The following is a 225,552-nucleotide window of genomic DNA, read 5'->3' as shown; positions in this document are numbered from 1 at the left end:
GGGGGGGCCGGCGCCTTGGGGCGCGCCCCGGCGGGGGCCCCCCGTCTTGGCACCCGCCCGACGCCGACACGAACTGCCGACCTCGCGCGCGGCACTGGCGCGGTGCGCTCGGCTGCACAGCGGTCTACCCCGTCATTGCGCCCGAAACAGCCCTGGTTCCGGGCCCAATGACGGGGTAGGCGCCGCGGCGTCCAGCGCCCGCGACCGACGTCCGCGACCGACGCCCGCGTCCGACGCCAGCGACGGACGCCCGCGACCGACGCCAGCGTCCGGCGCCCAGCGGTGACCGGGTCAGATCGGTGGCGGTGTCCAGGGCGGAGGGTCGGCTGCGGCAGTCAAGGGCGGACGTCGGCGCACGGGCGGACGTCGGCGCACGGGCGGACGTCGGCGCACGGGCGGACGTCGGCGCACGGGCGGACGTCGGCGCACGGGCGGACGTCGGAGCGTGGCCATCTGGTGGTCGGGTGGGCGGGAACCCCGTTCGCCCGGGACCCTGAAAGTTCACCGTGGCTGGACAGTCAGGCACAACCGGAACTCTCGGGCCTCAGCAGGCCGAAGTTCAGCCCACCCGGCACCCTCCGTCCTTCATGCTCTCGCCCGCCGACCCAGACCCCGACCGTCAGCGCACCGCCGGGTCGACTGCCGCGAGCTGCTCCACCAGCGCCGCACGCACCGAGTCCGGCAGGTCGACGGCGGAGAGCTCCGCGAGCTTCTCGGCCACCGTGCGCGCGCTGCTCACGATGTCCCAGGCCTCCAGCTTCTCCGGATTGCCCGACTGCGCGCTCTCCAGGATGACGCGCGCCGCCTCGGTCCGGTCCGAGCCGACGCGCAGCGGGCCGCCCTCGACCTGGACCACGATCTCCGCCGTCGGCGGCGCGGAGACCTTGACGCTCCACCGCCCGTCGACGCCGTCCACCGGGACCGCAGCGCCGTTCACCGTCACCGGGCCCGCGGGGATCCCGGCCAGGAACGTCACCGTCCACTCCCGGTGCGCGGGCACCGCCGTCGCGTCACCGCGGACCGGCTCGATGCGGAACTCGCCGCGCTCGCGGTCCCAGCGCAGCGTGGTCGTCGCGGCGGGTCCGGCGCCGCCGTTCGGCACACCGTCGATCGAGGCGACGTCGTCCACCGACGCGGCACCATCCCCCGCGTCACCAAGCGCACCGGCCGCGCCGTCCACCAGACCAGCCGCGCCGCCCACCGGACCACCCACACCGTCCTCGGCGTCCTCCACCAGCACGAACTCCCCCGACGCCCCCGGCGCCACGAGCGCCTCCAGCGCCTCAGGGTTCCGGGTCGCGTCGAGATCAGACCCGGCGTCGAGCGGCAGGATGCCGCCCTCACGCAGCAGCGCCGGGACGGACCCGAGGGGCCGGTGCATCTCGACCGTGCGTCCGCCCTGGTAGACGGCGTCGGTGAAGATGTCGGTCCAGAGCCCCTCGGGCAGCCAGACCCGCACGCTCCCCCGCAGCGACGCGGCGTCGCGGGGCGAGGTGATCGGCGCGACCACGAGCTCGCTGCCGAAGGCGTACTCGTTGGGCACGCGGTAGGCCTCGCTGCGGCGCGGCTCCAGGTGGTACATCGGCCGCACGAGCGGCACTCCGACGGCGGCGCGGTGGTTCATGGTGTGCAGGTAGGGCACCATGCGGTGGCGGAACCGCAACGCGTCGTCCATCGCGGCCCGGTGCTCCGGAGGGAAGGCCCACGGCTCCTTGCGGATGAACGGGTTGTTCGCGGAGTGCAGCCGCATGATCGGCGAGAAGACGCCGAACTGCACCCAGCGGGTCGCGAGCTCGTCGTCGCGCACGCCGCGGGTGTGCCCGCCGATGTCGTGGCTCCACCAGCCGTAGCCGATGTTGGCCGCCGTGGCCGTGAACTCCGGCTGGAACGCCAGCGACTCCCACGAGACCACGGCGTCGCCGGAGAAGCCGACCGCGTACCGGTGGCTACCGGGCCCTGCGTACCGGGAGAACGTCATGCCGGGCTTGCCGTCGCGGGCGGCGTCGAGGTGGTGGAAGTGGTTCAGCACCCACAGCGGGTCGACGCCCGCCATCCCGGAGGTGCGGCCCTGCTGCCAGTCGATCCACCAGAAGTCGACGCCCTGCTCCTCCAGCGGGTGGTGCAGCTCCCGGAAGTACGCCTGGAGGAACGCCGGATCGGTCGGGTCGAACGGGATGGGCTGCTCGGTGTCCGGGTCCACGCCCAGGGCGCGGGCCATCGCGGGGTACGCATCCTCGAACGCGCGGACGCCGTCGGCCGGGTGCAGGTTGAGCGTGGTGCGCAGACCGCGCTCGTGCAGGGCGCCGAGGAAGCCCGCGGGGTCGGGGAACAGCGTGGGCTCCCACGAGTACCCGGTCCAGCTGCTCCCGAAGCGCTCCGGCACGGAGCCCACGCGGTGCCAGTCCATGTCGATCACGGCGACGGAGAACGGGATCCTCTCGGCCGCGAACCGGTCCATGAGCGCCAGGTACGACTCGTCGCTGTACGGGTGGTACCGGCTCCACCAGTTTCCGAGCGCCCAGCGGGGCAGCCGCATCGGGTGCCCGGAGACCCGGTACAGGTCGCGGACGGCGTCGGTGTACTCGCGGCCGAACGCGAAGACGTACAGGTCCTGCCGGCCGGGCACGCGAGAGCCCACCCAGCCGTCGTCCTCGAACAGGAACGACGCCGAGTCGTCGACCACGCCGATGCCGTCGCGCGACACGATGCCGGGCTCCAGGTCGGCGCGGCCGTCGACGTCGTCCAGCGTGCGGGCCGTGCCGCCCAGGTCCCACGTGGGCTCGCCGTACCGCCAGCGCCCCGAGTCGCGCCCGAGGATCTCGACCACGAGACCGCTCGCCGAGAACTCCCCGCCGTCGTACCGCAGCCGGGCGCGCGCCGTGGTGAGCACCACACCCTCCCCGACGCGCTCGACGGCGAAGGCCGCGGGCGGCAGGTCGCGCCGGATCGCGAACGTGGAGGCGCGCTCCTCGAACCCGCCGTCCGCCGAGCGCTCGATCCGGAAGACGCCGTCGCTCAGCACGGTGATGCGCCACCCGGCGCCGTGCACCTGCTGCTCGCTGCGCGCGCGGGGCGCGGCCTCCGGCAGGGGCCGGACGACGGACAGGCTGTCGACGATCTCTGACATGGAACTCCTCGGTGCTTGCGGTACGTGCTTCGATTCGCGACGGCTCAGCCGGTCAGGCTCAGCTCTTGACGGCGCCCTGCGTCACGCCGCTGATCACCCAGCGCTGCGCGAACAGGTAGGCGACGATCGTCGGCGCCATCGCCATGAGGTACGACGCGAAGGCCACGTTGTAGTTGGTGCCGAACTGGCTCTGGAAGATGTTCTGCACCACGGGCAGGGTCTGCAACGTGGGGTCGGACATGATGAGCGACGGCATCATGAAGTCGTTCCACGACGCCAGGAACGCGAAGATTCCGACCGTAGCGTTCATGGGCCCGAGCAGCGGCAGGATTATCCGCCAGAAGATCTGCCACGTGCTCGCGCCGTCGATCCGGGCGCTCTCCTCCAGCTCGATCGGGATGGAGCGCAGGTAGGCGGTGTAGAGCAGCACGCTGAACGAGAGCTGGAACATCGCGTGCAGGATCCCCACGCCCAGCGGGTTGTCCAGGCCGGTCAGTGCCGTGAGCTGGATCTGCGGCAGCGCGACGACGGGGAACGGCAGGAACAGCGCCGCGAGCAGGTAGACCATCGACCAGCGGAAGAACCGGCGGTCCCAGTTCCGGGCGATCGCGTAGGCCGCCAGCGAGCTGAGGAACAGCGTGAGCAGCACGGCGATCGCCGCCACGGCCAGCGAGATGCCGAACGAGACCGGGAACCGCGTGAGCGACCAGGCCTCGGCGAAGCTCGCCGGGTTGAACGGGGCCGGCAGCGAGAACGCGTTGCCGTCGGCCGACTGGGCGCTCGTCTTGAACGCCATCGACAGCGTCACGTACAGCGGCACGAAGACCGTGAGCGTCGCCAGGCCGAGCACGATCGTCAGCGGCCAGTTGGTGCGGTGCACGTGTCCGACGTGCGCCGGGCGCGGGGATCGGGCGGACGGGCGCGGGCCGGACGGGCCAGGGCCGGCGGTGCGAGAGGCTTCGACGGTGGTCACAGCTGGACCGCCCTTCCACGGGTGGCGACGATCTGGGCGACGGAGATGAGCGCGGTGACGACCAGGAACACCGTGGCGTTGGCCATCTGGTAGGCGTAGTCGCCCCCGGTGAAGCCGCCGAAGATCGTCATGGCGACGCTGCTGGTGGCCGTGCCGGGGCCGCCGCCGGTGAGGCCGACGATGACGTCGTACACGCCGAGGTAGCCCTTCACGCCGAGGATCGTGTTGATCAGGATGAAGCCCGCGATGAGCGGGACGGTGATGGACCGGAACTGCCGCCAGGGCGTGGCGCCGTCCAGGGCGCTCGCCTCGTAGAGGTCGTTCGGGATGGACGTCAGCCCAGCGGTGTAGACCAGCAGGGCGCCCGGGATCGTCTGCCATGCGGACACGATCACGATGGACAGCCAGGCCAGATCGGGGTTGCCGAGGATGCTCTCCTCCAGCGGCCCGAAGCCCACAGCCGTCGCGATCGCGGGCAGCGAGTTGGAGAACAGGAAGTTGAACACGTACGCCACGACGATCCCGGAGACCACCATCGGGATGACGAACACCGTGCGCAGCGTGGTCGCGAACCGGATGCGCCGGGTCAGCGCCACGGCCAGCGCCAGCGCGATGGTCTGCGCGACGACGACGGTGACCAGCGCGAACCCGAGCGTGAACCCGTACGACTCCAGGATGCGCGGGTCGCTGAACAGCGCGGCGTAGTTGCGCAGGCCTAGGAACGACCAGTCACCGAAGCCCACGTAGTCGGTGAGGCTGTAGAAGATGCCGATCAGCGCGGGGACGATCACGAACGCCGTGAAGATCAGCAGCGTCGGGACCAGGAACACGTAGTACAGCGGCTCCACGCGCCGTCCGCTCTTGCGACGGGCCGTGCGTCCGGCCGCCGGGGACGGTGCCGCGCCCCGGGCCGCCGTCTCACCCTGGTACATCGTTGTGTCAGTCATACCGTGGCCTCCCGTCCGGCGAGCCGGCGCCAGTCGGCGTCGAGCTGGCGGAGCATGCCCTCGAAGTTGCCGGAGCGGATCGCGGACTGCAGGTAGTTGCCGAGCGGGATCGACGTCGGCACGAACGTCCCGGCCCCCTGGTAGAAGGCGGCGCGGTCCACGTAGTCCTGGAGTCCGGCAAGCCGCTCGTCCTGCTGGGGCGGGGCGTCCTTGAGCGTCGAGTACGCGAGGTTGTCGCTGTTGTAGGCGTTGATGTTGTCGGGCCGCATGAGGAACTCGACGAGCTCGCGCGCCTCGTCCTGATGGGCCGACGCCGTCGGGATCCACAGGCCGAGGTCGATGTTCACCCGCGCCTGCCGGTCCTCGGGGTTCTCGGAGACGGGCAGTGCGAAGGTGCCGATCTCCAGGTCCGGGTCAACCAGCGCGATCTGGCTGAGCGCCCAGGGACCCTGGAGGTACATGGCGGCCTCGCCCTTGCCGAAGGCGAGGTTGCCGTCGGCGTAGGCCCGCACCGCGTGGTCCTTGTTGAAGTACGACGAGATGGTCTTGGCGCGCTCCATCGGCACGGCGAAGTCCTTCTCGAAGGAGACCTCCGAGTCCGGCCCGACGTCGGTGCCCAGCTCCTTGAGGCGGCGGAAGAACTCTCCGGGCGCCACGAGGCTGCCCACGGAGTAGTCGAACAGGCCCTGCCAGAGCGTCCAGGTGTCGCGGTCGGTCGCGTAGACCGGCGTGATCCCGGCGCGGGTCAGCTCCTCGCAGACGTCGACGAACTGCGACCACGTCTCCGGGACGGGCAGCTCGTGCTCCGCGAAGATCTTCTTGTTGTAGATGACGCCGGCCGCGGCGAGCGAGTACGGCAGCACGCTGGTGCGGCCGGGGTACGTGGCGTACTGGTCGGTGAGCTCGCCGATGTCGGTCCGGACCGCCTGCGCCGACGGCAGGTCGGAGAGGTCCCCGAGCACGCCGCGCTTGATGTAGCGGGCCAGCTCCAGGTTGTCGTTGAAGCAGCCGACGTCGGCAGGCTCGTTGCGCACGAACTGCGGGGCGATGGCGACGGTGCTGTCGTGCACCACGGTGAGGCCCGGGCGCTCCTTCTCGAACCGCCGCAGCAGCTCGTCGAAGTACGCGATGACCTCCTGCTTCTGCTCGTAGAAGCGCAGGGTGGTGCCCCCGCCGGACCCTGCTGAGGCCGACGCGCACCCCACCACGCCGAGCGCGACCAGTGCGGCCGAACCGGTGAGAAAAGACCGTCGGCTCAACGATGAGGGACGACCTGAACCTGGACTCACGCTGCATCTCCCATGCTCGAACTCCGTTGCTCGCGGCGACCGTCGGAATTTACAGCGCTGTAAATGATCCGTCAAACATCCGGCGGTTCGGCGTCCTCGCCGGTCCGGTTCGACGTGGCAGGATCACCGACGAAGGTTCAGGACGGTCCACGGAGGTCCCGATGGAAGCTCGGACGGAAACCGCACCAGCGCCCGTGCGCACCAGCGAGCGCCTCATCGCGTTCCTCGACGCCGCGATCGCCATCGCACTGACACTGCTGATCCTGCCGCTGATGGAGAGCGTGTCGGAGGCGGTCGACGAGCAGCAGACCCTGGGCGACTACGCGTCCGAGCACAGCTGGCAGCTGCTGGCCTTCGCGCTCAGCTTCGTGATCATCGCGATGTTCTGGCGCATGCACCACGGGATCCAGGCGCCGGACACTCCCCTGACCCAGCCGCACCTGACGCTGCAGCTCGCGTGGCTGTTCACCATCACGGTGATGCCCGTGGTCACGGCCCTGACGGGCGGCCTGGACACGGACCGGCCGCTGGTGGCGTCGTACATCGGCAACCTGGCCGTGAGCGCCTGGCTGCTGTTCGTGATCGCCCTCGTCGAGCGCCGCGACCGGACGGCGGCCGGGCTGCCCGTGGACGCGACCCTCCCGGCGACGCCGCTGGCCGTCGCGCTGCTGTTCACGCTGACCCTGCTGCTGGCACTGATCGTCCCGTCGTACTCGTGGTTGTTCCTCATGGCGCTGTCGGGTCTCGTCCGCGCCGTGCTGGTGCGGCTCGGCGTCGTGGGGCGGGATCAGACGGCTCACGGCGGGGGTGACGCCGCCGGCGGCGGGATTGACGACACCGCCGAGCACTCGTCAGGAATCGAGAAGCGCCCCCCGCCGTCCGCTCCCTAACGTTGTGGGCATGGCAAACATCGACTCCGTCACCCTCGAGGTGGCCGACCCCAGCACCGCCCGTTCCTTCTACGACGCCGCCTTCGGCCTGGGCGAGGACCGCCTCGACCTGCGCGCCGGCGAGACGCCCAGCACCGGGTTCCGCGGCTTCCACATCTCCCTCGTCTCCGACCAGCCCGGCGACGTCCACTCGCTGTTCGACTCCGCGGTCGCCGCGGGCGCCTCGGTGCTCAAGCCCATGGCCAAGTCCATGTGGGGCCACGGCGGCGTGGTCCAGGCGCCGGACGGCACCATCTGGAAGATGGCGACGTCCGCCAAGAAGGACACGCGCCCGGCCGAGCCGCGGTTCGACGAGATCGTGCTCCTGATCGGCGCGGAGGACGTCTCGGCGAGCAAGAAGTTCTACGTGGGCCACGGCCTGACGGTCGGCAAGAGCTTCGGCTCCTACGTCGACTTCAAGATGGGCTCGAGCCCCATCGGCTTCGGCCTCTACAAGCGTGCCGCGCTGGCCAAGGACGCCGGCGTGCCGCCGGAGGGCACGGGCTCGCACCGGCTCACGGTTGGTGGCGACCTCGGCGAGGTCACCGACCCGGACGGGTTCGCGTGGGCGTGAGCGACGGCTACGCCGGCGGCGTCGGCGGGTAGAACTCGCCGTCGTCACCCTGGACCCGGGCGTCGAGCGCACCGGCGAGATCGATCATCTTCGCCAGAACCGCTTCGTCGGGGTTCCGTACCGTCACGCGACCACCGTGGAAGCGGAACGGGACCTCGGCGTGCTGCGGGTGCCCGGTCCACGCCGCGAGGTCCGGGCTGGGGATCGTGAGCACTTGCCCACCGGGAAGCGCGGCGGTGATCCCGTCACCGAGGCGAGAATGTCCTCGGCATGACGCCGCGCGGTTTCACCGTCACGTCATTGATCGGGCGACAGCCACTGCCGCATCGACGATATCGGACGCAGTCCGTTCCGATCTGGAGTCACCGACCGGGTGAGAACGAGGGGAATTGACCCCCTATGACCGGTCGGGTATACCCAGCCTGGAGTCGCACGATGCCTGGTCTCCCTCAACCGCGAAGCCGCGGCAACGGGGTGCACGGAGCGGCGTCACCGGCCTAGTCCCCGAGCAAGCTCCTTCCGCCGTCCCCTACCGACCTCCGGAGACGATCCGATGCCCGCACGCCCGGCCGAGACGACCGAACCCGACGCCCTGTCCGAGCTCGGGCCCTGGAAGCCCCTTCTGCGCGTCGTCCGCGAGGCGCACCCCGAGCTGTCCGAGTGGTCAGGGACCATCGGCCCCGGAAAGTTGGGAGGCCTTCCCGGACCGGTCGGCGACCCGTCGGAGTACTACCTGAGGATCATGGAGGCGGCCCGGCCCCTCAACGATGTCATGACGGAGGTTGGCCGATCCGATGTCTCGTTCTCCGTCCGGCTCAGGTCCGACGATCACGTCGTCGTGACGCTCGCGGCCGAGTCGTCGAGCGCGACGATCCACCGCAACTTCGCGGTCAACACAGCGGGGCACGTGGTGCTGTCCGGCGATGCCCGCCCTGAGCCGGTCCGGCGCGTGCCGGAAGAGTACGCCGAGCGCCGGCCGGCGGCGTCGGCCGACCCGGTGCGGCTCGAACGCGTCCTGCGGGAGCGGATGCCGAATGCCGTGGGTGCGAGCGAGCAGGACCTTGCTGCGCTGGAGGCGCGCCTCGGCGAAGCGTTGCCCCCAGAGTTGAGGGCAGTACTGCGGGTGACCGGTACGGCACGAGGTGACGGCGGCCTGTTCGACGAGGACGAAGACCACTGGATGCGGGACGTCCACGCGCTCGGCGGGATCGACCTATTCGAGCTCGACGGCATCGAGTGGGCGGCGCAGGCGGACCTGCGTAAGGGGATGCCCTTCGACGTCATGGCTCGTAGGGCCGTGGTCACTCGGCCTGACGCGGCGTTGCAGGGCCTGGTGGACTCGTCGCGGTGGCTGATCATCGGCGACCATGGCGGCGGGAGCGGCAACTGGGTCGCGATCGACCTGGCGCCGGGCCCGGCCGGCAACGTGGGACAGCTCGTGGTGCTCGACCACGAGTCCGTGATCGGCGCGCGGCTCCTTGCCGAGTCGTTCACCAGCCTGATCCTCGACGGGGGCATCGCGCAGCCCGGGACGAACCCTGGCGAAGAGCCGCCGGCCGTCGTAATGATCAACAGTTCCGAGAACATGACGATCGAGGCAGCCGCCACCAGCGACCTCGAGGTGCTGCAGATCGGCTACTGGGACAACGAGCCGACGGACCTGACCCCGCTGCTGGGCCTGCCCCGGCTGCGCACACTGACCGCGCAGCCCGGCAAGATCGCCGACCCCTTGGTGATCAGAGAACTCGGTCAGCTCGAGTACCTCGAGATCGGTCTCGCCGAGTGGCAGGCTCTCCTCGCCGCGGACGCCGTCCCGGACTCGCTGCTCGCAGCAGGGATCTCCGGCTACAGCCTCGACCAGGGCCAGGTCGAAGACGTGTACAACCGCCTGATCCAGAGCCGGGGTGGCACAGCCTTCACCACCGTGACCATCGAAGGACGTCTCGACCCGCGTTGAGCGCGTCGGCGGCGGTGATCTGCTCGGCCCAGCCGACCTCTTCCAGTGCCCGCGAGTCGTGCCGCGAGCCACGCACCGGCCGCGAGCCACCGACCAGCGCACCATCCAGGCGGCCTGCGGCCTGGGTGTTCAGGGCCAGCTTACGGTGCTGGCCGTTCTACACGTGCCTATTCTCGGCCAAAATCCCCTCGGCTCCATCAACGAGGTCGAGCGAGAAAGTCAACCACTCAGACGAGTAGTCCATGTTCATGGAGACATGAACATCCTCATGGATGAACTCCACCCAGAAGTTTTCATCTTCCCGAGGCTGGGCAACAATCGGCATCGACCGGGAGAACTCACGCCATGTCGCCATCTCACCACGACCCACACCGTGCAAGAATGTGCGCCACTCACGGATATCATTCAACGAAACCCAGGTCTCCGATGATCCTTTCACAAACTCACTGTCAATTGACAGCTCGGCAGACACCCCCATGAGTCTATCGTTAGCGAGAATTCCGACAAGCGCCTCATCGCCAGAGGATGGGATCACCAGCGACGCATACCCCAGTCCGGAATTAAAGCGAAAGAGCTCGATATCACTCGACATTCAAATTGTACCTCTCAATATGCACGGATGCTCTTGACGCACACTTTCGATCCAATGATCACGCGTTCATGGTGATCACTGCGTGACCGTCACGTCATCGATCGGGCGATAACCCAGTGCCGCGTCGACGATCTCGGCCGCAGTCGGATCCGATGCGAAGTGCCCAGCAGGGTAGAAGATCAAGTCGCTAGCGGCAGGATGCGGGACCGCGGCCTCGAAGCGTTCGACAAGACGAGTCCCTTCCACTTCAGACAGGCCCGGCGTTCCCTCCAGGATGAACTGCACGAGGTCGACCAGATCGGCCCGGGTGGGGTGGCGCGCCATGACGGCAGTGTGCCACCTGGCCCGGGTCAGCACCCACGGAACCTACCTTCGGTGCGAGGCTGATACTGAGATCGCACGGGGTGGATCTCGGCGGCCTGTATCCATCACTACGCCTGCCACACCGAAGCCGCCGAGTGACGACAAATCCAAGGACAACTAGGTGGAGCTCTTCGCGAACCAGCTAGGAACCCACGAGCCGTGGGATCTCTCCGACACCTGACGCCTCCTTGATGGCGGCAGTCCCCATCATTGGGGCATCGGAAACAGTTCGGCTAGGGTCCGCGCATGGTCCGCTACGAGCAGTCATGGAACCGGACGAGGAGCAACGAGCGCATGGTCTGGGCGGCCCATCTGCTCGACCTGCTCTACGTTGAACCGCGAACGAAAGACCTCTCACCGGGATGGAGCATGGGCGTCATCCGTTTCTGGTCCCATGACGGCCGCAGAGCACGCGACGTGGTTCTGGTCCGGCGCGAGTATTCCGCAGGCGAACCGACGGGCCGCACTCAGGTTCTCGTCCCGGCACCGGACGAGATGTATGACCCGTGGGGGCCGTGGGGCTCCTGGCACGCCGCTGAGACCGACGACGAGGCGCTCGCGATCATCTGCGACGAGCTCGACAACCTGCCGCACCGAACGGTTGAACCTGTGGTGTGGACTCTGCGGGACAACGACGGTGTCGTCGCGCGGCTGGTCGCGACGGAGCCGGACTACCCCGGTCTAGCTGGTCAGATGGATCCGACGCACCTGTTCACCCGATGGAGCGAACACCTAACTGACAAGCGACGGATCGATTCCGTTCCCGGGCTCACGATGCACGACCACACCGGCGCCAGTGTGCCCGCCTACCGGATCATCGTCTTCGACGACGGCGGAGTCAGCTGGCGCTGGGACCTGGCGGAGAGCTGACGAGACCGCTTCCGGTGCGGGCTCATCGAGGTCCACGACCGCCCGTTCGGGAGCCGCGCCCACAGAGCCCTCATCGCCGTGGCCATCGAAGGGCCCTGAGCACTTCAGTAGCTGTTCGGTGCCTTGACCGACTGCCAGTGCCACGGCTCCGGGTTGCGCCCGGACGGCTCGGCGAACGGCGGGTGCACCCAGCCGTAGGCCTCCGCGTTGGCCTTGAGCCAGTCGTACTGCGCCGACCCGAACGCGGCCACGCCGCCGCCGATGTCGATCGCCAGGCCCGTGCCGTGGTTGGAGCAGCCGGGCGGCGCGGCGGTCTTGGACGACGGGTCGTACAGGGCCTCCTGCTCCGCGTAGGTGCGGTAGGAGGAGTTGATGGTCATGTTCACACCGAACTCCGCCGCGTAGGCGGCGTTCAGCTCGGCCAGGGCGCCGACGACGTCGGAGCGCACGTAGTGCCCTGAGGCGAACGGGATCTGAGCCAGCTCGGACGATGACAGGTGCCCGTTCTCGGCGGACCAGACCTGGTCGGGCTCGGGGCAGGTGCCGGCCGGAGCAGTCTCGGGGTGGTCGGCCGTGCCAGTGCCGTCGCCCGGGTCGGTGCCGGTGTCGTCCGCACCCGGGTCGGTGGTGTCGGCCTCTGCTTCTGCCGCGTCGTCCGCGGTCTCCGCCGACACCGCGGCGGCGGCCTCCTTGATACCGGCGGTCGCCTCGGTCAGGGCCTTGGTCAGCCGGCCGGCGTCGGAGAGCACGTCGGCGCTCGCCTCTGATGCCGCGCCGGCCTCGGCACTGCCGGCCTGAGCAGTTCGGGCCTGCGCCGTCGCAGCGGGAGATGCGTCCGCCTGAGTTTCCGCCGCAGTCTGGGTATCCGCCGCAGTCTGGACCTCCGCTGCCCGTGCGATCAGCTTGTCCGCCTGGGCGGTCAGATCGCCCGCGTCGTCCAGCGCGGCGCGCAGGGCGTCCCGTCCGACGGCGTCCGCGGCCGAATTCGCGTGCACCTGCTCGCCCTCCACCACCGCCGTCTTCAGAGCATCCCGGGCCTTCTCCAGCCCGGACACGGCCCGCGCCAGCCGGGCCTGCCGCCCCGAGGCGACGACCGCACCGGTCGCCTCACGCAGCGCGGCGGTCACGGCGGGCACGTCGTCGGCGAGCGCGTCGCTCGCCTCCAGCAGCGCGGTGGCCTCGGCCTCCGTGTCTGACGGCGACGTGGTCACCGACTTCAGGGACGTCACCACGCGCTCTGCGTCCTCGATCGCCGTGCTGAGCGCACGACGCGCGGACTTGGCCGCGGCCTTCCCGTCCGGGCTCTTCAGCACGGCCTGGGCGTCGTCCAGGTCCGCGGTGAGGGCGGTCTGGAGCGACACGCTCTCGGCGATCGCCGCCTGCGCTCCGCCCGCCGCGGACGACGGATTGGTCGCCTCCGGTTCGAAGATGTCGAACGCGTAGGCGCTCCCTGCCGCGACGACCAGGCTTGTCACGGCCGCGACGATGCCGATCGTCCACCGCTTGCGTCTCCGCTCCGCGGCGCGCGTGCCTCGCCTGGGCCGCGGCGACGTTGGAGGCGCCGGCGGCTCGGGCCAGAGGGGTGTCTGGGTCAGCACCGACGGAATGTACCGCCGATCCGGGGCCGGCGCTCAGATCGCATGGGGTGAATTTCGTTCCAATCTCACGAGCTTCGGCGACATGGCAGGGCCAAACAGCTTTGCTCGCTCGGAAGCTCCCTCAAGCATCGGAACAGCCAGCGGTTGGATGTGCGATCGGAGCTCACCGAGCAGATCCTCTGCAAGACCTTGGCAGATCTCGATGAAGTCGACGCCGTCAGACTTCTTTCGATTCAGTCGCACCTGATAATCCGATGGAAACTCATCTGCCAGGCGCCTGATCCTCGTGAGCAGATCTACCACATCGGCGCCAGATGCTCCCATGTCAACGGACAAGGTGTACAGCCCGCACAGACCGTGCAACAGATTCCAGCGATCCGACCGCCGTCCTTCACCGACAATCCGCTTGTCGGCAGGCCACGTCGAGAGCGTTGCAAAGTCGTACCGAAACTCTTCCTGCGCCGGATCTATTGCAGGACACACGACCCACCCCGACTCAGGTCGGTCGAATCTCTCCAATTCCGCACGGAAGAATTCTGGGCCGCCCCCAAGACCGCCTTGTTCGCCGATCGCCCGCAGGGAAATGCTCAGGTCGCTCCAAGACATCGGAACGCCAACCCTGTCGATCACGGCACCCAGAGCCACCCGGTTCACCGTCGCCAACCCCGAGAACCGACCGGTCTGATCAGCACCATCGGCTCTTCCTCCGCCCTGAGTCCAGTAGCAGCGACTAAAGCCGCCGCACTCCCGGCGTAGCCTCGGCGCCCCCGTGCTCGTTTTCCTCGAAACTCAATGCATCCTGCACAGCGCCGGCCAAAGAAACACTCAAATTCCGCTGCCGATCATGCGACGGACCGAATTCAGTGACTTCTTAGCTTCTGCGATCCAGGCATCCTCACGATACGCGGTAACACTTACGGCCACACCAGTGTCATCATCGATCACCTTCACCCGAATTTCTTCGTAGGAGTAGTCAAGTGCTTGGCCGGACACCACCACCCCTGACAGGCCAAATCCTTTTCGCCCCTCACGCCAATTAGCCGATTTACCGCTATCCAAAGCGGTGATGAAAGTGGCCAGATCAATGAGATCAGCATGGTCTATGTAGCAACGGCCCGAACCGCTCACGAATTCTGTTTCAACCGACACCAGTAGTTCAAACTGGCTCACCTCACCGTGATTTACAACTTCACGAGTGATCTGCAGCGATATAGCCCCGCCGTCGCTCGAAAATTGGGCCAATCCATAAGGTATTTCGACCATTGATTCTCCTAGGACAGCACCTACCGGAACGGTGACTAGAATTCACCTTGATCACCTATGAGCAAACGGGCTCAATCTGGGGGTTTGAGACGTTAGCGACGTACATGTTGCAAGTCATCGCGGGTGAGATCAGTGTCATATTCACCCCAACCGGCCGGAGCTGACCCCGTCGATAAACAGGAATCGACGCGTACAGAACATTCCCACTCTTGATAGCCTGCTTAGCCTTCGCCTCGAATGCCACCATCCCGGTGCCCGCGTCCTGATTCGCCGCCCAATGCATTGGGACAATGTTCTGCCTCCCCTTAACAAATCCAGTGTCTCGCGAAATTCCACCGAGCTCCCGAGCTAGAAGATGCGTCTTGTCATCCCATGGTGCCTGAAGTCCTACAGGAGCAACAGGCCTTCGATTGTCGAGGCGTCCAATGGTGTTCAGACATGCCAGCACACCCGTGGCACGCCCTTCGGCGTCGAGAGGATTGTAGTGGAACGTGTTCCCAGTCGCCTTCGAGCAGGCGGCGGATGCCTGGTCGAGATCTGGCTCCCACTTTTTGTCTCGATACTGCGCTGTGTCACCACTGAGGCTCAAAACCATGGTCAGGGCCAGAAGTGGCCCGCCAATGCGTCCGTGCGGCGAAACCGCAGGGGGCCGGTTCCCCGGGGCCTTGACGCTCTTAGGGTCAACGAAGAAGTTGCTCGGCTGCTGCGTCAGTGTCTGGATGGGAGGCGAAGGCGCCAGAAGCGCTAGCATTCCTGAGCCACTCGATGATGCGCAGACTTCTCGTATTCCCTCGGCACACGGCAGGTGCCCATCGATCTCGATCATGGAGATGGGGTTGCCGGCTCCGAATGCATACCGGTTGCTTGTGTAGGGGCTGGTACCAAGCCCCATGTCGGACAACGCCCCGTTGTACATATCCCGGGTCGTGAACCGGTTCAGGCCGGGGGCGTAGTCACGGAACCCCATGTCGTACGTCCCGGAGGCCGCGTCCCACCGCTTGGAGTTGTACCGGTACGCGTTGTACGGCTCCGCATCCTCCGGCGCGCCGGCCTCGGGCTTGTCAAAGCCGGTGTACTCAGCCTCGTCCGCGTTCCCGTACGCGCTGTATCCGTAGGTCGCGACCGCGTCACCTGCATCGTCGGTCAGCGTCTCGACATCGGTGTGCGCGTTGTACCCGTAGTACGCGCTCTCCCCCGCCTCGACGCCCGCCTCCGGGTCGGCCTGGTGCGTGATCTGCGACAGCCGCTGACCCCACGGTGAGTACTGGTACGACTTCGTCAGCTCTCCAGCGACCTCCTCGCCCAGCACCTCCGACGACAACCCGAGGTAGGTGTAGTCCGTCGTCTCGCCGCCGGCGGTCTTGGACGCGGTCCGGTCCAGCGGGTCGTACGCGTAGGTCGTCGACTCCATGCCGCCGGACTCGTTCAGCTTCTCCGACGCGCGATGTGGTCGAACCCGTCGTACGTCGTCCGGCTGATCGTCAACCCCGCCGAGACCACCGACGTCTGCCGACCGAACGGGTCGTACCGGTAGGACACCGTCGCACCACCCGTCGTCGCCGTCAGCAGCCGGTTGCGGTCATACGCGTACGTCGTCGCCGTCCCGCCCACGTCCTGCGAGATGACGTTCGCGTTGTCGTCGTGCACGTACGTCTCGGTCTTGGCACCGTTGCCGGTCTTCACCGACTGGGAGAGCCGGTCCACCGGGTCGTACGAGTACGTCGTGGTGCTGTTCAGGTACGCACCCGCGACGTCTGCGTTCGCCTTGGAGGCGACGTCGGTGGCCTTGTTGCCGTTGTTGTCGTACGTGTAGGCGTGCGACGCGACCAGCGCACCGCCCGACTTCTCCTCACGCAGCGACTTGAGCGCACCGTCCAGGAAGAACCCGTTGGTGACGACGTTCCCGTTGGCCTTGGTCTGCGTCGCCTGACGCCCCAGAGCGTCGTACGTGTACCGAGTCACCTTCGCCGCCGCGGTGTCGTTCAGGTCGTCCACCGACAGAGACGTGAGAGGTCCACGAGCATCGAGCGCGAGGTCGTAGGTGTACTCCGACCGCTGGTCCGGGTGCCCCACCGTCAACGGCTGCCCCAACACGTCATACGAGTACGACGTCGTAGCCGTGTCCTGACCCGCCAGCGCCTCCTTGACGGACGCCACCTGGTTCAACCCGGTATACGTGACCTGGTAGTCATCCGCCCGGGCACCCGACGAGGTGTCGTTGATCCCCGTCAGGTTCCCGTTGACGTCATACGAGTACGCGAACGCCCGCGCCTCCGTATCCGTGTCGGCTGCGTTGTCCCGCACCAACCGCACCCCGTCAGCGATCACCTTCCCAGTCGCCGACGGCTTCAGCGTCACCGTCACCGGGTCGCCCTTGCGCAGCACGACCTGGCCGACGTCCTTCCACCCGGCCGCGCCCGTGGTCTGGTTCACCGTGTAGGCCGGCTCGGTCACCACACCGCCGTGACCGTCCCCGTCCTTGCCGTGCGTCAGCTCGAACTTCGCGTCCGTGGCCGCACCCGAGACCTGCGGGTACGTCACCGCCACCTTGTACGTCCCGTCCGCCGGCGCGTCCAGGGTCCACGTGAACTTGTCCGTGCCCGACGTCGCCGCCGCGTGCGTACGGTGGTCGGTCCCCTGCTCGCCCGCCACTGACGCCGTCGCCCACGTGCCCGCCGCCGTCACCAGACCGGCCGTGTCGTTGTCCGTCACCACCGAGTGCGACCCCACCGGCACGCCGTCGTCAGCCTTGGTCTTGAGCTTCCCCTCCGGGAAGTACGACCACGTCATCGTCCGGTTCGCGGAGCCGTCCGCCGAGGTGAGCGTGCGCGCCGTCTGCGCACCCAGGTCGTCGTACTCATACGTCGTGGAGATGTCCCACGCATCAGAGGACGCCTTGATCCACCCGTTGTCGAAATACTCAACCGTGGACTCGTTGCGCGCCGTCTGACCCTCCGACGGCGGCATCGACGTCTTCACCGCGCGGCCCGCCGCGTCGTACGTCGTCTCCGTGAAGACGTTCGCGTCGTTGTACCGAGCATCGGCCGGGTCATACGGCTGGAACTGCTTGACCGGCCGGTTCAGCGCGTCGTACTCCGTCCTTGAGGCGAAGTCGTCCGCGTTGGCCGTCGCCACGCCTCGCGGTGTGATCACCCGCGTGGTGTTGCCGACCTCGTCGTACTCCACCTTCGTGGTCCGGTACTGCACCACGCCGCCGACGCTCTCGTGCGGCGTCTTGGTCTCCACCTGGGCGCCGCGCTCGTCATAGGTGACGTACGAGGTGTTGCCGTCCGGGTCCGTCGAGGAGAGCGCCAGGCCGTCCGCGTCGTACTCCGTCGAGCTCGAGTTGCCGGCTGCGTCCGTCGCCGAGACCGGCCGGTGGTTCAGGTGGCCGGGTCAAAACTACTGTCCCATTCACCGAACTGGGGCTACCCCAATGCCATCGGCGCCACCAATGTGAACAGTGAAACCCGCTTCGTCGACATCCACCCAATCGGTTGGTATTGCCCCTACCACAAGGGAAGGGCGCGGGGTGTAACCGTAGTCCGATTCGGGGTCGAAACTTCGTACAGAAACGACCTTCGCTCGAATACGCGGTATTCCAATGATGCACGAGCCTCCTGGAACCAGATCTTCCAGCTCCGGATCAATGCGTCATGGAGAACTCATCTCCATCTCGTCCTGATCGAGCGGTAGATCAATCTACCCACTCCAAGGGCGAGGAGCATTGGAGTCTGACGTTCTCCAGGGTAGTTCCACCGAGACCAGGTACTTCCGAACGTCTCGCACCCTGGCAGACCTTGGTTCACAATAGAACTCGACGACGTCACCTACACGAAAGCCAGGATCTCGCTGGTCAACCATCAGACGTCCTCTAAGGATAGGCATGGAGACTCATCGCCGAGGCCATTGGTGTCGAACGAGCGCTCCAGCAATGCAGCGGGCCACGCGTCACCACTAGACGGGCATTCCTTCGTTAGCGAATAGGTTCCCTAGGCCTGCAATCATGCCACAGCCTTCAGGACGCAATAGCGCCCTGAATCCGCTATTCAGTGGTAGTGGCCGAACTGCTATCTACCCTCCGTTGCAGTGCTATTAGCATGGACGTCCTTGCGTTGGAGCCGCCCGCTCCAGTGTCATCATCCTCATCCAGATTCAAGGCTGACTCGATGGCTATATCAAGATCGATCTGATGGTCGCCGAAGTCGGTGACGAGCGCCCTTGTCAGGAGGTCAACTGCGGCGTCGGCATAACCCTGGGTCCACATGCGCTCGACAAGAGCCTGGAGTGGCCCCTCATACATGTCGACCCACGGGCTGCCATCTAACCGCTCGCCCACTTGAAGCAGCGCGAGCATGTCGTCCCTCGATTTTGCCTTCCATGGCAGGCCTAGGTCGATCCCAATAAAGTGCGCCGCCATCCGGACTGGGGTCGCCTCGTGGGAATTCGCATTCGTCAGAAGTGCGATCGTCCGCTCCGAGTCAAGCAACGCGAGGGCAAACAGCAGATCCGCCCGCACGGCATCCTCTTGTTCTGTGTCCCACCGAGCCAGCAAAGCATGGATACTTCCCTCTGGCTGTCGACACTGGGCAACCGCGTAGACCGCTTGACGCCGGACCTCCGCAGCTTGATGCTCCAAGAAATGCAACAGCAATGGCAGCTCGTTCACGACAGCGGCACGCGCAGATCCCTCCGGGATGCCGACCTCATCGTTGCTGTCAGCTATGGCGCCGAGCAGCCTCAACAGCTCCGAGAGGTCCCCCACCTCTTCCTCGACGAGGTCGGCCACATATGGAACTGCCGCCAGAGTGATCGGACCGACGACTCGCCCACCGACGAGCAGTTCGTATAGGCCGTAAATCCCATCTTCCGACACCGACGGGTCCACTGACTGCACATTGATCAGACATTCTCGGACTTCCTCATCGAGAGGTCCGTACACCCGTTCGGCATCGTGAAACGAACCTTCAGGCACGTCGATAGTGATTACCTCTTCTCAACTCGCCGCGGAACGTCAGCGCCCGCCCTTACTACATCCAAGGTCCCGTTCGAGCCCCGCCACCTGCGCTATATGTTCGAATCATGCCCAAGAATTTTTGGAACGCCCGACCACTCCCATTGAAGGCGGGCTCCGACTTAAGATTCTTGACCTGACCATTCTGCACCGCTTGATCCCCTACCGAGAGCAGACCTGGACGACGAAGCCAAGTACTTGCATCAGTAGCGCACTGAGACGAGCATATCTTCGTGCTTGAAATATAGTCCGGAACACTGCTGATGGTCCCCCCAAACAATGCCCTCTGCTGGCTTGCGCTGCCCGCAAGCGCAGCAGCGGCCCCCTCCGCGTGACCTCCTCCAAGGCTGCCAGATCCGGGCTTTGCCTTGAGAACAGGCACCCCCATCGCGTCCAGCCTCTTTATGACGTCGCTTTTCGCAGATAGTCTCGAACCCGCGTTCACAAATACAACCGCATTCGACATCTCGACGCCGTTTACCTTCACATTCACGCGACTGACAATTATCGTATTATTTTGGTAGTTCCGAGGGTTTTCCTGCAGGAACTCCCCAACGATTGTCGCAGCGCTACTGTACCTCATCAGGCCCGCTTGATCAATAACCCCTTGGGGTACTGCGGTGCTCGGGCCGGGAACGACCGGTCTCGCGTTCGGAGTTAGGTTCGAATAGCTGCTTCGAGCTGTCGAATCAGCCCTCAGGGTTCTGCTGATCCTCGCTGAACGCAGATTGGTGGCCTGTTCATCGAGCATTTGCGCACGCAAATCACCGTCGATATGGCCATCGAGTTCGATTCGGTTGATCGGATTACCACCCGTGAAGGCATACCGGTTGCCCGTGTACGGATCCGAGCCCAGGGCAAGGTCAGCAAGTGCACCGTCATACATGTCTCGCGAGGTGAACCGGTTCAGATCCGGGTCATAGTCCCGGAACCCCATGTCGTAGGTGTCCGAACCGGCGTCGAATCGCTTGGAGTTGTACCGGTACGCATTGAACAGCTCGGCATCTGGGCTGGCCGGGTTGGGCTTGTCGATGCCCGTGGCCTCCGACTCGTCCGTCTTGCCGTAGGCGGTGTAGCCATAGGTCGCGACCGTGCCACCGGTCTCGTCCGTCAGGGTCTCGACGTCGGTGTGCGCGTTGTACCCGTAGAACGCCGTCCCGACCTCGGGTGCCCCGTCCGCGTCTCCCTCGTCCGGCGCACCGGGGTGGGTGACTTGGGACAGTCGCTGACCCCACGGGGAGTACTGGTAGGACTTGGCCAGCGCGCCGGCCACGTCCTCGGTCAAGACCTCCGAGGAGAGCCCGAGGTAGGTGAACCGGGTGGTCTCGCCGTCGGCGGTCTTCGAGGTGGTGCGGTCCAGCGGGTCGAACGCGTAGGTCGTGGCTTCGAGCGTCCCTGCGTCGTTCGCCTTCTCGGACTTGGTCACGTGGTCGAAGCCGTCGTACGTGTTGCGGGAGATCACCAGTCCCGCGGCCGTGACGGACGCTTGCCGTCCGAACGGGTCGTAGGTGTAGGACGCCGATCCCGTCTGGCCGGCGACCGTGGCGGACTGCAGCCGGTTGCGGTCGTAGCTGTACGTCGTCGTCGTGCCGGCCACCGTCTGGTTGACGACGTTCGCGTTGTCGTCATGCACATACGTCTCGCTCGACGCACCACTGCCGGTCTTGGTCTTGGTGACCAGCCGGTCCACCGGGTCGTAGGTGTACGACGTGGTCGAGTCCAGCAGCGCATCGGTGTCCGCGTTCCGCTTGGACGCGGCATCGGTGGCTTGGCTGCCGTTCTCGTTGTACGTGTACTCGTGCGACGCGACCAAGGCCCCGCCGGAGGTCTCCTCACGCATCGACCGCAGTGCGCCGTCGTTGAAGTACGCGTTCGTGACGACGTTCCCGTTGCCCTTGGTCTGAGTGACCTGGGAGCCGCGCTCGTCGTACGTGTACGACGTCGTGGTCGGGTCCCCGGCGCTGGCACCAGCTGTGTCGGTCACCGTGACCGTCTTGACCAGGTTGCGCAGGTCGTACCCGTACTCCGCGCCCTGGTCCGGGTGATCCACGGTCACCGGCTGCCCGTTCGGGTTATACCCGTACGCCGTCACCACCGCAGCCGTGGCGTTCTCCGTGACGCTGGCGACCTGGTTCAACTCGTCGTAGACCATCTCGTACGACGACACCGACGCGCCCGCCGAGTCGTCCGCGATCCCGGTCAGGTTCCCGTTGACGTCATAGTCGTAGGTGAACGTCTTCTGCTCGGTGTCCGTGTCCGCGGAGTTGTCCCGGACCAGCTTGACCCCGTCCGCCACCACCGTCCCCGTGCTCGACACTGCGAGCTTGACGGAGGCCAACTCGTTCGCGCTCAGGGCGTACGAGGCAACCTTGCGCCACGCGCCCGCACCCGTGGTCTGGTTCACCGTGACAGCCGGCTCGACCACCTCCGGTTGCGTACCTTCAGCGCCGTCCGGGTCATGCGTCAGCTGGTACTTCGCACCCGACGCTGCCCCCGTCACCTGGGGGTAGGTGACATACAGGTCGTAGGTCCCATCCGCCGGCACGTCCAGGTTCCAGGTGAACGCATCCGAGCCCGTACCTGCAGCATGGGTGCGGTGGTTGAACCCCTGCTCGCCCTCCATCGAGGCTGTCGCCCATGTCCCGGTGGCCGACGTCGACTGGGCGTCGGTGTTGTCCACCAGCGTCACGTTCGACCCGACCGGCGCGCCCTCGTCCGACATCGAAGCCTGCTTCCCGTCCGGGAAGTAGGACCACGCCATCGTCCGCGACGTCGACCCATCAGCAGCCGTCAACGTCCGGGCCGTCTGCTGCCCCAGCTCGTTGTAGTCATAGCTCGTACTGATCCCGTGCGGATCGACCGACTGCTTCACCCAGCCGTTGTCGAAGTACTCCACCTCAGTGATGTTGCGGACCGTCTGGCCTTCCGACGGCGGCAGTGACGTCGCCACGACCCGACCTGCGGCGTCATAGGTGGTCTCCGTGTACACGTTCGGGTCGTCGTAGCGGCTGTCCGCGGGGTCGTACGGCTGGTAGGAGCGCACAGGCCGGTTCAGCTCGTCGTACTGGGTCCGCGACGCAAAGTCCTCGACGTTCGCCGTCGCGACACCACGCGGGGTGACGACTCGGGTCTGGTTGCCGACCTCGTCGTACTCGACCTTCGTGGTCCGGTACACCGTCGACTCCCCGGAACCGGAGTGCGGTGCCTTCGACTCCACGGCCGCGCCACGCTCGTCGTAGCTGACATAGCTGGTGTTCCCGAGCGCATCCGTACTCGAGACAGTCAGGCCATCGGCGTCGTAGTCGGTGGTGCTCCGGTTGCCCTCTGCGTCCACCGCTGCAACCGGACGGTGGTTCAGGTCGTACTCGGTCTTGGACGTGTAGTCCTCGATGTCCGCTGATGCGACCTTGATCGGGTCGCGCACCTCGACCGTGTTGCCGACCTCGTCGTAGTCGTACTCGATCCGGTCACCCTCCGCGTTGGTCACCGCGGTGAGCTGGTTGATCGTGTCGTACGCGTATGAGGTCACATAGTCCGTCGCGTCGCCGGTCGTGACCACGCCCTTGGGCTCGGTCGTCTTCAGGACGTTCCCGACCGTGTCGTACTCATACTTCGAGATGCGGTCAAGTCCGGCCGTGGTGTACTTCGGGGCGGAAGCCGACGTGACCTGGTCGGTCTTGTCGTACGTCGCCGTGGACACCGCCCCGTTCGGCGCGGTGGAGGTGGTCACGTTGTCGTTCGCGTCGTACACCGGCGCCGGCGTCGTGATCGTCTCGTCCGCCGACTTACGCACCGTCGAGGCGAGCGGCCGCCCGAACGCGTCGTACGCCTGCGTGACCAGCCCGTCCAGCGGGTCCTCGACCTGCGTGACCAGGCCACGCCCATCGTTCGAGTACGTGGTCCGCGAGACATTGCCCAGCGCGTCCTCGGTCACCACGGGGTAGCCCACGTCGGTGTACTCGCGGTACTCGGTGACGTTCTCGTTCGCGTCCTTGGCCGTCAGCAGCTGCCCGAACGTGTCGTACGTGTACGACGTCGTGTAGTCGCCGACCGTCGTCGTCGCGATGCCCTTGCCGTCCGTGACGGTCAGCAGGTTGCCCTTGGTGTCATATGTGAACTGGTTCTTGCGGCCCTGGGGCGAGGTCGTCTTCGCGATCTGCGCCACGTATCCGCTGTCCCAGGTCCGGTACTCCATGACCTGCGCACCGGGCGGAGCCTGCTCCGCGGTCTCGCCGGGTACGCACTCGGACGCGGCCGGAGCTCCGCCACGGGCGTCGTTCTGCTCGGCGTCGCGCTGCCACAGCGGGTACCCGGTCTTCGGGTCGTAGCAGTACGCGGTCACCGCGCCGTTCGCCTCGGTCAGCGTGCGGACGTTGTTGTCCGTGTCCCAGGTCAGGTCGACGGTCTCGTCCTTCGCGTTCGTCACCGACCGGGGGCGGCCGAAGTCGTCCGACACGTACTTCGTGACGTGGTCCTCGGCGTCCGTGACGGTCGAGTTCCACCACCCGGCCGTGGTGTGCGGGGCGTAGTCGAACGTCGTCACGCCGTCGTTGCGGTCGGTGATCGTCTGCACCGACCAGTGGTCCTTCGGGTCGTCGCCCTCGGACGGGTAGAAGTACGACAGCTCCGTGTCGTTGCCCCGCGGGTCGGTGATCCGCGTCAGCTTCGCGTTCTTGTTGCCCTGGTCGGCGTCGTAGGTGAACTTGAACGTCTTGGCGATCGACGCGCCCGAGGCGTCGGTGGCGCCCGCGCCGTCGATCATCCGGCCCATGAGGCCCTTGCCGGTGTAGTAGAACTCGATCTTCCGGCCGGAGATATCGGTGATCGACCGCACGTGGTCGTAGATCTTGGAGTTGTTCAGCCCGCCCGACCCGGCCACCAGGTTGCCGGTGGCCTCGTCCACGTACTGCCAGCCGGTCTGGCCCTTGGTCCAGTAGTTCACCGTCAGCGTCTGCCGGCCCGTGGGGTCGGTGACGTACTGCAGGAACTTACGGGGCTGGTTGTTCGACTGGCGCTCGGCGTAGGTGAACTGCTGCGTGTTGCCGTTCTTGTCGATCACCTGGTTCAGGTAGCCGTCGCAGCCGAACACGAACTTCGTGCCGTCCGGGCGCAGCATCGTCCAGGCCGCCGGGTCCGGGTCCTTGTTGGACGCGCGGCAGTCCACGCCGGCCGTCTGCGTCAGCCGGTAGTTGACGCCCGCGGGCGCGTCCCACTGGCCCGTGGTGGTGTTCAGCCGGAAGACGTGGGTCGTGCCGTCGCCGTCAGGCAGCATGACCTCGCGCGGCGAGTTGTTCGGGTGGAACTCGAGCGGGGCGCCGAGCCGGATCGGCCCGGACACCTGCGCCGACCAGCCGAAGCCGGAGACGGTGTCGGAGGTGTCCTGCGAGTTGTAGGAGAACCGCGCGAAGGTCGACAGCCCGCGGCCCGGGTTGCTGAACGCGTCGTACGACCAGACGGCGTTGCCCGCCGCCACGTTGTTCATCACCGTGGCCCCGGCGCCGGTGTTCTTCCCGGCGTAGGTGTAGAAGCTCTCCAGGCCCAGCTGGTCGGACGTCGGGTCCTCGACCGCGACGTTCTGCTTGAGCTGGCCTGCGGGCAGCGCCGCGATGCCGGCTGCGGCCAGCGCACCGGCCTCGGTCTGCTCGGCCAGGTCCGCGGTGGCCACGGTGTCCAGGCCCCGGGCCGACGCCGCGGCCTCGACCGAGTCCTCACCCGCGGCCTCGGCCTCCTGGCGAGCGGTCTTCGCCTGCGCCGCCGAAGCGGTGTTCGCGATCGCCCACGACAGCGAGTAGTCCGAGCGCAGGTTCCCGTCGCTGACGGGCGGTGCGACGACGGACGCCGTGATGTCCGCGACCTCCCCGGACGACAGGTCCTGCGGCAGCGCCGTCGTCGTCGAGGTCGAGCCCGGCGCCACGGAACCGTCCGGCAGCGTCCACGACGCGACCAGCGCCTGCGAGCCCTTGACCCAGGTGGTCGGGGTCGTGTTCGAGACCGTCACCGGCACCTGGTAGGTCGTGCCCGGCGTCATCCGCTCCGGGGTGTCCGGCGCGTAGAACGTGTCCTCCGGCGCCGTCGAGAGATAGGTGACCGACAGGAGCGGACCCGACCGCTCCAGACCGTTGTTCGCCTCCGCCTCACCCGAGGCGAACAGGGACCGGTCCTGGGACGCGGCCTCGTCGGCCATCTTCACCAGCAGCGACTTGTGCCAGGTGGGGTTGTCCACGAACGCCTGCGTCACCGCCTTCGCGTTCCAGGACAGGCGCGACGGGCCCTCGCCCAGACTCGAGACGGAGGACTGCACGGTCGACGTGAAGCTGCCGCCCGCGGTCCAGGTGCCCGGACCGGTCCCGTCCGGGTCGTTCCAGGTCGCCTTCGTCTCGTCGAAGTCGACCGTCGCGCGGCGCAGCTCGTACACGCCCTGGGTCGGGTAGATCATCGACCCGTCCGGGTTCGTCCGGGTGGTCTCGGTGGTCTCCTGCCACATCCGCAGCTGCGCGTCCGTGACGACCGCCCCGTCCGGGACCGTCCAGTCCTCGAACTCCATGACCGTGCGCGTGTCGCCGTAGACCGCCGACGCGTTCCCGACCAGGTCCCAGCGTTGCGTGGTGATGTCCTGCACCGAGTCCCAGTTGGTCGTCGGCTGCGCCGACGCCAGCGAGGTATCGCCCGTGGCCTTGATGATCCTGGTCGTGTGCCCGGCCTTGGGCAGGCGCACGATCTGCGTCGAGGACGGCACGATCGCGCCGTCCTTACGCTTCACCGCGACCTGGTAGTAGTACAGCTTGCCCTCGCCCGTCGCGTCGGCGGCGGTCGGGACCGCCGTCGTGTCGACGAACGACGTCGTCCCCGGGGCCACCGGCGCCACCAGCGTGGTGGCCGACGGCTGGAACGTCTGCGAGACCGAGCGGTGCACCTGGTACTCCACCAGGTTGTCGCTGGTGGACGACGACGGGTCCTTGTAGGCCGACCAGGACAGCTCCGCGCCCGTGGCGTGGATGGTGTCCGGGATGTCCATGACCACACCGGGCTGGCCGTAGGTGACCGTCAGCCGCGGCATGTTGCGGGTCTCGCCGCCGTAGACGTCCTCGCCCGCCTCGTAGCGCGGACCACCCACGGGTCCCGCTGCCGTCTCGTCGGCCGCCTTGATCATGAACCCGTTGTCGAGCGCGGGGGTCTTGACCCACTCGCCGACCGTGCCGCTCACGTCATAGGTGTGCCACTTGCCGATCTCGCCGGCGGTCCGCACCTCGGTGGCGTCCTTGATGAACCGCACGCCGTCCGCGATCACTGCGGTCGTCGACGTCGCCGGCGTGTCCAGGATCTCCACCTTGCCGCTGGTGCCGGCGTCGAAGGTGTGCGCGGCGACCTGGCTCCATCCGGTCGCTGCCTGCTGGTTGACCGTGTAGGTGTGCACCGGGTTGCTGGTGGCGTGCGTGATCCGCACCGGCACCTGCGTGGACCGGTTGGTACCGGTCACGTTGTGCAGCCACACCTGCCACAGCCCCGAGGCCGGCAGGTCCGGGGTCCAGGTGAAGATGTCGCCCGCGACCGTGTCCCGGTTGAACTGGTAGTCGCCGCCGAACCCGTCCGCGCCCGTCGCCGAGGCGGGCCAGTTGCCCGTCGCCGACGCGTACGGCGAGACGTTGTTCAGCGTGCGGCGCGTGCCTGCGACCGCGCCCATCAGGCCGTTCGCGCTGTTCCACGTGGTGCTGGAGGACGTCCACGGTGCGGTGACCTCACGCACCTCCAGCGGCACGCGCGTCGCCCAGTCGGTGTGCGCCTGGTCGAAGTACAGCTCCAGGTCGGCGTGCGTGACGTTCGCACCCACCGGTACCACACCGTTCGTACCCGTCAGCGGCGGGAACTGCACCATCGAGCGCGCGACCCCACCCTCGGTACGACCGACCGAGAGCCGCGACGACGCGTAGTAGCTGGTCGTCGGCGCCTCCGACAGGATCATCGTGTCCTTCGAGAACGCACCCGTCGGCGAGACGATGATCGTCGGGTCCACCGTCACCGGCCACACCCGCGCCTCGTCGGTGAGCCACTCCCGGTCCGGCGTCACGGTCAGGGTCCAGGCGCCCTTGCCCGCACCGCCGCGCGCACGCTCCAGCTCGTAGCCCACGTCCGTCGAGACGGCCGCGCCCTGCTCGTCGGGAGCGGACAGCTTGCCGTCGTGCGTGGTCTCGGCCTCGCGCGAGTCCCACATCACGCCCGCGGGGATCGACGCCACCGGCTCGGGGTCGAGCTCGGAATAGAAGCCGATCGAGCCGTCGTCCTCGACCCGCGGGGTCAGGTCGCCCAGGTCGGACAGCGTGAACGTGAACTCGGCCGGGTCGGCGCCACTCGGGGCCTCGGCCAGGACGATCGACTCCTTGACCCGACCGGGCAGCACCTCGTACGACAGGTCCGCACCGCCCAGCGCCGCGACGTCCCGGTGCGTGACCGTGTCACCGTCGACCCGCGGGGAGGACAGGTCGTCCCCCTCGGCGTCGGGCAGCCCGACGGTCACGCCGCGGCCCGCGGCGTCCTCCACCCGCAGCACCCGGTCCGGCCGCTGGCCGAAGTACGCGCGTGCCGTGTTCGCCACGCTCGCGTGGGACCAGCCGTCCGAGGTCGCGGCCTTGCCCGCCTTCGCGGACAGACCCTTGGCCTCCGCGCCCGCCACGGCCTTGCCGGTCGCGGCAACGGTCGTGTCGATCTCGGCCAGACCGTCGCGTGCGGTCTCGTAGAACAGCGGCTCCGCGGAGAGCTCGACCTGGCGCTGGCCGTCGTCCAGCAGGAACGTGCGGGTGTTGACCGTGCGCTTGCCCGTCAGCTCGCGAACCCGCTCGCCCGGCTCACCGGCCGTCGCGATCGGCGCGTCGACCGGGTGCTGCTGCGTCGCGAGCGGGGCGTCCGCGGGGATCGGGTCGCCCTCGGGCTCGTCGTCACCGCCGCCGAACAGGTCCGTGAACCAGTTCCCGCTCTTGTCCCGGTCCTGGTCGGGCGAGGTGTCGGACGGCGGGGCCGCGGCCTCCGCCGCAGCCGCGCGATCCGCCTCGGAGAGCCCGTCGTCGGGCGCCGCGAGGGCAGGTGCCGCCGGCACCAGGTACACGCCGACCAGCGCCGCCGCGGTCACCGCCACGGTCGACGCGCGCACCCACCACCGCACGCCCGAGCCGGGCATCGTCGTCGCAACCGCCACCGGACCCGTCGCCCTGCGCACCATCGAAACTCCCCTGAGCAGCGCCCCCACCACTTCCAGGCAGAGGTCAAGAAACCTCCGGTAGCGAACCAGCACGCGCTCAGGGCGAACAGAGGAAGAAAACCTACGGGTGAAACTGAATATCGGGATATGTCGGACTTTGACGTCCGCTCGTCGACCTGCTTACGGTGTCAGTCCATGCCGCGAAGCTGAGGGTTGGGGGAAGGAACCGCCACGATGGGGAGCTCCAAAAGGGCCACCAGCGAGAACCTGCTAGCTGTACTCACCCTCCACGAGAGCGGCTCGTACGGAGCGGCAGCCAACGCTCTCGACCGCGACTCCGCGACGGTCAAGTACCACCTCATGGCCACGCGCCAGGCGTACGACGACGACGTGCTGACCTACAGCGAGGGCACCTGGCAGCCGACGGCCAAGGGCGAGCAGATCCTGGAGCTCGCGAAGTCGGCCCGCCTGCTGAACGAGGCGCTCCGCGGGTTCGACGACACGGATCCGCCCGGCCCGGTGCCAGCGTCCGAGGACGCGGCCTGACGGTCGTGCACGCGTCATGCCGCCGTCACGTCCCCGCGAGCGCCCCCGCCACCAGCGTCCGCAGCTCCGGTACGACGTCCGCCTCGAACCAGGGGTTCTTGGCCTGCCAGCGGAAGTTGAGCGGCGACGGGTGCACCAGCGGCACGGTCTCCGGCAGGTACTCCCGGTAGGCCCGCACGGTCTCCGTCAGGCTCTTCTTCGCCCGGCCGCCCAGGTAGTACTTCTGGGCGTAGCTGCCCACCAGGACGGTGAGACTGCGGCTCGGCAGCTCGGCGAGGATCCGCGGATGCCACCGCCCTGCGAAATCTTTGCGTGGTGGAAGGTCGCCGGACGCCCCCTTGCCGGGGTAGTAGAAGTCCATCGGGAGGATCGCGAACAGGTTCGGGTCGTAGAACTGCTCGTCGGTCACGCCGAGCCAGGACCGCAGCTTCACGCCGCTGGCGTCGTTCCACGGCTTGCCGCTCTCCTGGGCCTTGCGGCCGGGGGCCTGGCCCACCAGGACGATCCGGGCGCCCTCCGAGACCGAGTAGAGCGGCTCCCAGCCGAGCTCGGCCGCCCAGGCGTTGGACGGGTCGGCGACGATCTCCGTGCGGATCAGGTCGAGGGTGCTGGCCACCGCCCCAGTCTGTCCCCCGTGCGAGCTACCCGCGAGTGTCCACCCCGCGGTGACGACTGCTGACCTGGGAGTTCATAGCGTTCGGGGTACCCCGCGGTGCCCGGCCGCGGCTCGTTCCCAAGGAGTCATCGTGCGTCTGGTGTGGCAGCTCATCGCGATCGTGGCGGTCTCGTTCCTCGGCGGCCAAGGCCTCATGGCGGTCCAGGACAGTCCCTGGCTGACGCTCGTCGTCGGCCTCGCCACGGCCGTGGTCGGCGTCGTGGTCTACCGGTGGGTGGTGCGGCTGACCGAGCGCCGTCCGGTCATCGAGGTGGCCCTGAAGGGCGCGGCGCCCGCGCTGACCTGGGGCACGCTGCTCGGCCTCGGGCTGTTCGGCCTCGTCATCGTCAACCTCGCCTTCCTCGGCAGCTACACCGTGCACGGCCTCGGCTCGCCGCTCGGGGCCCTGGGGCTGGTCGGGTTCATGGCCGCCGCGGCCGTGACCGAGGAGCTGATGTGGCGCGGTGTCCTGTTCCGGATCGTCGAGGGCTGGACCGGTACGTGGATCGCGCTGACGATCACCGGCCTGCTGTTCGGCCTGGCGCACCTGCTCAACCCGAACGCCACCCTGTGGGGCGCCGTCGCGATCGCCATCGAGGCCGGCGGGATGCTCACCGCCGCGTACGTCGCCACCCGCAAGCTCTGGTTGCCCATCGGCCTGCACCTCGGTTGGAACATCGCCGGCAGCGCGATCTTCAGCACCGAGGTCTCCGGCAACGACACCCCGCAGGGCCTGCTCGACGCCACCACGCAGGGCCACGTGCTGGTCACCGGCGGCGCGTTCGGCCCCGAGGGCAGCCTCTACTCCGTGGTGTTCTGCGCGGTCACCGCCGCGATCTTCCTCGTGGTCGCCCACCGGCGCGGCCGCATCGTGCCGGTCCGCCGCGCCGCCCGCGCCGAGGTGGCCGCTAGGCTCCCCCGGTGATCGAGCTGAGGCAGGTCCCGGACCGGTGGCGCCGCCTGGACGTCACGGTCCGGGACCTGCCGCTCGCCCTCGGGCTCGCCGGCGCGGCGTTCCTGCCCGCGCTGCGCGACTACGGCACCCAGGTGGGCGAGCTGCTCGCCCGACCCCTGGACAGGTGGGCGGTGCTGGTCATCGCCCTGGAGTGCCTCCCCCTCGCCGTCCGACGACGGTGGCCTGCCCTCACCATGCTGCTCGTCGCGGCCGGCTTCGCCGCCGGCCAGGTGTTCGGCTACCACTCGTTCGCGGGCAACGCGCTCGGCATCGCGCTCGTCAGCACGGGCGCCCACCTGGGCCGACGACGGCGCGTGGTCGCCGCCGTCCTGACCGTCGGCTACGTGGGGCTCGCGGTCGCGCTCGACCGGCTGACCGGGGCTGAGCGGGTGGACGAGTTCGTGACGTTCTACCTGGCGATGGCCCTCGCGTGGGGCATCGGGGCGTGGCTGCGCTCCACGCGGGCGGCCGAGGCCGAGCGCCGACGCCGGGTCGCACAGGACACGCTGACCGCGGAGCGCACCCGCATCGCCCGCGAGCTGCACGACGTGGTGACCCATCACGTGACGGCGATGGTGGTGCAGACCGAGGCGGCGAAGTATCTGACGGCGGCGCCCGACCGCCTGGAGCAGACCCTGGACGCCGTCACCGACACGGGCCGGCGCGCCGTCGCCGACCTGCGGCACCTCCTGGACCTGCTCGATCCGGGGCACGACGGCGCCGCGCGGACGCCGTCCGCCGCGGAGGTGGGGGTGCTCGTGGAGCAGACGCGCCGGGCCGGGCAGCCCGTAGACCTGGTGGAGGACGGCGAGCCGGCCGGGTCGGCCGACAGCGCGGGGCTGACCGCCTACCGCGTTGTGCAGGAGGCCCTGACGAACGCGCTCAAGCACGCGCACGGCGCGCCGACGACGGTCGCGGTGCGGCATACAGAGAGGGACGTCGTCGTGGAGGTCAGCACAGCGGGGCGGGGTGCCGGGGCGGGAGGCGGCGCGGGATCTGCCGCCGGACCGGGTACGAGCGACCGGCCCGAGGCCGCCGTCCCCGGCAGCGGCAGGGGCCTGGCCGGCCTGCGCGAGCGTGTCGAGGCCCTGGACGGCGAGTTCGGTACGCAGCGGCTGGACGACGGCGGCTTCGTCGTCCGGGCGCGCGTGCCCCGCACGTACTCGGCGGCGGGGGGCGGGTCGTGAGCGCGGGCGCGGTGCCCACGGGCGCTCCCGCGAACCCGCCCGTCCGCGTCCTGGTGTGCGACGACCAGGCCCTGATCCGCACCGGCTTCGCGACGATCATCGACGCCCAGCCCGACCTGGAGGTCGTGGGCGAGTGCGCGGACGGCCGCGCCGCCGTCGACCTCGCCCGGCGGCTGGAGCCGGACGTCGTCGTGATGGACGTGCGGATGCCCGTGCTCGACGGCATCGAGGCGACCCGGCTGCTCGCCGGCGCCGGCGTGGAGCGTCCGGTCAAGGTGCTCGTGGTGACCACGTTCAACCTCGACGAGTACGTCTACGAGGCGCTGCGCGCGGGGGCCAGCGGGTTCCTGCTCAAGGACGCCCCGGCGGGCCAGCTCCTGGCGGGTATCCGGACGGTCGCGAGCGGCGCCGCGCTGCTGGCCCCCGAGGTGACGCGGCAGCTCGTCGGGCGGTACGCGGCCCGGATCCGGCCGACCGAGCGTGCGCCGTCCGACACCGCCTTGACGCCCCGCGAGCTGGAGGTGCTGCGCCTGATCGCCGACGGCCGGTCCAACAGCGAGATCGCCGCGACCCTGGTGATCAGCCAGGAGACCGTCAAGACCTACGTGTCGCGCCTCCTGGCCAAGCTCAACCTGCGCGACCGCGTGCAGGCCGTCGTCTACGCCTACCGCACGGGCCTGGTGACCTGACCGGCGGGAGCCGACGTCCGCGGGCGCGGGTGATCTCTCGGCGCCGGGCGGTAGCGCCGGCTGCCCGGACGTACGTTGAAGGTCCGGAGGGCGGACCGGGTCCGACCGACCTACCCGGACGCCCTTCACCACAAGGAGGTGGTGAACATGAGGCGTGTCATCCTGACGTGCGTCGTCACAGCGGGGCTGACCCTCGGCGGCGCCATGTCGGCCATGGCGGGCGAGACCAACGGCAACGGTGATCCGATCCCGGGCGCGCACAAGGCCAGCTCGGCGTGCGCGTTCTCCGGCCGTGACCTGCCCGACGCGCAGGAGAACCAGCCGCCGGAGTTCAACGACGACTTCGTCACCGACGGACGGGTCCAGAGCTACGGCAAGTACGTGAGCCACGGGCTCAAGTCCGCCGTGCCCAGCCCTGGCGACGCCTGCCGCGGCAACGTCGACTTCGAGGGCTGACGTCGGGGGCTGACGTCGAGGGCTGACGTCGACGCACGGCGCGGCCGGCGTCCTGCCCGGCGTCGTCATCACCTTTGAGGCCCGACTTTCTTCGCTTTCGACCGTCCGAAAGCGAAGAAACCCGGGCCTCAAAGGTGAGTTGGCAGCCGGCCGTCACCATAGCCGTCAGCTTGAGACATCAGCCCCCGGCCGTCACGCGCAGTCGGCCGCCGGGTAGCCCGCCGTCAGGCCCTGCTCGTCCCTCGTGGCGACCGTGACGCTCCCCGCGTCCAGCGCCGTGGACCTCGTGCTGACCACGGCCGACCCGGTACGCCCGGGCGCGACGTCGCGCACCACGCGCGTGCCGAGCGGCGTCCGGATCTCGACGTCCGCCTGCCGGTCACCGAGATTCCGCACCGTGGTCACGAGCTGGACCTTGTCCCGCCCCACGCACCGCGCCGCCACCTCGGGCACGACGGCGGTGCTGCGCGCCCCGACCCCGAGCGCCGGGATCTTGAGGTACGAGCCAGGGGTCGCAAACGTCAGCCGTACGGCCGACGCCCAGACCGGCTCGAACTCGATCGACACCGGCGTCCCGGTCGCGCCCGGCACCACGTCCTGGGCCGAGGTCGGGTGCCAGGTGCCCGCGGCGTCGCGGTACTCGACGCCCACGTGCGCGATCGTGCCCTCGGTGCTCGTGAAGCCGATCCGGTCCACGGCGCGCGGCTGCGCCGGCTCGACCGTGAACGTCACCTCGTCCCGGCCGGCGCTGCCCGACCACGTGGACCACGACGTCGCCGCGTTCCCGTCGCACGCGTTGGCCGCCGGCATGGTCTCCCACTCCGTCTGGTGGAAGCTCGCCGAGACGGTGGTTCCGTCGGCGCGGCAGAGGTCCTCGACGTCGTCCGCGCCCCAGACCTGCACCTCCGAGATCGACTGCCACGTGTTCGTCGCCGTCGTCAGCCGCAGGCGCAGGCCGTTCGTGCGCGGCAGATCCGAGACATCGAGGGTCGCGACCGGGGCGGACGACGCCGCGTCCTGCGCGAGGTCGACGCTGATGTCCGTCGTCGTCCACGCGCCCGACGCGTCCAGGTACTCCGCCGCGACCGTCGACGGCCAGGTCGCGCCCGAACCGTCCTTGTAGGTGTGCACCACCACCTCGGTCAGGTCCTGCGTGAGCGGCCAGGTGAAGGACAGCCAGCTGTTGCGCGGGTAGCCGGACGACGTCCAGTCGTCCCAGCCCTTGCCCTTGACGTTGCCGTCCACCACGGTCGGGGCGAGGTTCGCCCGGCTGGACGCCGCGACGGACGCGCCGGGCGCGAGGTTGGCGACGCCGTCCTCGTGCACGTCGACGGTGCGCGTGAAGGTGCGACCAGCGGTGAACCCGTCGGTCGCAGCGAGCGTGCCCGTGATCGTCTGGGTGCCCCGCTCGTCGAACGACGTCGCGTTCCAGGTCACGGCGACGTCCGTCGTGACGCCGTCGACCTCGACCGGGACGGCGTCGGGCAGGGTGGCGCCGAAGTCCACGCCGGGCGCGACCTGGTCGGGCACGCCGTCCTCGACCACGCGCCAGATCTCGGCGCCGGCGCCCTTGTCGTCCCAGTAGCTCTCGTCCCAGCCGTCACCCCAGCGCGCCGGGTCCTCGGTGGCGGGGTTTCGCATCTCGGCGCGGCCGTTCTCGCCGATCGTGACCGGGAGCCACACGTAGTTCGAGTTCGCCGCCCCGGCGTTCCACCGGTCGCCCATGTAGACGAACCGGCCGCCGCCCAGGTCGAGCACGTTGGTCGACTGCGAGCCGAAGGTGGTGCGGCGCGTGTCTCCGACCGACAGCAGGCCGTCGCCGCCCTCGGGGATCGCGTTGTAGGCGACGTTCTCGTGCGGGTCGCCCGCCTCGACGCCGCGGATCCACGAACCCAGGATGCTGTCGGCCGTGTAATAGGTCTGCGGGTTCGGGGCCCAGCCCGTCGCGCCCGACGCCACGGTGTAGTACTTGCCGCCGTGCTGGAAGAGCGCGGGTGCTTCCAGCACGCCGCACTCCTTGACGATCTGGAAGTCCTCGCCGCGCACCGGTGCGGCGGCGGTACCGTCCGCGAACAGGTACGGGAAACGGCCGTCCTCCGAGTACTGCCCGGCGTCCGCCATGTCGACGTCGGTGGTGTGCGTGACGTTCGTGTAGTCCGCGTCGAGCTCGGCGATGTAGAGGGAGCGGTTCTCCTCGGAGGAGTAGACGATGTACGCCGTGCCGTCGTCGTCCTGGAACACCGTCATGTCGCGCGCCTGCCCGGGCACGGCGGCGGAGATGCACGCCTGGTAGTTGGTCCGGTTCGGCATCCGGTACACGCCCGTCATCTTGAACGGCCCGGTGGGGCTGTCCGAGACCGCGACGCCCGCCATCGAGCGCGCGTACATGCTGCCGCCCACGGTGGTCTGCCCGTCGGAGTGCCACCACAGCACCCACTGGTTCGTCCGCTCGTTGAACAGCACCTTGGGACGCTCGAAGATCGTCGTGTAGTCGGCGGCCTCGTTGGTGTTCAGGTGGTAGTTCACCTCGGCGATGCGGTCAGCGCGCGGCTCGCCGGCGTCGTCGACCGTGTCGTAGAGGGCGTCGAAGTAGTCCGACTCCAGCTCCGCGGCGTCCGACACCGAGCGCAGGACGACGCCCTCGTCCGTCCAGTTCCTCGTGTCGTACGACTTGTACGCGTGCACGCCCGGGCTGCCGTAGTAGCCGTTGCTGCGGTCCTCGCCGTACCAGTAGTAGACGGTCTGGCCAGCCTCCTCACCCTGGACCACGGACCCGGCGTCGACGCCGAGCGCCTCCGCCGAGACGGACACGACCTGGCCGCCGTGGGCCTGGATGTGGTTGCCGGCGGTGTCGAGCCAGGACGGCGTGAAGTAGTTCGCGGCGCCGGAGCCGGGGTCGAGGACGGGCGGGTAGGTGGTGTACGCGGCGTCGCCGGACGCTGTGTCGTCGGCCGTTGTGTCGCCGGTCGCTGCGACAGCCGGCACTGCCGGGAGGGCGAGCGCCGCGACCAGCGCGACGGCGAGTGCTGGGCGAGCGGGTGGTGCGGAGGGGCTGGTGCGCCGAGCGCGGCGAAGTCCCATGTCCGTCTCCTTCATCCTCGAAGTCTGTGGACGCACGAGGACGGACGGCGCCGGCCTCGCGGAACGCGACCCTGCGTTCCGGCGGGCCCTGCGGGACCGCCGCGCAACAGGCTGGCACCCGCGAAATGTTCACGTCAACAAGATGTCCGAAAGTGATCGACTCGGGCACCGGCACCGGCACCGGCGGCAGGTATCGACGCCGCACGCCGACGCCGCGGGACGCCGGCGTCCCCGCCCGGACCGCCTCAGCCGTGCGCGAGCAGCTTGAGCCCCACCACGCCGACCGCGAGCGCCGCGAGCACGCCGAGCGCCAGGATGCGGGCGAGCCAGGGCAGCTTGGTGCGGCGGATGCCGAGCCAGGCGATGAGCACCAGGGTGGCGATGAGCACGCCGACGCCGACGCGCAGCGCGGTGGTGACCTCCCACCAGCCGAGGCCCGCGGCGGCGAGGGCGAGCAGCGGGATCACGAGCGTCAGGAGGGCGCCGCCGCTGGTGCGGGTCATGGCCGCGAGGTGGTGCCGGTCGGGGAACCCGCCGTGCGCGGCGAGGTGCGAGATGAGCTCGGCGAGCCAGGCGGCGGCCACGGTGCCGACGGCGGTGATGGTCAGCGACGCCGCCGCGGTCCCGGCGCCGAGCCCGTGCGCGTGGGCCAGCAGCGTGAGGATGACGGCGAGCGAGGCGAACGTGACGTAGACACGCTCGCGCAGGCGTTCGGCGAAATCCTCCCGCTCCTCGGGGGTGAGGTGGGCGACGCGGCTCTCGGGATCCGGGTGCGCGGCGCGGCGCGAGGTGCTCATGCGGCCATTCTCTCGCGCCGTCCACGTGCCGGACTCGTGCCGGCCCCGCGCCGTCCGCGAACCGGTCCGGGGCCGCTCGCGCGTGTCACCGCAGGTCGGCGCGGTCGTCCGCCGTGAAATCCCCTACCCTCTCGTCAGAACGCCGACCGGACGAGGGAGCCCGAGCATGTCGAACGACGCACCACAGGTGGTCGCGATCACCGGAGCGGCCGGCCGGATCGGCCGCGCGGTCACCCCGATCCTGCGGCGTCGCGGCCGGGAGCTGCGCCTGCTGGACCGGGCCGTCCCCGCCGAGCGCGACGAGCGCGACGTGTGGTTCGCGGGCGACATCACGGACCCGGCCACCCTGGACGACGCCGTCCGCGGCGCCGACCTCGTGGTGCACCTCGCGGCCCACCCCTGGGAGCGGCCGTGGCCCGAGATCCTCGCCGTGAACATCGACGGCACCCAGAAGGTGCTCGACGCCGCGCACCGCGCGGGCGTGCCGCGCGTGCTGCTCGCGAGCACCATCCACGTCGTCGGCTACGCAACGCCCGACGAGGCCGGCGCCGCCGATGTCCTCGTCCCGCGGCCCGACACGTTCTACGGCGTGAGCAAGGCGGCCGGCGAGGCGCTGGGCAGCGTCTACGCCGACCGGTTCGGCATGACGGTCGTCAGCGCACGGATCTGCGCGTTCAGCGACGACGTCCGCGAGGGCCGGTCGGTCGCGGAGTGGCTCTCCCCCGCCGACGCCGCCCGCCTGGTCGAGGCCGTCGCCGCCCTCGACCGGCCCGGGCACCACATCGTCTGGGGCGTCTCCGACAACGCGCCGGGCTGGTTCCCGCTCGGCCCCGGGCACGCGATCGGCTTCCACCCGCAGGACGACGCGGTGCGCCGCGCGACCGAGCGCGACGGCGTCGCGCCGCCCGTGCCGGAGCGCGAGGGGGCGCTCGCGGGCATCTTCGCCGACGACGACCACCCGCTGGGCGGCGAGTGGTGACCGGCCGGCCTCAGCCGTGGGCGGCCAGGTGGGCGGGGCGCTCGGCCCCGGCCGGCCAGTCCCGCAGTGCCGTCGGCGCGATCCGGGCGCCGGGGCCGGGCAGGAGCGCGCGGCGGTCGACCACGCCGCCGAAGTAGGTCGCGTCCGGGTCGCGGACGACGGCGTGGGACGCGCCCAGCCGGGACAGCGCCACGCGCACGAAGGTGTCGAGCTCGTACTGGTCGGGGCCTGCCAGGTCGAGGTCGGTCATGCCCGGTGGCGCGCTCACGAGCCGGACGAGCTCGGCGGCGACGTCCGACCCCGCGACCGGCTGCACCAGCAGCGGGGCGATCAGGGCGGGCCCGCCCTCCGGTGCCGTCGAGGCGCGGGCGATGGCCGGGGCGAACTCGAAGAACTGGGTCGCGTGCAGGATGGTGCAGTGCGCGTAGCCGCCGCGGACGGCGTCCTCCAGCCGCACCTTGGCCGCGTAGAACGGGACGTCGGGCGCCCGGTCCGATCCGACGATGGACAGCATGACGTGGTGCCGCACGCCCGCCTCGCCCTCGTACCGCGTGACGTTCTCCCCGGCCCGGTCGAAGAACTCGCCGATGCGGGCGGGGTCGAGCGAGCCGGGCTTGGCGGTGTCGACCACCACCTGGGCGCCGTCCAGCGCCGCGCTCAGGCCCTGCCCCGTGACCAGGTCGACGCCGCTGGCGCGCGACACGACCCGCACGTCGTCGCCCCGCGCCCGCAGGAGCCGGACCACCTGGGTGCCGATGGTGCCGGTGCCGCCCAGCACGACGATCGTCGTCATCATCGACTCCCTCCGGCCGTCCCGAGAAATCCATCGTGTACCGGGAGTCGGCAATCGGCTTGTCGGTTGGCTCTAGAGTCGTGCCGTGTCCGACGCACGCACCCCGCCGAGCGCCATCCCGCCCGCCTGGCGGCCGACCGGCCTGACCTGGGCCGACGGCGGTGCGGCGCTGGAGTGGCTCTCCCCCGGCGGCGCGACGCGGCGCAGCGCGCTGGACGTCGGGGCGCGGCTCGGGCTGCGGGTCGGCGCCGACCGGCGGTGCCTCGGGCTGTGGTGGGACGGACGCCGCGTGCCGTGCGTCGCGGGGGCGCGGATCGACGCCGCGGCGAAGTCGGGCCAGTGCGAGTCGTGCGCCGCGATCGCCCGCACCCGGTCCGTCGCGACCGACACCGCGCTGGACGACCCACGGGACTTCCGCGTCTACCTCGCCCACCACGGGAGCGTGATCAAGGCGGGCATCACCGCCTCGACCCGCGGGCCGGCCCGCCTCCTGGAGCAGGGCGCGCTGTCGTCGCTGTTCCTCTCGGCGGGCACGCTCGTCTCGGCCCGGCGGTGCGAGGCCCTGCTCACCGCGGCGCTCGGCCTGCCGCAGCAGGTGCACACCGCCCGCAAGCGGGCGGCGCGGTGGGCGCCGGGGACGACTACGTCGCGCGCGGCCGAGCTGGCCGCCGTCGTCCGGCGGGCGGCCGGACTGGACTGGCCGCCCGGGCAGACGTGGGCGCCGACGTCGGCGCTGGACCATACCTCTACCTACGGGCTGCCCGAGGGAGGCCTCGCGCCCGCACGGCAGCTCGACCCGCTGCGGCCGGGGACGACGGTGACGGGCGAGGTGGTCTGCCGGATCGGGCGGGACGTGTACCTGAGCGCGCCGGGTGTCGCGGCGCCGGGGCTCGTGACAGCGGGGCTCGCGACGGCGGGCGGTCTGCTGCTGGTCGACACCGGCCTGCTGGAGGGCTGGGACCTGACCCACGCCGATCCGGCGGTGCCGGGGACGGCGAGCGCCTCCGCCGTCAGCGCGCCGAGCGGTTCGGGTCCGGGGCCGGAGCAGGACGCGCTCTTCTGACGCGCGATCCGGCGCCGGTCAGAGACGGAGCAGATCCCGGGCCAGGCCCTCGCGCAGCCCCGCGGGCGGGTCGGCATAGCCCTCCTCGTACAGGGCCTCGGGGAATCCGCCGGCCGCGAAGGCGGTGTTGAGGTCGTCGACGAACCAGAGCGTCGGGCCGACCAGCCCGTCCACGCCGACCCCCGGGAGCTGGATCCCGTACGGCCCGTCGCCGCTGATGTTGGCCTTGTGCAGGGCATCCGGGGCGAAGTCGAGCTGGAACGGCTGGGCGTCGTCGTCCGCGTCGGCGTCGTCCTGCCAGTTCTGCCACTCGTCCGCGTAGTACTCGCGGGAACCGCCGCCGTAGAAGCTGTGCTCGAACTCGACCACGAGCGGGTCGGCGAGCACGCTCGCCGGCCACCGCGGGTGCTCGCCGACGAGCCAGACGTCCCCGACCCCGCGGATCCACGCCGACACCGTCATCGGGAACGGCGCGAACGTCTCCTCCAGCCAGTCGGCGAGGTCGGCGGCACCGTGCGAGGGCGGGAAGTGTGCCGGACGAGGCGTGGCCTCGTCGTCGTTCTCGGCGGCGACGAACCCGTCGGCCTGGAGCCGGTCGACGATCGTCTCCACGTTCCGGCGCGCCCGCGCCGCCATCTCGCGGGCCACGGCCTGGGCGTCCTCTCGGTGCGGCTCGTCGAACGCCGTCAGGCCCAGGGCGCGCAGGTCGCGCCACACGTCGTCGTGCTCCCCGACCTGGTACCGGGCGAAGTAACTGGTCACGGGGAGAATCCTGGCAGAACCCGCGTTACGCCTGCGCCCGGTCCGCCGACCGCCGCCGCATCTTGATGTAGTTGCCACAGCCCGCCATGGAGCACCAGCGCCGCGCGTGGTTGCGGGAGGCGTCGTAGAACGCCCACCGGCAGGTGTCGCGCGCGCAGACCTTGAGCCGTTCCCATTCGCCGGCGGCCTCGCTGCGGCGGACGGCGTCGAGCACGCCGGCGATCCCCCGCTCGAACGCGCTGCCCGGGGAGGTGAGCAGCAGCCCGCCGTCGGCGTCGAACGAGACGCGCAGCGGGAGGCGCGCGAGCTCGGCGTCGAGCGCGCGACGGGCCGCGCCGTCGTCGTCCGCCTCGTGCCCGGCGTGGCCGAGCAGCACCGCGCGCAGCCCCTCGCGGATCCGGTGCGCGGCGGCGACGTCGTCCGCCGTCATGCGGGCGCTCGCCGGGACGAGACCGCGCACGGCGAACCAGTCGCGCAGGGCGGTCGCGCTGTCGAGGCTCTCGGCGTCCTCCTGCGGCTCGTAGCTGTTCACGAAGTCGCGCACGAGCCCGGGCGACGCCGGCGCCCACGTGTCGAAGCCGTTCTCCTCGAGCTGCATGACACCAGCGTAATGGCTTGACCGGTGTCGGTGCCGTAGGCAACCATGACACCGGCAAACCGCTGACGGTGGTGTACAACGATGTGCAGGGGGCACGATGACGAACGCGGCGACGATGCGGCGCACAGGACTGCTGATCGTGGCGCTCGGGCTGCTCACGACGCTCGGGCCGCTCTCGATCGACCTCTACCTCCCCGCGTTCCCCGTTCTCCAGCGCCAGTTCGGCGCGGACGACGGCGCCGTGCAGCTCACGCTCGCCGGCATGACCGTGGGCCTCGCGCTCGGCAACCTGGTCACGGGTGCGTGGAGCGACCGGGTCGGACGACGCCGGCCGCTCCTGCTCGCCTCCGCCCTGCACGTGGTGGTCACGCTGTTGTGCGCCGCGGCGCCGTCGTTGGAGGCTCTCGCCGCGCTGCGCGTCGCCCAGGGTGTCGCGGCCGCGGGCAGCTCGGTGCTCGTCCTCGCGATCGCGCGGGACGTCAGCGACGGCCCCGGGCTCGTGCGCCTGGTCTCGCGCATCACCCTGATCACGACGACGGTGCCGCTGCTCGCGCCGGTCGCGGGCGCGGCGCTGCTGCCGCTGGTGGGCTGGCGCGGGATCTTCGGGGTGCTCGGGGTGTTCTCGGCGGTGGTGCTCGTGGTGACGACGGTGGTGGTGCCGGAGACGCATGCGGTGGGTCGGGGTGTTCGGGCGGACGGTGACGGCTCGGCGGAGCGGAACGGCTTGGCCGGTCGGGGCGACTCGGTTGGTCGGAACGGCTCGGCGATGCAGGGCGGCTCCGCCGACCGGAGCGGCTCGGCCGACCGCGGCACCCGCGCCCGACTCCGCGCCGTGCTCCGCGACCCCGGCTTCCGCACCGCGACGCTGCTCGGCGCGATGACCTACGCCGGCGTCTACGCCTACGTCGCCGCGTCGCCGATCCTGCTCCAGGACGTGCACGGACTGACCGCCGGCCAGTTCGCGGCCGTGTTCCTGGCCAACTCGCTCGGCCTCGTGGTCGGGGTGCAGGTCAGCGCGTCGCTGCAGCGGCGCCGTCCGAACGCGCCCGTGCTGATCGGCTTCGCGGCGCTGACCGCCGTCGCGGCGCTCGCGATCGTCCCCCTGGAGCGCGCCGGGGCCGGACTGCCGGGCTTGCTCCCCTGTCTGTGGGTGTTCGTCGCCGGCTGCGGCGGCTGTTTCGCGGGCGCCGCGGCCCGCGCGCTGCGCGACCAGTCCGCGCAGGCCGGCACCGCGACCTCCCTCTACGGCTTCGGCACCTTCGCCGCGGCGGGGCTCATCGCCCCGGTCGCGGGCCTGATCGGCCTGCACGACGCCGCCCCGATCGCCGGCGTGCTGACCGCGACGGCGCTCGTCGGGACGACGTCGGCGGTGCTGCTGCGCCGTCAGGACCGGAGGGCGGTCCTGCCGCGGAGCAGAGCCTGAGTCCCGCCCCACCCTGGATATCGGCCCGCCCAGGGCCGCCGCCCGAACCCGTCTGGAGGCCCGCACCGTGTTCGACCTGCCCGAGCTTCGCCGTCACATCCCCCTCGCGGTCGCCCTCGGCGTGGACTCGATCGGCACCGGCATCAGCGGCCCGCTGCTCCTGCTCTTCCTGACCCGCGTCGCCGACATCCCCCTCCAGCAGGCGGGGCTCACCCTCTCGGCGACCTTCGCGGTCGCGCTCGTCGTGCCCGCGCTGGTCGGCCAGATCGTGCCCCGGCTGGGCGGCCGCAACATCCTGATCGCCGCGCAGGTGCTCCAGGCCGCAGGGCTCGGCGGGCTGCTGATCGCCCGCGACCTGCCGGCCGTCGCCGCCTGCACCCTCGTGGCCGCGATCGGGCAGCGGGCGTTCTGGTCGTCGGTCTTCGCCGTCATCGCGGACGCCTCGGACTCCGGCCCCACCGAGGACAAGGACCGCTGGTTCGCGTTCACCAACATGGTGCAGGCCACGGGCTACGCGCTCGGCGCGCTGACGGCGGGCGCCCTGCTGCTCATCCCGGGCGACCTGCCGTACCTGCTGGCGATCGGCACCAACGCGGTCTGCTTCGTGGTGTCCGCGGTGCTGCTCCTGGGCGACCGCTCAGCCCGGCACACCCATGCCGCGGACGCCGCCGCCCCGGTCCGCGCCCACCGCATCCCGACGCTGCCGTACCTCGGCCTCATCGGCGTGGCCTCGCTGTTCGCGTTCTGCAGCACGATCCTGGGCTCGGGCCTCGGCGTGTACGTGGTCGACGGGCTGGCGGCGTCGGCGGCCGTCGTCGGACCGCTGCTCGCGATCAACACGATCCTCAACGCGCTGGGCCAGGCCTTCGCGGTCCGGCTCACGCGCCGCCGGTCGCGCGTGACGGTGATGGTGATCGCGGGGATCATCTGGTCCGTGTGGGGCATGTGCACGGCGGCGCTCGGCCTCGCGCCCGCGAGCCTGATCGTCCCCGGCCTGGCGCTGTCGGTGCTGGTCTACTCGGTCGCCGAACTGCTGCACGGCCCGCGCTCGATCGCCTATGCCGCCGACGCCGCGCCGCCCGGCCAGCGCAGCACCTACCTGTCGTGGTTCCAGTACAGCTTCGCGCTCGCCAACATCGCGGCCCCGGGCGTCTTCGCCACCACCTTCGGAGTGGACCCCGGACTGCCGTGGATCGTCACGTCGGTCGTGGCGCTGGTCGCGTGCGTGGGGCTGGTGCTGGTCGCGCGGGTGCTGCCGCGGGAGGCGGCGCGGCCGTGACGGGACCGGTATTTCGTTCGTGCGTCCCTTCTGGCCGCTGACATCATGACGGCGTGCTTGCCACCTCTGAGATCACGGACCGCCTGGCCGACGGGCTGGCCGCCGTCCATTCTCGCGGTGCCATATCGACGACAGCGCTGGAGGACTGGCTGTCGTCGATCTCAGCGCGTGAGCTCCTCCAGGTCGATCAGGCAGCGCGAAGCTGGCGGTACGGGAACACCCTCGGGCCGTCATCGACGTGGAACCCCGGCGCACTCCGTCGATCCGGGCCTGTCGGCGCGGCGCTGGCGAGCATGCACGGCGACGGCCACGTGCGCGAGGCCGCGGTCCACCTTCTGTCGGGGTCGGACGCCGTACTGGCCGACCGGATGCTCGCCGTCCGCCTGAGCGACCACGTGCGACCCGTGCGAGAGGCTGCCGTCAAGGCGCTGCTCGGCAGGACGTCGCTCGCACAGGCGGACCACATCATGCCCGTGCTGCAGCTCATCGAGGGACGGGTACGCGGCGCCGAGGTTCTGCCCCTCTACCTGCACGCGCTGTCCGCTGTGCACGGGGAGGCTGCGCTGTGGTCGCGGCTACGCCTGTCGACCAGCCGGGAGGTGCGCCGCGCCGCGTTCCAGCACAGCCTCACCAATGGGCTGCTGGCGACCAACGACGCCGCCGCCGCGCTGCTTCACGAGCCCGACCGCCTGGTGCAGAGCCTTCTCGCTCGCCTCATCGCCGACACCGCGGCACCCGACGTCATCGCAAGCGCCCTCCTGCACGACCGGTCTCCCCACAGCCGTGTCCTGGGGCTTGTCCGGTTGTCTGCCGACCTGCTCGACCCGGCCGACCTCGAACGCCTGCTGGTCGACCCGGAGAGCTGGTGCGCATGTGGGCGCGGCAACGGTGGGAGGAGCAGGGTAGGGATACGCGCGCGGCTTACCAGTCAGCCACAAAGGCGCCCGGACCAGCCAGAGTGCGCGCCCGCGCGTATCGCGGCCTGGTCGAGGCCGGGGGAAGCGTCGACCACGCGATCGCGCTCGACCTGGTCCGCAGCGCCGAGCCGCCGCTGCAGAAGGCCGGCCTGCGCCTGATCACGGATGACACGCGGGCAAGCGACGTGACCTTGCTGCTCCGGACCCTGCGCACCGGCACTGCGCGCGTCGCGAGACTCGCGTCGGAGGCGCTCCTTGAGGTGCCCTCCGCCTGGTCCGACGACGACCTGTGGGCGCTGACGACTTCGGCCGCACCCGAGCTCCGACGCCGGGCGTGGTGGCTCAAGCGCGGCCGCAGCGGCTGGGACGAGACGATCGCCGACCTTGAGATCATGCTCGACGACGACCCGGACCTCGCCGCGCTCGGCCGCAACATGACCATTCCTCAGTTCGCGCTTCCCACCGAGTCACAGCGAAGCAGGCTCCTCGATCTGCTTCCCCAGGTCTGGCCATCGAACTGGCGCAGCAGCCGTGTCGCCTTCGTCGCGGGCCTGAGGGAGGACGCGTGACGTCGTCCTGGTGGGGTGGCCCGGTACGGTGCTCACCGTGAGCCTGCTCCTGGACCCCGACCACGACGTCGCGACCTACACCTGTGACTGCGGAAGCCTGCACGAGCGGGTCACGGACTTCGTCAACCACGAGGTGGCCGGGGCCTTCGCGATCTTCTACGCCGACTGAGTGCACCACGGCGGGGAGCACGAGGCGTACATCGACGTGATCCTCGACGACCAGTTCGACCCCGACAGCCCGACCACGGTGGTCGGTGACCGCGTCACCTTCAGCTGCCGGTACGGCTTCATCGAGGGCCACGGCTACGCGTGCTCTGTCGCGACTCCTCCCGGTGACTGCTCGAACGCCCTCCGGGGAGCTCAGCTCTCCCGTGAGGAGGCGCTGCAGCACGAGTGGCTTCCGCGGTTCTGGGACGTCGTCGACCTGATCATCGAGAAGGACCCGACCGTGCGGAAGCACTTCGGTCTCGACCCGCAGTGAGGCCCGGCGCCCGCGACGCTCGTCCGGGCAGCCGGGCACCTGACGTCGGATCTCAGCCTGGGCGGAAGGACAGCAGGTCGGCCCGCATCCGCTCGGTCTGGGGCTGCGGTCCGTAGACCCGGTCGCGAGCGTCCAGCGCCTGCAGTACCCAGCCGCGGCCGACGTCGTCGATCTGGCCGGTCAGGCGCAGCAACGCGAATCCCGCGCCGATGGTGAAGTCGACCATGTCTACGTCGTCGTCGTGGAGGCCCGCCACGACGGCAGCCTCGTCCTCGAACCACTCGGGGTCGATCTGCGCCAGGGTGGTGCTGCCGTCCAGCTCGTCGATCCGCTTTGCCGCCTCGACGACCGTGTCCCACCCCTCGTTGTTGCCGAACGGAGCGAAGTCGTCGCCCTGGTCGTCGTAGATCGGGTCGCGAAAGTGCGCGGCGAAGGCGGGGTGCTTCGGTCCGAGGTCCTCGTCGTCAGGGTCGGCCTCATCACCAGGCTCCGCCGCGTCGTCGTCCAGCCAGTCTGCCGGGTAGCGCTTCCGGAACGCCTCGGCGTTCTGCGAGGTTCGCGCGCTGATCAGGATGGTGCTCTCATCGGCCAGCACGACGACGTCGTCGACCAGCCGCCACAGTGCCCCGGTCTGGGCACTGGCCTGTCCCGTGGGAAACGGCACGATCTCCAGCACCTCACCGCGAGCCGTGATGTCGGCTAGTCCGTCCGGATCGGCGAGCTCGGTCGCCAGGTCACCGGTCTCAGGGCGCATGCATGACTCGTAGATCAACCACTGGATCACCACGGCCGAGAGCGTGTCGGACCACGGCTCCCAACGCCGCTGGGACGTGTCCGCGACCTCGGCAAGCACGACGACGGGCGGGTCGTCCTGATCCAGGTGATCCAGGAGGATCCCCCACCGGCACACACCCTGATTCTCATGCCGGACGATCAGCGCGCCCTCGTCGACGTACATCTGGCGCTGGTCGACGGACAGCAGGATGTCCTGGTTGCTGAACAGGTCGTGACGTTGTCCGGCAAGCCCGTAGAACTCCCGCACCGCTGGCGGCAGCCGCACACCGAGTTCGGCCTCGAACGCCTCGATCCGCTCCATGGGCACACCCGACGTCACGTGGAGCGGCTCCCTCAGCCAGTGCTCGGCGAACCGAGCCACGAATCGCCAGGCCGCAGACCGATCCAGCCTCCCTTGAGTGATCTCCGAAACGAGGTCAAAACGATCAGCGGTCATGGGCGCTCTCCAGGGTCTCGACGCCCGCCGAAGCCTCCAGTGCCCGCCGAAGATCGGCGACCGCAGCCTCCGCGTTGCCGAGCCACTCGCGGAACGACCGCTCGCTGGTTTCCTGCCAGAGCTGGAACACCTCCGAGTCAAGGCTGAGCACCCGGTCCGACTGGGCCAACAGCCAGGCGGCACGATCGTCGTCGAGCACGATGCGGGCCGCGTCAACGACGTCATCCTCCGGAAGCTCGCGCAACCCGCGCACTGCCAGCGCCACCTCGATGAGCGCCAGCACGGCGTCCCCGGCGCTGCTGTCGATGTAGTCGTCCTTCAGATCCTCGGCCAGCTCCGTGAACGAGAACTCGCCGGCCGCGAGGTCGCCCAGCGCGTCCATCGCACTGTCGTTGCCGAGGATCTCGGTGCTCCATGTACCCATGGCGAGGAAGGTACGCGGACCCACTGACACTCAGCCCGCCCGCATCAGCTCCCGCAGCCAGGCGATGCTGGCCTCGGCCTGCACCCGCTGGAACTGGCGCAGGTGCGGGATGCCGGGCGGCGGCTCCTGCAGCGACCCGTGCACGAAGTACGCGGCCAGCACCGCGACCTGGGTCACCACGGCCTCGGGGTCGGTTCCGGCCGGAAGCGGGGTCCGCTCCAGCACCTCCGAGGGCGCCGGTCCGCCCAGCGCGTGCATGGCCGGCAGCATCCCGACGACGTCGATGAACGCGGCGCCCCGTGCCGCGTGCGGCCAGTCGACCACCACCCCTCGCCGCTGTTCGTCCGGGCCGAGGATCAGCACGTTGTCCGCCCGGAAGTCGGCGTGCACCAGCCGGTCGCCGGCGAACGCCTCGGCCCGCCGCTCGGGGGCGGCGACCTGCGCGACCAGGTCCAGGTGCTCGACGAACCAGGGGTCGTAGGTCGCCAGCCCCTGCGGGCGCTCGTCGGCCAGGAGCTGTGCCTGCGGCCGGGCGTGGTCGGCGGAGTCGTGGAACACATCGCCGTCGGGCGCCGGATGCTCACCGATCTCGAGGGCGAGGCGGGCCAACAGGTCGACGTCGTCCAGGTCCCACGGCTCGGTGCGCACTGCGCGCCCGTCCACGGGCTCGAAGGCGAGGACGGCCCACTGCTCGTCGGCGGGCGCGTCCGGGCCGGCCGTGGCATCGGGCCCGACGGCGGTCTCCCCGCCGTCCGACCGAACGGCGTCGGCGACCCCATCGCCGTCCGACACGTCGAGCGACCACAGGAAAGCGGGCGAAGGCACGCCCACGGGCAGGCTGGCGGCCTTGGCCGCCTCCTTGCGGTGCAGCCGCAGCGCCTCGGTCTGGCCGGGCGCGGCGGTCTTGACGAAGACCGGGCCGTGCTCGGTGGTGAGCACGCTGGCCAGGCCGGGCGAGTATCCGCCGTCGTGCGAGACCCAGGAGGTGACCTTCGCGCCCAGGCGATCCTCGATCGCCGTCCGGATCGAGGCAGGCAGGTCGGGCCAGGTGGGGCGCACGCGGGTCATGCCAGTGCAGCCTGCCGGAACGTAGACCGGGGCACCATCTCAATTTCGCGGCGCCCTCGGTCCTCGCGGGACCCGGCCCCAGTGCGGGTCAGCCGCGGTCGGCGGGCCGCACCGCGACCGGGTAGCCGTTCTCCAGCTCGGCCACACCGCCCTCAGCGATCGCGTTCAGGGCCGCGGCGATCCGGCGCGCGACGAGCGGGCGCATCCGCTCGCGCGCCTCGTCGACGGTGCACCACGCCCAGGACAGCAGCTCGTCGCCGGCGAGCCGGATCACCGCGGTCTGCTGCTCGGTCAGCCGGCCGCCGTCGTACACGAGGACCAAAGCCTCGGTGCGCCCGTCGACCGCCGGAACGTGGTCGACGGCGACGAGGCGCCCAGGCTCGATGCCCAGGCCGAGCTCCTCGCGGACTTCGCGCGCGGCGGCGGCCCGGGGCGACTCGTCGTGTTCGACGGCGCCGCCCGGGGCCTCCCAGACCTGCTTGTACGTCGGCTCGCACAGGAGCACGCGGCCGGTGCGATCGGTGAACACCACGGTCGCCGCCAGCCGCTTGCGCGGGACGGCGTGTGTGTACTCCGCCGAGCCGATGTCCTGGGGTTGTTCGTCGGGAGCGGTCGCCATGGTGGCGAACGTAGACCGTCAGCGCACTACCCGAAGCCGACCTCAGAAGACGACGGCAGAGAACCAGTCGAACCCGACCTCACCGTTGCGCTGGATGAAGACGCTCGCGAAGCCCTCGTTCGTCGTCCTGACGCCGATCGGCACCGTGAGCGGGATGGAGCTCTGCCCCACGGTGAGCACGGCGGGGCTGTTCGTGCCCGAGATGCGCACCGTGCCCGCCGAGAAGACCTGGAGGGTCACGTTGACGGTGCGCGCCTGGTTCGGCGGGAACTTGAAGAGATAGACGATGTGGTACGGGTTGTGCGAGGAGAAGCTCGGCAGGCGGTGGTAGGCGGGCTCAGCCTCCGTGTTGATCAGGCAGTCCTGGACGTACATGCCGAGCACCCGTCCCGCCGAGAGCCTGCGGCGGGACTGGCGTGGGTTGAGCTGCCCGATCGGTGTGATGTCGAGGGCGGTGGCGTCCTCGTCCTCCTCTTCGACGAAGATCGCGGCCAGGTTCGTGCCGTCGCGTTCGGCCTCGTAGAGGACGTCGCGCACGGGACGACCCTCCCCCAGGTCGACCAGTCCGGCCGTGGTGAGCTGGTCGAGCACATCGTCGTCGGCGCGGGCCGAGGTGATATCTCTCAGCCGGGTGAGCGGGTCGGTCTCCGTGTGGGTCTCATCGGACATGATCGCTCCTCGTCGAGCGTCGCCCGCGGCTCTCTTTTGTTGCCGCGAAATCCTGACATCTCGATCGTAAGAGCGGTACGGCGCGGGTTTCTCGGCGAGGCGGGTGTGTTCACCCCTTCCGAGCGCCGGACACCACGCTTCTACGACGACGGCTGCAGCAGAGCCCTCAGACGATCGCCGATCGGCCCCTCGCGCCAGTTCTTGTCGTAGAAGCTGACCTGGATCCGCTGCAGGGCCGGGTGCCCGGCGGCGGCCTTGGGGACGCGAGTCGGCTTGCCCGCCGCGTCGACGAAGGTGACGACGGGGTTGGCGAGCACGAGTTCGTCAGCGAGAAGGCCCTGGTGACGCTTGCGATCGATCCCCACCACCTCGGACCAGGGTGCCTCGATCCTGTAAGCGTCGCGCTGGACCGTCACGCCGGACTCCGAGACGGTGAGCGTCCTATTACGTACCCGCCGGTACATCCGGATCGCCAGCACCATGGACACGGCGATGTAGACGACGGCCAGCGCGACGAGGACCGGCTGCTGCGTCGTGATCAGCACCAGCGAGATTGCGGCCGTGAGAATCGGGATCGGCAGAACAAGGAGAACGGCGAGGTCCTGTCGGATCCGGTAGACGGTCACGGCTCGGAGCGTAGTGGACGATTTCCGCTCTTGGCGCCGCGGATTCCTCATCGCCCGATCGTCAGGGAGCCTTGCTCACCCCTTCCGATCGCCGGACAGGCCGGCGTCGTCGACGGCGCGTTCGAGGGCGGCGACGGACTGGTCGAGGATGTCGCGCAGCAAGCGGGCCTTGTGCAGGGCGTTGCGTGCCTCGGCCGGGGTGTCGGCGTCGAGGTCGAGCGTGACGACGCGGCCGCAGTCAGCGATGGTCAGGCGTGCGCTGACGCGCTTGGCCTGGTCGTCGTCGGTGTATCCCGGTTCGGTGGTGATGTCGGCCAGCGCGTACGCGCCGGCGTGGTGGCCGCGGCGGTTCAGGAAGGTGCGGCGGTAGAAGCGTCGGAACGCCATGGATACCTCGTCTCAGGACAACTCCCGCCTGAGGGGGCGGGGTTGGTACCCGCTCGCGCTGCTCACCATGGGTGAACTGTAGGTCGGAGGCGTCGGAGTCCGCACGAGAATTCGAGCGCTCCTGGCGACCACGCGCGGGCCGTGCAGGTCGGACCCACCGATAACCCCTGTGCCTGCCCCGGCACAATGAGCCTCGTGATCCACGCGAAAGCAGCACCCGCCACGAAACGGCCTCACCGATGACTGGCCCCCGACTGCTCACCAGCCTGGAGGGCGCGTCGTGGCTTCCGCCGGGTGGACGAGCCGAGGTGGTGCTCGCCTCTCCCGATGACCCCGCGCCCACCCCGGTGGGTCTGGTCCGGCTCCTGATCGACGACGAGAGCGGGCGCCTGTTCTGCGTGCCTCGGACCGGCGGCCGACCTGGCGTGGATCTCCCGACGATCACAGTGACCGACGGCGACACGGCCACCGCGCTGAACCGTCTGACACGTGCGGTGTTCGGGCAGGCGTGCGCGACGACGCTCATGGGCTTCGTTCGAAACACCGTGCCGGAGGGCGTCGAGTACGAGTGGCCGAGCCCGGTTGCGCACTTCACGGTTCACCGTCCCGCTTCGTCGGGCGCGCTTCCCGCACTGGACGGAGTCTGGCTCCACCCCGTGTCGGACGCCGACCAGCTGTCCGAGCGACACTGGTGGCCGTTGGTCGCCGTCGACCACGACGCCGCCACCGCGATGTGCGATGACCTGCTGATCGCTTGGGGGCTCTGGCTGGACGACGTCGACCGTGATCGCGATCGCATCGTCGGCTCGGCCACCGACGCGCTGGTCCTCGGACTGGATTCGCCGGGGCTGCGCGAGCTGGCCGGGCTCGAAATCGGGGTGGACTGGGGCGACATCGACAACCTCGTCCTGCAGGCCGCCGTCGAACTCCACCTGCCCAGGCCGACCAATGAACTCGCTCTGCGCGCGGAACTTGAACGCCATGCCCGCCAGGTCCTGCGGGGTGAGGAAGCCCCCGGAGCCTTGACCGCGTGGGCCCATCGACGTGTCGGGCACGAGGGACCCCGAGGGCTGCTCGCCCTCGTCCGGCTCGACGACGAGTACGCGATGCTCGAGGAGGTGCCGGGCTACTGGGAGATCCCCGACCGGCCGGAACAAGTGAGTGCCCTCGACGAGGTCGTGCGCTCCGCGGCGGCCGCGATCGTCGCCGGCGAGACCGACCTGAGCCGCTTCATGCCAGACCGTTGGCGGGATATCCCGCGTCCTGGGGCCTCGGCCGATGCGTGAGCCCGGACAGTACCGGGACGGTGCTCTGGCCCCGGCAACCACCGTCCCCGAGATGCGGGAGCTCGCGGCGTGCCCATGCCCCTTCGTGTGGCTCGCGCTCGTGACCAGGCCCGACATCCCGGCAGACGTGCTCGCGATGCTCGTCCACAAGACGAACTCCGACTGGAACGACAACGCGCTGCTGGCGCGGATCGCGCGGAACGGCGGCGCGGACAGGGCCGTCCTCTTGAGCGTCTTGGGGCGTGTCCAGAGCCTGCTCGCCGCGGGCTCACGCCCGTATGCCGCGAGCCTCGCACTGGCGAGCCGGAGTGAGCTCACGGTCGACGAGGTGTCGTGGATGCTGACGTCTCCCGGCGCCTCGCGACGCTTTCGTGTGGGGCTACGGGCGCGGCTTGCGGAGCGTGCCGAGTCGACGAACGAGCGCCCGAAACGCACCGCGCCGCTCAGTGCCGACGAGGACACGGCGCCGCCGCTCCCGGTCTCGTAGGACCGCCGCCTGGTCGCCGTAGGTGGTGCTTCCGATGGCGGTCCACCACCTCTGCTGGTTCTCTCCAGTCATGACACTCGTCGTGGTGGGCGCGATCCTGTTCCTGGCGGGCACGGCGGGTGCCTTCATCGCTGCCCGACGGCGGGACGGCGTTCCGCCAGCCGGCTGGTACCCGGACCCGAGCACCCGCGCGGCCCGGCAGCGATTCTGGGACAGCCGCGCCTGGACCGGCGAGGTGGCCGACAGCGGCCCCGCTGCCGCACGCGGTCGGCACTTCCACGGACGGTTCTGGGGCCCGTGGGTCTGGTATCTCGTGGCGGCCGTCGTCGTCCTGATGGCCGGGTCGGTCGGGTACCAGTCGTCGGGGAACATCCACGTCATGGGCGTGGCCAGCCTGCTCGGCATGGCCGGCGTCTGCTGGGCCTTCTACCGGTTCGTGAACCGCCAGCTCGCGCTGGACGACGTCGTCGGCCCGGTCACGGTCCTGGCAGTGGCCGTGGGCACGAGCGGCGCCGTGCTGTTGGTCGCCGCGAACATCAACTCCTGGATCATCAACGGTGCCGGGATCGCGACGGCGACCACGTGGGTCGGCGTCGTCGAGGAGGGAACCAAGCTCCTGGTGCCGCTGCTGCTGTTCGTGGTGGGCCGTTACCGCGACCCGCGCGCCGGCATCGCGGTGGGCCTGGCCTCGGGCTTCGGGTTCGCGATCACGGAGACCACTCAGTACGCGTATCAGACGGCGACGGCGTCGGGGCCGAACTTCTGCGGTACGGGTGTTCTGGATGCCACGCCCGCCGCGGTCGTACAGGAGCAGATCTTCCGGGTATTCACCGTCTCGCCGCTGCACTGGCTGTGGACCGGCATCGCCGCGGCGATCGCCTGGCGGCTGTGGCACCTGTACGGGTGGCGCGGTACGTGGGGCGCGCTGGGCGGGATCGCGCTGGTGATGGTGGTGCACTCGCTCAACGACAGCTCGGCGACGGCGTTCTGCGATGAGCCGGCCGCGAGTAGTGGTGCGGCGGTGCTGCGGTGGGTGCTGGTGGTGGTGATGTACGTCGTGTTCCGGGCGTGGGCGCGAAAGTCGGTGCCTCCGCAGCTGGTGGGGGTGGTTAGTCGGGGGTGGGTGCCTCGGCGGCTGCCTACGAATCGCGGTCTGTAGCGGCGTTCTTCGCCTCAGCGCATCAGGTACCGCGGGACGTGCGCCTGGATGTGAGCTCGGATAGCTGCCTGGTCCTCAAGGGGCACTGCCCGCTTGGGCAGCCAGTAGACGAGTGAGGCCAGTCCGTTCGGCACATAGACGTAGTACGCCTCGTTCGTCTCCAGGGCACGCGTGGCCACGTTCCACGTGAAGGATTGGCAGCCACTCGGCCCCTCGTGACGGAAGCCCTCGCTGTCCAGCGTCGCGTGCACAGGTTCGCGGTTCTGTGACTTGCGCCAGGCGGACCGGCCGCCGAAGCGCGCGTACCCGAAGGCGAACAGTGTGGCCACGACGGCAGCCACGGTGAGGGGCAGGAGCGTTTCCGGGTCGATGGCAGGTTGGCCGTCGTCATGGACGAGGAAAAAGCTCATCAGGACGGCAACTGAGAGCATGCCAAGTGCCACCCAGGCGAGCGCCTTCAGGAGCCGCAGCTGGGGCGCGCTCCGGAGGAGATCGACGTAATCCGACTGTGCGGGCACGAAGTCGTACGTCTCCGCGAAGGTGGTGATGGCCGTGTTCGGCCGCTGGTCGTCTAGGGTCACGCGGCGCAGCGTAACCATGGAGGACTGGCCGTTTGGTTGGTGTGCGGGGTGAATGTTCGGGTGAGGTGCGTCTCGCCGGCCGCAGGACCGGGCACTGCCACACTGTCCACGACGCGCGTGCCAGCATTAGGGGCTCCGAGGGCCCCACTCGACCAGGGTCGCGTCGATGGCTGTCGCGTGCACGACCAGAAGTTGATCATGTGGTTCTGGCGGGCAGGATCGTTGGAATCCTGCGGTTTCCAGGTTAGTCGAGGCGGGGCGTGCCTGCTGCGTGCCACTCCGAAATCAGATGCTGGCATCGTCCCGAGAAGCAACGTCGTTGCGAAGCTCCAGCCCGGGCTCCAAGGTTCCCCGCATGTGAAGTCAGGCGACCCAGGGGCCGAACTTCGCCTGCATAGGGTCCATCCTGCCGAACGGCGGCTGGTATGCCTTCTGCACCATCGAGTGCCGGCCCTTGGCTGTGCCACAGATCGCTGCGGCCATCTTGACGTTCACCTCGGCCCGTAACGGGAGCCCGAGGTCTTTGCGGTCCGCGTATTGAACGCAGTGCTCGCAACTGCACTCCACAATCAGGGTCGGAACGTCGGTACGCGACTCTGCAGTCACTGAGCCCGTCCTCTCACCAACTTGAGGCGTGGTCACATCCTACGCGAGTGGCAACCTGGCGGGTGGACCACCAGGGCCAAGAGCGTCCCCCGCACAGTTGAGGTCCACCATCAAGCGCGACGCGCGAACTGGCCGCACGCCGGTTCCCGCCCGTCAGCCACTGCCGGGACCTGGCTCACTGAGTCGTTCGAACAAGCGGGACGCACTCGCAACGTGCCACTCCCCAAACCCTGCGTGCCTAACCCACTGCGGGTTCGTCAAAAGTGGACCAGCACGAGAGCCACGGCGATCTCGTTGCTGGACCAAAAGGCGAGCGGACGCGACGCATGACTGACTGAGCCGTCTTGAGCGGGCACCAGCCCGTTCGGCGGGGTGCGCGCAGCCTAGATCACTCTGGTGCGGCCGACCGGGCCGGAATCGCTTGGGTACCTGAAGTCGTCGACATGCACGTCTTGCGCCGTATGGGTGAAGTGGGTGGTTCGCGATGCGCGACCCGGACGAGTCCCGCTAGCCTAACCAGGCATTTCCCCACACCTGTGCGTGCATGCCGCGCCGGAAGGATCGCCGATGCCCACGATCACGTTCCAGCCTGTTCTCCGCGACATCAAGGATATTCTTAAGTCCGACTACTACGAGATTCCACGGTTCCAGCGCCCCTACTCGTGGGGCCCTGAACATCTCGAAGAGTTTTGGACGGACGTCGTGGACAACAATGGCGATGGCTATTTCATCGGCCCAATGGTCGCGTACAAGACTCAACGCGACACATTCCAGATCGTCGATGGGCAGCAGCGTATCACAACCCTTACCCTCATGCTTTGCGCTTTGCGCGATATATTCATGGGAGTAGGACGAACCGATCTCGCCGAGGGCGTGACGAAATACATCGAGCGCACCGATGACGACAACATCGATCACTACGTGCTCAAGTCGGAACCCGCCGGGCCCTTCCTCGCCTCACAGGTGCAGATGCGCACCCCTCGCACGGCTGTACCGCCGGCGAACGAGGACCAGACGAACATCAAGCGGGCGTTCGCCGATATCACGAAGCGCCTTGTGCAGGAGCGTCCAGCGGTAGCAGCCGAGCAGCTCTTCGAGGACGACCACGACTATATCGTCAAGCTCAAGATCATCCGGGATCGCGTGCTGTCGCTTCAGGTCATTTGGATCGTCCTCGACAACATCGATGACGCGTACATGATCTTCGAGACGCTGAACTCGCGAGGCCGCGATCTTGACGTCGTGGACCTTTTGAAGAACCATCTAATGTCACAGTTCAAAGCAGAAAACGGCGACCTGGACCTACCCGCCCAACAGTGGCGCGACATGCGGGAGACACTCGCCGGGGCCGGTAGCGGCGTCAATCCGAATACGTACATCCTTCACTGGTGGCTCTCACGCAACGCGTATGTCTCGGAGCGCAAACTGTTCCGACGGATCAAGGACGACGGGTTCGGGGGCGCGAGCACGGCCGACACGATCAATGCCCTCGTTGAGGAGGCTGCACTCTACGCACGGATCGCCAACCCGAGCGGCTGGTCGTGCCTGCCCGAGGAACGTGGAGTCAGAGACTCACTGGTCGCACTCGAGATATTCGCAGTCCGACAGCCTCGTCCGCTCCTGCTTGCACTTCTTCGCGCACACAAGGAAGGGATCATCAAACTGAAGAAGCTCCGTCAGGCGCTTACGGCGGTCGAAAACTTCCACTTCATAACGACAGCCGTCGTCGGCGTGAGCAGCACGGGTGGCCAGAGCCAGATGTACGCCAGATACGCGCGCGAGCTCTCGGGGACTTCAACTCCTCAGGATGCAGGCCTGATCGTGGACAAGCTTGTGCAGCAACTGCGGGGGTCGATCTCTGCCGCCGTGACGTTCGAGACAGAGTTCGCGCGGGTCCTGCGGTTCACCGAGAAGTCATCCCGCACCAAGCGCCTCGTCCAGTACACGCTGCGCAAGATGCACGACGCCGCCGAGCTCCATCCCGCGCTCGACCACAGCAAGTGCAACATCGAGCACATAGCCCCGCAGAGCGGTGGAGAGCCGTGGGTCGGTCTGATCGGCAACCTGCTGTGGCTCGACGAGAAGGTGAACAGCGAACTGGGCGATCTCTCCTTCGAGAAGAAGAGAGAGATACTGAGCGGGTACTCGGGGCTGTACGACGTCGCAGACATCATTACCGAGCAGGCGTGGGGCGAGAATGAGGTAGAGGCTCGAAGCAAGCGCTTGGCGACGCGCGCCTACGAAAAGGTGTGGAACTTCTAGCCCGACGCCCACTGATTTTCTTTGGCCGGACGAGTTCGCCGGTCGCAGCGCCCGAGGCCGACGCGGTTGTCCGCGGCAGCGACTGAGTACAGCACTCGTCGCTGCCTGAGCGCCGAGACCTGTACATCGCTCACCGGAGCGCTGGATGAGTTCACCCAGCGACGGCGGCAGGGCCCGCCTAACATCCGGACGAACCGAACCCGACGGCATCCCCGGGAAGACCAATGACGAAAACGCAGATAGTGGCTGAGATCGCACGACGGCTCCGGTTCGAGCCGCCTCCGATGTCGAGGGGATCGACCGAACCGCGACAGCTATTCACCATGGTCATTGACCGGCTCGGCATTGAGACCCAAGCAGAGACGAAGCATGATCTCGCTCGAGCGATCGTGGAGTCGGCCGGCCATGCCTGGCGTCAAGACTTTGAGTCGGCTGGTGGCACCGTCACGCTCCGCGGGCTTGCTGCAGTCCTCGAGGCCGTCACGGCCATGGTTCCTGAGGAGGGGTTCCGCCCGGGATTTCATGTCGTCACGTCGCTGCCGGTTACGGGCTCACCGCGCTCAATGCTTCTCGTAGAGGATGAATGGGACGACACGTCGCCGTTCGCCACGGCGTACAGGTTGTACTACTCGGACGCTCGCGGCTCGCTGCGGGTGATAGGTAGCCTTAAACTCGGCCAACGCGACATGGCCGCTGCCGAAGGGCGCAAGACGCGACCAAGCATTCCGAGTGCCTTCGACCGCCTCGGCGACGAGTTCTTCTCACTGGGACAAGAGTCTGACTACTACAACCGGATGTTGGGCCTCGGCGACGCGGGCCACCATATTCTTAACGCACTGCGCGACATGGCCCTCAACGAGGACGTGTACGCGCAGGCGAGCTCCGAGCCAGCGCTGAAGTCCTCGGTCATGCAATCGGTTCCGCGGTCGATGATGGTCGAGCAATTTCGTCGTCTCGCACGTGGTGGCGCCAGGTTGACGGACTACACATTAGCGTTCAGATGGGTCGGTCATAGATCCGCTCCACCCGTTCAGATCGAGCTACGCGTGACGCCGCACTCGGTGCCACCGACGAACGTGCACGCGATCATCGGACGCAATGGGGCAGGCAAGACGAGGCTGCTGCAGGCGATCTCCCACGCAGCGGTCCAGGGATCGACCTACTCTGACCAGTACATCGAAAGTGCTAGTTGGCACGAGTCCACCAGTTCGGGCCAAGTGCAGGTGCATCCGTTCACGACACTCGTACACTCGTCGTTCAGCGCTTTTGACGAGATAGAGCCGCCACCTGCCGAGACGCACGTCATCCCATTCACCTCGATCGGGCTCCCTCTCAACCAATCTGCACCCTACGGAACCGTGGCGGCAATCAGACAGATGCTGAGCAAGAGTCTCGAGGTGTGTCTGCATGGTGAGCGCCGTAGACGGTGGCACGGGGCCGTGCGAACGCTCGAATCCGATCCGATCTTCGCGGAGGCCGGGCTTTCAACGATGGCGTCTGATTCTGTCGAGCCGACCTCAGCACTAGCCGAGTCACGTGAGCACATCTTGGAAGTCTTTTCGTCCATGAGTTCAGGACATAAGCTCGCACTGCTGGCCATAACCCAACTTGTCGAGAAGGTCGAAGAAAGGGCACTGGTCCTGATCGACGAGCCGGAGTCACACCTTCATCCCCCATTGCTTGCGTCGTTCCTTCGGGCCGTCGCGGACCTGCTGACAGACCGGAACGGCGTTGCGATCGTCGCCACCCACTCGCCCGTGGTGCTTCAGGAAATTCCTCGGAAGTGCGTCACCGTCCTGCGCCGCTCCGGTTCCCGTCAGGCCGTTGACCACCCAAGGATTGAGACATTTGGAGAGAACATCTCGACGCTCACTCGGGACGTCTTCGGGTTGGAAGTTACTCGTTCCGGTTTTCATCAGAGGATCCTCGACGAGATCGATGGAGAGACGACCTTCGAAGATCTTGAGGATTCTTTCGACGGCCAGCTCGGCAGCGAAGCACGAGCGGTCGCACTCGCAGCGATCGCGAACCGGGATGCAGACTGGTGAGGTCGATCAGCAAGCCGCCTGTGTCAGCTGAGTCGACGTACCTGATGTGTGCGTCGGCGGCGACCGAACCCACCCGCGCCACCCTCACCTCGCTGACGCCAAACGCAGTTCAGGCAGCCTCGAACTACGCCGCTGCTGCTACCACCGGCGCCCTGGCATCCCTCGATCCGATCGATTTCAGTATTGCCGACGATGTCGATGTCCAACTGCGGGAGAACTACTCCCACCGGATGGCCCAGAAGGGATCACCAGCACGCGACGTATACGACCAGATCAAGGTGCTGTCGGACTTCTGCGTACTGTGCGGAGCTCAACTCGTCACCGAGCTGGACCACTACCTTCCGAAGAAGCACTTCCCGCTCCTCGCGGTCGCACCAGAGAATCTCCTTCCGGTCTGCCACCCGTGCAACCACCGAAAGGCGCAATACCGGCCTGACGATACTCGGGCAGCCCTGCCAAACCCGTATTTCGACAAGTTCCTTGACGAGCCGTGGTTGGCGGCCAACGTTGCGCAATCGACCAGAAGCATCGACTTTGCGGTGTCGCCTCCAGCCTCCTGGCCGCCAGAGCGGACAGAACGGCTCAGGGCGCACTTCAAGCAGCTCGGCCTTCGCCAGACTTTCTCAACATTCGCTGCTAGCGAGGTTGCCACCATCGAAGGTCTGATGGCTGCTCACCCACGAGCCAAGAGAGCGAAGTTGCTTGAATCTTTGGTAGCCGGTACCGAGCGCAGGATGGGCCTTAATCACTGGAAGTCGGCAACCCTGCGCGCGCTTGTCGCCTCTGACTGGTATCTCACACAGGGGTATCAGCAGATGAGTTGAGATCCCAGCTCACCGAGGCCCTACCGCTGCTTGAAGGCGCCGGTCCTCGAGCTCGTGCCCACCGAGGCCAGGGCCTGCGAACGCTTGCAGACCAACTCCTCTACGAGATCGGCCGCATTCCGGTTGGCGTCGTGCTCCCAAACTCGAACGACCTGCCAGCCGATCTCAGTGAGCACACGATCCGTGTCCGCGTCGCGCGCTGCGTTGGCAGCGAGCTTCTCCCGCCACCACACGGAGTTCGAGCGCGGTTTCGTGCCATGCTCTGGACAGCCATGCCAGAAGCACCCGTCGACGAAGACCGCGACCTTGGTCCTGGTGAATGCAATGTCGATCGTTCTGCGACGCTGTCCCGGGACCGGGTAGGCCACGCGGTATCGGAACCCCCGCGCGTGCAGTTCTCGCCGCAACGCGACTTCTGGAGCAGTGTCGCGCCGCTTGGCCCCTGACATCCGCGCGGAGACGACCGCAGATGATGAGCCCGGATGGGCCGAAACACGCTGGGGCACCATTAGCGTCTGCGCCGGTAGACCGGCCGGCACGCCGCCAGCCCGTGACTGGCCGGACATCAGGACTGCGGTTCGGCTGTCGACCGCGCCTTCGACTGGCCTCGGAGCACCGCCTCACGCACCTTCTCCCGAAGGTCACCGCCGGTCTCAGCCATCGCCTTGCGTACGGCATCGACCACGAGCTGACCTCGTTCATCGAGCTCGAGGAACCAGGCGTCGCGTTCGATCTGCGCGGCCAGTGCCTGGGCGACGATCCCGCTGTTCACACCGTTACCCAGCTGCTTCCAGGTCGCCGCCTCTTTCTGGCCTGCCCAGGAGAACTCGCTCGGGAGCCCTTGCAGCAGTGCACCCTCCTGGATGGTCAAGCGGCGGCGGAGAGGTCCGATGATCGGCGTCTGCGAGATCGCGACCAGCGCGGGCAGATGTGTCAGCCGCTTGACCCGCAGCCCGGACGGACGCATCGAGATCACGCACTCCCGGATGGAGCTCGCCTGCTGGGCTTGCCACTCCAGCTTCTGTCGCGACTCTGGAAAGCTCCTTGTGATTTCCAGCCACTTCGCTGTCCACTGCGAGTCGAACGCACGAAGCCTGTCATAGAGGCGGTAGTTGTTCGTGAGATGGCTGATCTTCCAGGCCATGCCTGCAGCCTTGCGGAGCTCCGCGACCCGCTCTGCTTCGCTGGTGGTCCACATGTTGGCCCAGATCGGGAACCCGGGGAGCTCGTTCGCTGGGCGGCCTTGGGCGTCTGCCTCGTGGGCCAGCATCTCGCGGGCTTTCTGGACGAAGGCGTCCCAGTGGTCAATCCACTTCCACTCCGCAGACGACACACTCGGTCCGCCGGTGTTTTCCCGGTCGAGCGGGAGATCCACCATGAGGTCCCACGCGCGGGTCATCTTGATGTGGTCCAACGAGATCGGCTCGACTTCGTCCAGTGGGCTGGGCAGCACGACCTCTTCGCGCTTGATCGCATCGGCCCCGACTGGCGTAGGGCGCTCCGGCATTACCCGCGTGGCCGCGATGAACACACGATCGCGTGTCTGCGGATGCCCTCCGAACTCGGGCGCGACCTTGACGGGAGACAGGACGGCCGCGGTGTGGCTAACCCGGTATCCCTTCTTCCGCAGCGTGTCGATGATGATGTCCCACTCGTGCTTGTGGCGTGGACCAGCCAGGTTCCTGACGTTTTCCAGCAGCACGACGGCGGGCTTGCGATCCTCGATGATGCGGAGGATGTCGAAGAACAGGGTGCCCCGTGTCTCGTCCATGCCGCGCTGTGCACCGGACTTGGAGAACGGTTGGCAGGGGAAGCCTGCGACCAGGACGTCGTGCTCAGGAACGTCCACCTCACTGGCGCTCTGAGTATCGATCGTGATGTCGCCCTTGGCGTTGCGGCCTAGCGGCTTCGTGCCCCAGTTGGCCTCGTAGACACGCTGCGCTGCCGGGTCGATCTCGACGGCGTACACGCACTCGCCGCCCATCGCGTCGAGCACAGCGTGGAACCCGCCGATGCCGGCGAAAAGATCTATGTACTTGAAGGCCGGCGTCTCGGGCTGGTCGTCGCTCACGGGCACTCCGTCGATGGGCTCTTGTTCGAACACGTGTTTAGCTAACCTCATCTAGCGCTGGAGCGCAAGTACCACGGCGGGGTGTTGTGAGGGCAGCGCCCAGTCTCCCACGATCCGACCACCGGTGCCCCTGTGTCAGGGTGTGCAGGTGACCGAAGCCACGTTCAACCCCGCGACGTCGATACCCGAGGCGAGCGCGCGCATGTTCGCTCTGACCGCGTCCCAGGACGCCGGAACCCGCGGGCCGAAGCGATCGCTCGTGGCGTTGGCACAGAGCCTGGGACTAGACGTGGACCTCGCAGCGGTCAATGCAGAACTTGGCGGTCAGATCGCTGCTGTTCTCGGCACTGAATGGCGGTCCAACGTCGACTACCGAAACCTCCAGATCACCTTGGAGGGGATGAACCGTCTGCTGCGGGCAGCATCCGCTAGCCTGGCGGCGCTCTCGCATGCCACAACGGTGTCCTCGGACGCAACCGCGGCCCAGGTACTCAAGGCACTCCCTGGATTCAGGCCTGCCATGCGGAAGCAGGAAGCGGTCAACCGGATTTGCGACCTCGCTGGCGTCCCGCACGACATGCTCGGCCCAGGCGGCAAGGAGCACACCTGGACGCTGCAGGACCTCGCCAAGCGTCTCGCGCCTCACCTGCTCGACCGGAAACGGACCAAGCACCAGCTCGCAGCCGCCCTGTGTGCCGAGTTCGGCGTGCCGTGGATCGACAGCGCAGGGTCGACCGGCGCCAGCATCACCCTTGAGGGCCTTAACCTGATCCTTGCGGGTGCCGAACGTCGAGCCAACGTCGCATCCTCAGCATGGACGAGCGCCAGGGAGGAGGGCATCGCGCTCGTCGACGTTCTGCGTCGGGGCCTACCTGAGCACTGGGACGGGCGGAACTGCATCGAATGGATGCGTGAGAGCGGCTCCACCCAGTGGCGCCAGATGGAGTGGGCCGGCTTCTACTTCGAGGAGAAGGTCCGCGAGCTCCTCAACGAGGCCTATCCCACGCCGCCTGTCGGCGGGCCTCGCATTCGATTCGGCAGCACGGCCTTCGACTACGCCTCTCCCACCCGGGTCTGGGACGCGAAGGCGCACACCGCCAAGACCATGAACGTCCCGCCCGATGGGCAGCCAGCCAAGCGAGCCAACGGCACGATGTGGCTCAACGACGCCCGCGCTGTCCGGGAGTGCGTCGCAGACCAGGGGCTCGGGTTCCTGATCGTCGACGGCCTCGCCGGACTAGACGCACTCGGAGAGTTTCGCGCCTGGCACAAGGCGTACGCAGAGTCGGACGGGCGTCCGCTCAGCGGATACGTCGCGAGCACGGGCACCTCGCGTCCGCGCAAGGCCACTTGGACGCCCGTGAGCCTCCAAGCTATCTGGATCGAGAACACCTTTGAGCTCGACGCAGGGATTACCGCGGGTTGGCTCATCCAGAAAGATCAGCCCGACTGGGGCGCTGCGGAGTCGAAACGCAAGCGCAACGACAAGTTCCAGGGCAAGCCGAGCCTGGCCGGACCGTGGCAGGTCGCGTCGCACTCGTGGGACGCCGCTGTGGGCTCTTGATCCGTCATCCGACTCAGCAGGGGACCGTGAACGCGACAAAATCGTGGAAGAACGAGCAGTCGCCCTCGCTACGAAGCACCTCCAGAACCTCGGATGGAGAGTCGTCGCCGATCGCCAGAAGGAAGGCGCGGGCTACGACATCGAATTCACCGATGGCGTCCGGACGATGCATCTGGAGGTCAAGGGCGTCCAGGGTCCTCGACTCGCGTTCAACCCGACTGGCACCGTCCCCGAGGAGGTCCCGCCGCACGTGGCGGTGCTGCCACGCGCGCACGGCACGCTGACCATCAGCTGGCCTGTGACGGGACGCCGTGTGTAGTCGTCCCGGGATGGGGCGAGCAACGCGACTTCCCGCCCTTCAGAAGCGGAGTTCGGAGATCGCAGCCAGGTCGATGCCGTACCGGTCGTAGACCTTGATCGTGTTCTCCCCGGTGAGGTCGTCGGCACCGTAGCCGAGCACGCCGGCGATGCGGATAACTTCCGCGGCTGACCCGGCTTCGATCTCCAGGTAGGTGGGAATCCGCGGCCAGCTGTCTATCTCGATCTCGGCGCCATCGAGAAGGAAACTCACCCGCTTGTTCTCCTGATACGACTTCGCGGTGAAACCGAGCATCCCGAGCAGCGTGTTCGTCTGCTCGAAGCTGTCGACGACGACCTCGGTCTCGTGGGTGCCATCGATCGCGTCGCTCTTGATCTCCTTGACCGTGAGCGTCGTTTCCTTGCCGGTGTCCCGCAGCCGGATCCACTTGGACATGTCGCCTGGGACGATGTCGTAGACATACCGGCGCATCAGTTTCTCGCCCAGTTTCTGCCCGCCCTTGTCGAGAATCGTCCGCTCGACGGCGGCGGGGTCGATGTCGAGGATCTTGCCCTCGTGCTCGATCGGCACAACAGGTCCTTTCGGTCGGTGTTCAGCGAGCGGTGCTGGCGGTCAGCTCGCGGTACTCGGCCTCACGCAGGGCCAGGATCTCCTCACGGAGACCGCTGGAGAGGAATTCGTCGATGGGCTGGCACAGGTCCATTCGCTGGATGCAGACGCCTACCTGGTACTGGCCGTCGCGATCGTAGTAAAGCCGGACGCCGTAGAACCCCTCCTCGCAGTCGGTGTCGTTGTTGAACTTGCACCCGGCACACGTCTCAGGCAGGCGGACCCGTCTGATTTGCTTGAAATACACGCGGCGCCCGTCGGGCAGCCTGTACGAGGTGCGCGAACCGGAGACGCCCGCGGTGACGTAGTTCGCCTCCGGAACAGCACCGCGCTCCGCCAGGACTCGTTCGATTGCGTCCACTGAGGCGGACCCGTGGTCCAGCGAGTTGAGCAGGCGAACGGTCAGGTGCGGCGAGTACTCGTCGAGCAGCCGGTGCACGCGAGGCGCGTGGCTGTCGTCCAGGACGACGATGTTCGCGCTGGCCTTGACTCCGCGATCCGCACAGACGCTGATCGAGCGGTGGAGCTCCTTGATCTTCCGTTCAGCGAGCTTGGGGTTCCGATACTTGGCGTGCTGGACCTCGGCAAGCTCGTTCGCTGTCGTCCCGAAGATCGAGAAATTGACCCGATCAAGCCCAGCCTCCGCACAGTCCGACAGGACGTTCCCGCCGTTCTCCCCGTTGGAGGTCATGCCGACCTGGTAGCCGGCACCGGTGGCGATCTTGGTCAGTCGGGCGACGTCCCGGTGCAACGTCGGCTCGCCGCCGGTCAGGTGCACCTCGGTGAGCTTGAGCGCATCGCGCAGGTCGGCGAGCACCCGACCGAATCGCTCGTCGGCGGGAATCGGGGCGGGCAAGAATCTTGCGCCGTTGGTCGCGGCGTAGATCGACATGCGTCCGCTCGGTCCGCCGATCGTGAATGTGCCGGCCGAACGGCCTCGGTTGTCCGCTGCGACCGGAGTGCCTTCGTTGTGGCAGAACGTGCAGGTCAGTCCGCAGGTGTCGCCAACCTTGACCCGCAGTGTCGTGTCGGGCTCGACGTACGTGGGGATTCCGGGCACCGGCATGTGACTGTCCCTTCGTCGTGCATGGCTGATCACGCAGGGCCACGACATAGGCGGCGTGTGTGTCGCCGAGCGGCTCAGTGGTCGGACGGTTCAGTCCGTCTGCGTGTGACCAGCCTCACGGCGTCACCACTGGTTGGGGAACGACCGCCCGCGGCACCGGGCCCGAACGTCTGCTGCACCCATCGGCTTGCCCCGTGGCCCGGATCATCCAGTTGCGAGGGCTGTCTGCATGTCTGCGTGACGGATGTGCTCAAGTTCGGGCACCATTGCCGAACCGGTGCTGAACTGCTGCCGAAGGTCGGAGGTGGGGGCCTGTCTTGAGGTCTGATGTGGGGGAACGATGACAGGCAGTGTGCACCGGTGGACCGGTCGAGAGACCAAGCAGCTTCGAGAGGCGCTTCGTATGACGCAGCGCCTGTTCGCCGAGCATCTGGGCGTCAGCGACCGAGTGGTCGCCAAGTGGGAGTCAGGGGGCACCGACTACGTTCCGCGGCCCGAGACACAGGCTCTTCTGGACACGGCGCTCGCTCGTGCTTCCGACGAACAGAGCGGGCGCTTTCACAGCCTGACGGCGCCAGGCGGCAAGCGCCTAGGTCGTGTCAGGGACGCCGCGGACGACGCCATCCGGGTCGACTCGCACAAGTTCATGCCGGTCTTCGTCGGGCACTACCTCGCCGCCAGGCTCATGAAGCGAGTCGGGCTCGAGGCGCCCGAGGCTCTTCTGGACACAGGATTCGCGCCCATCGATCACCCTGATGCCGACCAGTGCTCGCTCTATGTGCATCCCTGTGGAGTGGCCCTGTTCCACATCGTTCAGCCGCGCGAGCCCGAGACGCTCTCCGAGCTCGCCGAATGGCGGTACCGCACCTATGCGACGGACCCACCATGGGCCGCGCAGGTACTAGCGGAGCTGCTCGGCGCCAACGGCCACACCGACCTGAGGCCGGAGTATGTGCTGTCCGCCTATTGGCTCCACGACTGCCCGTGGGACGACGCTCAGTACGAAACCGCTCTGCAGCTCATGGCGACACCGTCGCCGCTGGTCGATCGCAGCGACCCGAACGAGGTGAGGGCGCTCGGCGCAGAGACCGAGACGGCGCTGTTGTCGTCGGGCTTCGCTCACCCGGCGGTCACGTCCATCGGAGTGCACGGAATCGCGGCAGGCTTCGTCGGATGGTCTGGGGTCTCCTATCACCCGCTGGCACTCGAGCGTGCGCTGACGATCGACGAACTCGTCGAGACCGAGGTGCTCGCGCAGCTCATCTGGTGCTACTCGGCGCACATACAGAGATCCGTGGAGACCGGCCGTGACCCCGACGTCCCCGACAAGTACGGCTGGCGCTTCCTGCGCGCGGCTCACTCGCGCCTGACTTCCGCCCGACCGCTGGAGACAGCCCAGCACCGCCTGATGAGAGAGGCCATCGTGAACACCAGTGGACTGACCGACATCCTGCTCGGCGCCCAAGCGGCCCTTCGAGAAGACCAGCGGTGACCAGCATGACCAGCACCCAGCTCCGCAACCCCGCACTCGTCGTGGTGGACGTACAGAACGGCTTCGTCAATCGGCACAGCAAGCACGCGGTCCCGGCCATCGCCGACCTCATCACAGCCTGGACGAGCCTGAAGCTTCCGGTGGTGTTCACCCGCTACCTCAACCAGCCGGGGAGCGCGTACGAGAAATACTTCTCCTGGTCGCGCCTGATGGAATCGCCCGAGATCGACCTCGCACCCGAGATCCAGCCGCTCGCCGCCGGGCATCCCGTCATCGACAAGCTCGGGTACACCCTGTTCAGCGACGAGGGAGCGGCGCTGGTCAGTGACCAGGGCTGGAACGACCTGGTGTTCTGCGGGATCGCGACTGAGAGCTGCGTGCTGAAGTCCGCGGCCGACGCCTTTGAGCGCGGGTACGGGCCATGGGTCGTGACCGATGCCTGCGCCAGCGACGCGGGAACCGGGACCCACGAGGCCGGGCTCGCCGTCACACGGCGCCTGATCGGACGGCGCCAGCTCATCACCACGTCGACCCTGCTCGAATCGTTCGCCCCGACGCAAGCCGACCGATGACGTCAGAAACGGACCTCGTCATCATCGGCGGCGGACCCGCCGGATGCGCCGCAGCCGTCATGGCGGCCAGCGTCGGGCTCACCAGCACGATCATCGAACCCAGGACGCGTCTCGGCGGCGCTCTGTGGCGCATTGCCGCCATCGACAACGCCCTCGGCGGGCACAGAACGGGTCCAGACCTCGCCGCAGCGGTACTCGCCGACGTCGAGCGCGCCGCGCCCGACATCGTGCACGCCGCGGTAACGCGCATCGACGCAACCGACCACTCGGTCAGCGTGACGCTTGCCAGCGGGCGTCAGATCAACGGGAAGCACGCCATCGTCGCAACCGGCGTCGCCCCCATCCAGCCGCACGACGCACCATGGATCATGACAACCACCCCCATGAGGCTGTCTCCGCTGTGGGACGCCGATGCCGCTGGCGCCGTCGGCCAGACCTGGCTTGTCCTGGGTGCCGACCGCCCGCTCGGCACTTTCTTGCGCGCCAACCCGGCGCTCGATGTCAAGCTGCTGGTCCCGCATCCACCGTCGGACTCCTACAAGACCGACGAGGTCGTCGGCGACCCACGGATCACCTTGATCCCCTTGGACGCTCTGACGATTGACGACAACCTGGTCGCGCAGCCGGGCGACCTGCGGGGTGATCAGACGTTCACCAACATCGGTGTCGCGCCCGTAGCAATCCACGGTCTTGTGCGCGACGCGAACGGCTACTGCCCCGTCGACGGCCAGCACCCGCGAGTGCACATCGCCGGCGACCTGCGCTCCCCGCTCGCGCAACGTGTTCAGACCGCGATGGGGTCCGGCGCCGAGGCGGCGCTGAGTGCCTATTACGCCGGGCGGATCTAGTCGGTCAGCGCGAAACGCCGGCGACGAGGCAGTCATCCGACCCTGCTGTGACCTCCACACGCCCGGAGGACACCGCCCCGGCAACTACCACGTCCCGCTGATCGCGATTACCACGGCGATCAACGCAAGCGCCCCGTAGCCCGAATAGCCCCTGTACCGACGAAGAACCGAGTTCGGTGCCGAGGCATCAGCCCCTCAGGCACCTTCCACAAGAACGACGCGGAAGATCGCTCCCCTGAACCGGTGCTCCGCCGCAGCCTGGTACTCAGGGCTGTCGTACCAAGCACGCGCTGCGGCCGCCGTCGGGAACTCGATCACTACGACGCCCTCGGGTGCGGTGCCTTCCAGCACCTGCTGTTCGCCATAGGCAGCGAGGATCTTCGCGTCGTGCCCCTCGAACGACTTCCCGACATGCTCCAGGTAGGCGTCGACCTCGGACTGGTCGTGCGTGCTTTCCTTGAAGAACACGACGTAAGCACTCAAGGTGGGGCCCTTTCGAACGGCTTCTGGTGAGGCGTGTCTATGAGGCATCCAGCCCATCAATCCATCTCACGCCTGTGGTCGCCGAGCATAGCGACTGGTCAGAGATGCCGACCGCGTGGCGCCATCACACGACGTCGACCGGAAGCCTGCGGATGTCCACCCGCCGGACGAGTCCTCTCCCAGCATCAGCCCCACCACACCCCACTGATCGCAATCACCACACCGATCAACGCAAGCACCCCGTAGAACGGCAGGATCGACCACGACCTCCAGACGCTCCACCCCGGCAGCCACGCCCTACGCGCGGCCGCCAGCCGGCCCGGCCGCGCACCAGGCCGCCCCGGCACGGCGACACCGGAAGGGTCCAGCGAGAAGGCCCTGACAGGCGCAGCGTTCCGCGCGACAGCGTCGTAGAGCTGCCGGTATTCCCGCTCGACGCGCAGGTAGTTCGCGTCGATGTACATGAGCAGGAGCACGGTAGCCAGCCCGAGCAGCGCCAGGCCGGCGGACCGTTCGGTCACGCCGAACCCGTACAGGGCTGTGACTACCGGGAGCAGCCAGGTCTTCACGTTCGCCGAGGCGCCGGCCATACGGGTCACGACGGCCTGGACGAGCTCGAGATGCTTGCGCCGGTCCTCACCGCTCGGTCCGTCACCCACGGCCACCCCGGTCTGGCATGCCGCGCGCAGCAACGACCATGCCTCGTCCTTCTCGGCCTCCGAGTACCTCGGCCTGGCGGGCCAGATGCGGCCCATCGCATCCCCGGCCCGTCTCGGCACGAGGTGTACGTGCAGGTGAAACACCGTCTGCGTGGCGGCCGCACCGTTCGACTGGATGACGTTGAGGCCTTCGGGACGGAGCGCCTCTCTGACGACGCCGGCGAGCCGCACGCAGACTCGCCCGAGGTAGGCGGCCTCGCTCTCGTCCAGCGCCCAGATGTCCGGTACGTGACGGCGCGGAACGACGAGGACGTGCCCGACGACCGCCGGCTTGGTCGGGAAGAAGGCCACCACGTGTTCGTCCTCGTAGATCACGCGGGCGGCCGGATCGTCCCCGCGAACGATCCTGCAGAACGAGCACCTGTCGGACGTCGTCAAGGTCGGCACCTCTCCGCGCAGGGCAGGACGCGGGCGTCACTGCCGACCGCGTCCCGGATGTCACCTTCGTGACGATCCTTCCAGACGGTTCTCATGGCGGAAACACCTGCCGACTGGTGGTGGCGCCGGACGACGCCGGTCGGGAAGGATGACGGGCACCAGGCATCTCCACCCAGGTCAGAGGAGTGCGATGACGCGGGACGTGTACCAGCTAGCCCAGGTCTTCAACGAGTCGCAGGCGTCGGGCGTCACCTACGTAGCGCCGGCCGAAGCACAACGACTCAAGGGTTCGCTCCTGACGCCGGGAAAGCACGTCACGCTCGTCGGACCGTCCGGGAGCGGCAAGTCGACCGTGGCCGAGCGGGCACTCGCAGCAGCCGAGTTCGACGCGGACCGGGTTCTCTCCTTCAACGCGCGGGCCCACACCAGTGCGCAGAGCATCTTCACCGTCCTGGGCGCCGAGCTCGGCGTCGGGCGGACGGTGAAGGCGGTAGAGCAGCGGCTGCGGGACTTCGACCTGATCAAGATCGAGGACGTCCACCGCCTCTCGCTCAAGGCGCGTACCCAGCTCGCCTCGCGCCTCAAGCTCTGGCACGAGAGCGGCATCCGCCTCTTCATGATCGGGATCGCCAAGACGAGCGACGCCATCCTCGGCCACGACCCGGAGCTCGCGATCCGGAACGACACCTGGTACCTGGGCACGCAGAGCGACACCTTCATGGAAACGCTCATGACCCAGGGGGAACGCGCCCTCAACATCCGGTTCGACGAGGCGAGCCGGGGAGCGGCGATCAGGGCCGCCAGGGGGTCGCCGTCGATCTTCCAGGCGATCTGCCGGGCTGCCTGTGTCGAGGCCGACGTGATGCGGACGGCCGCTGAGCCGCAGCGGGTCCCCATCGACCTCGCCGTCGTCACCCCGCAGATCGCCAAGCAGTTCGACGGTCGCTACATCCGCAGTCTCGTCCACCTGACACAGGGGCGGCGTTCCGTGCATGACGTCTACTTCAAGCTCGTCCAGCGCGCCGCAGCCAGCCCGGGATTCCGCACCGCCTACAAAGAACTGGAGGCCGCAGTCGTCGGAATCGCCGACCCGGCTGACAGAGGCCGGGTCAGGAGTGCGTTCAACCGCGCCATCGACGTCCTCCCGACCTTGATCGAGGAGAGCGGCCTGGACGAGACCTTGACCTACGAGCACCGGACCCTCCGGATCGACGACCCGGCGTTCCGCTTCTACCTCGACCACCTCGACCTCACCCGGGTCAGCTCCGGGGTGGTCCCCCGTCGACGCAAGTACAAGTACGACGTGGCGGTGTCGTTCGCGGGGAACGACCGGCCGGTCGTCGACAAGTTCGTCGAGGTGCTCGAGGACCGGCACATCAAGGTCTTCTACGACTACAACCAGCAGGCGGAACTCTGGGGGAAGGACCTGCGCCGCGGGCTCGCCCGCATCTACGGGGAGCAGGCACAGTTCATGATCATCTGCCTGTCCGACGACTACCCCGAGCGCGACTGGACGACGTTCGAGTACGAGGTCGGACGGAACGCGGCGAGCAAGCGCACCGAGGAATATCTGCTCCCCCTCCTCGTCGGGAACCGGCCACCCATCGTCGGACTGCCCGCGACCTTCGGCTTCCTCAGCCTGCAGGACCAGCCGATGGAGAAGGTCGCGGATTTCGTGCTGGAGAAGCTCGCCGCGGCGCAGGAGATCTCCCCGAACGCCCTGCGGCTACGTCGGACGCCCTGACGTCGACGCCAACCTCACCGGGCCATGAATTCAAGGGCTGCACGCTCAGACCCAAGAACGGTCACCGCGGGGTAGCCCGGTCGTTCACGCCGTCCGCTCCACGTCGGATGAACATGAGCGAACGTGCCGTCATCAAGCCGAACGATCACATCGTCGGTAGCGCTGAAGAACGCCTCCACCCGGACGATGCGTCCATACAGCGGGTGTCCACGACCGATCTCACGCATCAGCTCGTCGAGAACGCCCTGCCGACGTCCATGTGGATCGCCCTCCACACCGAAGCCTTCCCACCCCGGTTCGTCATCGTCGTCGATCAAGGCAGCGCCACCCCTCCCCGGGCAGCCCGGAACGCATGACGCAACTCGTCAGCACGCTGGTACAGCTCTCGGAAGTCCGAAACAGCAGAAGGCGACGCAACAACAGGCGGCGTACCACCGACGTGCGCGATCGCAGCAGCAACCACCTCATACGACCCGTCCCTGCGCGCCGGGTCGCCGATCCACTCCGCGCAGGTCTGCATGGCACCGATCGCCTCGGCACCAGCGAGCAGGGCACTCACGGCGGCAAGCGGGGGCGCCGTCAGCCCGCCGGCAGAGGACGCCATCGCGGTCACGACGTCGTCCTTGATCTCGTCGCCGGGCACCGCCAGCGCAAACCACGTACCCATGACCAAGGGCCGCCACATCCACCCCGAACGGAGCAGCTGGCGCACCTCTTCAAGCGTCACGGTCGCGCTTACCTGCACCAGCTCGTCACGCAGCTCCGGCTCCAGCCCGGCAGCACCGGCAGCCATCATCGGCAGGTAGAACGGCGCCACGAGCCGTTGCTCCAGCTCGCTCAGCGACACCACGACCTCGCCCACTGCGCCGCGCCCTCCTCGACCCACGAGGCCAGATCCGGCACGCCGTCGAAGGTGTACAGGGAGTACTCGGGACAACCCGGCAGGACCGTGACGCCTGACGCGGAATGGTCCGGCGCGAACCAGATGACCTCACCCGTGCGACGGTGCGCGAGGGTGAGGTTCCCGTTCGCCTCGCCGGCGACCGGCACATAGTCGGCCGCCTCGATCGGTATAGGCAGCCCCTCGTCGGCCCACATCCACTCGTACGCGCCGAGCATCTGTTCCACCGACCAGCCGACCGCCTCACGCGTCAGCACGTCGCCGCAGTTGAGCCACCACCACGAGTCAGAGACCACCCCGAAATGCTCGATAATCCCACCCGTGGCGGCCCACACAGCCCGCAACGCCTCCGGCGCGTCCGCGTCGCCGTCCTGCACAGGCGGTCGGCACAACCAGCCCCGACGTTCCGCAGCTGGTCCCCACGCCAACAGCTCGTGATCAACGCCGTCGAGCCGGACCGGCGTAACTGTGGCCGCGGAGAGCAATCCGGCAAGGACAGGCATGCCGACCAGCTCAACCGGTCGATGCGGCTCAGACACACCGACGTCGGCACCCTCCAGGGCGAGCCACGGGCACTGCGCCATCAGCAGGTCGACGTCGCTCACGACCAGATCACGCCGCGCCGAGCAGCCAGTTCAAGTCGACTCACGAGGACCGAGCGTAGCGACGCGCCGACACCCCTGGTGACCAGCACCGACCGCCCTCCGCTCAAAGCCGCAGCCTACGAATCGACAACCGATCCGGGGAGCGCCACCGGCTCCCCCGGCCCCGCCCGCCACACCTGCACCAATACTCCTCGGTCGGCTCCGCCACCACCAGGTCCGGCGCCACCGACCGCCCCCGCGTGTGGACGAGCAGCCGGTACCAGCCCGGTCCCGCCGTCCCGATGCGCGGAACATCCCGATCGTCCTGGCCGAACCCGCCGAGATAAGCCGGCTTGTCCCGGACAAGCACACTGAACTCGGCAACGTCCTCCCATGCAGACACCTCAAGGGCAGGCATCGAACCGACGTCGGACAACTCGACAGAGACCGGTCCCATCGAGATCCCCGTTCGAACGACGGGAGCCCGCTCCAGGTTCGGGAACCCGGCGATAGGCACCCGCCCCTCCGCCAGGTTCTGCCGCCCCGGCCCCATGAGCGCGAACACCGGCATGGAATTCGAGAGCGGTACGCCCACGTCGAGCACCAGCCCTCTGATCAGGCTCGCGTCGCGCGGCGAGAGCCAGGTGACGCCATGCACCTCGAGGCAGGCCTCCTCCACCCGGATCACGTATCTCATCGCCGGCCCCGCCGCCACGGGGTCGGCCACGACGCCGCGGTCCGGTGCATCTCGAGCACGCCCTCGTACACGCCGAAGATCCTCCCACGCCACCCAACGCGAGCCCCAGCCCTCAGGCGGCCACGTCCAGCACCAGCTTCCCCCGAGTCCGACCGCCCTCCCCCACCCGATGCGCCTGCGCGACCTGCTCCAGCGCGAAGACCCGCTCCACCTCGACCCGAACCACACCGGAGTCGACCAGCCCGCCGATCGTCCTCAGAGCAGCGGAATCCGGCTCCACCAGAAACGCGCTGGTCCGCACCCCAGCCCGACGAGCCACAGAAGCAAGCCGCTCGGACACGCCCCCAGGGATCGAGACGACCAACCCGCCACGCCGGGTCACCGCCACCGACCGCGCATCGGTATCGCCATGAGCCCCGACCAGGTCGATCACCACGTCGACCTCGCCGGCGACGTCCTCGAACCGCTGCCGGGTGTAGTCGATCACCTGGTCGGCGCCCAGCTCCTTGAGCCAGGCGTGCTTTGACTCGCTCGCCGTCGCCACGACCTCCGCGCCGAGGTGCCGGGCGAACTGCACCGCCAGGTGCCCGACGCCGCCGGCCGCCGCGTGCACCAGCACCCGCTGCCCCGCCTGCACGCCGGCGGTGTCGACCAGCGCCTGCCACGCGGTGAGCGCGGCGAGGGGCAGGGCAGCGGCCTCGACGTGACCGATCGAGACCGGCTTGCGGGCGAAGTGGCGCGAGGGCGCCGTGACGAACTCGGCGTAGGCACCCGCGGGCCGGGGGAACCAGGGCAACGCGTAGACCTCGTCACCGGGCGCGAGCGTGGTGACGCCGAAGCCCACCTCCTCGACGACGCCGGAGACGTCCCAGCCCAGGATCGCCGGGAACGTCTGCAGGCCGGCCATGCCCTGACCCGCGCGGGTCTTCCAGTCCACGGGGTTGATCCCGGCGGCGTGCACCCGGACCAGCACCTCGGTCGGCAGCGGCTCCGGCCGGGCGACCTGCTCGACGGTCAGCACGTCGGGTCCGCCGAACTCCCTGATGGTGACGGCCCGCATCGTGTCCTCGCTCATGTCCACTCACTCACTGTCCGTTGAAGGTCGATCGCCGGGCCGACGCCCGGCGAGACCCACTCTGGAGCGCGCCGACGGCGTCCGGTGAGTGGCCTGAAGGTCACCTGTCGTACCATTCTGGCCATGCCACATCACGTCGCCGTTCTCGCGCTGGACGGCGTCCTGCCGCTGGACCTGGGCATCCCCGCCCGCGTGTTCAACGAGGCACGCGCCGCCGACGGGACCCCGCTCTACACCGTGAGCACCTTCTCGCCCGGGGGCCGGGCGGTCCGGACGCACGAGGACTTCCGCATCGTCGTCGACCACGACGAGTCGGTGCTGCGGACCGCGGACACCGTGGTGATCGCCACCCAGGAGCCCGGCGAGCACCTGCTCGCGACGGGCACGCTGCCGGACGACCTGGCCGCGCTCCTGGACCAGGTCCGGCCGCAGACCCGCATCGTGAGCCTGTGCACCTCGGCCTTCCTGCTCGCGGCGGCCGGCCTGCTCGACGGCCGGCGGGCCACCACCCACTGGACGCTGTGCGACACCTTCGCCGACCTCTTCCCCGACGTCGAGGTCGATCCGGACGTGCTGTTCGTCGACAACGGGCGCATCCTGACGTCCGCCGGCGGCGTCGCGGGCATCGACCTGTGCCTGCACCTGGTCCGCCGGGACCACGGGGCGGCCGTCGCCGCGGCCGCGGCGCGCCGGTGCGTGGCGGCCCCGTGGCGCGAGGGCGGGCAGGCACAGTTCATCGAGCACGCCGTCCCCCGGGAGACGGACCGTTCGACGTCGGCCACCCGCGAGTGGGCCCTGCGGCGGCTGGCCGAGCCGATCACGCTGGAGGACATGGCGCGGCACGCGCACATGAGCGTGCGCACCTTCACCCGCCGGTTCAGCAGCGAGGCGGGCACCAGCCCGCTCAAGTGGCTGAACCAGCGTCGGCTCGCCCACGCGCGCCTGCTCCTGGAGACGACCGACCTGCCCATCGCCCGGATCGCCGTCGCATGCGGCTTCGGCGACCCGGTCGCGCTGCGCAAGCAGTTCCACACCTCCCTGGGCCTCTCCCCCGTGGCCTACCGTCGGGCCCACAACGCGCCAGACCCGACGGCGCGAGCCGACGTCGTCCTAGGCTCATCACGATGAACGGCCCGACGACCGCCCACGCGCCCCCACCCCGGCAGCCACTGCGCGCCCGCCTGACCGACGCCACCCTCATCGCGATCGCCCTCGCCCTGGCCCTGATCTCCTGGCAGATCCAGACCAACGAGACACCCCAGCTCCCCACGGCCCTTCTCACCGCCGACCGCCTCACCGGCCTCCTCGGCTGCATCGCCCTGTGGTGGCGCCGCAAGTACCCGGTCCAGATCGGCATCGCCCTGGCCGCGGCCAGCGTCTACTCCGAGACGGTCACCGGCGCGGCGATCGTCGCCCTCTTCACGGTCACCCTCCACGGCTCGCTCCGCGCCGCGGCAGCCGTGGCCGCGATCAGCATCACCGCCCTGAGCACCTACCAGCTCCTCTGGCCCGACCAGACAACGCCGCCCCTCACCGTCTTCGTCATCATCGTCCTGGGCCACGCCGCGACCGTTGCCTGGGGCCTGACCATCCGCAACCGACGAGCCCTGCTCACCTCCCTGCGCGAACGCGCAGCGGCGGCCGAGGTCGAGGCGCAGCTCCGCGCCGAGCGCTCCGAGCGCGAGGCCCGCCAGAGCATCGCGCGCGAGATGCACGACGTCCTCGGCCACCGCCTCTCCCTGCTCAGCGTCCACGCCGGCGCCCTCGCCTACGCGCGCACCGCGCCGCCCGACGACGTCGGCCGCGCCGCCGAGGTGGTCCGCGAGAACGCGCACCGCGCCCTCCAGGACCTGCGCGACGTCATCGGCGTGCTCCGCGCCCCCGTCGGAGAGCTGCCGCTACCGGCAGTCCCGGACGTGCTGGAACTCGTCGAAGAGGCCCGCACAGCAGGCACGGAAGTCACCCTCCAGGACGACGCCGGACTCACCACCGGCGAGCGCACCATCCCCGACGTGCAGGGCCGCACGCTCTACCGCATGGTGCAGGAGTCCCTGACCAACGCGCGCAAGCACGCCCCGGGCGCGCCGGTCACGGTTCGCATCAGCGGGCGGCCCGACGACGTCGTCGTCGCCGAGGTGACCAACGCACGCCCGGCCGTCACGCCCCCGTACCCCCAGGGCTCCGGGACCGGACTCCGCGGGCTCGACGAACGCACCCGCCTCGTCAACGGCACCCTCGACCACGGCCCGACCGACCGAGGCGGCTGGCGCGTCCGCCTGCGCCTACCCTGGCCGACGTGACCCAACCCGCATCCGGCGACGAGCCCACCATCACCGTCCTCATCGCCGACGACGACGCCATGGTGCGCTTCGGCCTCAAGATGATGCTCGACGGCGCCCCCGACCTCCGCGTCGTGGCCGAGGCCGGCGACGGCGCCGAGGCGGTCGAGCTGGCCCGCCGTCACCACCCCGACGTCGTGCTGATGGACATCCGCATGCCGGGCACGGACGGCCTCACCGCGACCGAGATCCTGCGCGGTGACTCCCCCGCGCCGCAGGTCATGGTGCTCACGACCTTCGACGCCGACGCCCACGTGCTGCGCGCGCTCCGCGCCGGGGCGGCGGGATTCCTGCTCAAGGACACCCCGCCCGACGAGCTCGTCGTCGCCATCCGGCACGCGGCCCGGGGGCGCCCCGTGCTCTCGCCCGAGGTGACGCGGCGGCTCATCGCCAAGGTCGCGGAGTCGGACGACGACGGCCGCCGCGCCACGGCCCGCGAGCGCCTCGGTGCGCTCGGTGAGCGGGAGCGGGAGGTCGCGATCGAGATCGGGGCGGGGCGGTCGAACGCGGAGATCGCGGCGCGGTTCTTCCTGGGGCTGACGACGGTGAAGACCCATGTGTCGTCGATCCTGGCCAAGCTCGGGCTGAACAACCGGGTCCAGGTGGCGCTGCTGGTGCAGGAGGCGGGGCTCGACTCCCCCGACCGACCGGAATGACCGACCTGCGCGAGGCGGCTCCGACTTCGGTCGGCGGGTCCGGACCCATCGGCCGATAGCCCAGGTCGGACGGCGTTCCTAGGGTCGATCGCATGCCTGGATCAACCCGTTCCCCGCACGCCGCGCTACGCATAGCCGCCGTGCTCGCCGTCGTCTCCCTGGCCGTGTCCGGGTGCGCCTCCGGCGCGGGCGGCGCGCTGACGGCGTCCGCCGCGAGCGGCTCGCCCGCCTCGCCGAGCGCCCCGCCTGCCCTCGAAACGACAGCCCCCACCCCCGCCCCGATCGACTGGGCCGAGTGCGGCCCCAGCCTGGACTGCGCCACCGTCGAGGTCCCGCTGGAGTACTCCGAGCCGGACGGCGAGCAGATCCCGCTCGCCGTGGTGCGGCACCGCGCCACCGACCCCGACCGCCGCATCGGCAGCCTCTTCATCAACCCGGGCGGCCCGGGCGTGCCGGCGTCCGACATGGTCCGGTCCATCGACCCCACCAGCGAGACGAGCCCGTTCTCGCCCGACGTCGTAGCGCGCTTCGACGTCGTCGGCATGGATCCGCGCGGCGTCGGGGAGACGGACGCCGTCCGGTGCCTCACCGACGAGCAGCGGGCCGCGCAGGCGGCCGAGGACCGCGACCCGACCGTCCCGGGCGGCAAGCCGTTCGGCCGGCTGGTCCAGGACGCCCGGACCTTCGACAAGGGCTGCGCCACGCACCAGGACCGGGCGTTCCTGGCGAGTATGTCCACCGACAACGTGGCCCGCGACCTGGACCAGGTGCGCGCCGCGATCGGTGAGGAGCAGATCACGTTCTACGGCGCCTCGTACGGCACGGTGGTCGGCCCCATGTACGCCACGCTGTTCCCCGACCGGGTGCGCCAGATGGTGATCGACGCGCCCGTAGACACCGACCTGTGGCAGAACGACCCGCTCCGCCTGCTCGACGACGTCGCCCGGTCCAACGAGGAGACGCTCGACCTCTGGTTCGAGACGTGCCGCGCCGAGGGCGTGGCGGCGTGCCCCTTCGGGGAGGGCGACCCGGAGGCCGCGTTCGACGCCCTGATCGCCGACCTGGAGCGCGAGCCCCTGCAGGTCCCGCCGGTCGAGGGCCTCACCCCCGGCGGCACGCTCGACGGCGCCATGGCGCTGGAGGGCGTCCGTGCCGCGGCGGGCGTCCGCACGCTGTGGCCGTCGCTCACCGCGGGCCTGCTCGCCGCGCAGCAGGGCAACGGGACGTTCCTGCACTTCCTGGTCTCGAACGTGACGGTCGCGCCGTTCGGCGGACCGTTCGCCACCCTCCAGGAGCCGCACACCGCCGTCCGCTGCGCCGACTGGCCTTCCTTGCGGAACCTGGGCGACCACCGGGCCGCCGCGCGCGAGATCGCGGCCCGCGGCGACCGCCTGGGCAGCCGGGCCGCCTACAGCGCGCTGAACTGCGCGTTCTGGCCGGCCACGAACGAGGACCGCTTCACCGACGAGCTCACCGGCGCCGGCGCCCCGCCGATCCTGGTGGTCGGCGGCGAGGTGGACAACGTGTCCCCGTACCACTGGGCGCAGGCCATGACGGAGCGCCTGGAGGACGCCGTCCTGCTCACCCGGACGGGCGTGGGCCACACCTCGTACCGGACGAGCGGGCCGTGCATCGACTCCGCGGTGGATGCCGCGCTGATCGACGGCGTGCTGCCGGACGACGGGACGGTCTGCGAGGCGGTACCGGCGGGGACGACGCGGGTGCCGGCGGGCGGGTAACCGTCCCGTTCGGGTGGACCTCCCCGGTGCGGTCCACTCCCCCGACACCAGGTCTGCGGTCGGGCGATCGCGACCCGGGCCTGGTCGAGGTCGTGACGGCGCACACAGGGGCGCGGCGTCGGGCCGGGGAAAGACCTGCGCAGCCGAGGGGGTAACGGAGACGTAGCAATGTGACGTCTCCGTTACCCCCTCGGCTGCGCAGGTCTCTCCCCGGTGCTGTCCCGAACGGGAAGCCGGTGTGGTCTCCGACCCGGATCCACCCGATACGGTTCCCGTCGTGTCCGGAACCTTCGACGACGTCGCCAGGCTCGCCCACCAGCACCTCGACGCTGATACCGCCGAGGCGTGGCTTCGCATCGTGCGCCCATCGGTTGCCCTCGTCCCGGCCGAACCGGACGACACCGTCGTCGCCCAGTTGGGTGGGCCGCGACCAGGTTCAACCACGGCCTACGGCTACCAGTCGGAGGCCGGCTCGCGTTCTTCGTGCTGGACAAGAGCGATGACTACGACTTCGCCGATGGCTCTGAGCCGGACAGTTACCAGGTGCTGCACCTCCCGACCGACGGCACGCTCCGCCCGACACCTCCGGGCGCATCGGCTTACGGCGAGCAGACGCTGACCGCCCGGCAAGTCGTCACGGCCCCCGACACCTTCGACCCGGCGCTGCCGATGGCTCTGGGCGTCGACGCCGACGCCGACTACCGGGCCTGGCTGGACCACCCCGTGCAGGCCCCGGAGTTCTCCGACGCCCTTGAGGCCTTGCGTGGCCCGCTCGCCCGACACCAGGTCGGCGGTTGGGCGACTGCGGTCCAGGGCCCGGTCGAGGTCGAGGCGGCGAGCGCAGAGGTCCGCCGTCGTCCGCTCGAACCGGAAGTAGCCACAGCCGACGGGACCGACCCGTGGGTGCTGCTCTTCCAGGTCGACTCCTACGACGGCGCCCAGTGGGGCGACGTCGGCACGCTCTACTGGCTCGCCCACACTGACGACCTCGCGCGCGGCGATCTGTCGAACACCCGGTTCGTCATGCAGAGCTGCTGAGCTGAGCCCCTCAGCCCTCGGAGCGCGACACCTCGTTTGGCACCCATTCGGCAGCGCTTCCCGCTGGCCGAGCCACGCATTCGGCACGCCCACGACGCCGTCCCGGTCACGGAGCCCGGTGTACGCACCCACGATCCCGCCGACGATCGCAGCGGTGGTGTCGACGTCTCCACCGGCCTCGACGCAGGCCTTGACCGCCGCGGGGTAGTCGGTCAGACAGGTGGCCGCGGCCCACAGACAGAACGGGACGGTGTCCTGGGCCGAAACGCGTGACCCGTTCCCGAGCTTCCAGGCGGCCTCGCCCACCGACGCACCGAGCAGGTCGCGCGCGTCGACCACACCCTTGGCCGTCGCGCCGGACAGCAGGTACGGCTCGACACTGTCGATCACCTCGTCCGGTTTCGGGACGACGTTCGCGATCGTCGCACTCGCCACGAACGCCGTCGCCACCGCGACGACCACAGCCCCGGCGATCCCCTCCGGATGCGCGTGGGTCACCTCCGACGCGCGAATCGCCTGCTCTGCGGCGCGGTTCAGGTCACCGGCGAAGTACGCGCCGAGCGGTGGGATGCGCATGGCGGCGCCGTTGCCGAACGACCCGACGGGAAACGCAGCGACGGTGGCCTTCTGCCACGGGACGCCGTCGCGGATCTGACGCAGCACCTGGACAGCGCCGGCGCCGTAACCGCGGTAGGGATCGCTCCGCTGCGCGAAGTCCTGCGCGATCCTGTCGCGGTCGATCTCACCGTTCTGGATCAGCTCCGTGGCGACCGTGCAGGCCATATCGGTGTCGTCGGTCCAGGGCCACGGGCCGGTCGGCACAATCCCATCCCCGAGGAGCAGGGTCGGATCGTTGGTCGGGACGAAGTACTGAGCACCGAGCGCGTCGCCGACCGACAATCCGGCAAGGCTGTCGGCGCACAGTGCGACTCGCTGCTCGGGATGAATGGTCGGGTCAAGGCTGCGTGGCACCCGCAGATCATGTCAGGAGAACGAAGCGACACTCATTCGTAGATGCGGCCAGTTTCGAGAAGTTCACCGACCAGGCCCCAACTCCAAACGACCGGCTGTTCCCCGTCCCACAGGCCGGCGGCACCACATTCCAGCAACGAATGGGGATCGAAGTTGTACCAGCGGTGGCGCGTCTCGGACCAGACGCCGAAAGACCGCATCTCGTCCGCGAGCTGCTTGCCGCGCATCCGGTGCAGCTCCGCAGCCTGGAACCGTATGACTGCACGGGTGTATTCGAGCCCGCCATCGGCGAAGCCATCCTCCGTTGGCCAGCCCGGAGATTTCGCCGAAGCCAGCCAACGTTCATCGAACTCCGGTGCCTCAGCCGTGAAGGCGCTGCTGAGAAGGTCGAAGAACAGCTCCTCGTCCATGGAGCGCATGCTTCGCTGATCGATGAGGCGCGACAACGCGAGCAGATACTGCTCAAGCTCGCGGGCCGGGAGTTCACGGATCTCGGCTCGGAGACGGTTGTAATGCTGTCCGCCGTCGTACTCGTCATCGCGCACTTCGACAGACTCATATCCGGTCACGGCGCGAGACTACCGAAGCAACTCAACACGTCGTCGCCCGTCAGTTCACCAGAGATACAGGTAGCTCTTGACGTCGTCGAGACCGTCGAGCGCCCGGGTGTCCACGTCCACCGGATCCACCTCGGCACGCGCCGCCAAGGAGTGCACCAGCGCGACAGCCTCAGCGCTGAGATGTCCGAACCTTCGCGCGGTGTGTCCCAGACACAGACCGGCCAGCCCGAGCAACGGGCTGCCGGGCACGGCCCGCGTCCCGACCCGCATGCACCAGTGCTCGACGAACTCCCGGTCGTTGTCGTTCAAGGCGCTGCCGACCAGGGCATCCGCCGCCTCTCCCTCATAGGCATGGTCGCCGAGCGCCCGCTCGAGCGTCTCGGCCACCTCGTCGTGCGGCAGTGCCGGAGGGTTGAAGAAGGCCCGATGTACATGCATGCCAGGAGGCTACGGACCTCACGCGGATACACGCGCCCCATTTACCGGAGCACGACTACCCCCGGCCCCCGCACCGTCACGACCACCGCTCCGTCCCGGCCCTCCACAACAGCAGCCTCACCTCCGAGCACCACCCCGGAATCGAGCACCACCTCTGCCGCCCCACCGTCCCGCTCCAAAACCACCGACACCGGCCCCTCCTCCAGCACCAGCACCACATCCACGCGCCCGCCACCCTCAACGGCCGCACGCGTCATCACCACCGCCCCGTCCTGCACCGACACCGACGTCCCAGCCGAGTCGCCCGAGGCCACAGCCGCCTCCGAACGCCGCAGCCCCACCAACTCCCGGTACAGCTCCACCATCCGGCGCCCACTCTCGGACGAAGCCTCGTCCCAGTCCAGCCGAGACGCCTCGAAGGTCGACAACGCCTGCGGATCCGGCACCTCCACATCCGCCCCGTACAACTCCGCCCACCCGTGCCCGCCGAACTCCGCTGCCCGCCCGCGCGAGATCGCCGCCGCGAGCTCCGGCTCCTCGTGGTCCGAGAAGTACTGGAACGGCGTGGTCGCGCCCCACTCCTCGCCCATGAACAGCATCGGCGTGAACGGCCCGAGCAGCACCACCGCCGCGCTGACCGCGAGCGCCCCCGGCGTCAGCACGCGCGACGGCCGGTCGCCGAGCGCCCGGTTGCCCACCTGGTCGTGGTTCTGGGAGCAGACGACGAAGCGGTGCCGGTCCATGTCGGCCGGCACGGGCGCACCCCAGGGCTTGCCGCGGAACGTGGACCAGCCGCCGTCGTGCACGAAGACCCCAGTCAGCGCCTTGGCGAGCGTCTCCGGGGTGCCGAAGTCGACGTAGTACCCCTGCCGCTCGCCGGTCAGGAGGGTGTGCAGGGCGTGGTGGACGTCGTCCGCCCACTGCGCCGTCATGCCGTACCCGGCCCGCCCCTGGAACACCCCACGAGTAGGCGTCACCGTCCGCGGATCGTTCGCGTCCGACTCGGCCACCAGCGACAAGGGCCGCCCAAGTTCAGCAGCAAGAGCAGCAACGGCATCCGACAACTCCGCCAGCACATGCCGCGGCGAGTCGTCCACGAGCGCGTGCACTGCGTCCAGCCGCAGCGCGTCGACGTGGAAGTCGCGGAACCACCGCAGCGCCTTCTCGATCACGAACGCCCGCACCTCGGCGGAGCCGTCGCCGTCGAGGTTCACGGCCGCGCCCCACGGCGTCTGGTGCTGGTCGGTGAAGTACGGGCCGAACTCGCCGAGGTAGTTGCCGGAGGGTCCGAGGTGGTTGTCGACGACGTCGAGGCAGACGGCGATCCCGCGGGCGTGCGCGGCGTCGGCGAAGCGCTGGAGCGCCGCCGGCCCGCCGTAGGGCTCGTGCACGGCCCAGAGCGCGACGCCGTCGTACCCCCAGCCGTGGTGCCCGCCGAACGCGGCCAGCGGCATGAGCTCGACCATGTCGACGCCGAGGTCGGCGAGGTGGTCGAGGCGCCCGACGGCGGCGTCGAGCGTGCCCTCGGGCGTGAACGTCCCGACGTGCAGCTCGTAGACGACGGCGCCGCGCACGTCGCGCCCGGCCCAGCCGCCGTCGGCCCACGAATGAGCACGCGCGTCGAAGGTGCGCGACGGGCCGTGCACCCCGGTGGGTTGCCACGGGCTGCGCGGGTCGGGGCGCGGCGGTCCGCCGTCGAGCGAGAAGGCGTAGTCGGTGCCGGGCGGCAACTCGCGCGGAGACGCCCACCACCCGCCGACGTCGGCCACCATCGGCAGCGTCGCGCCGGTCGCCGGCAGCACGAGGTCGACACGGGGCGCAAACGGCGCCCAGAACCGCAGCGGCGCCGTCATGCCGGCTCCGCCACGAGCAGCGCCACCGGCCACGACCCCAGCAGGTCCGCGAGCCGCACCGTCCCGCCGGCAAACAACGACCCGGTCAGCACCGACCGCCACCCCGTCCCCGGATCCGGCTCCGGCAGCACGACCGAGGCCTCACCCAGCCCGGAAGCATCCCCCAGCCGCGTCGCGACGACGGCCACCCGCGGCCCATCGGCGTCGAGCCGGACGAACCCGGCCGCCCGCCCCGTCGTCACCGGCAACGGCTCGTACCCGGCCTCCTCGCCCACGAACGCCGAAGGATGCGCCCGCCGCACCCGCAGCGCGGCGGCGGTCAGCACCAGCTTCTCCTCGGCGAGCCCCACCGGCGTCCGCCCGGCATCCAGCGACTCCAGCACGGAAGCAAGTCCTTCCAGGTCGACGGGCCGCCGGTTGTCCGGGTCCACGAGCGAGGTCCCGGTGACCTCGGTGCCCTGGTAGACGTCGGCGACGCCCGGCACCGTGAGCTGGAGCAGCTTGGTCGCGAGCACCGACCGCCGGACGGTCGGCGTCACCTGCTCGACCCAGTCGGTCAGTCCGGCGACCACCTCGGGGTGGGACAGCAGCCCCGTCGCGTACTCCACCAGACCGGCTTCGCGATCGAGGTCCGGCGCCGTCCACGTGGTCCACGCCTTCTGCTCCCGCGACGCCTTGACCAGGTACGCGGCCAGCCGTTCAGCCTCGATCGGCCCGTCCGCGGTCCACGTCCCGGCGAGCGTCTGCCACAGCAGGTTCTCGGTCCGCCCGTCGAGGTCCACCGGCCGCGCGTCCGCCGTCGCCTCCCGCAGCCGCCGCACCAGCCCGATCCAGTCGTCCGCGTGCGACGAAACCGCCCCGATCCGGGACCGCACGTCCTCGCCCCGCTTGCTGTCGTGCGTGGAGCCGGCGGTCATCGTCGCGGGCCACGACTCGGCCAGGTGCCGCGCGTGCTCGTGCAGCTCGTCGGGCCCCACCCCGAAGCGCGAGGGCGCCCCGCCTACCTCGCACAGGCTGACCAGGTGGGTCCACCGGTAGTACGCGGTGTCCTCCACGCCCTTGGCCATGACGGCGCCGCACACCTGCGGGAACCGGACGACGAGCTCGGCGCGCCGCTCCTCGTCCCGCCGGCCCGCGGAGCCGGCCTCGCGCCCGAGCACCAGGTCGACCACGAGGTCCAGCGTGTCGTGCCGGTCCGGGTCGAGCCGCGAGCGGGCGACGTCGGCCGCCTCCCGCACCACGCGCTCCGCCTCGGGCGGAGCCTCCTCCCCCGGCACGACGTACGCGCGGTACCGGCCGAACGCGACGACCAGCTCGACCACGCAGTCCTGCAGCGACCGGAACGTGTGGTCGCGCAGCCGCACGTCCTCGCGGCAGATGTCGGCGAGCATGGTGGTCAGCAGGTGGATCTCCGCGTACAGGGAGGTCTCGACGATCTGCCGCTTGGCCTGCTCGATCACGTCGTCCAGACTCGTCTGCTCGCCGGTCAGCTCCTGCCTCAGGGCCGCGAGCGGGGCGGCACCGTCGGGATCGACCTGGAGGGCGTGCAGTCGCCAGGCGGTGTCGTAGCCCGTGGTCCCGGCGACGGGCCAGTCGTCGGGCAGCGCCTCACCCTCCTCCAGGATCTTCTCGGCCACGACCCACGCCCCGCCGGTCGCCTCGTGCAGCCGGCGCAGGTACCCGCGCGGATCCGCGAGCCCGTCGGGGTGGTCGATCCGGAAGGCGTCGATCACGCCCGCGTCGAAGAGCTCGAACAGCAGGGCGTGCGTGGCGTCGAAGACGTCGGCGTCCTCCACGCGGATGCCCGCCAGAGTGCCGACATCGAAGAAGCGCCGGTAGTTGAGCTCCTCGTCGGCCACCCGCCAGTACGCGAGCCGGTAGTGCTGCCGACCCACCAGCTCCGCGAGCGGCAGGTCCTCGGTCTCGGGCCGCACGGGGAACAGGTGGTCGTAGTACCGCAGCACGGGCTGGGCCCCGCCCTCGCCGGGACCGTGGTCGTCCCCGGGCACGACGACGTGGTCGAGCGCGAGCTCCCCCGCGGCCAGCACCGTGCCGATGCGCGCGCCGAGCACCGGCATGAGGAGTCCCTCGCCCTCGGCCAGGCCGACGTCGAACCAGGTCGCGTACGGCGACTCGGGTCCGTGCTTGAGCACCGACCACAGCGCCCGGTTGTGCCAGGCGGGCGTGGGCACGGCCATGTGGTTGGGCACGACGTCGACGACGACGCCCATCCCGCGCGCGTGCGCCGCCGCCGCGAGTCGTTCGAGCCCTTCCCGACCGCCCATGACGTCGCTGATCCGGGTGTGGTCCACGACGTCGTACCCGTGCCGCGAACCCGGCGCGGCCTGCAGCACCGGCGACAGGTACAGGTCCGTGACACCGAGGGTGTCGAGGTACGGGAGGGCCTTCTCGGCGTCGGCGAACGTGAGGTCGGGACCGAGCTGCAACCGGTAGGTGCTCACCGGGGTGCGCCGGCCGGGTCCAGGGAGATGGGAATGCACTGTGCCTCCGTCGCTCGGTGGTCGTCCGGCCGTCCCGCGTGCTCCACACAATGGCTGATCACGGGGTATATCGCCAGGCCACCGGGTGAATCTCTCATCCTGGTCTCACGTACTTCTCATGATGGCCTGGAAGCGTGGTCCTTCCGCCCGACGGAAGGAACGGACCGCATGTCCAAGCTCACGAACATGATCGGCCTGGCCAAGAAGATGCTCGACTCCCAGAACGGGCAGCAGCAACAGGGCGCGCCCCAGCACCGCCCGGGTGCGGCGGGAGCCACCGACGCCGACCGCCAGGCGATCGCCCGCTACGACTACCTCATGCAGACCGCCGACCCGCACCAGATCGAGCGGATCCACGCCGAGTCCTTCGCGCGTCTGACGCCGGCGCAGCGCCAGGAGGTGCTGCAGCGCATGCAGACCGAGCTCCCGCCGCACGAGCAGCCACGCTCCGCCGACCCCCGCGAGCTGTCCGTCGCGGCCGCCCGGACCGAGGCCCGCCGACCGGGCTCCATGCGCTCCGTGCTCGCCAAGGTCGGCACGGGCGGCGCCGTCGCCGGGGTCGCCGTGGGCGCGGTCGGCATCCTGGGCGCCGTCGCGGCCGGCGCGATCGTGAGCAGCGTCGCCGGCCCGATCCTGGAGAACGCGGCGAACCTCGGGGTCGACTTCGAGTCGCTCGCGGCGGGCGTCGACGTCGAGGGCCTGACGGCGGCCGCCGGCGAGCTCGGCACCGGCGCCCTGGGCGAGGCCGCTGCCGGTGTCGAGGAGTACGGGGCGGGCCTGAGCGACGCCGCCGCCGGCGTCGAGGGCTTCGGCGCCGACGCCCTCGGCCAGGCGACCTCGGGCGTCGAGGACCTCGCCGGCACGGCCGAGGGCGCGGTCTCCGGCGTCGAAGACCAGGTCTCGGAGGCCCGCCAGTCGCTCACGGACATCGCCGAGAAGTTCGACCCGCGCAACTTCTTCTAGGACGCACCAGCTTCCAGGCCGTACCAGCGCGACGACGATGGATCGTTTCCGGACGTCGTCGCGCTGGTGTCGCCCCGCCTAGACGGTGACGACGACCTTCCCTCCGGAGCGTCGCCCGGACTCGAAATACCGGTGCGCGTCCGCGACGTCCGCGAGGTCGAACACCGCGTCGACGGCCGGGGTGAGGGCGCCGAGCCGCACGCCGGCGCTCAGGAAGGCGGCCATCCGCCGCACGACCACGGGATCTGTCGTGTGCTCGAAGCTCCGGTACGGACCGGTCACCCGGACCCGGTCGGCCGGTTGCGGCGTGGGGCGCGCGTCGAGAAAGCCGGCCGGGACCAGAACGCCGCCGCGTCGGGTCGCCTCGACAAGGTCGCGCTGCCCCGGCCCCGTCACGAGGTCGAGAGTGATGTCAGCCCCCGCACCATCGGTATGACGACGGGTCGCTTCCACGAGGTCCTCACGATCGGTGGCGACGACGGCGCCTGCGCCGGCGGCGAGCAGCTCGTCGGCTGCCGCCGCGCGGCGGGTGACCGCGATGGGCACCGCGCCGATCTGGTTCGCGATCTGGATCGCCGCCCGGCCGACGCCGCCGGAGGCCGCCGTGACGAGGACGCGGTCGGCGGGCCGCATCCCCGCCGTCTCGAACAGGGCACCGTAGGCGGTGGAGTACGCGACCCAGACCGCCGCCGACTCCACGGCTCCGAGACCGGCCGGACGTGCCATGACCTGGTTCGCGGGAACCGTCGTGTACTCGGCATAGCTGCCGCGGACGTGGGCGTCCGGCACGGCCGTCAGGATCACCGGATCCCCGACGCCCCACGAGTCGACGCCGGCGCCCACCGCGTCGATGACACCGGTGCCCTCGACGCCGAGGCGTGCGTGAGGTAGTGGAGCCTGCATCGGCGGTACGCCCGCTCGCGTCATGATGTCGAGCGGGTTGACCGCGAAGGCTTCGATCCTGACCCGCACCTCTCCGGGCCCGGGTTCGACGGCGGGTTCGTCGACGATGTGCAGGACGTCCGGGCCGCCCACCACGTCGAACACGACGACACGTGGCATGGTTCCTCCTTCGTTCGTTCCAGTGCTGCTCCGGACGACGCTACGGATCGCTGAGTTACCCACTGGTACCTTGTGACGTCATGCAGGACTCCGGAGGATCCGCGTTCCTCGCCGACTGCCCGACCCGCCTGGCGGTCGAGGTCATCTCCGACAAGTGGGCCGTGCTGGTGCTGTTCGGACTGAGCACCCGCACCCGGCGCCACGGCGAGCTCGTCGACCTCATCGGCGGCATCTCGCGCAAGGTCCTGACCCAGACGCTCCGCCGTCTGCAGGACTACGGCCTGGTGGAACGGCATGCCCCGACGCGGCGGCAGGTCGCCTACAGCCTGACCCCGCTCGGCCGAACCCTGATCGAGCCCATCGAGGTCCTCACGGACTGGGCCAGGGATCACGGGGAGGCCGTCGCCGACTTCCGCGACGCCGCCGAAGCCGCACGCGCGGCCGCCGTACGCGCGGCCGCCGTACTCCCTGCGAGCTAAGCACTCGTTCCGGCCGCCTGCGCCGCTCTGATCGCCGACGCGAAGTCGGGAGCGACCCCGAGCTGAGCGAGCCACAGATTCGCTGCGTTGTAGCAGTTGAAGGTCTCGATCTTTCCGTCCCGGAGATGCCAGAGATCCGCCGTCGGCACGTCGATGCGGCGACCGGTCGGCGGGATCTCGCCGACCGGCGTCGGGAACCCACCGAGATGCGTCCCCTGAATACGCAGCTCGACGGCGACGACATCACCCATCGCGTGCACGCCGGCCAGCTCGCGGTGGATGTCGGGAAACGCAGTGGCGAGACCAGCCAGCGCCTCGGGAATCTCGTCGCCTCGGAAGGTCAGCCCGTTCGGTACGTCGTTGAACGTACCGTCCTCGGTGAACAAGGCGCGGAATCCACGTCCGTCGAGGACGTCCCCTTCCGCCAGCCGGTAGGCCTCGCGCACAACCTCTTCGCTCTTCGTCATCTGGACTCCTTCTTGATGCCGGGCTCGTCACGACCCGCCACCGGGCTGCACATGCAACCCGGAGACGCAGTCCTGGTCAGGGGAAGACCTGCACCTCGCCGCCGTCCACGAACAGCTCGCTGCCGGTCATGAAGCTGGACTGGTCAGAGGCCAGGAAGAGGACGGCGTTCGCGATCTCGGCGGGATCAGCGGTTCGTCCCAGGGGTGTGCTGCCGGCCATGCCGTCGAGCATTGCGCCCGCCTGCTCCGGACTCGCCGCGAGGCCACGGAGCCCGGGGGTGTCGGTGGGGCCCGGCACCACGGTGTTCACGCGCAGACCACGGGGAGCGAGCTCTGCCGCCCAGACCCGGCTGAACTGCCGCAGTGCCGCCTTGGTGGCGGAGTAGACGCCGAAACCGGGGACGCCGCGGCTCGCCGAGCTCGAGCCGGTGAGCACGATGCTGCCGCCACCGTTCAGCAGCGGGAGGGCCTTCTGCACCGTGAAGGCGGTGCCTCTCACGTTGATCCCGAAGGTGTGGTCGAAGGCCTCGGGGGTGAGCGAGTCCAGGGGCTGGTCCGCCTCGCCGCCACCGGCGTTGGCGAAGAGGACGTCGAGCCGGTTCCCGTCGTCCGCGATCCGGCGGAAGAGGCTGTCGAGGTCGGCCAGATCGGAGACGTCGTTACGGATCGCGATCGCCTGGTCGCCGAGCGCCTGGGCGGCGGCCTCGAGCTCCCGCTCGCGGCGTCCGGTCATGTAGACGAGCGCGCCCTCGGCCACGAAGCGCTCGGCGGTTGCGAGCCCGATGCCCGTGCTCGCGCCGGTGATCAGGGCGGTCTTGTCGGTCAGCTGACCCATGGGTGTTCATCCTCCGTAGCTAGGTGCAGGCAGCACCGGACTGGTGGTCCAGACACGGTCGCACTCGCCAGGCGAGCATTCTTGACCGTTCGGTCCACCATAAGGATGGTGGACCGAACGGTCAAGAACATCTACGCTGGGCACATGGCCCGGCCACGACAGTTCGACGAGGACGAGGTGCTGCGTGCGGTCTGCGACCAGTTCTGGGACGCGGGCTACGCGGCGACCTCGCTGCAGGACCTCATGCGGGTCAGCGGCCTGGGCAAGGGCAGCCTGTACGCCGCCTTCGGCGACAAGCACGAGCTCTTCCTGCGGGTGCTGCGCCGGTACGTGGCGTCGCTCGACCGCGCGGTGCGCCGGTCGATCGACTCGGCGCCGAGCGCTCTCGAAGGGCTGCGCTCCTTCGTGATGATGCCGGTAGGAGACCCCGAAGGCGTGGCCGCCCGGCGCGGCTGCCTGCTCGCCAACAGCACCACCGAGCTGGCTGCCGTCGACCCCGCCGTCGCCGCCGAGGCGCGACGAGCGTACGAGGGAACCACGACGACACTCGCCGAGGCCGTGCGCCGAGCGCAGGCCGAGGGCGACCTGAGCGCCACCATCGACCCGGTCGGCACGGCCCGGGCCCTGCTGGCCGCACAGCAGGGCTTGACCTTCATGGGACGCACCGGCATGGATGTCGTCACACTGGCGGCGACCGCCCGCTCCCTCGCGGACCAGCTCCTACCCACCCCTGGGACAGGTGGGAACCCGGGGCGGGCGGGCGAGCCGGCGCACGCGCCCACGCACGTTCAGCGATAGCCGCCGACGCAGGCGGGTGGAGCCTTCCCTGGCACCTGGTCAGCCGTCAGCCCCCGTGAACCGCCCCAGCAGGATCCCCAGCCGCTGGTCGTGCAACGACAGGGGAAGCCGGCCGCTGCGCTCCAGCATGGCCAGGCCGTGCAGGCCCGCCCAGAAGGTCTCGGTGAGGACGCCGGGATCGTCGTCCCCAGCCAGCGGCTCGACCGCCTGGAGCAGCTCGCCGAACCCCTCGTGAAGGTAGGCCGGGCCGTCCGGGCTGGCGAACTTCACCTCGACAGCGTGCGTGAACATGGCGTCGTACAGCGCCGGACGCTTCCGGGCGAAGTCGGTGTAGGCCACCGCGACCGCGGCCAGAGCCTCGGCGACGCCACGAGCGGCGGTGCGCGCGGCGCGCAGCTCGGTCGCCAGCTCCTCGAACCCCTGGGCCGCCACCGCCGTCATGATCGCGTTCTTGCCCTTGAAGTGGCTGTACAGGACGGGCTGGCTGTACTCGATCTCGGCGGCGAGCCGCCGGGTCGTGACCGCATCCCAGCCCTCTGCCTCCGCCAGCTCGCGCGCGGCCCGGACGATCAGTTCCTCACGCTGAGCCCGCTCGCGCTCGCGGCGCGTCCCTGGTGCCATGCCCCGATCCTAGCACTGCTAGGAATTCTGTCCGCGCTCTGCTAGCGTCGCTATATCGCCTATCAACGCTAGCAAGGAGATTCGTCATGACCGTCGTCGCGTACGCCCTGGCCGTGGTCCTCAACCTGTTCATCCTCTTCATCGGGGCGCGGTTCCTGCTCCAGCCCTACGCCGCCGCGGCCGGCTACGGCATCCCGGCCACGACAGACCGGGCCTACCTCGAGATCAAGGGCCTGCGAGACGCCACGTTCGGGATCGTCGGGCTGACGCTGCTCGCGTTCGCGGGGGCCGACGCCGCGGCCTGGTTCATGCTGGCGGTCGCCGTGGCACCGCTCGGCGACACCGTGATCGTGCTGCGGCACGGCGGGCGCAAGGCGGTCGCGTTCGGGGTCCACTTCGCCACGGCCGTCGTCGTCCTGATCAGCGCGGGCCTGCTGTTCGCCGTCTGATCAGGCGGTCGATCCAGGTGCGCACGAACGCGGCGTCGAACGTAGGGGTAGTCGCACTCTGGGCGCTCAGAGTGCGACTGCCCCTACGTTGGGACTGCGGCACGGGCCCTGAACAACTGCCGCGATCGTGCGCGCACCTGTCGTGCAACCGATCGCGGTGTCTGCGTTGACGATGTTCATCGTGCCCAGACCCCACCGCGACAGCCCGAGTCCATGCCGCCGCCCCCTGACGCGCCACTGACAAGCCGGTCATGCGACTTTGCACCTACGACAGGCCGCGTGCAGAACGTTGTGAGCCTGCGGCCCCGCATCGACGACGTGCACGCCCCGCAGGCATCGCAGAGCCCATGGAGGCACGAGTGCTGGACAAGTGAGCGCCACCAATCACCCGGCCTCAGCCGCGTGTTCCGGCGAGGTCGAAGCGCAGGCCGAAGTGGTCCATCGTGGCCGGGAGCGGGTCGCTCGCGAGGTAGCGCCCGCGCTCGACCCTCAGATCGTGCCCGGCCAGGTGCGCGAGCAGGTGCGACGTCACCAGCAGGACGACGTTCCGGCCCGGGCACGAGACCGGGCCGCCGCTGAACGGCACCAGCCCCCAGTCGGCGTTGTTGCGGCCGTCCAGCCACGCCTCGGGGGCAAAGCCGTCGGCATGGTCGAGCCGATCCGGGTCGCGGTGGAAGAACGCGCTCACGACGGCGAACCCAGTCCCTCCCGGCAGGGTGCGCTCACCCCAGGTGGTCGGACCGGTCGAGTCGCGCAGCACCACGAGCGTCGTCGGCCACAGACGCAGCGACTCGAGCACGCAGGCGCGCGCGTACGGCAGCAGCGCGGGCTCGACGCCGGGCGTCACCTCGGCAAGGACCCGCGCGCGTACCTCGGGCCGGGCCGTGACGACCGCCAGCGCCCGGAGGGTCGCTGCCCCGGCCGCGTCGAACGCGAAGAGCCAGTGCGGCACCTGGCCCGGCGCCGTGACGGACCCCGCGGCGTGGGCGGCCGCGGCCAGCGTGCCCGGTTCCGGCATGGCGACGTAGGACTCGATCCGGCGGCCGAGCTCGGCACGGAGTCGGTCGTTGCGGGGGTGGAACCACGACCAGTTCGCGTCGCGGCGCAGCGCGTCGAGCACGTCCACGAGCGCGCGGTCGGTGCGTGCGGACGGCCCGAGCACGACCTGGAGGACGATCTCCCACCAGGTGTCGGTGAACGTCGACGCGTCGAGCCTGCCGGAGTCGTGCAGCTGCCGGGCCAGGGCCGCCGCACCGTGCCGTACGGCATCGGTGAAGGCGGCTCCGTCGTCGTGCACGGGCATCTCGGGCCGCAGCGCGGTCTCGTTGAAAGGGCGGCGGTACCGCCGGTCGCTGGTGGTCGAGATCAGGACGCCGTCCGGCTGGAAGTGCCTGAGGGCGCCGATCTTCTCCTTGGACGCGGGGGTGAACGGCTCGGGCGAGCCCTCGAGCAGGCGCTGCACGTCGCTCGGCTCGGTGACCACCACCAGGCGACGGGGCCCGAGCCGCAGCACCAGCGGTGCGCCGTCGTGCCGCGCGCGCAGGCCCGCCAGGACCCTGCGCGCCGTGCGGTCGGTCTGGTGCCGTTCCGCCCAGGCCGTGGCGCGCGGACGGCGGATGATCGCGCCCTGGGCGACGAGCGGCGCGAGGACGGCGGTGACCACGTGGGCCGCGTCAGCCGGGTTCAGGTCGACGGGTGTTGACGTCATCGGGCCGTCAGGCCGCCGGGTCGAGCACGACCTTGATGCAGCCGTCCTCCTTGTGCTGGAACATGTCGTACGCCTGCGGGGTCAGGACGTCAGCGACGGTCTGCTGGACCATGCCGTACTCCTCACGTTGGCGGGGCCGGCGGCGGGCCGCTTGACCGACGTTCTCACCCTGTGCGTACGGCACGGCACTCGCAAGGCCGGATGCGGGCCTGCCGGTGGAGCGCGGGCGGAGACATGGCCTGCGACGTGGGGTGCGGGTCGTCGGTGGCTGGTCCATGGTGGAGTGCACGACATCGTGCCGATCGGAGGAACAGCCATGCCGAAGCGTGACCCGGGACCGAGCGTCAAGGACAAGGAGCTGTACGAGAAGCTCCGCGACGAGGGCAGCTCCAAGGAGAAGTCCGCCCGCATCGCCAACGCCGCCGCGAACACGTCCCGCAAGAGCGTCGGCCGCAAGGGCGGAAAGTCGGGCGACTACGACGACTGGACCGTCGAGAAGCTACGCAAGCGCGCAGCCGAGATCGGCGTCGAGGGCCGCTCCACGATGCGCAAGAGCGAGCTCATCAAGGCACTCCGTTCCCACTGACCCCGAGGGAGTCCCATGAAGGTGCTGTTCCTGAGCTGCACCCTGAAGCCCTCCCCCGCCCCGTCGAACACCGAAGCGCTCGCCGACGTGGTCGCGTCCGCCCTGCAGGAACGAGGCGTGGCGGTCGACCGGCTCCGGCTCACCGACCTGTCCGTGCCGCCCGGCGTCGAGACCGACCTCGGCGAAGGCGACGACTGGCCGGCGGTCCACGAACGCCTCCTGGACGCCCAGATCCTCGTGGTCGTCACCCCGACCTGGCTCGGCCGGCCATCGTCCGTGGCCCAGCGGATGCTGGAACGCATGGACGCGATGCTCTCCGAGACGTCGTCCGACGGCACACCGGTCGCCTACAACAGGGTCGCCGGCGTCGTGGTGACGGGCAACGAGGACGGCGCCCACCACGTGATCTCCGAGATCAGCGGGGCGCTGGGCGACATCGGCTACACCGTGCCCGGCCAGGCCTGGACCTACTGGAACCAGGGACCCGGCCCCGGGCCCGAGTACCCGGACACCGAGCACGGCCACGAGTGGTCGCACAGCACAGGGCGGCTCATGGCGCACAACCTGCACGCCGTGGCGTCCGCGCTCGCCGCGCACCCCGTGCCACCGCACGAGGACTGAACCCGGACGCGGCGTTCCACGGCTGGTTCTACGAGCCGGGCGGCCGCTGAGGTCCGGCGACGACCCGTAGGCTGCCCAGCGCGGGGTCGGCGGCGTCGGGCACCAGCATCCCCGCCGCCACGCCGGTCGTGAGGTACTCCACGGTCTCGGCCCTCACCACCTCCCCGGGCGACAGCACGGGGACACCAGGCGGGTACGGACTCACCATCTCTGCTGCGACCCGCCCGATCGCCTCGGCGACCGGGACCTGCTCCGTCGCCGCGAAGAACGCGTCCCGCGGCAGCATGGCGCCCCAGGCCTCGTCCACCAGCAGCGGGACGTCGTACTCGTGACACACCTCGGCCACGCCGGCGATGTCGGCGCACGTGCCCCAGTCCGTCGGGGAGATCAACAGCATGCCCCTGGCGTCCGGGTTCGCCTGGAGTGCCGCGCGGACGTCGTCCGGCTCGGGCGGGTGGGCCAGGTGCAGGTCGTCGTCGAAGTGCGGGTGCACCCACACCGGGTCGATCCCGCTGATGACCAGCGCCGCGATCACTGACTTGTGGGCGTTACGGGACACGAGCAGCTTCTCGCCCGGCCCGGCGACCGAGATCATCGCGCTCTTGACGGACAACGAGCTGCCGCAGGTCGAGAAGAACGCGTGCTCGGCACCGACGGCGTCGGCCATCAGTGCTTGTGCCTGGGCCAGGACACCCTGCGACTGGCGGCGGTCGTCCAGGCCGTTGAGCATCAGCACGTCCGACGCGAACACGCCCGCCCCGACGACCTCGACGACGCGCGGGTCGGCGCCCCTCCCCTGACCGTGCGCCGGCGGCCCGAAGACCACGTCACCGCGCCGACGGAACTCCTGCAGCGCCTCGAGCACCGGTACGCGCGAGTGATCCATGCCGCCGACGCCAGGACGGCGGGCCTCCACTCGCACGCACAGCCCGCCGGGAGCCGATCAGGTGCCGTCGGCCCCCGGCGCGAAGGCCTGCCGGTAGAGCGCACCCGCCTCCTCGACGACCGACGGGGCGAGGGACGCCAGGGGCATGATCCCGACCAGCAGGGGCTCGCAGTCCGGGCCGCGGGCAGAGATCTCGCCGGTCAGCGGCCACGGGAACCGGTCGCGCACCATGAGGTGGGCGTACTGCCGGAGCTGGCGCGCGACCCAGTGCTCGACAGGCCGGGTCCACCACGGCTCGGGGGTCATCGGGTTGACGCTCAGCCCGGGCATCACGCACCCGCTCTCGTGGTCCCGGCTCGCCGCGGCCCGGTCTGCCTCCGGTCCCCCGCTGAACCGCACGTACACGGGCGCCAGGACCTGCACCAGATCCGCGACCTCAGCCAGGGATCCCAGTCGTGGCACGCCCGGCAGCACCTCGGGTGCGCTCATGTCTCACCGTCCGATCCTCGAGCCGCACCTTCCAGCCTCGCCCCCCGCACCCGCGCTCCGGGAGTTGCGAGCGGGAGCGGTCCTGCCATCGTGGGAGCAGGTCCAGAGCTGGGCCGTCCATCTCCGTGGGCCGGTGCCTGAGGCCCTGCCGACGGAGCCGGCACCTGGAGGATTCATCATGGCAACCGGAGAGACCGGATTCGATGACGTCACGTTCGACCTCATCTCCCTGCAGTACCACTCGCTCAAGGCGGGACATGACTACGGCCAGTATGTCCGCGACGCCCGCAACGCGGGCAAGGACGAGATAGCAGCGTTCTTCGAGCAGGTGATGGCAGAAGACTCGGAACGGGCCCAGAAGTGCCATCAGTTCCTTGCCGACCTCACGGCCCACGGGACGTCCGCGACGTCGCCGCAGGGCTAGGCACGGCACGGGCCCCGCACCCGGAGCGGGTGCGGGGCCGTGCTCATGCCATCGGCCCGTCGGCCAGCCGCTCGCCGGCCACGCCGAGGAGCTGGAGGAGCTTTCCCGGCACGGACAGCCGCCGGTCGGCTACCTCGACTTCGTCAGCTCCTCTGCCTTCCTCGTAGCCGTGGCGGAGAACTGGCAGTCGGAGTTCCTGCAGTTCTTCATGTTCATCCTGGCCACGGTCTGGCTGGTCGGGGAGAACCGGCTCGTGCCCCCTTGCGAGGAGGCAGTTCCCTGGACACGATGACGAGACCGCCCGATACGTGACCGCGCACTTCACCACGCCAGGGAGCTTCCGTGACCGCCAGGACGTCCTCACCGGTGCAGGACCACGCCACGCACGGCGCGGCGAACGAGGAGGCACGCCGGACCCGGCGGCTCCCGCTCCCACGCCCTCGCGGCCGCCTCGCCGAACAGGAGCCCGGTCTGCGGGACGACATCCTCCTCGGCGGTGCTGCCTGCCTGGCGATGGAGGGGGACATGGCCGCCTTCGCGCTCGACCGCTGGAAGAACGGTGACTCCGCCCTGCTGGCTCCACCGGACGACCCTGAACGCCCGGACCTCGTGTTCTCCGGGAGGGAGAGATGATCACGGACACGGACCAGGACACCCAGGTCGTGACGCTGGACGACCGTGAGGTGCGTCTGACCCACCTGTCCAAGGTTCTCTACCCGGCGACCGGCACGACCAAGCGCGACGTCGTCGAGTACTACGCCGCTGTGGCCGACACGATGCTTCCGCACGTGCGAGACCGTCCGGCCACGCGCAAGCGCTGGCCGGACGGAGTCGGGAAGGACCCGTTCTTCCACAAGGACCTCGGCCGAGGCACACCGGAGTGGGTGGCGCGGCGCGACCTGGACCACCAGACCGGCACGTCTACCTATCCGCTCGTGCAGGACTCCGCGACGCTCGTCTGGCTCGCGCAGATGGCCGCGTTGGAGGTCCACGTGCCGCAGTGGCGGTTCGCCCGGCCGGCTGAGAGCAAGGGGGCGCCCCGCTCCCCCGACCGTCTCGTGCTGGACCTGGACCCGGGCGAGGGAGCCGGGCTCGCGCAGTGCGTGGAGGTGGCCCGGCTCGCCCGCAAGCTCCTCCAGGACATGGCGCTCGACCCGGTACCCGTGACGAGCGGGAGCAAGGGGCTTCACCTGTACGCGCCGCTGGATGGACGAGACTCCGCGGAGCAGGTCACCGCGGTGGCTCACGAGCTTGCCCGGGCTCTCGAGGCCGACCACGGCGACCTGGTGGTCAGCGACATGAAGAAGTCGCTGCGCGCGGGCAAGGTGCTCGTCGACTGGTCGCAGAACAACGGCAGCAAGACGACCGTCGCTCCCTACTCGCTACGTGGCCGGAACCGGCCCTGGGTCGCAGTGCCGAGAACCTGGCGCGAGCTGGGCTCGCCTCAGCTCCGCCAGCTCGAGCTGGACGAGGTGCTCCCCCGTGTCCGTCGGCGCGGCGACCCCCTCGCCAGAACCGTCAGGGCGGCATGATGACGGGGCCTACCTACGAGGTCATGCTCGCCACCCTCGGTTCGCGCGACGACGTCGTCGGCCACGGCGATCCGGAGGACTGGTCGCTCGAGATGAAGTGGGACGGGGTCCGGGCCCTGGCGCGGGTCGGGCAGCAGGGTGGCTACGGCGTCGTCAGCCTCACCAGCCGCAACCACAAGGTCCAGGGGCCGGGTTATCCGGAGGTCGTCGACGGCCTCGGGCGCGCCGTGCGCGGGGCGGCGGTGCTGGACGGTGAGATCGTCGCGCTCGACGCGCAGGGCCGGCCGAGCTTTGCCCGGCTGCAGCACAGGATCAACCTCGCCGATCCACGGGAGATCCGGCGGGCGGCCGAACGCGTGCCCGCGCAGATCTTCCTGTTCGACCTCCTGGAGCAGGACGGCGAGCCGCTGGTCGACCTGCCCTACTCGGAGCGCCGCCAACGTCTCGCCGCCGTCGTGACCGAGAACGAGTCCGTCAAGGTCCCGCCGGCGGTGGACGAGGACTTCGACGACGCCTGGCGGACGAGCGGCGAGCTCGGCCTCGAAGGCGTGATCGCGAAACGCCGTGACTCGCGCTACGCCGTCGGACGGCGCACCCGGGACTGGATCAAGATCAAGCACGCCCGCACGCAGGAGGTCGTGGTCGGCGGCTGGCGACCCGGTCAGGGACGTCGTGCGCAGACCGTCGGTTCGCTGCTGCTCGGGGTCGGGGACGCCGAGGGCCGGCTGCACTACGTCGGCAGGGTCGGGACGGGTTTCTCCCACCGTGACCTGGACGACCTGCACGACCGGCTCGGACGGATCGGCAGCGAGACGGCACCGTTCCACGACATACCCGGCGCCGATGCACGTGACGCGCACTGGGTGACGCCCCGCCTCGTCGGAGAGGTCGAGTTCGCCGAGTGGACCAGGGACGGCCGCCTGCGCCAGCCCCGATGGCGCGGCTGGCGCGAGGACAAGGACCCGCAACAGGTACGCCGCGAGTGAGACGAAGCCAACGGCTCGCGCGAGTCCTGTGCCGTGTCTAAGCGGTCCTCGCCCTTTCTCGTTCGGCTCTTCCTGAGGTTCGTCGCTCGGTATCTCGGTGCCGTCCGCGAGCGGCTTGGGGCCGGTCGGCCCCTTGACGGCAGATGTCCGCTGGAACTCGACTCGCTGCTCTCGCTCGGGTAGCGGCAGTCGTCGTCCTCCATGTTCATCCCGGCGATGATCGCCGCCGAAAGGTATACCCGGCTCGGGACCTGCCGCCGAGAGCCGGGTGCGAGCCGCCGTGAAACGAGGCAGCATCAAGATTATTGGCCGCTCACGCCACCAGGAGGCGGGGGCCCACCACTACCAGGACGACCATCCTGACCGGACCACCATCAAGTTCCCGCACGGCAGTCCAGCCCTCACAGGATCATCAAGAAGGGACGACGAAAGGAGCAATCATGACCGAGTTCGCAGGACCGACCGGGCCGATCCGCGACGCCACCACCGGGATGACTGTGATCGATGCCGATGGTGAGACCGTCGGGACGGTCGATGAGGTACACATGGCCGACGCAGGCGCTGCCACCGGGGAGGGCCAGTTGCCCGAGGAGCCTGGTGGCCCGGTCGCGTGGATCGCCGAGGCATTCCACGGCGACAGCGAGATGAGTCCGCAGGCGAAAGAGCGCCTCATCCGACTGGGGTACGTCCGGGTCAACGCCAGTGGGTTGTTCACCGGGCGGCGTTATGTCGAGGCGGGCCAGATTGCCTCGGTCGACGCCGACCAGGTACAGCTGTCGGTCAGGGCTGACCAGCTCTTCAGGTAGAGCTCGTCGCCTGAACATCGCGGCCGCGCCGAGGTCGTCCCGGGGCGGCGGCAATCCGCAGGCTGCCCGAGGTGGGGCCCCGGGCCTCCAGCCACGACTCACCATCCGTTGCGTGAAACGAGTTGGTGCCCGCCCGGTGACCTGACTTACCTGCCATGGAGACCGACCCCCTCACTGAGTGAGGTGGGCGACGGGCGCCAGCAGCTGTGGGCATGAAGTGGGCATTCGAATGCCCACAGGAGTCCAGAAGTGTCTACTGCTGTCCAGGAGAGGAGGAAGCGTCGACGCAGTTCAGGCTGCATTTCTGCAGCGAGTGGGCCCGGAGGGATTCGAACCCCCGACCTCCACGGTGTAAACCGTGGAAGTTGCCCTGACCCGCACGGACGCCCCCCGAAGTAGCGCTCGTGGGCATCCCACGGGCACCTAATCGGTCTTCCCGCAACACCTCTCAGGCCCCTCAGTGTTCGCTGCTGAAGAACCGTAACAACAGCGGGCCGACGGTGTGTGGGTCGACGACGTGATCCGGCACCTCGAGGGTCTCCCGTTGGGCGTGGGGTAGTAGGTCTGCGAGCTCGTCGGCTGCGCGGTCGAAGAAGTCCGAGGGCAGGCCTGCCATGTAGGGGACGGTGATCTGTCCTCCGGTGGTGACCAGGACCGGTTGGGTGACCGTTGCCAGTCGATCGGCCGGCAATTGGTAGCGGTTGAGGAAGACGCTGTCGTGGACCACTGTGGGCGCGAGGGCGACCGAATCCGCCCAGTGCGCCGTCTGCTTGCCTGCCGCTTTCCTGGCCGCGATGTTGTCGTCGGAGGCGCCGGTCAGGCGCATGAACAGTTCGAGAACCTCCTCGTCTCGCCCGGCGTCGAAGGCGCGTCGGGTGTCCGCGACGTACTCCTCGAACCTCGAGCGCAGGTCGTCTCCGACCGCATAGGGCACCTCCCACAGGGCGATCGTGTCGATGGCTGACCCGGCTGCGGCGGCCTCCAGCGCCAGCGCGCCACCAGAGGACGCCCCGAACAGGTGTGCCGAACCGCCCGCCTCCGCGATCAACGCATCCAGGTCCTCAATCTCCCTTTCCGCGGCGTAGGGCTCGGTGAAGCCGCTCGCCCCGCGTCCCCGACGGGCATAGTTGTAGACCGTGAAGTGCTCGGCGAGAGCAGGTACCAAGGGAGCGTTCTCGGCTCCGTCGTCCAGTGCGCCGCCTACCAGGACGACAGCCGGGCCGCTTCCCTTCCGGTCGTAGCCGATGGTGGTGCCATCGTCTGATGTCACGCGAAAGGCCATCTCGTTCATCTCACATCTCCGTTCGAGAGGTTTGTCTCATCGCCTGCGCAGCGTGCCGACGACGGCCACGGTGCGCGGCCACCGCGCCCTTGCGATCACGGCCGCCACGACGAGAAGGGCGAGCGCCAGCCAAGGGCGCTGATCGAGCACGAATTGATCCGTGATGACAGCACCGGTCAGCAATTCGGAGTTGATCTCGACCAGGTGGCAACTACTTCTTGTTGCGGTAGAGAACCATGGTGATGGGACCGAAGACCGCGACGAGAAGCACGGACGAGACGAGCACCCAGCCGATCTCCCCGGCGGGCACCGAGCCGTCCAGCAGGCCGCGTACCACGGTCACCAGGTGGGTGATCGGGTTGACCTCGACGACCGCCTGCAACCACCCGGGCATCGTCCTCGGGTCCACGAAGATGTTGCTCACGAACGTCAGCGGGAACATCACCATCATGCTGACCCCCGCCACCGAGTTCGGCGTGCGCAGGATCAGGCTGAGCATCGTCCACAGCCACGACAGGCAGAACGAGAACACCAGCAACAGCACCACCGAGAGCACCACCCCGACGGCGCCACCCTCCGGCCGGAACCCGAGAACCAGGCCGAGCGCGATGACGATCGCCGACCCGATCGAGTAGCGCACCAGATCACCGAGCAGGGCGCCGACCAGCGGGGATGGTCGCCACACCGGAAGTGACCTGAACCTGTCGAACACCCCCTTCTGGATGTCGGTGTTGAGCGTGATGCCAGTGTTCATGGTGATCATGACGTTCGCCTGCACCAGGATGCCGGGCAGCAGGAACTGCAGGTACTCCTGAGTCGACCCGGCGAGCGCGCCACCGAACAGGTAGGTGAACATCAGCGTGAACATGATCGGGAACATGGTCACGTCGACGAGCTGCTCGGGCACGTGCTTGATCTTCAGGAGGGCGCGCCAGCCGAATGTCAACGAGGTGAGCACCGGACCGGGGCGAGACGGCCGCTCGCCGGCCAACAGCACACTGCGCAGCGCGTCCTCGGTGACCGGCGCCGACGCCTGTTCTGCGGACGTGGCACTCATGCGGCATCCTCCTCGGGTGTCTTCTTGGCGGCGTGTCCGGTCAGGACGAGGAACACCTCGTCCAGGCTCGGCTGGCCGAGCGCGAACTCGGTGACGTCGATGCCGCTGCGGGACAGCTCGGCCAGGGAACGGGCGACCCGCTCGGGGTCGGAGATCCGCGCGGACAGCGCGGCCGGGTCAGCGGACGGTTCGGCCGGCACCTCGAGGACGCCGGCGAGGACCTGCTCTGCCTCGGCCCGCTGCTCGGGCGCACGTAGCCGTACGTGCAGCGAGCCGGCGCCGACCGATGCCTTGAGCTCGCCGCTCGAGCCCTCGGCGACCACCTTCCCGTGGTCGATCACCGCTATCCGGTCGGCCAGCTGGTCGGCCTCGTCGAGGTACTGCGTGGTCAGCAACACGGTGGTGCCCTCGGCGACCATGCCCCTGACGATCTCCCACACCTGGTTCCTGCTGCGCGGGTCGAGCCCGGTGGTCGGCTCGTCGAGGAAGATCAGTTCCGGGGGGACGACCAGGCTCGCTGCGATGTCGATGCGCCGGCGCATCCCGCCGGAGTACTTCTTCACCTGCCGGTCGGCGGCATCGACGAGGCCGAACGCGTCGAGCAGGTCGGTCGCTCGCCGCCTGGCCCGCGGGCGTGAGTAGCCGAGCAGCCTGGCGAGCAGCAAGAGGTTCTCCACCCCGGTGAGGTCCTCGTCGACCGACGCGAACTGCCCGGTGAGGCCCACCCTGCTCCGCACCTCCGGGGCGTCACGCACGACGTCGTAGCCGAGCACTTGCGCCTCTCCGGCGTCCGGGCGCAGGAGCGTGGCCAGCATGCGGATCGTGGTGGTCTTGCCCGCCCCGTTCGGACCGAGCACGCCGTACACGCCGCCGGCGCTCACGGCCAGATCCACACCGGCGACCGCGTGGGTCTTGCCGAAACTCTTCTTCAACCCTCTGGTCTCGATCGCGAACTTTCCCATGGGTTCGACACCTTCTCTCGGCGTTGCGAACGGATTGGTTGAGCGCTAGTCAAATTTGAATACCTGGCCAACGTACACGAGGAGGGAACGACTAATCAAGGTTGATTAGGAGCGCATCTTGAGGGGATCGCGGACCGTTCGCCACGAACCCGGATCATCGGCCATGGTGTAGGCGCCCTCAGACAGTCGTTTGCTCAGGGTCTTCGCCCACTCCAGTTCGGTGCGTGCGTGCCCCGCCCACAGTTCGGCCTGATCGCGGACGTGTTCGGGAATGTCGGGGTTGGGGTTCTCCCACCCCTTGGCCTGCCCTACGAGCTCCGCTTCCAGGCGCGCGACCCGCTCGTTAACGTGCGCGATGGCATCTGCCCTGGTCAGCATGGGCAACATGGCGATGGCCGCGTCGAGCATGGTGGGGTCATGGGTGCGCCGCAGACCGTCGCGGACCAGTTCGACTATCTCGTCACGTCCCCGAGCTGTCGCGCGGTACAAAACGCGCTCCGGCCCGGAGTCGCCCGGCTCGGCGTGCTCGGTGAGGAGGCCATCAGCCGCCGCCTTCTTCAGCGCGTGATAGATCGAGCCGGGCTTGATCTTGGCCCAGATATCCGCACCCCAGCTCTGCAGTTCGGACCGCACCTGGTAGCCATGCGCGCCGCCGGAGAGGTGCACGATACCGAGTACCAGGAGCTTCGTCGCCGACATACGCCCACCTCCGCTCAACCTGCTCGGACTCGCTCCGCTTGCGCGCCCGCCATGGTCATCTCAACTCCCACCAACACTAGGGTGCCCTCCTGGTCGAGAGCTTCTTGGTCCGCGTGTTGCGGCGCGTCTCATGAGGTGGGCATTCGAATGCCCACAGGAGTCCAGAAGTGTCTACTGCTGTCCAGAAGTGGAGGAAGCGTCGACGCAGGTCAGGCTGCATTTCTGCAGCGAGTGGGCCCGGAGGGATTCGAACCCCCGACATCCACGGTGTAAACGTGGCGCTCTAACCAACTGAGCTACGAGCCCTGGCAGCACTGCCTCGGCAGCACATCACCAGCAGCGGACAACAATACCTGCCCGGCACCCGAGAACCGGCCAGATTTTCGACCCGGCGCGAACCAGGGCAGGGTCAGATCTCCTCGACCGCCCGGCGGTAGTCCTCCAGGTCACGCGCCTGCCCGCGCGGGTTGACCACGGTCCAGCGGACGATCCCGTCGGCGTCGATCAGGAACGACCCGCGCAGGGCGATGCCCGAGCCCTCGTCGAACACGCCGTAAGCCTGGGCGACCTCGCCGTGCGGCCAGAAGTCCGACAGGAGGTCGAACTGGTAGCCCTCCGCGGCCTGCCACGCCTTGAGCGTGAACACCGCGTCGGTCGAGATCACGAAGAGCCGCACGCCGGCGGTCTCGAAGTCCTCGATGTTGTCGCGCAGCTCGCACAGCTCGCCGGTGCAGGTGCCGGAGAAGGCGAACGGCACGAAGACCACCAGCACCGGGGTGCCACGCAGGTCGGACAGCGTGGTCGGGGTGCCGTGGGTGTCGGGGAGCGTGAAGTCGGGTGCGGGGTCACCCGGCTTCAGCGCCACCACGTCGGCCGGCACGCCGGAGAGCTCGGTCATGACCGGCTACTTGCCCCGGCCCCGGTAGCCGAGCTTCGTGGCCGACCAGTCGTCCGCGATGGCGAAGGTGCTCGTGGTCTGCAGGCCGGCGGTGGTGGCCGCCTCCTGGATGTCGCCGTGGCCGACCTCGCCGTCGCGACCGGGCTTGGGCGTGAAGATCCAGATCAGGCCGCCGTCGTCGAGGACGGTCTGCACGTCGACCAGTGCATCGGTGAGGTCGCCGTCGTCGTCGCGCCACCAGAGGATGACGCCGTCGGTGACGTCACCGAAGTCCTCGTCCTCCAGCTCGCTGCCGATGATCTTCTCGATCTCGGCGCGGAGCGCTTCGTCGACGTCGTCTCCCCAGCCGAACTCCTGCACGACCTGGCCGGCCTCGAAGCCGAGGCGCCCCGCGCCCTGGGTGTCCGTGCTCACTTGGTTGATCGTTCCTCTCTCTGTCCGGCACCAGGTGCCGGGTCGGTCCTTGTTCTGTCGGCCCTACGTCGGGCCCTCCGTCGCCAAAGGTAGTGCACGCACCCCGGCCATGCCTCGCAACCAGGACGTGTGGTGTCTTTTCGATGATTCGATGAGACCTCGGCAACGCCCTGGTCATGCACTCAGTCTCAACATTGCGATACCGGGTATCAATACTGGTGCGAACCGCCACAGACGTAACGCAGATCACGCGCTCTTGACCGCCCTATGGTGTGGACGGAGGCTGTGAGGGGACAGAATAGATAGACCACCTGTGCGTGGGCGTGCACAGCCGCAACCCCAGCTGTGGCGACGCTGCCGACGCGACGGGTCCTGACGAGGCGGCGAGGAGCGCGAACCGCGACCGCGCCGCGCGACACCGAGAGAGGTTGCTGGTGGCTTCGTTTGACGAGACCGGACCGCTGATCAACGGTCTGCTCAGCGCCGTACCTGACATCGACCCGGCCGAGACCGAGGAATGGGTCGAGTCCTTCGACGGGCTGATCGACGACAAGGGCGGACCCCGCGCCAGATACGTCATGCTCAACCTGCTGCGCCGCGCGCGGGAGCGGAACGTGAGCATCCCCGCGTCGATGGCGACGCCTTACGTGAACACCATCGGCGTGCACGAGGAGCCGTACTTCCCGGGTGATGAGGCGATGGAACGTCGCTACCGCTCGTGGATCCGCTGGAACGCGGCGGTCATGGTGACGCGTGCTCAGCGCGAGGGCCTCGGCGTCGGCGGCCACATCTCCTCGTACGCGTCCGTGGCGACGCTCTACGAGGTGGGCCTGAACCACTTCTTCCGGGGCAAGGACCACCCGGGCGGCGGCGACCAGATCTACTTCCAGGGCCACGCCTCCCCCGGCGTCTACGCCCGCGGGTTCCTCGAGGGCCGCCTCACGGCCGAGCAGCTCGACGGGTTCCGGCAGGAGAAGTCGCACGCGGGCGGCGGCCTGCCGTCGTACCCGCACCCGCGCCTCATGCAGGACTTCTGGGAGTTCCCGACCGTCAGCATGGGTCTCGGCCCGGCGTCGGCGATCTACCAGGCCTGGACCAACAAGTACCTGCACAACCGCGGGATCAAGGACACCAGCCAGCAGGACGTCTGGGCGTTCCTCGGCGACGGCGAGATGGACGAGCCGGAGAGCCGCGGCATGATCCAGCACGCCGCGCAGCAGCAGCTGGACAACCTGACCTTCGTCGTCAACTGCAACTTGCAGCGCCTCGACGGGCCGGTGCGCGGCAACGGCAAGATCGTCCAGGAGCTGGAGGCCCAGTTCAAGGGCGCCGGCTGGAACGTCATCAAGGTCGTGTGGGGCCGCGAGTGGGACGCCCTGCTCAACGCCGACAAGGACCGCGCGCTGGTCAACCTGATGAACGTCACCCCCGACGGTGACTACCAGACGTACCGCGCGGAGTCCGGCGCGTTCATCCGCGAGCACTTCTTCGGGCGCGACCCGCGCACCAAGGCCCTCGTCGAGAACATGACGGACGAGGACATCTGGAACATGAAGCGCGGTGGCCACGACTACCGCAAGCTGTACGCGGCCTACTCGGCGGCGCGCGCGCACACGGGCCAGCCGACCATCATCCTGGCGCACACCGTCAAGGGCTACGGCCTGGGTGCCGGCTTCGCCGGCCGCAACGCGACGCACCAGATGAAGAAGCTCAAGGGCGACGACCTCAAGACGCTGCGCGACTCCCTGCGCATCCCGATCTCGGACGCCGAGCTCGAGGCCGACCCGTACCTGCCGCCGTACTACCACCCGGGCCCCGACGCGCCGGAGATCCAGTACATGCTGGAGCGCCGGCGTCAGCTCGGTGGCTTCGTCCCGGAGCGCCGGACGACGGCGAGGACCACCCTGACGCTGCCCGAGGACAAGTCCTACGAGCTGCTGAAGAAGGGCTCCGGCACGCAGCAGGTCGCCACGACCATGGCGTTCGTGCGGCTGCTCAAGGACCTCTTCAAGGCCAAGGACTTCGGCAACCGCATCGTGCCGATCATCCCGGACGAGGCCCGGACGTTCGGTCTGGACTCGATCTTCCCGAGCGCCAAGATCTTCAACACGCTCGGCCAGAACTACCTCGCCGTGGACCGCGAGCTCATGCTGAGCTACAAGGAGTCCGAGTCCGGCCAGATCATGCACACCGGCATCAACGAGGCCGGTTCCGCAGCCGCGTTCCAGTCGGTCGGCACGTCGTACGCCACGCACGGCGAGCCCATGATCCCGGTCTACATCTTCTACTCGATGTTCGGGTTCCAGCGCACGGGCGACCAGTTCTGGGCGGCCGGTGACCAGCTCACGCGCGGCTTCATCATCGGCGCCACCGCGGGCCGCACCACGCTGACCGGCGAGGGCCTGCAGCACGCCGACGGCCACAGCCCGCTCATCGCCGGCACCAACACCGCGATCGTGCAGTACGACCCGGCCTACGGGTACGAGATCCGGCACATCGTGCGCGACGGCATCGAGCGCATGTACGGCCCGGGTGAGAACGGCCACACGCCCGACGGGCGCGCGCAGGACGTCATGTACTACCTCACGGTGTACAACGAGCCGATGGTCCAGCCGGCCGAGCCGGAGGACGTCGACGTCGAGGGCATCAAGCGCGGCATTCACCGCATCTCCGTCTCCGACGCCGAAGGCCCCAAGGCCCAGCTCCTCGCCTCCGGCGTGGGTGTGCCGTGGGCCCTTGAGGCGCAGCAGCTCCTCAAGGAGGACTGGGGCGTCTCGGCCGACGTCTGGTCGGTGACCAGCTGGAACGAGCTGCGTCGCGACGCCCTCGCGGCGGAGCACGACGCCCTCGTCGACCCGTCGGCGCCGCTGCGCACCCCGTACGTCACGGAGAAGCTGTCCGGCGCCCAGGGGCCGTTCGTCGCCACCAGCGACTACGACCACCTGGTCCCCGACCAGATCCGCGCGTGGGTGCCCGGCGACTACGCGGTGCTCGGTGCGGACGGCTTCGGCTTCTCCGACACCCGCGCGGCCGCTCGGCGCTACTTCCTCATCGACGGCCCGTCGATGGTGGTCCGTACGCTGCAGGTCCTTGCCCGGCGCGGTGAGGTCCCGGCCGACGTCGTGAGCAAGGCCGTCGAGAAGTACAGCCTGCTCGACGTCAACGCCGGCACGTCCGGCAACGCGGGCGGCGAGAGCTGACCCTCGGGTAGCAGGCACGAGCTGCGGCGCACCGGTTCACCGGTGCGCCGCAGCTCTTTCCGTTCGGCGCGTGCCCGGCGCGGCCGTCGCGTGCCCGGCGCGCCCGTCCCGCGGCCGTTCCGCGCCGACCGGCCCGCTACCCCTTCTCGGCGTCCGCGATCGCCTTCGCCAGCTCCGCCTGCAGCGGCTTGACCGTCTTGGCGTCCGGGTGCAGGTCCAGGGCGCGCAGGTGCTGCTTCGCCTCGAACACCCGGTCGGCCTCCAGCGCCGCCAGCACGAGGTGCTTGCCGACGGCGGGCGAGTGCTCCCGCACCCGCCAGTGCCCCACGCCCAGGCCCAGGGCCTCGACGGGCATCCCGTTGGCGCGCAGGATCGCCAGGCCCTCGGCCAGCGCGTTGCCGTCCGGGTCCCGCTCGGCGGCGGTGATGAACCGGCGGACGGCGCCCTCCGGGTCGTCGGCCAGCGACAGCCGGCCCAGCTCGATCAGGGGGTACCAGCCCCGCGGGTGCCCGGCCAGCTCCTCGGCGAGGGACCAGACCGCCAGGTCGGCCTCGCGCTGCTTCGACTCCGGTATCTCGTCGGAGTCCCGCAGCGGGTCCTCCAGCGTCGGGTCCTCGGCGGCCCGCCGGCGGACGATCTCCGCCAGGGCGGCGAACGCCTCCTCGTTGTTGGGATCGTCGGTCAGCTGCGCTCGTAGCGCGTCCTCGTGTCCCACGTCCCCACGCCGGGGTGCCGACGGTGACGGCCGGCGGGCCCCGACCGTGGACGCAGACAAGGGCCGACGGATGAGGCGACGGAGCCGGTGCATCAGGGCCATGCCTCGACCCTACAGTTTCTCACCCGCACTCACTGGGGTAGCACTGTCGCGAAAGTCCGTTTGTGGACTCCCCACAACGCAGGCTCGTATGCTGCCGGGGTGCCAGCAACGCGACGGGCCGCTCGAGGCAGCGCCCAGAAGACCGACCGGGAGGCCGGGCAGGCGGCCGACCGCAGCGCCGACCAGGACGCCGGTCTGGCACCCGGGGTCGGCCCTGAGGGCGCCCCCGAGCCCGACGCCGGTCTGGACCCCGCCGGCTTCCCGATGAACCTCCAGCGCGTCCGCGAGGCGAGCGGCGTGCTCACGGCGGCGGCGATGCGCCGCCTCGACGAGGACCTGAACTGGTACCGCGACCTGCCCGCCGAGGACCGGTCGTACGTGGGCCTCGTGGCCCAGGCCGGCATCAACGCGTTCACCTCCTGGTTCACCGACCCCGACCGGCCGCCGCACGGCGTCAGCGAGATCTTCGCCGCGGCGCCCACCGAGCTGACCCGCTCCATCTCGCTCCAGCACACGCTGCAGCTCGTGCGTGTGGTGGTCGACGTCGTCGAGACGCACTCCGACCGGATCGCCGCTCCCGGCGGCGAGCGCGACCTGCGCGAGGCCGTGCTGCGCTACTCCCGCGAGGTCGCGTTCTCGGCGGCCGAGGTCTACGCCCGCGCCGCCGAGTGGCGCGGCGCCTGGGACGCCCGGCTGGAGGCCCTCGTGGTCGACGCCCTGGTGCGGGGCGACGGCGACGACTCGCTGCGCTCCCGCATCTCCGCGCTCGGCTGGAGCGGCCGGGGCAACGCGCTCGTGGTCGTGGGGCTCGCCACCGAGGAGCTCGACGAGATCCGCACCGCCGAGATCCGCCGCGTGGCCCGCCGCGCCGCGGGCGACGCCCTGGTCGGGATCCACGGCGACCGGCTCGTGCTCGTGCTCGGCGGCGAGGGCGACCTCGTCGCCGCCGCGACGTCGCTGATGTCGCGGTTCGGCACCGGCCCCGTGGTGATCGGCACGCAGGTGCCCAGCCTGACCGACGCCCCGCGCTCGGCCCGCTCCGCGCTCGCCGGCCTCACGGCCGCGCCGGCGTGGCCGCAGGCGCCCCGGCCGGTCATGGCGGACGACCTGCTGCCCGAGCGTGTGCTGACCGGCGACTACACGGCCCGCGCCACGCTCATCGCCCAGGCATTCACCCCGCTGCAGGACGCCGGCGGCGCCGTGCTGGAGACCCTCTCGGCCTACCTCGGCACGGGTCGCTCGCTGGAGGCCGCCGCCCGCCATCTGTACGTTCACCCCAACACGGTGCGCTACCGCCTGCGCAAGGTCTCCGAGATCACCGGCTGGGACCCGCTCGACGCCCGCGAGTCGTTCGTGCTGCAGGTGGCGCTGGCCCTGGGGCAGCTCGGCCGGGGCTGAGCCCGCCGAGACGTACGTCACTAACCTGCGCCCGACATGAGCGCCTTGTAGGTTCCCGACAAGGGCCCCCGACCAGGTTGGTACAGGTCGCGACGTCCCGGGAGCGGCTCGGGTTGGCAGAGTGGACGCGTGCTCGCCGTCGTCTGCCCTGGACAGGGCTCTCAGACCCCCGGGATGCTCAGCGACTGGCTCGAGCTGCCCGGCACCGAACAACGCCTCGCGGCAGCCTCCGAGGCCGCAGGACTGGACCTCGTCGCGCACGGGACGACGTCGGACGCGGACACGATCCGCGACACCGCCGTGGCCCAGCCGCTGATCGTCACCACCTCCCTGCTCGCGCTGCGCGCCCTGCTGGACGGCCGTGCCGCCGCGGACGTCGTCGACGTCACCGCCGGCCACTCGGTCGGCGAGCTGTCGGCCGCCGCGGTGGCGGGCGCCCTGACCGACGACGGCGCGGCCGGCCTGGTCGCGCGCCGCGCCCGGGCGATGGCCACGGCCGCGGCGGCGGCGCCGTCGGGCATGAGCGCCGTCGTGGGCGGCGACCCGGACGAGGTGCTCGCCGCGATCGAGGCCGCGGGCCTGTGGCCCGCCAACGTGAACGGCGCCGGCCAGACGGTCGCCGCGGGCGCCCTGGAGGATCTCGCCAAGCTGGCCGAGAACCCGCCGACCCGCGCCCGCGTGATCCCGCTGCAGGTCGCCGGCGCGTTCCACACGCCGTTCATGGACGCGGCGCGCGCGGAGTTCGAGCCCGTGGCCCTCGGCTGGGACGCCGCCGACCCGACGCTGCCCTTCCTCGCCGACCTGGACGGGACCGCCTACACGGGCGGCGCCCACGGTCACGGCACCGGCGCCGACGTGCTGCGCAACATCGCGGGCCAGGTCACGGCCCCGGTGCGCTGGGACCTGATCATGACGAGCCTCGCCGAGCGCGGCGTCACGGGCCTGCTGGAGCTCGCCCCCGGCGGCGTCCTCACGGGTCTGGCCAAGCGCGGCCTCAAGGGTGTCGAGACGGTGGCGGTCAAGTCGCCCGCCGACCTCGACGCGGCCCGCGAGCTGATCGCGGCACACAGCAACGCCCTTTCCAGCGGCACGAGCGCGACCGGAGCAGCCCAGTGACCACCCTGCAGCAGGCCCAGCCCACGCAGTTCTCGAAGATCCTCGCGATCGGCGCGGAGCGTGGCGAGCTCGTCGTGACGAACGACGACATCGCGGGCCCCATCGACTCCTCGGACGAGTGGATCCGCCAGCGCACCGGCATCATCACGCGCCGTCGGGCAGGCGCCGACAAGGACGTGCTCGACCTGGCCGAGGCCGCGTCGAGGAAGGCGCTGGAGGCCGCGGGCCTGGTCGGCGCGGACATCGACGCGATCATCCTGTCGACGATCACGCACATGCACATGACGCCGTCGGCCGCCGCGATCCTCGCGGACCGCATCGGCGCGACGCCCGCGGCGGCCTACGACGTGTCGGCGGCCTGCGCCGGCTACGCGTACGGCATCGGCCAGGCGGACGCCCTGGTCCGGGCCGGCCTCGCCCGGCACGTGCTCGTGATCGGCGCCGAGAAGCTCAGCGAGATCATCGACCCGACCGACCGCTCCATCTCGTTCCTGCTGGGCGACGGCGCGGGCGCTGCGATCGTCGGCCCGTCGGACACGCCCGGCATCGGCCCGACCGTGTGGGGCTCGGACGGCTCCAAGGCCACCGCGATCCGCCAGACGCACTCGTGGACCGAGCTGCGCGAGGACCCGTCGCTCGGCTGGCCGACCCTGCGCCAGGACGGCCCCACGGTGTTCAAGTGGGCGGGCTTCCAGATGGCCCCCATCGCCGAGAAGGCCATGGCCGAGGCAGGCGTGACGGCCGAGGACATCCAGGTCTTCATCCCGCACCAGGCCAACATGCGGATCATCGACCAGATGAAGAAGCAGCTCGGTCTGCCCGACAGCGTGGTGATCGCGCGGGACATCGCCGAGACCGGCAACACGTCCGCGGCGTCGATCCCGCTGGCCGCCGAGCGGCTGCTGTCCGAGGGACAGGCGAAGTCCGGCGATCTCGCCCTCCAGATCGGCTTCGGCGCAGGCCTCGTCTACGCCGCACAGGTCGTGGTGCTGCCGTAGGCAGGGTGCAGCCGGGTCGCAGAAGGGCCCGTTGTGCATTCAGGTCGCAGGATGCGCCAAGATCTGACCAGCAAGACTCCGGTGCCCGACGGCGCCGGTGACCGTTAACGAAAGATAGGAAGTCCCATGGCCAACACGGACCAGGAGATCCTCGAGGGCCTCGCCGAGATCGTCGCCGAGGAGACGGGCCTCGACACGGCCGACGTCCTGCTCGAGAAGTCCTTCACGGACGACCTCGACATCGACTCCCTGTCGATGATGACCATCGTCACGCACGCCGAGGACAAGTTCGGGGTTCGCATCCCGGACGAGGAGGTCAAGAACCTCGCGACCGTCGGCGACGCCGTGAGCTTCATCAAGGGCGCCCAGGACTGAGCCGCCCCCCGACGGCGGCGGCGCGGCCGGCTGAGATCCACCGGCCCGCGCCGCCGTCGGGCACCCGCTGCCCACAGGCAGCACACCGAGCACCTGCCCCCTCGTCCCACCACCCTCGGGAGCATCATCATGACCTCCGCACGCGAAGTCGTCGTCACGGGCCTCGGCGCCACCACCCCGATCGGCGGTGACGTGGCCTCCACGTGGGAGGCCGCGCTCGCCGGCGTGTCCGGTGCGCGCACCCTGGAGAACGACTGGGCCGAGAAGTACGGGATCCCCGTGACCTTCGCCGCCACCATCAAGGTGGACCCGGCCGAAGTCCTGTCGCGCCCCGAGACCAAGCGCATGGACCCGTCCGCGCAGTACGCGATCGTCGCGACCCGCGAGGCCTGGGCCGACGCGGGCAGCCCCGAGGTCCCGGGCGAGCGGCTCGGCGCCGTGGTCTCGTCCGGCATCGGCGGCATCCAGACCATCCTGGACGGCTGGGACACGCTGCGTGAGCGCGGCGCCCGGCGCATGCTGCCCATGACCGTCCCCATGCTCATGCCGAACTCGCCGTCGGCCTACGTGTCGCTCGAGCTCGGCGCCCGCGCCGGCACGCACGCGCTGGTCTCGGCCTGCGCCTCGGGCGCCGAGGCCGTGGGCTATGCCGTGGAGATGATCCGCTCCGGCCGCGCCGACGTCGTCGTCGCCGGCGGCACCGAGGCCTCGATCCACCCGATGCCGCTGGGCGCGTTCGCGGCCTCGCGCACGCTCTCGCTGCGCAACGACGACCCGGAGCACGCCTCCCGCCCCTACGACGTCGACCGCGACGGTTTCGTGCTCGGCGAGGGCGCGGCCGTGCTGGTGCTGGAGAGCGCGGAGCACGCCGCCGCCCGCGGCGCCCGCGTGTACGCCAAGGTCGGCGGCGTGGGCCTCTCGTCCGACGCGTACCACATCACCTCCCCCGACCCCGAGGGCACGGGCCAGGTGACCGCCATGCGCTTCGCCATGGAGGACGCCGGCGTGACGGCGTCCGACGTCGTGCACGTCAACGCGCACGCCACCTCCACCAAGGTGGGCGACCTCACCGAGACCGCCTCGATCCGCAAGCTCTTCGGGTCGGACGCCGACCACGTGCAGCTCTCGGCGACCAAGTCGATGACCGGCCACCTGCTGGGCGGCGCCGGTGCCATCGAGTCCGTGTTCGCGATCAAGGCGGTCGCGGAGCGGCTCGCCCCGCCCACGATCAACGTGGAGAACCCCGACCCCGAGCTGCAGGTTCCGCTCGTGCGCAACGAGCCGGCCAAGCTGCCGGGCGGCGACATCGCCGCGATCAACAACTCCTTCGGGTTCGGCGGGCACAACGTCGCCCTGGTGATCCAGAACGCCTGAGCCGACACCGTCGGCCCCGTGTCAGACGCTCAGGTCACCCCGGTGACCTGAGCGTCTGACATGTCCGGGGTGTGCCGACGCCTGACATGGGAGAATGTGCGCATGGCAATGCGTGAGATCCGACTGGTTCCCGACCCCGTGCTGCGCACCCCGTGCGACACCGTGACGACGATCGACGACCGCGTACGCGGGCTGATCGCCGACCTGGTCGAGACCGTGGACGACGAGGGGCGCGCCGGCCTGGCCGCCAACCAGATCGGTGTCTCGCTGCGCGCGTTCTCGTGGAACATCGAGGGCGAGATCGGCTACGTGATCAACCCGCGCATCGTCGAGCTGGGCGAGGAGCTGCAGGACGGCGGCGAGGGCTGCCTGTCCGTTCCCGGGCTCTGGTACCCCACCGTGCGCGCCAACTACGCGCGGGTCGAGGGCATCGACCTGGACGGCCAGCCGATCACGGTCGAGGGCACCGGGATCATGGCGCGCTGCCTCCAGCACGAGACCGACCACCTCGACGGCATGGTCTATCTGGACCGGCTCCAGAAGGAGACCCGGCGGGCCGCGATGCGGGAGCTTCGCGCGCGCCTCTGAGGGACTTCCGCTTCATTTCGTACAAAACACGCATGTGGGATGAATCATCAGGAGATTCGTCCGGGCTCTAGTGGTGGTACGTCCTTTTAGGCAAGAATGTGCCGCACGAACTCGTCGTACGAAGTGATTCTTTCGGCGACATGCGCGTCGTTTCGCCTCGCATGTCTCCGATGGATCGGGCAGGATGTGGTCCGAAGCACCGCTGTGCAGCCGACCACAGCGTCACCGCCCTGGTGAGGACGTAGGGGAAGACGTACCTCGATCCAGGGAGGAAGACATGGCCGGTGTCATCACGCGGGGTGTGCTTTTCGTGCATTCCGCACCTCGTGCCCTGTGCCCCCACATCGAGTGGGCCGCGGGGAACGTCCTTGGCGTGCGCGTTTCCATGGACTGGACCGCGCAGCCTGCTGGGCGCGGCCTGTACCGCGCCGAGTACTCGTGGCAGGGTCCGCAGGGCACGGGCGCCAAGCTGGCGTCCGCCCTGCGCGGGTGGTCCCACCTGCGGTACGAGGTGACCGAGGACCCGAGCAACGGCGCCGACGGCGCCCGCTGGTCCCACACCCCGGACCTCGGCATCTTCCACGCCATGACCGACGTGCACGGAAGCGTCGTGGTGCCCGAGGACCGGGTCCGCGCCGCGCTGGAGCTCGCCGACCCGCGCGCCATGCGGGACGCCCTCGACCTCGCCCTGGGCGCCGCCTGGGACGACGAGCTCGAGCCGTTCCGCTACGCCGGCCTGGGCGCACCGGTCCGCTGGCTCCACCAGGTGGGCTGACCGGGCCCGTTCCGCTGCGCTGGGTCCTCCTGCGCTCCGCGCCAGGTGTTGACCACAGCAGTTGCTGCCAGAAGGCCCACCAGCCTGGCAGCAACTGCTGTGGTCAACGCCGTATCGCGGGGCGAGCGGGGTGTCGGCGGGCGGGGTGTCGGTTGGGGGCGGGGAGGAACAGGCAGTCGCCCGCCATCATGAAGAGCGAGAAGAACGGCAGGCCCATGACGACGGCGATGCCGGCGTGCATGAGCAGCGCGCCGCCGACGGCGGTCATCCGCGTGTGGCGTTGCAGCAGCAGGAGCGGGAACGTGAGCTGCAGCGCGAGTGTCCCCCATGTCACGGCGGCCACGAGCCAGGCGTTGCTCGCGATGAGGTCGGCCAGCGGGGGCCACGGCCGGAACTGTGGCAGCGACAGCGGGTAGTAGACCGCGGAGCCGTCGCGCCACTGCTCCCCCTGGAGCTTGAACAGCCCCGACAGCACGTACACCAGGCAGATCTGCGCGCCCACGGCCAGCACGGCGGCGTTGTGCAGCAGGTTGCGCACCTGCGTCCGGTTCGGTTCGCTGCCCGGCTCCTGGCCCGGTTCCTGGCCCGGTTTCGGGGCCGACGACGGCGGCGCCACCGGGGCTGATCGCGCGCTGTCCGCGCGGCGCTCCCTCCGTCGGGCATCCAGGGACCAGCGCGCCGACGTGTCCGCGAAGCAGAGGTAGACCAGCAGGATCCGGGCGATGTTGTCGCCCTGGTCGGCGATCAGCGGGTTGATCACGCTCAGACCCGACCAGCCGAGCAGCAGCAGCGGCACGGTCCAGCGGGCGTGCCAGCCCACGGTCACCAGCACCGCGACCAGGAGCAGCGCCGCACAGCCGGCGGTGAGCAGCGTGCCGCTGGTCAGGGCGTGCCCGCCGAGCGACGTCGTCCAGCGGGCGGCGGTGCCCCACAGCGACTGTCGCGCCGGGAAGTTCACCGCGACGTACCCGGCGACGCCCAGCCCCAGCACGATGCGCATCAGCGCGACGCCGTAGGTCGCGTGGGCGCGGTCGGTCATCCAGCGCACGCCGGCGTCGAGCAGACGGGTCACGGGGTGCGCTCGCCGCCATCAGCGCGGTCGGCGAGATCCGCGGCGCCGCGGACCGCGTCCCAGGTCGTACGGAACGCGGCGTCGTCCTGCCCGGGCACGACGACGGGCGGGCGGGCGCCGAGCGGAAGCTCGCTCGCCGCGGGACGCTCGCCGCTCCCCTGCGGTGCGACGGCCTGGCGCAGCACGCTCACCTGCACGTACACGAGATCGGCGGCGCTGCCGGCGGGGACGCCCGGGCCCCGCTCGGGCTTCGCCAGGTCGCCGGAGGCCCGCAGCACCTGCGTCGCGTACGCGGCAGCGGCGCGGTCCAGGCCGAGGTAGTCGTCGACGACGTCGGGCGTTCCTCCGGCGTCGAGCAGGGAGGAGCGCAGGTCGGGCCAGGGGCCGGGGTCACCCGAGCCGCCGCCGACGGTCCCGGCGCCACCAGCACCCGCGCCGTCCGATCCGGCAGATCGTTGAACCGGCGAGACCAGCAGCACCGCGCGCCCCCGCACCGGCAGCGCCAGGTAGGCGCCGTACAGCTCGGCGGCCAGCCGGCGCGAGGGCCGCTCGGTCGCCGCCGGGAGCACGTGCCAGGTCAGCGCGCGGACCTCGACGGCCGTGGCGTCGACCCAGGGCCCGGGCACGAGGTCGCCGTCCGGCCCGCTCGTGTACACACCCCGCACCCGCAGGGAGTACTCGACGTGCAGGGGCGCGGGCGCGAAGACGGACCAGTTCTGCGCGAAGACCGGCGTCATGTAGCCGTCCAGCGCGGCGTGCACCCCCGTCGAGGGCACACCCGTCGACGTCCCGCCGCTCGCGGACCCGCCGTCGGCCCGCCCCGTCAGGTAGCCCGGGGCCGCCCAGACGAAGGTGGCGGCGAGGTGCGCGAGCAGCACCAGCCACACCACGATCACGAGCCCGCGGACCCGCGCCGGGACGGGCGGGGCCTCCGGCTGCGCTGCCGGGCGGGGGTGGGCGAGGGTCTCGCCCGGGGTGGTGCTCACCGCGCACAGGGTGCCAGAGGCACGGCTCGCGGTTCCAGTCCGGTTCGTCCCGGTCGCGGCGCCCGGAGCCGGTCAGCCTCCGCCCGACCGCCCCCGCTGCACGGCCCCGAGGACCACCCGGATGCCCAGGCCGAGGATGGCCAGGTCCAGCAGGATCTGCCCGGAGACGAGCAGCCGCACGGCGTCCGTCTGCGCCACGATGTCGCCGAAGCCGACCGTCGCGAACGTCGAGATCGTGAAGTACAGGGCGTCGGTCCGGCTGAGGGTCTCGCTGAACGTCGTCGGCTCGCGCTTGCTCAGCGTGAAGTAGGTGGACGCGAACAGGAGCAGGAAGAACGGGACCAGCGTCGCGAGGGCCTGGACCGCGCGCATGCCCGGGAACCGGGACCGGACGATCGCGCGGATCTCCCAGTACGACATCGCGGCGAGCCCCGCGAGGCCGACGGCCAGGACCAGTGCCAGCGACGGCACCGAGAACCGGTCGAGCGGCAGCACGTAGTAGAGCGCCACCAGCAGGGCCGACGTCGCGAACGCCCGCAGGAGGCCGAGGGTGATGAGGGTGCGGCGCCGCCGCCGGGGCAGGGAGCGCACGTCGTGGTTCTCGGCGACACCGCCGTCCTGCTGCGGTTCACGTTCGTCCACGTCGGTCACCTCCCGCACCTGGAATCCACTGTGGCCCCGGACGCGGAAGGCGGCCACCGCGACCCGGGTTCCCGGGATCGCGACGGCCGCCGCCGACGCCGTTCGACCAGAACGGCCTCAGCCCTTGACGCAGAGCACCGTCCGCAGCCGTGCCACGACCTCGACGAGGTCGGACTGGGCCGCTATCACCGCGTCGAGGTCCTTGTAGGCGCCGGGGATCTCGTCCAGCACCCCCTGGTCCTTGCGGCACTCGACGCCCGCGGTCTGCGCCGCGAGGTCGTCCAGGGTGAACTCCTTCTTGGCCCTGGTCCGCGACATCCGCCGGCCCGCGCCGTGCGACGCCGACCAGTACGACTCCGGGTTGCCGAGGCCGCGCACCACGTAGGAGCCCGTGCCCATCGAGCCGGGGATGAGACCCAGGTCGCCCCGACCCGCCCGGATCGCGCCCTTGCGGGTGACGATCAGCTCGGCGCCGTCGATCTGCTCGCGCGCCACGTAGTTGTGGTGCACGTTCACGCCCTCGTCGAAGGTGAGCTCCCGGCCGCCGTCGGGCAGCTCCGCGAACTCCTCCCGGACCGCCTGGACCGCGAGCGCCATCATGACCGCCCGCGAGCGGGCGGCGTACTCCTGCGCCCACCAGAGGTCGTTGAGGTACGCGTCCATCTGGGGTGTGCCGGAGAGGAAAACGGCGAGCTCGCGGTCGACGAGGCCCTTGTTGTGCTCCAGATCCTTGGCGATGCGGACGTGGTGCTCGGCGAGCTCCTTGCCGATGTTGCGGGAGCCGGAGTGGAGCTGGAGCCAGACCTGGTCGTCCTGGTCCAGGCACACCTCGACGAAGTGGTTGCCGCCGCCGAGGGAGCCGAGCTGCTTGCGCGCCCGGGTCTCGAGCTGCCGGACCTTGGGGTGGAGGGTCTCGAACCGGTCCCAGAACATCTGCTCGCCGCGCAGCCGCTCCTGGCCCCCGGACCCCTTGACGGGCCGCAGCCGGCGCAGGTCGACCTGCTCGTCGTGCGCGTGGAACCCGACCGGGATGGTGGCCTCGATCCGCTTGCGGAGGCGGGAGAGGTCGTCGGGCAGGTCACTGGCGGTGAGCGAGGTGCGGACGCCGATCATGCCGCAGCCGATGTCGACGCCGACGGCGTTGGGCGACACGGCGTCGCGCATGGCGATGACGGAGCCGACGGTCGCGCCCTTGCCGAGGTGGACGTCGGGCATCACGCGGACGCCCTCCACCCAGGGCAGGGCGGAGATGTTGCGGAGCTGGTTCAGCGCCGCGTGGTCGACGTCGTGCTCGTGCGCCCACATGAGGGTCCGGGCCCGGGCGCCCGAGAGGGCGACCGGGAAGTTCGAGGACATGGGAGTGCTCCAGTCGTGTTGGGGGTGTGGCTCGCAGAACCTACGGGCGGACGTCGGGCGTGCGCCAGGACATTTACCGCGTGCCGGGGGCCGGCCGGGACAGGCGCCGGACCGGGTTCAGCCGAGGTCGGTCCCGTCGAGCGAGGACGACGGCTTGTGGTCGGGCAGCCGCAGCATGCGGAAGGAGTTGCCGAGCCCGACGAGGCTCGCGAGCAGCGGGACGAGCAGGGCGACCTGGAGGGAGCGGTTGCGGGCCTCGTCGTTGATGGCGAGCACCGCGGCCTCGACGTCGGGCGGTTGTCCGGTGATCTGCTCGGCGAGCGCGGTGTTGCTCATGACCTCGGCGTCGGTCTCGAGCGCGGCGGCGATCTGCTGCTGCTCGGCCTCCGGGATGACGGGGCTGTCCGCGGTGAGCTGGTTGAAGCCGAGGGCGAGGGCGGCGAGCAGGATGCCGCCCGACATGGCGAGCCCGAAGGAGAGCCCGAAGGACCCGGCGGCCGAGTTGACGCCTGCGGCCTCGCTGACGCGTTCCTCCTCGACCGGGGCGAGGGTGTAGTTGTTGAGCTGCGAGACCAGCAGGCCGAGCCCGCAGCCCGTGATCGCGAGCGGGAGCACGAGGTACCAGCCGCTGTCGACGCGCGGGACGAACGGGATGATGATCGCGATCCCGACGCAGGCCAGCAGGAAGCCGGTGCGGATGATCGCGGCCGGACGCCGGTCGCCGCCCCGGCGGCCCGCCACGAGCGCCGCGGCGAACATCGTGAGCGAGAGCGGGGTCAGGGCGAGGCCCGCCTGGAGGGCGTTGTACTCCAGGGTCATCTGCAGGAACAGCGGCAGGGCGATCATGGCGCCGCCCAGCGTGACCTGCTGGAGCATCTGCCCGGTGACGCCGGTGGTGAACGTGGGGTGGCGGAACAGGTCGGGGTCGAGCAGCGGGACCCGGTGCTCGCGCTCGCGGCGCACGAGCCAGCGGGCGAGCGCGACCAGCGCCACGAGCCCCACCAGGATGAGCACGCCGACCAGCTCGCCGCCCTCCTGCCAGACCAGGATGCCGAGCACCACGCCGCCCATGCCGATGACGGACAGGACCGCGCCGACGACGTCGACCTGGCGGGAGCCGGTGTACGGGACGTCGCGCACCAGCCGGATCTGGCTCAGGACGACGGCGATGATCAGTGCTTCCAGCCCGAACCCGACCCGCCACGACAGGTAGGTGGTGACGAACCCGCCGAGCAGCGGGCCGACGGCGGCGGCGATCGCGGCTGCCGCGCCCACCATCGCGTACGCCTGCTTCTGGGCCGGGCCCTCGAAGTTGCCGTGGATCAGCGACTGCATCGCGGGCAGGAGCAGCGAGGCGCCGAGCCCGCCGATGATCGCCCAGAACACGACGATGGCCGTGAGGCTCTGCGCGAGCGTCATGGCGAGGGCCCCGGTCGCGTACGCCAGCAACCCCAGGACGTACGCGCGCCTGCGCCCGATCAGGTCGCCGACCTTGCTGTTGATCAGGATGAACGCGGCGGAGACCAGCGCTTCGAGCGCGATCGCGGACTGCACTCCCCCGGCCGTGGTGTCCAGGTCCCGGATGACGGCGGAGATCGACACGTTCATCAGCGAGGTGTCGACCACCAGCACGAACATCGCCGCGGAGAGCAGCAGCATCAGCCGGCGGCTCCGCGCGGTCACGGCCGCTGCGCCTTCGCCCGGTTCGGTACCCATGTGGCCGTCCTTGGCTCACGGGGCGGGTCGGCAGCCCCCGGCCGTGCCGCCCGTCGCTCACGTCCGAGCGTACCGAGGCGGACGCCGTCCCGCCGCGTGGGTCCTCACCTGCACCGACTGCCCGAGGCAGTAGGATCCTTGCGCGGCTTGTGCCGCACGCCCCGTTAGCTCAGCTGGTCAGAGCAGGAGACTCATAATCTCTCGGTCACAGGTTCAAGTCCTGTACGGGGCACCAGTTCTGAACCGGGTTCTGGCCGAGTTCTGACGGTCAGCCAGATCCCGAATGGCGCGGGGGCCGCGCAGAGCCCGATCACAGGCACCCCTTGACGCACTCAGACAAGGCCACCCACGATGGCCTGGCTGTTTCACCTGATTTCTAGCGAGGGAGACCGTCATGCGCGTGCAGTTCCTTGGCAAGGACCCGGAATCGAGCGACACCAACTCGCCGACCCTGTTCGCCACCGACCGGCAGGACCGCACCTCGTACCTCGTGCAGGGGTGGCGGGTCACCGACTCGGAAGCCTTGGCCGGCGTCGGCGAGATCCCGGCGCACGAGACGATCGTCGAGATCCCGGTCGAGATCATTGACATGGCGATCAAGCACCGCCAGGAGCAGGGAGGCGTGTCCTGACCCCGGCGAGCGACTCGTCGTGGGGCGAGCTGTTCCAGACCTTCGAGCACAGTGCTTTCCGCCTGGAGCTTCGAGACGACTACAACTCGCCGGCCGAGCAGGAGCCACTCGGGCGCTGGCTGCGTGACGGAGACCTGGATCAGCGGTGGCGGGCCGGCTGGTTCGAGCAGCTCGCCACCTGGCAGCGCGAGGGCAAGAGGTTCCACCGCGTCCGAGTGGTCTCCGTCCCGCTGACGCCCTACAGCGAGTGGGCGATCCAGATCGCGGCCCGCTCGAACGCTGAGGGCGACGACATCCGCTATCTCGACCGGGCCGACGCCGGCACCCTGCCCGACTACGACTACTGGTTGTTCGACTCTCGGCTCGTGGCCAAGATGCACTTCGCGGACGACGACGAGTTCGTCGGCTTCGAGCTCATCGACGACCCGGCCGTGGTGGTCGAGCACAACTACTGGCGTGACGCCGCGGTGCACGCCTCCACCACGAGAGACGAATTTGCCACGAAGCACAGTCAACAGCGCTGACGTCCGGGACGCCCGCAATGAGCTGGGCGCCCGGCTGCGTGCACTGCGGCGAGCTGCTGGTCTCTCGGGCCGGCAGCTCGCCGTAGCGCTGTCGTGGCCCCCCTCGAAGATCTCCAAGCTGGAGAACGGACAGCAGACGCCCTCGGACGCGGACGTGCGGGCCTGGACCCGCGCCGTCGACGCCGGCGACGAGACCGACAGCGTGCTCGCCCAGCTGCACACACTCGTCACGCGGTACGCCGAGCTGCAGCGGCTGCTGCGTGGCGGCCAGGTCCAGGTGCAGCAGGCGGCCGGCCGCCGCGAGTCCGGGACCAAGGTCTTCCGCATGTTCGAGTCGACCTTTGTCCCCGGGCTCCTGCAGACCGCTGACTACGCCCGCAGTCGGCTCGCACAGAGCGCCCGGGTGTTCGGGCGCCGCGTGCCGATCGAGGACGCCGTCAGTGAGCGCCTGCGCCGACAGGAGGTCCTGTACGAGCGCGGCCGGGTCTTCCACGTCGTGATCACGGAGCCGGTGCTGCACTACGCGCTCAGCTCGCCGGAGGTGCTGCTGGGGCAGCTCGATCGGCTCGTGACGATCGCGATGCTGCCGAACGTGCGCCTGGGTGTGATCCCGATCGATCGACAGGTGGCGATCGCGCCGGCACACGGGTTCTGGGTCTATGACGACGACCTGGTCGTGGTCGAGACATTCGGTGCCGAGCTGAACCTCTCGCAGCAGGCCGAGGTCGAGCTGTACACGAAGATCTTCGACACCCTCGCGCTCGACGCGGTCTATGACCGGCGGGCCCGGACCCTGATCGCGAAGGCCGCGGACGCGGTCGGCGAACGGCTCCCAGACCACCCGGCCGTCAAACCGGAGAAATTCTGAGAAACTTCCTCGCTGGCCCGGTTGCATGTCAATAATCTCCACGGGCATGGAGACCATGCCCGAGAGCTCGGCGCCGCGCGCCGCCACCCCAACAGGCCGCCGCCTTGTGGCGAGCGACATCGACGGGACCCTGTTGCGCACCGGCGAGCCGGCTACGCCCAACGTGCGCCACGCGGTGAACGCCGTCCTACATGCTGGACACCTCCTGGTGCTTGCGACGGGTCGGTCGCTGATCGGGGCCGTGCCGGTCGGGGTGCAACTCGGCCTCGACGACACGTGGATTGTCGCGAGCAACGGGGCGATCACGGCGCGCCTGCACCGCGATCGGTACGAGCTCGTCGAGCAGCACGACGTGAACGCCGAGACCGCCATTCGCGTGGCGCTCGGGCAGTCACCGGCCCTGCTGGTCGCAGCCGAGATCACTGGCGCCGGCTGGCGCGTCAGCCGGCGGTTCCCCGCGGGCTTGCTCAATGGCCCGCAGTACGTTCGGCCACTGACGGAGGTCGCTGCCAACCCAACGCCGCGCGTCGCGTTCCACGGCCTGGACGCGCACCGGATCGTGCCCGCGCTGGTCGCCTACGGCTTCACCGCGATCGCCACCCGGCTCGACTGGATCGACGTCACGGCACCCGGCGTCAGCAAGGCCACGGCACTGGAGAAGGTCCGCGAGCAGCTCGGCGTCGAGAGCCACAACACAACTGCGCTCGGCGACGGCGAGAACGACGTCGAGATGCTGCAGTGGGCAGCGGACGGCATCGCGATGGGCCACGCCTCCCCGTTCGTCGCCGGGGCCGCCAACCGAAGCACCGGCAGCCTCGACGACGACGGCGCTGCGAGCGCCCTGTGGTCACTGCTGAGCTGAGGCCCGCCGACGGACGCCGGAGACGTGCGGCCACCCGCCATGGATGTCGCGCCGCGGTCGAGCACCTCGACGAGCACGACGGCGTCGGGTAGGTGCCACTGCAGCCGGAACCAGACCCAATGCCATGCCGATTCTGGCCGCCCTGCATCTGTCGCCTGCTGCCTGCCCGGCGGAGAGCCGGTGCGATGTACCTGGAGGAGTGAAACTGCGGTCATACTTTCTGACCGTGGAGACCGAAGCGGCGTCATCGATACCCTGGGAACTCATCGGAACGGCGGCGACCTCGCTGCTCGGTGTGGTTGCTCTCTGGCTGAAGCGGGCGCGGAGCACCCACGTGCGCGACGAGGTCGAGCAGGACCAGCGGATCCTCGCCAACCTGCACGAGGAGTCGACCATGCGGGCAGTCCTGCAGGAGTCGATCGACACCAGGATTCGGCGGCTCGCGGCGTCGACCGACAAGGCGAGCCGGGCAAGACGCGATCCGTTCGGAGTGGGCCTGGCGGTCTTCTTCCTCGCCCTCGCCGTCGCCTTCGGCTGGTGGGCCGTGCCGGGTGGTTGGTGGCTCCTGCTGTGGCTGCCCGCCGTGTTCTTCGGGTTGCTCGGCCTGGTGGGCCTGTACCAGGACGGCAGGAAGGTGCTGCGCGACGGAGAGGGCAACGAGATCACGAAGCCCCGGGCGTCGCGCAAGGAGCGAGCCGGTCGATACTGATGGCGCGGCACCTCGGAGCCGGGAGCAGCGACATGGCCTGTCCGAGAGGATGCACCTGGGGGAATTTCCAGCCTGATCGCCGGACACCTCGCCGTGTCCGCTCCCCCTGAGCCGGAGAGCGCCAATAATCTCCGGAGCATGACGACCGAGCCCCCGAACGCGGCGCCGGACGCGAGCTTCGCCACCCGGCTGATGATCGCGTGCGACATCGACGGGACGCTCCTGCGCACGGGACACCCGCCGACGTCGGCCGTGCGCCACGCGATGGGCGAGGTGCTCGGGGCCGGCCATCACGTCGTCCTCGCCACCGGGCGCTCCGTGCTGGGCGCGGTCTCCGCCGCGCTGCAGCTCGGCCTCACCGACGTCTGGATCGTCTCGAGCAACGGCGCGGTGACCGCACACCTGGTCGGCGAGCACTACCAGGTGGTCGAGGAGCACACCGTCGACGCCGTCCTGGTGATCGACGTCGCGCTCAAGGAGGCACCCGCCGTGCGGGTCGCCGCCGAGATCGTCGGCGAGGGCTGGCGGGTCAGCGCCCCGTTCCCCGACCACGAGCTCAACGGCGCCCAGCACCAGGCGCCGATCGGCGAGTTCCTGGTCAACCCGACGCCCCGGATCGTCCTCCACGGGCCCGGCGCCGACCAGCTGGTGCCCGCGCTGGTCGCGCGCGGCCTGACGGCGATCGCCACGCGGCCCGACTGGGTCGACGTCACCCCGCCCGGCATCTCCAAGGCCTCCGCGCTGGCGAAGGTGCGCATGGAGCTCGGCGTCGAGGCGAGCCGCACGGTCGCGATCGGCGACGGCGAGAACGACATCGAGATGTTCCGGTGGGCCGCGTACGACGTGGCCATGGGGCACGCAGCGCCGTTCGTCCTCGCGGCCGCGTCGTACAGCACGGGTTCGATCGACGACGACGGCGCCGCGACCGTCCTGCTGTCGCTGTTGAACTGAATGGTCGGGTACGACATCGCCACCCCGGCCGGCCGCTAATGTCAGCCCATGCGAAGGAGGTACCTGATCGCGGGCGGGGTGTCGTCAGCCGCCTACGTCTTCGTCGGGCCTTTGCTCACGATCCTGTCGATCAGTGCACAGAGCGACGCGACCGGACCTGAGGAGGACCTCTTTCCGATCGGGGTGGTGGTCGGCTGGATCCTCGCTGGGGCACCGCTCACCCTGGCCGTCGTGGCGACTGCACTCCTCGGTGAGGTCTTCGCTCGACGGGTGCGTAAGGCAGCGCGGAAACTGCTGGCCGTCTCCCTGGTCTCGGCCGCCCTGGTCTTCGGCGCTGCCACGCTCCTGACCACTCTGACCGGTGCGTCCTTCTTGGAGTGGTCGCTTGTGTCCTTGACACTTCTGCCCGGATGGCTGGTCGCCGGCGCGGGACCTCGGCTCTGGTGGTGGATCGCAGAGCTGGAGGCCGCCGTCGCCAAGATCGACGCCGAGCCGGACGCCGCTGAAACAGACTCACGGCCGGTGAGCTGACGACGCCCCAGAAGGGCGACGAGGAACGCCCCGGGGAGGTATCACCGCACTCCCCAGGGCGTTCGTCTCAGGCGCCGGCCCCTCGGGCCGGTGCGGTCACAGGTTGACGGTGGTCCCCCCGATCGTCACGACCAGCCGCCCGTCCGAGGCGAACGACCAGTTCAGCGCGCCGGAGTACTGCGCGCACCGGGACCCGTTCGAGCCGGACCACCACTGGTTGCCGCCCGCGTCGGTGCCGATGATGCGGTCGTTCGACCCGCTGTTGCACGACGTGTTGTCGCGGAACGTCGACGAGCCGCCGTCGAAGTTGAAGTTCCGCTCGGCGCTGCCGATGCTCAGGTTGTTCGAGACCGTCAGCGACCCCAGGTTCCGGTTGTAGCCGAAGCCGTGCTTGCCGTTGTCGTAGGCGATGTTGCGCCGCACGACGTGGTTGACCGAGATGTCCTCGCCGCCGAGCTTGTAGCCGTTGCGGTCTCCGTTGCCGGCCTGCGAGCCGTCGGACAGGGTGCCGTTCTCGTACGAGAGCGAGTCCTCGATGGTCACCGCCCCGATCGGGCCGGTGTCGTCCTTGGTGTACAGGTCCCAGCCGTCGTCGATGTTGTTGTGCGAGACGGTGTACCGGAAGACGTTGCCCGAGCCCACGGTGAGCTTGGGCGCGAACCCGTCGGCGTCCTCGCCGTCGGAGTCGGCGTTGTCGTGCGACTCCGAGGAGACGACGAGGTTGTTGGACGGCCACTCGCTGCTCGGCGCCCCGGCGGTGTACCGGGAGATCTGCAGGCCGGAGTCGTGGTTGAACCGGGTCACCACCCGCTCGATGATGTTGTTGTCCCCGCCCAGCAGGATGCCGTTGTCGCCGGCGTGCTCGACGACGAGGCCGCGCAGGTGCCACCAGTCGCCGCCGAGCGCGATGCCCCGGTTGGCGGGGTCCTCGCTCTGCGCCGAGAAGTTCAGCACCGGCCGCTCGCCCGGGTAGGCGAACAGCTCGGTGCGGTTGCCCGAGGTGCCGCTGTTGCCCGGCGGGATGTCGACCGTCTGCGACAGGTTGTAGGTGCCACCGCGCGCGTAGATGGTGCCGCCGGCCGCGATCCGGCCGATGGCGGAGGCCAGCGTCGTCGGGTCCGACTCGGTGCCCGAGGCGCCCGAGCTGCCGCCCGGCGCCACGTAGAGCGCGTCCGCCGTCGGCTCCTCACCGGGCTCCTCGCCCGGGTCCTCGCCGCCCGGGTCCTCCCCGCCGGACGGCGTACCCGCGTACGTCTCCAGCTCGGCGATCCGCGGCGTGGCGGACGACGACGTGATCTCGAAGTTGATCTTGCTCAGCGAGGTAGACGCGAAGCTGATGACGCCGGCGCCGCTGCCCGTGGCCAGCACCGCCCCGTTGTCGTTGTTCACCACGCGCCAGGAACCGATGTTCCCGACGGCGCCGGACGCCTCACGGACGTTGATCGACGACACCGTGGTCGGCGAGCCCCACTTGACCGAGATGCGCCCGGTCGAGCTCGCCGGGGACCAGTAGGTGCTCGTGTTGCCGTCGAGCACGTTGCCGTAGCTGGTGCCGCTCGCCTTGCTGGAGCCGTCGGCCCCGGCGCCGAGGCTCAGGTTGGTGCCGGTCGGCGGCTCCGTGGGCGGGTCGGTCGGGTCCGTCGGCGGATCGGTCGGGTCGGTCGGCGGGTCCGTGGGGTCGGTCGGCGTGCAGCTCCCGTCCGAGACCTGCAGCCCGGTGTTCGCCCCCGCCGTCTCCGCGACGACTGCGGGCACGCAGCTCGCCGCGTCCAGCGGGTAGGAGTACGGGATGCTCACGGAGGTGTTCGACGTCGGGTCGGGGCCGGCCGGGTTGCTGTCCTCGCCAGGGCTCGACCAGGTGACGTTGTCGAAGACGTTCCCCGCGACCTGCCAGAAGCCGGCCTGGTCGGTGTAGAACGTGCCGAGCACGTCCTTGGAGTCCTCGAAGTAGTTGTTGTCCACCTTCGCCTTGGCGCCCGCCCGCGAGTTGATGCCCGACTCCACAAGGCCCACGTAGTGGTTGTTGTAGATGTGGGCGATGCCACCGCGCAGCAGCGGCGTGCGGGAGTTGAGGTTCTGGTACAGGTTGTGGTGGAACGTGACGAACCCGTTGGAGAGGTCGCTCTCGCTGGAGCCGATGAGCCCGCCGCGCTCCGAGTTGCGCAGGACGCTGTACGAGAGGGTCACGTACTTGGTGTCGTTCTTCATGTCGAAGAGGCCGTCGTACCCCTCCGACTCGCCGCCCGAGGCCAGCAGGGTGAGGTGGTCGGCCCAGACGTTGCGGACGCCGCTCTCCATGCCGATCGCGTCGCCGCCGTTCGACGTCGGGGAGCCCGACTTCTTCACGTTCTGGACGGTCACGTTCTGGATGATGATGTTGCTGGACTCGCGGATGTGGATGCCGATCTGGTCGAAGACGGCACCGCTGCCGACGCCGACGATGGTGACGTTGCTGATCTGCTTGAGCTCGATCACGTCGTCGGCCGTGCTGCAGCTGTCGCCCGACACCTGGCTGGTGTTGCCGTGGTTGATGGTGCCCGACACCTCGATGATGATCGGGGTGCTGCTGCTGGCCCGGCTGCACAGCGCCGTGTGGATCGCCGTACCCGTCGTGGCCCGGACCGTCTGGCCCCCGGCGCCGCCGGTGGTGCCGCCGTTCTGGGTCGCGTAGCCGGTGGCCGAACCGGTGGCGGCCGCGGCGTCCGGCACGGACTGGGTGGTCACCCCGATCGCGACCGCGAGGGCCGTCGCGGCCACCGCCGAGAGGATCTGGACAGCTCTTGGTCTTCTCATCTCATTGCCTCACGTTCGTCGTTGAATGCGGGACATTGCTGTGGTGCGCGCAGCGGGTGAAGTCGGTAACCGGTTTCCCAGATCCTAGTAACCGGTTTCTCGGATGGCAACCCCCTACCCTCACCGCACTGGGAGAAGGGGTTGGCCGCTCAGCCGCGCCGGCGGCGGAGCCAACGACATTCGCCCGGGGGTCCCGACCGCGCCTGCACAGGAAAGCAGCCGGTCCGGCGCCCCTGCAGCGGGCGCCGGACCGGCGGAAGATCGAGCGGTTCGTCGTGCGTCAGACGCGCCTGCGACCGACCAGGCCGATGATCAGGCTCGCCACGAGGACGATCACGCCGATCCAGATGAGGAACTGGCCGATCTCGGTCGCGACCCCGAGGATCACGAGGGCGACACCGATCAGGATGAGGATGAGCCAGCCGGGCATGTCTATCTCCTTCCACCGCGCGGACGCTGGGTCGCGCCGCGTTCCCTCGAGCCTCACCCGGTTCGAGTTCACTCGCACGACGAAAAAGACAACACGGTCAAACCGCGCCAGCGGGGTAGGACTCAGGAGCTCTCGCGCGCGAGCATCGACTGCCAGTGCCACGGCTCCGGCACGCGCCCGTCCGGCTCGGCGAACGCCGGGTGCGTCCAGCCGTGGGTCGCGGCGTTGGCCTTGAGCCAGTTGTACTGCACGGTGTCGAACGTCTCGACGCCGCCCCCGATGTCGACCGCGAGCCCGAGCCCGTGGTTGGAGCAGCCCGGCGGGGCGGCGATGGGCGAGGACGGGTCGTACAGCTCCTCCTGCGTGGCGTACGTGCGGTAGGCCGAGTTGATCGTGAGGTGCTGCCCGAACTCGGCCAGGTAGGCGGCGTCCAGCGCGATCAGCCCGTCCAGCACGTCCGCCCGCACCACGAAGTCGGGCGCCCACGGGATCGGCGCGAGCGCCGAGTCCGGCAGGAGCCCGCTGTCCGGGTCCCACACCTGGTCGGGTGCGGGGCAGCTGACGGCGTCCTGCGCGGTGGACAGCGCGTCCGTGGCCATCGTGACGACGGAGCGGCTCGTGCTCAGTTCGCGCGCGGCCTGCCCCAGGTCGGCCAGGTCGGTCCCGGCGAGGGTGGCGTTCGCCGCCTCGTCCACCGCCGTGCCCGAGTCCAGGGCCTCCCGCAGCCGGGAGCGGACGTCGTCGTCGACCCCCTTGCCCTCCGTGGCCGCGTAGATCTTCTCGGCCCGCTTGCCCGCGCCCGCGAAGCTCTCGCGGGCCGAGGTGACCTCGTTGCGGGCGAGGTCCACCATCGAGGCCCGCACGGCGTCGGACGCCGCGGCCAGGGACGTCGCGTTGTCGGTCGTCCCGACGGTGAGCCGCGTGAGGAACGGCTCGTCCAGCAGGTCGTCAGCCTCCGCGATCTCCGCCTGCAGGGCCACGCGGGTGCCCGGGTCGGCGACCCGTCCCGCGGAGGTGGCCAGGAGCTGCGCGGCCACGACGTTCTGGTCGCCGAGGTCCTCGACGTCCGAGACCAGGTACCAGGCGAGGCCGGCCAGGCCGAGCAGCACGACCACCACGATCGTCGCGGCGAGGGAGATCCGCAGGGTACGTCGACGGCGGGCCTTCGCCTCCCGCCGCTCTCTTGCCGATCCGTCGGCCTTCGCGTCCGTCGGTTCGGCGGGCGGCGCGGCGTTCGTCAAGGTCACGAGGCCAGAACCTACGGCACCGGGGAGGTACCCGCCGACCGATCAGGGGGTGAACTGTGCCACCTCGGCACGATGGCGCACCGGACCTGTTCAGCGGGTCGAACTGGCGGAGGGACCGGGTACGGGCCGGGACCTGGCGACGTCACCCCGCGGGCTGCACGGCCCAGGCCCCGGGCCGCACTAACGTGGGGGCCATGGGGTTCCGTTCGTGGTTCGCGCACCGCCCGCAGAAGGCCGTCCGCCGCACCGTCCGCTCGCACCGCACCGACTCGGTGCTAGCTCGGGCGGCACTGGTCACGTCGACGGGCGAGGCCTGGGCGTTCGCGACGCGCGCCGAGCTGCTGCTGATCTCCGCGCCCGAGACGGCCACGGGCCAGGGCGACACGGAGTCGCGAGGCGCCCCGTCCGTCGTCGTGCACCGGGAGTGGGCCGACGTGGACCGGGCGACCTACGACACGGACTCCAACGTGATCCGCGTGCACTGGGTGGACGGCGACGAGCCGACGCCGCTCACGCTCGACGGCCGCCGCACCGTGCTGCCCCAGGTGCTGCGCGAGCGGGTGCAGTGGTCCGTGGTCCTGGCGGAGCCGGTCAAGCTACCGGGCGGGCGGACCGCCCGTGTGGCGGTCCGGCGCCGGGTCGACGGCGAGCTGTTCTCCCAGGTGATCGGCGGAAGCGACGTCGACCTCGCGGACCCCGCGACCGCCGAGGCGATCGACGCCGCGGAGGCCCGGGTGCGCAGCGCGGCGGGGCTGCCGGCCTGAGCCTGCTTGCTCTGCTCGCTCCCTGCGGTCCCGGTCAGTCCTGCGGCCCCGGCCAGTCCCGCGGCCCCGGTCAGTCCTGCGGGACGACGCGCAACGTCGTCCCCACGACGGCCGGGCCGACCACGGTGTCGACGATGCGCTTGTCGTACTTGCCGTACTTGGCGCGGTAGGCGTCGTCGAGCGGCGCGTGGACGCCGTCGTCCGGGACCTCGAAGCGGACGTCGCGCTCGACGCCGCCCACGCGGACCCGGCCGGTGCCCGAGGTCTTGGCACGGCGGAACCAGCCGTTGTCCGGGCCGTAGGCCGAGCGGACGAACACGTCGTCGCCCACCCGCGCCGTCCAGATGATCACGTACGGACGCAGGGTCCCGTCCGGCCGGTAGGACGAGACCTGCAGCTCGTCGGTGCCGTCGACCTGCTTCAGCTCCTGCTCGGTCCAGCTCATCGCTGCTCCCTCCGGGCGCCCGCGCGTCGCCGCCTGCGCCGACCGCGGGGCACGGCCGGCCGTTCTACGGTGCAACACCTCGGCGGGCACGGGGAGTCCCTGGCGTGGCAGGTACCGGCGGAACCCCCCTCGGCGTGGCCGGTGCTCCCGGGCTGCGGGTCTAGCGTGTGACCGCGAACCCATTGCGAAGGAGACTGTCACGATGCATCAGCGAACGCTCGGCCAGGGCCTGGAGGTCTCCGCGATCGGCCTGGGCGCCATGGGGATGTCGGAGGGCTACGGCCCCAACCCGGGCACGCGCGAGGAGATGATCGGCGTGCTGCGGGGCGCCGTGGAACTGGGCGTCACCCTCGTCGACACCGCCGAGGTCTACGGGCCGTACGTCAACGAGGAGCTGGTCGGCGAGGCGCTGGATCCGGTGCGCGACCAGGTGGTGATCGCCACCAAGTTCGGCTGGCGCATCGAGGACGGCGCCACGGTGGGCCTGGACAGCCGGCCCGAGCACATCCGCGCCGTCGCCGACGCGTCCCTGCGGCGCCTGCGCACCGACGTGATCGACCTCTTCTACCAGCACCGCGTGGACCCCGACGTGCCGATCGAGGACGTGGCCGGCACGGTCAAGGAGCTGGTCGACGCCGGCAAGGTGCGGCACTTCGGGCTGTCGGAGGCGAGCCCGGCCACGATCCGGCGCGCGCACGCCGTGCACCCGGTCACCGCGGTGCAGAGCGAGTACTCGCTGTGGACCCGCGACCCCGAGCCCGAGGTGCTGCCCACGCTCGCCGAGCTCGGCATCGGGTTCGTGCCGTTCAGCCCGCTGGGGCGTGGTTTCCTGACGGGGGCGGTCGACGCCTCGACGTCGTTCACGAGCGACGACATGCGGGCGTCGATCCCGCGGTTCTCGTCGTCGAACCGTTCGGCGAACCAGGTGCTCGTGGATCACGTGCGCGCGCTCGCGGAGGCGCGGGGCGCGACGCCGGGCCAGGTCGCGCTCGCGTGGCTGCTGGCGCAGCAGCCATGGATCGTGCCGATCCCGGGGACGCGGCGGATCGCGCGGGTCTCGGAGAACGTGGGGGCCACGGGTGTGGCGCTCTCCGCCGACGACGTGGCCGACCTGAACGGGCTGGCCGCGCGGGTCGGGGTGGAGGGCGACCGGTACAACGAGGCAGGGATGGGGATGGTGGGGCGGTGAGGTGACTGGCGCGGGTGCCGCAGCCGCACCCGCGCGAAAGTCATGGTCTACCCCGTCATTGGGTCCGAAACCAGGGTGATTCCGGGCCCAATGACGGGGTAGACCGTGACATCGGCGCGGGGGCTGCGCGGTGTGACCGACGCCGCTCCCGCGCAGATCAGATATGAGTCGGGACTACCCCCGGGAACCTGTTAGAGTTTTCACCGGTCGCCCACCCGGTCCACGGGACGGGCGAACGCGATCCCGCGTAGCTCAGCTGGCAGAGCATCCGACTGTTAATCGGACGGTCGTTGGTTCAAGTCCAACCGCGGGAGCCGCAAAACTGCAGGCCAGCGCCACATCGGCGCTGGCCTGCAGTGTTTTTCGGAGCGGTTCGGCGGTGGTGAGGGTCGAACTGAGGGTCTTCGGTTCACACATGGGTGCACACAGGGACGACAACCGTCCACCACTCGGGAAGTTCACCCGCGCAACCCCCCGAGCGCGTCTCGGCGTCGGCGTAGCCTCATTCGCAATCCGCCGAAGCCAAGGTGTAGCGAAGGGACCCGATGTGAACGATGAACAGGTCGAGCCGTCCAAGGACGAGGAACCTGACATTGATGAGAACCTTCCGGACCGCCGCCCCAGGCCGGTCGACACGCGGCCGAAGACCGCAGCGCGCAATCGGTTGCGAACGGCGCTCACCGAGTTGGGATTCGACAACGACTCGGCCGCCGCCATCGTCCGCGCTGTAGATGACCCCGAGCAGACGCTCACCCAGTTGAGGGCTCCTGCGGAGATCGGAGTACACGGCGGAGTGCTGCGAGTTGTGGCTACGCGGATCCGGACCGGCTCCGTCATCCCGATTCCGACCAACCCGCGAGTCTCGTCGCGAATCTCGTTCCCTGCGGGTGGTGAAGCACCGGGCGGTATCGACCCTCTGACAATGACCCAGAAGGACGGAAGCTCCGCGACAGTCAATATCACGGCGGGCTCGCTGGGGAGCCTAAAGGATGCGATGGAGGTAGCGCGAGAATACATCTCCGCATCCAACGATCTGCGCGCCTCAGTCAAAGGGCAGGGGGTGCTACTCCCCGTTACGGTCATCCCAGTCACCTTCGACACCAACTCGGATCAGTCTCAGACTGTGGTCTGCACAATTGACGGTTCATCCCGCCTCACCGCCGTAATGTCCATCTGGGACCTCACGTCAAGTGAAGTACTCTTCGAACTGAACACCGATGTCGCTCTCGGCGCGCGACGCGACCCGGTCCTAAATCTCATGGAACGCGACGTTGCGACCCTGTCGTCCGACGAGCTCGCACGACTCAGAACCCAGTCTGTACCAGCGAACCTAGTCGTGGGATTCGAGGCGTACGAAGATGGTCTGGACTTTCCCAGCATCCTCGATGCCTACCTCGGGTTGATCCATGTGGAACCACCGCAGCCTTGGGGCGACGCTGCTGGTTACGACAAGCGCGCTGATGCAGTACTCGATGAACTGCAGAGGCTTAAGAGGATCACCGACGAGGGCCATAGGTATCTAGCCGGTCTGATGTCACCAGACGAGGCTGAGAAGGCCGGGTTCGACGCGACGCTCGACGGCCGTGCGGCAGCCATCTTTCACGATATTGATCGCAGCCGTAACACACGAGCCGTGAACCGCGCCCTCAGGCGAATCGGGATGAGGGATCCGAAGCGCGACCACAGGCTTGAAGTCGCTACCGAGCTCGCCATGCGCGCGTACAGGCGGAACGTAACCGATCTGGTGCGACGGAACCCGCGCATGGCTCTACCATCAGCAATGCAACGGCTCAGGTCCGGTGACAGTTGGGTACCGACCCTCAGTACGGCCGATGAACTGCTGGAAGCCGCCCTCGCTGAACTAGCCAGCGACACTGACGGACCAGCGGGCCGAGAACTTGCCGTTCGCGCAGCATTCTGGCTAACCCGGTACAACGCGCTACAGAAGTCAAGCCGCGCAGACACGCGTTTCGCCGACCAACTCCTCGAACATATCCGGTTGAGTCAGCACGGCGTCCGCGTGCTTCACCGGGCCATAGTCGACGCACGCGCGGGGACCCACCCGCGTCAGACGCGAGAGGACGGCTCTGTCGCGCAAGCTGCCGACGGCTCAGACCTGCCCGTCGACGATGGATGGCTCAGGCGTACCTTCGCCGTCCCGGAGGAGCCTGCGCCTGACGACGAACCGAGCGACGACGACGAACCAGAATGGAACGCGCGGGACGAACTGCGATCGATGATCTATGCGATCCGTGACGATACGGAGACGATCGCGGCGAAGATCGAAGCGTTGGACTCGATTAAGGAGGATGGCCAACCTGGACCCTTGGTTGCGACCGAGGGTGTTCCTGCAGATATCGCAGACGAGATCGCCGACCGGCTAGACAAATCGCGAACCCGGATACATGTTCTCAAGGCGGCTTGGGATTCTCGGAACGACGCGGGCAGTTGAATTGACTCCGTCAACGCTTCGAGCCTTGGAGGAGATCGCTGGTCAATTTCTCAGCAGCTCGATCGAGGGCCCGCACGAGGTGGGCGCGGAGCCTTGGCCTGCCCATTCGCGTGGTGTGTACATCGTATTCGACGTGTGGGACGCCTGCGTTTATGTAGGAAAGGTGTGCTCTACGCTTGATTCGGAGCGGCTCCGCTCACGCTTCAAGGAACACCTCAGCAATCCGGCCAAGTTGCACGCTTGGCACTATTTTTACGTCCTCCCGCTCAAGCCGACCACGTCGAACGCTCAGGTCGAGAAAACGGAGGGATGGGTTGCCCGACACCTTCGGCCGACGGGAAGCCAGAGATCTCCCAACCCGGCGCGCCGCGGCAGACGTGTTCGGCGTGCGGTGTAGGCACCCTTGACGGGGCGGCTGGCCGCAGCAACTCTTTCCGCGGCTAGCCGCCCCGTGCCCCACCCGCCGCAAGTATGTCTCTACCGCAGTTTGGTCGCGCCGTCCGCACCTGAGCGGAACAGGTCGTCCATTGCCTGCGCCCCCGACTGGATCACCGGCCGCAGTTCATGCCGGTAGACCAGCTCGGTCACGGCAGTGCTCTTGTGGCCCACCAGCCGCGCCACCTCCTCCAGCGGAACCCTCTGCTTAGACATAAGCGAGACGAACGAGTGCCGCAGTTCCCGAGGGGTCCAGTCTGCTGGGTTGATCGAGACGACCGGCATGCCATCGGGACCAATAAGTTCTGCCACTACATCAGTGTTGGGTGGGAACCCGGAGCCGGACACCAGGACGTTTGTTCCAGGGGGCGCCACCGACGAAGAAAGCATCAGTGCTGCGCCCGGTGTTCGGGGCGGTCCAGCCTCTATCGTGGTCCGTCCCTGCGCCACCTCCAGGTGCGCGGTGACCTGTTCCGCTCGGCCCCTGCACACCACCGTGTGAGTCCCGATTGCAGCGGTTACCGCCACACGGAGCCAAGCCGAGAAGTACCCATCACCGTCCGTCACGGTCGTGATTGGGCCGCCGACAAGCTCGAGCGCGTTCCGGAAGTCCCGGCGCACGTTGTCCGCGTCCATCGGAGTACCCACCGCGGTGGTGAAGACGACGTCCGAGTGCTGCCATCGCATCCCCGCCTGCCGACGCTTAGCCTCCTGCCAAGCCGCCTGCTCGCGCAGAGCCTCGACCACCAGGCTCGGGAGCGCGAGCGTCCGGCGGGAGAGTTTCGTCTTGGTGTCTCCACCCTCCCTCACCGCCCGCCAGACCTCGACGTGGGGCGGGAGCTCGCCTTCGGCGTCGAGGTGCACACGGTCCCAGCGGAGCGCCCTCACCTCTTCCGTGCGGAGTCCCGCAAGCAAGGACACGATGATGTACGGGTACATCCGGTGCCCCCGCGTGTTCGCCACGACCGCAAGCGCTTGTTCCGTCGTGAGTGACTTCGACGGTCGGCCCGTGCGCCCCTTGGGAGGCTTGCAGAGATCGACGACGTTCCGCACGACCAAGCCGCGCGCCATGGCCCGCCTCACCGACCGATTGAGCAGCGAGTGCAGCGTCTTCAGCCTCGACGTAGACAGCACCGACTTCAGGTCGTCAAGCCACCGGTCCACCTCCTCGGCGCGCAGGTCCTTCAGCTTCCGGCCCGCCAGATGAGGTTCGAGGTGGAGGCGATAGAGGTCGCGGTTCTCCTGGAGAGTCTTCTCCGCGTTACCCGTCTGCCCGTGCTCCAACCAGTCCACAACCGCCTTGCCAACGGTGTAGTGATCCGCACCGACCACGAGTCCGGCCTCGTACTCCTTGACGCGCTTGTCGCGCTCACGAAGAGCGGCCGACTCCGACTTCCCGGAGCCCTTCCGCTTGATCGGCTTGCCGCGCCCGTCGTAACCGACAATCTTCTCTGCGATGTACCGACCGCGCTTCTCGTCAAAGTAGACGCTGCCCTCGCCGCGCACACGGCGCTTCTTCTGCTCGCTCTGCTCGGTCATGCTGCCCTCCCAAGGGTGTCGATGTACTCGCCCAGAGCGGCCACCGGCACAAGTCGGCGGGTGCCGATCTTGACCGTGCGGAGCTCACCGGAGCGGATGATTTCGTAGACCATCGCGCGGGAAAGCCGGAGTGCTTCAGCGGCCTCCTCAACGCGGTAGAGCAGGGGTGTAATGGCGGTGATCGTGGGTTCGGCCTGGGTGTAGGTCGGCGAGGTGGCGGTGGCCATGACTGGTCTCCTTGAGCGTTCAACGGACTACTTGGGATCGTGCGGTGAGGGGGTCCCAGCCCTGGCATGTGCCAGGGCTGCCAGGGCTGACCTGCCAGGGCTGGTTTTTGGCCTCTGAACTGGGGTTTCAGCCTTGGCGCTTTCAGCCATGGCAGCCCTGGCACATGCCAGGGCTGAACCTCACTGCCGCAGGCGGAGCAGGACGCGGGATCGGCCCTGGTACTCGTCGTCCAGACGCTCGACGAGACCCCGGCGGATCAGGCTGTCGACGGCGGCCTCGATGTACTCGCGCAGGTTCTTGCCCAGGGCCGCCCGGACCGTGCTCGCTGGGGTCGCGTCGGTGCTGAGCATGGCCAGGATCTTCTGTGCCGTGCGGTGCACGGCGGCGTCGTCCTGGTGCTCATCGAACGCGGCCCTCGCCTCGGCCCGGGCACGTACGGCGAGGGCGGCGTCGGCGCGCAGCGCATTGCGCATCCGGGTGCGGGTGTGGTCCGAGACCGTCATGACGTAGTCCGCGAGCTGCCAGTCACCGGCGGTGACCTCGACGCGGCGGGACAGCAGCGCGAGCAGCGCGGCGACCTTGAGCCGGACCAGGGACTGCTGCCCGTTGTCGTCGGTCAGCTCCTCGCGCAACCGGGCCAGGCGCTCGGCCCGCAGCACGTTCGTGATCGACTCGGCCACGTTCAGCGGCGTGCGGCGGTGCTCGATGGCCAGAACCGGGCTGGACCAGGGCAGCGGTGCGGGGGCGGGCGGTGCGACGTCCGGGGCACCGGGGTCGGTGGCGGGCATCCACAGGAACCGCTGAGGCGTACCCCCGGCGGCGTCGTCGAGCAGTGGTCCAGCCTTGAGCGGCTGGACACCCGCCACGATGGCGGCCCGGTAGGAGTGCGCGGGCACGATCTTGCGCCTCGTCGGGTCGGAGTTCTGGAAGCCCAGGCCCTCCCCGGTGAACATCTTGCGGACCTCGGACGACAGGGTTGATGCCTTGCGCCCGATGAGCGCGGTGAGGGTGTCGATCTCCGGCACGTCGAACCACACCGAGTGGATCGCGGGGCTGTCCTCGCCCTCGGCGTCGGTGTCGATGAACATGTGCGAGATGCCCTCACCGGAGCCGAGGGGCCGCTTCTCGATGAGGCGACCGGCCCCGGGCTGGATGCTGAGGAAGCCCTCGGCGGCGGCGGTGGCGACGCCCTTGCCGACGCCGGACGGACCGACCAGCCCGACGAACACGTTGAGCGAGGCGACGGCGGAGGTGTCGTTGCCCAGGGGCGGGATGACGACCGACGGCGGCACCGAGAGTGACACTCGGGCCAGGACGCACCCGAGGACGGCCCAGGGAGAGGCCATGGCGGCGCGCGCGTACTTGCGCACGGCGGCCAGCTCGGGACGGGCCTCCCAGAACACCGACTCCGGGTCCAGGTCACCCGGCTCGGTGGTGTTCAGGTCGGGGATGAGCGCGGTCATCAGGCCACCGCCTTCCAATCAGCGGGGTTGACGGCACCCATGAGCTGGGTGCCGATGTGCTCGGTGTAGGCGGGCGGCACTGACTCGAACAGGCCCGACCAGGTCATGTCGTGCTCGATCCCCAGCAGCCGCTTGACGACGTCCTTGCTGCGGGGCACGTAGCCGCCCTTGCGGACGTACTTGGCCTCGTACTTGTCCCGCCGCGCGCCGCCATACGCACCGGCCACCCACGCGTGGGCGGAGTGGTCGCACGCCCGCGGTGCCGTGAGCAGCGTGTTGGTCTCGAACAGACGCAGGCGCTGGAGGTGGATGGTCACGCCGTCCGTGTCGAGCGTGGACAGGTCGAACATGCAGCCGCACAGGCCGACGGGGTCGACCATCTCGGGTCCGGCGTCCTTGACGTTCTCGATCACGTACGGCAGCCCCGTCAGCACGACGAGGGCACGGACGTCGGGGATGAGCTTGGGCCAGTCCGTGACCCGTCCGGCGTTGCCGCGCGTGTACCCCTGGCACGGCGGGCTGGCGTGGATGACGTCGAAGTCCGCAAGGCCCAGGTACTCGACCGTGCCGTCGGGGTGGGTGAACGGGAGCCGGTGCCCGGCGAGCAGCAGCCTCAGGGCGGTGAGGGCGTCCATGCGCAGGAACGGGAACGGGTAGCGGGGCTGGTTGGTGAGGTCGATGCCGTAGATGTCGTATCCGGCGCGGTGGTAGCCGGTGGCGGCGCCGCCCTGGCAGCAGAACAGGTCCAGCGCGCGCGGCCTGCGGGGCAGGGTCAGGGTGCTCATGGGGTGTCCTTTCTCTGGTCGGGCGTGGGTGGTGGTGGTCATGCAGCGGTGCGGGGCTTGGCGGCCCCGCGGCGGAAGCCGGAGCGGACCGTGGCGAACGCCTCGGCCTCGGTGAACGCCCCGGCGGCGATGTGGCCGGCACAGGCGTCCAGCAGTGCCCCGGCGGCCTCCGGTTCGGTCAGTGAGCCGCCCGCGATCAGTTCGCCGAGGCAGCACGCGGCGGCGAACAGGGCGTGGTTCCGGCCGCCCTCGGTCGCCTCGCGGACGTGCTCAGCCTCCTTGGTCAGCACGGCGCGCAGGTAGGCGGAGCGGTGTTGGACGGGCCGCAGCTCGGTAACGCTCGACGGTGCGGCCGGGCGCGGGGAGAGCGGCTGGACCAGCCAGGCGGGCAGGGGCGCAGCCGGGGCGTCGGCCGTCACCTCGTACCGCCCGGCGGGGGTGAGCGTGGGCGGTGTGACGACGTAGCCGCCCTTGCCCCGGGTGTCGATCAGGTCCCCGAGGCGACCGGCGGTGTTGCCCAGGGGCGTGGTCAGGTGCTCGGTGGTGTAGTACCGGTGCACGCCGCCCGAGGGCGTGGCCACGGTCCAGGTCTGCGGGAGTGACGCGCCGTCCGCCGTGCTGACGATGCCCGCCAGCGACTCCTCGCCCGTGGCGACGTGTCCGAGCTCGTCGCCGGTCTTGCGGGTGTCGGTGTCGATCACGAGCAGCCCCGAGGGGCCGCACGCGATGCCGATGCCGTAGGACTCGACGGTCCACGCCCGGGTGATCCGGTCGGGGTCGGTGGTGGCGCGCTGTTCCCAGCCGGTGTGCCCGCCACGGCACCATGGGTCGGACCCGTCGCAGTCGGTGACGGTGTGACGCGGGGTCGCGGGCCGCTTACCGCCCGGAATGAGGGGGAAGACGTGCCATCCCCGGGCGGCGTACTCCAGGGCGGTCGCGAGCAGGGCACCGCGATACTTCTCGGCCGGGGTGCTGCCCGCGTGGGTGTTGGTCCAGCGCTTGGCGTTCATGACGAGGTTCCTTCCTGGTGAGGTGGTGGGACCTGGGGGCCGCCGCCCGGCCCGTGGGCCGGGCGGCGGGGCTGGATCAGTTGCGGTAGTAGCCGCCGTTGATGGTGTGGGCCTGGATGCCGACCGTCCCGCCGCGCGAGATGTTCACGACGGTCCCGGTGGTGCGCTCGATCGCCCGCTTGAGGGCCTCCTCCGCCTTCATCTCGTCCTCGATCGCCCGGGTGTTGAGGGCCTTGGCCTTGGCGGTCTGCCCGGCCGGGGCCTTGGTCCGCAGCGCGTCACGCCACGCCTTGGCGGTCTCCTCGACGCGCTTGCGGGCGTTGTCCAGGGCGCGCTGTGCTCGCTTGATGTCGTTGCTCATGAGTGCTGTTCCTCCGGTGGTTTCTCGATCGCGTGGCGTCTGCCGCGCTCCCCCGCCGCCCGACCTCGGGGCCGGGCGGCGAGAGGGCGCGTCAGGGGCGCGGCTGGTTGCGGCGGTAGCGCTCGGCGGCGGCCTCGTCGTCGAACCGGCGGCAGCCGCAGCGGGTGCCGTCGTGGGGCCGCCAGTCGCAGCCGGGCGCGACGACCGCGTAGCGGACTCCGGGGTGGCCTGCGTCGCTCACGGGCAGTACGTGCCACCTGGGCGACGGCCGAGGGATCCAGTCCTCGCGTGCGCGGTTGCTCATCAGTGGTTCCTTCCGTGGTGGGTTGGCGTGGCGGGTCTGCCGCGCTCTCCCGCCGCCCGACGCCGCGCCGGGCGGCGAGAGGGCGTGTCAGTCGTCCAGGACCTCGCGCAGCAGCGCGACGTGGGCGGGGAAGATCTCGCCGTCCAGGGCGGCCGTCAGCTCGGCGTAGGAACTCGCGGGCAGCCACTTGGCCTGTCGGGCGTCGTCCCGGCCCTCGACGGCGGGCAGGGTGTGCCGCCACATGGCCAGGACGGCGGGGACGGTGACCATCCAGGCGTTGGCCCCGGCGCGGGGGTCGGGCACGCCCCGGCCGGGCAGCATGTAGAAACGGCTCACGTTGACGGTGAGCCCGGTCTCCTCGGCCAGCTCGCGGGCGGCGGCCGTGCGGGGCGTCTCGCCCGGGTCGAGCATCCCGCCGGGCAGTGCCCATCCGTGGTCGTCGTCCCGCTCGACCAGCAGGATCCGCTTGAGGTCGTCCTGGTCGAACGCGAGCACCACGGCGTCGGCGGCCACGGCCTCGCCCCAGTGCCACAGGCCGCCCCGCCCCTCGGGCAGATCGGTGGTCAGGGGGTTGACGGGCAGGCCGTCCACGACGTCGAACGGGACGACGGCGCGGGCCTGCCGCTCGGCCCAGTCGATCTCGCGTGGGTCGGTGGTGTCGGGGCCGTCGTGGGTGGTGGTGTTGTAGCTGGTGGTGCTCGACATGGCGAGGTCCTTTCGGGCCGGGGTGTGGCCTGTTTTTGGCATGGGTGGGGTAGGGACGCGTCGGTAGCGGTAGCGGGGCCGACGTGCCCTGGAAGTGGGGTGCGGGGGTGTTTCGAGGGGGTAGCGGGAGGGCCGCTACCGCGCTACTTCGTTGAAATCACGCGGTTTTCGGCGGTAGCGCTCCCGCTACCGGTAGCGGGGCTCTCCGCTACCTGCGCTACCTCCGTCGCGGCCTCGTGACCCTCGGACAGGGGCTCCGGGGCGGGACCGAGGTAGATCCGAGTGACGACCAGCAGCAAGGCGGCGACGAGAGCGGCGGTGGCGACCAGGGCGAGGATGGAGGCCAGCGGGGTCAGATCCAGCGCCAGGGCCCCGATCGTGGCGACCGAGGCCGCGACGAACACGAATCCGGTGCGGGTGATGCTCGTCTCGATGGCGTTGACCAGGGCGTTTGCGTTCCGGACCAGTGCGGCGTACTCCTGCGGGTCCATCTGCTCTGTGGTGCTCATGGCTTCCTCCCGGTAGGTCGTGCGATGGCTGGTCAAGCGGCGGTGTGCCAGTGGGCAGGCGGCTCCTCCCCTTCCTCGGAGTCCAGGCGTTCGGTCCAGGCCCGTTCGAACTCGGTGACGGTCATCCGGGGCCGCGTGGCCCAGAACTCCCGCAGCTCGGGCGAGGCGTAGGCGGCGGCGAACACTCCTCCGACGAGGAACAGGCGCTCCTCGGTGACTCCGGCCGCCCGGCCCTGGGCGTTCAGCAAGACACCGTTCGTGGCGTCGTAGGCGGCGGCAATGTGGGCTTCCAGGTAGTCGCCGTACTCGGACCGCATCGCGGCCCACTCGGCGGCGGCGCGCTGGAAGATCGGGGACATGTCAGGCCGCCTCGGTGTCCGCGTCGGCTGCGCTGTCCGTGTTGATGTCCGTGCCCTGGCGGGCGTCGGCCAGCAGGCGACGCGCGGTCCGGTCGGTCACCACGTGACCCTTGGCCGCCAGGGCGGACAGGGCGTCACTGGCGGTCGCAGCCGGGTTGGTGTCCAGCAGGCCGGACACGATATCCAGGCGGACAGCCCGGTCACCGGCCGACGCGGCGGGGCGGACCGTCCGGGCCGCCTTGGGGCGGACAGCGTCCCGGACGGTAGCCCGGACAGCGGTGGTGTCCTGTCCGGCTGCCGCGACGGCGGACAGCCGGTCGGTGTCCGGCGTGAAGTCCGCGTCGGTGTCCGCGATGATGTCCGCCAGTTCTGCCCGGACAGCCTCAGCAGCCTTGTCCTCGTAGTCCGGTTTGGACACGACCGGGGCGGTGAGGTGTCCGGCGACGCGATTGTTGGCCTCGACGTGCAGGCGGGCCACGTCGGTCACGGCGTCGGCGACGGCGGACAGCGAGTCCATCCACTCGGCCGTCTGTGTCCGCATCTGGGCGGGCGGCACCGACTTGAGGGCGACCGCGCGGGCGGCCCTGCGCCGGGCCTCGGCGCGCTCGATCTTCCGGCGGGCGGCCGGGGTGCCGTCGTCGACAGCGTGCGCCCGGACAGCGTCCTCCGTCGTCAGGAACAGCGCGTGCATCCGCATGGACTGCCGGATGCTGGACCAGGTGGCGTCGGACGCGAGGTGGCGGTCGCCGATGAGGGCGAGGTGCCACATCAGGGCCGCGAGCAGCGGCACGACGAACCGGAACAGGACGGCCCCGGCGGGGTGTCCGAGGTAGATCTCGTGCCAGGCAGCGAACACTCCGGACGCGGACGACAGGGCCCACGTCAGCGCGAGCAGCGTGCCGCCGGGCCGGTTGTCCTTGGCTGCCTCGCGGGCCAGCAGGGCCACGGTCACGAGCGACAGCTCGAACACGCCCGCCGTGGTGTAGGCGGTGGCCTGGTCCATGCCCAGGACGTCGGTGCCGAACCCGACCATGGCGAGGTAGGCGGAGATGGTGGAGATGAGGGCGACGGAGACGGCTCCGCCCAGGACCAGGCGGCGCGACCCGCGCCGCGGTGCAGTGGTGGTGTGCGTGGTGCTCATGGGTCAGTCCTCCTTGGTGGTGTCGGTGCCGAGCTCGGTGACGATCTCGGCGCGGACCAGGCCCTTGCGGGTGCCCTCGGTGCCGTTGTGGCGGCCCTTGACGTCGCGGGCCTTGATGCCGTGGCGGCGGGCGGCTGAGTTGACCTGGGTGGCGTTCCAGCCGTCGTAGAGGGTCGGCTTGTGCTCGGCCAGGCGCTCGGCCAGCACCTCGGACCAGACCTTCCCGTTGGGCCACGCGGGGTCGTTCTCGGGCCAGACCGCGATCAGGTGGTGCAGGATCGTGGACCGGTCGTCGTCGGCGGCGATCTCCCCGGCGGCCATACCGGAGAGCCAGCCGCCCTCGGTGCGGGCGATCAGGGCACGCTCGACGATCCGCTCGGAGGTCGGGATGTCGATGTAGGCGCCGCGGACCAGGGCCGGGGACTCGCCCTCGCCACGGAAGTAGGCAAGGCCCTTGTCGTTGGTGGTGAAGTTGTTCGCGGCGAACCCGGCGGCGTGCGCCCCGTTGCCCAGGACGACGTCGTTGGCGCGCCAGTCCATGACCATCAGGCACCACCGGTAGGTGCAGGCCCGCGAGATCGACGCGGGGATCATGTCGTTGTTCGGCTCCTGGGTGGCGAGCCAGAGCATGATCCCGGTAGCGGGACCGCGCTTGACCAGGTCCTCGGACAGGGCCGCGATCTCCTTGCCGTACGTGGCATCGGTGAACGCGATGTGGCACTCGTCGATCAGGATTCCGATCGGGTGCAGCCCCAGCTGGTGCTGGTCTGCGATGTCGCTGGTGATCTTCTTTTCCTTGACCGACAGGCCACGGATCGTGGCCGCCCGGCGGGCGCGGTCCTCGACGAGGCGCTTGAGGTCGTCCCGGATGAACTTCATGTCATCGGTGGAGTCACCGACGCGCAGGGCGTGGGCGATCGGCCCGAGGGAGTCCAGGTCGCCGGTGGCCTTGAGGTCGTAGGCGTGGATCTCCACACGGGGGTCCAGGGCCATCGCCATGCCGATGGTGCGCAGCGCCAGGGTCTTGCCCATGCGGGGGACGGCGCCGATGATCCCGGAGTTGAACATCAGCGTGGCGGTCACGTCGCGGTGGCGGACGTCCTCGGCCAGAGTGATGGGCTCGAACACGTTGGTCGCCCCGGACTTGGCGTGCTTCCACGTCACGGCGTCGCGCTTGTGCAGGGGCTTGTCCGAGATGAACAGGACCAGCCGTGCCTCGTGCACCTCGGTGTCACCAGAGGGCCACACACAGCCCTTCTGCCGGCGCAGAGCGGAGGCCAGGCGGTTGCGCAGCTTGACGACGTCCTCGGCGGTCTTGCCCGGGGGCAGGTCCACCAGGACCTCGACGCCGCCGCGCAGGGTCCGCATCCCCAGGATCTCCAGCCCGGGCAAGCCGCGCTTGGACGGCTCCGGAGAGATCCCGAGCGTGGCCAGAGCCTCGGTCACGAACGGAATCGTGATCGTCGGGGCCTTGGCCTTGCGGCCCGTGGCCTTGGCCAGCCACGGTGCCCGGGCGATCCCGTACCCGCCCATCGTGCCGACCAGGGCGAACAGAGCCGCCCAGGTCGCCCACCATGGCGTGAACTGGATGAACAGCAGCGCGCCCACGAACCCGGCCAGCGACAGGCCGATCGTCGCGCCCCACCGCGCCCGCAGCAGGGCCGCGTAGTCCTTGCGGATCTCCGCGTCCTCCCCCGTGGCGCGAGCGGCCTTGCGGCGCTCGGCGCGGTGGGACTTGTAGTCCAGGTCCCACACCCACGTCCAGTGCCGCTGAGCCAGCAGACCAGCGCCGTACGGGGCCAGGACAACCGCGAGCAGCGGGTACAGCGGGATCAGGACCCAGTTCGAGCCCAGCCACGACGTGGCCTGATCGACCTCACGGCGAGCAACGACCGGAGCGCGACCGGTCAGGGACCGCAGACCGTCCAGCAGGGCCAGGACACCGCCCGGGGCGTCGTCCTCGTCCTCGTACTCGTCGTCCTCGTCGGCCACCTCCCCGCCGGTCACCTCGACCGACGGGGAAGCGGCGCCCCCCTGGTCCAGCGTGTTCGAGTCAGCCCCACCGAGGGTGGCGTCAGCGATTGACTCGCCCACGGCCTCCGGCCCGCTCGGCAGGGCGAGCAGCGCTTCCAGCTCCGCGATCTCCGAGGCGTCGTCGGGCGGGTGACCGCCCTCGTGCTCGTTGGGGGTGGTCACGCGAGCACCCCGCTGAAGATGTTGTTGAACAGCTCCTGGATCATGACCGAGGCGTCCTGCCCGATCGGCGTAGCGGCGAGCATGAGGCCGGTGGCGACCATGAACAGCGACGGTCCCCAGCGCTCCGGGCCCCACTTGCACAGGCAGAACGCGACGACGGCGAAGATGAACGCGATGACGGAGATAGCCATGGTGGTTTCCTCTCAGGCGGCAGTGCGGTGGGCGGAGCGGATGACGACCCGGCGGGCCGTGGAAAGCGGCTGGACCAGTCCGAAGACCGGGGCCGTTGACGTGGCGCGGACGGCGCGGGTGCGGATGACCGTGTTCAGGGCGGTCACCGCGCGGCGGTGAGCCTCGGTCGCGGCCGGGCCGGGCGTGATGACCATCTGGCACTCGGCGTCGACCACGGCGACCTCGGCCGAGATGACCGGCTCCTCGGCGGCGATGGCGGCCAGATCGGTGAAGGTGGGCTCAACCACGAACCCGTCGTAGTCGGTGTAGGTCACCAGCCCCACCCCCGGCGGCCGTTGCCACCGTTGCCGCGCTCAGCGGCAAGGGCAGCCTCGTGGACCTTGCGAACCCGGTCCTTCATGGCCTCGACCTTCCGGGCCAGAGACGCCGCCGTACGGCCGTCCTCCTTGAGACCGTCAGCAGCGGTGCCGTGCTGCGTGAGGACCCGGGCGGCCTTGTTCAGGCCGTCCTGGGCTTCAAACAGGTACCTGCGTGCTACGTCCAGACCACTGATGCGGTGCTGAGACATCTCACTACCTCGCTTCCTCGTCGTGACTGTGAGCCGGATCTATGTCCCGCGTCACAGTCCTGTTGAGAGGAAACCTTGCAAGTTGCGAGGCCACCTGTCAACTGATTGGTCTCCTCGCACCTGATTTGGCAGCAGGCGCTCGGCCGTGGATGATCGGTAACCAGCCAGTTGTTAGGCCGAAACCAGTCAGTTGCGAGATCAAAATGTGAGGTAGGTCACATGTCGCAGTACAGCGCCGACGACGTTGGCGGCAAGAAGCTCGAACGGGTGGAGCGGATCCTCCGGAACGACATCGAAGCGGGCAGGCTCCGGGACGGAGCAGCACTGCCCTCGTCGCGCGACCTCGCCGAGCAGATGGGCGTTAGCGCATGGACGGTGAGTAAGGCGATCGAACAGCTCGTGGCCGATGGTCTCGTTGAGGCCATTTCCCGCTCTCGCCGCATCGTCCGAAGCGGCATCACAGCGCCATCGGAGAACGACAAGCCCCGCCGACCGCACGTGTTCCTGATCGGCGGCTACGCGGGCAGCGGCAAGTCAGAGCTGAGCCGGGTGCTGTCCCGGGTCACGGGTTCCGCGATCGTCGACAAGGACACGACCACGCGCGCGGTTGTCGAAAGGCTCCTCGAAGAGCTCGGGCGTCCGGCGCACGACCGTGAGTCGCAGACGTACCTGGAGCATGTGCGCCCATTCGAGTACGAGGCGCTTCTTGCAACCATCGAAGAGAACGCTGAGGTTGGCGTAGGGGTCATCGCCACAGCGCCGTTCATCCGTGAGTTCCAGGACGCTGCCTGGATCGAGCGGATCGGCACGCGGCTCAACGCGGCGGGCGTGGGGCTCAGCCTGGTCTGGGTGCGCTGTGACGCAAGCACGATGCACACCTACTTGAAGCGTCGTGGTGCAGCGCGCGATACAGGCAAGCTCTCGAACTGGGACGACTACGTCGCGGGAATCGACCTCGAATTCCAGCCAGCAGCGGAGCACGTCATCATCGACAACTCGGCGTCCAGCGAGCCCCTGCAGAGCCAGGCGACCAAGATGCTCGCGACCATTTCGGCGGCGGCATGACCGCGCGGCCATCAAGCGCGGCACAGGCGATCCGCGACGCGCGGCTACTCCCTATCCTGCGCGGGCCCGACGTTGATCGCCTTGCCGACGTCGCTGAGGTGCTGGTGTCCGAGGGGATTCGGGCGCTTGAATTTCCGATCGCTCGGCCAGAGGTTCTGTCCGTGGTTACGAAGATCGCTAACCGGCTCGGGGACACCGGTTACGTCGGTGCCGGCACAGTGCGAAACATCGCAGACGCACAGCGCGCAATCGACGCAGGCGCGGGCTTCCTAGTCGCCCCGAGCATGTCCATGCCAGTGATCGAGTACGCCCGAGAACGGGGCATCGGATTCGTGCCTGGTGTCTTCACTCCGAGCGAGATTGACGCGGCCACCCAGGCAGGCGCCGAGGTGGTCAAGCTCTTCCCTGCCAGCTCGCACAGTCCGAAGTTCATTCGCCAGATCCTGCCGCCACTGCCGGACGCCGGGATCATGCCAACCGGGACGATCACACGTGAGGATGCCCGCGAGTGGCTCGACGCCGGGGCTGTCGCGCTCGGCGTCGGCTCGGACCTCGTGGGCGACAGCATGAGGACCGGCGACTACCACGCGGCCCGAACCTCGGCACGCGAGTGGCTGGCCATTGTCGGCTCCGAGTAGTCGCGTCGACGGCACTTCTACTTTCAAAACCTCATACAACAATTGGCCCATCCTCCCAGATGGGCCATTGTTGATAATGCATGCTGTTCTCATGCACCGCGCACCAATGGTGGCGGCCGTAACGCTCGCAGCGGTCATAATCGTGACCGGGTGCAGCGCACTGCCGCCAGCAAGCACCGCACCCGGCCCACCCATGTCCCAGACGCCATCTGCCGATCCGACGCTGAGCGCAGAGCCCACCCCGGTCATTCGGGATAGCTGCGAAGCTTCTACCGACGCCGTCGCCGAACTCCTGGGGTCGGAAATCGTCAAGCGCGATGACCGCAGCCTCGGTGATGGCGTGGAAGCGTGCTGGTGGCAGACGGACTACTCCGGCTACATCGCAGCTCTACGCGGCCCAGCGCCACTCGACTTCGTCGCGATTCTCGATGACCTCTATGACGAGCCCACGGCCTGGCACCGTTCGATGGAATCACCAATGTGGGCCACCGGTCAGGGTGTCGGCGGACAAGCCTCCTGGACTTCACAGGATGAGAGCGTTCAGACCGGCCTCATTGCCCGAGGGATCGAGGGTGACGCGCTCACAGACCTCATCAGCCTTGCCGCAGAGATAGCCCAATCCTGAGTCAGGCTTCACCGGTCGAGATACTCGCACGCGTCGCGGTGCACAACGGCTGACCACTCACCCCAGCCGGGGTACTCCGCGGTGAAGCTCCGCCACGGGCCGCGAACATGGGTAACCTCGCCAACCATCGTCACGACAGTGCCGTCGTAAGCCTGGGCGGTGCATCGGGCAGGGATCGGCTGCGGCAGCCTGACTGCCGGGACTGACGCCGGACCCTGATGTTCGATCAGCCGCTCAGCCGCCCATCCCCGCTCCTCCAGGCCATGTTTCCGCCAGGACGCGATCCGGCGCTCTTGCGCCTGCCTGTCCCGTTCACGCCCCGCATCGCCCACATGGGCCGTGCCGTTCATGGGGATCAGTATGCACCCAGACCCGAACACATGTACTAGCCAGTTTGGGTACACGGAACCGGAAGCCCTTACGAAGGGGCCCCACCTGCAAGAGGCGGGGCCCCGCACTACACGCGATCCGGGGACGTCATCTCGACGATCTGGAGCACCAGCGCCGCCGTAGCGAGGGCCACTTCCCCGCTCCCGTCAAGATCCCAGACCACCGAAACGATCGCTCCGGCCAGTACCAGGATCCGTACTCGATTCCATCCTTGATGTCGGTCGCGGATGTCTGTGCTTAAACTCGTCACAGTTCCTCACTTCTCGATGGCGTTCGGGATACGAGGCGACCAGGCCCCACCTGTCGCAAGCAGGTGGGGCCGCCTCGTTGATGGAATGGAACCACGGGCCACACACACTGTCATCAGCAGAAGCACGGTTCTGCCGAATGCATGGAAGGGCGGCGGGCGGATGTGTACCGCCGACGCGCCACACGGCACTACACAGCGCTACGCATAGCTACACAGCGCTACACATGGTTTAGCCCCGCGCACCGGCTTGTGTACTGCCAAAGCGCTGCCTGTGATCTCCGTCACAGTAACTAGCCGAGACGCTTGCCGCGCTCCTCAAAGCGGAGGAGCCGCCACCGGCGAAGATCCGCTCGCACCCGTTTCGGCGCGGCAAGCGATCCGTGACCTCCGTCGCATAAAGCACGCCGCCGATTGGACGATGGCCCCACCCGACGGGGTGAGGTCATCGTCCTTGGCATTGCTGGAGCTATTCGCTCTACATGCCCCGACCACCTGAGCTGCCGTCAGCCCAGAGCGTTTGCGCGCCAGCGGTCACTCACTGGCGGGGTCCTGGGCGGCGTTTCGCCTCGCTTCGAGGAAGGCGCCCCCCACAAATCACCCGGGAACGTCGAAGACGAGCGCCCTGCCAGACGGTACGTTCTTCCGCAACTGGGTTGGGAGGAGCGGGATGTATTTTTCGGAGGTCTTCGGAGTCAATGCGACCGACACGGAGTGGTTCGACCCACTCATGGAGGTTGACACACAACTATTCATTGACCCGTTTCTGATTTATAAGGAGACTAGCGGACGCTGGGTATCCGCGGCCGACCAGATCGCCCAGTATTTTCAGGACGGGTTCGAAATTCTTGCAGGGCACCAAGACCGCCCTGACAGTCTCCAATACCGCAAAACGGTTCGGTTGATGGTGTTCCCTGAGCCAAGCGAATTTGGTTTGGGCTATACCGCAAGCAGCAGGAAAGGTTCCGGAACAGCCGAGGGCTTTGCTCGTCGAATCGTCGGCGCGATGGCAGAAGCGATCAAGCGAGGACTGGAGGATCTGCACCATTTTGAGGAACTCGGCGTCCTCGTCGACCGCATCGGCAAGGATCGAATCTCTGACATCGCCGCCAACATCCTGAAGCCCGACTTCATCGCATACACGCAGGACGTTTGCAGAGAACTAGGAGTCCCGCTTGTTGAGACCGAAGTGCCGCACGCGGAGTTTGACGAGCATCGGCTTCAATGGGTCTCAGCGAGGTTCGAGCTGCCCGTTAACCCTGACACGGGAGAGGCAGTGCTGCTGACACCGAAGCGGTTCCTGCGAGAACTTCCAACGCTGGATGCAGCAGAGTGGTGGAAATGGGCGGAGCCGTACTTCCGCGACGACGTCAATATGGACCTCGCCAGCAAGTTGAAGAAGGAAGACATCATTGCGCTGGCTCGGCGCTACCCAGAAAAGGTGCGCGAGTGGACCGAGGTCAAGGAGGATCAGCCACCCAAGCCCTACGACGTGGACAGCGATCCCGAGGGTCTGCATTCGTGGAGGGCTCACACACGCAGCACTGCGCAGGATCTGCCGCTTGGTTTTACCGGCACACCGACGGCCAGGGACATCGATCAGTTCATTGGCATGGTCAATGAGAAGTTCCGACTCTTCGTCGAGGAGAAGGGCGGTTGGCGTCTCCTGTGGAACGATGACACCAAGCGCCCAAAGAAAGAACTCGGAATCCAACTGCTCTACAAGGGCGTGGTTCAGTCTTACTGCGAGGCCTACGGCGTGCGACTGGACCGGGAAGTTGAACTCGGCCGAGGCCCGGTCGACTTCGTCTTCACGCGCACCGCCAGTGAGCGTGCGCTCATGGAGGTGAAGAAGATGGACAACGGCGAATTCTGGAACGGACTTGAGCAACAATTGCTCTCCTACATGGAGAGCGACGAGTGCTCGCGGGGGTGGTTCCTAGCGGTGAGATTTGCAGACACCCGCACCCAAGAAAAGCGAACGTCCGAACTTTCGGCTCGCACACGGTCGCTTCGACGCGCGACTGGCTTCGATATCCACAGCGCGTGGGTCGACGCTCGACCAAAGAAGTCCGCGAGCAACCTGAGGCCCGACGCTCCGGACACGCTTGTCGGCGAGGAGGACCCAGAGTTCGCTGACTCCTAGCGAGGTTGGGGGCTGGGCGGCCACGTCCCGGCGACAACCGCCCGGGCTGCCTACACCGTCCGAATTCGTATGCTCCGAGTTCGGCTGACTGACCGCATGAGGGTGGAAGTGAGGGTCTACCCCGGGCCACAACGCCGGACTCCGGCAGACACCCATGGACACGCTGTACCGAGTTCTGAGCCCTGTTCTCGGGTGCCAGCATCCGTGAGAACGGCTGTTAATCGGACGGTCGTTGGTTCAAGTCCAACCGCGGGAGCAACCAAGCCCGGAATCCATTGGATTCCGGGCTTCGCTGTTTCCTACGCACGGTCCCGACACACATGGGCGTCAGCACTACGCGCCGTGACTTTCGGAGCCGACCGAAGTCCCTGGTTCGGCCGGCTCGTGGCCTCCATCCTGGCTGTCATGAGATCACACCTGACTTTCACCCGACTGCCCGTCCAGCTCGCGACGCTCCTCAGCGCCCTCGCCCTCATCGTGGGGTTGTCCGCCGCATCAGCTCCCGCGAGCGCCGCCGCCGACCGTAGTGATGCCCCAGGTGTCAACGTCGGCTCGACAACCGTGGGGGACTGGACGAGGACCTGGGCGATCCCGCCGGTCGGCCAACACTCGACCCAGATCGGGGTAGCCGCCGCATCCCCGACGATTCGGCATGTGGTCCTGCGCGGTGACGAGCCGATCGTCGCCGCGCGCACCGATGAGTTGCTGGCGACACGAGACAGGGCGGGACTCCTCGGAGTTCAGCTTTACGAGGCTGTCCACGGTGTACCCGCCGAAGGCGTCGTCGACCCACCTTCTGATGCGATCCCGGTCCGCGCCGACGAGTTCGACCGCGTGTTCCGGCAGGCCAGAGCCTTCCGCAACCGCGCACGCACCACGACCGGGCCATTCCCCTGCGGATCCCTCGTTCAGGGCACCTTCCGAGCCAACCCTTGGCCGGCCGGCACTGCCGGTACCTACGTCGACATCGGTCACGAACCGATCCACGGCTTTGTGGACGCCATGTGGTTCTTTCAGAACCGGGTGTCCTGGCCGGAGCCTGGAATCGAGGCACAGTTCCGGGTCGTCGGCGTCCGGCTCCAAACGCTCCAGATGCGCCTCGAACCGACTTGCACTGACCGGACCGGGCCGTAATGGCCTCGGCGCTAGGACTGGTCTCAGCGGAAGTTCACGCAGGTCACCCTCCCGGCGCTCGGTCGTAGAGTCGACCCATGGCCTTCGACGTCGCGGCCGAGTCGTACACGCGCTTCATGGGCAGGTACTCCGAGCCGCTCGCGGACAAGCTGGTCGGCCTGGTCGACCCCCGCCCCGGGCAGCGTGCGCTCGACGTCGGGTGCGGGCCCGGCGCGGTGACCAAGCGGCTGGTCGTCCGGCTGGGCCCGGAGGCTGTCGCCGCGGTCGATCCGTCGGTCCCGTTCGTCGAGGCGGCCCGCAGGCGGTGTCCCGGCGTCGACGTCCGCCAGGGTGTGGCCGAAATGCTCCCGTTCGACGACGGCGCCATGGACCTCACGCTCGCGCAGCTCGTCGTGCCCTTCATGAGCGACCCCGTGGCGGGTCTGCGCGAGATGGCCCGGGTGACCCGGCCGGGCGGTTCGGTCTCCGCGAGCGTCTGGGACTTCGGCCGCGAGCGAGCGCCGCTGTCCATGTTCTGGCGCGCCGCCCGGGACGTCGACCCGGGTGCGTTCGACGAGGCGGGGGCCGTCGGCGCCCGCACCGGCCAGCTCGCCGACCTGTTCCGGGCCGCCGGCCTGCAGGACGTGCGCTCCCACGAGCTCACCGTCACCTCGGCGTACGCCGGCTTCGCCGAGTGGTGGGAGCCGTACACCCTGGGTGTGGGGCTCGCCGGGGACTACGTCGCCGGCCTCGACGCCGACGCCCGGCGGGCGGTCGAGGCACGCTGCCGCGAGCTGCTCTCCGCGGGGCCGTTCGAGGTGTCCGCGACGGCCTGGACGGTCGTCGCGACGACGCGGCCCAGCCCTTCCACCGCGTAGTGTCCGCCGTCCCGCCGTCAACCCCCGACCAGCGCCTCCCCCAGCGGCGTCCGGACGTGCAGGACGCGTGCGCCGTCGCGGCGGGCGTCGACCAGGCGGGCACCGCTGAGCAGCGCCAGGTGGTGCGACGCCGTCGACACGGCGAGGCCGCAGGCGGCGGCGACCTCGCTGGTCGACAGCGGCGACCCCAGGGCGAGCAGCACTCCTGCCCGGCCCGCCCCGAGCAGCCGGGCGAGCGCCTCGGCGGTACCGGGACCGTCGTCGGCCCAGCGCTCGGAGACGCCGAGCGCCGGGTAGAAAAGGGTGGGCTGGGCCGGCGGCTCGGTGACGACGGAACACCGGGGCGCCATCACGGACGGCACCAGGACGAGGCCGCTGCCCGCGCAGTCGAGCACCTCGCCGTGCATGCGCAGCCGCACCCGGACGGCGTGCGGCGCCCAGCTCACGGCCTCGTGCAGGGTCTCGACCATCGCGCCGAGGCCGTCCGTCGTCGCGCGCCGGGAGCGCACCCCGACGTCGGCCCGCAGGATCCTTCCCAGCTGCGGCCAATAGGGGGCGAGCAACGCGTCCCAGCACTGTTCCCAGGCCTCGGCGGCGGCCGAGCGGGCATGTTCCGGATCGTCCGCCAGGGCACGCAGCAGGCGCTGCTCGGTCCCGCCCGTCCGGTCGACGCGCTTGAGGAGGTCGACGCGCAGCGGCCCGAGGTCGGCCTCGCGCAGGCGAGCCAGCTCCTCGTCCGGGCTCAGGTCCCAGCCGGGCGTCGAGGTGAGGAAGTCCGGCATGTAGCCGTCGGGTCCGACGAGCAGCTTCATCAGGTCGAACGCGCGCTGCGGTACGTCGGTGCGCGCCCGGCGCAGCCAGCCCCACTGGAGCGGGTGGTAGCTCGGCTGCACGAGCACCCGGACCGCGTGGGCGAGCTCGTGACCGGGCGAGACGCCGAACCGGATCGCCGAGATGTCGTCGGGCGCGAGCCGGAACTCCACCATGTTTCGATGCACGTCGAAACCGTAGTGCGCCGTCGCCGTCCCGACGAGGCTGGGAACACGCCGGCCGCACGGGCCGGCTCCGAAGCAAGGAGCAGACATGACCACCGTCTCCGCCGACACGATCCGCATCCCCGGCTCGCGCACCCTGCGCTACGAGGGCCGCGACCACGGCTCGGGCATCTCGTTCTTCCTCGTCACCAACGACCCCGGCCAGGGGCCCGGGCTGCACCGCCACCCGTACAGCGAGACCTGGTCGGTCCTGGAGGGCGAGGCCACGATCACCATCGGTGACGAGACGGTCGTCGCCCGGGCCGGCGACACCGCCGTCGTCCAGCCCGACGTCTGGCACGGCTTCACCAACACCGGCACCGGGACGCTGCGCATGATGTGCATCCACGCCTCGGACACGATGATCCAGGAGAACCGCTGATGTCCTTCCAGGCCTACCTCGACAACGCCGAGACGAAGACCGGGCTGACCCCGCGGCAGCTCGTCGAGCTCGCGCGGGCGCAGGGCTTCGGTCCGGACAGCAGGGCGACGCCGGTCGTCGCGTGGCTCAAGGAGACCTACGGGCTGGGCCACGGGCACGCGACGGCGGTCACCCACGTCATCACCAAGGGCGACCGGATCAGCAGCAAGCATGTCGGCACGTCCGGCACACATCGGGACGCGAGCGACCGCCTCTGGCTCGACGGGAAGGACAGCCGGCCCGCGGACTGGTGATGCGCCGAGCCGGCGGCCGGGGCCTACGCGAGACGCAGGAGCCCCGCCGCCGTCGTCCGGAAGCCACAGGCGTCGAGGTAGAACCGTGCCCGGTCCTCCTCGAAGTCGACGTGGAGCCACTCGCAGCCGTGGTCGCGGGCGGCGTCGGCGGCCTTGGCGACCAGCGCGCGGCCGATGCCCTGTCCCTGACGCTCGGGGTCGACGACGGTGTCGAGCAGCACCGCGTGCGCACCGCCGTCGCCGATCACGTTGACGAACCCGACGAGGTTCCCCGCGGGGTCTAGCGCCGTGACCCAGGTCAGGCTGTGCCGAGTCAGTCGCTCGGTCCACGGCGTCACCGCCGCCGACGGGCTCCCGAAGGCGCGGGCGTGCAGGGCTGAGAGCGCGGCGTCGTCGACGGCGCCGCGGACGGTCAGGGCGATGTCCACCGCGGCACCCTATGCCGGGCCAGCCCTGCTCCCCTCACTCACGCACGTCAGCCGTCGAGCGCCCCTCGAAACACCGCGATGTTCTCGAGCACCAGAGCTCTGTCCGCGGTCGCCCAGTCCCGGGCCGCCGCGTGCAGTGCACCAAGATGGGCATCCGCCGTTCGCCGGGCGGACTCGCTTCGCGCAATCACCCCTGACTGCTGCCGCAGCACGGCCCCGAGCAGGTCGACATCACGCGCCAACCCGTACCCATCCCGCACCTGCCGCAACCGCCTCGCCTGGTCAGGCACGGCCACATTTCCTACGGCCTGCACGCACCAGGTCCACGCGAGGTACGCCAGGTCGGCGAGGGCCTCGCCCGGGCCGGCGGTGTCCCAGTCGATGAACGCGACTGGCTCGCCCCCGCTGAACACCGTGTTGAACGGTCCCGGGTCCCAATGGGTCAGGCACTCGCCGTCGCCGGCGAGCGCCGTCCCGCGCGTGACGTCGTGCAGTCGACGGAGCATCGCTCCCCCACGCGCATAGGACGTCTCGGCGCGTTCGCTGGGATGGGTCGTCGTCACGCCCTCGATGTAGGAGAGGCGGTCGCGGCCGTCCGCCGCGCGCCCCAGGTACCGCGGAGCGTACGGGTAGCCCAACCGTTCCAGCTCGGTGAGGGTTCGGGCGACGTCGCCGGCTCCGGCCCCGCGCGCTCGCAGCACCTCGCCGGCCCGCCGCTCGACCGACGGCGAGCGCCGTCCGCCGCTCAGAGAACCGTCCACGCGCTTCTCCACCCCCTCACCCAGCCGCAGCCAGGGCCCGCAGCAGCGGCGCCGGATCCTGACCACCGGGCAGATCGCTGACCTGGCCGTCCCCCACCTCGATCACGCGCCAGACACCGTCCGCCCGCAGCGCGAGGTCCGTGGTCACGAACGGAGCGCCCAAGGCCGCCACGTTCCGCCCGACGGCGTCCAGCACCCCTGCGGGCACGTCGGCATCCGAGCCCGCGGGAGCATCGGGATGCGGCGTGACCAGCGCCGGCGCGCCCAGCACCCACCAGACCCGAACCTCCTGAGCGCGCCCGCCGTCGGTCACGAACGGCTCGAAGGCTCGCACGACGATCCCGCCGGCCAGGCCATCGCCCTGGAGCTCGACCATTCGCGCGACCACGCGTGTCGCGGTGTTGATGTCGGCGAGGTCGGGCACGTAGCAGGCCTCGTCCCACTCGTGCTTGCGCGACTTCACGTAGTCCTTCACGACGCCGGGGCCCCCGCCCAGGGTTTCGAGCAGCGGCCCGACGTCAGCCGGCGTCGGCGTCCGACCGGGCTCCCACGGCGACCAGACGCTGGCGGGCGTCGAACCCGCGAACGCGTCGTACCAGCCGGGCAGCTCGTGCGCGGCCGCATAGGCAGCGGGACTCGTCAGCAGGCGGACCCCTCGCGCCTCCAGAGCGGAGCCGAGCCGCGCGTACGCCGACGAGCAGATCATCCACCCGCGATACCAGGCCGTACGCGCGACGTCGGACGCCGGCACCTGCCGAACCGCCGCCGGGAGCTCTCCGGCGACGACCGCATCGTGGTCCACCACGGCGACCGTCAGGCCGCCGCCCCGTGCGGCCTCGACCTCCCGGGCGAAGTGCTCGTCAGGGGCCCGGGGCGCGAGCGGGTCGGACGGGACCAGGAGCAGGGGCGCAGCCATGGCTGGACGGTACCGAGCGGTCGGTGCGCGCTGCCACGAGATTCGATCCAGATCGTCGACAGCTCCGAACTCGCTCAACCCACCGCGCGATCTGTCCGGAATCGGCAGTGAGAAAAACTGCTTCCTGTGCTTGAATATAGCCAGGCTAGCAAAATCACGAAGGGGTCACAGTGACGACCGAGAGAGTGGTCCTGCTCGACGACGACGGCACTCCCGTCGGGTCAGAGCTCAAGAGTGCCGTGCACTCCGAGCACACGCCGCTCCACCTGGCGTTCTCGTGCCACGTGCTCAACCCGGCGGGCGAGGTGCTCGTCACGCGGCGCTCCCTGCACAAGCAGACCTGGCCGGGGGTGTGGACCAACTCCTTCTGCGGCCACCCGCAGCCGGGCGAGCCCAGCGAGGAGGCCGTCCTGCGCCGCGCGCAGGACGAGCTCGGCCTGAACCTGCGCGAGCTCCGCCTGGAGCTGCCGCGCTTCCGGTACCGCGCCGTCGACGCCAGCGGGATCGTGGAGAACGAGCTGTGCCCGGTGTACGTCGCGGTCACCGAGGACGAGCCGCAGGTCAACCCGTACGAGGCCATGGAGGCCCGGTGGGTCGACGGCGGCGCGCTCGGCCAGGCCCTGCGCGCCGCGCCGTGGGCCTTCTCGCCCTGGTTCGTGGAGCAGGCCGACGAGATGCCGCTGTACGCCGCCCTGGCCGTGCGGCCCACGCGAGACGTGTCCTGGCCATGACCGAGATGCTGACCCACGACTCCGTGGACGTGGTGCTCACGGGCTTCTTCGCCGAACACGTCCGGCGCGCCACCCCCCTCGCGGAGCACTACGCGCTGCTGTGGCGGCGGCTGGCCCGGTCGAGCGAGGGCGGCAAGCGCCTGCGCCCCCGCCTGCTGCTCGACGCGCACGCCGCGTTCGGCGGCCCGCACCCGCAGGACGCCGCCGTGGCGGCCGCCGCCTTCGAGCTGGTGCACACGGCGCTGCTGCTGCACGACGACATCCTCGACCGGGACCTCACCCGGCGCGGGCGCCCCAACCTGGCGGCCGAGTTCGCGGGGGACGCGACCCAGGACGGGCTGTCCGACGACGCCGCGACGGCGTGGGGCACCGCCTCGGGCATCCTCGGCGGCGACCTGCTGCTCAGCTCGGCGTACGCCCTGGTGGGCCGGATCGAGTCCGACGGCCGCGCCGAGCTGACCGACATCATCGCCGAGAGCCTGTTCCGCGCCGCGGCCGGCGAGCACGACGACGTCGCGTTCGGCCTGGGCACCGCCCCGGCCACCCCCGACCGGGTGCTGCGGATGATGGCCAACAAGACCGGCAGCTACTCCTTCGCGGGGCCCCTGCGGGCCGGCGGCGCCCTGGCCGGTGCCGGCCCGCAGGCCTCGGCCGAGCTGGAGCAGGTCGGCATCGCGCTGGGCATGCTCTACCAGGTGCGCGACGACCTGCTCGGCGTGTTCGGCGACCCGCACCGCACCGGCAAGAGCACGACCGGCGACCTGCGCGAGGGCAAGCGCACCCTGCTCGTCGCCTGCGCCGAGGGCCACCCGGAGTGGACGGCGGTGCGGCACCTGTGGGGCCGACCCGAGCTGGACGACGCCGACGCCGACCTGCTGCGCGCCGCCCTGGTCGCCAGCGGTGCCCGCGCGGCGGTGGCGGAGCTCGTCGACGCGAAGCGGCGGGCCGCCGTCGCGATGGTCGAGCGGTCGGAGCTGCCCACCGTGCTGAAGCGGGAGCTGACCGGGCTCGCCGTGCGGCTCGCGGAGCGTGAGTCGTGATCCCGTCGTCCTCGCTGGCCCTGTACTCGCACACCGCCCACGCGGCCGCGGCCCAGGTGATCGGCGCCTACTCGACGTCGTTCAGCCTGGCCACGCGGCTGCTGCCGCCCGTGACGCGCGGCATGATCGAGGACATCTACGCGCTGGTGCGCGTGGCCGACGAGATCGTCGACGGGCCGGCACAGGAGGCCGGGCTCGCGCACGCCGAGCGGCGCGCTGCCCTGGACGCGCTGGAGGAGGAGACGTACCGGACGCTGGGCCGCGGGTTCAGCACCAACATGGTGGTGCACGCCTTCGGCACGACGGCGCGCGCCGTCGGCATCGACGAGACGCTGGTGCGCCCGTTCTTCGCGTCCATGCGCCGCGACCTCGACCCCGTGGTCGCCCTCGGCGACGACGAGTACCGCGCCTACGTGCACGGCTCCGCCGAGGTGGTGGGCCTGATGTGCCTGCGCGCGTTCCTGGACGGCCACCCCGTACCGCCCGGCGTCCGCGCCCGGCTGGAGGAGGGCGCCCGCCGGCTCGGCGCGGCATTCCAGAAGATCAACTTCCTGCGCGATCTCGGCGACGACCAGGAGCGGCTGGGCCGTACCTACTTCCCGGGTGCCGGACCCGAGCTGCTCGACGAGGACAGGAAGGCCGCCGTCGTCGCCGACATCGACGCCGACCTCGCCGCCGCGCGGGCCGTGCTGCCGCTGCTGCCGGTCGGGCCGCGCCGGGCGACGGCACTGGCGGCGGGCCTGTTCGCCGAGCTCAACGACCGGCTGCGCGACATGCCGGCGGCGCAGCTGCACGTGCGACGGGTCTCGGTGCCGGCCGGCGTCAAGCTGCGCATCGTCGTCGCCACGCTCGCGGCTACCCGGACGGGCGCGCGATGGGCGGCATGAACGACGGGCAGCCCGGCCGGCGCGTGGTCGTGATCGGCGGCGGCATCTCGGGCCTGGCGACCGCCGCCCTCCTGGCCCGCGAGGGCGCGTCGGTCACGCTGCTGGAGGCCCGGTACGAGCTGGGCGGACGCGCGGGGCGCTGGCACCGCGACGGGTTCGTCTTCGACACCGGCCCGTCCTGGTACCTCATGCCCGAGGTCTTCGAGCACTTCTTCCGGCTCCTGGGCACGAGCGCCGCCGACGAGCTGGACCTGGTGCGCCTCGACCCCTCCTACCGGGTGTTCTTCGAGGACGACACCGAGCCCTTCGACCTGCCCGCCGACGGTGCGCGCGAGGCCCTGCTCGCGCTCGACCCGGCGTCGGCCCCGCGGCTGGACGCGTACCTGGACTCGGCCGCCGAGACGTACCGGATCGCCACCGAGCGGTTCCTGTACGCCACGTTCGCCTCCCCCAGGCCGCTGCTCGCGCCGGACGTCGTGCGGCGCGCCCCGCGGCTGCTGCGCCTGCTGGGCGAGTCGCTGGACCACTTCATCTCCCGCCACACCACGGACGAGCGGGTGCGCCGGATCCTCGGCTACCCCGCGGTCTTCCTCGGCACGTCGCCGAGCGCCGCGCCGAGCATGTACCACCTGATGAGCCACCTCGACGTGACCCAGGGCGTGCTCTACCCGCGTGGCGGGTTCGGCGCGGTCATCAACGCGGTCGCCCGCCTCGCCGAGCGCCAGGGCGCCCGCCTGCTCACCGGCCAGCGGGTGCGCCGCATCACGGTGTCGGACGGCGCCGCGACCGGCGTCGACGTCACCGGCCCGGACGGCCGCACCCGCCACGTGGCCGCCGACGTCGTGGTCTCGACCGCGGACCTGCGCGTCACCGAGCACGAGCTGCTCGGCCCGCGGCACCGCAGCAGGAGCGACCGCTGGTGGAAGCGCCGAGACCCCGGCCCGGGCGCCGTGCTCGCGCTGCTGGGCGTGCGCGGCGAGCTCCCGAAGCTGGCCCACCACTCGCTGCTGTTCGCCCGCGACTGGCAGGAGGGGTTCGACGCCATCTACGGCGCGAACCCGTCCGTGCGGACGCCGACGTCGCTGTACGTCTGCAAGCCGAGCGCCACCGACGCCGTCGCCCCGCCCGGGCACGAGAACCTGTTCGTGCTCGTCCCGGTGCCGGCGGACACGTCGATCGGCGCGGGCGGGGTCGACGGCGCCGGGGCGTTCGGCGTGGAACAGGTCGTGGACGACGCGATCGCGCAGATCGCCAAGTGGACGGACACCCCGGACCTCGCCGAGCGCGTCGTCGTGCGGCGCACGATCGGGCCTGCCGACTTCGAGCGCGACCTCGGCGCCTGGCGCGGCGGCGCCCTCGGCCCGGGCCACACCCTGCGGCAGAGCGCGATGTTCCGCGGGTCCAACGCGTCGTCGCGTGTCTCGGGCCTGCTGTACGCGGGGGCGACGACGATCCCCGGGATCGGCCTGCCCATGTGCCTCATCAGCGCGGAGCTGGTGGTCAAGCGGCTCCGGGGCGACACCAGCGCCGGGCCGCTGCGGGAGGAGTCATGAGCTTCGTGTACCTCGCCGTGCTGCTGGTCTCGGCGGCGGGCGTGCTCGTGGTCGACCGCCGGTTCCGGCTCTTCCTCTGGGACGCCCCGGTCCGGGCGGCCGCCGTGCTCGTCACGGGTACGGCGTTCTTCCTCGTGTGGGACCTGGCGGGCATCGGGCTCGGCATCTTCCTGCACGGCGCCGGCCCGTACATGACCGGGCTCATGCTCGCTCCCGAGCTGCCCGTGGAGGAGATCGTGTTCCTGGCCTTCCTCTGCGAGGTCACGATGGTGCTCGCCCTCGGTGCCCAGCGGGTGCTGGGCCGGGTCCGGGCCCGGGACCGGGAGGACGTCCTGCGATGACCTACCTGCTCCTCACGCGCGCCTTCCTCGCGGTGGCGGTGGCGGTCGCGGTCATCGCGCACCTGCGCGCCCGCCTGACCGGGACCCGCCCGATCGGCTGGCGACCGCTCGTGCTGGCCGCCGTCGCCCTGCTCGTGCTCACCGCCGTCTTCGACAACGTGATGATCGCGAGCGGCCTGTTCACGTACGCCGACGAGCACATCTCCGGGCTCCGGGTCGGGCTCGCGCCGATCGAGGACTTCGCCTACCCGCTGGCGGGCGTCATCCTGCTGCCCGCCCTCTGGACCCTGTTCAGGAGTCGTCGTGCTCGCTGACCTGGTGCGCGCGTCGCGCCCCCTGAGCTGGATCAACACGGCCTACCCGTTCGCGGCCGCCTACCTGCTGACCACGGGCACCGTGGACGTCGCGCTGGTCGTGGGCACGCTGTTCTTCCTCGTGCCCTACAACCTGGCGCTGTACGGGATCAACGACGTGTTCGACTACGCGTCCGACCTGAGCAACCCCCGCAAGGGCGGCGTCGAGGGCGCCCTGCTGGCGCCCCGGCGACACCGGCCGATCCTCGTCGCCTCCGTGGCGACGTGCGTGCCGTTCGTCGCCGTGCTCGTGGTGCTCGGCCCGCCGGCGTCGTGGGCGGTGCTGGCGGTCAGCCTGTTCGCGCTGGTCGCGTACTCCGCGCCCCCGTTCCGGTTCAAGGAGGTGCCCGTGCTGGACTCCCTCACGTCCAGCGTGCACTTCGTGAGCCCGGCGGTCTACGGGCTCGCGCTGGCCCAGGCCGACCCGACACCGCAGACGTTCGCGGTGCTCGGTGCGTTCCTGCTGTGGGGCATGGCCAGCCACGCCTTCGGCGCGGTGCAGGACGTCGTACCCGACCGCGAGGGCCGCATCTCCTCGATCGCGACGGCGTTCGGCGCGGCCACCACCGTGCGGCTCGCGCTGGGCGCGTGGGTCGTCGCGGGCCTGCTGATGCTCACGACCGGGTGGCCCACCGCGCTCCTGGGCCTGCTCGCCGTCCCCTACCTCGTGCTCGCGGCGCCGTACGCCGCCGTGAGCGACGAGGACTCCGCGCGGGCGAACGGCGGCTGGCGGCACTTCCTGTGGGTCAACTACGCCGCGGGCGCCGCGGTGACGATCCTGCTGATCGCGACGGCGGCGGGCTACCTGTAGGGAGGAACCATGGGTCTGACGTACTCGAGCGTCGTGGGGCACCCGCGCCCCGAGGTGTTCGCCTGGCACGAGCGACCCGGCGCGATCATGCGACTCACCCCGCCGTGGTCGCCCCTGCACGTGGTCCGCGAGGCATCCACGCTCGCGGGCGGCGCGGCCGTGCTGCGGCTGCCGGTGGGGCTGCGCTGGGTCGCCCGGCACAGCGGCTACGAGCCGCCGGAGCGGTTCGTGGACGAGCTGGTCTCCGCCCCGCTGCGCTGGGTGGTGCCCTGGCGGCACACCCACGAGTTCCACGACGAGGGCGGCGGAACCCGGGTCACCGACACGGTCGAGACCCGGGTGCCCGAGGCCGTGCTGCGGCCGATGTTCGCCTACCGGCACCGCCAGCTCGGCCTGGACCTCGCGGCCCAGGCGTCCGCCCGCAACGCCGGCGACTGGCCGAAGGTCATCGCGGTCACCGGCAGCCACGGGCTGGTCGGCGGCGCCCTGGTGCCCTTCCTGACCACCGCCGGCCACCGCGTGATCCGGCTCGTGCGCGGCGCGCCGCACGGCCCCGACGAGCGGCAGTGGGACCCGGAGGTGCCCGCCGACGACCTCCTGCGGGGCGTCGACGCCGTCATCCACCTCGCCGGCGCGTCGATCGCCGGCCGGTTCACCGACGCGCACCGCGCCGCGGTCCGCGGCTCCCGCATCGGGCCGACGACGGCGCTCGCCGCGCTCGCCGGCCGCACCGCCGACGGGCCGCGGGTCTTCGTCAGCGCGTCGGCCATCGGGTACTACGGCCCGGACCGGGGCGACGAGGTGCTCACCGAGACGAGCGAACGTGGCGACGGGTTCCTCGCGGACGTCGTCGACGACTGGGAGCAGGCGACCTCGGCCGCCGACGGCCTGCGCGTGGTGAACGTACGCACCGGCCTGGTGCAGTCACCGCGCGGCGGCACGCTGCGGCTGTTCCACCCGCTGTTCGCCGCGGGCCTGGGCGGCCGGCTGGGCGACGGCCAGATGTGGCAGTCCTGGATCGGGATCGACGACCTGGTGGACGTCTACCACCGCGCGCTGTACGACGAGCGGCTGTCCGGGCCGGTCAACGCCGTCGCGCCCGCCCCGGTGCGCAACGCCGGGTACACCGCCACGCTGGCCGCGGTGCTGCGCCGTCCCGCTCTGCTGCCGGTGCCCGACCTGGGGCCGCGGCTGCTGCTGGGCCAGGAGGGCGCGGACGAGCTGGCGCAGGCCAGCCAGCGGGTCTCGCCCGAGGTGCTGCTGGCGCTGGGCCACCGGTTCCGGCACCCCACGCTCGAGCCGGCGCTGCGTCACCTGCTCGGCCGGGACCCCCGCACCCGCGCCTGACCCTCGGGCGCGAGGGACCGCGCGTCGACCAGGAGGTACGGGGCCGCCTTCCCGGAGAGCCCGCGCCGCCCCCGTGTGAACAGGGCGGACAGCACCAGGACGGTCGCGACCGTGGTGGCCAGGCCCCGGGCGGGGGTCAGCGCGCCGACGTCGAACATGGTCGCGGCGTCACCCAGCGCCTGGAGCAGGCCCCACAGCGCTCCCCCGGCCAGCCCGTGCCGCACCCGGGCCCACGGCGCGAGGCGCGTCCCGCCGTCGGGCCGCACGACGGCGAGCCAGACCGTGCGCTGCCCCAGCGACTCCCCCGCGCCCGTGACCAGGGGCAGCACGAACACGACGACCCACGCCGGCACGCTGGTGCACAGCCAGACGGCCAGGGAGTCGGCGGGCGCGCGGCCCGTCACGAGGTAGTACCCCAGGCCCAGGGTCAGGGCGAGCACGCCGCCCAGGGAGACGTACGCGAGGTAGTCGACGGCCATGCCGAACCAGCGCCGCCACAGCGTCACCGGCCGCGGCGTGCCGCGGCCCGCCGCCAGGGTCCGGGCGCCCGGCATCCAGCGCAGCACCCACGGCGCGATCAGCGCGCCGACCACGCCGCCCAGGGTGTTGGTGAGCAGGTCGTCGACGTCGGCCAGCCGGTACGAGCACGGGATCAGCCCGAAGATGCCGGTGAGCTGGGTGACCTCGATCAGCAGCGACGCCCCCAGCGCCGACGCCGCGGACGCGAGCAGCCCCCAGCCCAGGTAACGGCGCACCAGCACGCCCCACGGCACGAACAGCACCACGTTGAACACACCCTGGAGCACCGAGATGTCCCGCACCGCGGCGCCCAGCGACAGGCCGGCGGTGCGCTCGCGGACGTCCGAGACGATCTGCAGCGGCCTGAGCTGCGCGCCGTCGTACCCGTAGCTCGCACACCAGGCGGCGAGATCACCCGACGGCAGCGGCAGCAGGGTGTACGCCACCAGCGCGGTGCCGTAGACGGCGAGCGCCGCCGCGCCGAGCAGCCGGGCGGGACTGATGGCGCCGTACCGGCGCACCTGGATCACGAGGATCGGGATCAGCAGGGCCACGAAGAGGGCGGTCCCGATCAGCACGCCGATCCGGGCCGGCCACGTCCACACGTCGGTCACCCGGAAACGCTATGCGCCGGGTGAATCCTGCGCGCGCGGGGGCCCGTACGCAGGGGACTTGCCCCCGCCCGGTCCGTCCCGTACTTTGTCCGTACTTTCTTGTCCTGACAATTGCGGCCATCGCCGGTCGCGCACAACGAGAGGTTCCGCCATGGATGCCGGACTGACACCGAGGTCGACCGTGCCCCTCTACGACTGGATGAACAAGATCCCGGGCGGGCTCATGCTCGTGCCGCTGGTCCTCGGCTCGATCGTCGGGACGTTCTTCCCCGGCTTCCTGGAGCTGGGCTCGTTCACCACCGCCCTGTTCAAGGACTCGGCGCTGCCGCTCATCGCCGTGCTCATCTTCGCGACCGGCATGCAGATCACGGCGCGCACGTCGGGGCCGGTGCTCGCCGCCACCGGGACGCTGCTGCTGACGAAGTCCCTGATCCCCGCCGGGCTGGTCGCGCTGGCGGGCAGCATCTTCGGGATCGAGGGTTTCCTCGGGGTCTCGATCCTGGCGCTCATGGCCACCATCGACAACAGCAACGGCGGGCTGTGGCTCGCGTTCACCGGCAAGTACGGCGACGAGCGCGACCGTGGCGCCTACATGGCCTCGGCCCTGAACGACGGCCCGTTCATCTCGATGCTCTTCCTCGGCGCCTCGGGCCTGGCCGACATCCCCCTGACGGCGTTCCTCGCGGCGGTCATCCCGCTGGTGCTCGGCTTCGTCGTGGGCAACCTCGACCCGCGCTGGACCGAGACCATGCGACCCGTGCCGAACATCGTCATCCCGTTCTTCGCGTTCGCGCTCGGCACCGGCATCAACCTGCGCGACGTCGTGACCGGCGGCGCGAGCGGCCTGCTCGTCGGCGTCTTCGCCGTGCTGCTGACCGCCGCCCTGACCTACTCGGGCTACCGGTTCATCCTGCGGCGCGGCGTGAGGTCTGGCATCGCGATCGCCGCCGCCACCACGGCGGGCAACGCCGTCGCGACGCCCGCGATCATCGGCGGGGTCGACCCCACCTTCGAGCCGTACGTCGCGGTCGCCACCGCGCAGGTCGCCTCGGCCGTGCTGGTCAGCGCCGTCCTGGCGCCGCTCCTGGCCACGATCGTGCTCAAGCGCCAGGGCGGCCTCGCCCCGGCGGACGACGACGCCGCCGAGGCGGCCCCGGCCCCGGCCGGCGAAGGGCGCGGCACCGCATGAGCGAGCACACCGTCGGGGTCGTCGCGGACGACCTGACCGGAGCCGGCGACTGCGTGGTGCAGTTCGCCCGCGCCGGCTGGACCAGCCACCTGGCCCTCGGCCGGGACCTGCCCGCCGGCGAGCGGGCGGCGGTCGCCGTCGTCACCGACGCGCGGGCCCAGGACGACGGCCCCGCGGCGGCCGCCACCGCGGCCGCCGTGCGGGCGCTGGCCGACGCCGGGCGCCTCTACGTCAAGATCGACTCGACGATGCGCGGCAGCGCCGCGGCCCAGGTCACCGGGGCCCTGGCGGCCTGGCGCGAGCGGGTCACCGGCGCGTTCGCCGTGGTCTGCCCGAGCTACCCCGCCCTGGGGCGGACGGTCAGTGAGGGCGTGCTCCTGGTCGGCGGCGTGCCCGTCGCCGCGACGGGCGCCGGGCACGACCCCGTCACCCCGGTCCGCACGAGCGACCTGACCGCGCTGCTGCCGGGCGCCGTCCGGGTGCCCGCCGACGGCGACGCCGCGGCCCTGGCGGACCGCCTCGCCGCGGCGGGCGCGGCCGCGGACGCCGTGGTGGTCGACGCCCTGGACGACGCCGGGCTGGAGCGCCTCGCCGACGCCGTCGTGCTGCTCGGCGCCCGCGCCGTCCCGGTCGGCTCCGCCGGGCTGGCCGCGGCCCTGGCCCCGCGCTGGGGCGGCGACCGCGCCGCGCCGGACCGGCCCCGGGTCGCCGTCGGGCGGACGCTCGTGGTGCTGAGCTCCCTGAACGAGGTCTCCCGCGGGCAGGCCGACGAGCTGCTGCGCGCCGAGCCCGGCACGCTGCTGGTCATCCCGGAGGCCGGGACCCGGCCGGACGAGGCGGCCGCCCGGGCGCTGGGTACGGACCTGCCCGCGACCGTGCTGGTCCGCACCGCCGAGCCCACGGGGCCGGCCGGCACCGGACGGGAGCGCGCCGGCCGCGCGGCGGCCGAGCTGGCCGACCTCGTCGCCGCCGTGACGGAGCGGACCCGGCCCCACGCCGTCGTCCTCATCGGGGGCGACGGCGCCCGCGCCGTGCTCGCCCGGCTCGGGGCCCGCAGCGTGCGGGTGGCCGGCTCCGTCGCCGAGGGCGTGCCGCTCGGCCGGCTGGAGGGCGGGCCGGCGCACGGCACCGTCGTCGTCACCAAGGCAGGCGGGTTCGGCACCCGCCGGACCGTCGTCGACGTCCTCGAAAGCCTGAGATCGTACTCTTCGCACCAGGAGGTAAACCCTTGAGCATCCCCACCCTCGCCGTCACGCTCGGCGACGTCGCAGGCATCGGCCCGGAGATCACGGCCAAGGCCCTGCTCGGCCACGACGACCTGCGCGCCCTGTGCGTGCCCGTGGTCGTGGGCGACGCGGACGCACTGCGCCGCGCCGTCTCCGCGATCGGCGGCGACCCGGAGCGGGTCCGCGTGATCGCGTCCCCGGCCGACGCCACGAACACGCCGGGCACGATCGAGCTGCTCCAGACCGGACCGTCGCTGGCGGACGTGCCGGTCGGCGAGATCAGCGCGGCGGCCGGCGACGGCGCGTACCGGTTCGTCGTCGAGGCCTGCCGGCTGGCCCGGGAGGGGCAGGTGGACGGCATCGTCACACCCCCGCTGAACAAGGCCGCGATGCACGCGGGCGGGCACAGGTGGCCCGGGCACACGGAGCTGCTGGCCCACGAGTTCGGCGTCAAGAACTTCAGCCTGGTGCTGTCGGCGGGCGACCTGTACTTCTTCCACCTGACCACGCACGTCTCGCTGCGCCAGGCCATCGAGGACATCACACCGGAGCGCACCCGCGCCGTGCTCGACCTGGCCGGCGCGTTCACGGCGGCGCTCGGCCGCCCGGACGAGGCCATCGGGCTGGCCGGCCTGAACCCGCACGCCGGCGAGAACCGCCTGTTCGGGGACGAGGACGCCGACGTCCTGGCCCCCGCGGTCGAGGCGGCGCGTGCCCGCGGCCTCAACGCCCACGGCCCGCTCCCCGCCGACGCCCTCATCCCCGCCGCGGTCAAGGGGAAGTGGAACATGGTCGTCGCCTGCTACCACGACCAGGGCCACGCCCCGTTCAAGGCCGTGTACGGCGACGACGGCGTGAACATCACCGTGGGCCTGCCGGTGGTCCGCGTCTCCGTGGACCACGGCACCGCGTTCGACATCGCCGGCCAGGGCATCGCCCGGGAGGCCAGCCTCGTGCTCGCGATCGAGCGGGCGGCCGGCCTCGCGCCCGGCTGGGACCACGTCTGGCGGACGGCGCAGCAGACGGCGCCGAGCGCGGCGGGCTGACCGTGGCCCGCCCCGCACCCGACGGTCAGCCCCTCCACCGGCGCATCGGCAGCGAGCTGCGCGCGCAGATCCTGGGCCGCACGCTCGCGCCCGGCGCGCAGGTGCCCACCGAGGCCGAGCTGCAGGAACGCTACGGCGTCTCCCGCTCCGTGGTCCGCCAGGCCCTGGCGGCACTGGAGCAGGAGGGGCTCGTGGAGCGCCGTCGGGGCAGGGGCACGACCGTCCGGGAGCGCGGCGAGCTGCACCGCCTGGTGCAGCGCGTGCCAGGCCTGTCGACCCAGGTCGAGGGCGAGGGCGTGCACGTCACCACGCGCATCCTGGAGCTCGGCCTGGAGCCGGCCTCGGAGGCGACCGGCGTCCTCGCCTCCGACCGCGTGCTGCGCCTGCGGCGCCTGCGCAGCGCCGGGGACGAGCCGCTCGCCCTCATCGAGACCTGGCTGCCCGAGGAGCTCGGCGACCTGACCGCCGAGGAGCTGACCGACACGTCGCTGCACGCCACGATCCAGCGCCGGTTCGGCACGCACGTCGTGGCCGGCAAGCGGCAGGTGCGGGCGGTGAGCGCCGACGGCGAGACGGCCGAGCTGCTCCAGGTCGCCGCCGGGGCACCGCTGCTGCTGCTCGAGGGCACCAGCACCGACGAGGCCGCCCGGCCCGTCGAGGTGTTCCGCACCTGGCACCGTGCGGACCGGGTGGTCTTCGACATCACCGTCATCCGCGAGCCCGACGCCGCGGGCCTGGCCGGGACGAGCGCCTCCGCTCCCGCCGCGCCGGACGGCACCACGAGCCTCCGCGAACGGCTGGACGCGCTCGGCCGCGAGATGCTCGACCTGGCCCGGGAGCTGGAGCGCGCCGAGGGCCGTTGAGGGTCACCGGCAGGCCGAGGCACTTGCGCCCTGAGCGCACAGCACGCCGTCCGGCGTCGGGCAGGCGCTACGTTCCGGGGGTGAGCGATGACCTGACCGCCTGGCTGGGCGCGAACGCGCGCCGGCTGGCCACCCTGGACCCGGACGCCGACGACGCCGACCTGCTGCCGCTGCTGGAGATCGTCGGCGACGCGCGGGTCGTGGCAGTCGGCGAGTCGATGCACCGGATCCACGAGATGTACCTGGTGCGGCACCGGATCCTGCGGTTCCTGGCGCGGCACGGGTTCACGGCGTACGTGATGGAGTCCGGCTTCCCGGAGGCCCGGCTCGTGGACGACTGGATCGCGGGCCGCAGCACGCGACCGGTGCGCGAGGTGCTGGAGCGCGGCGTCACCTACAGCATGGGCCGGTGCCAGGAGATGCTCGACCTGCTGGCCTGGCTGCGCACGGACGGCGGCGTGCGGTTCTACGGGGCGGACGTGCCGGACTCGGCGGCGAGCGCCCGGCCGGCGGTCGAGGCGGTGGAGGCCTTTCTCGCCGACGTCGACCCGGGGTACGCGGCGCACGTGCTCGCGGACCTGCTGCCGCTGTTCGACTACCTCCCGGCCGACCGGTCGGGGATCGCCCAGGCGGCGCCCGCGCTGCACGCGTACATCGCGCTGCCGGCCGCCGAGCGGGCGGCGCTGACGGCGCTCGTCGGCGAGCTGGCCGAGCGGGTCCGCGCCCGCCGGATCGACTACCTGGAGGCCGGAGCGGACCCGCGGGAGGTGGCGTTCGCGGAGCACGCCGCGCGGGTCGCCCGGCAGACCGACGCTTTCCTCGCGGCGATGCCCGCGGGCGCGACGCGCGCCTACCCGCCGGGCAACATCCGGGACGTGACCATGGCGGACACGGTGGAGTGGGTGCTGGAGCGCGAGCCGCGCGTGGTGGTCGCGGCGGCGAACGGCCACGTGCAGCGCATCCCGTTCCACGCGCCGCCGTTCGTGCCGCAGCCGATGACGACGACGGGCCGCGAGCTCGCCGACCGGCTCGGGGACGACCTGGTGGTGCTGGGCACCACGTTCGGCGGCGGCACGGCGTGGCTGCACCGCCCGGGGCCGGACGACGCCCCGGGGCACTCCACGCCGTTCACCCAGGACCTCGGCGCGCTCGACCCGACGAGCCTGGACGCCGCGCTGGCCGCGCCCGGGCTCGGCTCGTACTACGTGGACCTGCGCACGGCCGACGGCGCGGCCGCCGCGGCCCTGGACGCGACGCGCGGCACGCACAACGGGACCGAGCTGCAGCTCGTGGACGCCCGCCGGGCGTTCGACGCCGTCGTGCACGTGGACCGGGTGACGCCCTGGCACACGTGGATCCCGATGCCGGAGCAGCGCTAGACCGGACCGGGTCAGGCCGGCACGAGACCACGGACCTGCCGCGCCAGCGTGGGCCAGACGACGGGCGGCAGGTCGTGCCCCACGTCGTCGAGCACCATGAGCTTGGCGCCCGGGATCGCCCGCGCCGTGGCGCGCGCCGCCGTCGTCCGCACCAGGGGGTCGGCCGCGCCGTGCACGACGAGCGTCGGGGTGCGCACCTCGCGCAGCCGGGGCCCGTGCCAGACCGCGCGGAGCTGGCGGCCCATGGCCCGCATGTCGCGCGGGCCGCAGTCGAGACCGCGCTCGATCCGGGCACGGGCCGCCGCCTCGTCGACGGGGTACGCGGGCGACGCCATGGCCCGCGCGACGGCGAGCGCGGACGCGACGTCACCCTCCCGGGTCCGCGGGTGCCGGGCGGTGGCCTGCCGTGCGATCAGGCCGTACCGCAGGTGCCGCAGCGCCGTGAGCCCGGCGGCGTCGCTCGGCGGGGCGTCGCAGGAGACGAGCCCGAGCGTCCGCTGCGGGTAGCGCAAGGCGAACCGCTGCGCCACGACGCCGCCCTGGGAGTGCCCCAGCACCACCGCACGGTCCCACCCGGCGGCGTCGAGCACGGCGGCGGCGTCGTCCACGACGTCCTCGGCCGTATAGGGCACCGAACCCCCGCCGAACAGGGACGCCCACGAGACGCGGCGCTCGCTCACGCCGAACCGGGTGGACTCCCCGGTGTCGCGCTGGTCGAACCGGACCACGTCGAAGCCCTCGTCGGCCAGCGCGCGGCACAGGCCGTCGGGCCACCAGAACCGCGACATGGCCAGCCCCATCAGCAGGAGCAGGGGTGTGCCGTGGCCGGTGCCGAACCGGTCGTAGGCGAGGGTGACGTCGCCGTTGCGCGCGAAGCGGGTAGGCGACCAGATGTCATGGCCGATCACCTGAACGATTGTCACTCAGTGCCCCCGACACCGCCTGGCGTCGTCTCGTGGCACCATCGATCTCGTGGAGATTCAGCCAGACGTCAACCCTCGTGACCACCACGACGAGCCCGCCGCCGCGCGAGAGTCCGAGGCGAGCCAACACATATCGCTGGAGGCACTCCGCGCCGACCAGGACGCGGTTCTCGACGGCGAGGTCGCGGACCCCTTCGAGCGCTGACGCTCAGCGCTCCCGCAGGGCCGCCGCCAGCTCGCGCCGCGAGCCGATCCCGAGCTTGCCGAACACCTTGCGCAGGTGCCACTCCACGGTGCGCGGGCTGAGGAACAGCTCCGCGCCGATCTCCGGGTTGGTCCGGCCCGCCACCGCGAGGCGCGCGATCTGCGCCTCCTGCGCCGTCAGCCCGTCCGCCGGCCCGGCGCTGCGCCTGCGGACCGTCTCCCCCGTCGCCGCCAGCTCGCGGCTCGCCCGCCCCGCGAAACCCTCCGCGCCCGCCGCGGCAAACACCTCGTGCGCCCCGCGCAGGTGCTCCCGGGCCGCGGCCCGCCGGTTCTCCCGGCGCAGCCACTCGCCGTACAGCAGACGGGCCCGGGCCGTCAGCACCGTCAGCCGCGTGCCGCCCAGCAGGTCGACCGCCTCGCGGTACCGGTCCTCCGCCGCGGCCGCCGGACCCGCCAGCGCGTCCGCGAGTGCCTGCGCGCCCAGCGCCCACGGCGTCCCCGCGGCGGCGGTGCGTTCGGTGAGGCGTTCGCGCGCCTCGGCGGCCTCCTCCGTCTCCCCGGCGCGCGCCGCGGCCTCGACCAGCTCGCCGAGGCTCCAGCCGGTCAGGGCGAGGTCGTCGTACGCGACGGCGCGGCGTGCGGCCGCGAGGGCGGCCGGGTACCGGCCGAGCCCGTTGTGCAGCACGGCCTCGGCGTAGCCCGCCAGCCCGAGCCAGCGGCCCTCGCCGCGCGCCTCGGCCTCGCGGACGGTCGCGTCGATCAGGCGGGTCGCGGGCTCCTCGACGCCCCGGTGCGCGGCGAGGGTGAGCGCGGCCGACGGGTGCGGGGGCAGGTTCGCGAAGGACTCGGCCTCGCGCAGCAGGTCGGACGCCTCGGCGAACCGCCCCTCCGCCACGTGGGCGCCGGCGCGGAACGTCAGGGCCGTGGGCAGCACCGTGCGGGCGCCGGTCGAGCGGGCGGCGGCGAGCGCCTGCTCGGTGAGCCGGAACCACGCGGCGTCGTCCCACAGCTCGTGGGCCACCGGCGCGGAGAGCCACAGGAGCGCCGCGGCATCGTCGTCGTCGGCCAGGGCCCCGAGCGCGTCGCGCAGGTGCGGCACGGCGGGCCCGTACCCGGCGGTGTACCGCACGGCGAGCCCGGTGAGAAACAGGCCGGTCGCGTCCGGACCGGCGGGCACGGCGCGCGCCGCCTCGGCCGCGCGCCGCAGGACGCCGCCACCGTCGGCGTCGTTGCCGTCGTCGCCGAGCCGGCCCGCGTGCACGGCGGCGCCGAGCGCCCAGAGGTACGCCTCCCGGGCAGCCGCCGGGTCGAGCTGGTCCAGCCGCCGCGCGGCCTCCAGCAGGGGCCCGACGGCGCCCCGTCCGCGGTCGCGCGCGAACGCGACCTGGGCCCGCAGCCGCTCCGCCCCGGCGCGCTGCAGCGGGTCGAGCGGGCCGAGCTCCGCGGCCGACAGCAGGCCGGGAATCCCGTCGAGGGCGCCGGCGGCGAACCGGGCGCGCGCGGCGGCCAGGACACGCTCGGCCCGGAGCTTCGGGTCCTGGGTCAGCTCGGCGGCGCGCTCCAGGAACGCCGCCGCGGCGGAGCGTCCGCCGCGCGCGAGCGCCCGGTCGGCGGTGCGCTCCAGCTCGCCGGCCACCTCGTCGTCCGGCCCGAGGGCGGCGTGCGCCCGGTGCCAGGCGCGGCGGTCGGGGTCCTGCGCCGGGTCGGTCACGTCGGCGAGGGCGCGGTGCGCCGCGCGCAGCTCGGCCGGCGTGGCCGAGCGCCAGCAGGCGGAGCGCACCAGCGGGTGGTGGAACCGCACGCGGGCGCCGATCCGGACCAACCCCGCGGCCTCGGCCGCCGCGGCGGCGTCCGGCACGACGCCGAGCCGGTCCAGGGCCCGCCACAGCAGGGGTACGTCGCCCACGGGTTCGACGGCGGCGGTGAGCAGGAGCGTGCGGGTCTCCGGCGGGAGCGCGGCGACGCGCCGCTGGAAGCCGTCCTCGACCTGGTCCGCGACGGGCGTCGGGCTCGGGGGGCCGAACCCGAACGCGAGCTCCGCCGGCGTCAGGCCGCGGGGCAGCTCCAGGAGCGCGAGCGGGTTGCCGCGCGTCTCGGCGAGGATCCGCGCCCGGACGTGGTCGTCGACGGGCCCCGGCAGCGCCGTGTCGAGCAGCGCCGCGGCGTCGGCGTCCGGGAGCCCGTCGAGGCGCAGCTCGGGCAGGCCGGGGAGGACCTGTTCGTCACCGGGGCTGCGCAGGGCGAGGACCAGGGCGACCGACTCGGCCTGGAGGCGGCGGGCCACGAAGGTCAGGATCACCTCCGACATCCGGTCCACCCACTGGGCGTCGTCCACCACGCAGAGGAGCGGCCGCTCGGCCGCGGCCTCGGCGAACAGCCCGAGCACCGCCAGGCCGACCAGCAACGCCTCGGGCGGGCGGCCGGCGCTCAGGCCGAAGGCCGTGGCGAGGGTGTCCCGCTGCGGTGCGGGCAGCCGGTCCAGGTACGCCAGGAGCGGCGCGCACAGCTGCTGCAGCGCCGAGTAGGCGATCTCGGACTCCGGCTCCACGCCGACCGTCCGGACCACCCGGGCGCTTCCCGCCCGCGCCGACAGGTGGTCCAGCAGCGCCGTCTTGCCGATCCCCGCCTCGCCCCGCAGCACCAGCACCCGGCTGTGCCCGGCCCGGACCTCTCGCAGCAGCTCGTCGAGCGCCTCCGTCTCGCGCCGCCGGCCGCGCAGCACCGTCTCGCTCCGCACACGCACCTCCCCGCGGAGGCTACACCGGGCGGGGCGCTCTCCTGGGGGCGGTGGGTCAGAGCCGGTCGGCGTCGACCACGGCGCGGGCGAACTCGGCCGGCGCCTCCTGGGGCACGGCGTGGCCGACGCCGCGGAACGTCCGGTGGTCGTACGGCCCCACGAACTTGTCTCGGTACCCCGTGCCGTTGCCGGGCGCTGTGAACGGGTCGAGCTCGGCGTCGATCGTCACGGTGGGCACGCCGATGGCCGGCCCCGCCGCCAGCCGGGCCTCGACGTCGTCGAACCGCGGGTCGCCGTCGGCCAGGCCGAGGCGCCAGCGGTAGTTGTGCAGCACGATCGCGGCGTAGTCCGGGTTGGTGAACGCGGCCGCCGTCCGGTCGAAGGTCGCGTCGTCGAAGGCCCAGGTGGGCGAGCTGGACGTCCAGACCACGCGGGCCAGCTCCTTGCGGTAGTGCTCGTCCTGGAGCCCCAGCCGGCCCCGCTCCGTGGCGAAGTAGTACTGGTACCACCACGCCCGCTCCCGCGCGGGCTCGATGGGCGTCTGGTTGGCGACGCGGTTGGTGATCAGGTAGCCGGAGACCGACACGAGTGCCTTGACGCGCTCGGGCCACAGGGCCGCGACGATGTCCGCGGTGCGGGAGCCCCAGTCGAAGCCGGCCAGCACCGCGCGCGGGATGTGCAGGGCGTCCAGCAGCGCGACGACGTCGCGTGCCACCACCACCTGCTGCGCGTTGCGGAACGTGTCCGGCGACAGGAACGTGGTGCTGCCGTGGCCCCGCAGGTACGGCACGATCACGCGGTAGCCGCGGGCCGCGAGCAGGGGCGCCACCTCGGCGTAGGCGTGGATGTCGTACGGCCAGCCGTGCAGCAGGACGACCGGCCGGCCCCGGGCTGGCCCGAGCTCCGCGTACCCGACGTCGAGCTCGCCGGCGCGGACCTGCTTGACCACGGGGAACGACGGCGAGGGCCGGGCGGGGGCGGCGGTGGGCGCGGCGGGTGCGGCGGGTTCGGCGGAGGTCACGGCCGCCGCCTCAGGCAGGGCGGCCCCGCCCACGGCGGCGGAGGTGGCGAGCAGGCCGGCGGTCCGTACGAATGTCCTTCTGTCCATGGCCCCACCCTCGCGCCCACGGCCCCGGGGGCGCACCAGGGTGTCTCCCTGGGGCGGCCCCGGGTGCCGCCGGGCCAGGCTGTGCACCATGAACAAGCTAGTCATACTGGTCACGGCGGCGCTGTCGGTGTCGGCGGCGGGGCTCCTCCCGCTCGCGGCACCGGCGAGCAGCCCTGCCGGGGACGCCCACCCCGCGTCGTCGTGCGCCCCCGTACCCGTCTCCGCCCCGCGCGGCGCCCAGGTCGAGTCCGTGACCGCCCAGGCCTTCCCGGCCGGGACGGTCACCTTCCCCGAGGCGACGCCGCCGCTCCAGACGCCCGCCCCCATCCCCGACGTGCCCGCCCGGTGCGACATCACGGTGACCCTCACCCACGGCCGCGCCGGCGACCACGAGACCGTCAAGGTCTCGCTGCCGCAGGACCGCGCCGACTGGTCGGGCCGCTTCCAGGCCACCGGCGGGAGCGCTTACCTGGCCGGCGACCTCGGCGCCACCCTGGTGGCGGCCGTGAAGAACGGCTACGCCGCGGCGGCCACCGACGCGGGGATCGGCGAGTCCCCGACCGACGTCAGCGGCTGGGCGCTGACGCCGGACGGGCGCGTGAACACGCCCCTCCTGGAGAACTTCGCGTCCCGGTCGGTCCACGACCTCGCCGTGGTCGGCAAGTCCGTGACCAAGCAGTACTACGGCACCCGGGCCACCTACTCCTACTGGAACGGCTGCTCCACGGGCGGCCGCCAGGGGTACGTGGCGGCGCAGGAGTACCCGCAGGACTTCCAGGGCATCCTGGCCGGCGCGCCCGCGGTGAGCTGGGACCGGTTCGCCGTGGCCACGCTGTGGCCGCAGGTCGTGTTCAACGAGGAGGACGTCGCCCCCGCACCGTGCGAGATCGAGGCGTTCAACACCGCCGCGGTCGACGCCTGCGACACGATCGACGGCGTGCGGGACGGCATCATCGACGACCCGCAGGACTGCACGTGGGACCCGCGGGAGCTGGTCGGCACCCAGGTGGACTGCGACGGCACGACGTACACCATCGGCTCGGACCTCGCGGACGCCGTCCGCAAGATCTGGCAGGGTCCGGTCAGCCGGTCGGGGCACCCGCTGTGGTACGGCCCGAACAAGGGCGCCGCGTTCAACTGGCTCGCCACGCCCGGCCAGCCGTTCGTGGTGGCCGACCAGTGGGTCAAGTACTTCGTCGCCAAGGATCCGCAGCTCGACACCGCTCACCTGACGTACCGGCAGTTCGAGCAGCTCTTCGCGACGTCGCAGCGCGAGTTCCACCCCGTGATCGGCAGCGACGACCCGGACCTGTCCGCGTTCGCCCGCTCCGGCGGCAAGCTGCTGAGCTGGCACGGCCAGGCCGACCAGCTCGTGCCCACCCAGGGCACGGTCGACTACCGCGAGCACGTGAACCGGGTCATGGGCGGCAACGCCCGGGTCGACAGCTTCTACCGGCTGTTCCTGCCCCCGGGCGTGAACCACTGCGGCATCGGCACCGACCCGCTGGTGACGCTGGTGGACTGGGTGGAGCAGGGGAAGGCCCCCGCGACGCTGCCCGCTGTCGTCACCGAGCGGGACGGCCGGACCGTCACCCGCGAGGTCTGCCGCTACCCGCTGGTGACCCGCTACGAGGGCGATCCGGCCGACGGCGCGGGCTACCGCTGCGTCAGTGGGTCAGCTTCAACCCGATAACACAGCCGATCAGGCCCGCGATGAGCAGCACGCGGACCACGGAGACGGGTTCGGCGCCCGTGGCCATCGCCCAGGCGACGGTGGTCGCGGCGCCGATCCCCACCCAGACCGCGTAAGCGGTCCCCACGGGCAGATCGCGCAGCGCGAAGGCGAGGCCGCCCATGCTGGCCACGAGGGCGACGCCGAAGACGATGCTCGGGACGACGTTGCTGAAACCCTCGGAACGGCTCAGCGCGGTGGCCCAGACGGCCTCGAGAAGGCCGGAGACGACAAGAACGATCCAGGACATGGTGTGCTCCTCAGATGCCGTCTTGTCGCACACCGGGTACGGCAACCCTCGTCCGGGAACCGCTGTGGGTTCTGCCCCGATCTTCGCACACACTGGGGTGCATGACGGAGCAGATGACGGGCATGCGGCGGCTGAGCAGCGTGCTGGACGGCCCGCACGCCGTGCGGATCGTCGTGTCCCTGCTGGTCGGCGCCCTGCTCGGCTGGCTGCTGGCCTGGGACTCCACGGCGGCCGCGCTGCTCGGCGGCTGGGCCGGTGCCGGGCTCGTGTTCGTGGCCTGGACGGCGCTGGTGATCGTCCCGATGGACCCCCGGGCCACCAGCGAGCACGCCGTGCGCGAGGAGCCCACCCGCACCATCGCACACGTGATAGTGCTGCTCGCCGCCGTGGCGAGCCTGGGCGGGATCGTCGTCGTGCTCGTGGGCGGGGTCCGGGCAGACGGCACCGTCACCACGGCCGCCGTCCTCACCTCGGTGGTGGTCTCCTGGGCGTGCGTGCACACGGTGTTCGCGCTCCATTACGCCCGCGCCTATTACACCGCGCCGGCGGGCGGCATCGACTTCCACCAGACGGCGCCGCCCCGGTACACCGACTTCACGTACCTGGCGGTGACCGTCGGGATGAGCTTTGCCGTCTCCGACACCGACCTCGGCTCCTCCGAGATGCGCCGGATCGCGCAGGTGCACGCGCTGCTCGCCTACCTGTTCGGCACGGTGATCGTGGCCCTGCTGATCAACCTGGTGGCCGGGCTCGCGAACTGAGGTGCGCGGCAGGCTGCGCCCGTCGAACCCGATGGAGCTGTGCACGTCGGTGGCCGGGAACGTGAGCGCCCGGCCGGTGCAGTCGGTGCTCTCGTAGACACGGATGCCCGGCGCGCGAAAAGTTCACCCGAATCAGGTGATTTATCGGGCCCGCCCCGGCTTTCGTTCCTCGGCGGCGAAATACCCCCGCTCAGCGCGGGCGGAACGCACTCTCCGCAGTTACTTTGAAAGTGCGGATCGGGCATACCTCCGATGCGCTCCGATCCCATCGGATGGCCGTCGAGAACGGGGCAGTCATGGATTTCTGGGATTTCTTCTGGCTGATTGTCTACAGCTTCTTCTTCGTGGCGTACCTCATGGTGTTGTTCCAGATCGTCGCGGACCTCTTCCGTGACCACGAGCTGTCCGGCTGGTGGAAGGCCCTGTGGATCATCTTCCTGATCTTCCTCCCGGTCCTCACGGCGCTCGTGTACCTCATCGCCCGTGGCCGGGGGATGGCCGAGCGGAGCGCCGCGGGGCTGGCGCAGGCACAGCGCGACACCGAGAGCTACATCCGCGAGGTCGCGTCCGGCCCCTCGCCGTCCGAGCAGATCACGAGCGCCAAGGCGCTCCTCGACGCCGGCACCATCACACCGGCGGAGTTCGAACGGCTGAAGGCCAAGGCGCTGGTCTGACCGTGTCCGAGCCCGCGGCGGAGAACCCGCCCGACGTGACCGCCCGTCTGGCCGCCCTGGAGCGTGAGAACGCCGAGCTCCGGCGGCGACTGGACGCGGCGCCGCACGGCGGGACGGGTCCGGCTGCGCCGGCAGGTCCACCCAGGAACCGGGCGCGGAGCGCGACCGCCGTCGTCCTGATCCTCCTGGGTGCCCTGCTGGCCCCGGTGGGGGTGGTCGCCGCCTGGGCGGAGCGCACCCTCACCGACACGGACCGCTACGTCGCGACGGTCGCGCCCCTGGCCCAGGACCCGGTGGTGCAGCAGGCGGTCGCGGGCCGGATGACCACCGCCGTCATGCAGCGGATCGACGTCGGGGCGCTGCTCAAGGACGTGCAGGACGGCCTGAACCAACGCGACATCGCCCCCCGGGCCGCACAGGCGATCACCGCGCTGGAGGGCCCGCTGACCAGCGGTGTGGAGTCGTTCGTCCGCAACGCGGCGGACCGGGTAGTCGAGAGCGACCAGTTCGAGAACGCCTGGGACCAGGCCAACCGGGTGGCGCACGAGCAGCTCGTGCAGGTCATGCAGGGCAACGAGGGCGACGTCGTCCAGGTAGGCCAGAACGGCCAGCTCACCATCCAGCTCAGCGGGCTGATCGACGTGCTCAAGCAGCGGCTCGTCGACCGCGGCCTCACCCTGGCGGGCAACCTGCCCACCATCAACGCCTCGTTCACCATCATGGAGTCCAGCCAGCTCACCGAGATCCGGAACCGGTACGCCCAGGTCGTCGCGCTCGGCACGTGGCTCCCGTGGGTCGTCCTGGTCCTCCTGGGCGCCGGCGTCGCCGCCGCGACGCACCACCTGCGCGCCCTGATGGTCGCGGGCCTCGCGCTGGCCGCCGCGATGGTCGTCCTGGGCATCGGCCTCGCGGTCGGACGCGGGCTGTATCTCGACGCGCTCAGCGGGAAGGTGATGCGGCTCGACGCCGCGCAGGTCGTGTTCGACCAGCTCGTCTCGTTCCTGCGCGTCACGCTGCGCACCGTCGGGGTGCTCGGCCTGGTCGTCGCCGTCGCCGCCTACCTCGGCGGATCGAGCGCGTCGGCGCGCGGGCTGCGGTCCGGGATCGGCAAGGGGATGAGCCGGACCCGCGGGTGGGCCGAGGGCCGGGGCGTGTCCACCGGAGCCACGGGCGTCTGGCTCGCCCGTTACCGCGGCGTTGCCCGCGCCGCCGTCATCGCGCTCGGCGCGCTCGTGCTCCTGCTCGCGTCCAGCCCGACGCCGGCGCTGATCGTCGGCGTCGCGGCCGGGGCCGTGGTGCTCATCCTGCTGATCGAGCTGGTTGCGCGGCCGGGAGCCGCCGAACCACCGCCGTGACCGCCTCGCGGCCCGCCCGGTTGGCGCCGACCGTCGACTGCGACGGCCCGAACCCGATGAGGTGCACCCGCGGCTCGTCCGCCACCTGCGTGCCGTTCATCGCGATGCCGCCCAGCTCGTTGCGCAGCCCGAGCGGGCCGAGGTGGGCGAGGTCGGCCTTGAACCCGGTGGCCCAGAGGATCACGTCGAGCGGCGTCCGGCTCCCGTCCGCCTCGCGGACGCCGTCCGGCTCGATCGCGGTGAACATGGGCCGCCGCTCCAGGGCGCCACGCTCCCGCGCGGCCAGCGCGTACGGCGTCCAGATGAGCCCCGTGTAGGAGACGACGCTGCCGGTGGGCCGGCCCGCCTCGACGTCGGCCATGACCTTGGCGATGGTCTCGCGGCCGAGGGTCTCGCTGCGGAACTCGTCGTGGAAGACCGGCTCGCGCCGGGTGTACCAGCGGGTGGTCGCCACCCGCGAGATCTCCTCCAGGAGCTGGAGGGCCGAGATGCCGCCGCCCACGACGGCCACGCGCTGCCCGGCGAAGTCCTCGGCCCGCACGTAGTCCCGGGTGTGGAGCTGCCGCCCGCGGAACGTGTCCTGCCCGGGGTAGCGCGGCAGCACGGGGTTGGTCCAGGTGCCGGTGGCGTTGATGACGGCGGTGGTGGACCAGGAGCCCCGGTCGCTGGTCACCACGAGCTCGCCGTCCGGGTCGTCGTCGGCGCGGCGGACCGCGACCACGCGGACGGGGCGCAGGATCGGGAAGCCGAACGTGCGCTCGAAGCCCGCGAAGTACCGCGGGACGGCCAGCCTGCTGGGTTCGGTGGCGTCGACGGCGGGCTGGGCCAGCCCGGGCAGGTCGAAGATCCCGTTGACGGTGGCCATCCGCAGCGACTCCCAGCGGTGCTGCCAGGCCCCGCCGGGCGCCGGGTTGGCGTCCAGCACCACGAAGGTGCGCTCCGCCTCCGGCTGGTCCACGGCGCTCACGAACCCGCGGCGCTGCAGGTGGTACGCCGCGGAGAGCCCGGCCTGCCCGGCCCCGATCACCACGACGGTCGCCCGCCTCAGGATGTCGCTCACACCAGGGACAACACCCCGGGGCCGCGGATGTTCCGGCGGTCAGCCGGACGTGATGCGTCGCACGGCCTCCGTGACCGTCTCGGGCGGCGGGGCCTCGGTGTCCAGGGCGCGATGGATCGTCAGCCCCTCGATGAGGGCGTCCAGCATCCGCGCCGTGACCGGGTCGAAGTGCCGCTCCAGCGCCGCCCGGGACCGCGCCATCCACGCGTTGGTCAGCTCGCGGTAGGCGGGCTCCCGGGACGCGAGGGTGTACAGCTCGTGGGTCAGCACCAGGTCGCGCTGGGTGCCGAACACGTCCTCCGTGATGATCGCGACGACGGCCGCCCGGGCGCTCTCCAGGTCGGTCGCCGCGCTCATCCGCCGCTCGAACCCGTCGCTGCCGGCGTGCGCGAACCGGCCGAACGCCTCGCGCAGCAGCTCGTCCATCCCGGCGAAGTGGTAGGTCATCGACCCGAGCGGCACGTCGGCGGCGGCCGCCACCTTGCGGTGCGAGACGCCGGCGACCCCCACCTCGGCGATCAGGTCGAGGCAGACGTCGATGATCCGGCTCCTGCGGTCGGGGTCGTGCCGGCGTCCGGTCACGGTCAGCCCTCGGTGAGGTCGCGGACCACGCGGGCGGGGTTGCCGACGGCGACGACGTTCGCCGGCAGGTCGCGCGTGACGACGGCGCCCGCGCCGACCACGGTGTTGTCCCCGATGGTGACCCCGGGGCAGACGATCACGCCGCCGCCGAGCCAGACGTTGTCGCCGATCGTGATGGGCAGCGCGGCCTCCAGCTTGTCCCGGCGCGGGGTGGGCTCCACGGGATGGGTCGGGGTGAGGAGCTGCACGTTCGGGCCGATCTGGCAGTCGGCGCCGATCGTGATGGTCGCGACGTCGAGGGCCGTGAGGTTGTAGTTGACGAAGGTGCGCGGGCCGACGTGGAGGTTCCCGCCGTAGTCGACGAACAACGGCGGCTTGACGAACGCGTCCTCGCCCAGGGTGCCGAGCAGGTCGTCCAGGAGCGCGCGGGCCCCGTCGTCGTCGGCCACCACCGCGCGGTGGTAGGCGTCGGCCAGCGCCAGGCCGCGCTGGGCGAGCCGGACGCTCTCCGGGTCCTGACCGCCGATGTAGAGGTCGCCGGCGAGCATGCGCTCGTGGTGGGTGCGGGGGTCGCCGGCGAAGTAGTCGTGAGCCATGGGCACAGCGTAGCGGGCGATGTGTACGACCGTACGTAACACGGGTACGCTCGTGCGCATGTCGCTCCCCCAGGACACCCGTCCGCCGCTCGCCGTCCGGCGCGCCCGCGCCGCCGTCGGCGCGCTGTTCCTGACCAACGGCGCCCTCTACGCCAACCTGGTGCCCCGCCTGCCGGAGATCAAGACCGCGCTCGACCTCGACAACGCGGCCTACGGCCTGGCCATCGCCGCGTTCCCGACGGGCGCGATCGTGTCGGGCCTCGGCGCCGGGTACATGGTGCGCCGCTTCGGGTCGGCACGCGTCGCCGTCGTCGGCACGGTCCTGACGGGCCTGGGCACGCTGGCGGCCGGCCTCTCGCCGTCGTTCGCCCTGCTCGTGGCCGCGCTGTTCCTCGGCGGCGCGTCCGACTCGATCACCGACGTCGGCCAGAACACCCACGGCCTGCGCGTGCAGCGCCGGTACGGGCGGTCCATCATCAACGGCTTCCACGCCGTGTGGTCCATCGGCGCCGTTCTCGGCGGGTCGATGGCCGCAGGCGCCATCGCGCTCGGCCTGCCGCTGGACGTGCACCTGGGCATCTCGCTGGGGATCTTCGCGGTCGTGGCGCTCGTCGCCCTGCGGTTCCTCCTCCCGGGCCGGGACGACGACGCGGCCGACGACGCCGGTCCTGCCACTGCCGCGCGGCTCCGCGGCCCGCGGCTCAGCGTGCGCACCCTGGCGATCGTCGCCGCGCTCGTTCTCATCGGCATCGGCGGCGCCCTGGTGGAGGACGCCGGCAGCTCGTGGGCGACCCTCTACCTCTCGACCGACCTCGGCGCCCCGGCCGCGCTCGCCGCCACCGCCTACGTGTCGCTCGTCGGCGCGCAGACCGTGGGCCGCCTGCTGGGGGACCGCCTGGTGGACCGGTTCGGCCAGCGCACGGTCGCCAGCGCGGGCGGCGTGATCATCGCGCTCGGCATGGGGCTGGCCCTGGCCTGGCCCACCGTGCCGGGCACGATCGCCGGGTTCGCCGCCGCGGGCTTCGGCAGCGCCACGCTCATCCCGGCCGCCATGCACGAGGCCGACGAGCTGCCCGGGCTGCGCCCCGGCACCGGCCTGACCATCGTGTCCTGGCTGCTGCGGCTCGGGTTCCTGCTCTCCCCGCCGCTGGTCGGCCTGGTCGCCGACTCGGTGGGTCTGCGGACCGGTCTGCTGGTGGTGCCGATCGCGGGTGTCCTGGTCGTGGCCCTGTCCGGGGTGCTGCGGCGCCGCGCCACCTAGATAGAGTCATGGCATGTCCGCGAGATCGGCCGCACCCGCCCTCAGCCCGGCGGGGACGCGCGTCTTCCAGGAGCTGGTCCGCAGCGGCGACGCCTCACGGACCGCCCTGGCGCGCGACACCGGCCTGACGCCGGGCGCGATCACGCGCGCGGTGCGCCCGCTGCTGGAGGCGGGGCTCCTGCGGGAGACCGGCGACCGCGCGTCGTCTGACGGCGCCCTGGGGCGGCCCGCCACGATGGTGACCCTGCAGGCGGAGGCCCATCAGTCGATCGGCGTGAAGGTCACCGCGGACCAGCTCTTCGGCGTGGTCTGCGACCTGCGCTGCCAGGTGCTGGACGAGGTCACGGTGCCGGTGCGCGACCACGCCCCAGAGGCGATCGTCGGGCAGATCGTGGAGCTCGTGGACGGCCTGCGGGCCGGCCGGCCCGCGGTCGGCAGCGTCGGCCTGGCCGTCTCGGGCGACGTCGACGCCGTCTCCGGGCACGTGGCCTACTCGCCGTTCCTGGCCTGGCGCGACGTGCCGCTCGGCGAGGAGGTCGCCCGGCGCACCGGGCTCACGACGACGGTCGAGAACGACGTGCGCGCCCTCCTGACCGGCGAGCGCTGGTACGGCGTGGGCCGCGGGATCTCGTCGCTGGCGCTCGTCACGGTCGGCACCGGCATCGGGTGCGCGCTGCTGGTCAACGGGCAGGTGGTGCACGGCGGCTTCGGCGTGGCCGGCGAGGTGGGCCACGTGCTGGTCGACCCCGAGGGGCCCCTGTGCCACTGCGGCAACCGGGGGTGCGTCGAGGCCATCGCGGGCTCGGCCGGGATCCTGGGCCGCATGGCGGAGGCCGGTTTCGACGGGCTCGGCATCGGCGACGTCGCGGACCTCGCCCGCTCGGGTCAGCCCGACGCCGTGCGCGTGCTCGCCGACGCGGGCCGCGCCGTCGGCATCGGGATCGCCACCATCGCCAACCTGCTCGGCGCCCAGCACATCGTGATCACGGGCGAGGCGATCGGCGGCGGGTCCGGGCCGGCCGCGAGCGACGGACCGTCCCACGAGCAGGACTACGACGTCATGGACCCGCACGTGCGCAGCGCGTTCGAGCAGCGGGCCTTCGGCTCCGCCGCGCGCTCGGCCATCGAGCTGCGGCCGCTGCGGTTCGTGGACTGGGCGCGGGGCGCGGCGGCGTGCGCCGTCGAGCACTTCGTGACGAGCTACGGGCGGTCCTGACGCCCTCCTCGGTCGTTCGGTCCGGCTCAGTCGTTCGGTCCGGCTCAGTCGTTCGGCTCGGCACCGGAGATGTCGGCCAGGGCCGACGTGGGGTCCCGTTCGACGGCGAGGTCCCCGATCGAGAGGATACCGACGGCCGTGTCGCCGTCGACCACGGGGATGCGCCGGACGGCGGCGCTGCGCATCATCTCGACCGCGGCCTCCACGGGGACGTCGGGGCCGACCGTGACGAGCTCCTCGCTGGCCACCTCGCCGACCATCGCCTCGAGGCCGAGCCCCTCCGCGAGGCCGCGAACCACCAGGTCGCGGTCGGTGACGATCCCGATGACGGTGGGTCCGGCCCGGACCACCAGGGCGCCGACGTCGTGGTCGGCCATCGCCCGCGCGGCGGTCTGGAACGTCTCGGACATCCCGATGGTGGTGGGCGCCGGTGTCATGACATCGGCGACGGTCTGCTGGACCATGGCGCGCTCCTTCCTGGGTGCGGCCGGGCGGGGGTGGCCGGCCTCTGTCCACCGTGCGGCGGTGTGCGCCCACTCGCACGCCGTCCGCCGTCACTACGGCATGTGAGGCAAACGTCCGGCCGCCGCTCTCACTTTCCCGAAGTGGACGCAGGCGTCCGTTAGCGTCGCCGGCGTGACGAGAACGATGCGAGCAGTGACGATCGAGAGCTTCGGCGACCCGAGCGGGATGGTGGTGGGCGAGGCCCCCGCGCCGGCTCCCGGACCCGGGCAGGTGGTGCTGGAGACCGAGGCGATCGGCGTGGGCGGGGTCGACGCCGTCATCCGGCGCGGGACGCTCAGCGGGTTCGGCTTCGGCCCGGGGCTGGTCCCCGGGAGCGAGGTCGCCGGCCGGGTGACGGCGGTCGGCGCCGGCGTCGACGCGGCGTGGGTGGGGCGCCGGGTCTGGGCGTTCACCGGTACGAGTGGCGGCTACGTCGAGCAGGCGGTCGCCCGGGTGGAGGACGTCGTCGCGCTGCCCGAGGGGCTCTCGCCGGTCGACGCGGTCACCCTCGGGAGCTCGGCGCCCGTGGCGCACTTCGCGCTGACGCACGCGCACCTCGCGGCCGGGGAGTCCGTGCTGGTACGGGGCGCGGCCGGGAGCATCGGCATCGCGGCCGTGCAGCTCGCGGCCCGCGGCGGCGCGAGCGCCGTCGCGGTGACGACGTCGTCCGCCGGACGCGGCGAGCGCCTGCGCGCCCTCGGGGCGACGCACGTGCTCGACCGGGCCGGGAACGGCGACCCGGACGCCCCGGCGGCCTACGACGTGGTCGTCGACATCGTGGGCGGTGCGGGCACCCCCGACTTCATCGACCGGCTCGCGCCGAACGGGCGCATGGTCGTGGTCGGCGCGATCGCGGGGATGCCGCCCGCGGACTTCGGGGCGCGCCTCCTGGGTGCGTTCCAGCAGTCCCGCTCGGTCGGGACGTTCAGCCTCGACTCCGTGCCCGCGGCGGAGCTGCACGCCGTCCGCGTGGCCCAGCTCGCCGCCGCGGCGCGCAGTGAGCTGCACGCCGTCGTCCACGAGGTGCTGTCCCTGGACCAGGTGGCCGAGGCCCACCGCCGGATGGACGCGGGCACGGTGTTCGGGCGGATCGTGCTGGTGCCGTGACTCAGGCGGGTGCGCCGAGCCGGGCGAGGAAGTCGCGGACCAGCGCGTACTCAGGGGCGCGACCTCATCTGCCCACAGCAGAACTCACCCCGAGCCGCGGCCGAGATCACGCCCTTGCCGGCGATCGACTCCCCGCCGGCCGATCGACTCCCTGCTGCTCGACCGGCCCCCGCCAGGCCGGGTGGAGCCGGGGGCCCGGCGAGCCGGGCCGAGCCCACGGCCGCGCTCGGAAGTGCGGTTCTACCCCGTCATCGGGCCCGGATCACGACCCATTCCGGGCCCAATGACGGGGTAGAAGCGCACCCCCGGGCCGGGCCGGGCGCGGCCACGTCGAGTCCGGCCCCCGTCATCCCTCCGGCACCGCCGCGCCATCCCCCGCCTCGTACCGGATCAGGTCGCCCGGCTGGCACTCGAGGGCCGCGCAGAGTGCGTCGAGCGTCGAGAACCGGACCGCCTTCGCGCGGCCGTTCTTGAGGACCGCGAGGTTCGCCGGGGTGATCCCGACCCGTTCGGCGAGCTCCCCCACCGACATCTTGCGGCGCGCGAGCATCACGTCGATGTCCACGACGATCGGCATCAGATCACCTCGGCCAGCTCGGCGCGCAGCGCCGTGGCCTCGCCCTTCCACGTGACGGCCTTGACCAGGAGACCCCGCAGCACGACCACCAGCAACGCGACGCCGACGGCGAGCACCGCACAGCCGACCAGTGTCAGGAAGATCCCGGGCGGGACACCGGTGTCCCGGGTCTGCGCCAAGAGCCAGACCAGCAGGCCCATCGCGACGACGCCCGCCACGACCGCCGACCCGATCATCGCGTCGACCCACCGGAACGCGCTCGGCGAGAACACCGCGTCCCGCCGGGCCATCCCCACGAGCCGCCAGACGCAGCCGAGCACCGCCTGCAGGGGCACCAGCCCGATCGCCGATACGACGAGCGTCGGCACCCGCAGGGCAGCAGCCTCGGGATAACGCACCTGGAGAGTCCACGCCATGTCCGGCAGGATCACCAGCTGCGTCAGCAGCGTCCCGAGGACGAGCAGCACGATGACTACGCGGAGCAGACCTGTCGTGACCGGGTTCATCAGCGCCTCCTATCGAGAAACGATAGAAACCTATCGCGTCACGACAGCAACCTCAAGAGCCACCCAGCTCCACCACCCACCGCGCCCGCTCCACCATCGCCACGTCGAGGAACGTCCCGTCCGCCAGGGCCACGGCCCCCACCCCTTCCGTAGCGGCAGCACGCACCCGATCCAGCACCTCCCGCGCGGCAGCCACCTCGGACGCCGACGGCAGGAACGCCGCCCGGATCGTGTCGAGCTGCCCGGGGTGGATCGCCGTCCGGCCCGAGAAACCCAGCCCGCGCCCCACGAGGCACGACGCCGCCAGCCCGTCCAGGTCGCGCACGTTCGTGTACGCCGACATGACCGGCGGCACCAGCCCCGCCGCCCGAGCCGCGACCACCACGCGGCTGCGTGCCCAGGTCAGGCCTGCGTCGTCGGAGACCCGCAGGTCGGAGCGCAGGTCGGCCTCCCCCAGCCCGATCGACGCCACCTGGGGCGACGCCGTCGCCAGCTCGAAGGCCCGCTCGACGCCGAGCGCCGTCTCGACCAGCAGGTGCAGCGCCCGGCCCGGAAGTGCGTCCGCGAGCGCAAGGACCTCGGAGACGGACTCCACCTTGGGCACCCGCGCCCCGACCGAAGCAGGCAGCGTCGCGAGCATCGCGACGTCGACGGCGTGCCACGGGCTGCTGCCGTGGTTGATCCGCACCTGGACCAGCCGCCCGGAAACCCCGGCAAGAAGGCGTCCGGCGTTCTCCCGCGCCTCCCCCTTGTGCGACGGCGCGACGGCGTCCTCCAGGTCCACCAGCACCGCGTCGGCGTCCGACGCCAGCGCCTTGGCCACCCGGTCGGGCCGGTCGGCGGGCACGTAGAGCAGGGTCAGCGGCGCGCCGCGGCGCGGCCCGGCCCCCGCCCCGGCCCCGGCCCCGGCCCCGGCCCCGGCCCCGGCCCCGGCCCCGGCAGCCTCGCTCATACCGCCCCCTCCTCCCGCAGCTCCGCCACACGCTCGGCGGAGAAGCCGAGCTCCCCCAGCACCTCGTCCGTGTCCGCGCCGTGCGGCCGCCCGGTGAACTGGATGACGCCGTCGTTCTCCGAGAGCCGGAAGAGCGGCCCTTGCATGAGCATCGGCCCCAGCTCGGGGTCCTCGATCTCGTGGATGGTCCCGAGCGCCTGGAACTGTGGGTCGGCCACGATGTCCCGCGCGTCGTACACGGGGGCCACCGCCGCCTGGGCCTCCTCGAACGCCGCCACCACTTCCGCCCGCGTCCGCCGAGCGATCCAGCCGCCGACGGCGTCGTCGAGCTCGTCCGCGTGCCGCGCCCGGTCCACGCCGCGGGCGAACCACGGCTCGTCCACGAGCTCGGGCCGCCCCACCAGCCGCATCACCCGCTCGGCGATCGACTGGGCCGACGTGGAGACGGCCACCCAGTGCCCGTCGCTCGTGCGGTAGGTGTTGCGCGGCGCGTTGTTGCTCGACCGGTTGCCCGTGCGCGCCTGCACCGTCCCGAGCTGGTCCCAGCGCGTGATCTGCGGCCCGAGCATCGCGAGGATCGGCTCGACGATCGCGGTGTCCACGACCTGCCCCCGCCCGGTCCGCTCGCGCGCCGAGAGCGCCGTCATGATCGCGAACGCGGTGGCGAGCGACGCGACGCCGTCGGCCAGGCCGAAGGGCGGCAGCGTGGGCGGGCCGTCCGCCTCGCCGGTCATCGCCGCGAACCCGCTCATCGCCTCCGCGAGCGTGCCGAACCCCGGGCGCGTCCGGTACGGGCCGGTCTGCCCGAAACCCGAGACCCGCGCGAGCACCAGACGGGGGTTGCGCGCCGACAGCTCCTCGTAGCCCAGCCCCCAGCGTTCGAGCGTGCCGGGCCGGAAGTTCTCGATCACCACGTCGGCCCGTTCGGCCAGCGCGAGGAACACCTCTCGCCCGCCGTCCGAACCCAGGTTCGCGGTGACGGTGCGCTTGTTGCGCCCCAGCGTCTTCCACCAGAGGTTGACGCCGCCCTTCGCGGCCCCGTGCGTGCGCGACGGGTCGGCCTTGACCGGGTGCTCCACCTTGACCACGGAGGCACCCAGGTCACCCAGGTGCATCGCCGCCATCGGCCCCGCGAACAGCGTGGACGCGTCCACGACGCGCAGGCCGGCCAGGGCGCCGTCGGCGGGATCGCGCGACACGCTCATGCCGACACCTCCCAGGCACAGCGGAACCCCACCGTGGCGCTCCGGGCCAGCCCGAGCCCCGGGAGCAGCAGCTTCACCGAGTAGTCCGGCGCGTGCCGACCGCCCTCGACGTACCAGTCGGAGTCTGGGGCGCGGTAGTCGCTGCCGCCCTTGAGCATGACGAACCGGGTGCGCCCGTCGCTGTGCTCGCTCTCGGTCCAGCTCCAGACGGCGACCCCGGGCCGCCCCACCCCGAAGGACGCGGGCGCGGCCTCCCCCGCGAGCTGCCACTCGTCCTCCGTGGGCAGCCGCCCGCCGCGCCAGGCGCAATAGGCGCGGGCGTCGTCGAGGTCGACGTACGTGACCGGCTCGTCCGCGGTACCCGCGGCCGGGCTCCCGTCGGACCAGTGCGCGAGGAACCGGTGCGGCTCGGCCGGCGCGTAACCCGTCGCCTCGAGGAACTGCGCGAACTGCGCGTTCGTCACCTCGGTCTCCGCGACCGCGACCGGCGTCGCGAGCGTGCCGTCCCGCTGCAGCGTCCGTGCGTCGTGCAGGCGCGGCGGCAGCGGCTTCCACTCGTCCACGTACGGCGCGCCCTGGTACATCCCCGTCTCCCGCGCGCGGTAGCGCACGGTGAGCACGTAGTCGCCCGCGGGGACGACGACGGCGTCCGGCGTGAGCATGACCGACGACGGAGCCGACCCGACGGACGTGTAGGTCACGGGAACGACCTGGGCGTCCGACCTGGTCACCCGGCGCGCCAGCCGGTGCGGGAACCGGGCGTCGGCGTCGTGCGGCAGGTCCCGCAGCGCGTCGCGGAGGCCTGGCAGCCAGGCGGGTTCCTCGGCGTCGGGCGCGACGTCGAGGAGCGCCCCGATGCCGCGGCCGGGGACCACGGCTTCCGTCCCGTCGTCCAGCACCTCCCCCTGGTACTCCGCCTCGCCCCGGTTCACCAGCGTCCACAGGGTCACGCCGTCCAGCTCCCACCGCGACGCGTACACCCCCGCGGCCTCGGCCTCCGGGGCCAGGGGCGCCAGCGGCGTCCACTCGCCGTCGAGCAGCAGGTCACCGGCCGCGCGCTGGACCGTCACGAGCCGGCGCACGGTCGCGGCATCGCGCCGGGACCAGCCGACCCACACCCCGAAGACGACCTCCCACACCATGACGCCCACGCCGTTCAGCCACGCGGACTGGAGCTCCTCGGAGTGGTCGCGGTGCCAGCGCCGCACGTGGTGCTGCATGTGCCGGCGCTCGTACCAGTGCGCCCGCAGCACGCCGGGCACCGGCGAGTCGGCGAAGAACTGCGCCCACGAGGACGAGTGGTCCTCGATGCGTTCGACCGGCAGCTTGGACTCGCCCTCCAGCACGATCCCGGGCCGCGCCGCCTCCAGGCGCGCGACCAGCTCGGGCTCGGCCTTCTTCAGGGTGTCCAGGAAGACGCCGTCCGCGCCGAGCTCACGCACGACCGCGGCGAGCTCCGTGAGGTCGTCGTCGCCACGCCGGGTGCCGACGTCCCACGGGTTGTAGTCGACGAACACGTGCACCCCGGCCTCGTGCAACGTCGCCACGAGCGCGGCCAGACCCGGCACGTCCCGGTAGAAGTCCCACTGGTTGCGGTCGTCCAGCCCGATCACGGGGTAGGCGTGCCACAGCACGACGGCGTCCAGCCCGCCGAACCGCTCCTCGGCGTCGGCGAGGAACACCTCCGGCGTGAACCGGCTCTCCTCGAACGAGTAGAGCAGCTCGTCCCACAGCCAGACCTGCGCCACGGTGCTGCACCGCGCCGCCCACGCGGCCTCGGGCCGTGCGTACGCCGCGCCGGTGTAGCCGTGCCGGGCCCGGGCGTCGGACCGCCAGGCCCGGAGCGTCTCGCGCCACGCCGGGCGGTCCGCCGGGTCCACGGGCCCGGAGAAGATCTTGGCCTGGTCGAGCGCCTCGCTCAGGTCCGGGGTCAGGGGGCCGACGGCGACCTCCGTGGGCCGGTCGATCGGCCGCGGGACGAGGGGGTCGAACGTGTAGCTCATGATGCCTTTCTAGTTCTTGTCGACGAGCAGGTGCTCGGCCAGCGCGCCGACGTCGGCCGCGTCGGGCACGGCGTCCTGCGCGCCGGGCCGCGTGACGGCGAGCGCCCCGGCGGCGCCGGCCAGGCGGGCCGCCTGCAGCAGGCCCGAGCCGCCCAACCCGGACCCGGCCGGACCCGCCCCGGCCAGCGCCGCGGCCAGGACGCCGCAGTACGTGTCACCCGCACCGGTCGTGTCCACCGCCGCGACCTCGGCAGCCGGGACGCGGACGGCGTCCGCTCCGCGCCGGGCCACGAGGCTGCCCGCCGCGCCCAGGGTCACGACCACCGCCGGCACCCGGGTCAGCAGGGCGGCCGCGAGGTTCTCGGGGGTCGCGCCGGAGGCCGGCCCAGCCAGGTCCGCCGCCTCGTGCTCGTTGACCACGAGCACGTCGAGCTGGTCCCACAGGGCGTCGGGCAGGTCGCGCGACGGCGCCGCGTTGAGCACGAACAGCGCCCCCGCGCGGCGCTCCCGGGCGGCCGCGATGACGGTGTCGAGCGGGATCTCGAGCTGCGCCAGGACGACGTCGGCGGCCGCGATCCGGCGGGCCTGCGTCGCGCCGACCCGCACGCGCGAGTTGGCGCCCGGCGCCACGACGATGGCGTTCTCGCCGTCGGGCGAGACGGTGATCAGGGCGGTGCCGGTCGGGGCGTCGACCCGATCGACGACGTCGGTGCGCACGCCTGCCCCGCCGAGCGAGGCGAGCAGCAGCTCGCCGGACTCGTCCTTGCCGAGCGCCCCCACGAACGTCGTGTCCGCTCCCCCGGCGCGCGCCGCGGCGACGGCCTGGTTGGCGCCCTTGCCGCCCGGCGTGCGGCGTAGGTCGCCGCCCAGGATGGTCTCGCCGCCGGCGGGGTGCCGGGGCACGTCGACCACCAGGTCGACGTTGGCCGACCCGACGACCACCACGTGCCCGGTCATGCGGCACCCCTGGCGGGCTCCACGAGCGCCACGGTACGCGCCGCGAGGTCGGCGATGCGCTGCTCCCCGCCCGGCAGGGAGGTCGCGATGCGCCCGTCGAGCGGCGCGGTCCAGCGCTCGCCGATCCCGTCGACGCCCAGCAGAGCGCCCACGACCCCGCCCACGGTCGCCGCCGCCGAGTCCGTGTCCCAGCCCGCCGTGACGGCGATCGAGACGCTGGACCCGAAGGCGCCCCGGCCCGCCGACAGCGCGAACGCGATGACGGCCGCGTTGTTCAGGGTGTGCACCCAGTGCAGGTGCCCGTACTCGGCGTGGATGCGGTCGAGCCCGGCGCGCACGCCCGCCTCGCTCCCGTCGTTGTCCCGCCCCAGCGCCCGGCCGAGCGCCACGGCGCCCGCCAGCCCGCTCCCGGGCGGCACGACGGCGTCCGCGGCGTCGAGCACCTGCTCGACGTCGGGGGCCACCATCGCGGCGGCGGCCAGCCCGGCCGCCCACATCGCCCCGTAGACCCCGTCGCCGGTGTGGCTCAGCCGGGCGTCGGCCCAGGCCAGCCGGGCCGCCCCGCGGACGTCGCCCGGCGAGACCCAGCCGAGCAGGTCGGTGCGGATCAGCGCGCCGATCCACTCGCGGAACGGGTTGTGGTGCGTGGCCGTCCCCGGCACGGGCACCGCGTCGAGGATGTTGCGGTACGCCGCGCGCTCGGCCGTGAAGGTGCGTCCGGCGGGCAGGTTGTCGAGCCAGAGCTGCGCCACGTCGTCGGTGGTGAACCCGCGACCGTGCTTCTCCAGCAGGGCGAGGGCCAGGATCGGGTAGTTGAGGTCGTCGTCCTCCGGCATGCCGGAGATGTTCTCCTCCAGCGACGTCGGCGCCGACCGGCGGTTCCACGGCCAGCGCGCCGCGACGTCGTCGGGCAGGCCGACGGCGGTGAACCAGCCGTCCAGCGGCCAGCGGCCGGTCGCGCGCAGGATCTCCTCGATCCCGGCGCGCGGGATCTTCTCGACCGGCTTGCCGAGCAGGCAGCCCGCGGCCCGGCCGGTCCAGGCGCCCCGCACCCGGGCGGCGTAGGCGGCGTCCCCTCCCGTCGGACGGTTCGGCAGGGACGGGGCCGGCGGGAGCAGGCCCTCGATCTCGTGCCAGGATCCCGGGCCCGAGGACCCCGGCCGGGCGTCGAGCTCGTCGAGCAGGTCGCGCGCCAGCGCCCGGAGCTCCGGCGTGGCCGGGACGGGACCCGCCCCGTTCACGGCCGGCGTCGGGTCACCGCCCGCCGCGACCCAGCGGTCGCGGACGTCGGCGACGTCCTTGCCCTCGGCCGCCGACTGCACGAGCTCGTGCGCGAGCAGGTCCTCGGGCTGGGCCCAGGTCAGCCTCACGCGGGCTCACCCGCCCCGACGGCGTCGAGCGACGTCAGCCGCGCGAGCGCCCGCTCGCGGTCGGCCCGCAGGATGTCGCTCGCGGCGTCCGCCATGAGGCGGCCCGTCTCGCGGACGTCCATCTTGCTGGCGGTCTCGATCTGGTCGAGCCAGTCGGTGGGCACTACGCCGCTGCCACCGAGGCCCGCGGCGACGGCGCCCGCCATGACGGCGATCGAGTCGGCGTCGCGCCCGTAGTTCACGGCGGCCAGCACGGAGCCGCGGTAGTCGCCGCGGTGCCCGAGCAGGAGCCCGAGCGCCACCGGCAGCTCCTCGATCGACTTGGTGCGCGAGGGCCGGCGGGCGTCCATCGACATCTGCCGGTACTCCGCGCCCACCGAGTCGTACGGGGCCACGACCTCCCGCACGAGGCGGGCGAGCTTGCGCTCCTCGTCGTCGGTCGCGGGCGCCTCCGGCCAGCCGTCCAGGGCGTCGACGACGGCCCGGAGCGCGGCCGCCGTCCCGTCGTGCGCCACGTCGAGCGCGGCGGCCACGACGTCGTCCAGCGTGGCGCCCGGGGCGACCGAGGCCGCGACCATCGCCGCGAAGACCCCGGCCGCCTCGCGGCCGTAGCTGGACTGGTGGGCGCCCGTAAGGTCGATCGCCTCGGCGTAGGCGGCGCGGGCGTCACCCGCGTTCACCAGGCCGACCGGGGCCGCGTACATCGCCGCCCCGCAGTTGACCACGTTGCCCACGCCCGCCTCGCGCGGGTCCACGTGCCCGTAGTGCAGCCGGGCGACCAGCCACTTCTCGGCGAGGAACACCCGCTGGAGCAGCAGCGCCGTCGACTCGAGCTCGGGGATCCACCGCGGCTCCCCGATCATCAGCGGCACCAGGTCCTCGGCCATCGCGTAGGCGTCGAGGTGCGTCCGCCGCTTGGCGTACACCTCCACGAGCGCCCGGGTCATGAGGGTGTCGTCCGTGATGTGCCCGTCGCCCTTGTGGTACGGGGCGATGGGGCGCGCGTCGCGCCAGTTGGGGTACCAGGGCCCGACGATGCCGCGCACGCGGCCCCCGTGCCGCTCCTCGATCTGCTCCGGTGTCCAGCCCTCGGTCGCTCCACCGAGGGCGTCCCCCACTGCGGCACCGGTGATCACGGCCACCGACCGGTCCTCTAACCAGCTCACGGCTACGCTCCTTGTTCGTTCCTACGTCGCTTGCGTCAGTTACTGCGTGATCTCGTCCCAGCCGCTCGTGAGCTGGTCGGCGAGCTCCGTCTCGTCCGTCTCCTGCGCCAGGTAGCGCTGGTAGGCGGGCGTCGCCACGGTGTCCTTCCACTGGGCGTAGGAGTCGGCGAAGAGGTAGGGCGCGGCCGTGAAGTTCTGGCCGGAGGCCAGGATCGTGCTCCAGCCGTTCTCGTCACCGAGCTTCTCCGTCAGGGCCTCCTGGGCCGACGTCGTCGCCGGGATCAGGGCGTCCGCCTCGTTCAGCGCGGCGAGGTGCTCGGTCTGCGTGAAGAACTCGATGAACTCCGCGGACTCCTCGACGTGCTCGGAGTCGATGTTGACCGACAGGGTCTGCGGGTTGGCCGCCTGCTGCGGGCCCTCGGGGCCGGCCAGCGGGGGCAGCGCCACCCAGTCGAGGTCCTTCGGCGCGTCCTTGGCGATGTTCGCGGCCTGGTAGGAGCCCTGCACGGTCATCGCCGTCTGCCCGGCGTAGAAGGAGGCGATGGCCTCCGAACCCGACTGGGTCAGGGTCACCGGCAGGATCGACTCGTCGTCGTAGGCCATGGCGTGCACCAGCTCGGGCAGGGCCATCTCGCCCTCGCCGACGGTCAGGTCGGCGTCCTCGCCCGTGCCCTCGATGTAGGTGCCGCCGAACCCGGGGGCCAGCGCCATGAACGCCGCCGTCGGGCTGGAGAGGCCCCAGCCGAGGCCGTAGACGTCGCCCTTCGTGGTCGCCTTCGCGATCTCGCGCAGCTCGTCCCAGGTCATGGTCTCGCCGGTCGGGATCTCGACCCCGGCGTCCTCCAGGAGGGCGCGGTTGGCGAACACCACGTACGACTGCAGCTCGGTCGGGTAGGCGATCACCTGGTCGTCGACCGTCACGGAGTCGAGCACGCCCTCGGGGATGTCCGCGCGGCGCTCGTCCGACATGAGGTCGGTGAGGTCGGCCAGGTAGCCGTCGCGGGCGAACGAGACGATGCTCGCCGCCTCGTAGTGGATGATGTCGGGCGCGGCGCCGCCGTTGAACTGGGTGATGAGCTTGTCGTAGACGCCGTCCCAGCCCGCCGGGACGATCTCGACCTGGACGTCGGGGTTGGCCGTGTTCCAGTCCTCGACGATCGACTCGGTCGCGGCGATGGCGGCCGGCTGGTCGGACAGGGCCTGGAATTTCAGCGTGACCGGGCCGTCGTCGGCGGCGTCCCCGCTGCCGCAGGCGGCGAGCAGGAGGGTGCTGGTCGTGAGGCATGCAGCGATGAACACTCCACGAGACTTCATGGGTCTGCCTTTCGGATAGGTGGTGCTGGTGTGGCCGTGGGGGCTGGTCATCCCTTGACCGCCCCGGCCAGGAGGCCGCCGGTGAGCTTCTTCTGCATGATCGAGAAGAAGACGATGCTGGGTATCGCGGCGAGCACGGAGCCCGCCGCCAGGGGGCCGAGCGCGACCTTGCCCTCGCCGCCGATGAAGGTCGACAGGGTGATCGGCAGGGTGTAGTTCTCGGGCGACTGGAGCAGCACGAGAGCGAAGAAGAACTCGTTCCAGGACGAGACGAAGCTGAACATCGCCGTGGCGACGACGCCGGGGGCGAGCAGCGGGACGACGATCCGGCGCAGCACGACCAGGCGGCTGCCGCCGTCCATCGCCCCGGCCTCCTCCAGCTCCACCGGGATCGCGGCGACGTAGCCCTGCAGCATCCACAGCGCGAACGGCAGCGTGTACGTGGTGTGCACGAGCGTGAGGCCGAGGAGGCTGTCCGTCAGGCCGATCGTCCGCAGGATGAGGAACAGCGGCAGGATCACGAGGATCACCGGGAACACCTGGCTCACCAGGATCCAGCCGACGCCGGCCGTGCGGATCGCGCCCTTGAGCCGGGCCAGCACGTACGAGGCCGGCAGCGCGATGAGGATGACGAGCGCGGTGGACGCGAGGGCGACGATCGCGCTGTTGGCGGCGGAGTGCACCAGGCCCTGCCGGGCCAGGGCCTGCGAGTAGTTCTCCCAGTGCCACTCCTGCGGCAGCAGGTTCACGACCAGCGAGTTGAGCTCGCCGGACGACTTCACCGAGGCCGACAGCAGCCACAGCAGCGGGAAGCCCAGGAAGATGATGTAACCGGCCAGCGCCACGTACTGGGCGGGGCGGACCAGCTGCTGGGCAAGGACGCGCATCGACTCAGCCCTCCTTCTTCGTCTTCTCGGCGCGGTCGTCGCGGAACTGCGACCGCAGGTAGAGCGCGAGGAGGACCACGACCACCACGACGAGCACCACGCCCATCGCGGCGGCGTAACCGATGTTCCGGTTCTTGAACGCCTCCAGGTAGGTGAACAGCATCGGCAGCATGGTGCGGCCGCCCGGACCGCCCTCGGTCAGCACGTAGACCAGGGAGAACGAGTTGAAGTTCCAGATGAAGTTCAGCGACGTGATCGACGCGACGATCGGCCGCAGGCTCGGCAACGTGACCGCCCAGAAGCGGCGCCAGGCGCCCGCGCCGTCCATCGCGGCGGCCTCGTGCAGCTCGGCCGGGATCTGCTGCAGCCCGGCGAGCAGGGTCACCGTGGTCTGGGGCATGCCCACCCAGACGCCGACGACGATGACGGCGGGCAGCGCGGTGGAGAAGTCGGCGAGCCAGTTGATGTCGTCCGGCAGGCCGAGCGAACCGAGGAACGCGTTGAGCGGCCCCGCGTTCGGCGAGTAGATCATCTTCCACATGATCGCCACGACCACGGGCGGCATCGCCCACGGGATCAGCGCGAGCACCCGGGTGAGCCCCTGCATGCGCAGCCCCGAGTCGAGCAGCAGCGCGAGGCCCAGTGCGGCGACAAGCTGGAGCAGCGTGACCGAGACCGCCCACACCATGCCGATGCGGAACGACTCCCAGAAGAACGAGTTGCCCGCCAGCCGCACGAAGTTGTCCACCCCGACGAACTGGTAGTCGGGGCGGCGCACGAGCTCGGCGTCCGTGAACGCGAGCAGCACGCCCATGAGCAGCGGCGCGACGGAGAGCACGAGGATGGGCAGCAACGACGGCATCACCAGCGCGGCGGCCTCGCGGCGGCGGGCGCGGTCCATGCCCGTGGGGCCACGACGGCGCCCGGACCGGGGCGGCGACGGCTGCCGGGGCGAGGCGAGGACGGTCATCGAGCACTCTCTTCCTGGGCGGTGGACTCGCGCACGAACAGGCGCGGCCCGATGGCGATCTGCTGGGCGGGCTCGGCGACGTCGTCCACCCGGCCCAGGACGAGCCGGGCGGCGGCGGCCCCGCGCTCCGCGGACCCGAGCGAGACGCTGGTCAGGCTCGGCTGGAAGACGCGGCCGATCTCGGTGTCGTCCATCCCGGTGACGGCGACGTCTCCAGGTACCGAGAGCCCCAGCTCCCGGGCGGCGCGGACGACACCGATGGCGAGCAGGTCGTTGGCCGCGACGACGGCGTCGAACGGCCCCGCCGCGGGGGTGCGGGACAGCAGCCGGCGCGCGGCGGCGAGCCCGGCTGCGACCGTGAAGTCGTCGGCCCGCTCGGTCTCGGCGTGATCGCCGGCGAACCCGGGCGCGCTCGTCGCGGCGTCGAACCCGCGCTGGCGGGCGGCGCCCGGGGTGGTGTCGAGCGGCCCGTTGACAAAGCCGATCCGCCGGCGGCCGATCTCCAGGAGGTGGGCGACGGCCTGGCCGAGACCCGCGGCCGAGTCCGTCGAGACGGAATCGATGCCCTGCTGCTCCAGCGACCGACCGATCACGACGACAGGGACCGGCGCCTCGCGGATCGCCGCGACGAGCGCGTCGTCGGTGCGCAGGGGGCTGACGATCATGCCGTCGACGAACCCGCTGCCCAGGCTGTGCACCAGGTCGGTCGTCGAGACGACGGTGGGGCCCGTGGACATGACCACCACGCGGTAACCGTGCGGCGCGAGCACCTCGTGGATGGCGGTGAGCATCTCGACGTAGACGGGGTTGCCGATGTCGGCGACGGCGAACGCGACCTGGAAGGTCCGCTTCATCCGCAGCGATCGGCCGATCGCGTCAGGGCTGTAGCCGAGCTCCGCGGCGGCGGCGCGGACGCGGTCCACCATCTTCTGGCTCGCGCCTGTGCCGTGCAGCGCCCGCGAGGTCGACGCCAGCGACACCCCGGCGCGCTCGGCCACCTGGATGAGGGTGGCGCGTGATGACGACACTGTCACTCCACTTCGTCGTGAGGTCCTGCTCGGTGCTTCCTGGCTTCCTGGGCTTCCTGGCTGATCTGGAAACGTTTCCAACTTCCAGCCGGACTCGGCCTGGAAACGTTTCCGGTGAGGGTCGTCAGTGTTGCACCGGCGCGGCCGGGCCGTCAAGCGGCCAGGCCCGGGCCGGGTCGGAAGTGCGCTTCTACCCCGTCATTGGGCCCGGAACAGGGTCGATTCCGGGCCCAATGACGGGGTAGAAGCGCACCTCCGGTGCGGGCGTGGCGCGGCGTCGGGCGGGTCGGGCGGGGCCGGGCAGGTCAGGCGTGGGTCGTCGACAGCGACAGCGACGGCGTCGACGGCGTCGGGTCGAGTCGGGTGGAGCCGGGTCGAGGCGACGGCTGTGCTCGGAAGTGCGGATCTACCCCGTCATTGGGCCCGGAACAGGGTCGATTCCGGGCCTCATGACGGGGTAGAAGCGCACCTTCGGTGCGGGGGTGGCGCGGGGTCGGGCGGGGCCGGGCCGGTCAGGCGTGGGTCGTCGACGACGTCGGGGTCGACGGCGTCGGGGTCGACGGCGTCGGGGTCGACGACGGCGTCGGGGTCGACGACGGCGTCGGGGTCGACGGCGACGACGGCGTCGACGTCGTGCGGTGCCTCGATCGGTACGCCGAGACCTTGACCCGGTTGCCGCACGTGCGCATGGCGCACCACTCACGACGGTGCCCGCGGGAGCGGTCCAGGTAGACCTGGGTGCACTCCGGGCGGCCGCACTCGCGCAAGAGTGCCGCGTCCGGGCCGCCCAGGATCTCGACCGCCTCGCGCGCCACCGCCGCGAGGCCCTGCGCGGCCGTGCCGGAGCGGCGGGCGACGGCGGTGCCGAGGCCGCCCGGAGAGCCGACGCCGGCAGCACCGGCATCGGCACCAGCACCATCAGCCCGGGCCGCACCGCCCCCGCCCACCTCCAGCTGCACGACGACGGGCGGCTCGGCCGCGTACCGGTTCAGGACCGCGACCGCCGCCGCAAGGGCAGCCGGCGTGGCCGGCGCAACGGGCGCGACGCCCACGGCCGGAGCAGCCAGAGCGGCCCCGGTCGCGGACGCCGCGGCCTCGGAGAGCGTCACCAGCGCCGCGCGACCGCCGAGCCGGTCCTCGACGAGCGCGTAGAGCGCCTCGCGCAGCTCCAGGGCCGCCGCCAGGTCTGCCTCGTCGGCGTGCGGGGCGGCGTCGAACATCCCCGACTCGACGAACCAGTCGTCGAGGAGCCCGGGCGTGCCGAGCTTCTCCGCGGGGACCGGGTTACGGCGGGCGCGCAGCGTGCCGAGGAAGTCGAGCGCGAGCGTCCCGCAGGGGAAGGCGTGGTTCACGTAACCATTCTGACCGGTGACCCCGTGACGCACAAGTCTCGTAACCAGTTTGACGGGTTACAGGATGGTGTGCCAGAGTTCCGGTCATCGCAGTAACCGCTCAAAGTGGTTACCCAACTGAGGAGCCTGACCATGACCGCTGTCCGTTTTCACCTCGACTCCACGCTCGCCCCCGAGGCCGCCATGCGGGTGCTGACCGACTTCAGCCCGGCTCGCGCCGAGGCCTGGCCCACCATCGACGCCGACCACCTGACGGTCCACGCCCAGGGCGACAACTGGGCGGAGGTCACTGAGGGCACCGCGGCAGCCTGGGAGCGGGCCCGCTACGAGTGGGACGACGAGCGCGGCCGCGTCGACATCACGACACTGGACTCGAAGGTGTTCGGACCCGGCGGTGGCTGGGTCTTCCAGGTCTCCCCCGCCGGGGACGGCAGCCGCATCGACGTCGAGCTGACCCGCCGCCCCGAGACCTTCCAGCGCAAGCTGCTCGCCGCCCTGCTGCCCCTCGTGGGCCCCGCCTCCCTCAGCAAGTCCTTCGCGGGCCCGCTGCAGGCCAAGTGACCCCCGCCGCCCACCCCATCAGCACCCCAGAACCGGAGAACACCATGGAACTCAAGCTTGAGGTCGTCGTCCTGCCCGTCGCCGACGTGGACCGCGCCAAGGACTTCTACGCGGGGCTCGGCTGGCGTCTCGACGCCGACTTCGCCACCGAGCGCGGCCTGCGCGTCGTGCAGCTCACGCCGCCCGGGTCCGCCACGTCGATCATCTTCGGCGAGCACCTCACCGACGCGACGCCGGGCTCCGTGCGGGGCCTGCACCTCGTGGTCCGGGACATCGCCGCGGCCCGCGCGGAGCTCGTCGAGCACGGGGCCGACGTCAGCGAGGTCTGGCACGACCAGGACGGCGTCTTCCACTGGGCCGGCACCGCCAACCGCGTGCCCGGCGCGCACCCCGAGCACGACAGCTACGCGTCGTTCGCGTCGTTCGCCGACCCGGACGGCAACGAGTGGGTGCTCCAGCAGATCATCGACCGCCTCCCGGGCCGATGAGCGCCGCACCCGACCCGAGGTCGAACGAGATCCTGCTCGACCTGCTCAAGCAGGCGGCCACGGCGCACGGCGTCCACGAGCAGGAGGAGCTGGGCGGCGTGTACGACGAGGGCTGGCCCGAGTGGTACGCCGAGCACATGACCCGCACCCTCGCGGAGCAGGGCTACCGCATCGTCCCCGCCGACGAACCGGCCGACCCACCCGCCGACCCACCCGCCGACACCCCGGCCGGCACCCCCGAAGGAACCGACGATGACCCGGTCTGACGACGCCGGGGCGCTCGACCGCTCCGAGCGGCTGCTGAGCTCCGCCCCGCCGCACACCGTCGAGCAGGTGCACGTCGCCGCCTTCGAGCGGCTGACCCCGGCGGAGCGGGATGCCGTGTTCGACCGGCTCTCCCGCACCAGCGAGCCGCCCGCCGACCCGTCCGCCGCCGCCCTGGGCCGGGCGGCGGCGCGGGTGGAGGGCCGCCGGCGGGGCGCGCTCGCCCAGGCGCTCGGCACCGACGCGCCCGGCGCGGCCCTGAGCAGCGCCGTGAGCGCCGCGATCCTCGGCGTGGTGGCCGCCTACGCGGCGTCGTCCGCGGCCTGGGAGGCCTGGACCGCCGAGGGCGACGAGCTCTGACCGACCCAGAGCGCGTGCTCGCGCGCCGCCCACGACCGCCGGACGGACCCGGTGCGCATCCCGCGCCGGGCCTCCGGGTCGGCGATCGCCCGGTACACGTGGCCGGCGACGACGCCCACGAGGGCGTACGCGACGACGTCGTGGACGAGCACGACGCCGGCCCGCGGGACGACGTCGAGCGCGAACTTGAACCACAGCAGCAGGCCGGTGCCGAGCATGACCAGGACAGCGCCGGCCAGCCAGGAGGCCCAGACCTTCTGGCCCGCGTTGAACTTGCCCGCGAACCGTCCGCGGTGCGTCTCGGACGAGCGGAGCAGGCTCGCGAGCCACCGGCGGTCGTGCTCGGCGAAGTGGTCGAGCCGGCGCAGGTCGGCCCGGAACGGGCCGGACCACAGGCCGAGCAGGGCCGGCACGGGCAGCAGGAGCCCCGACCACTCGTGGACGGTCTCGACGAGGAGCCGCCGGCCAACGAGCTGCGCGACCGGCGCCACGTACAGCGCGAGCGCGGTGAGCAGGCAGACCAGGAACAGCAGCCCGGTCGCCCGGTGCACCGCCCGCTCGGCGGGACTGAAGCGGAGCACGCGCTCAGGCACCGACGGGCTCCTCGCCGGGCAGCCACCCGTCCACGGGGTAGCCGTAGTCCTCCCAGTACCCCTGCTGGACCTCGCTGGTGACCTCGATGCCCGAGAGCCACTTGGCCGACTTGTAGAAGTACATCGGCGCGACGAAGAGCCGCACCGGGCCGCCGCTGTCGTGCGGCACGGGCTCGTCGAACATCCGCAGCGCGACGACGACGTCCGCCCGGCGCGCCTGCTCCAGCGTGAGGCTCTCGGAGTAGGCGCCGTCGAAGCAGGTGAACCGCACCGCGGCGCCCTCGTCCCGCACGCCGGCGGCGTCGAGCAGGTCCCCAAGGAGCACGCCGGTGAACGGCACGTCGTCCACCTGCCAGCCGTCCGTGCAGACGGCGTCGTGCACCACCGTGTGCTGCGGCAGGGCCGCGAGCTGGTCGAGGGCGTACGTGGCGGGCCGGTCCACCAGCCCGCCGACGGTGAGCCGGTAGGTCGTCGCGTCCTGGCGCGGCACGGAGCCGACGACGCTGAAGTAGCGGAACCCGCGGTCGTCGGGCACCGCCGACGGCGCGACCCGGGCCAGGGCCTCGCGCACCCCGTCCCGCACCGCGGGTCCCACGGCCACGCCCGCGGCGCCCAGGCCGAGCATCGCCAGCACGATCCGGCGGCCCACCGGCCGCCCGGGCCCGACGGCGTCGCCGGGCAGTCCTTTGTCGATCATGCCGCCCACCCTCGCCCGGGCGGGCCGGGCGGCGGACCAGGGTGCGGCCCTGGTCCGCACCCTGGTGCCTACGCGCCCCGTCGGACGGCGCCGCGCGCCCCCACCAGCGTCACGACGGCGACGACGGCGCACACCACCGCGGTCGTCAGCAGCCCGACGGCGAAGCTCGTGCCGGCCGCGATGAAGCCGACCACCAGCGAGCCGATCCCGGTGCCGGTGTCGAAGCCGATGTTCCAGACGGCGCTGGCGACGCTGCGCTCCCGGTCGGGCACGGCCGCGAACGCGCTGACCAGCGTGAGGTTCTGCAGGCTGCCGTAGGAGACGCCGACGACGGTCATGCCCACGACCAGCCCCGCGGCGCCGGGGCCTGAGCCGGTGAGCGACCAGGCGCACAGCCCGAGGGCCGCCGCGCAGAGCGCCAGCAGGGGCGGGACGAACCGGCGCGGCCCGTACCGGTCGGCCAGGCCGCCGACCAGCCAGCGGGACAGGGCCGCCGCGACCGTGAGGCCGAGCAGCCCGGCCATCGCGACGAGCGCCCCGTAACCGAGCTGGGGCGCGAACGTGAGCAGCGCTCCCCCGGGCGTGGTGACGGCGAGCAGCACGAGGGAGGGCAGGGCCAGCGCGAGCAGCATGCGCGCCCGGCCGGGTGCCGCGCCGTCGGGCACGTGTGATGCGGCGCCCTCGGCGTGGCCGGCGACGAGCAGGTCCAGCCGCCGTCCGAGGGCCACCGCGAACGGGACGGCGAGCGCGGGCAGCGCGCCGAGGACGAACACGACCCGGAAGTCGACGGACTCGGCGACCCACGCGGCGCTCGGCGTGAGGAACACCTGGGGAGCCGCCACCGCGAGGCCGTAGACGCCGATCGCGCGGCCGCGGCGGGAGACGTCGACCAGCTCGGCGATCGCCGTCGCGCCGCACACGGTCACCACCGCGAAGCCGGCGCCGCGCACCGCGGACGCGGCGAGGATCCACCCGAGCTGGTCGGTGAGCAGGAACGCCAGGGACGGGAGCCCGAGCAGCAGCACCCCTACCATCAGCGTGGTGCGCCAGCCGAGGCGGCGCAGCGCCCAGGGCACCGTCGTCTGGAAGGTGACGGTGGCGAGCATGAGGACGGCGTTCACCAGCCCCGCGCCGCCCTCGTCGGCGCCGCCGTGGGTGGCCCACAGGGGCGCCGTCGGCAGCAGGAGCGCGTAGCCCGCGAAGCCGAACAGCGACATCCAGACCAGGGCCCGGATCCCGGGCACCCGCAGCACCGGCCCGCCCGGGTCGGCGGGGGCGCTCACGTGGACCTCGGGCGCCGGGCGACCGCCCAGCGGAAGGCGTTCAGCAGGCGGTAGCTGCCGTCGGGACGGCGGAACGGCGCGGCGGCCTCGACCACCACGGGCGCGAGCTCCGCGACCGTCGTGCCGCCCTCGCCGAACAGGATGCCGCGCACCAGGTCGTTCGCGTCCCGGGCCGTCCACGGGACCGGCACCACTCCCTGGTCGAGCACCGCCCAGCCCGCGTCGGCGAGCACGGCGGCGAGGCCGCCCGGCAGGCGGAGCGGGCCGTCCTCGGGCGGCTCCTCGTCGTCGGCCTCCGCGAGCGCCACGTTGATCGCGTCGAGGTCGTTCCGGGTCCGGTCGGCCCAGCCGGCCAGGCCGACGACGCCGTCCGGCGCCAGCACGCGGGCGATCTCGGCGAGCGCGTCGTCGGTGTCGTCGGCGAACTGGACGGCGTTCACGGCGAGCACGGCGTCGAACGCGCCGTCGTCGAACGGGAGGTCCTCGACGTCGCCGCGGCGCACGTCCGAGCCGACGGCGCGGGCCCGCGCGAGCTCGACCATGCGGCGCGCCGGGTCGACGCCGCTCGCCCGCGCGCCCTGCTCCTGGAGGTGTTCGAGCAGCTCGCCGCTGCCGCAGCCGACGTCGAGCACCCGGCTGCCCGGGCCGATCCCCGCCGCGTCCAGGAGCGGGGCCCAGACCGGGCGGGCGAAGGTGCCCCAGTACCGGCCCCAGTCGTCGGCGACGGCGGACCAGGGGTCGTCGGGGGCGGCGGGCATGCGGCGAGACTAGCCCAGCCCGCCCGCGACCTCGCGGAGCGCTCGGACCACGGCGTCGACGCCCGCCGCGCGGTCCGGGCGGGTGATCGCGACCGCGGCGCGGCCGAGCCAGGCCGGGTCGTCGACGCGCACCGTGACGACGTCGGCCGGGATCCCGGGGACGACGAGCTCGGGCACCGTGGTGACGCCCAGCCCGGCGGCGACCAGGCCGAGACGGGCGGGCCACTCGCGCACCGCGTGCACCACGTGGGGCGCGAGCAGTGTGGGCCAGGCGCCGAACTGCGGGTCGCCGCGCAGGCCCTTGCCGACGATCCACTCCTCCTCGGTCAGCTCCGCGACCGGGACCTGGTGCCGGCCCGCGAACCGGTGGTCCCGCGACACCGCGACCAGCGAGCGACCGTCCGCGAGGTGGTCGCGGCGCAGCCCGGCGAGGTCGTACGCGGGCAGGTCGGCGCCCACGCCGATGACGGCCACGTCGATGCGGCCCGCGCGGAGCTGCCGGAGCTGGGTGGGGGTCGACGCCTCGTGCAGGTCGACCGTGAGGCCCGGGTGCCGCTCCCGCAGGACGGCGACGGCGCGCGGCGCGAGCACCCACGTCGCCGTCGGGAAGGCGCCGAGCACCACACGGCCGCCCAGGGTGTCGCTCAGCCCCGCGAGGTCCTTGCCCACGGCGTCCAGCTCGGCGAGGACCACCGCGGCCCGGCGCGCCACGAGCGTGCCCGCCGGGGTGGGGGCGACGCCACGCGCGCCGCGCACGAACAGGGGCACGCCCGCGGCGGCCTCGGCCGCGGCCACCTGACGGGACACCGCGGACTGGGTGTAGCCGAGCAGGTCGGCCGTCGCGGTGAAGGACCCGGTGCCGACGACGGCGTGGACCACGCGTAGCGCGGTGACGGTGAGCTCGGCCATGGACCCATCATGAGCCATGCGGTGGGCGCATGTCTGGTGTGCCGAAGAGTCGCTGGTGGAATGGGTCGCGCCGCCGCACGATGGAGGCATGCACACCACATGGTTCATCACCGGAGCAGCCAAGGGTCTCGGTCGCGAGTGGGCCGAGGCCGCCCTCGAACGTGGCGACCACGTCACCGCCACCGCGCGGGACGTGTCCGCGCTGGAGCCTCTGACCAGCAAGTACGGCGAGGCCGTGCTGGCCCTCCCCCTCGACGTCACCGACCGGCCCGCCGTCCAGGCCTCCGTCGACCGCGCCGTCGAGCACTTCGGGCGGCTCGACGTGGTCGTCAACAACGCGGGGTACGGCCAGGTCGGCATGGTCGAGGAGGTGACCGAGCAGGAGCTGCGTGCCCAGCTGGAGACCAACTTCTTCGGCACGGTCTGGGTCACCCAGGCGGTCCTGCCGGTCCTGCGCGCGCAGGGTTCGGGCCGCATCCTGCAGGTCACGAGCGAGGGCGGCGTGCGCGCCTTCCCGGGGTTCGGCGCCTACCACGCGTCCAAGTGGGCGGTCGAGGGTCTCTCCGAGGCCCTGGCGCAGGAGGTGGCGCCGTTCGGTGTCCACGTGACGAACGTCGAGCCCGGCCCGTACGCGACGGGGTTCGGCGCCGGGCTCCGCGCCAGCGCCGAGCACCCGGACTACGCCGAGGCACGGGTCGCGACGGCGCCCGAGTTCGAGCTCGGGGACCCGCGCGCCACGCGCGACGCGCTGCTGCGGATCGTCGACGCCGAGCGACCGCCGCTGCACGTCTTCCTCGGCAAGCCGCTCGCCGACGTCGAGCAGATCTACGCCGAGCGCCTGCGCACGTGGCGCGAGTGGGAACCCGTGGCGCTGGCGGCGTTCGGGGCCTGAGCCCCGAACGCCCGCGGGCGGTGCCGACGGAACGGGTCAGAGGACGCGCTGCGCCTTGGCCATGTTCGCCTTGAGCTCCTCGGCGTTCTGCCGGGAGACGTAGGCCGGGCGGTCGCGCTCGAAGCGCCAGGACTCGCTGAGCGGGCCGGCGCTGACGGTGTCGAAGCCCGCCTCGTCGTAGAACCGCGTGACGAGCTCCACGGCCTCGGGGAAGTCGCTCGCCGTGGCGAGGGCCCGGCGGTTCGGGGTGCCGGCCGGCGTCCCGTCCGTGGTGATCGTCGGGGCCGTGATCTGGTTGAACGCCTTGACGACCTTCGACGTCGGCAGGTGCTCCTGGAGCAGGCCGGCCGTGGTCGCCTCGCCGCGGTCCAGGGCCTCGATGTGGCCGTCGCGCTCCCAGTAGTAGTTGTTGGTGTCGAGCACGACCTTGCCCGCCAGCGGCTCCACCGGGATGTCGCGGTAGGCCTTCAGCGGCACCGAGATCACGGCGACGTCGGCGGCCTCGGCCGCCTCCTGAGCGGTCGCGGCGCGGGCCTTGGGCCCCAGCTCCTCGACGAGGTCGGCGAGCGTCTCGGGGCCGCGCGAGTTGGCGATCACCACCTCGTTGCCCTGCGCGATCGCCACGCGGGCGACCTGGCTGCCGATGTTCCCTGCTCCGATGATGCCGAAGGTAGTCATACGCTCGGCAACCCCGCGGACGTGCGCCGCATTCCACCCGCTCCCGCCCAGGGATTTCCCGGCGGCCGTTCGTACGATGGCCCCCATGGTGAACGGCGACGCGGGAGCCCAGGCACGGTCGTACCGGAGGGCCCCGGAACGGCGCGCCCAGATCCTCACGAGCGCCATCGCCGTCTTCGCCGAGCGCGGCGTGGGCGCGTCCCTGCGGGCCATCGGCGAGGCGATCGGCGTCTCGCACGCCGCGCTGCGCTACTACTTCGCGCACCGCGACGAGCTGCTCGTCGAGGTGTACCGGACGCACGAGGCCCGTGCCGCGGAGCCCGCGGCGCCGGAGGAGGTCTCGGCGGTCGCCCTGATGGAGCGCAGCGCCGAGCGCAACGCGACCATCCCCGGCCTGGTCGAGCTGTACGCGACGCTCACCACCGACGCGCTCCAGGCGGAGCAGCACCCCGACACCCGCGAGTTCGTGCGGGCACGGTTCCGGGGGGTCCGCGCCGACCTGGCCGAACGGGTCCGCGCCGGCCAGGCCGCCGGCGCGATCGCCGCCGACATCGACCCGGACGATGCCGCCGCGCTGGTCGCGGCGGCATCCGACGGCCTCCAGCTCCAGTGGTTGCTGGACCCGGAGGCCGTGGACGTGCGACGGTCGCTGGAGCTGCTGGAGCGGCTCCTGCCGGGCGGCGACCGCGATACGCCGCGGCCGGCCGGCGGGGCGCGGCCTGCCGGCGGGGCGGCGGAAGCACTGCCGGATGCTCCTGGGGGCGCGGTCCGGTGACCGGCCCAGGCGGGGACTGCGGAACCCTGCCCCGTAGGCCCGCGCCGCCGAACTCCCGTCGTGAGCAGGCTGAGCCGCCCCCACGGTGCTGGTCGCCGCCGCGGTCGTCGTACCGCTGGCTCTCGCCGCCCGGTCGCGATGTGTACTCGGACGGCACCCGTCGGGTGGGCTGAACTTCGTTCGGCTGTGACCCGGCTTTGCTGGCCCAGCCGGACAGTTCGGCCTGGCCGAACTCGGCGGGTCCAGCACGATCGGAATTCAGCCCACCCGACGGGTGCCATCCGAGTACACCTTGCCTCGCCGAGCGGCCCGCCAGCCCGCCAGCCCGCCAGCCGGCCAACCCGCCGGCCGGCCCGCCAGCCCGCCGGCCCCTACCCCGTCGCCTCCGCCGGGTCCCAGCCCTCCGGCAGGGGCGCGATCGGTGACACGTCCGACGTGATCTTCACCGGCTGCCCGGCCGCGGCAGCGTCCCGGATCCCGAGCAGGATGTCCAGGACGTGCGCCGCCACCGCGCCCGACGCCCGCTCGGTGCCGCCGTCGCGGATCGAGCGCACCAGGTCGACGACGCCGGCCCCGCGCCCGAACTGCGGGCCGGACGCCGGGAGCGCCGTCGGCTCGTCGGAGCCGTAGCGCCACAGGGAGGAGGCGCCGTCGAACCCGTTCGGGTCGGGCAGCACGATCGTGCCCTCCGTGCCGTTGACCTCGACGAACCCGCTGCGGGGCAGCGCGTGCTGGAACGAGAACGTCGACTGCGCCGAGCGTCCCTCGCCGAACTCGATGATCGCCGCGTGGTGGGTCGGCACCTCGACGGGGAACACCTCGCCCGCCCGGGGGCCGCTGCCGATGGTGCGGGTCTGGCGGGAGGTGGAGGCCACGGCCTGGACCCGGGTCGCGGAGCCGAGGACGTGCACCAGCGTGGTCACGTAGTACGGCCCCATGTCGAACAGCGGGCCGCCGCCGTGCGCGAACAGGAAGTCGGGGCTCGGGTGCCACGACTCCGGCCCGGGCACGTGGAACATCGTGGTCGCCGTCAGCGGCTCCCCGATGTCGCCGCGCGCGATCGCCCGCAGCGCCGTCTGGATGCCGGCGCCCAGCACCGTGTCCGGGGCGCACGCGACGCGTAGGCCGCGCGCCTCGGCGTCCGCCAGCAGCGCGGCCGCGCCGTCGGCGTCGAGCGCGACCGGCTTCTCGCTCCACACGTGCTTGCCGGCCGCCAGGATGTGGTGCCCCACCTCGGTGTGCACCGCGGGGACGGTCAGGTTCACGACCACGTCGACGTCGTCCCGGGCCAGCAGCTCGTCCACGCTGCCCGACGCCGGCACGCCGTACTCCCGGGCCCGCTCGGCGGCGCGCGCGAGGTCGAGGTCCGCGACGAACCGCACCTCGACGTCGGCGAACCGTGTCAGGTTCTCCAGGTACTGGGTCGAGATGTTGCCGGCCCCGACGATGCCGACGCCGGCGACACCCGCCACACCCGCGCCCGCCGCGCTCATCGGTCGTGCTCCGACAGCCAGGCCAGGGACTGCGCGATGCCCTCGAACACGTCCCCGCCGTAGGCGTCGAACTCGATCACCCGGGTCGCCGCCGGGGCCGCCGCCAGGATCGCCGGCACGTCCACCTCGCCCGCGCCGGCCGGCTGCTGCCGCTCCACGTCGCCGTCCAGCGTGCCGTCCTTCACGTGGATCAGGCGCACCCGTTCGCCCAGGGCGGCAAGCAGCGCCGGGACGTCCGCTCCCCCGACGGCCGCCCAGTAGGTGTCGACCTCCAGCACCACCCCGGGCGCCAGGTCCTCGACGAACACCTCGAGGGCGTGCCGGTCGCCCAGGCGGGTGCCCAGCTCCCAGGCGTGGTTGTGGTACCCGAACTCGAGCCCGCGCTGCGCGGCCAGCTCCGCCAGCCCGTTCACGCGCTCCGCGAGCCGCGCCACCTGGTCGGCGGTCTGCCACTCCTCGGCGGGCAGGAACGGGTCGATCACGGTCGCCATCCCCAGGGTGCCGGCCGCGTCGAAGATCGCCTCCGGGGTCTCCGCCGCGAGCACGGGCGCATGGCCCGACGGCGCGGTCACGCCCGTCGCGGCGAACGCCCGCAGGTAGTCGTCGGTGCGCTCGTGGAAGGCGTACGGCTCCACGTGCCGCAGGCCGATCTCGGCCAGGCGCGCCACCGCGCCGTCCAGGTCGTCAGCTACCGCGTCTCGGACCGAGTAGAGCTGTACGGATGTCGCAGGCGTCGTCGGCATGGAACTCCTTCGTTCGGCACGGCCTCTCCCCGGCCACCCCGTTGCGGCCGCGTCGCTGAGTACCGCCGACGATCGTAGCGACGAAATTCTTACAGTGGAAGATTCTGTGCGCCTCCGCTCACGTCCAACCACCACTCCAGCCGGCCGCGCCCGTCCAGGTGGGCCAGCCGGTCCGGGGTTGCGCGGTCGAGGTTGGTCTCCGCTCCGAGCATCGGCTCGACGCCGACCGACCGGTACGGGCCGTCGTCCGGCCAGCCGCCGAGGTTGCGCCACACCACCAGCGACACCGGGGCGGCGTACCCCCGCGCCACGCCCCAGCGCAGCGCGAGCCGGTCGGCACCGTCCACGACGTCGAGCCGGTCGGTCGCGACCACGGCGCACCGGGCGGTCCCGTCGTCCGGGCCGAGGACGTCGAGCGGCACCCCCCTGCCGTCGGGCCACGTGCTGGCCCGCGTCGCGCCCGGCTCCGGCCACTCGACCACGAGGGTGTCCGGGCGGCCGGGGACCTCCAGGCGCGCGTCCGGACCGAGGTCGAGCAGCAGGTGCACCGCGTGCAGCAGCCCCGCGCCGGGCGGGCCGTCGATCGTGTAGCGGGCGCGGACCACGCCGTCGTCCGCGCGGAGGCGGCGGGTCAGGGTGAGGTTCCCGGCCCGGACGCGCGCCGCGCCGTCGCCGCCGTCCGACCAGGGCCTGGACCACACCTCGCCGTGGTCGCTCGGGCCGCCGATCGTGGGCAGGCACTCCTCGCCGCCGCCGGCGTCGACGAACGGGTCGCCGGGGGCGACGCCCGCCCGGGCCGCCGCCGGGACCCGCGGGTTGCGCCAGAGCCACTCGCGCTCCGGCGTGGCCAGCGAGGTCCAGCGGCCGCCCAGGGCCGGGTCGGTGCGGACGGCGAGCGGCCGCCGCGTGCCCAGCGCCGTCACACCCGGTCCAGGAGGACGACGTCGCAGTCCTGCCAGGTCCACGGCACGTCCAGGCCGTCGGCCGCGAGCGCCGCGCCCGTCCGCACGGCGTCCGCGCCCCGGACCCGGTACCGCGCGTCCGGGTCCAGGTCGCGCAGGTGCACGGTGAGTCCCGCGGCACCGGCCCGCCGCCAGGCCAGCACCACCACGGTGTCCGGGCCGGTGTACTGCACCGCGCACGCCGGGTCGGCCGGGGCGCCGTGCCGCCGGACGCGCCCAGTGTGCACCACCGGACGGATCGAGCGGTAGAGGTCGACGAACGACGCCGCCCGCTCGCGGGTCGCTTCGTCCCAGGCCAGCAGGTCCGCGCCGATGCCGAGCACCCCCGCCATGGCGACCACGAACCGGAACTCCAGGCTCGCCGGCGCGCTCTCCCGGTCGGGGTCGAGCTGGTCGGGCAGGTCGGTGACCCAGGAGCTCATGGTCCAGGCGGGCAGCACGCCCAGGAACCCGTGCTGGATCGCGAGCCGGTCGCGCGGCCCCGTCTCGTCGCTGGGCCAGACCACGTCGGTCCGGGCGAGGACGGCGTGGTCGATCCGGCCGCCGCCGCCCGCGCAGCCCTCGACGGTGACCCGCGGGAACTCGGCGCGCAGCATGTCGAGCACCCGGTAGTACGCCTGGGTGTGCCGCCAGGACCAGTCGTCGCCGCCCGGGGCGGTGCGCCCGCCGTCGGCGATGGATCGGTTCATGTCCCACTTGAGGTACGTGATGTCGGTGTCGGTGAGCAGCCGGCGCAGCGTGCCGAGCACCCACTCCTCCACCTCCGGCAGGCCGAGGTTCAGCATGTACTGGTGGCGCAGCGTCTCCAGGGGGCGGCCGTCGACGTGGTGCGCCCAGTCCGGGTGCGCGCGGTACAGGTCGCTGTCGGGGCTCACGGCCTCCGGCTCGACCCACAGGCCGAAGCGCATGCCGAGCTTCCTGACGCCCTCGGCGAGCGGCCCGAGCCCGCCCGGGATCCGCTCGGTGTCGACCTCCCAGTCGCCCAGCGCCGCCCGGTCGGTGGTGCGCCCGCGGAACCAGCCGTCGTCGACCACGAACACCTCCGCGCCCACCTGTGCGGCCGCCGCGGCGAGCCGGAGCTGGTGCTCCACACGCACGTCGAAGGTCGTGGCGAACCACGAGTTGTAGACCACGGGCCGGTGCTCGGGGCCGCGGGTGCGGGCCAGGGTCGCCTCGTACTCGTGCCAGGCCTGCGCGAGGTCGTCGGCGTCCCCCTCGACCCGCACGCCCGCCAGGACCGGGGTCGTCAGTGCGGCGCCGGGGGCGAGCGGGAGGATGCCCGACTCGTCGTCCGGCCCGGCCGAGACGCGGACGTGGTCGGCGAACGGGACGGCGTCGAGGGCCATGCGCCACGAGCCGCTGTACGCGAGCGCGACGCCGTAGCGGACGGGGGCGTCCGTTCCGGCGGAGCGGATCACCCCGTCCGTTCCGGCGGAGCGGACGCCCCCGTCCGTTCCGGCGGGAACGACCGTCACGACCGGCGCGTACGTGTGCGACGTGATGCCCTGCCGGCTGCCGATGCTCAGGGTGCCCGCCCCGAGCGCGGCGCGGAACGGCGTGAACTCCCGCGACCACGCCCCGCCCAGCAGATCCACGCGGGCCCCGCCCGACGTGGGCACGGTGAACGCCCCGCCCCAGCCCCGCAGCACCTCGATCGGCTGCTCCGAACGGTTGTCCAGCCGAGCCCACTTCTCCACGACGTCGTGGGCCGGGTGGGTCCTGACGTGCAGGGTCACGCCGAGGCCGAGCACCTCGTCGGCGAGGGGGCAGACCAGGTGCGTGCCGCCGTCGTCGTCCCGCGTGAGCGTGACCTCGCCGGAGACGGCGAGGCGCGCCCCCCGGACGCCGTCCGCGCGCCGGACCACGAGCTCCGCGCCGTGCACGTTGCGCGTGCCGAGCGCCGTGGCCTCCAGCGGGAGCAGGTCCAGGTCCGCCTCGAAGGACGACGTCGCCGCCACGGGCGGCACCGCCCCGTCGGCACCCGGCCCCCAGCCGACGGCGACCAGCCCGGCCCCGCGCGGCGCCTCGCCCACGACGTACTGACCCGACCGGGTCGGAAGAATCCAGGTCACTTGTTGGCTCCTACGAGAAGGCCGGACACGAACTGCTTCTGGAACAGGAAGAACACGATCGCCGTGGGCACGGCCGCTATCAGGGAGCCTGCCGCGACCACGTTCCACGCGCTGGAGAACCCGCCCTGCAGGTTGAGCAGGGCCGCGGTGATCGGGAACTTCGCCTCGGTACGCAGCACCGTCATCGCCCAGATCAGGTCGTTGAAGATCCAGGTGGTGGCCAGGGCCGCGAGCGCCGCCAGCGACGGCCGCGACAGGGGCAGCACGATGCGCCAGAAGATGCCGCCGGGGCCGGCGCCGTCGAGCCGCGCGGCCTCGAAGACCTCGTTCGGGAGGCTGCGCATGAACCCGTGCAGCACGAAGGTGTAGAAGCCGATGCCGAACCCGACCTGGACCACGACGAGCGCGGTGAGCGTGTCCCCGATGCCGATGGCCTCGGTGATGGACGCGACCGGCACGAGCAGGATCTGCGGGGGCAGCAGGTTGCCGGCGAGCATGGTGAGCAGGATGGTCCGGCGGAACGGGATGTCGAACCGGCTCAGGGCGTACGCGGCGAACGACGACAGCGCGAGGGACAGGATCACGGCGCAGACGGTCACGAGCACGCTGTTGCCGAGGGAGCGCAGCACGCCGCCCGCGGTCAGGGCGGTGGTGAAGCCGTCGAGGCTGAACGACGCCGGGAGGGCGCCCAGGCCGCGGCCCGCGATGTCGTCGTAGGAGCGCACCGCGACGAACAGGACGAACACGATGGGGCTCAGCCACAGCAGCGTGACCGGGACCATCGCGACGTGCAGCCACGGCGAGCGGGCGGGCCTGGGCCGGCGCAGCCGGGGAGCGGGCCGTTCGCGGACCGCCGCGGGTGCGCCGGCGGCGGGTGGGGCGAGTGCTGACATGTCAGTCCTCCGTCCGGGCCTGGCGGGCGAGGTAGGTGATGATGAAGCCGATCGCGAGGGCGAAGATGACCACGGCGATGGCCGAGGCGTAGCCGAGGTTCCCCGTGGTGAAGGCCTGCTGGAACATGTAGGTGCTCAGCAGCTGGGTCTCGTTGTAGGGCCCGCCGCGGGTCATCGCCCAGACGATGTCGAAGGTGCGCAGCGAGTCGATGACGGTCACGGCGAAGACGACCATGTTCACGCCGCGCAGCTGTGGCATGACGATGCGCCAGAACCGCTGCCACGCGTTGGCGCCGTCGACGGCGGCGGCCTCCTCCAGCGTGCCGTCGGTGCCCTTGAGGCCGGCCAGGTAGAGCACCATGATGTAGCCGACCTGGCGCCAGACGGCGGCGATGAGCACCGCCCAGAGGGCGACGGCGGGGTCGGCGAGCCACTGGCGTTCCAGGTGCTCGAGACCGAGCAGACCGAGCGTGCCGTTGATCGGCCCGTCGGGCGCGTACATGACGCGCCAGAACAGGCCGCTGACGGCGAGCGAGACGACCATCGGCAGGTAGATGGCGCTGCGGTAGAGACTCACCATCGGGCCGGGCTTGTTCAGGGTGACCGCGAGGGCGAGGCCGCCCACCACGGACAGGCCGCCGAACCCGAGCACCCAGATCACGTTGTTGCGCAGGGCGGTCAGGAAGATCGGGTCGGCGGCCAGGTCGCGGAAGTTCTGCAGGCCCACGGGCTCGGCCAGGCCGATCCCGTCCCATCGGGTCAGGGCGAGCGAGAACGAGTTGGCCGCCGGCCAGAACACCCAGAACAGCTCGACCACGAACGGGACCAGCAGGAACACCCAGACGAGCAGCGGGACGCGGGCGAACCGGTTCGGGCGGCGGGTCGCGGTGGACGGCTGCGCGCTCACGACGCGAAGACCCCCTCGGCCGCCGTCTGCCACTCGTCGAGGGTCTTCTTCATGGAGCCCGGGTCGGCGAGGAACTTGGTCAGGGCGGTGTCGGCGGTGGCCTGGAGCGCGTCCGAGGAGTCGCGGTTGAAGAACTGCGTGATCTCCTCGGTGTTGTTCAGCAGCTCGATGCCCTTCTGCACCAGCGGGCTGAACGACGTGGTGTCGACGTCGGGCGAGGTAGGCAGGTTGGCGGACTTGGACTGCTCGATGTACTGCTGCTGCGAGTCGGCGGAGGCGAGGTAGCTCAGCAGGTCCAGCGCGCCCTGGTGGTTGTCGCTCCGGGCGGCGGCGAAGAACCCGTCGGTCGGGGCCTCCTCCGCCGTCGGCACCGAGTCGTTGATGACCGGGACCGAGAAGAAGTCGAGGTCGTCGCGCTGGTCCTCGGGGAAGTAGCCGGAGACGAACGCGCCCACCAGGTACATGGCCGACTTGTCCTGGGCCACGGGCGTCGCCGCGTCCTGCGCGGTGTACGACGCGGCGTTCTTGTCGAAGTACGGGATGAGCCGCTTGTACTCCTCCATGACGGCCACGACCTCGGGGTCGTTGAAGGCGTGCTCGCCGGCCAGCAGCTCCCGGTGGTACTGGGCGCCGTTGATCCGCAGGTCCAGGTAGTCGAACCAGCCCGACGCCATCCACGGCGTGGACGACAGGCCGTTGGTCAGCGGCACGATGCCCTGGCCGCTGAGGTTCTCGCACAACGCGTGGAACTCGTCCCACGACGTGGGCGGCTCCACGCCCCACTTCTCGAACGCCGACTTCTTGTAGAAGACGCTCCACCAGTAGTAGCTGGTCGGCACGAAGATCTGGTTGCCGGACGCGTCGCTGGACAGGCTGCGCAGCGCGTCGGAGTACCCGGCGCACGGGCCGTCGCCCTCCCACAGCGGCGACACGTCGAGCAGCAGGCCCTCCTCGGCGTAGGACCGGGCCACGGACCCGGCGTACCAGCTCAGCACCTCGGGCGAGTCGCCGGAGCGCAGGTAGTTCGTCAGCTGCGCCCGGAACTGCTCCGTGGCTACCGAGTTCATCGTCACGTCGCCGCCGGGGTAGGCCTTGACCAGCGCCTCCAGGGCGGCCTTCGGGTCGGCGTCCTGGATCGAGTTCTGCAGGGTGACGAGGCCGGAGCTCGCGCCGCCCCCGCCACCCCCGCTGCCGCCCGACGTCGTCCCGACGCACGCGGCCAGCAGGCTCGCCGCACCCAGCGTCATACCGCCCGCGAGCAGCTCGCGGCGGGTGATCGTTCGCTTGGACATCTTTGTTCCTCCTTCGTGCGCCCTCGTTGGCGCATCCTGGTACCGCTCAGATCACGGGCGCGGGTAGGTCCGCGCCCGTCAGTTTCCCCGGGCCTGGTCCACAGCCTCCCCGACGACGGCGGCCGGCCCGTGCAGCAGCGCCTCGCCGCGGCGGGCGACGGCGTGCCGCAGGTCGGCCGCGTGGCGGGACGCCGCCAGCTCCGGGCGCTCCAGCAGGGCCTCGGCCGTCGCGGTGTCGCCGGCCAGCAGCGCGAGCTGCGCGTCCAGCACGAGCACGCGCCGGTCGCGGGCCCGCAGCGGATCCTCCTCGAACAGCAGGAGGTCGGGCAGCGAGGTGGCGAAGTAGTCCACGCGCGGCACCTCGACGGCGTACGCGTCGCGGTAGGCGCGCAGCGACGCCGTCAGGTCGTCGGCGGCGGCGGTCTCGCCGGTGCGGCGCAGGGCGAGGACCGTCCAGAAGGTCTGCTCACCGTGCTCCTGCGTGCTCATCTCCACGAAGTCGCCACGCTGGGTCGCGGCGGTGCGCCAGGCGTCCTGTGCCTCTTCCGTCCCGGCCACCGCGTCGGTGCCGGCCGCCGCGAGCGCGTCGCCCAGGAGCAGGTGCAGGTTCGCCGTGCTCGCCAGCGGGTGCCGTGCCTCGCCCAGGGTGGGCGGCGGGGCGAGGGCCGCCCGCACGTGCCCGACGGCGTCCGCGGGCCTCCCCTCCGCGAGGGCGTCCAGCGCGCGGTGGGTCTGCGCGCGGTCCCAGGCGAGCAGGGCCTGGCCCTCGCCGCCCTCCCACGGGTGCAGGCGGCGTCCGCCGAGGAGCGTCAGGACCTCGGCGGCCCGGCCCTCCGTGACGAGGAGGTGCAGGGCCTCGACGGCGAGGTCGTCGCGGTCGAGAGGCCCGCCCCGCTGGTCGAGACCGCCGCCCCGCTGGTCGAGCCTGTCGAGACCCCCGAGCAGCGCCTCGAGCCGCTCCCCCGGACCGACCCCCGTGAGTGCGGCGAGCTGGTCGCGCTCGTACCGCAGCCTCGCGTCGTCGGGCGCGACGGCGCACGCCCGGTCGTAGGCGTCGGCCGCGGCGGCCAGGTCCCGCTCGTGGTTGACGGCGGCCAGGCCGATGTTCCGCCAGGCCACCGCGTCGGACGGGTCGAGGGCGACGGCCGCGCGCCACAGCGCGAGCGCGTCGGCCCGGCGTCCGGCGGCGTAGGTCCAGTGGCCCAGGAGCGACCGCGCACGGGCGTCGGACGGGTCGGTGTCAGCCGCCTCGCGCAGCACCGCGGCGTCGGCGAGCCGACCCGGGAAGCACCACGCGGCGTCCACCCCGCGGGCCCGGGTCCGCTCGGCGACGGCCTCGTCCGCGCGCCCGGCCAACTGCAGCACGTGCGCGCGGTGGTACGCGAGCAGCGGCCGGACGGCGGTCTGCCCGGCGGGCCGGTGGTCCTCGCGGGCCTCCGCCTCGTCGAGGCAGGCGAGCGCGGCGTCGTGCTCCCCCACCCCGGCGAGCTCGATCGCGACGTCGAGCAGGGTCTGGGCGTCGCCGCTGGCGGGCTGCCCGTCCAGGTGCCGCAGCCAGGCGTCGAGCGGGTCGAGGGCGCGGGCGGCGGCGAGGGTGGCCGCCGCGTCGGCGTGCCGCCGCAGGCGCCCGTGGCACACCACGCTCAGCGCGAGCGCCTGGAGGTGGTCGGGCTCGGTGCGGCGCACGTCGGCCAGCCGGTCCAGGGCGGCGGCGTACCGCCCGGCGCGCGCGTCGAGCCGCGCCATCCGGTAGCCGGCGGCGGCCCGCCAGGCCCGGGACCAGGCGGCCTGCGCGTAGGCGTCGTAGGCACCCGCGTCGTCGCCGAGCTCCTCGCGGACCAGCCCGAGCAGGTAGACCGCCGTGGTGTCGCGGGGGCTGCGGTGCAGGCGGGTCAGCCGCGCGACGGCGCGCTCCAGGTGGTCGCGCGCTGCCTCCGTGTCACCCGCCACGTAGGCGCGCCGGGCCAGGCCCACCCGGCTCTCCACGTGCCCCGGGTCCCGCTCCAGGGCCGCGTGCCAGTACGGCTCGGGCGAGCGCGTGGCGTGCCGGTACAGGTCGAGGTGCGCAGCGACGAGCGCCAGCTCCTCCACCGTGCCGACCTCGTCGGGGGCGGGCGGCTCCTCGGCGGGATCGGGCTCGGGCTGGTCACGGGGCGCGCCGACCGGGGTCTCGGTCCACGTGACCAGGGTCCGGTCGCCGTGGGTCACCGTGACCGTGAGGGGTCCCGTGCCGGCGGGGACGTCGTGGGTCAGCAGGGCCGGGCGGGTCGGGTCCGCGGCGACGACGGCGGTGGTCAGCACCGCGCCGTCGGCCGAGAGCGTGACCGTCAGATCGTCCAGGGGGCGCGGCACGACGACGCCGACGCGCGCCGTCGTCGGCTCCGCGCCGTCGACCCCGCCCGGACCCGACCGCTCCAGCCGGACCGCGGCGTCGAGCGTGGCCCGGTCCACCGGACCGACGTCACGGAACGGGTACCAGTACTGGGAGAAGACCTTGGTCTCGCCCGGGGCCAGGTACGCGAAGTCGGGCTGGTTGTCGGTGAACACGCCGGCCATGAGCTCGACGTAGTGCGAGCCGTCGTCGGCCAGGTTGGCGTCCCAGGCGTGGCCGAACGGGGCGTTGCCCCAGGTCCACTGCTTCTTGCCGGGCGAGAGGGCGCGGTCGGCGACGTGCACGAAGCCGAGCCGGGCCGCGTGGTCGTAGCCGCCGAAGAACTCCTCGTCGCTCGCGAGGCACATGTACGAGGTGGGCACCGGGATGTTGCGGTACCAGTCCAGACGGTCGCCGCCCCGGTCCGCGAGCGCCGGGTAGTCGATGCCGTAGTAGGGACGGTCCGCGTGCGGGAACGCGGTGATCGCGCGCCGGGCGTGGTCGGCCACGTAGGTGACGTCGTGCGGGAAGAAGGACTGGTAGTCGTCGTCGACCTTGGCCGCCACGTTGGCCCACCAGAGGAACGACTGCGGCAGCTCGCTGCGGTTGTACAGCCGCACGGTCAGCTCCAGCACCGCGCTGTCGGGGCGCAGCCGCACGCCGTGCATGCCCTTCATCCGGGTGAACGGGTCGTGGTCGGAGCACCAGACGACGACGGCGCCGTCCGGCTCCTCCTCGATCTCGACGTCGACCGGCAGGTAGGTGGCCGGACGGTGGTGCTGCGGCCAGTTGAGCTCCACGCCGCCCGCCACCCACGGCCCCGCAAGGCCCACCAGCGCGGGCTTGATCACGGGGTTCGTCCAGAAGAAGTCGCGGCCGCTACCGCGCTCGCGCGCCACGTGGATGCGGCCGCCCAGCTCCGGCAGCACGACCACGCGCAGCCACTCGTTCTCCAGGTGCACCGCCTGCCAGTCGCGCGGGTGGGGCTCGTCGGCGATCTGGTGGTGGAACGGCAGGGGGTACACGCGGCCGGACGAGCCCTGGTAGACGCGCCGGTCCAGGTACGCCGGGAACCGGTCGGGCGGCAGGGGTTCGTAGGTGGTCAGGGTGAGCGGCGCCTGCCAGGCGGCCGCGGCCCGGCCGGCCAGGTCGTCGGGCCGGGCGGGAAGGTCGAGCACGGACTCCACATCGAGCATGGGTCCGACGCTACGAACCTCCCGGGCGCCCCGGAAGCGACGTATCGACGAACTTGCCTGGACGATTCGACGATTCCCGGGCGCGCGGCGGCCCCCTGACGCGGACGGGCGGACGGCGCTACCCTCCAGGGGTGCGCATCCGTGACGGCTTCCCCGGGCAGCGCCTGCGCGTGCTGCCGACCACCGTGGTCCGCGCGACGTCGAAGGCGGGCCCCACCTCGCGCCTGCTGGTCACGGACGCGGGCTATTTTCCGCACGCCACGAACCACGGGCGGGTGCGCCGGACGGGTGCCGTCGGCACCATCGTCATCGTGTCCTCCGCCGGGCGCGGCTGGTGCCGCACCCCGGGCGGCCTGCACCGTATCGGCGCTGCTCAGGCGCTCGTCATCCCCGCGGGCGTGCCCCACGAGTACTGGGCGGACGACGACGACCCATGGACGATCTGGTGGATGCACGTCCGGGGCGACGACGCCGCCGAGTTCGAGCAGCACCTCGCCGGGCACGCCGGGCCGGACGACGTCGCCGTCGTCGAGGTGCACGACCTGGTGCGTGTCGTCGCCGACCTCGAACGCGTCGTCGACGCCCTGGAGACCGACGAGACCTACCCCAGCCTGCTGCGCTGCGCGGGCGCCGCGTGGTCGGTGCTCGCGCAGATCGGCGCCGACGCCGCCGCGGGCAGCCCGGTACGCGGCGAACCGGTCCGGGCCGCGCAGGAGTACCTGCGCACGCACCTGGACGCCGTCGTCGAGGTGGCGGCGCTCGCCCGCCGGTTCGGGCTGAGCACGTCGCACTTCTCCGCGCGGTTCCGGGCGGCGACCGGCGGCGGCGTGGTCGAGTACGTCAAGCGGCTGCGGATGGCGCGCGCGTGCGAGCTGCTCATCACCACGGAGCTGCCCGTCGCCGACATCGCGCGCTCGGTGGGCTACCCGGACCCGTTCTACTTCTCGCGGCAGTTCCGCAGCGTCCACTCGTGCAGCCCGACGGACTTCCGCCGCGGCCTCCACGACCGCTGAGCTCCCGTGCGGTCTGGGTAGGCCGGTGGGTGGTGGGGGGGAATTTAGGTGGGGGGGGGGCCCGGGGGGCGCGCCCCCGCAAATAGGGGGCCCCACCCCCCAACAGGCCGTAACACGGCGGGGGGCGGGGGCGGCCGCCGC

Annotated in this window: 220 protein-coding genes, 3 tRNA genes, 2 pseudogenes and 1 riboswitch; of the genes and pseudogenes, 101 read left to right on the top strand and 124 right to left on the bottom strand. The window is 71.0% G+C overall.

Going from position 1 to position 225,552, the window contains the following annotated elements:
- Positions 1-619: 619 nt before the first annotated feature.
- The 4 genes from ACH45N_RS27740 to ACH45N_RS27725 all read right to left on the bottom strand — a co-directional run bounded on the left by ACH45N_RS27740 (position 620) and on the right by ACH45N_RS27725 (position 6,306).
- On the bottom strand, positions 620-3,127 hold the full coding sequence (locus tag ACH45N_RS27740) for a TIM-barrel domain-containing protein (protein WP_397399493.1): 2,508 nt from the start codon (positions 3,125-3,127) through the stop codon (positions 620-622).
- Positions 3,128-3,185: 58 nt separating this feature from the next.
- Positions 3,186-4,007, bottom strand: coding sequence for a carbohydrate ABC transporter permease (locus ACH45N_RS27735; protein ID WP_397399491.1), 822 nt, complete (start codon positions 4,005-4,007; stop codon positions 3,186-3,188).
- An 89-nt stretch (positions 4,008-4,096) separates the two neighbouring features.
- Positions 4,097-5,047, bottom strand: coding sequence for a carbohydrate ABC transporter permease (locus ACH45N_RS27730; RefSeq protein WP_397399489.1), 951 nt, complete (start codon positions 5,045-5,047; stop codon positions 4,097-4,099).
- Positions 5,044-6,306, bottom strand: a complete 1,263-nt coding sequence (locus tag ACH45N_RS27725) for an ABC transporter substrate-binding protein (protein ID WP_397399487.1) — start codon at positions 6,304-6,306, stop codon at positions 5,044-5,046. Before ACH45N_RS27725 ends, ACH45N_RS27730 begins: the two co-directional genes overlap by 4 nt.
- A 191-nt stretch (positions 6,307-6,497) precedes the next feature.
- Between ACH45N_RS27725 and ACH45N_RS27720 the strand changes: the two genes are divergently transcribed.
- Both ACH45N_RS27720 and ACH45N_RS27715 read left to right on the top strand, forming a co-directional pair.
- Positions 6,498-7,226 carry a TMEM175 family protein gene (locus ACH45N_RS27720; RefSeq protein WP_397399485.1) on the top strand — a complete coding sequence of 243 codons (729 nt, stop codon included), beginning with the start codon at positions 6,498-6,500 and terminating at the stop codon, positions 7,224-7,226.
- A gap of 10 nt (positions 7,227-7,236) precedes the next feature.
- Entirely contained in the window at positions 7,237-7,839 is a 603-nt protein-coding gene (locus ACH45N_RS27715; protein WP_397399483.1) for a VOC family protein, read from the top strand.
- A 7-nt stretch (positions 7,840-7,846) separates the two neighbouring features.
- On the opposite strand, the gene ACH45N_RS27710 is transcribed toward ACH45N_RS27715, so the two are convergent.
- Complete coding sequence (locus ACH45N_RS27710; protein WP_397399481.1) at positions 7,847-8,053, bottom strand: hypothetical protein; 207 nt, start codon at positions 8,051-8,053, stop codon at positions 7,847-7,849.
- A 528-nt stretch (positions 8,054-8,581) separates the two neighbouring features.
- On the opposite strand from ACH45N_RS27710, the gene ACH45N_RS27705 reads away from it, so the two are divergent.
- Positions 8,582-9,796 (top strand): SMI1/KNR4 family protein, encoded by a 1,215-nt coding sequence (locus tag ACH45N_RS27705; RefSeq protein ID WP_397399479.1) that lies wholly within the window; start codon positions 8,582-8,584, stop codon positions 9,794-9,796.
- A 157-nt stretch (positions 9,797-9,953) separates the two neighbouring features.
- Here ACH45N_RS27705 and ACH45N_RS27700 read toward each other — a convergent pair whose 3' ends face one another.
- Both ACH45N_RS27700 and ACH45N_RS27695 read right to left on the bottom strand, forming a co-directional pair.
- Complete coding sequence (locus tag ACH45N_RS27700) at positions 9,954-10,268, bottom strand: DUF5959 family protein (protein WP_397399477.1); 315 nt, start codon at positions 10,266-10,268, stop codon at positions 9,954-9,956.
- Positions 10,269-10,463: 195 nt separating this feature from the next.
- The gene (locus tag ACH45N_RS27695) at positions 10,464-10,712 is read right to left on the bottom strand and encodes a bacteriocin immunity protein (protein ID WP_397399475.1); all 249 of its coding nucleotides are present in this window, start codon (positions 10,710-10,712) and stop codon (positions 10,464-10,466) included.
- Positions 10,713-10,997: 285 nt separating this feature from the next.
- Between ACH45N_RS27695 and ACH45N_RS27690 the strand changes: the two genes are divergently transcribed.
- Entirely contained in the window at positions 10,998-11,621 is a 624-nt protein-coding gene (locus ACH45N_RS27690) for a hypothetical protein (protein ID WP_397399473.1), read from the top strand.
- Positions 11,622-11,725: 104 nt separating this feature from the next.
- On the opposite strand, the gene ACH45N_RS27685 is transcribed toward ACH45N_RS27690, so the two are convergent.
- The 7 genes from ACH45N_RS27685 to ACH45N_RS27655 form a co-directional block, all read right to left on the bottom strand.
- Positions 11,726-13,096 carry a M15 family metallopeptidase gene (locus ACH45N_RS27685; protein WP_397399471.1) on the bottom strand — a complete coding sequence of 457 codons (1,371 nt, stop codon included), beginning with the start codon at positions 13,094-13,096 and terminating at the stop codon, positions 11,726-11,728.
- A 156-nt stretch (positions 13,097-13,252) separates the two neighbouring features.
- Positions 13,253-13,864: a hypothetical protein gene (locus tag ACH45N_RS27680; protein ID WP_397399469.1), complete on the bottom strand. Its 612-nt coding sequence runs from the start codon at positions 13,862-13,864 to the stop codon at positions 13,253-13,255.
- Positions 13,865-14,044: 180 nt separating this feature from the next.
- Positions 14,045-14,482 (bottom strand): DUF5959 family protein, encoded by a 438-nt coding sequence (locus ACH45N_RS27675; protein ID WP_397399467.1) that lies wholly within the window; start codon positions 14,480-14,482, stop codon positions 14,045-14,047.
- A 55-nt stretch (positions 14,483-14,537) separates the two neighbouring features.
- Entirely contained in the window at positions 14,538-15,893 is a 1,356-nt protein-coding gene (locus tag ACH45N_RS27670; RefSeq protein WP_397399465.1) for an RHS repeat-associated core domain-containing protein, read from the bottom strand.
- Between the two features lie 14 nt (positions 15,894-15,907).
- Positions 15,908-17,869, bottom strand: coding sequence for a hypothetical protein (locus tag ACH45N_RS27665; protein WP_397399518.1), 1,962 nt, complete (start codon positions 17,867-17,869; stop codon positions 15,908-15,910).
- Between the two features lie 658 nt (positions 17,870-18,527).
- Positions 18,528-19,457, bottom strand: a complete 930-nt coding sequence (locus ACH45N_RS27660) for a hypothetical protein (protein WP_397399463.1) — start codon at positions 19,455-19,457, stop codon at positions 18,528-18,530.
- 55 nt (positions 19,458-19,512) lie between these two features.
- Positions 19,513-28,707 (bottom strand): DNRLRE domain-containing protein, encoded by a 9,195-nt coding sequence (locus tag ACH45N_RS27655; protein ID WP_397399461.1) that lies wholly within the window; start codon positions 28,705-28,707, stop codon positions 19,513-19,515.
- 213 nt (positions 28,708-28,920) lie between these two features.
- Between ACH45N_RS27655 and ACH45N_RS27650 the strand changes: the two genes are divergently transcribed.
- Complete coding sequence (locus ACH45N_RS27650; RefSeq protein ID WP_397399459.1) at positions 28,921-29,232, top strand: hypothetical protein; 312 nt, start codon at positions 28,921-28,923, stop codon at positions 29,230-29,232.
- A gap of 25 nt (positions 29,233-29,257) precedes the next feature.
- Here ACH45N_RS27650 and ACH45N_RS27645 read toward each other — a convergent pair whose 3' ends face one another.
- Positions 29,258-29,848 (bottom strand): uracil-DNA glycosylase family protein, encoded by a 591-nt coding sequence (locus tag ACH45N_RS27645; RefSeq protein WP_397399457.1) that lies wholly within the window; start codon positions 29,846-29,848, stop codon positions 29,258-29,260.
- A 130-nt stretch (positions 29,849-29,978) separates the two neighbouring features.
- Between ACH45N_RS27645 and ACH45N_RS27640 the strand changes: the two genes are divergently transcribed.
- The 4 genes from ACH45N_RS27640 to ACH45N_RS27625 all read left to right on the top strand — a co-directional run bounded on the left by ACH45N_RS27640 (position 29,979) and on the right by ACH45N_RS27625 (position 33,174).
- Positions 29,979-30,812: a lysostaphin resistance A-like protein gene (locus tag ACH45N_RS27640; protein WP_397399455.1), complete on the top strand. Its 834-nt coding sequence runs from the start codon at positions 29,979-29,981 to the stop codon at positions 30,810-30,812.
- Entirely contained in the window at positions 30,809-32,029 is a 1,221-nt protein-coding gene (locus ACH45N_RS27635) for a sensor histidine kinase (protein ID WP_397399453.1), read from the top strand. Before ACH45N_RS27640 ends, ACH45N_RS27635 begins: the two co-directional genes overlap by 4 nt.
- Positions 32,026-32,718, top strand: coding sequence for a response regulator (locus tag ACH45N_RS27630; protein ID WP_397399451.1), 693 nt, complete (start codon positions 32,026-32,028; stop codon positions 32,716-32,718). Before ACH45N_RS27635 ends, ACH45N_RS27630 begins: the two co-directional genes overlap by 4 nt.
- A gap of 147 nt (positions 32,719-32,865) precedes the next feature.
- Positions 32,866-33,174 carry a hypothetical protein gene (locus ACH45N_RS27625; RefSeq protein ID WP_397399449.1) on the top strand — a complete coding sequence of 103 codons (309 nt, stop codon included), beginning with the start codon at positions 32,866-32,868 and terminating at the stop codon, positions 33,172-33,174.
- Between the two features lie 192 nt (positions 33,175-33,366).
- Here ACH45N_RS27625 and ACH45N_RS27620 read toward each other — a convergent pair whose 3' ends face one another.
- Positions 33,367-36,255, bottom strand: a complete 2,889-nt coding sequence (locus tag ACH45N_RS27620; RefSeq protein ID WP_397399447.1) for a discoidin domain-containing protein — start codon at positions 36,253-36,255, stop codon at positions 33,367-33,369.
- 245 nt (positions 36,256-36,500) lie between these two features.
- Positions 36,501-37,052: a hypothetical protein gene (locus ACH45N_RS27615; protein ID WP_397399445.1), complete on the bottom strand. Its 552-nt coding sequence runs from the start codon at positions 37,050-37,052 to the stop codon at positions 36,501-36,503.
- A 166-nt stretch (positions 37,053-37,218) separates the two neighbouring features.
- Here ACH45N_RS27615 and ACH45N_RS27610 point away from each other — a divergent pair, with 166 nt between their 5' ends.
- Positions 37,219-38,031 (top strand): NAD-dependent epimerase/dehydratase family protein, encoded by an 813-nt coding sequence (locus ACH45N_RS27610; protein WP_397399443.1) that lies wholly within the window; start codon positions 37,219-37,221, stop codon positions 38,029-38,031.
- A gap of 10 nt (positions 38,032-38,041) precedes the next feature.
- On the opposite strand, the gene ACH45N_RS27605 is transcribed toward ACH45N_RS27610, so the two are convergent.
- Complete coding sequence (locus ACH45N_RS27605; RefSeq protein ID WP_397399441.1) at positions 38,042-38,824, bottom strand: SDR family oxidoreductase; 783 nt, start codon at positions 38,822-38,824, stop codon at positions 38,042-38,044.
- Between the two features lie 85 nt (positions 38,825-38,909).
- Here ACH45N_RS27605 and ACH45N_RS27600 point away from each other — a divergent pair, with 85 nt between their 5' ends.
- Positions 38,910-39,887, top strand: a complete 978-nt coding sequence (locus tag ACH45N_RS27600) for a DUF2797 domain-containing protein (RefSeq protein WP_397399439.1) — start codon at positions 38,910-38,912, stop codon at positions 39,885-39,887.
- Positions 39,888-39,905: 18 nt separating this feature from the next.
- Here the strand turns inward: ACH45N_RS27600 and ACH45N_RS27595 are convergent, their stop codons facing one another.
- Together ACH45N_RS27595 and ACH45N_RS27590 are read right to left on the bottom strand one after the other, a co-directional pair.
- Positions 39,906-40,649: a hypothetical protein gene (locus ACH45N_RS27595; protein WP_397399438.1), complete on the bottom strand. Its 744-nt coding sequence runs from the start codon at positions 40,647-40,649 to the stop codon at positions 39,906-39,908.
- Between the two features lie 25 nt (positions 40,650-40,674).
- Positions 40,675-41,247: a CGNR zinc finger domain-containing protein gene (locus ACH45N_RS27590; protein WP_397399436.1), complete on the bottom strand. Its 573-nt coding sequence runs from the start codon at positions 41,245-41,247 to the stop codon at positions 40,675-40,677.
- A 97-nt stretch (positions 41,248-41,344) separates the two neighbouring features.
- Between ACH45N_RS27590 and ACH45N_RS27585 the strand changes: the two genes are divergently transcribed.
- The 6 genes from ACH45N_RS27585 to ACH45N_RS27560 all read left to right on the top strand — a co-directional run bounded on the left by ACH45N_RS27585 (position 41,345) and on the right by ACH45N_RS27560 (position 45,916).
- A complete protein-coding gene (locus ACH45N_RS27585) occupies positions 41,345-42,670 on the top strand; it encodes an MFS transporter (RefSeq protein WP_397399434.1) in 1,326 nt (441 codons plus the stop codon).
- 67 nt (positions 42,671-42,737) lie between these two features.
- On the top strand, positions 42,738-43,949 hold the full coding sequence (locus ACH45N_RS27580) for an MFS transporter (RefSeq protein ID WP_397399432.1): 1,212 nt from the start codon (positions 42,738-42,740) through the stop codon (positions 43,947-43,949).
- Between the two features lie 53 nt (positions 43,950-44,002).
- Complete coding sequence (locus ACH45N_RS27575; protein WP_397399430.1) at positions 44,003-45,025, top strand: hypothetical protein; 1,023 nt, start codon at positions 44,003-44,005, stop codon at positions 45,023-45,025.
- 26 nt (positions 45,026-45,051) lie between these two features.
- On the top strand, positions 45,052-45,435 hold the full coding sequence (locus ACH45N_RS27570) for a hypothetical protein (protein ID WP_397399428.1): 384 nt from the start codon (positions 45,052-45,054) through the stop codon (positions 45,433-45,435).
- Positions 45,436-45,472: 37 nt separating this feature from the next.
- A complete protein-coding gene (locus ACH45N_RS27565; protein WP_397399426.1) occupies positions 45,473-45,604 on the top strand; it encodes a hypothetical protein in 132 nt (43 codons plus the stop codon).
- Positions 45,605-45,916 carry a hypothetical protein gene (locus ACH45N_RS27560; RefSeq protein WP_397399423.1) on the top strand — a complete coding sequence of 104 codons (312 nt, stop codon included), beginning with the start codon at positions 45,605-45,607 and terminating at the stop codon, positions 45,914-45,916.
- A 52-nt stretch (positions 45,917-45,968) separates the two neighbouring features.
- On the opposite strand, the gene ACH45N_RS27555 is transcribed toward ACH45N_RS27560, so the two are convergent.
- The 7 genes from ACH45N_RS27555 to ACH45N_RS27525 form a co-directional block, all read right to left on the bottom strand.
- Entirely contained in the window at positions 45,969-47,012 is a 1,044-nt protein-coding gene (locus ACH45N_RS27555; RefSeq protein ID WP_397399421.1) for a hypothetical protein, read from the bottom strand.
- 124 nt (positions 47,013-47,136) lie between these two features.
- A complete protein-coding gene (locus ACH45N_RS27550; protein ID WP_397399419.1) occupies positions 47,137-47,571 on the bottom strand; it encodes a DUF4259 domain-containing protein in 435 nt (144 codons plus the stop codon).
- Between the two features lie 30 nt (positions 47,572-47,601).
- On the bottom strand, positions 47,602-48,639 hold the full coding sequence (locus ACH45N_RS27545; protein WP_397399417.1) for a hypothetical protein: 1,038 nt from the start codon (positions 48,637-48,639) through the stop codon (positions 47,602-47,604).
- Positions 48,640-48,727: 88 nt separating this feature from the next.
- A complete protein-coding gene (locus ACH45N_RS27540) occupies positions 48,728-49,258 on the bottom strand; it encodes an NUDIX domain-containing protein (RefSeq protein ID WP_397399415.1) in 531 nt (176 codons plus the stop codon).
- A gap of 42 nt (positions 49,259-49,300) precedes the next feature.
- Positions 49,301-49,927, bottom strand: coding sequence for a hypothetical protein (locus ACH45N_RS27535; protein WP_397399413.1), 627 nt, complete (start codon positions 49,925-49,927; stop codon positions 49,301-49,303).
- 140 nt (positions 49,928-50,067) lie between these two features.
- Complete coding sequence (locus ACH45N_RS27530) at positions 50,068-50,553, bottom strand: hypothetical protein (RefSeq protein WP_397399411.1); 486 nt, start codon at positions 50,551-50,553, stop codon at positions 50,068-50,070.
- 75 nt (positions 50,554-50,628) lie between these two features.
- Positions 50,629-50,940, bottom strand: coding sequence for a hypothetical protein (locus ACH45N_RS27525; RefSeq protein WP_397399409.1), 312 nt, complete (start codon positions 50,938-50,940; stop codon positions 50,629-50,631).
- A 308-nt stretch (positions 50,941-51,248) separates the two neighbouring features.
- Between ACH45N_RS27525 and ACH45N_RS27520 the strand changes: the two genes are divergently transcribed.
- The 3 genes from ACH45N_RS27520 (at position 51,249) to ACH45N_RS27510 (ending at position 53,872) form a co-directional block, all read left to right on the top strand.
- Positions 51,249-52,226 carry a hypothetical protein gene (locus tag ACH45N_RS27520; RefSeq protein WP_397399407.1) on the top strand — a complete coding sequence of 326 codons (978 nt, stop codon included), beginning with the start codon at positions 51,249-51,251 and terminating at the stop codon, positions 52,224-52,226.
- A gap of 52 nt (positions 52,227-52,278) precedes the next feature.
- Positions 52,279-52,713: a hypothetical protein gene (locus ACH45N_RS27515; RefSeq protein WP_397399405.1), complete on the top strand. Its 435-nt coding sequence runs from the start codon at positions 52,279-52,281 to the stop codon at positions 52,711-52,713.
- A gap of 70 nt (positions 52,714-52,783) precedes the next feature.
- Complete coding sequence (locus tag ACH45N_RS27510; protein WP_397399403.1) at positions 52,784-53,872, top strand: PrsW family glutamic-type intramembrane protease; 1,089 nt, start codon at positions 52,784-52,786, stop codon at positions 53,870-53,872.
- Positions 53,873-53,886: 14 nt separating this feature from the next.
- Here the strand turns inward: ACH45N_RS27510 and ACH45N_RS27505 are convergent, their stop codons facing one another.
- Positions 53,887-54,453 carry a YcxB family protein gene (locus ACH45N_RS27505; RefSeq protein WP_397399401.1) on the bottom strand — a complete coding sequence of 189 codons (567 nt, stop codon included), beginning with the start codon at positions 54,451-54,453 and terminating at the stop codon, positions 53,887-53,889.
- 1,173 nt (positions 54,454-55,626) lie between these two features.
- On the opposite strand from ACH45N_RS27505, the gene ACH45N_RS27500 reads away from it, so the two are divergent.
- The 3 genes from ACH45N_RS27500 to ACH45N_RS27490 all read left to right on the top strand — a co-directional run bounded on the left by ACH45N_RS27500 (position 55,627) and on the right by ACH45N_RS27490 (position 60,193).
- The gene (locus ACH45N_RS27500) at positions 55,627-57,321 is read left to right on the top strand and encodes a DUF262 domain-containing protein (RefSeq protein ID WP_397399399.1); all 1,695 of its coding nucleotides are present in this window, start codon (positions 55,627-55,629) and stop codon (positions 57,319-57,321) included.
- Between the two features lie 323 nt (positions 57,322-57,644).
- Entirely contained in the window at positions 57,645-59,369 is a 1,725-nt protein-coding gene (locus ACH45N_RS27495) for an AAA family ATPase (protein WP_397399397.1), read from the top strand.
- Positions 59,370-59,389: 20 nt separating this feature from the next.
- On the top strand, positions 59,390-60,193 hold the full coding sequence (locus ACH45N_RS27490) for an HNH endonuclease (protein ID WP_397399395.1): 804 nt from the start codon (positions 59,390-59,392) through the stop codon (positions 60,191-60,193).
- A gap of 20 nt (positions 60,194-60,213) precedes the next feature.
- On the opposite strand, the gene ACH45N_RS27485 is transcribed toward ACH45N_RS27490, so the two are convergent.
- Positions 60,214-60,642 (bottom strand): very short patch repair endonuclease, encoded by a 429-nt coding sequence (locus ACH45N_RS27485; protein WP_397399393.1) that lies wholly within the window; start codon positions 60,640-60,642, stop codon positions 60,214-60,216.
- Between the two features lie 116 nt (positions 60,643-60,758).
- Positions 60,759-62,264, bottom strand: a complete 1,506-nt coding sequence (gene dcm, locus ACH45N_RS27480) for a DNA (cytosine-5-)-methyltransferase (RefSeq protein WP_397399391.1) — start codon at positions 62,262-62,264, stop codon at positions 60,759-60,761.
- Between the two features lie 148 nt (positions 62,265-62,412).
- On the opposite strand from dcm, the gene ACH45N_RS27475 reads away from it, so the two are divergent.
- The gene (locus ACH45N_RS27475; protein ID WP_397399389.1) at positions 62,413-63,828 is read left to right on the top strand and encodes a hypothetical protein; all 1,416 of its coding nucleotides are present in this window, start codon (positions 62,413-62,415) and stop codon (positions 63,826-63,828) included.
- Positions 63,829-63,871: 43 nt separating this feature from the next.
- Positions 63,872-64,147 (top strand): protein NO VEIN domain-containing protein, encoded by a 276-nt coding sequence (locus ACH45N_RS27470; RefSeq protein WP_397399387.1) that lies wholly within the window; start codon positions 63,872-63,874, stop codon positions 64,145-64,147.
- A 39-nt stretch (positions 64,148-64,186) separates the two neighbouring features.
- On the opposite strand, the gene ACH45N_RS27465 is transcribed toward ACH45N_RS27470, so the two are convergent.
- Together ACH45N_RS27465 and ACH45N_RS27460 are read right to left on the bottom strand one after the other, a co-directional pair.
- Positions 64,187-64,717, bottom strand: coding sequence for a class IV adenylate cyclase (locus ACH45N_RS27465; protein WP_397399385.1), 531 nt, complete (start codon positions 64,715-64,717; stop codon positions 64,187-64,189).
- Positions 64,718-64,739: 22 nt separating this feature from the next.
- Positions 64,740-65,822 carry a radical SAM protein gene (locus tag ACH45N_RS27460; RefSeq protein ID WP_397399383.1) on the bottom strand — a complete coding sequence of 361 codons (1,083 nt, stop codon included), beginning with the start codon at positions 65,820-65,822 and terminating at the stop codon, positions 64,740-64,742.
- Positions 65,823-66,162: 340 nt separating this feature from the next.
- Here ACH45N_RS27460 and ACH45N_RS27455 point away from each other — a divergent pair, with 340 nt between their 5' ends.
- The 3 genes from ACH45N_RS27455 to ACH45N_RS27445 are packed head-to-tail and all read left to right on the top strand — an operon-like array spanning position 66,163 to position 68,734.
- Complete coding sequence (locus ACH45N_RS27455; protein ID WP_397399381.1) at positions 66,163-67,314, top strand: helix-turn-helix domain-containing protein; 1,152 nt, start codon at positions 66,163-66,165, stop codon at positions 67,312-67,314.
- Between the two features lie 5 nt (positions 67,315-67,319).
- Positions 67,320-67,886 carry an isochorismatase family cysteine hydrolase gene (locus ACH45N_RS27450; RefSeq protein ID WP_397399379.1) on the top strand — a complete coding sequence of 189 codons (567 nt, stop codon included), beginning with the start codon at positions 67,320-67,322 and terminating at the stop codon, positions 67,884-67,886.
- Positions 67,883-68,734 carry an FAD-dependent oxidoreductase gene (locus ACH45N_RS27445; RefSeq protein WP_397399377.1) on the top strand — a complete coding sequence of 284 codons (852 nt, stop codon included), beginning with the start codon at positions 67,883-67,885 and terminating at the stop codon, positions 68,732-68,734. The genes ACH45N_RS27450 and ACH45N_RS27445 overlap by 4 nt, the downstream gene beginning before the upstream one ends.
- A 195-nt stretch (positions 68,735-68,929) precedes the next feature.
- Here the strand turns inward: ACH45N_RS27445 and ACH45N_RS27440 are convergent, their stop codons facing one another.
- Together ACH45N_RS27440 and ACH45N_RS27435 are read right to left on the bottom strand one after the other, a co-directional pair.
- Positions 68,930-69,217: a DUF1330 domain-containing protein gene (locus tag ACH45N_RS27440; RefSeq protein WP_397399375.1), complete on the bottom strand. Its 288-nt coding sequence runs from the start codon at positions 69,215-69,217 to the stop codon at positions 68,930-68,932.
- Positions 69,218-69,402: 185 nt separating this feature from the next.
- Positions 69,403-70,323 carry an HIT family protein gene (locus ACH45N_RS27435; RefSeq protein WP_397399373.1) on the bottom strand — a complete coding sequence of 307 codons (921 nt, stop codon included), beginning with the start codon at positions 70,321-70,323 and terminating at the stop codon, positions 69,403-69,405.
- A 181-nt stretch (positions 70,324-70,504) separates the two neighbouring features.
- Here ACH45N_RS27435 and ACH45N_RS27430 point away from each other — a divergent pair, with 181 nt between their 5' ends.
- On the top strand, positions 70,505-72,058 hold the full coding sequence (locus ACH45N_RS27430; RefSeq protein ID WP_397399371.1) for a TIR domain-containing protein: 1,554 nt from the start codon (positions 70,505-70,507) through the stop codon (positions 72,056-72,058).
- A gap of 14 nt (positions 72,059-72,072) precedes the next feature.
- Here ACH45N_RS27430 and ACH45N_RS27425 read toward each other — a convergent pair whose 3' ends face one another.
- The 5 genes from ACH45N_RS27425 to ACH45N_RS27405 form a co-directional block, all read right to left on the bottom strand.
- The gene (locus tag ACH45N_RS27425) at positions 72,073-72,375 is read right to left on the bottom strand and encodes a hypothetical protein (RefSeq protein ID WP_397399369.1); all 303 of its coding nucleotides are present in this window, start codon (positions 72,373-72,375) and stop codon (positions 72,073-72,075) included.
- The gene (locus ACH45N_RS27420) at positions 72,372-72,920 is read right to left on the bottom strand and encodes a hypothetical protein (protein WP_397399367.1); all 549 of its coding nucleotides are present in this window, start codon (positions 72,918-72,920) and stop codon (positions 72,372-72,374) included. Before ACH45N_RS27420 ends, ACH45N_RS27425 begins: the two co-directional genes overlap by 4 nt.
- Entirely contained in the window at positions 72,896-73,564 is a 669-nt protein-coding gene (locus ACH45N_RS27415; RefSeq protein ID WP_397399365.1) for a hypothetical protein, read from the bottom strand. Before ACH45N_RS27415 ends, ACH45N_RS27420 begins: the two co-directional genes overlap by 25 nt.
- A 103-nt stretch (positions 73,565-73,667) precedes the next feature.
- A complete protein-coding gene (locus ACH45N_RS27410) occupies positions 73,668-74,240 on the bottom strand; it encodes a hypothetical protein (protein WP_397399363.1) in 573 nt (190 codons plus the stop codon).
- Between the two features lie 112 nt (positions 74,241-74,352).
- The gene (locus ACH45N_RS27405) at positions 74,353-75,315 is read right to left on the bottom strand and encodes an NADP-dependent oxidoreductase (RefSeq protein WP_397399361.1); all 963 of its coding nucleotides are present in this window, start codon (positions 75,313-75,315) and stop codon (positions 74,353-74,355) included.
- 123 nt (positions 75,316-75,438) lie between these two features.
- On the opposite strand from ACH45N_RS27405, the gene ACH45N_RS27400 reads away from it, so the two are divergent.
- From ACH45N_RS27400 to ACH45N_RS27380, 5 genes are all read left to right on the top strand, one after another.
- On the top strand, positions 75,439-76,443 hold the full coding sequence (locus tag ACH45N_RS27400) for a GlxA family transcriptional regulator (RefSeq protein WP_397399359.1): 1,005 nt from the start codon (positions 75,439-75,441) through the stop codon (positions 76,441-76,443).
- Positions 76,440-77,615, top strand: a complete 1,176-nt coding sequence (locus ACH45N_RS27395) for a sensor histidine kinase (RefSeq protein ID WP_397399357.1) — start codon at positions 76,440-76,442, stop codon at positions 77,613-77,615. The genes ACH45N_RS27400 and ACH45N_RS27395 overlap by 4 nt, the downstream gene beginning before the upstream one ends.
- Positions 77,612-78,310 (top strand): response regulator, encoded by a 699-nt coding sequence (locus ACH45N_RS27390; protein WP_397399355.1) that lies wholly within the window; start codon positions 77,612-77,614, stop codon positions 78,308-78,310. Before ACH45N_RS27395 ends, ACH45N_RS27390 begins: the two co-directional genes overlap by 4 nt.
- Positions 78,311-78,402: 92 nt before the next feature.
- Positions 78,403-80,049, top strand: a complete 1,647-nt coding sequence (locus tag ACH45N_RS27385) for an alpha/beta hydrolase (protein WP_397399353.1) — start codon at positions 78,403-78,405, stop codon at positions 80,047-80,049.
- A gap of 345 nt (positions 80,050-80,394) precedes the next feature.
- Entirely contained in the window at positions 80,395-81,087 is a 693-nt protein-coding gene (locus ACH45N_RS27380) for a DUF1963 domain-containing protein (protein WP_397399516.1), read from the top strand.
- Positions 81,088-81,210: 123 nt separating this feature from the next.
- On the opposite strand, the pseudogene ACH45N_RS27375 reads toward ACH45N_RS27380, so the two are convergent.
- The 5 genes and pseudogenes from ACH45N_RS27375 to treY form a co-directional block, all read right to left on the bottom strand.
- Positions 81,211-82,059 (bottom strand): annotated as a pseudogene (locus tag ACH45N_RS27375) (ADP-ribosylglycohydrolase family protein); the annotation flags it as partial.
- Positions 82,060-82,091: 32 nt separating this feature from the next.
- The gene (locus tag ACH45N_RS27370) at positions 82,092-82,628 is read right to left on the bottom strand and encodes a hypothetical protein (RefSeq protein WP_397399351.1); all 537 of its coding nucleotides are present in this window, start codon (positions 82,626-82,628) and stop codon (positions 82,092-82,094) included.
- A gap of 45 nt (positions 82,629-82,673) precedes the next feature.
- Entirely contained in the window at positions 82,674-83,057 is a 384-nt protein-coding gene (locus ACH45N_RS27365; RefSeq protein WP_397399349.1) for a hypothetical protein, read from the bottom strand.
- Positions 83,058-83,098: 41 nt separating this feature from the next.
- On the bottom strand, positions 83,099-84,910 hold the full coding sequence (gene treZ, locus ACH45N_RS27360; protein ID WP_397399347.1) for a malto-oligosyltrehalose trehalohydrolase: 1,812 nt from the start codon (positions 84,908-84,910) through the stop codon (positions 83,099-83,101).
- Positions 84,907-87,411 (bottom strand): malto-oligosyltrehalose synthase, encoded by a 2,505-nt coding sequence (gene treY, locus ACH45N_RS27355; protein WP_397399345.1) that lies wholly within the window; start codon positions 87,409-87,411, stop codon positions 84,907-84,909. Before treY ends, treZ begins: the two co-directional genes overlap by 4 nt.
- A gap of 168 nt (positions 87,412-87,579) precedes the next feature.
- On the opposite strand from treY, the gene ACH45N_RS27350 reads away from it, so the two are divergent.
- On the top strand, positions 87,580-88,374 hold the full coding sequence (locus tag ACH45N_RS27350; RefSeq protein ID WP_397399343.1) for a hypothetical protein: 795 nt from the start codon (positions 87,580-87,582) through the stop codon (positions 88,372-88,374).
- 78 nt (positions 88,375-88,452) lie between these two features.
- Here the strand turns inward: ACH45N_RS27350 and ACH45N_RS27345 are convergent, their stop codons facing one another.
- Positions 88,453-89,436 carry a zinc-dependent alcohol dehydrogenase family protein gene (locus ACH45N_RS27345; RefSeq protein WP_397399341.1) on the bottom strand — a complete coding sequence of 328 codons (984 nt, stop codon included), beginning with the start codon at positions 89,434-89,436 and terminating at the stop codon, positions 88,453-88,455.
- 80 nt (positions 89,437-89,516) lie between these two features.
- Here ACH45N_RS27345 and ACH45N_RS27340 point away from each other — a divergent pair, with 80 nt between their 5' ends.
- Entirely contained in the window at positions 89,517-89,915 is a 399-nt protein-coding gene (locus tag ACH45N_RS27340; RefSeq protein ID WP_397399339.1) for a winged helix-turn-helix transcriptional regulator, read from the top strand.
- On the opposite strand, the gene ACH45N_RS27335 is transcribed toward ACH45N_RS27340, so the two are convergent.
- Complete coding sequence (locus ACH45N_RS27335) at positions 89,912-90,382, bottom strand: ester cyclase (RefSeq protein ID WP_397399337.1); 471 nt, start codon at positions 90,380-90,382, stop codon at positions 89,912-89,914. The genes ACH45N_RS27340 and ACH45N_RS27335 overlap by 4 nt on opposite strands.
- A gap of 76 nt (positions 90,383-90,458) precedes the next feature.
- Positions 90,459-91,217, bottom strand: a complete 759-nt coding sequence (locus tag ACH45N_RS27330) for an SDR family NAD(P)-dependent oxidoreductase (RefSeq protein ID WP_397399335.1) — start codon at positions 91,215-91,217, stop codon at positions 90,459-90,461.
- A 144-nt stretch (positions 91,218-91,361) separates the two neighbouring features.
- Here ACH45N_RS27330 and ACH45N_RS27325 point away from each other — a divergent pair, with 144 nt between their 5' ends.
- Positions 91,362-92,015: a TetR/AcrR family transcriptional regulator gene (locus ACH45N_RS27325; protein ID WP_397399333.1), complete on the top strand. Its 654-nt coding sequence runs from the start codon at positions 91,362-91,364 to the stop codon at positions 92,013-92,015.
- A 39-nt stretch (positions 92,016-92,054) separates the two neighbouring features.
- Here the strand turns inward: ACH45N_RS27325 and ACH45N_RS27320 are convergent, their stop codons facing one another.
- Positions 92,055-92,636 (bottom strand): TetR/AcrR family transcriptional regulator, encoded by a 582-nt coding sequence (locus tag ACH45N_RS27320; RefSeq protein ID WP_397399331.1) that lies wholly within the window; start codon positions 92,634-92,636, stop codon positions 92,055-92,057.
- 86 nt (positions 92,637-92,722) lie between these two features.
- On the opposite strand from ACH45N_RS27320, the gene ACH45N_RS27315 reads away from it, so the two are divergent.
- A complete protein-coding gene (locus ACH45N_RS27315; protein ID WP_397399329.1) occupies positions 92,723-93,085 on the top strand; it encodes a DUF4267 domain-containing protein in 363 nt (120 codons plus the stop codon).
- 394 nt (positions 93,086-93,479) lie between these two features.
- On the opposite strand, the gene ACH45N_RS27310 is transcribed toward ACH45N_RS27315, so the two are convergent.
- Positions 93,480-94,793 carry a cytochrome P450 gene (locus ACH45N_RS27310; protein ID WP_397399327.1) on the bottom strand — a complete coding sequence of 438 codons (1,314 nt, stop codon included), beginning with the start codon at positions 94,791-94,793 and terminating at the stop codon, positions 93,480-93,482.
- A 316-nt stretch (positions 94,794-95,109) separates the two neighbouring features.
- Between ACH45N_RS27310 and ACH45N_RS27305 the strand changes: the two genes are divergently transcribed.
- Together ACH45N_RS27305 and ACH45N_RS27300 are read left to right on the top strand one after the other, a co-directional pair.
- Positions 95,110-95,379 (top strand): Rho termination factor N-terminal domain-containing protein, encoded by a 270-nt coding sequence (locus tag ACH45N_RS27305; RefSeq protein WP_397399325.1) that lies wholly within the window; start codon positions 95,110-95,112, stop codon positions 95,377-95,379.
- A gap of 15 nt (positions 95,380-95,394) precedes the next feature.
- Complete coding sequence (locus tag ACH45N_RS27300; RefSeq protein WP_397399323.1) at positions 95,395-96,000, top strand: flavodoxin family protein; 606 nt, start codon at positions 95,395-95,397, stop codon at positions 95,998-96,000.
- A gap of 28 nt (positions 96,001-96,028) precedes the next feature.
- On the opposite strand, the gene ACH45N_RS27295 is transcribed toward ACH45N_RS27300, so the two are convergent.
- Positions 96,029-96,886: an aminotransferase class I/II-fold pyridoxal phosphate-dependent enzyme gene (locus ACH45N_RS27295; RefSeq protein WP_397399321.1), complete on the bottom strand. Its 858-nt coding sequence runs from the start codon at positions 96,884-96,886 to the stop codon at positions 96,029-96,031.
- Between the two features lie 57 nt (positions 96,887-96,943).
- The gene (locus ACH45N_RS27290) at positions 96,944-97,375 is read right to left on the bottom strand and encodes a DUF6098 family protein (RefSeq protein WP_397399319.1); all 432 of its coding nucleotides are present in this window, start codon (positions 97,373-97,375) and stop codon (positions 96,944-96,946) included.
- Positions 97,376-97,553: 178 nt separating this feature from the next.
- Here ACH45N_RS27290 and ACH45N_RS27285 point away from each other — a divergent pair, with 178 nt between their 5' ends.
- The 5 genes and pseudogenes from ACH45N_RS27285 to ACH45N_RS27265 all read left to right on the top strand — a co-directional run bounded on the left by ACH45N_RS27285 (position 97,554) and on the right by ACH45N_RS27265 (position 101,123).
- Positions 97,554-97,799 (top strand): acyl carrier protein, encoded by a 246-nt coding sequence (locus tag ACH45N_RS27285; protein WP_397399317.1) that lies wholly within the window; start codon positions 97,554-97,556, stop codon positions 97,797-97,799.
- Complete coding sequence (locus ACH45N_RS27280) at positions 97,750-98,091, top strand: DUF6766 family protein (RefSeq protein ID WP_397399315.1); 342 nt, start codon at positions 97,750-97,752, stop codon at positions 98,089-98,091. The genes ACH45N_RS27285 and ACH45N_RS27280 overlap by 50 nt, the downstream gene beginning before the upstream one ends.
- A gap of 50 nt (positions 98,092-98,141) precedes the next feature.
- On the top strand, positions 98,142-98,432 hold the full coding sequence (locus tag ACH45N_RS27275) for a hypothetical protein (protein WP_397399313.1): 291 nt from the start codon (positions 98,142-98,144) through the stop codon (positions 98,430-98,432).
- Positions 98,429-100,317, top strand: a pseudogene (ligD, locus tag ACH45N_RS27270) (non-homologous end-joining DNA ligase). Before ACH45N_RS27275 ends, ligD begins: the two are co-directional and overlap by 4 nt.
- A gap of 440 nt (positions 100,318-100,757) precedes the next feature.
- A complete protein-coding gene (locus ACH45N_RS27265) occupies positions 100,758-101,123 on the top strand; it encodes a hypothetical protein (protein ID WP_397399311.1) in 366 nt (121 codons plus the stop codon).
- Positions 101,124-101,580: 457 nt separating this feature from the next.
- On the opposite strand, the gene ACH45N_RS27260 is transcribed toward ACH45N_RS27265, so the two are convergent.
- From ACH45N_RS27260 to ACH45N_RS27230, 7 genes are all read right to left on the bottom strand, one after another.
- Positions 101,581-102,414, bottom strand: coding sequence for an alpha/beta fold hydrolase (locus tag ACH45N_RS27260; RefSeq protein WP_397399309.1), 834 nt, complete (start codon positions 102,412-102,414; stop codon positions 101,581-101,583).
- Between the two features lie 202 nt (positions 102,415-102,616).
- Entirely contained in the window at positions 102,617-103,462 is an 846-nt protein-coding gene (locus ACH45N_RS27255) for an ABC transporter permease (RefSeq protein WP_397399307.1), read from the bottom strand.
- Positions 103,459-104,424: an ATP-binding cassette domain-containing protein gene (locus ACH45N_RS27250; RefSeq protein WP_397399305.1), complete on the bottom strand. Its 966-nt coding sequence runs from the start codon at positions 104,422-104,424 to the stop codon at positions 103,459-103,461. The genes ACH45N_RS27255 and ACH45N_RS27250 overlap by 4 nt, the downstream gene beginning before the upstream one ends.
- Positions 104,425-104,529: 105 nt before the next feature.
- On the bottom strand, positions 104,530-105,123 hold the full coding sequence (locus ACH45N_RS27245) for a PadR family transcriptional regulator (RefSeq protein ID WP_397399303.1): 594 nt from the start codon (positions 105,121-105,123) through the stop codon (positions 104,530-104,532).
- Between the two features lie 232 nt (positions 105,124-105,355).
- Positions 105,356-105,429 (bottom strand) — tRNA-Val (locus ACH45N_RS27240).
- Between the two features lie 103 nt (positions 105,430-105,532).
- On the bottom strand, positions 105,533-106,021 hold the full coding sequence (locus ACH45N_RS27235) for a peroxiredoxin (RefSeq protein WP_397399301.1): 489 nt from the start codon (positions 106,019-106,021) through the stop codon (positions 105,533-105,535).
- A gap of 6 nt (positions 106,022-106,027) precedes the next feature.
- Positions 106,028-106,435: a DUF3052 domain-containing protein gene (locus ACH45N_RS27230; protein ID WP_397399299.1), complete on the bottom strand. Its 408-nt coding sequence runs from the start codon at positions 106,433-106,435 to the stop codon at positions 106,028-106,030.
- 434 nt (positions 106,436-106,869) lie between these two features.
- Here ACH45N_RS27230 and aceE point away from each other — a divergent pair, with 434 nt between their 5' ends.
- A complete protein-coding gene (gene aceE / locus ACH45N_RS27225; protein ID WP_397399297.1) occupies positions 106,870-109,635 on the top strand; it encodes a pyruvate dehydrogenase (acetyl-transferring), homodimeric type in 2,766 nt (921 codons plus the stop codon).
- 136 nt (positions 109,636-109,771) lie between these two features.
- On the opposite strand, the gene ACH45N_RS27220 is transcribed toward aceE, so the two are convergent.
- Positions 109,772-110,350 carry a hypothetical protein gene (locus ACH45N_RS27220; RefSeq protein ID WP_397399295.1) on the bottom strand — a complete coding sequence of 193 codons (579 nt, stop codon included), beginning with the start codon at positions 110,348-110,350 and terminating at the stop codon, positions 109,772-109,774.
- Positions 110,351-110,716: 366 nt separating this feature from the next.
- Here ACH45N_RS27220 and ACH45N_RS27215 point away from each other — a divergent pair, with 366 nt between their 5' ends.
- The 7 genes from ACH45N_RS27215 to ACH45N_RS27185 all read left to right on the top strand — a co-directional run bounded on the left by ACH45N_RS27215 (position 110,717) and on the right by ACH45N_RS27185 (position 117,076).
- Positions 110,717-111,850, top strand: coding sequence for a PucR family transcriptional regulator (locus ACH45N_RS27215; RefSeq protein WP_397399514.1), 1,134 nt, complete (start codon positions 110,717-110,719; stop codon positions 111,848-111,850).
- A gap of 129 nt (positions 111,851-111,979) precedes the next feature.
- A complete protein-coding gene (locus ACH45N_RS27210; protein ID WP_397399293.1) occupies positions 111,980-112,966 on the top strand; it encodes an ACP S-malonyltransferase in 987 nt (328 codons plus the stop codon).
- Entirely contained in the window at positions 112,963-113,964 is a 1,002-nt protein-coding gene (locus ACH45N_RS27205) for a beta-ketoacyl-ACP synthase III (RefSeq protein ID WP_397399291.1), read from the top strand. The genes ACH45N_RS27210 and ACH45N_RS27205 overlap by 4 nt, the downstream gene beginning before the upstream one ends.
- A 126-nt stretch (positions 113,965-114,090) precedes the next feature.
- Complete coding sequence (locus ACH45N_RS27200; protein ID WP_020014121.1) at positions 114,091-114,339, top strand: acyl carrier protein; 249 nt, start codon at positions 114,091-114,093, stop codon at positions 114,337-114,339.
- A 129-nt stretch (positions 114,340-114,468) separates the two neighbouring features.
- Positions 114,469-115,713, top strand: coding sequence for a beta-ketoacyl-ACP synthase II (gene fabF / locus ACH45N_RS27195; RefSeq protein ID WP_397399289.1), 1,245 nt, complete (start codon positions 114,469-114,471; stop codon positions 115,711-115,713).
- A gap of 102 nt (positions 115,714-115,815) precedes the next feature.
- Complete coding sequence (gene def, locus ACH45N_RS27190) at positions 115,816-116,301, top strand: peptide deformylase (protein ID WP_397399287.1); 486 nt, start codon at positions 115,816-115,818, stop codon at positions 116,299-116,301.
- Between the two features lie 277 nt (positions 116,302-116,578).
- Positions 116,579-117,076 carry a DUF3145 domain-containing protein gene (locus ACH45N_RS27185; RefSeq protein ID WP_397399285.1) on the top strand — a complete coding sequence of 166 codons (498 nt, stop codon included), beginning with the start codon at positions 116,579-116,581 and terminating at the stop codon, positions 117,074-117,076.
- A 103-nt stretch (positions 117,077-117,179) separates the two neighbouring features.
- Here ACH45N_RS27185 and ACH45N_RS27180 read toward each other — a convergent pair whose 3' ends face one another.
- The 5 genes from ACH45N_RS27180 to ACH45N_RS27160 all read right to left on the bottom strand — a co-directional run bounded on the left by ACH45N_RS27180 (position 117,180) and on the right by ACH45N_RS27160 (position 122,848).
- Positions 117,180-118,148 carry an HTTM domain-containing protein gene (locus ACH45N_RS27180; RefSeq protein ID WP_397399283.1) on the bottom strand — a complete coding sequence of 323 codons (969 nt, stop codon included), beginning with the start codon at positions 118,146-118,148 and terminating at the stop codon, positions 117,180-117,182.
- Positions 118,145-119,134, bottom strand: coding sequence for a DUF5819 family protein (locus ACH45N_RS27175; RefSeq protein WP_397399281.1), 990 nt, complete (start codon positions 119,132-119,134; stop codon positions 118,145-118,147). The genes ACH45N_RS27180 and ACH45N_RS27175 overlap by 4 nt, the downstream gene beginning before the upstream one ends.
- A gap of 72 nt (positions 119,135-119,206) precedes the next feature.
- Entirely contained in the window at positions 119,207-119,776 is a 570-nt protein-coding gene (locus tag ACH45N_RS27170) for a potassium channel family protein (RefSeq protein WP_397399279.1), read from the bottom strand.
- 117 nt (positions 119,777-119,893) lie between these two features.
- Positions 119,894-121,132: an RtcB family protein gene (locus ACH45N_RS27165; RefSeq protein WP_397399277.1), complete on the bottom strand. Its 1,239-nt coding sequence runs from the start codon at positions 121,130-121,132 to the stop codon at positions 119,894-119,896.
- Positions 121,133-121,249: 117 nt separating this feature from the next.
- The gene (locus ACH45N_RS27160; protein WP_397399275.1) at positions 121,250-122,848 is read right to left on the bottom strand and encodes an MFS transporter; all 1,599 of its coding nucleotides are present in this window, start codon (positions 122,846-122,848) and stop codon (positions 121,250-121,252) included.
- Between the two features lie 158 nt (positions 122,849-123,006).
- On the opposite strand from ACH45N_RS27160, the gene ACH45N_RS27155 reads away from it, so the two are divergent.
- From ACH45N_RS27155 to ACH45N_RS27120, 8 genes are all read left to right on the top strand, one after another.
- Positions 123,007-123,083, top strand: a tRNA-Ile gene (locus ACH45N_RS27155).
- Between the two features lie 159 nt (positions 123,084-123,242).
- Positions 123,243-123,479, top strand: a complete 237-nt coding sequence (locus ACH45N_RS27150) for a hypothetical protein (protein ID WP_397399273.1) — start codon at positions 123,243-123,245, stop codon at positions 123,477-123,479.
- Complete coding sequence (locus ACH45N_RS27145) at positions 123,476-124,003, top strand: DUF6879 family protein (RefSeq protein ID WP_397399512.1); 528 nt, start codon at positions 123,476-123,478, stop codon at positions 124,001-124,003. Before ACH45N_RS27150 ends, ACH45N_RS27145 begins: the two co-directional genes overlap by 4 nt.
- A complete protein-coding gene (locus tag ACH45N_RS27140) occupies positions 123,975-124,871 on the top strand; it encodes a DUF5753 domain-containing protein (protein WP_397399271.1) in 897 nt (298 codons plus the stop codon). The genes ACH45N_RS27145 and ACH45N_RS27140 overlap by 29 nt, the downstream gene beginning before the upstream one ends.
- A gap of 46 nt (positions 124,872-124,917) precedes the next feature.
- A complete protein-coding gene (locus ACH45N_RS27135) occupies positions 124,918-125,733 on the top strand; it encodes an HAD family hydrolase (RefSeq protein WP_397399269.1) in 816 nt (271 codons plus the stop codon).
- 295 nt (positions 125,734-126,028) lie between these two features.
- Positions 126,029-126,442 (top strand): hypothetical protein, encoded by a 414-nt coding sequence (locus ACH45N_RS27130; protein WP_397399267.1) that lies wholly within the window; start codon positions 126,029-126,031, stop codon positions 126,440-126,442.
- Between the two features lie 138 nt (positions 126,443-126,580).
- Positions 126,581-127,393 carry an HAD family hydrolase gene (locus ACH45N_RS27125; protein WP_397399265.1) on the top strand — a complete coding sequence of 271 codons (813 nt, stop codon included), beginning with the start codon at positions 126,581-126,583 and terminating at the stop codon, positions 127,391-127,393.
- A gap of 48 nt (positions 127,394-127,441) precedes the next feature.
- Positions 127,442-127,924: a hypothetical protein gene (locus ACH45N_RS27120; RefSeq protein ID WP_397399263.1), complete on the top strand. Its 483-nt coding sequence runs from the start codon at positions 127,442-127,444 to the stop codon at positions 127,922-127,924.
- Positions 127,925-128,020: 96 nt separating this feature from the next.
- On the opposite strand, the gene ACH45N_RS27115 is transcribed toward ACH45N_RS27120, so the two are convergent.
- The 3 genes from ACH45N_RS27115 to ACH45N_RS27105 all read right to left on the bottom strand — a co-directional run bounded on the left by ACH45N_RS27115 (position 128,021) and on the right by ACH45N_RS27105 (position 132,394).
- A complete protein-coding gene (locus tag ACH45N_RS27115; RefSeq protein ID WP_397399261.1) occupies positions 128,021-130,717 on the bottom strand; it encodes a polysaccharide lyase family 1 protein in 2,697 nt (898 codons plus the stop codon).
- 280 nt (positions 130,718-130,997) lie between these two features.
- Positions 130,998-131,147, bottom strand: a complete 150-nt coding sequence (locus ACH45N_RS27110; protein WP_285103938.1) for a hypothetical protein — start codon at positions 131,145-131,147, stop codon at positions 130,998-131,000.
- 122 nt (positions 131,148-131,269) lie between these two features.
- Complete coding sequence (locus ACH45N_RS27105) at positions 131,270-132,394, bottom strand: M15 family metallopeptidase (RefSeq protein WP_397399259.1); 1,125 nt, start codon at positions 132,392-132,394, stop codon at positions 131,270-131,272.
- A gap of 194 nt (positions 132,395-132,588) precedes the next feature.
- Here ACH45N_RS27105 and ACH45N_RS27100 point away from each other — a divergent pair, with 194 nt between their 5' ends.
- Positions 132,589-133,158, top strand: a complete 570-nt coding sequence (locus tag ACH45N_RS27100) for a hypothetical protein (RefSeq protein WP_397399257.1) — start codon at positions 132,589-132,591, stop codon at positions 133,156-133,158.
- Positions 133,159-133,228: 70 nt separating this feature from the next.
- On the opposite strand, the gene ACH45N_RS27095 is transcribed toward ACH45N_RS27100, so the two are convergent.
- Positions 133,229-133,603 carry a DUF2255 family protein gene (locus ACH45N_RS27095; protein WP_397399255.1) on the bottom strand — a complete coding sequence of 125 codons (375 nt, stop codon included), beginning with the start codon at positions 133,601-133,603 and terminating at the stop codon, positions 133,229-133,231.
- 202 nt (positions 133,604-133,805) lie between these two features.
- On the opposite strand from ACH45N_RS27095, the gene ACH45N_RS27090 reads away from it, so the two are divergent.
- The 3 genes from ACH45N_RS27090 to ACH45N_RS27080 all read left to right on the top strand — a co-directional run bounded on the left by ACH45N_RS27090 (position 133,806) and on the right by ACH45N_RS27080 (position 137,244).
- Entirely contained in the window at positions 133,806-134,792 is a 987-nt protein-coding gene (locus ACH45N_RS27090; RefSeq protein WP_397399253.1) for an aldo/keto reductase, read from the top strand.
- 241 nt (positions 134,793-135,033) lie between these two features.
- A tRNA-Asn gene (locus ACH45N_RS27085) sits at positions 135,034-135,106 on the top strand.
- 233 nt (positions 135,107-135,339) lie between these two features.
- Positions 135,340-137,244, top strand: a complete 1,905-nt coding sequence (locus ACH45N_RS27080; RefSeq protein WP_397399251.1) for a hypothetical protein — start codon at positions 135,340-135,342, stop codon at positions 137,242-137,244.
- 477 nt (positions 137,245-137,721) lie between these two features.
- On the opposite strand, the gene ACH45N_RS27075 is transcribed toward ACH45N_RS27080, so the two are convergent.
- The 15 genes from ACH45N_RS27075 to ACH45N_RS27005 form a co-directional block, all read right to left on the bottom strand.
- Entirely contained in the window at positions 137,722-139,218 is a 1,497-nt protein-coding gene (locus ACH45N_RS27075; protein ID WP_397399249.1) for a hypothetical protein, read from the bottom strand.
- Positions 139,215-139,445, bottom strand: a complete 231-nt coding sequence (locus ACH45N_RS27070; protein WP_397399247.1) for a helix-turn-helix domain-containing protein — start codon at positions 139,443-139,445, stop codon at positions 139,215-139,217. The genes ACH45N_RS27075 and ACH45N_RS27070 overlap by 4 nt, the downstream gene beginning before the upstream one ends.
- A gap of 180 nt (positions 139,446-139,625) precedes the next feature.
- A complete protein-coding gene (locus ACH45N_RS27065; protein WP_397399245.1) occupies positions 139,626-140,909 on the bottom strand; it encodes a hypothetical protein in 1,284 nt (427 codons plus the stop codon).
- Complete coding sequence (locus tag ACH45N_RS27060) at positions 140,909-141,694, bottom strand: hypothetical protein (RefSeq protein WP_397399243.1); 786 nt, start codon at positions 141,692-141,694, stop codon at positions 140,909-140,911. The genes ACH45N_RS27065 and ACH45N_RS27060 overlap by 1 nt, the downstream gene beginning before the upstream one ends.
- A 38-nt stretch (positions 141,695-141,732) precedes the next feature.
- The gene (locus ACH45N_RS27055; protein ID WP_397399241.1) at positions 141,733-142,704 is read right to left on the bottom strand and encodes a bifunctional DNA primase/polymerase; all 972 of its coding nucleotides are present in this window, start codon (positions 142,702-142,704) and stop codon (positions 141,733-141,735) included.
- A gap of 76 nt (positions 142,705-142,780) precedes the next feature.
- Positions 142,781-143,065 (bottom strand): hypothetical protein, encoded by a 285-nt coding sequence (locus ACH45N_RS27050; RefSeq protein WP_397399239.1) that lies wholly within the window; start codon positions 143,063-143,065, stop codon positions 142,781-142,783.
- Between the two features lie 91 nt (positions 143,066-143,156).
- Positions 143,157-143,369 (bottom strand): hypothetical protein, encoded by a 213-nt coding sequence (locus ACH45N_RS27045; protein ID WP_397399237.1) that lies wholly within the window; start codon positions 143,367-143,369, stop codon positions 143,157-143,159.
- Between the two features lie 87 nt (positions 143,370-143,456).
- Positions 143,457-144,074, bottom strand: a complete 618-nt coding sequence (locus tag ACH45N_RS27040) for an NUDIX domain-containing protein (RefSeq protein WP_397399235.1) — start codon at positions 144,072-144,074, stop codon at positions 143,457-143,459.
- Positions 144,075-144,217: 143 nt separating this feature from the next.
- The gene (locus tag ACH45N_RS27035; protein WP_397399233.1) at positions 144,218-144,583 is read right to left on the bottom strand and encodes a hypothetical protein; all 366 of its coding nucleotides are present in this window, start codon (positions 144,581-144,583) and stop codon (positions 144,218-144,220) included.
- Between the two features lie 32 nt (positions 144,584-144,615).
- Positions 144,616-144,942 carry a hypothetical protein gene (locus tag ACH45N_RS27030; RefSeq protein ID WP_397399231.1) on the bottom strand — a complete coding sequence of 109 codons (327 nt, stop codon included), beginning with the start codon at positions 144,940-144,942 and terminating at the stop codon, positions 144,616-144,618.
- 1 nt (position 144,943) lies between these two features.
- Positions 144,944-146,083 (bottom strand): hypothetical protein, encoded by a 1,140-nt coding sequence (locus tag ACH45N_RS27025; RefSeq protein ID WP_397399229.1) that lies wholly within the window; start codon positions 146,081-146,083, stop codon positions 144,944-144,946.
- Between the two features lie 3 nt (positions 146,084-146,086).
- A complete protein-coding gene (locus tag ACH45N_RS27020; protein WP_397399227.1) occupies positions 146,087-148,279 on the bottom strand; it encodes a hypothetical protein in 2,193 nt (730 codons plus the stop codon).
- Entirely contained in the window at positions 148,276-148,470 is a 195-nt protein-coding gene (locus ACH45N_RS27015) for a hypothetical protein (RefSeq protein WP_397399225.1), read from the bottom strand. Before ACH45N_RS27015 ends, ACH45N_RS27020 begins: the two co-directional genes overlap by 4 nt.
- Positions 148,471-148,482: 12 nt before the next feature.
- Entirely contained in the window at positions 148,483-148,785 is a 303-nt protein-coding gene (locus ACH45N_RS27010; RefSeq protein WP_397399223.1) for a DUF6284 family protein, read from the bottom strand.
- On the bottom strand, positions 148,782-149,039 hold the full coding sequence (locus tag ACH45N_RS27005) for a hypothetical protein (protein WP_397399221.1): 258 nt from the start codon (positions 149,037-149,039) through the stop codon (positions 148,782-148,784). Before ACH45N_RS27005 ends, ACH45N_RS27010 begins: the two co-directional genes overlap by 4 nt.
- Positions 149,040-149,258: 219 nt before the next feature.
- Here ACH45N_RS27005 and ACH45N_RS27000 point away from each other — a divergent pair, with 219 nt between their 5' ends.
- The 3 genes from ACH45N_RS27000 (at position 149,259) to ACH45N_RS26990 (ending at position 151,367) form a co-directional block, all read left to right on the top strand.
- The gene (locus ACH45N_RS27000; RefSeq protein WP_397399219.1) at positions 149,259-150,104 is read left to right on the top strand and encodes a GntR family transcriptional regulator; all 846 of its coding nucleotides are present in this window, start codon (positions 149,259-149,261) and stop codon (positions 150,102-150,104) included.
- On the top strand, positions 150,101-150,742 hold the full coding sequence (locus tag ACH45N_RS26995) for a bifunctional 4-hydroxy-2-oxoglutarate aldolase/2-dehydro-3-deoxy-phosphogluconate aldolase (RefSeq protein WP_397399217.1): 642 nt from the start codon (positions 150,101-150,103) through the stop codon (positions 150,740-150,742). Before ACH45N_RS27000 ends, ACH45N_RS26995 begins: the two co-directional genes overlap by 4 nt.
- 193 nt (positions 150,743-150,935) lie before the next feature.
- The gene (locus tag ACH45N_RS26990) at positions 150,936-151,367 is read left to right on the top strand and encodes a hypothetical protein (RefSeq protein ID WP_397399215.1); all 432 of its coding nucleotides are present in this window, start codon (positions 150,936-150,938) and stop codon (positions 151,365-151,367) included.
- A gap of 8 nt (positions 151,368-151,375) precedes the next feature.
- Here the strand turns inward: ACH45N_RS26990 and ACH45N_RS26985 are convergent, their stop codons facing one another.
- Positions 151,376-151,717, bottom strand: coding sequence for a hypothetical protein (locus ACH45N_RS26985; RefSeq protein ID WP_397399213.1), 342 nt, complete (start codon positions 151,715-151,717; stop codon positions 151,376-151,378).
- 957 nt (positions 151,718-152,674) lie between these two features.
- Here ACH45N_RS26985 and ACH45N_RS26980 point away from each other — a divergent pair.
- The 3 genes from ACH45N_RS26980 (at position 152,675) to ACH45N_RS26970 (ending at position 156,141) form a co-directional block, all read left to right on the top strand.
- Positions 152,675-154,150 (top strand): hypothetical protein, encoded by a 1,476-nt coding sequence (locus ACH45N_RS26980; RefSeq protein WP_397399212.1) that lies wholly within the window; start codon positions 152,675-152,677, stop codon positions 154,148-154,150.
- A gap of 405 nt (positions 154,151-154,555) precedes the next feature.
- Entirely contained in the window at positions 154,556-155,284 is a 729-nt protein-coding gene (locus ACH45N_RS26975) for a hypothetical protein (RefSeq protein WP_397399210.1), read from the top strand.
- A gap of 77 nt (positions 155,285-155,361) precedes the next feature.
- The gene (locus ACH45N_RS26970; protein WP_397399208.1) at positions 155,362-156,141 is read left to right on the top strand and encodes a class I SAM-dependent methyltransferase; all 780 of its coding nucleotides are present in this window, start codon (positions 155,362-155,364) and stop codon (positions 156,139-156,141) included.
- Positions 156,142-156,158: 17 nt separating this feature from the next.
- Here ACH45N_RS26970 and ACH45N_RS26965 read toward each other — a convergent pair whose 3' ends face one another.
- Positions 156,159-157,139, bottom strand: coding sequence for a DUF5937 family protein (locus ACH45N_RS26965; RefSeq protein WP_397399206.1), 981 nt, complete (start codon positions 157,137-157,139; stop codon positions 156,159-156,161).
- A gap of 85 nt (positions 157,140-157,224) precedes the next feature.
- On the opposite strand from ACH45N_RS26965, the gene ACH45N_RS26960 reads away from it, so the two are divergent.
- Both ACH45N_RS26960 and ACH45N_RS26955 read left to right on the top strand, forming a co-directional pair.
- Positions 157,225-157,557, top strand: a complete 333-nt coding sequence (locus tag ACH45N_RS26960) for a cupin domain-containing protein (RefSeq protein WP_397399204.1) — start codon at positions 157,225-157,227, stop codon at positions 157,555-157,557.
- The gene (locus ACH45N_RS26955; RefSeq protein WP_397399202.1) at positions 157,557-157,850 is read left to right on the top strand and encodes a DUF4287 domain-containing protein; all 294 of its coding nucleotides are present in this window, start codon (positions 157,557-157,559) and stop codon (positions 157,848-157,850) included. Before ACH45N_RS26960 ends, ACH45N_RS26955 begins: the two co-directional genes overlap by 1 nt.
- Before the next feature lie 23 nt (positions 157,851-157,873).
- Here the strand turns inward: ACH45N_RS26955 and ACH45N_RS26950 are convergent, their stop codons facing one another.
- Genes ACH45N_RS26950 through ACH45N_RS26940 form a run of 3 tightly spaced genes read right to left on the bottom strand, consistent with a single transcriptional unit; the run spans position 157,874 to position 159,955 of the window.
- Positions 157,874-158,278, bottom strand: a complete 405-nt coding sequence (locus ACH45N_RS26950) for a GNAT family N-acetyltransferase (protein WP_397399200.1) — start codon at positions 158,276-158,278, stop codon at positions 157,874-157,876.
- A gap of 47 nt (positions 158,279-158,325) precedes the next feature.
- Positions 158,326-159,051 carry an aminoglycoside phosphotransferase family protein gene (locus ACH45N_RS26945; protein WP_397399198.1) on the bottom strand — a complete coding sequence of 242 codons (726 nt, stop codon included), beginning with the start codon at positions 159,049-159,051 and terminating at the stop codon, positions 158,326-158,328.
- A 4-nt stretch (positions 159,052-159,055) separates the two neighbouring features.
- On the bottom strand, positions 159,056-159,955 hold the full coding sequence (locus ACH45N_RS26940; protein ID WP_397399196.1) for an ATP-grasp domain-containing protein: 900 nt from the start codon (positions 159,953-159,955) through the stop codon (positions 159,056-159,058).
- A gap of 170 nt (positions 159,956-160,125) precedes the next feature.
- On the opposite strand from ACH45N_RS26940, the gene idi reads away from it, so the two are divergent.
- Genes idi through ACH45N_RS26900 form a run of 8 tightly spaced genes read left to right on the top strand, consistent with a single transcriptional unit; the run spans position 160,126 to position 167,018 of the window.
- Entirely contained in the window at positions 160,126-160,686 is a 561-nt protein-coding gene (gene idi, locus ACH45N_RS26935) for an isopentenyl-diphosphate Delta-isomerase (RefSeq protein ID WP_397399194.1), read from the top strand.
- Positions 160,683-161,726 (top strand): polyprenyl synthetase family protein, encoded by a 1,044-nt coding sequence (locus ACH45N_RS26930; protein WP_397399192.1) that lies wholly within the window; start codon positions 160,683-160,685, stop codon positions 161,724-161,726. The genes idi and ACH45N_RS26930 overlap by 4 nt, the downstream gene beginning before the upstream one ends.
- Positions 161,723-162,613, top strand: coding sequence for a phytoene/squalene synthase family protein (locus tag ACH45N_RS26925; RefSeq protein ID WP_397399190.1), 891 nt, complete (start codon positions 161,723-161,725; stop codon positions 162,611-162,613). The genes ACH45N_RS26930 and ACH45N_RS26925 overlap by 4 nt, the downstream gene beginning before the upstream one ends.
- Positions 162,601-164,166: a phytoene desaturase family protein gene (gene crtI, locus ACH45N_RS26920; RefSeq protein ID WP_397399188.1), complete on the top strand. Its 1,566-nt coding sequence runs from the start codon at positions 162,601-162,603 to the stop codon at positions 164,164-164,166. Before ACH45N_RS26925 ends, crtI begins: the two co-directional genes overlap by 13 nt.
- Positions 164,163-164,507 carry a lycopene cyclase domain-containing protein gene (locus tag ACH45N_RS26915; protein ID WP_397399186.1) on the top strand — a complete coding sequence of 115 codons (345 nt, stop codon included), beginning with the start codon at positions 164,163-164,165 and terminating at the stop codon, positions 164,505-164,507. Before crtI ends, ACH45N_RS26915 begins: the two co-directional genes overlap by 4 nt.
- Complete coding sequence (locus ACH45N_RS26910; RefSeq protein ID WP_397399184.1) at positions 164,504-164,821, top strand: lycopene cyclase domain-containing protein; 318 nt, start codon at positions 164,504-164,506, stop codon at positions 164,819-164,821. Before ACH45N_RS26915 ends, ACH45N_RS26910 begins: the two co-directional genes overlap by 4 nt.
- Complete coding sequence (locus tag ACH45N_RS26905; protein ID WP_397399182.1) at positions 164,811-165,671, top strand: prenyltransferase; 861 nt, start codon at positions 164,811-164,813, stop codon at positions 165,669-165,671. The genes ACH45N_RS26910 and ACH45N_RS26905 overlap by 11 nt, the downstream gene beginning before the upstream one ends.
- A gap of 9 nt (positions 165,672-165,680) precedes the next feature.
- Entirely contained in the window at positions 165,681-167,018 is a 1,338-nt protein-coding gene (locus ACH45N_RS26900) for a TIGR01777 family oxidoreductase (protein ID WP_397399180.1), read from the top strand.
- On the opposite strand, the gene ACH45N_RS26895 is transcribed toward ACH45N_RS26900, so the two are convergent.
- Entirely contained in the window at positions 166,982-168,151 is a 1,170-nt protein-coding gene (locus ACH45N_RS26895; RefSeq protein WP_397399178.1) for a VanZ family protein, read from the bottom strand. The genes ACH45N_RS26900 and ACH45N_RS26895 overlap by 37 nt on opposite strands.
- Positions 168,152-168,302: 151 nt before the next feature.
- Here ACH45N_RS26895 and ACH45N_RS26890 point away from each other — a divergent pair, with 151 nt between their 5' ends.
- From ACH45N_RS26890 to ACH45N_RS26870, 5 genes are all read left to right on the top strand, one after another.
- Positions 168,303-169,340, top strand: coding sequence for a 2-keto-3-deoxygluconate permease (locus tag ACH45N_RS26890; RefSeq protein ID WP_397399176.1), 1,038 nt, complete (start codon positions 168,303-168,305; stop codon positions 169,338-169,340).
- Positions 169,337-170,572 (top strand): four-carbon acid sugar kinase family protein, encoded by a 1,236-nt coding sequence (locus tag ACH45N_RS26885; RefSeq protein ID WP_397399174.1) that lies wholly within the window; start codon positions 169,337-169,339, stop codon positions 170,570-170,572. Before ACH45N_RS26890 ends, ACH45N_RS26885 begins: the two co-directional genes overlap by 4 nt.
- Positions 170,569-171,612: a 4-hydroxythreonine-4-phosphate dehydrogenase PdxA gene (gene pdxA, locus ACH45N_RS26880; RefSeq protein ID WP_397399172.1), complete on the top strand. Its 1,044-nt coding sequence runs from the start codon at positions 170,569-170,571 to the stop codon at positions 171,610-171,612. Before ACH45N_RS26885 ends, pdxA begins: the two co-directional genes overlap by 4 nt.
- Before the next feature lie 2 nt (positions 171,613-171,614).
- The gene (locus tag ACH45N_RS26875) at positions 171,615-172,475 is read left to right on the top strand and encodes a GntR family transcriptional regulator (RefSeq protein WP_397399170.1); all 861 of its coding nucleotides are present in this window, start codon (positions 171,615-171,617) and stop codon (positions 172,473-172,475) included.
- An 80-nt stretch (positions 172,476-172,555) separates the two neighbouring features.
- On the top strand, positions 172,556-173,854 hold the full coding sequence (locus ACH45N_RS26870; protein WP_397399168.1) for an erythromycin esterase family protein: 1,299 nt from the start codon (positions 172,556-172,558) through the stop codon (positions 173,852-173,854).
- A gap of 11 nt (positions 173,855-173,865) precedes the next feature.
- Here the strand turns inward: ACH45N_RS26870 and ACH45N_RS26865 are convergent, their stop codons facing one another.
- On the bottom strand, positions 173,866-174,762 hold the full coding sequence (locus ACH45N_RS26865; protein WP_397399166.1) for an alpha/beta fold hydrolase: 897 nt from the start codon (positions 174,760-174,762) through the stop codon (positions 173,866-173,868).
- A gap of 64 nt (positions 174,763-174,826) precedes the next feature.
- On the opposite strand from ACH45N_RS26865, the gene ACH45N_RS26860 reads away from it, so the two are divergent.
- Positions 174,827-174,982, top strand: a complete 156-nt coding sequence (locus ACH45N_RS26860; RefSeq protein ID WP_397399164.1) for a hypothetical protein — start codon at positions 174,827-174,829, stop codon at positions 174,980-174,982.
- Between the two features lie 3 nt (positions 174,983-174,985).
- Here ACH45N_RS26860 and ACH45N_RS26855 read toward each other — a convergent pair whose 3' ends face one another.
- Positions 174,986-177,718, bottom strand: a complete 2,733-nt coding sequence (locus tag ACH45N_RS26855) for an AAA family ATPase (RefSeq protein WP_397399162.1) — start codon at positions 177,716-177,718, stop codon at positions 174,986-174,988.
- A 55-nt stretch (positions 177,719-177,773) separates the two neighbouring features.
- Positions 177,774-178,826, bottom strand: a complete 1,053-nt coding sequence (locus ACH45N_RS26850; protein WP_397399160.1) for an alpha/beta fold hydrolase — start codon at positions 178,824-178,826, stop codon at positions 177,774-177,776.
- Positions 178,827-178,914: 88 nt separating this feature from the next.
- On the opposite strand from ACH45N_RS26850, the gene ACH45N_RS26845 reads away from it, so the two are divergent.
- Complete coding sequence (locus ACH45N_RS26845; protein WP_397399159.1) at positions 178,915-180,519, top strand: tannase/feruloyl esterase family alpha/beta hydrolase; 1,605 nt, start codon at positions 178,915-178,917, stop codon at positions 180,517-180,519.
- On the opposite strand, the gene ACH45N_RS26840 is transcribed toward ACH45N_RS26845, so the two are convergent.
- On the bottom strand, positions 180,494-180,808 hold the full coding sequence (locus tag ACH45N_RS26840) for a DMT family transporter (RefSeq protein ID WP_397399157.1): 315 nt from the start codon (positions 180,806-180,808) through the stop codon (positions 180,494-180,496). The two genes, ACH45N_RS26845 and ACH45N_RS26840, sit on opposite strands and share 26 nt — an antisense overlap.
- Positions 180,809-180,819: 11 nt before the next feature.
- A riboswitch (guanidine-III (ykkC-III) riboswitch) is annotated at positions 180,820-180,883 on the bottom strand.
- 26 nt (positions 180,884-180,909) lie between these two features.
- Between ACH45N_RS26840 and ACH45N_RS26835 the strand changes: the two genes are divergently transcribed.
- The 3 genes from ACH45N_RS26835 (at position 180,910) to ACH45N_RS26825 (ending at position 183,598) form a co-directional block, all read left to right on the top strand.
- Complete coding sequence (locus ACH45N_RS26835) at positions 180,910-181,569, top strand: DUF1345 domain-containing protein (protein WP_397399155.1); 660 nt, start codon at positions 180,910-180,912, stop codon at positions 181,567-181,569.
- A 296-nt stretch (positions 181,570-181,865) separates the two neighbouring features.
- Positions 181,866-182,243, top strand: coding sequence for an SHOCT domain-containing protein (locus tag ACH45N_RS26830; protein ID WP_397399153.1), 378 nt, complete (start codon positions 181,866-181,868; stop codon positions 182,241-182,243).
- 2 nt (positions 182,244-182,245) lie between these two features.
- Positions 182,246-183,598, top strand: coding sequence for a hypothetical protein (locus ACH45N_RS26825; RefSeq protein ID WP_397399151.1), 1,353 nt, complete (start codon positions 182,246-182,248; stop codon positions 183,596-183,598).
- On the opposite strand, the gene ACH45N_RS26820 is transcribed toward ACH45N_RS26825, so the two are convergent.
- Genes ACH45N_RS26820 through ACH45N_RS26810 form a run of 3 tightly spaced genes read right to left on the bottom strand, consistent with a single transcriptional unit; the run spans position 183,543 to position 185,836 of the window.
- On the bottom strand, positions 183,543-184,658 hold the full coding sequence (locus ACH45N_RS26820; protein WP_397399149.1) for an NAD(P)-binding domain-containing protein: 1,116 nt from the start codon (positions 184,656-184,658) through the stop codon (positions 183,543-183,545). The two genes, ACH45N_RS26825 and ACH45N_RS26820, sit on opposite strands and share 56 nt — an antisense overlap.
- A gap of 39 nt (positions 184,659-184,697) precedes the next feature.
- Positions 184,698-185,240: a TetR/AcrR family transcriptional regulator gene (locus ACH45N_RS26815; protein WP_397399147.1), complete on the bottom strand. Its 543-nt coding sequence runs from the start codon at positions 185,238-185,240 to the stop codon at positions 184,698-184,700.
- A gap of 2 nt (positions 185,241-185,242) precedes the next feature.
- Entirely contained in the window at positions 185,243-185,836 is a 594-nt protein-coding gene (locus ACH45N_RS26810; RefSeq protein ID WP_397399145.1) for a sugar O-acetyltransferase, read from the bottom strand.
- Positions 185,837-185,894: 58 nt separating this feature from the next.
- On the opposite strand from ACH45N_RS26810, the gene ACH45N_RS26805 reads away from it, so the two are divergent.
- Positions 185,895-187,097: an MFS transporter gene (locus ACH45N_RS26805; RefSeq protein WP_397399144.1), complete on the top strand. Its 1,203-nt coding sequence runs from the start codon at positions 185,895-185,897 to the stop codon at positions 187,095-187,097.
- Between the two features lie 13 nt (positions 187,098-187,110).
- Complete coding sequence (locus tag ACH45N_RS26800; RefSeq protein WP_397399142.1) at positions 187,111-188,313, top strand: ROK family protein; 1,203 nt, start codon at positions 187,111-187,113, stop codon at positions 188,311-188,313.
- Between the two features lie 44 nt (positions 188,314-188,357).
- Here ACH45N_RS26800 and ACH45N_RS26795 read toward each other — a convergent pair whose 3' ends face one another.
- Entirely contained in the window at positions 188,358-188,777 is a 420-nt protein-coding gene (locus ACH45N_RS26795) for a CBS domain-containing protein (protein ID WP_397399140.1), read from the bottom strand.
- A 172-nt stretch (positions 188,778-188,949) separates the two neighbouring features.
- Here ACH45N_RS26795 and ACH45N_RS26790 point away from each other — a divergent pair, with 172 nt between their 5' ends.
- Positions 188,950-189,924, top strand: a complete 975-nt coding sequence (locus tag ACH45N_RS26790; protein ID WP_397399138.1) for a zinc-binding dehydrogenase — start codon at positions 188,950-188,952, stop codon at positions 189,922-189,924.
- Between the two features lie 346 nt (positions 189,925-190,270).
- On the opposite strand, the gene ACH45N_RS26785 is transcribed toward ACH45N_RS26790, so the two are convergent.
- From ACH45N_RS26785 to ACH45N_RS26725, 13 genes are all read right to left on the bottom strand, one after another.
- Positions 190,271-190,501, bottom strand: a complete 231-nt coding sequence (locus ACH45N_RS26785; RefSeq protein WP_397399136.1) for a helix-turn-helix domain-containing protein — start codon at positions 190,499-190,501, stop codon at positions 190,271-190,273.
- Positions 190,501-191,007, bottom strand: a complete 507-nt coding sequence (locus tag ACH45N_RS26780) for a DUF2975 domain-containing protein (protein ID WP_397399134.1) — start codon at positions 191,005-191,007, stop codon at positions 190,501-190,503. Before ACH45N_RS26780 ends, ACH45N_RS26785 begins: the two co-directional genes overlap by 1 nt.
- 52 nt (positions 191,008-191,059) lie before the next feature.
- Positions 191,060-191,959: an HpcH/HpaI aldolase/citrate lyase family protein gene (locus tag ACH45N_RS26775; protein ID WP_397399132.1), complete on the bottom strand. Its 900-nt coding sequence runs from the start codon at positions 191,957-191,959 to the stop codon at positions 191,060-191,062.
- Positions 191,956-193,164: a CaiB/BaiF CoA transferase family protein gene (locus tag ACH45N_RS26770; RefSeq protein WP_397399130.1), complete on the bottom strand. Its 1,209-nt coding sequence runs from the start codon at positions 193,162-193,164 to the stop codon at positions 191,956-191,958. The genes ACH45N_RS26775 and ACH45N_RS26770 overlap by 4 nt, the downstream gene beginning before the upstream one ends.
- Positions 193,161-195,167 carry an SUMF1/EgtB/PvdO family nonheme iron enzyme gene (locus ACH45N_RS26765; RefSeq protein ID WP_397399128.1) on the bottom strand — a complete coding sequence of 669 codons (2,007 nt, stop codon included), beginning with the start codon at positions 195,165-195,167 and terminating at the stop codon, positions 193,161-193,163. Before ACH45N_RS26765 ends, ACH45N_RS26770 begins: the two co-directional genes overlap by 4 nt.
- A 9-nt stretch (positions 195,168-195,176) precedes the next feature.
- The gene (locus ACH45N_RS26760) at positions 195,177-196,124 is read right to left on the bottom strand and encodes a ribokinase (protein WP_397399126.1); all 948 of its coding nucleotides are present in this window, start codon (positions 196,122-196,124) and stop codon (positions 195,177-195,179) included.
- Positions 196,121-197,494, bottom strand: a complete 1,374-nt coding sequence (locus ACH45N_RS26755) for an ADP-ribosylglycohydrolase family protein (RefSeq protein WP_397399124.1) — start codon at positions 197,492-197,494, stop codon at positions 196,121-196,123. Before ACH45N_RS26755 ends, ACH45N_RS26760 begins: the two co-directional genes overlap by 4 nt.
- Positions 197,491-198,660 (bottom strand): ADP-ribosylglycohydrolase family protein, encoded by a 1,170-nt coding sequence (locus tag ACH45N_RS26750; RefSeq protein WP_397399122.1) that lies wholly within the window; start codon positions 198,658-198,660, stop codon positions 197,491-197,493. Before ACH45N_RS26750 ends, ACH45N_RS26755 begins: the two co-directional genes overlap by 4 nt.
- Positions 198,661-198,699: 39 nt before the next feature.
- A complete protein-coding gene (locus ACH45N_RS26745; protein WP_397399120.1) occupies positions 198,700-199,974 on the bottom strand; it encodes an ABC transporter substrate-binding protein in 1,275 nt (424 codons plus the stop codon).
- Between the two features lie 47 nt (positions 199,975-200,021).
- Positions 200,022-200,861, bottom strand: a complete 840-nt coding sequence (locus ACH45N_RS26740) for a carbohydrate ABC transporter permease (protein ID WP_397399118.1) — start codon at positions 200,859-200,861, stop codon at positions 200,022-200,024.
- A gap of 4 nt (positions 200,862-200,865) precedes the next feature.
- Positions 200,866-201,831 (bottom strand): carbohydrate ABC transporter permease, encoded by a 966-nt coding sequence (locus ACH45N_RS26735; protein WP_397399116.1) that lies wholly within the window; start codon positions 201,829-201,831, stop codon positions 200,866-200,868.
- Positions 201,828-202,859, bottom strand: a complete 1,032-nt coding sequence (locus ACH45N_RS26730; protein ID WP_397399114.1) for a LacI family DNA-binding transcriptional regulator — start codon at positions 202,857-202,859, stop codon at positions 201,828-201,830. Before ACH45N_RS26730 ends, ACH45N_RS26735 begins: the two co-directional genes overlap by 4 nt.
- Positions 202,860-203,371: 512 nt before the next feature.
- A complete protein-coding gene (locus tag ACH45N_RS26725; protein ID WP_397399112.1) occupies positions 203,372-204,211 on the bottom strand; it encodes a CGNR zinc finger domain-containing protein in 840 nt (279 codons plus the stop codon).
- A gap of 132 nt (positions 204,212-204,343) precedes the next feature.
- Between ACH45N_RS26725 and ACH45N_RS26720 the strand changes: the two genes are divergently transcribed.
- Genes ACH45N_RS26720 through ACH45N_RS26705 form a run of 4 tightly spaced genes read left to right on the top strand, consistent with a single transcriptional unit; the run spans position 204,344 to position 205,884 of the window.
- On the top strand, positions 204,344-204,772 hold the full coding sequence (locus tag ACH45N_RS26720) for a hypothetical protein (protein WP_397399110.1): 429 nt from the start codon (positions 204,344-204,346) through the stop codon (positions 204,770-204,772).
- 44 nt (positions 204,773-204,816) lie between these two features.
- Positions 204,817-205,260 carry a VOC family protein gene (locus ACH45N_RS26715; RefSeq protein ID WP_397399108.1) on the top strand — a complete coding sequence of 148 codons (444 nt, stop codon included), beginning with the start codon at positions 204,817-204,819 and terminating at the stop codon, positions 205,258-205,260.
- Entirely contained in the window at positions 205,257-205,526 is a 270-nt protein-coding gene (locus tag ACH45N_RS26710; RefSeq protein WP_397399106.1) for a hypothetical protein, read from the top strand. Before ACH45N_RS26715 ends, ACH45N_RS26710 begins: the two co-directional genes overlap by 4 nt.
- The gene (locus tag ACH45N_RS26705; protein WP_397399104.1) at positions 205,513-205,884 is read left to right on the top strand and encodes a hypothetical protein; all 372 of its coding nucleotides are present in this window, start codon (positions 205,513-205,515) and stop codon (positions 205,882-205,884) included. Before ACH45N_RS26710 ends, ACH45N_RS26705 begins: the two co-directional genes overlap by 14 nt.
- Here the strand turns inward: ACH45N_RS26705 and ACH45N_RS26700 are convergent.
- The 5 genes from ACH45N_RS26700 to ACH45N_RS26680 form a co-directional block, all read right to left on the bottom strand.
- Positions 205,827-206,477: a cytochrome b/b6 domain-containing protein gene (locus ACH45N_RS26700; protein WP_397399102.1), complete on the bottom strand. Its 651-nt coding sequence runs from the start codon at positions 206,475-206,477 to the stop codon at positions 205,827-205,829. The two genes, ACH45N_RS26705 and ACH45N_RS26700, sit on opposite strands and share 58 nt — an antisense overlap.
- Positions 206,470-207,174: a molybdopterin-dependent oxidoreductase gene (locus ACH45N_RS26695; RefSeq protein WP_397399100.1), complete on the bottom strand. Its 705-nt coding sequence runs from the start codon at positions 207,172-207,174 to the stop codon at positions 206,470-206,472. Before ACH45N_RS26695 ends, ACH45N_RS26700 begins: the two co-directional genes overlap by 8 nt.
- 68 nt (positions 207,175-207,242) lie before the next feature.
- Entirely contained in the window at positions 207,243-208,457 is a 1,215-nt protein-coding gene (locus ACH45N_RS26690; protein WP_397399098.1) for an MFS transporter, read from the bottom strand.
- Positions 208,454-209,215 (bottom strand): class I SAM-dependent methyltransferase, encoded by a 762-nt coding sequence (locus ACH45N_RS26685; protein ID WP_397399096.1) that lies wholly within the window; start codon positions 209,213-209,215, stop codon positions 208,454-208,456. Before ACH45N_RS26685 ends, ACH45N_RS26690 begins: the two co-directional genes overlap by 4 nt.
- A 9-nt stretch (positions 209,216-209,224) precedes the next feature.
- Complete coding sequence (locus ACH45N_RS26680; RefSeq protein ID WP_397399094.1) at positions 209,225-210,124, bottom strand: LysR family transcriptional regulator; 900 nt, start codon at positions 210,122-210,124, stop codon at positions 209,225-209,227.
- A gap of 88 nt (positions 210,125-210,212) precedes the next feature.
- Here ACH45N_RS26680 and ACH45N_RS26675 point away from each other — a divergent pair, with 88 nt between their 5' ends.
- Positions 210,213-211,016 carry an SDR family NAD(P)-dependent oxidoreductase gene (locus tag ACH45N_RS26675; RefSeq protein ID WP_397399092.1) on the top strand — a complete coding sequence of 268 codons (804 nt, stop codon included), beginning with the start codon at positions 210,213-210,215 and terminating at the stop codon, positions 211,014-211,016.
- A 36-nt stretch (positions 211,017-211,052) separates the two neighbouring features.
- Here ACH45N_RS26675 and ACH45N_RS26670 read toward each other — a convergent pair whose 3' ends face one another.
- Entirely contained in the window at positions 211,053-211,781 is a 729-nt protein-coding gene (locus tag ACH45N_RS26670) for an NAD(P)-binding domain-containing protein (RefSeq protein ID WP_397399090.1), read from the bottom strand.
- Between ACH45N_RS26670 and ACH45N_RS26665 the strand changes: the two genes are divergently transcribed.
- Positions 211,780-212,469, top strand: a complete 690-nt coding sequence (locus ACH45N_RS26665; protein ID WP_397399088.1) for a TetR/AcrR family transcriptional regulator — start codon at positions 211,780-211,782, stop codon at positions 212,467-212,469. The two genes, ACH45N_RS26670 and ACH45N_RS26665, sit on opposite strands and share 2 nt — an antisense overlap.
- Positions 212,470-212,840: 371 nt before the next feature.
- On the opposite strand, the gene ACH45N_RS26660 is transcribed toward ACH45N_RS26665, so the two are convergent.
- From ACH45N_RS26660 to ACH45N_RS26625, 8 genes are all read right to left on the bottom strand, one after another.
- A complete protein-coding gene (locus ACH45N_RS26660) occupies positions 212,841-213,962 on the bottom strand; it encodes a Gfo/Idh/MocA family protein (protein ID WP_397399086.1) in 1,122 nt (373 codons plus the stop codon).
- Positions 213,959-214,705, bottom strand: a complete 747-nt coding sequence (locus ACH45N_RS26655) for a sugar phosphate isomerase/epimerase family protein (protein ID WP_397399084.1) — start codon at positions 214,703-214,705, stop codon at positions 213,959-213,961. The genes ACH45N_RS26660 and ACH45N_RS26655 overlap by 4 nt, the downstream gene beginning before the upstream one ends.
- 89 nt (positions 214,706-214,794) lie before the next feature.
- Positions 214,795-215,628, bottom strand: a complete 834-nt coding sequence (locus ACH45N_RS26650; protein WP_397399082.1) for a hypothetical protein — start codon at positions 215,626-215,628, stop codon at positions 214,795-214,797.
- Positions 215,625-217,739 (bottom strand): alpha-galactosidase, encoded by a 2,115-nt coding sequence (locus ACH45N_RS26645; RefSeq protein WP_397399080.1) that lies wholly within the window; start codon positions 217,737-217,739, stop codon positions 215,625-215,627. The genes ACH45N_RS26650 and ACH45N_RS26645 overlap by 4 nt, the downstream gene beginning before the upstream one ends.
- Positions 217,736-218,632 carry a carbohydrate ABC transporter permease gene (locus ACH45N_RS26640; protein WP_397399078.1) on the bottom strand — a complete coding sequence of 299 codons (897 nt, stop codon included), beginning with the start codon at positions 218,630-218,632 and terminating at the stop codon, positions 217,736-217,738. Before ACH45N_RS26640 ends, ACH45N_RS26645 begins: the two co-directional genes overlap by 4 nt.
- 1 nt (position 218,633) lies before the next feature.
- The gene (locus ACH45N_RS26635; RefSeq protein WP_397399076.1) at positions 218,634-219,539 is read right to left on the bottom strand and encodes a carbohydrate ABC transporter permease; all 906 of its coding nucleotides are present in this window, start codon (positions 219,537-219,539) and stop codon (positions 218,634-218,636) included.
- Positions 219,536-220,831 (bottom strand): ABC transporter substrate-binding protein, encoded by a 1,296-nt coding sequence (locus tag ACH45N_RS26630; protein WP_397399074.1) that lies wholly within the window; start codon positions 220,829-220,831, stop codon positions 219,536-219,538. Before ACH45N_RS26630 ends, ACH45N_RS26635 begins: the two co-directional genes overlap by 4 nt.
- 78 nt (positions 220,832-220,909) lie before the next feature.
- A complete protein-coding gene (locus ACH45N_RS26625; protein ID WP_397399072.1) occupies positions 220,910-224,398 on the bottom strand; it encodes a DUF5107 domain-containing protein in 3,489 nt (1,162 codons plus the stop codon).
- A gap of 131 nt (positions 224,399-224,529) precedes the next feature.
- On the opposite strand from ACH45N_RS26625, the gene ACH45N_RS26620 reads away from it, so the two are divergent.
- Positions 224,530-225,411, top strand: coding sequence for a helix-turn-helix domain-containing protein (locus ACH45N_RS26620; protein WP_397399070.1), 882 nt, complete (start codon positions 224,530-224,532; stop codon positions 225,409-225,411).
- The last annotated feature ends 141 nt before the right edge of the window (positions 225,412-225,552 follow it).

The sequence above is a fragment of the Promicromonospora sp. NPDC019610 genome (assembly GCF_044389365.1).
Lineage (GTDB): Bacteria > Actinomycetota > Actinomycetes > Actinomycetales > Cellulomonadaceae > Promicromonospora.
The sequence above is the reverse complement of the archived record's forward strand: the minus strand, read 5'-3'. Positions and strand labels throughout refer to the sequence as shown.

Coding starts and splice junctions, on each gene's coding strand:
- ACH45N_RS27015 (WP_397399225.1), bottom strand. CDS start 148,470: ATGGCTATCTCCGTCATCGCGTTCATCTTCGCCGTCGTCGCGTTCTGC.
- ACH45N_RS27065 (WP_397399245.1), bottom strand. CDS start 140,909: ATGACCGCGCTCATCCCCGACCTGAACACCACCGAGCCGGGTGACCTG.
- ACH45N_RS27670 (WP_397399465.1), bottom strand. CDS start 15,893: ATGGAGTCGACGACCTACGCGTACGACCCGCTGGACCGGACCGCGTCC.
- ACH45N_RS27235 (WP_397399301.1), bottom strand. CDS start 106,021: ATGACCGAGCTCTCCGGCGTGCCGGCCGACGTGGTGGCGCTGAAGCCG.
- ACH45N_RS27605 (WP_397399441.1), bottom strand. CDS start 38,824: ATGACGACGATCGTCGTGCTGGGCGGCACCGGCACCATCGGCACCCAG.
- ACH45N_RS27000 (WP_397399219.1), top strand. CDS start 149,259: ATGTCGCAGTACAGCGCCGACGACGTTGGCGGCAAGAAGCTCGAACGG.
- ACH45N_RS27315 (WP_397399329.1), top strand. CDS start 92,723: ATGACCGTCGTCGCGTACGCCCTGGCCGTGGTCCTCAACCTGTTCATC.
- ACH45N_RS27705 (WP_397399479.1), top strand. CDS start 8,582: ATGGAGGCGGCCCGGCCCCTCAACGATGTCATGACGGAGGTTGGCCGA.
- ACH45N_RS27615 (WP_397399445.1), bottom strand. CDS start 37,052: ATGAGCACCTCGCGCCGCGCCGCGCACCCGGATCCCGAGAGCCGCGTC.
- ACH45N_RS26660 (WP_397399086.1), bottom strand. CDS start 213,962: ATGAGCGCGGCGGGCGCGGGTGTGGCGGGTGTCGCCGGCGTCGGCATC.
- ACH45N_RS27265 (WP_397399311.1), top strand. CDS start 100,758: ATGACCGAGTTCGCAGGACCGACCGGGCCGATCCGCGACGCCACCACC.
- ACH45N_RS26675 (WP_397399092.1), top strand. CDS start 210,213: ATGCACACCACATGGTTCATCACCGGAGCAGCCAAGGGTCTCGGTCGC.
- ACH45N_RS27320 (WP_397399331.1), bottom strand. CDS start 92,636: ATGGCACCAGGGACGCGCCGCGAGCGCGAGCGGGCTCAGCGTGAGGAA.
- ACH45N_RS27500 (WP_397399399.1), top strand. CDS start 55,627: ATGCCCACGATCACGTTCCAGCCTGTTCTCCGCGACATCAAGGATATT.
- ACH45N_RS27290 (WP_397399319.1), bottom strand. CDS start 97,375: ATGAGCGCACCCGAGGTGCTGCCGGGCGTGCCACGACTGGGATCCCTG.
- ACH45N_RS27485 (WP_397399393.1), bottom strand. CDS start 60,642: ATGTCAGGGGCCAAGCGGCGCGACACTGCTCCAGAAGTCGCGTTGCGG.
- ACH45N_RS27655 (WP_397399461.1), bottom strand. CDS start 28,707: ATGGTGCGCAGGGCGACGGGTCCGGTGGCGGTTGCGACGACGATGCCC.
- ACH45N_RS27185 (WP_397399285.1), top strand. CDS start 116,579: ATGGCCGGTGTCATCACGCGGGGTGTGCTTTTCGTGCATTCCGCACCT.
- ACH45N_RS27625 (WP_397399449.1), top strand. CDS start 32,866: ATGAGGCGTGTCATCCTGACGTGCGTCGTCACAGCGGGGCTGACCCTC.
- ACH45N_RS26910 (WP_397399184.1), top strand. CDS start 164,504: ATGACCTACCTGCTCCTCACGCGCGCCTTCCTCGCGGTGGCGGTGGCG.
- ACH45N_RS26625 (WP_397399072.1), bottom strand. CDS start 224,398: ATGCTCGATGTGGAGTCCGTGCTCGACCTTCCCGCCCGGCCCGACGAC.
- ACH45N_RS27115 (WP_397399261.1), bottom strand. CDS start 130,717: ATGAGAAGACCAAGAGCTGTCCAGATCCTCTCGGCGGTGGCCGCGACG.
- ACH45N_RS26980 (WP_397399212.1), top strand. CDS start 152,675: ATGTATTTTTCGGAGGTCTTCGGAGTCAATGCGACCGACACGGAGTGG.
- crtI (WP_397399188.1), top strand. CDS start 162,601: ATGGGCGGCATGAACGACGGGCAGCCCGGCCGGCGCGTGGTCGTGATC.
- ACH45N_RS26765 (WP_397399128.1), bottom strand. CDS start 195,167: ATGAGCTACACGTTCGACCCCCTCGTCCCGCGGCCGATCGACCGGCCC.
- ACH45N_RS27055 (WP_397399241.1), bottom strand. CDS start 142,704: ATGAACGCCAAGCGCTGGACCAACACCCACGCGGGCAGCACCCCGGCC.
- ACH45N_RS26960 (WP_397399204.1), top strand. CDS start 157,225: ATGACCACCGTCTCCGCCGACACGATCCGCATCCCCGGCTCGCGCACC.
- ACH45N_RS27300 (WP_397399323.1), top strand. CDS start 95,395: ATGAAGGTGCTGTTCCTGAGCTGCACCCTGAAGCCCTCCCCCGCCCCG.
- ACH45N_RS27330 (WP_397399335.1), bottom strand. CDS start 91,217: ATGGGTCAGCTGACCGACAAGACCGCCCTGATCACCGGCGCGAGCACG.
- ACH45N_RS27350 (WP_397399343.1), top strand. CDS start 87,580: ATGTCCAAGCTCACGAACATGATCGGCCTGGCCAAGAAGATGCTCGAC.
- ACH45N_RS27335 (WP_397399337.1), bottom strand. CDS start 90,382: ATGACGAAGAGCGAAGAGGTTGTGCGCGAGGCCTACCGGCTGGCGGAA.
- ACH45N_RS27245 (WP_397399303.1), bottom strand. CDS start 105,123: ATGTCGGCGACGAAGCTCCTGGTACTCGGTATCGTGCACCTCTCCGGC.
- ACH45N_RS27040 (WP_397399235.1), bottom strand. CDS start 144,074: ATGTCGAGCACCACCAGCTACAACACCACCACCCACGACGGCCCCGAC.
- ACH45N_RS27070 (WP_397399247.1), bottom strand. CDS start 139,445: ATGGCCACCGCCACCTCGCCGACCTACACCCAGGCCGAACCCACGATC.
- ACH45N_RS26760 (WP_397399126.1), bottom strand. CDS start 196,124: ATGACCGGGCACGTGGTGGTCGTCGGGTCGGCCAACGTCGACCTGGTG.
- ACH45N_RS26955 (WP_397399202.1), top strand. CDS start 157,557: ATGTCCTTCCAGGCCTACCTCGACAACGCCGAGACGAAGACCGGGCTG.
- ACH45N_RS27675 (WP_397399467.1), bottom strand. CDS start 14,482: ATGGTCGAAATACCTTATGGATTGGCCCAATTTTCGAGCGACGGCGGG.
- ACH45N_RS26735 (WP_397399116.1), bottom strand. CDS start 201,831: ATGACCGTCCTCGCCTCGCCCCGGCAGCCGTCGCCGCCCCGGTCCGGG.
- ACH45N_RS26930 (WP_397399192.1), top strand. CDS start 160,683: ATGACCGAGATGCTGACCCACGACTCCGTGGACGTGGTGCTCACGGGC.
- ACH45N_RS27060 (WP_397399243.1), bottom strand. CDS start 141,694: ATGAGCACCCTGACCCTGCCCCGCAGGCCGCGCGCGCTGGACCTGTTC.
- ACH45N_RS27100 (WP_397399257.1), top strand. CDS start 132,589: ATGGGGTTCCGTTCGTGGTTCGCGCACCGCCCGCAGAAGGCCGTCCGC.
- ACH45N_RS27535 (WP_397399413.1), bottom strand. CDS start 49,927: ATGTCCGATGAGACCCACACGGAGACCGACCCGCTCACCCGGCTGAGA.
- ACH45N_RS27120 (WP_397399263.1), top strand. CDS start 127,442: ATGCGAAGGAGGTACCTGATCGCGGGCGGGGTGTCGTCAGCCGCCTAC.
- ACH45N_RS27455 (WP_397399381.1), top strand. CDS start 66,163: ATGACAGGCAGTGTGCACCGGTGGACCGGTCGAGAGACCAAGCAGCTT.
- ACH45N_RS26900 (WP_397399180.1), top strand. CDS start 165,681: ATGGGTCTGACGTACTCGAGCGTCGTGGGGCACCCGCGCCCCGAGGTG.
- ACH45N_RS26940 (WP_397399196.1), bottom strand. CDS start 159,955: ATGGCTGCGCCCCTGCTCCTGGTCCCGTCCGACCCGCTCGCGCCCCGG.
- ACH45N_RS26685 (WP_397399096.1), bottom strand. CDS start 209,215: ATGCCCGCCGCCCCCGACGACCCCTGGTCCGCCGTCGCCGACGACTGG.
- ACH45N_RS27720 (WP_397399485.1), top strand. CDS start 6,498: ATGGAAGCTCGGACGGAAACCGCACCAGCGCCCGTGCGCACCAGCGAG.
- treZ (WP_397399347.1), bottom strand. CDS start 84,910: ATGACGGCGCCGCTGCGGTTCTGGGCGCCGTTTGCGCCCCGTGTCGAC.
- ACH45N_RS27345 (WP_397399341.1), bottom strand. CDS start 89,436: ATGCCACGTGTCGTCGTGTTCGACGTGGTGGGCGGCCCGGACGTCCTG.
- ACH45N_RS27690 (WP_397399473.1), top strand. CDS start 10,998: ATGGTCCGCTACGAGCAGTCATGGAACCGGACGAGGAGCAACGAGCGC.
- ACH45N_RS27695 (WP_397399475.1), bottom strand. CDS start 10,712: ATGGCGCGCCACCCCACCCGGGCCGATCTGGTCGACCTCGTGCAGTTC.
- ACH45N_RS26670 (WP_397399090.1), bottom strand. CDS start 211,781: ATGGGGGCCATCGTACGAACGGCCGCCGGGAAATCCCTGGGCGGGAGC.
- ACH45N_RS27050 (WP_397399239.1), bottom strand. CDS start 143,065: ATGAGCAACGACATCAAGCGAGCACAGCGCGCCCTGGACAACGCCCGC.
- ACH45N_RS26770 (WP_397399130.1), bottom strand. CDS start 193,164: ATGAGCGTGTCGCGCGATCCCGCCGACGGCGCCCTGGCCGGCCTGCGC.
- ACH45N_RS27540 (WP_397399415.1), bottom strand. CDS start 49,258: ATGGCGACCGCTCCCGACGAACAACCCCAGGACATCGGCTCGGCGGAG.
- ACH45N_RS27385 (WP_397399353.1), top strand. CDS start 78,403: ATGCCTGGATCAACCCGTTCCCCGCACGCCGCGCTACGCATAGCCGCC.
- ACH45N_RS26805 (WP_397399144.1), top strand. CDS start 185,895: ATGTCGCTCCCCCAGGACACCCGTCCGCCGCTCGCCGTCCGGCGCGCC.
- ACH45N_RS26995 (WP_397399217.1), top strand. CDS start 150,101: ATGACCGCGCGGCCATCAAGCGCGGCACAGGCGATCCGCGACGCGCGG.
- ACH45N_RS26990 (WP_397399215.1), top strand. CDS start 150,936: ATGTCCCAGACGCCATCTGCCGATCCGACGCTGAGCGCAGAGCCCACC.
- ACH45N_RS27075 (WP_397399249.1), bottom strand. CDS start 139,218: ATGACCGAGCAGAGCGAGCAGAAGAAGCGCCGTGTGCGCGGCGAGGGC.
- ACH45N_RS27285 (WP_397399317.1), top strand. CDS start 97,554: ATGGCAACCGGAGAGACCGGATTCGATGACGTCACGTTCGACCTCATC.
- ACH45N_RS26810 (WP_397399145.1), bottom strand. CDS start 185,836: ATGGCTCACGACTACTTCGCCGGCGACCCCCGCACCCACCACGAGCGC.
- ACH45N_RS26800 (WP_397399142.1), top strand. CDS start 187,111: ATGTCCGCGAGATCGGCCGCACCCGCCCTCAGCCCGGCGGGGACGCGC.
- ACH45N_RS27215 (WP_397399514.1), top strand. CDS start 110,717: ATGAACCTCCAGCGCGTCCGCGAGGCGAGCGGCGTGCTCACGGCGGCG.
- ACH45N_RS26840 (WP_397399157.1), bottom strand. CDS start 180,808: ATGTCCTGGATCGTTCTTGTCGTCTCCGGCCTTCTCGAGGCCGTCTGG.
- ACH45N_RS27590 (WP_397399436.1), bottom strand. CDS start 41,247: ATGCAGCTCGAGGAGAACGGCTTCGACACGTGGGCGCCGGCGTCGCCC.
- ACH45N_RS27525 (WP_397399409.1), bottom strand. CDS start 50,940: ATGGCGTTCCGACGCTTCTACCGCCGCACCTTCCTGAACCGCCGCGGC.
- ACH45N_RS26915 (WP_397399186.1), top strand. CDS start 164,163: ATGAGCTTCGTGTACCTCGCCGTGCTGCTGGTCTCGGCGGCGGGCGTG.
- ACH45N_RS27460 (WP_397399383.1), bottom strand. CDS start 65,822: ATGCCGGTGCCCGGAATCCCCACGTACGTCGAGCCCGACACGACACTG.
- ACH45N_RS26890 (WP_397399176.1), top strand. CDS start 168,303: ATGGATGCCGGACTGACACCGAGGTCGACCGTGCCCCTCTACGACTGG.
- fabF (WP_397399289.1), top strand. CDS start 114,469: ATGACCTCCGCACGCGAAGTCGTCGTCACGGGCCTCGGCGCCACCACC.
- ACH45N_RS26795 (WP_397399140.1), bottom strand. CDS start 188,777: ATGGTCCAGCAGACCGTCGCCGATGTCATGACACCGGCGCCCACCACC.
- ACH45N_RS27200 (WP_020014121.1), top strand. CDS start 114,091: ATGGCCAACACGGACCAGGAGATCCTCGAGGGCCTCGCCGAGATCGTC.
- ACH45N_RS27650 (WP_397399459.1), top strand. CDS start 28,921: ATGGGGAGCTCCAAAAGGGCCACCAGCGAGAACCTGCTAGCTGTACTC.
- ACH45N_RS26640 (WP_397399078.1), bottom strand. CDS start 218,632: ATGTCAGCACTCGCCCCACCCGCCGCCGGCGCACCCGCGGCGGTCCGC.
- ACH45N_RS27510 (WP_397399403.1), top strand. CDS start 52,784: ATGACACTCGTCGTGGTGGGCGCGATCCTGTTCCTGGCGGGCACGGCG.
- ACH45N_RS27255 (WP_397399307.1), bottom strand. CDS start 103,462: ATGAGTGCCACGTCCGCAGAACAGGCGTCGGCGCCGGTCACCGAGGAC.
- ACH45N_RS26780 (WP_397399134.1), bottom strand. CDS start 191,007: ATGAACCCGGTCACGACAGGTCTGCTCCGCGTAGTCATCGTGCTGCTC.
- ACH45N_RS27310 (WP_397399327.1), bottom strand. CDS start 94,793: ATGACGTCAACACCCGTCGACCTGAACCCGGCTGACGCGGCCCACGTG.
- ACH45N_RS27045 (WP_397399237.1), bottom strand. CDS start 143,369: ATGAGCAACCGCGCACGCGAGGACTGGATCCCTCGGCCGTCGCCCAGG.
- ACH45N_RS27450 (WP_397399379.1), top strand. CDS start 67,320: ATGACCAGCACCCAGCTCCGCAACCCCGCACTCGTCGTGGTGGACGTA.
- ACH45N_RS27025 (WP_397399229.1), bottom strand. CDS start 146,083: ATGAGCACCACGCACACCACCACTGCACCGCGGCGCGGGTCGCGCCGC.
- ACH45N_RS27550 (WP_397399419.1), bottom strand. CDS start 47,571: ATGGGTACATGGAGCACCGAGATCCTCGGCAACGACAGTGCGATGGAC.
- ACH45N_RS26845 (WP_397399159.1), top strand. CDS start 178,915: ATGAACAAGCTAGTCATACTGGTCACGGCGGCGCTGTCGGTGTCGGCG.
- def (WP_397399287.1), top strand. CDS start 115,816: ATGGCAATGCGTGAGATCCGACTGGTTCCCGACCCCGTGCTGCGCACC.
- ACH45N_RS27445 (WP_397399377.1), top strand. CDS start 67,883: ATGACGTCAGAAACGGACCTCGTCATCATCGGCGGCGGACCCGCCGGA.
- ACH45N_RS27400 (WP_397399359.1), top strand. CDS start 75,439: ATGCCACATCACGTCGCCGTTCTCGCGCTGGACGGCGTCCTGCCGCTG.
- ACH45N_RS27395 (WP_397399357.1), top strand. CDS start 76,440: ATGAACGGCCCGACGACCGCCCACGCGCCCCCACCCCGGCAGCCACTG.
- ACH45N_RS26715 (WP_397399108.1), top strand. CDS start 204,817: ATGGAACTCAAGCTTGAGGTCGTCGTCCTGCCCGTCGCCGACGTGGAC.
- ACH45N_RS27730 (WP_397399489.1), bottom strand. CDS start 5,047: ATGACTGACACAACGATGTACCAGGGTGAGACGGCGGCCCGGGGCGCG.
- ACH45N_RS27035 (WP_397399233.1), bottom strand. CDS start 144,583: ATGAGCACCACAGAGCAGATGGACCCGCAGGAGTACGCCGCACTGGTC.
- ACH45N_RS27160 (WP_397399275.1), bottom strand. CDS start 122,848: ATGGGTACCGAACCGGGCGAAGGCGCAGCGGCCGTGACCGCGCGGAGC.
- ACH45N_RS26740 (WP_397399118.1), bottom strand. CDS start 200,861: ATGCGCGTCCTTGCCCAGCAGCTGGTCCGCCCCGCCCAGTACGTGGCG.
- ACH45N_RS27250 (WP_397399305.1), bottom strand. CDS start 104,424: ATGGGAAAGTTCGCGATCGAGACCAGAGGGTTGAAGAAGAGTTTCGGC.
- ACH45N_RS27095 (WP_397399255.1), bottom strand. CDS start 133,603: ATGAGCTGGACCGAGCAGGAGCTGAAGCAGGTCGACGGCACCGACGAG.
- ACH45N_RS27295 (WP_397399321.1), bottom strand. CDS start 96,886: ATGGATCACTCGCGCGTACCGGTGCTCGAGGCGCTGCAGGAGTTCCGT.
- ACH45N_RS26985 (WP_397399213.1), bottom strand. CDS start 151,717: ATGAACGGCACGGCCCATGTGGGCGATGCGGGGCGTGAACGGGACAGG.
- ACH45N_RS27610 (WP_397399443.1), top strand. CDS start 37,219: ATGTCGAACGACGCACCACAGGTGGTCGCGATCACCGGAGCGGCCGGC.
- ACH45N_RS27365 (WP_397399349.1), bottom strand. CDS start 83,057: ATGCATGTACATCGGGCCTTCTTCAACCCTCCGGCACTGCCGCACGAC.
- ACH45N_RS27715 (WP_397399483.1), top strand. CDS start 7,237: ATGGCAAACATCGACTCCGTCACCCTCGAGGTGGCCGACCCCAGCACC.
- ACH45N_RS26885 (WP_397399174.1), top strand. CDS start 169,337: ATGAGCGAGCACACCGTCGGGGTCGTCGCGGACGACCTGACCGGAGCC.
- ACH45N_RS26835 (WP_397399155.1), top strand. CDS start 180,910: ATGACGGAGCAGATGACGGGCATGCGGCGGCTGAGCAGCGTGCTGGAC.
- ACH45N_RS27005 (WP_397399221.1), bottom strand. CDS start 149,039: ATGTCTCAGCACCGCATCAGTGGTCTGGACGTAGCACGCAGGTACCTG.
- ACH45N_RS26680 (WP_397399094.1), bottom strand. CDS start 210,124: ATGGCCGAGCTCACCGTCACCGCGCTACGCGTGGTCCACGCCGTCGTC.
- ACH45N_RS27150 (WP_397399273.1), top strand. CDS start 123,243: ATGCGCGTGCAGTTCCTTGGCAAGGACCCGGAATCGAGCGACACCAAC.
- ACH45N_RS26830 (WP_397399153.1), top strand. CDS start 181,866: ATGGATTTCTGGGATTTCTTCTGGCTGATTGTCTACAGCTTCTTCTTC.
- ACH45N_RS26630 (WP_397399074.1), bottom strand. CDS start 220,831: ATGTCCAAGCGAACGATCACCCGCCGCGAGCTGCTCGCGGGCGGTATG.
- ACH45N_RS27165 (WP_397399277.1), bottom strand. CDS start 121,132: ATGTCCTCGAACTTCCCGGTCGCCCTCTCGGGCGCCCGGGCCCGGACC.
- ACH45N_RS26655 (WP_397399084.1), bottom strand. CDS start 214,705: ATGCCGACGACGCCTGCGACATCCGTACAGCTCTACTCGGTCCGAGAC.
- ACH45N_RS27585 (WP_397399434.1), top strand. CDS start 41,345: ATGACGAACGCGGCGACGATGCGGCGCACAGGACTGCTGATCGTGGCG.
- ACH45N_RS26775 (WP_397399132.1), bottom strand. CDS start 191,959: ATGAGCGAGGCTGCCGGGGCCGGGGCCGGGGCCGGGGCCGGGGCCGGG.
- ACH45N_RS26745 (WP_397399120.1), bottom strand. CDS start 199,974: ATGAAGTCTCGTGGAGTGTTCATCGCTGCATGCCTCACGACCAGCACC.
- ACH45N_RS27515 (WP_397399405.1), top strand. CDS start 52,279: ATGCGGGAGCTCGCGGCGTGCCCATGCCCCTTCGTGTGGCTCGCGCTC.
- ACH45N_RS27260 (WP_397399309.1), bottom strand. CDS start 102,414: ATGAACGAGATGGCCTTTCGCGTGACATCAGACGATGGCACCACCATC.
- ACH45N_RS27305 (WP_397399325.1), top strand. CDS start 95,110: ATGCCGAAGCGTGACCCGGGACCGAGCGTCAAGGACAAGGAGCTGTAC.
- ACH45N_RS27325 (WP_397399333.1), top strand. CDS start 91,362: ATGGCCCGGCCACGACAGTTCGACGAGGACGAGGTGCTGCGTGCGGTC.
- ACH45N_RS27135 (WP_397399269.1), top strand. CDS start 124,918: ATGGAGACCATGCCCGAGAGCTCGGCGCCGCGCGCCGCCACCCCAACA.
- ACH45N_RS27430 (WP_397399371.1), top strand. CDS start 70,505: ATGACGCGGGACGTGTACCAGCTAGCCCAGGTCTTCAACGAGTCGCAG.
- ACH45N_RS27030 (WP_397399231.1), bottom strand. CDS start 144,942: ATGTCCCCGATCTTCCAGCGCGCCGCCGCCGAGTGGGCCGCGATGCGG.
- ACH45N_RS26970 (WP_397399208.1), top strand. CDS start 155,362: ATGGCCTTCGACGTCGCGGCCGAGTCGTACACGCGCTTCATGGGCAGG.
- ACH45N_RS26720 (WP_397399110.1), top strand. CDS start 204,344: ATGACCGCTGTCCGTTTTCACCTCGACTCCACGCTCGCCCCCGAGGCC.
- ACH45N_RS26665 (WP_397399088.1), top strand. CDS start 211,780: ATGGTGAACGGCGACGCGGGAGCCCAGGCACGGTCGTACCGGAGGGCC.
- ACH45N_RS26785 (WP_397399136.1), bottom strand. CDS start 190,501: ATGCCGATCGTCGTGGACATCGACGTGATGCTCGCGCGCCGCAAGATG.
- ACH45N_RS27740 (WP_397399493.1), bottom strand. CDS start 3,127: ATGTCAGAGATCGTCGACAGCCTGTCCGTCGTCCGGCCCCTGCCGGAG.
- ACH45N_RS27555 (WP_397399421.1), bottom strand. CDS start 47,012: ATGGAGCGGATCGAGGCGTTCGAGGCCGAACTCGGTGTGCGGCTGCCG.
- ACH45N_RS27090 (WP_397399253.1), top strand. CDS start 133,806: ATGCATCAGCGAACGCTCGGCCAGGGCCTGGAGGTCTCCGCGATCGGC.
- ACH45N_RS27340 (WP_397399339.1), top strand. CDS start 89,517: ATGCAGGACTCCGGAGGATCCGCGTTCCTCGCCGACTGCCCGACCCGC.
- ACH45N_RS27495 (WP_397399397.1), top strand. CDS start 57,645: ATGGTCATTGACCGGCTCGGCATTGAGACCCAAGCAGAGACGAAGCAT.
- ACH45N_RS26975 (WP_397399210.1), top strand. CDS start 154,556: ATGAGATCACACCTGACTTTCACCCGACTGCCCGTCCAGCTCGCGACG.
- ACH45N_RS27545 (WP_397399417.1), bottom strand. CDS start 48,639: ATGACCCGCGTGCGCCCCACCTGGCCCGACCTGCCTGCCTCGATCCGG.
- ACH45N_RS27620 (WP_397399447.1), bottom strand. CDS start 36,255: ATGGGACTTCGCCGCGCTCGGCGCACCAGCCCCTCCGCACCACCCGCT.
- ACH45N_RS26850 (WP_397399160.1), bottom strand. CDS start 178,826: ATGGACAGAAGGACATTCGTACGGACCGCCGGCCTGCTCGCCACCTCC.
- ACH45N_RS27410 (WP_397399363.1), bottom strand. CDS start 74,240: ATGAGATACGTGATCCGGGTGGAGGAGGCCTGCCTCGAGGTGCATGGC.
- ACH45N_RS27405 (WP_397399361.1), bottom strand. CDS start 75,315: ATGAGCGAGGACACGATGCGGGCCGTCACCATCAGGGAGTTCGGCGGA.
- ACH45N_RS26710 (WP_397399106.1), top strand. CDS start 205,257: ATGAGCGCCGCACCCGACCCGAGGTCGAACGAGATCCTGCTCGACCTG.
- ACH45N_RS27110 (WP_285103938.1), bottom strand. CDS start 131,147: ATGCCCGGCTGGCTCATCCTCATCCTGATCGGTGTCGCCCTCGTGATC.
- ACH45N_RS27125 (WP_397399265.1), top strand. CDS start 126,581: ATGACGACCGAGCCCCCGAACGCGGCGCCGGACGCGAGCTTCGCCACC.
- ACH45N_RS26695 (WP_397399100.1), bottom strand. CDS start 207,174: ATGATCGACAAAGGACTGCCCGGCGACGCCGTCGGGCCCGGGCGGCCG.
- ACH45N_RS26705 (WP_397399104.1), top strand. CDS start 205,513: ATGACCCGGTCTGACGACGCCGGGGCGCTCGACCGCTCCGAGCGGCTG.